This window comes from Pseudomonas sp. C9D1, assembly GCF_056491235.1.
Genome location: NZ_JBSZIE010000001.1, coordinates 1 through 224,310, shown reverse-complemented (window position 1 = coordinate 224,310; position 224,310 = coordinate 1). Strand labels below are relative to the sequence as shown.

At 67.1% G+C, this 224,310-nt stretch carries 206 protein-coding genes and 5 pseudogenes (1 of these 211 only partly in view); 125 read left to right on the top strand and 86 right to left on the bottom strand.

Features of this window, described 5'->3' with window-relative positions; translation table 11 throughout:
• From ACXI0U_RS01055 to ACXI0U_RS01020, 8 genes are all read left to right on the top strand, one after another.
• Positions 1-470 carry the 3' portion of a DUF2285 domain-containing protein gene (locus ACXI0U_RS01055; RefSeq protein ID WP_006379424.1) on the top strand. 301 nt of this gene lie to the left of the window's left edge, so 470 of the gene's 771 nt are visible here — the last part of the coding sequence; its start codon lies off the left edge, out of view; it ends in the stop codon at positions 468-470.
• Positions 471-581: 111 nt separating this feature from the next.
• Positions 582-866 carry a helix-turn-helix transcriptional regulator gene (locus tag ACXI0U_RS01050; protein ID WP_001247107.1) on the top strand — a complete coding sequence of 95 codons (285 nt, stop codon included), beginning with the start codon at positions 582-584 and terminating at the stop codon, positions 864-866.
• Positions 867-892: 26 nt separating this feature from the next.
• The gene (locus tag ACXI0U_RS01045) at positions 893-1,738 is read left to right on the top strand and encodes a replication initiator protein A (protein WP_022652188.1); all 846 of its coding nucleotides are present in this window, start codon (positions 893-895) and stop codon (positions 1,736-1,738) included.
• Positions 1,739-1,979: 241 nt separating this feature from the next.
• The gene (parA, locus tag ACXI0U_RS01040) at positions 1,980-2,618 is read left to right on the top strand and encodes a ParA family partition ATPase (protein WP_003092312.1); all 639 of its coding nucleotides are present in this window, start codon (positions 1,980-1,982) and stop codon (positions 2,616-2,618) included.
• Positions 2,615-2,878, top strand: a complete 264-nt coding sequence (locus tag ACXI0U_RS01035) for a hypothetical protein (protein ID WP_022652187.1) — start codon at positions 2,615-2,617, stop codon at positions 2,876-2,878. The genes parA and ACXI0U_RS01035 overlap by 4 nt, the downstream gene beginning before the upstream one ends.
• Complete coding sequence (locus tag ACXI0U_RS01030) at positions 2,875-3,432, top strand: DUF2840 domain-containing protein (protein ID WP_006379346.1); 558 nt, start codon at positions 2,875-2,877, stop codon at positions 3,430-3,432. Before ACXI0U_RS01035 ends, ACXI0U_RS01030 begins: the two co-directional genes overlap by 4 nt.
• The gene (locus ACXI0U_RS01025) at positions 3,429-4,016 is read left to right on the top strand and encodes a S26 family signal peptidase (RefSeq protein WP_006379345.1); all 588 of its coding nucleotides are present in this window, start codon (positions 3,429-3,431) and stop codon (positions 4,014-4,016) included. Before ACXI0U_RS01030 ends, ACXI0U_RS01025 begins: the two co-directional genes overlap by 4 nt.
• A 448-nt stretch (positions 4,017-4,464) precedes the next feature.
• Positions 4,465-6,459, top strand: a complete 1,995-nt coding sequence (locus tag ACXI0U_RS01020; protein ID WP_016487835.1) for a relaxase/mobilization nuclease and DUF3363 domain-containing protein — start codon at positions 4,465-4,467, stop codon at positions 6,457-6,459.
• A 75-nt stretch (positions 6,460-6,534) separates the two neighbouring features.
• Here ACXI0U_RS01020 and ACXI0U_RS01015 read toward each other — a convergent pair whose 3' ends face one another.
• The 9 genes from ACXI0U_RS01015 to ACXI0U_RS00975 all read right to left on the bottom strand — a co-directional run bounded on the left by ACXI0U_RS01015 (position 6,535) and on the right by ACXI0U_RS00975 (position 16,223).
• Entirely contained in the window at positions 6,535-7,140 is a 606-nt protein-coding gene (locus tag ACXI0U_RS01015; RefSeq protein WP_223231737.1) for an ABC-type transport auxiliary lipoprotein family protein, read from the bottom strand.
• Positions 7,141-7,232: 92 nt separating this feature from the next.
• Positions 7,233-8,162, bottom strand: coding sequence for an MlaD family protein (locus ACXI0U_RS01010; RefSeq protein ID WP_016487833.1), 930 nt, complete (start codon positions 8,160-8,162; stop codon positions 7,233-7,235).
• A 91-nt stretch (positions 8,163-8,253) separates the two neighbouring features.
• The gene (locus ACXI0U_RS01005) at positions 8,254-9,042 is read right to left on the bottom strand and encodes an ABC transporter ATP-binding protein (protein ID WP_028689679.1); all 789 of its coding nucleotides are present in this window, start codon (positions 9,040-9,042) and stop codon (positions 8,254-8,256) included.
• Positions 9,043-9,071: 29 nt separating this feature from the next.
• Complete coding sequence (locus ACXI0U_RS01000) at positions 9,072-10,229, bottom strand: MlaE family ABC transporter permease (protein WP_016487831.1); 1,158 nt, start codon at positions 10,227-10,229, stop codon at positions 9,072-9,074.
• Positions 10,226-10,846, bottom strand: coding sequence for a DUF3313 family protein (locus ACXI0U_RS00995; RefSeq protein ID WP_016487830.1), 621 nt, complete (start codon positions 10,844-10,846; stop codon positions 10,226-10,228). Before ACXI0U_RS00995 ends, ACXI0U_RS01000 begins: the two co-directional genes overlap by 4 nt.
• Positions 10,847-10,861: 15 nt before the next feature.
• On the bottom strand, positions 10,862-11,209 hold the full coding sequence (locus tag ACXI0U_RS00990; RefSeq protein ID WP_032665245.1) for a DMT family transporter: 348 nt from the start codon (positions 11,207-11,209) through the stop codon (positions 10,862-10,864).
• 80 nt (positions 11,210-11,289) lie between these two features.
• Positions 11,290-14,394 (bottom strand): efflux RND transporter permease subunit, encoded by a 3,105-nt coding sequence (locus ACXI0U_RS00985; RefSeq protein WP_479549610.1) that lies wholly within the window; start codon positions 14,392-14,394, stop codon positions 11,290-11,292.
• Positions 14,395-14,418: 24 nt separating this feature from the next.
• Positions 14,419-15,450 (bottom strand): efflux RND transporter periplasmic adaptor subunit, encoded by a 1,032-nt coding sequence (locus ACXI0U_RS00980; RefSeq protein ID WP_223231736.1) that lies wholly within the window; start codon positions 15,448-15,450, stop codon positions 14,419-14,421.
• Positions 15,451-15,581: 131 nt separating this feature from the next.
• Complete coding sequence (locus ACXI0U_RS00975) at positions 15,582-16,223, bottom strand: TetR/AcrR family transcriptional regulator (protein WP_028689677.1); 642 nt, start codon at positions 16,221-16,223, stop codon at positions 15,582-15,584.
• 101 nt (positions 16,224-16,324) lie between these two features.
• On the opposite strand from ACXI0U_RS00975, the gene ACXI0U_RS00970 reads away from it, so the two are divergent.
• The 4 genes from ACXI0U_RS00970 to ACXI0U_RS00955 all read left to right on the top strand — a co-directional run bounded on the left by ACXI0U_RS00970 (position 16,325) and on the right by ACXI0U_RS00955 (position 19,395).
• Positions 16,325-17,728 (top strand): efflux transporter outer membrane subunit, encoded by a 1,404-nt coding sequence (locus tag ACXI0U_RS00970; RefSeq protein WP_016487825.1) that lies wholly within the window; start codon positions 16,325-16,327, stop codon positions 17,726-17,728.
• Between the two features lie 89 nt (positions 17,729-17,817).
• Positions 17,818-18,723: a LysR family transcriptional regulator gene (locus tag ACXI0U_RS00965; protein WP_006378999.1), complete on the top strand. Its 906-nt coding sequence runs from the start codon at positions 17,818-17,820 to the stop codon at positions 18,721-18,723.
• A 32-nt stretch (positions 18,724-18,755) separates the two neighbouring features.
• Positions 18,756-19,019 (top strand): EexN family lipoprotein, encoded by a 264-nt coding sequence (locus ACXI0U_RS00960; RefSeq protein WP_016487824.1) that lies wholly within the window; start codon positions 18,756-18,758, stop codon positions 19,017-19,019.
• Between the two features lie 58 nt (positions 19,020-19,077).
• Positions 19,078-19,395, top strand: coding sequence for a DMT family transporter (locus ACXI0U_RS00955; RefSeq protein ID WP_000539741.1), 318 nt, complete (start codon positions 19,078-19,080; stop codon positions 19,393-19,395).
• 335 nt (positions 19,396-19,730) lie between these two features.
• On the opposite strand, the gene ACXI0U_RS00950 is transcribed toward ACXI0U_RS00955, so the two are convergent.
• From ACXI0U_RS00950 to ACXI0U_RS00940, 3 genes are all read right to left on the bottom strand, one after another.
• Positions 19,731-20,237, bottom strand: coding sequence for a type 1 glutamine amidotransferase family protein (locus tag ACXI0U_RS00950; protein ID WP_006378996.1), 507 nt, complete (start codon positions 20,235-20,237; stop codon positions 19,731-19,733).
• Between the two features lie 44 nt (positions 20,238-20,281).
• Positions 20,282-20,812, bottom strand: coding sequence for an SRPBCC family protein (locus tag ACXI0U_RS00945; RefSeq protein ID WP_016487823.1), 531 nt, complete (start codon positions 20,810-20,812; stop codon positions 20,282-20,284).
• A gap of 280 nt (positions 20,813-21,092) precedes the next feature.
• Complete coding sequence (locus ACXI0U_RS00940) at positions 21,093-21,998, bottom strand: LysR family transcriptional regulator (RefSeq protein WP_006378991.1); 906 nt, start codon at positions 21,996-21,998, stop codon at positions 21,093-21,095.
• Positions 21,999-22,304: 306 nt separating this feature from the next.
• On the opposite strand from ACXI0U_RS00940, the gene ACXI0U_RS00935 reads away from it, so the two are divergent.
• From ACXI0U_RS00935 to lipA, 14 genes and pseudogenes are all read left to right on the top strand, one after another.
• Positions 22,305-24,302 carry a conjugal transfer protein TraG gene (locus tag ACXI0U_RS00935; protein WP_016487822.1) on the top strand — a complete coding sequence of 666 codons (1,998 nt, stop codon included), beginning with the start codon at positions 22,305-22,307 and terminating at the stop codon, positions 24,300-24,302.
• On the top strand, positions 24,299-24,775 hold the full coding sequence (locus tag ACXI0U_RS00930; RefSeq protein WP_006378865.1) for a CopG family transcriptional regulator: 477 nt from the start codon (positions 24,299-24,301) through the stop codon (positions 24,773-24,775). Before ACXI0U_RS00935 ends, ACXI0U_RS00930 begins: the two co-directional genes overlap by 4 nt.
• Positions 24,772-25,841: pseudogene (trbB, locus tag ACXI0U_RS00925) on the top strand (P-type conjugative transfer ATPase TrbB). The gene ACXI0U_RS00930 and the pseudogene trbB overlap by 4 nt, the downstream one beginning before the upstream one ends.
• Positions 25,838-26,224, top strand: coding sequence for a TrbC/VirB2 family type IV secretion system protein (locus ACXI0U_RS00920; RefSeq protein WP_006378803.1), 387 nt, complete (start codon positions 25,838-25,840; stop codon positions 26,222-26,224). The pseudogene trbB and the gene ACXI0U_RS00920 overlap by 4 nt, the downstream one beginning before the upstream one ends.
• Positions 26,221-26,490: a VirB3 family type IV secretion system protein gene (locus ACXI0U_RS00915; RefSeq protein ID WP_006378802.1), complete on the top strand. Its 270-nt coding sequence runs from the start codon at positions 26,221-26,223 to the stop codon at positions 26,488-26,490. The genes ACXI0U_RS00920 and ACXI0U_RS00915 overlap by 4 nt, the downstream gene beginning before the upstream one ends.
• A gap of 12 nt (positions 26,491-26,502) precedes the next feature.
• Positions 26,503-28,953: a conjugal transfer protein TrbE gene (gene trbE, locus ACXI0U_RS00910; protein ID WP_006378801.1), complete on the top strand. Its 2,451-nt coding sequence runs from the start codon at positions 26,503-26,505 to the stop codon at positions 28,951-28,953.
• Positions 28,950-29,693 (top strand): P-type conjugative transfer protein TrbJ, encoded by a 744-nt coding sequence (gene trbJ, locus ACXI0U_RS00905; protein WP_006378800.1) that lies wholly within the window; start codon positions 28,950-28,952, stop codon positions 29,691-29,693. Before trbE ends, trbJ begins: the two co-directional genes overlap by 4 nt.
• A gap of 12 nt (positions 29,694-29,705) precedes the next feature.
• Positions 29,706-30,032, top strand: coding sequence for a hypothetical protein (locus tag ACXI0U_RS00900; RefSeq protein WP_006378798.1), 327 nt, complete (start codon positions 29,706-29,708; stop codon positions 30,030-30,032).
• Positions 30,029-31,396: a P-type conjugative transfer protein TrbL gene (gene trbL, locus ACXI0U_RS00895; RefSeq protein WP_006378795.1), complete on the top strand. Its 1,368-nt coding sequence runs from the start codon at positions 30,029-30,031 to the stop codon at positions 31,394-31,396. Before ACXI0U_RS00900 ends, trbL begins: the two co-directional genes overlap by 4 nt.
• An 18-nt stretch (positions 31,397-31,414) precedes the next feature.
• Complete coding sequence (gene trbF, locus ACXI0U_RS00890; protein WP_006378793.1) at positions 31,415-32,119, top strand: conjugal transfer protein TrbF; 705 nt, start codon at positions 31,415-31,417, stop codon at positions 32,117-32,119.
• The gene (gene trbG / locus ACXI0U_RS00885; RefSeq protein ID WP_016487821.1) at positions 32,116-33,108 is read left to right on the top strand and encodes a P-type conjugative transfer protein TrbG; all 993 of its coding nucleotides are present in this window, start codon (positions 32,116-32,118) and stop codon (positions 33,106-33,108) included. The genes trbF and trbG overlap by 4 nt, the downstream gene beginning before the upstream one ends.
• Before the next feature lie 2 nt (positions 33,109-33,110).
• A complete protein-coding gene (locus ACXI0U_RS00880) occupies positions 33,111-34,394 on the top strand; it encodes a TraB/TrbI/VirB10 family type IV secretion system protein (RefSeq protein ID WP_016487820.1) in 1,284 nt (427 codons plus the stop codon).
• A complete protein-coding gene (locus ACXI0U_RS00875) occupies positions 34,391-34,636 on the top strand; it encodes a DUF2274 domain-containing protein (protein WP_006378741.1) in 246 nt (81 codons plus the stop codon). The genes ACXI0U_RS00880 and ACXI0U_RS00875 overlap by 4 nt, the downstream gene beginning before the upstream one ends.
• A gap of 337 nt (positions 34,637-34,973) precedes the next feature.
• Positions 34,974-36,026, top strand: coding sequence for a lipoyl synthase (lipA, locus tag ACXI0U_RS00870; protein ID WP_431483389.1), 1,053 nt, complete (start codon positions 34,974-34,976; stop codon positions 36,024-36,026).
• A gap of 102 nt (positions 36,027-36,128) precedes the next feature.
• On the opposite strand, the gene lipB is transcribed toward lipA, so the two are convergent.
• The 11 genes from lipB to ACXI0U_RS00815 all read right to left on the bottom strand — a co-directional run bounded on the left by lipB (position 36,129) and on the right by ACXI0U_RS00815 (position 46,192).
• On the bottom strand, positions 36,129-36,749 hold the full coding sequence (lipB, locus tag ACXI0U_RS00865) for a lipoyl(octanoyl) transferase LipB (RefSeq protein WP_021221483.1): 621 nt from the start codon (positions 36,747-36,749) through the stop codon (positions 36,129-36,131).
• Positions 36,749-37,030, bottom strand: coding sequence for a DUF493 domain-containing protein (locus ACXI0U_RS00860; RefSeq protein ID WP_111261509.1), 282 nt, complete (start codon positions 37,028-37,030; stop codon positions 36,749-36,751). The genes lipB and ACXI0U_RS00860 overlap by 1 nt, the downstream gene beginning before the upstream one ends.
• 89 nt (positions 37,031-37,119) lie before the next feature.
• Positions 37,120-38,283 carry a D-alanyl-D-alanine carboxypeptidase family protein gene (locus ACXI0U_RS00855; RefSeq protein ID WP_021221485.1) on the bottom strand — a complete coding sequence of 388 codons (1,164 nt, stop codon included), beginning with the start codon at positions 38,281-38,283 and terminating at the stop codon, positions 37,120-37,122.
• A gap of 58 nt (positions 38,284-38,341) precedes the next feature.
• Positions 38,342-39,346 carry a septal ring lytic transglycosylase RlpA family protein gene (locus ACXI0U_RS00850; protein ID WP_184489633.1) on the bottom strand — a complete coding sequence of 335 codons (1,005 nt, stop codon included), beginning with the start codon at positions 39,344-39,346 and terminating at the stop codon, positions 38,342-38,344.
• A gap of 3 nt (positions 39,347-39,349) precedes the next feature.
• Complete coding sequence (gene mltB / locus ACXI0U_RS00845) at positions 39,350-40,360, bottom strand: lytic murein transglycosylase B (RefSeq protein WP_031288487.1); 1,011 nt, start codon at positions 40,358-40,360, stop codon at positions 39,350-39,352.
• A gap of 14 nt (positions 40,361-40,374) precedes the next feature.
• Positions 40,375-41,478, bottom strand: coding sequence for a rod shape-determining protein RodA (gene rodA, locus ACXI0U_RS00840; RefSeq protein ID WP_169708471.1), 1,104 nt, complete (start codon positions 41,476-41,478; stop codon positions 40,375-40,377).
• 38 nt (positions 41,479-41,516) lie between these two features.
• The gene (gene mrdA / locus ACXI0U_RS00835) at positions 41,517-43,418 is read right to left on the bottom strand and encodes a penicillin-binding protein 2 (RefSeq protein ID WP_184489632.1); all 1,902 of its coding nucleotides are present in this window, start codon (positions 43,416-43,418) and stop codon (positions 41,517-41,519) included.
• A 9-nt stretch (positions 43,419-43,427) separates the two neighbouring features.
• Entirely contained in the window at positions 43,428-43,895 is a 468-nt protein-coding gene (gene rlmH / locus ACXI0U_RS00830) for a 23S rRNA (pseudouridine(1915)-N(3))-methyltransferase RlmH (RefSeq protein ID WP_021221490.1), read from the bottom strand.
• Between the two features lie 12 nt (positions 43,896-43,907).
• Positions 43,908-44,261 (bottom strand): ribosome silencing factor, encoded by a 354-nt coding sequence (rsfS, locus tag ACXI0U_RS00825; protein ID WP_031288488.1) that lies wholly within the window; start codon positions 44,259-44,261, stop codon positions 43,908-43,910.
• A 21-nt stretch (positions 44,262-44,282) separates the two neighbouring features.
• The gene (gene nadD, locus ACXI0U_RS00820) at positions 44,283-44,927 is read right to left on the bottom strand and encodes a nicotinate-nucleotide adenylyltransferase (protein ID WP_184489631.1); all 645 of its coding nucleotides are present in this window, start codon (positions 44,925-44,927) and stop codon (positions 44,283-44,285) included.
• On the bottom strand, positions 44,927-46,192 hold the full coding sequence (locus tag ACXI0U_RS00815; protein ID WP_479549609.1) for a glutamate-5-semialdehyde dehydrogenase: 1,266 nt from the start codon (positions 46,190-46,192) through the stop codon (positions 44,927-44,929). Before ACXI0U_RS00815 ends, nadD begins: the two co-directional genes overlap by 1 nt.
• A 298-nt stretch (positions 46,193-46,490) precedes the next feature.
• Between ACXI0U_RS00815 and ACXI0U_RS00810 the strand changes: the two genes are divergently transcribed.
• Complete coding sequence (locus ACXI0U_RS00810) at positions 46,491-47,717, top strand: alpha/beta fold hydrolase (RefSeq protein WP_479549608.1); 1,227 nt, start codon at positions 46,491-46,493, stop codon at positions 47,715-47,717.
• Between the two features lie 239 nt (positions 47,718-47,956).
• Here ACXI0U_RS00810 and ACXI0U_RS00805 read toward each other — a convergent pair whose 3' ends face one another.
• Positions 47,957-48,808 (bottom strand): class I SAM-dependent methyltransferase, encoded by an 852-nt coding sequence (locus ACXI0U_RS00805; protein WP_479549607.1) that lies wholly within the window; start codon positions 48,806-48,808, stop codon positions 47,957-47,959.
• A gap of 114 nt (positions 48,809-48,922) precedes the next feature.
• On the opposite strand from ACXI0U_RS00805, the gene ACXI0U_RS00800 reads away from it, so the two are divergent.
• Together ACXI0U_RS00800 and ACXI0U_RS00795 are read left to right on the top strand one after the other, a co-directional pair.
• Positions 48,923-49,633: a DNA-3-methyladenine glycosylase gene (locus ACXI0U_RS00800; protein WP_479549606.1), complete on the top strand. Its 711-nt coding sequence runs from the start codon at positions 48,923-48,925 to the stop codon at positions 49,631-49,633.
• Complete coding sequence (locus tag ACXI0U_RS00795) at positions 49,630-50,949, top strand: bifunctional DedA family/phosphatase PAP2 family protein (protein WP_021221497.1); 1,320 nt, start codon at positions 49,630-49,632, stop codon at positions 50,947-50,949. The genes ACXI0U_RS00800 and ACXI0U_RS00795 overlap by 4 nt, the downstream gene beginning before the upstream one ends.
• 50 nt (positions 50,950-50,999) lie before the next feature.
• Here the strand turns inward: ACXI0U_RS00795 and ACXI0U_RS00790 are convergent, their stop codons facing one another.
• From ACXI0U_RS00790 to ACXI0U_RS00780, 3 genes are read right to left on the bottom strand one after another with little or no spacing between them, the layout of a single operon-like run.
• Entirely contained in the window at positions 51,000-51,590 is a 591-nt protein-coding gene (locus tag ACXI0U_RS00790) for an LON peptidase substrate-binding domain-containing protein (protein WP_479549605.1), read from the bottom strand.
• Between the two features lie 10 nt (positions 51,591-51,600).
• Complete coding sequence (locus ACXI0U_RS00785; RefSeq protein ID WP_031288489.1) at positions 51,601-52,311, bottom strand: LrgB family protein; 711 nt, start codon at positions 52,309-52,311, stop codon at positions 51,601-51,603.
• Between the two features lie 2 nt (positions 52,312-52,313).
• Positions 52,314-52,676: a CidA/LrgA family protein gene (locus ACXI0U_RS00780; RefSeq protein WP_021221500.1), complete on the bottom strand. Its 363-nt coding sequence runs from the start codon at positions 52,674-52,676 to the stop codon at positions 52,314-52,316.
• Positions 52,677-52,921: 245 nt separating this feature from the next.
• On the opposite strand from ACXI0U_RS00780, the gene ACXI0U_RS00775 reads away from it, so the two are divergent.
• From ACXI0U_RS00775 to ACXI0U_RS00745, 7 genes are all read left to right on the top strand, one after another.
• On the top strand, positions 52,922-53,377 hold the full coding sequence (locus ACXI0U_RS00775) for a MaoC family dehydratase (protein ID WP_431483388.1): 456 nt from the start codon (positions 52,922-52,924) through the stop codon (positions 53,375-53,377).
• Positions 53,378-53,491: 114 nt separating this feature from the next.
• Complete coding sequence (locus ACXI0U_RS00770; protein ID WP_021221502.1) at positions 53,492-53,704, top strand: TM2 domain-containing protein; 213 nt, start codon at positions 53,492-53,494, stop codon at positions 53,702-53,704.
• Between the two features lie 90 nt (positions 53,705-53,794).
• Entirely contained in the window at positions 53,795-55,522 is a 1,728-nt protein-coding gene (locus tag ACXI0U_RS00765; RefSeq protein ID WP_479549604.1) for a C13 family peptidase, read from the top strand.
• Positions 55,523-55,550: 28 nt separating this feature from the next.
• Complete coding sequence (locus ACXI0U_RS00760) at positions 55,551-56,192, top strand: oxidoreductase (RefSeq protein ID WP_479549603.1); 642 nt, start codon at positions 55,551-55,553, stop codon at positions 56,190-56,192.
• 102 nt (positions 56,193-56,294) lie between these two features.
• The gene (locus ACXI0U_RS00755) at positions 56,295-56,906 is read left to right on the top strand and encodes a class I SAM-dependent methyltransferase (RefSeq protein ID WP_021221505.1); all 612 of its coding nucleotides are present in this window, start codon (positions 56,295-56,297) and stop codon (positions 56,904-56,906) included.
• A 59-nt stretch (positions 56,907-56,965) separates the two neighbouring features.
• Positions 56,966-57,832 carry an MBL fold metallo-hydrolase gene (locus ACXI0U_RS00750; protein WP_479549602.1) on the top strand — a complete coding sequence of 289 codons (867 nt, stop codon included), beginning with the start codon at positions 56,966-56,968 and terminating at the stop codon, positions 57,830-57,832.
• A 30-nt stretch (positions 57,833-57,862) separates the two neighbouring features.
• On the top strand, positions 57,863-58,330 hold the full coding sequence (locus tag ACXI0U_RS00745; protein WP_479549601.1) for a YbaK/EbsC family protein: 468 nt from the start codon (positions 57,863-57,865) through the stop codon (positions 58,328-58,330).
• A 78-nt stretch (positions 58,331-58,408) separates the two neighbouring features.
• On the opposite strand, the gene ACXI0U_RS00740 is transcribed toward ACXI0U_RS00745, so the two are convergent.
• From ACXI0U_RS00740 to ACXI0U_RS00690, 11 genes are all read right to left on the bottom strand, one after another.
• Positions 58,409-58,711 (bottom strand): YceK/YidQ family lipoprotein, encoded by a 303-nt coding sequence (locus ACXI0U_RS00740; RefSeq protein WP_021219332.1) that lies wholly within the window; start codon positions 58,709-58,711, stop codon positions 58,409-58,411.
• Entirely contained in the window at positions 58,704-59,336 is a 633-nt protein-coding gene (ubiX, locus tag ACXI0U_RS00735) for a flavin prenyltransferase UbiX (RefSeq protein ID WP_043245935.1), read from the bottom strand. The genes ACXI0U_RS00740 and ubiX overlap by 8 nt, the downstream gene beginning before the upstream one ends.
• 10 nt (positions 59,337-59,346) lie before the next feature.
• Complete coding sequence (gene mpl, locus ACXI0U_RS00730) at positions 59,347-60,699, bottom strand: UDP-N-acetylmuramate:L-alanyl-gamma-D-glutamyl-meso-diaminopimelate ligase (protein ID WP_043245934.1); 1,353 nt, start codon at positions 60,697-60,699, stop codon at positions 59,347-59,349.
• A 181-nt stretch (positions 60,700-60,880) separates the two neighbouring features.
• On the bottom strand, positions 60,881-66,472 hold the full coding sequence (locus tag ACXI0U_RS00725) for a calcium-binding protein (RefSeq protein ID WP_479549600.1): 5,592 nt from the start codon (positions 66,470-66,472) through the stop codon (positions 60,881-60,883).
• A 108-nt stretch (positions 66,473-66,580) separates the two neighbouring features.
• A complete protein-coding gene (locus ACXI0U_RS00720) occupies positions 66,581-67,798 on the bottom strand; it encodes a glycosyltransferase family 4 protein (protein WP_479549599.1) in 1,218 nt (405 codons plus the stop codon).
• Between the two features lie 462 nt (positions 67,799-68,260).
• Complete coding sequence (locus ACXI0U_RS00715; protein ID WP_479549598.1) at positions 68,261-68,713, bottom strand: hypothetical protein; 453 nt, start codon at positions 68,711-68,713, stop codon at positions 68,261-68,263.
• Positions 68,714-69,128: 415 nt separating this feature from the next.
• The gene (locus ACXI0U_RS00710) at positions 69,129-69,449 is read right to left on the bottom strand and encodes a hypothetical protein (protein WP_479549597.1); all 321 of its coding nucleotides are present in this window, start codon (positions 69,447-69,449) and stop codon (positions 69,129-69,131) included.
• A 20-nt stretch (positions 69,450-69,469) separates the two neighbouring features.
• Complete coding sequence (locus ACXI0U_RS00705; protein WP_479549596.1) at positions 69,470-69,751, bottom strand: DUF7919 family protein; 282 nt, start codon at positions 69,749-69,751, stop codon at positions 69,470-69,472.
• A gap of 15 nt (positions 69,752-69,766) precedes the next feature.
• Positions 69,767-70,276 carry a hypothetical protein gene (locus ACXI0U_RS00700; protein WP_479549595.1) on the bottom strand — a complete coding sequence of 170 codons (510 nt, stop codon included), beginning with the start codon at positions 70,274-70,276 and terminating at the stop codon, positions 69,767-69,769.
• Between the two features lie 536 nt (positions 70,277-70,812).
• Complete coding sequence (locus tag ACXI0U_RS00695; protein ID WP_479549594.1) at positions 70,813-71,226, bottom strand: hypothetical protein; 414 nt, start codon at positions 71,224-71,226, stop codon at positions 70,813-70,815.
• A gap of 49 nt (positions 71,227-71,275) precedes the next feature.
• A complete protein-coding gene (locus ACXI0U_RS00690; protein WP_479549593.1) occupies positions 71,276-72,151 on the bottom strand; it encodes a LysR substrate-binding domain-containing protein in 876 nt (291 codons plus the stop codon).
• Between the two features lie 120 nt (positions 72,152-72,271).
• Here ACXI0U_RS00690 and ACXI0U_RS00685 point away from each other — a divergent pair, with 120 nt between their 5' ends.
• From ACXI0U_RS00685 to phnX, 3 genes are all read left to right on the top strand, one after another.
• Positions 72,272-73,441 (top strand): 2-aminoethylphosphonate--pyruvate transaminase, encoded by a 1,170-nt coding sequence (locus ACXI0U_RS00685; RefSeq protein ID WP_479549592.1) that lies wholly within the window; start codon positions 72,272-72,274, stop codon positions 73,439-73,441.
• A gap of 220 nt (positions 73,442-73,661) precedes the next feature.
• Positions 73,662-75,008 carry an MFS transporter gene (locus ACXI0U_RS00680; RefSeq protein ID WP_479549591.1) on the top strand — a complete coding sequence of 449 codons (1,347 nt, stop codon included), beginning with the start codon at positions 73,662-73,664 and terminating at the stop codon, positions 75,006-75,008.
• Between the two features lie 22 nt (positions 75,009-75,030).
• Entirely contained in the window at positions 75,031-75,858 is an 828-nt protein-coding gene (gene phnX / locus ACXI0U_RS00675; RefSeq protein WP_479549590.1) for a phosphonoacetaldehyde hydrolase, read from the top strand.
• Between the two features lie 444 nt (positions 75,859-76,302).
• Here phnX and ACXI0U_RS00670 read toward each other — a convergent pair whose 3' ends face one another.
• Positions 76,303-78,204: a sigma-54-dependent Fis family transcriptional regulator gene (locus tag ACXI0U_RS00670; RefSeq protein ID WP_374979817.1), complete on the bottom strand. Its 1,902-nt coding sequence runs from the start codon at positions 78,202-78,204 to the stop codon at positions 76,303-76,305.
• Between the two features lie 317 nt (positions 78,205-78,521).
• Here ACXI0U_RS00670 and exaC point away from each other — a divergent pair, with 317 nt between their 5' ends.
• The 9 genes from exaC to ACXI0U_RS00625 all read left to right on the top strand — a co-directional run bounded on the left by exaC (position 78,522) and on the right by ACXI0U_RS00625 (position 88,865).
• Positions 78,522-80,042: an acetaldehyde dehydrogenase ExaC gene (gene exaC, locus ACXI0U_RS00665; protein ID WP_043243812.1), complete on the top strand. Its 1,521-nt coding sequence runs from the start codon at positions 78,522-78,524 to the stop codon at positions 80,040-80,042.
• A 357-nt stretch (positions 80,043-80,399) separates the two neighbouring features.
• A complete protein-coding gene (eat, locus tag ACXI0U_RS00660) occupies positions 80,400-81,770 on the top strand; it encodes an ethanolamine permease (RefSeq protein ID WP_479549589.1) in 1,371 nt (456 codons plus the stop codon).
• 55 nt (positions 81,771-81,825) lie between these two features.
• Positions 81,826-83,220 (top strand): ethanolamine ammonia-lyase subunit EutB, encoded by a 1,395-nt coding sequence (locus tag ACXI0U_RS00655; protein WP_479549588.1) that lies wholly within the window; start codon positions 81,826-81,828, stop codon positions 83,218-83,220.
• 9 nt (positions 83,221-83,229) lie between these two features.
• Entirely contained in the window at positions 83,230-84,045 is an 816-nt protein-coding gene (eutC, locus tag ACXI0U_RS00650) for an ethanolamine ammonia-lyase subunit EutC (protein ID WP_479549587.1), read from the top strand.
• A gap of 305 nt (positions 84,046-84,350) precedes the next feature.
• Positions 84,351-85,046 (top strand): glutathione S-transferase N-terminal domain-containing protein, encoded by a 696-nt coding sequence (locus tag ACXI0U_RS00645; protein WP_021219350.1) that lies wholly within the window; start codon positions 84,351-84,353, stop codon positions 85,044-85,046.
• Between the two features lie 89 nt (positions 85,047-85,135).
• A complete protein-coding gene (locus tag ACXI0U_RS00640) occupies positions 85,136-86,281 on the top strand; it encodes a two-component system sensor histidine kinase NtrB (RefSeq protein ID WP_043243798.1) in 1,146 nt (381 codons plus the stop codon).
• 193 nt (positions 86,282-86,474) lie between these two features.
• Complete coding sequence (locus tag ACXI0U_RS00635) at positions 86,475-87,917, top strand: ATPase domain-containing protein (protein ID WP_021216741.1); 1,443 nt, start codon at positions 86,475-86,477, stop codon at positions 87,915-87,917.
• 24 nt (positions 87,918-87,941) lie between these two features.
• On the top strand, positions 87,942-88,316 hold the full coding sequence (locus ACXI0U_RS00630; RefSeq protein ID WP_021216742.1) for a response regulator: 375 nt from the start codon (positions 87,942-87,944) through the stop codon (positions 88,314-88,316).
• Positions 88,317-88,400: 84 nt separating this feature from the next.
• Entirely contained in the window at positions 88,401-88,865 is a 465-nt protein-coding gene (locus tag ACXI0U_RS00625; RefSeq protein WP_374979813.1) for a hypothetical protein, read from the top strand.
• 342 nt (positions 88,866-89,207) lie between these two features.
• Here ACXI0U_RS00625 and ACXI0U_RS00620 read toward each other — a convergent pair whose 3' ends face one another.
• Complete coding sequence (locus tag ACXI0U_RS00620; RefSeq protein ID WP_374979812.1) at positions 89,208-91,166, bottom strand: UvrD-helicase domain-containing protein; 1,959 nt, start codon at positions 91,164-91,166, stop codon at positions 89,208-89,210.
• 230 nt (positions 91,167-91,396) lie between these two features.
• Here ACXI0U_RS00620 and ACXI0U_RS00615 point away from each other — a divergent pair, with 230 nt between their 5' ends.
• Entirely contained in the window at positions 91,397-91,867 is a 471-nt protein-coding gene (locus ACXI0U_RS00615; RefSeq protein ID WP_374979811.1) for a hypothetical protein, read from the top strand.
• Positions 91,868-91,870: 3 nt separating this feature from the next.
• Here the strand turns inward: ACXI0U_RS00615 and ACXI0U_RS00610 are convergent, their stop codons facing one another.
• From ACXI0U_RS00610 to ACXI0U_RS00600, 3 genes are all read right to left on the bottom strand, one after another.
• Positions 91,871-92,638 carry an alpha/beta hydrolase gene (locus ACXI0U_RS00610; protein ID WP_435634511.1) on the bottom strand — a complete coding sequence of 256 codons (768 nt, stop codon included), beginning with the start codon at positions 92,636-92,638 and terminating at the stop codon, positions 91,871-91,873.
• Between the two features lie 53 nt (positions 92,639-92,691).
• Positions 92,692-94,839: a TonB-dependent copper receptor gene (locus ACXI0U_RS00605; RefSeq protein WP_479549586.1), complete on the bottom strand. Its 2,148-nt coding sequence runs from the start codon at positions 94,837-94,839 to the stop codon at positions 92,692-92,694.
• A gap of 106 nt (positions 94,840-94,945) precedes the next feature.
• Positions 94,946-95,329 (bottom strand): DUF2946 family protein, encoded by a 384-nt coding sequence (locus tag ACXI0U_RS00600; protein ID WP_021216748.1) that lies wholly within the window; start codon positions 95,327-95,329, stop codon positions 94,946-94,948.
• A gap of 154 nt (positions 95,330-95,483) precedes the next feature.
• Here ACXI0U_RS00600 and ACXI0U_RS00595 point away from each other — a divergent pair, with 154 nt between their 5' ends.
• On the top strand, positions 95,484-96,485 hold the full coding sequence (locus tag ACXI0U_RS00595; RefSeq protein ID WP_479549585.1) for a diaminopimelate epimerase: 1,002 nt from the start codon (positions 95,484-95,486) through the stop codon (positions 96,483-96,485).
• 8 nt (positions 96,486-96,493) lie between these two features.
• Here the strand turns inward: ACXI0U_RS00595 and ACXI0U_RS00590 are convergent, their stop codons facing one another.
• Complete coding sequence (locus tag ACXI0U_RS00590) at positions 96,494-98,626, bottom strand: acetyl-CoA hydrolase/transferase C-terminal domain-containing protein (RefSeq protein WP_479549584.1); 2,133 nt, start codon at positions 98,624-98,626, stop codon at positions 96,494-96,496.
• Positions 98,627-98,819: 193 nt separating this feature from the next.
• Here ACXI0U_RS00590 and ACXI0U_RS00585 point away from each other — a divergent pair, with 193 nt between their 5' ends.
• The 4 genes from ACXI0U_RS00585 (at position 98,820) to ppa (ending at position 101,616) form a co-directional block, all read left to right on the top strand.
• Complete coding sequence (locus ACXI0U_RS00585; protein ID WP_111260722.1) at positions 98,820-99,278, top strand: GNAT family N-acetyltransferase; 459 nt, start codon at positions 98,820-98,822, stop codon at positions 99,276-99,278.
• 243 nt (positions 99,279-99,521) lie between these two features.
• Positions 99,522-100,187, top strand: a complete 666-nt coding sequence (locus ACXI0U_RS00580; RefSeq protein ID WP_021216751.1) for a DedA family protein — start codon at positions 99,522-99,524, stop codon at positions 100,185-100,187.
• A gap of 4 nt (positions 100,188-100,191) precedes the next feature.
• Positions 100,192-101,010 (top strand): M90 family metallopeptidase, encoded by an 819-nt coding sequence (locus ACXI0U_RS00575; RefSeq protein ID WP_021216752.1) that lies wholly within the window; start codon positions 100,192-100,194, stop codon positions 101,008-101,010.
• A gap of 78 nt (positions 101,011-101,088) precedes the next feature.
• Complete coding sequence (gene ppa / locus ACXI0U_RS00570; RefSeq protein ID WP_021216753.1) at positions 101,089-101,616, top strand: inorganic diphosphatase; 528 nt, start codon at positions 101,089-101,091, stop codon at positions 101,614-101,616.
• Positions 101,617-101,692: 76 nt separating this feature from the next.
• Here the strand turns inward: ppa and ACXI0U_RS00565 are convergent, their stop codons facing one another.
• The 9 genes from ACXI0U_RS00565 to ACXI0U_RS00525 all read right to left on the bottom strand — a co-directional run bounded on the left by ACXI0U_RS00565 (position 101,693) and on the right by ACXI0U_RS00525 (position 109,750).
• On the bottom strand, positions 101,693-101,980 hold the full coding sequence (locus tag ACXI0U_RS00565; RefSeq protein WP_265170421.1) for a HigA family addiction module antitoxin: 288 nt from the start codon (positions 101,978-101,980) through the stop codon (positions 101,693-101,695).
• The gene (locus ACXI0U_RS00560) at positions 101,980-102,123 is read right to left on the bottom strand and encodes a type II toxin-antitoxin system RelE/ParE family toxin (RefSeq protein WP_374979806.1); all 144 of its coding nucleotides are present in this window, start codon (positions 102,121-102,123) and stop codon (positions 101,980-101,982) included. The genes ACXI0U_RS00565 and ACXI0U_RS00560 overlap by 1 nt, the downstream gene beginning before the upstream one ends.
• A gap of 125 nt (positions 102,124-102,248) precedes the next feature.
• Positions 102,249-103,250 (bottom strand): Rieske 2Fe-2S domain-containing protein, encoded by a 1,002-nt coding sequence (locus ACXI0U_RS00555; RefSeq protein ID WP_479549583.1) that lies wholly within the window; start codon positions 103,248-103,250, stop codon positions 102,249-102,251.
• A complete protein-coding gene (locus ACXI0U_RS00550; protein ID WP_431483371.1) occupies positions 103,247-104,386 on the bottom strand; it encodes a hypothetical protein in 1,140 nt (379 codons plus the stop codon). Before ACXI0U_RS00550 ends, ACXI0U_RS00555 begins: the two co-directional genes overlap by 4 nt.
• On the bottom strand, positions 104,383-105,537 hold the full coding sequence (locus ACXI0U_RS00545; protein ID WP_431483370.1) for an ATP-grasp domain-containing protein: 1,155 nt from the start codon (positions 105,535-105,537) through the stop codon (positions 104,383-104,385). Before ACXI0U_RS00545 ends, ACXI0U_RS00550 begins: the two co-directional genes overlap by 4 nt.
• Positions 105,525-106,883 carry a F390 synthetase-related protein gene (locus ACXI0U_RS00540; protein ID WP_431483369.1) on the bottom strand — a complete coding sequence of 453 codons (1,359 nt, stop codon included), beginning with the start codon at positions 106,881-106,883 and terminating at the stop codon, positions 105,525-105,527. Before ACXI0U_RS00540 ends, ACXI0U_RS00545 begins: the two co-directional genes overlap by 13 nt.
• The gene (locus ACXI0U_RS00535) at positions 106,873-107,727 is read right to left on the bottom strand and encodes an MBL fold metallo-hydrolase (RefSeq protein WP_265170415.1); all 855 of its coding nucleotides are present in this window, start codon (positions 107,725-107,727) and stop codon (positions 106,873-106,875) included. The genes ACXI0U_RS00540 and ACXI0U_RS00535 overlap by 11 nt, the downstream gene beginning before the upstream one ends.
• Positions 107,724-108,731, bottom strand: a complete 1,008-nt coding sequence (locus ACXI0U_RS00530; RefSeq protein WP_479549582.1) for an NAD-dependent epimerase/dehydratase family protein — start codon at positions 108,729-108,731, stop codon at positions 107,724-107,726. Before ACXI0U_RS00530 ends, ACXI0U_RS00535 begins: the two co-directional genes overlap by 4 nt.
• Positions 108,731-109,750, bottom strand: a complete 1,020-nt coding sequence (locus tag ACXI0U_RS00525) for a beta-ketoacyl-ACP synthase 3 (protein ID WP_479549581.1) — start codon at positions 109,748-109,750, stop codon at positions 108,731-108,733. Before ACXI0U_RS00525 ends, ACXI0U_RS00530 begins: the two co-directional genes overlap by 1 nt.
• 285 nt (positions 109,751-110,035) lie before the next feature.
• On the opposite strand from ACXI0U_RS00525, the gene ACXI0U_RS00520 reads away from it, so the two are divergent.
• From ACXI0U_RS00520 to ACXI0U_RS00470, 11 genes are all read left to right on the top strand, one after another.
• A complete protein-coding gene (locus ACXI0U_RS00520) occupies positions 110,036-110,290 on the top strand; it encodes a DUF2790 domain-containing protein (RefSeq protein WP_479549580.1) in 255 nt (84 codons plus the stop codon).
• 121 nt (positions 110,291-110,411) lie between these two features.
• Complete coding sequence (locus ACXI0U_RS00515) at positions 110,412-111,170, top strand: sulfite exporter TauE/SafE family protein (RefSeq protein ID WP_435634521.1); 759 nt, start codon at positions 110,412-110,414, stop codon at positions 111,168-111,170.
• Between the two features lie 157 nt (positions 111,171-111,327).
• Positions 111,328-111,570 (top strand): exodeoxyribonuclease VII small subunit, encoded by a 243-nt coding sequence (locus ACXI0U_RS00510; RefSeq protein ID WP_021216765.1) that lies wholly within the window; start codon positions 111,328-111,330, stop codon positions 111,568-111,570.
• Positions 111,567-112,454 carry a (2E,6E)-farnesyl diphosphate synthase gene (gene ispA / locus ACXI0U_RS00505; protein ID WP_021216766.1) on the top strand — a complete coding sequence of 296 codons (888 nt, stop codon included), beginning with the start codon at positions 111,567-111,569 and terminating at the stop codon, positions 112,452-112,454. The genes ACXI0U_RS00510 and ispA overlap by 4 nt, the downstream gene beginning before the upstream one ends.
• A gap of 171 nt (positions 112,455-112,625) precedes the next feature.
• On the top strand, positions 112,626-113,372 hold the full coding sequence (locus ACXI0U_RS00500) for a PAS domain-containing protein (RefSeq protein ID WP_479549579.1): 747 nt from the start codon (positions 112,626-112,628) through the stop codon (positions 113,370-113,372).
• Between the two features lie 174 nt (positions 113,373-113,546).
• Positions 113,547-114,617, top strand: coding sequence for an ABC transporter ATP-binding protein (locus tag ACXI0U_RS00495; protein WP_479549578.1), 1,071 nt, complete (start codon positions 113,547-113,549; stop codon positions 114,615-114,617).
• Positions 114,614-116,242 carry an ABC transporter permease gene (locus ACXI0U_RS00490; protein WP_479549577.1) on the top strand — a complete coding sequence of 543 codons (1,629 nt, stop codon included), beginning with the start codon at positions 114,614-114,616 and terminating at the stop codon, positions 116,240-116,242. The genes ACXI0U_RS00495 and ACXI0U_RS00490 overlap by 4 nt, the downstream gene beginning before the upstream one ends.
• A gap of 19 nt (positions 116,243-116,261) precedes the next feature.
• The gene (locus ACXI0U_RS00485; protein WP_479549576.1) at positions 116,262-117,254 is read left to right on the top strand and encodes an extracellular solute-binding protein; all 993 of its coding nucleotides are present in this window, start codon (positions 116,262-116,264) and stop codon (positions 117,252-117,254) included.
• A 14-nt stretch (positions 117,255-117,268) separates the two neighbouring features.
• On the top strand, positions 117,269-118,057 hold the full coding sequence (locus tag ACXI0U_RS00480; RefSeq protein WP_271659910.1) for an inositol monophosphatase family protein: 789 nt from the start codon (positions 117,269-117,271) through the stop codon (positions 118,055-118,057).
• A 29-nt stretch (positions 118,058-118,086) separates the two neighbouring features.
• A complete protein-coding gene (locus ACXI0U_RS00475; RefSeq protein ID WP_479549575.1) occupies positions 118,087-119,454 on the top strand; it encodes an OprD family porin in 1,368 nt (455 codons plus the stop codon).
• Positions 119,455-119,598: 144 nt separating this feature from the next.
• Positions 119,599-119,988 carry a cupin domain-containing protein gene (locus tag ACXI0U_RS00470; protein WP_184489581.1) on the top strand — a complete coding sequence of 130 codons (390 nt, stop codon included), beginning with the start codon at positions 119,599-119,601 and terminating at the stop codon, positions 119,986-119,988.
• Between the two features lie 22 nt (positions 119,989-120,010).
• On the opposite strand, the gene ACXI0U_RS00465 is transcribed toward ACXI0U_RS00470, so the two are convergent.
• On the bottom strand, positions 120,011-120,907 hold the full coding sequence (locus tag ACXI0U_RS00465; protein ID WP_021216774.1) for a phosphatase PAP2 family protein: 897 nt from the start codon (positions 120,905-120,907) through the stop codon (positions 120,011-120,013).
• Between the two features lie 219 nt (positions 120,908-121,126).
• Here ACXI0U_RS00465 and ACXI0U_RS00460 point away from each other — a divergent pair, with 219 nt between their 5' ends.
• The 4 genes from ACXI0U_RS00460 to ACXI0U_RS00445 all read left to right on the top strand — a co-directional run bounded on the left by ACXI0U_RS00460 (position 121,127) and on the right by ACXI0U_RS00445 (position 128,025).
• Positions 121,127-122,818 (top strand): AMP-binding protein, encoded by a 1,692-nt coding sequence (locus ACXI0U_RS00460; protein WP_479549574.1) that lies wholly within the window; start codon positions 121,127-121,129, stop codon positions 122,816-122,818.
• On the top strand, positions 122,815-126,084 hold the full coding sequence (locus ACXI0U_RS00455) for a carboxyl transferase domain-containing protein (RefSeq protein WP_479549573.1): 3,270 nt from the start codon (positions 122,815-122,817) through the stop codon (positions 126,082-126,084). Before ACXI0U_RS00460 ends, ACXI0U_RS00455 begins: the two co-directional genes overlap by 4 nt.
• 382 nt (positions 126,085-126,466) lie before the next feature.
• Entirely contained in the window at positions 126,467-126,916 is a 450-nt protein-coding gene (locus ACXI0U_RS00450; RefSeq protein WP_423728448.1) for a BRO-N domain-containing protein, read from the top strand.
• Between the two features lie 575 nt (positions 126,917-127,491).
• The gene (locus ACXI0U_RS00445) at positions 127,492-128,025 is read left to right on the top strand and encodes an REP-associated tyrosine transposase (RefSeq protein ID WP_431483356.1); all 534 of its coding nucleotides are present in this window, start codon (positions 127,492-127,494) and stop codon (positions 128,023-128,025) included.
• Positions 128,026-128,428: 403 nt separating this feature from the next.
• Here the strand turns inward: ACXI0U_RS00445 and ACXI0U_RS00440 are convergent, their stop codons facing one another.
• From ACXI0U_RS00440 to aptA, 3 genes are all read right to left on the bottom strand, one after another.
• Entirely contained in the window at positions 128,429-129,928 is a 1,500-nt protein-coding gene (locus tag ACXI0U_RS00440; protein WP_043243761.1) for a CoA-acylating methylmalonate-semialdehyde dehydrogenase, read from the bottom strand.
• Positions 129,929-130,020: 92 nt separating this feature from the next.
• Positions 130,021-130,308 carry a cupin domain-containing protein gene (locus ACXI0U_RS00435; RefSeq protein WP_021216780.1) on the bottom strand — a complete coding sequence of 96 codons (288 nt, stop codon included), beginning with the start codon at positions 130,306-130,308 and terminating at the stop codon, positions 130,021-130,023.
• Positions 130,308-131,654, bottom strand: coding sequence for an omega-aminotransferase AptA (gene aptA, locus ACXI0U_RS00430; RefSeq protein ID WP_043243759.1), 1,347 nt, complete (start codon positions 131,652-131,654; stop codon positions 130,308-130,310). The genes ACXI0U_RS00435 and aptA overlap by 1 nt, the downstream gene beginning before the upstream one ends.
• 130 nt (positions 131,655-131,784) lie before the next feature.
• Here aptA and ACXI0U_RS00425 point away from each other — a divergent pair, with 130 nt between their 5' ends.
• From ACXI0U_RS00425 to ACXI0U_RS00365, 13 genes and pseudogenes are all read left to right on the top strand, one after another.
• The gene (locus ACXI0U_RS00425) at positions 131,785-132,705 is read left to right on the top strand and encodes a LysR family transcriptional regulator (protein ID WP_263404105.1); all 921 of its coding nucleotides are present in this window, start codon (positions 131,785-131,787) and stop codon (positions 132,703-132,705) included.
• Positions 132,706-133,150: 445 nt separating this feature from the next.
• Complete coding sequence (locus ACXI0U_RS00420; RefSeq protein ID WP_431483355.1) at positions 133,151-134,527, top strand: uracil-xanthine permease family protein; 1,377 nt, start codon at positions 133,151-133,153, stop codon at positions 134,525-134,527.
• Between the two features lie 186 nt (positions 134,528-134,713).
• The gene (locus ACXI0U_RS00415; protein ID WP_021216784.1) at positions 134,714-135,385 is read left to right on the top strand and encodes a TetR/AcrR family transcriptional regulator; all 672 of its coding nucleotides are present in this window, start codon (positions 134,714-134,716) and stop codon (positions 135,383-135,385) included.
• Positions 135,385-135,984 carry an IMPACT family protein gene (locus tag ACXI0U_RS00410; protein ID WP_431483354.1) on the top strand — a complete coding sequence of 200 codons (600 nt, stop codon included), beginning with the start codon at positions 135,385-135,387 and terminating at the stop codon, positions 135,982-135,984. Before ACXI0U_RS00415 ends, ACXI0U_RS00410 begins: the two co-directional genes overlap by 1 nt.
• Entirely contained in the window at positions 135,981-136,940 is a 960-nt protein-coding gene (locus ACXI0U_RS00405; protein ID WP_271659901.1) for a LysR family transcriptional regulator, read from the top strand. The genes ACXI0U_RS00410 and ACXI0U_RS00405 overlap by 4 nt, the downstream gene beginning before the upstream one ends.
• 278 nt (positions 136,941-137,218) lie before the next feature.
• Positions 137,219-138,052, top strand: coding sequence for a hypothetical protein (locus ACXI0U_RS00400; protein WP_043243755.1), 834 nt, complete (start codon positions 137,219-137,221; stop codon positions 138,050-138,052).
• Between the two features lie 731 nt (positions 138,053-138,783).
• Positions 138,784-140,322, top strand: a complete 1,539-nt coding sequence (locus ACXI0U_RS00395; protein WP_031286812.1) for an ABC transporter ATP-binding protein — start codon at positions 138,784-138,786, stop codon at positions 140,320-140,322.
• A 16-nt stretch (positions 140,323-140,338) separates the two neighbouring features.
• Positions 140,339-141,442: an ABC transporter permease gene (locus tag ACXI0U_RS00390; protein ID WP_431483353.1), complete on the top strand. Its 1,104-nt coding sequence runs from the start codon at positions 140,339-140,341 to the stop codon at positions 141,440-141,442.
• 54 nt (positions 141,443-141,496) lie between these two features.
• Positions 141,497-142,423, top strand: coding sequence for an ABC transporter permease (locus ACXI0U_RS00385; RefSeq protein WP_043247085.1), 927 nt, complete (start codon positions 141,497-141,499; stop codon positions 142,421-142,423).
• A 141-nt stretch (positions 142,424-142,564) separates the two neighbouring features.
• Positions 142,565-143,248 (top strand): SDR family oxidoreductase, encoded by a 684-nt coding sequence (locus tag ACXI0U_RS00380; RefSeq protein ID WP_431483352.1) that lies wholly within the window; start codon positions 142,565-142,567, stop codon positions 143,246-143,248.
• Positions 143,249-143,435: 187 nt separating this feature from the next.
• Positions 143,436-144,516 (top strand): annotated as a pseudogene (locus ACXI0U_RS00375) (BMP family ABC transporter substrate-binding protein).
• A 61-nt stretch (positions 144,517-144,577) separates the two neighbouring features.
• Positions 144,578-145,540, top strand: coding sequence for a 2-oxoglutarate and iron-dependent oxygenase domain-containing protein (locus ACXI0U_RS00370; protein ID WP_431483351.1), 963 nt, complete (start codon positions 144,578-144,580; stop codon positions 145,538-145,540).
• Positions 145,541-145,674: 134 nt separating this feature from the next.
• Positions 145,675-146,625, top strand: coding sequence for an adenosine deaminase (locus tag ACXI0U_RS00365; protein ID WP_431483350.1), 951 nt, complete (start codon positions 145,675-145,677; stop codon positions 146,623-146,625).
• 332 nt (positions 146,626-146,957) lie between these two features.
• On the opposite strand, the gene ACXI0U_RS00360 is transcribed toward ACXI0U_RS00365, so the two are convergent.
• From ACXI0U_RS00360 to ACXI0U_RS00350, 3 genes are all read right to left on the bottom strand, one after another.
• Entirely contained in the window at positions 146,958-147,611 is a 654-nt protein-coding gene (locus ACXI0U_RS00360) for a 7-cyano-7-deazaguanine/7-aminomethyl-7-deazaguanine transporter (protein ID WP_431483349.1), read from the bottom strand.
• 135 nt (positions 147,612-147,746) lie between these two features.
• Positions 147,747-150,308, bottom strand: coding sequence for a PAS domain S-box protein (locus ACXI0U_RS00355; protein WP_479549572.1), 2,562 nt, complete (start codon positions 150,306-150,308; stop codon positions 147,747-147,749).
• 135 nt (positions 150,309-150,443) lie between these two features.
• A complete protein-coding gene (locus ACXI0U_RS00350) occupies positions 150,444-151,379 on the bottom strand; it encodes a LysR family transcriptional regulator (protein WP_374979778.1) in 936 nt (311 codons plus the stop codon).
• 96 nt (positions 151,380-151,475) lie between these two features.
• Between ACXI0U_RS00350 and ACXI0U_RS00345 the strand changes: the two genes are divergently transcribed.
• The 3 genes from ACXI0U_RS00345 (at position 151,476) to ACXI0U_RS00335 (ending at position 153,862) form a co-directional block, all read left to right on the top strand.
• A complete protein-coding gene (locus ACXI0U_RS00345; protein WP_184492271.1) occupies positions 151,476-151,769 on the top strand; it encodes a putative quinol monooxygenase in 294 nt (97 codons plus the stop codon).
• 15 nt (positions 151,770-151,784) lie between these two features.
• Positions 151,785-152,798: a zinc-binding alcohol dehydrogenase family protein gene (locus ACXI0U_RS00340; protein ID WP_479549571.1), complete on the top strand. Its 1,014-nt coding sequence runs from the start codon at positions 151,785-151,787 to the stop codon at positions 152,796-152,798.
• 884 nt (positions 152,799-153,682) lie between these two features.
• Positions 153,683-153,862 (top strand): hypothetical protein, encoded by a 180-nt coding sequence (locus ACXI0U_RS00335; protein ID WP_021217162.1) that lies wholly within the window; start codon positions 153,683-153,685, stop codon positions 153,860-153,862.
• On the opposite strand, the gene ACXI0U_RS00330 is transcribed toward ACXI0U_RS00335, so the two are convergent.
• From ACXI0U_RS00330 to ACXI0U_RS00320, 3 genes are all read right to left on the bottom strand, one after another.
• Positions 153,859-155,049, bottom strand: coding sequence for a multidrug effflux MFS transporter (locus ACXI0U_RS00330; protein ID WP_431483346.1), 1,191 nt, complete (start codon positions 155,047-155,049; stop codon positions 153,859-153,861). The two genes, ACXI0U_RS00335 and ACXI0U_RS00330, sit on opposite strands and share 4 nt — an antisense overlap.
• Before the next feature lie 99 nt (positions 155,050-155,148).
• On the bottom strand, positions 155,149-158,277 hold the full coding sequence (locus ACXI0U_RS00325) for an efflux RND transporter permease subunit (RefSeq protein ID WP_479549570.1): 3,129 nt from the start codon (positions 158,275-158,277) through the stop codon (positions 155,149-155,151).
• Positions 158,278-158,289: 12 nt separating this feature from the next.
• Complete coding sequence (locus tag ACXI0U_RS00320; RefSeq protein ID WP_081711563.1) at positions 158,290-159,468, bottom strand: efflux RND transporter periplasmic adaptor subunit; 1,179 nt, start codon at positions 159,466-159,468, stop codon at positions 158,290-158,292.
• A gap of 157 nt (positions 159,469-159,625) precedes the next feature.
• Between ACXI0U_RS00320 and ACXI0U_RS00315 the strand changes: the two genes are divergently transcribed.
• Complete coding sequence (locus tag ACXI0U_RS00315; protein WP_021217166.1) at positions 159,626-160,255, top strand: TetR family transcriptional regulator; 630 nt, start codon at positions 159,626-159,628, stop codon at positions 160,253-160,255.
• A gap of 7 nt (positions 160,256-160,262) precedes the next feature.
• On the opposite strand, the gene ACXI0U_RS00310 is transcribed toward ACXI0U_RS00315, so the two are convergent.
• Positions 160,263-160,460, bottom strand: a complete 198-nt coding sequence (locus ACXI0U_RS00310; RefSeq protein WP_043244619.1) for a heavy-metal-associated domain-containing protein — start codon at positions 160,458-160,460, stop codon at positions 160,263-160,265.
• 113 nt (positions 160,461-160,573) lie between these two features.
• On the opposite strand from ACXI0U_RS00310, the gene ACXI0U_RS00305 reads away from it, so the two are divergent.
• The 3 genes from ACXI0U_RS00305 to cueR all read left to right on the top strand — a co-directional run bounded on the left by ACXI0U_RS00305 (position 160,574) and on the right by cueR (position 164,530).
• Positions 160,574-160,945 carry a hypothetical protein gene (locus ACXI0U_RS00305; RefSeq protein WP_479549569.1) on the top strand — a complete coding sequence of 124 codons (372 nt, stop codon included), beginning with the start codon at positions 160,574-160,576 and terminating at the stop codon, positions 160,943-160,945.
• A 692-nt stretch (positions 160,946-161,637) separates the two neighbouring features.
• On the top strand, positions 161,638-164,040 hold the full coding sequence (locus tag ACXI0U_RS00300) for a heavy metal translocating P-type ATPase (RefSeq protein ID WP_479549568.1): 2,403 nt from the start codon (positions 161,638-161,640) through the stop codon (positions 164,038-164,040).
• An 88-nt stretch (positions 164,041-164,128) separates the two neighbouring features.
• Positions 164,129-164,530 carry a Cu(I)-responsive transcriptional regulator gene (gene cueR, locus ACXI0U_RS00295; RefSeq protein ID WP_021219733.1) on the top strand — a complete coding sequence of 134 codons (402 nt, stop codon included), beginning with the start codon at positions 164,129-164,131 and terminating at the stop codon, positions 164,528-164,530.
• On the opposite strand, the gene ACXI0U_RS00290 is transcribed toward cueR, so the two are convergent.
• The 4 genes from ACXI0U_RS00290 to ACXI0U_RS00275 form a co-directional block, all read right to left on the bottom strand.
• The gene (locus ACXI0U_RS00290; RefSeq protein WP_021219732.1) at positions 164,496-165,398 is read right to left on the bottom strand and encodes an EamA family transporter; all 903 of its coding nucleotides are present in this window, start codon (positions 165,396-165,398) and stop codon (positions 164,496-164,498) included. The genes cueR and ACXI0U_RS00290 overlap by 35 nt on opposite strands.
• Before the next feature lie 189 nt (positions 165,399-165,587).
• Complete coding sequence (gene bfr / locus ACXI0U_RS00285) at positions 165,588-166,052, bottom strand: bacterioferritin (RefSeq protein WP_021219731.1); 465 nt, start codon at positions 166,050-166,052, stop codon at positions 165,588-165,590.
• Positions 166,053-166,141: 89 nt separating this feature from the next.
• Positions 166,142-167,035 carry a PA4780 family RIO1-like protein kinase gene (locus tag ACXI0U_RS00280; RefSeq protein WP_479549567.1) on the bottom strand — a complete coding sequence of 298 codons (894 nt, stop codon included), beginning with the start codon at positions 167,033-167,035 and terminating at the stop codon, positions 166,142-166,144.
• A gap of 72 nt (positions 167,036-167,107) precedes the next feature.
• Positions 167,108-168,001, bottom strand: coding sequence for a LysR family transcriptional regulator (locus ACXI0U_RS00275; protein WP_271659109.1), 894 nt, complete (start codon positions 167,999-168,001; stop codon positions 167,108-167,110).
• 109 nt (positions 168,002-168,110) lie between these two features.
• On the opposite strand from ACXI0U_RS00275, the gene ACXI0U_RS00270 reads away from it, so the two are divergent.
• Together ACXI0U_RS00270 and ACXI0U_RS00265 are read left to right on the top strand one after the other, a co-directional pair.
• Complete coding sequence (locus ACXI0U_RS00270; protein WP_184492028.1) at positions 168,111-168,752, top strand: NAD(P)-dependent oxidoreductase; 642 nt, start codon at positions 168,111-168,113, stop codon at positions 168,750-168,752.
• A gap of 65 nt (positions 168,753-168,817) precedes the next feature.
• Positions 168,818-169,099 carry a DUF2218 domain-containing protein gene (locus ACXI0U_RS00265; protein ID WP_021219727.1) on the top strand — a complete coding sequence of 94 codons (282 nt, stop codon included), beginning with the start codon at positions 168,818-168,820 and terminating at the stop codon, positions 169,097-169,099.
• Between the two features lie 3 nt (positions 169,100-169,102).
• Here the strand turns inward: ACXI0U_RS00265 and ACXI0U_RS00260 are convergent, their stop codons facing one another.
• The 3 genes from ACXI0U_RS00260 to ACXI0U_RS00250 form a co-directional block, all read right to left on the bottom strand.
• A complete protein-coding gene (locus ACXI0U_RS00260; RefSeq protein ID WP_021219726.1) occupies positions 169,103-170,287 on the bottom strand; it encodes a response regulator in 1,185 nt (394 codons plus the stop codon).
• Between the two features lie 13 nt (positions 170,288-170,300).
• On the bottom strand, positions 170,301-173,822 hold the full coding sequence (locus ACXI0U_RS00255; RefSeq protein ID WP_479549566.1) for a response regulator: 3,522 nt from the start codon (positions 173,820-173,822) through the stop codon (positions 170,301-170,303).
• A 194-nt stretch (positions 173,823-174,016) separates the two neighbouring features.
• The gene (locus ACXI0U_RS00250) at positions 174,017-174,805 is read right to left on the bottom strand and encodes an AraC family transcriptional regulator (protein WP_021219724.1); all 789 of its coding nucleotides are present in this window, start codon (positions 174,803-174,805) and stop codon (positions 174,017-174,019) included.
• A gap of 82 nt (positions 174,806-174,887) precedes the next feature.
• Here ACXI0U_RS00250 and ACXI0U_RS00245 point away from each other — a divergent pair, with 82 nt between their 5' ends.
• On the top strand, positions 174,888-175,901 hold the full coding sequence (locus ACXI0U_RS00245) for a bile acid:sodium symporter family protein (RefSeq protein WP_479549565.1): 1,014 nt from the start codon (positions 174,888-174,890) through the stop codon (positions 175,899-175,901).
• Positions 175,902-176,014: 113 nt separating this feature from the next.
• Here ACXI0U_RS00245 and ACXI0U_RS00240 read toward each other — a convergent pair.
• Positions 176,015-177,294, bottom strand: a pseudogene (locus ACXI0U_RS00240) (acetyl-CoA C-acetyltransferase).
• 180 nt (positions 177,295-177,474) lie between these two features.
• On the opposite strand from ACXI0U_RS00240, the gene ACXI0U_RS00235 reads away from it, so the two are divergent.
• Complete coding sequence (locus ACXI0U_RS00235) at positions 177,475-178,830, top strand: 3-oxoacyl-ACP reductase (RefSeq protein WP_043244614.1); 1,356 nt, start codon at positions 177,475-177,477, stop codon at positions 178,828-178,830.
• Positions 178,831-179,110: 280 nt separating this feature from the next.
• Here ACXI0U_RS00235 and ACXI0U_RS00230 read toward each other — a convergent pair whose 3' ends face one another.
• Positions 179,111-180,112: an AraC family transcriptional regulator gene (locus ACXI0U_RS00230; RefSeq protein WP_031287774.1), complete on the bottom strand. Its 1,002-nt coding sequence runs from the start codon at positions 180,110-180,112 to the stop codon at positions 179,111-179,113.
• A 184-nt stretch (positions 180,113-180,296) separates the two neighbouring features.
• Between ACXI0U_RS00230 and ACXI0U_RS00225 the strand changes: the two genes are divergently transcribed.
• The 11 genes from ACXI0U_RS00225 (at position 180,297) to ACXI0U_RS00175 (ending at position 186,586) form a co-directional block, all read left to right on the top strand.
• Positions 180,297-181,154 (top strand): MaoC family dehydratase, encoded by an 858-nt coding sequence (locus ACXI0U_RS00225; protein WP_431483337.1) that lies wholly within the window; start codon positions 180,297-180,299, stop codon positions 181,152-181,154.
• Positions 181,155-181,214: 60 nt separating this feature from the next.
• Complete coding sequence (locus tag ACXI0U_RS00220) at positions 181,215-181,520, top strand: nucleotide pyrophosphohydrolase (RefSeq protein ID WP_021219718.1); 306 nt, start codon at positions 181,215-181,217, stop codon at positions 181,518-181,520.
• Entirely contained in the window at positions 181,517-182,281 is a 765-nt protein-coding gene (locus tag ACXI0U_RS00215) for a methyltransferase domain-containing protein (protein WP_316924567.1), read from the top strand. Before ACXI0U_RS00220 ends, ACXI0U_RS00215 begins: the two co-directional genes overlap by 4 nt.
• 35 nt (positions 182,282-182,316) lie before the next feature.
• Positions 182,317-182,937, top strand: coding sequence for a DUF4136 domain-containing protein (locus tag ACXI0U_RS00210; RefSeq protein ID WP_316924568.1), 621 nt, complete (start codon positions 182,317-182,319; stop codon positions 182,935-182,937).
• 222 nt (positions 182,938-183,159) lie between these two features.
• Complete coding sequence (locus tag ACXI0U_RS00205; RefSeq protein WP_043244607.1) at positions 183,160-183,720, top strand: DUF4136 domain-containing protein; 561 nt, start codon at positions 183,160-183,162, stop codon at positions 183,718-183,720.
• 10 nt (positions 183,721-183,730) lie between these two features.
• Positions 183,731-184,234 (top strand): GNAT family N-acetyltransferase, encoded by a 504-nt coding sequence (locus tag ACXI0U_RS00200; RefSeq protein ID WP_316924569.1) that lies wholly within the window; start codon positions 183,731-183,733, stop codon positions 184,232-184,234.
• Positions 184,235-184,254: 20 nt separating this feature from the next.
• Positions 184,255-184,875, top strand: a complete 621-nt coding sequence (locus ACXI0U_RS00195) for a GrpB family protein (protein ID WP_479549564.1) — start codon at positions 184,255-184,257, stop codon at positions 184,873-184,875.
• A gap of 28 nt (positions 184,876-184,903) precedes the next feature.
• On the top strand, positions 184,904-185,503 hold the full coding sequence (locus tag ACXI0U_RS00190) for a hypothetical protein (RefSeq protein ID WP_479549563.1): 600 nt from the start codon (positions 184,904-184,906) through the stop codon (positions 185,501-185,503).
• A gap of 120 nt (positions 185,504-185,623) precedes the next feature.
• Positions 185,624-185,938: a hypothetical protein gene (locus ACXI0U_RS00185; protein ID WP_374979762.1), complete on the top strand. Its 315-nt coding sequence runs from the start codon at positions 185,624-185,626 to the stop codon at positions 185,936-185,938.
• A 76-nt stretch (positions 185,939-186,014) separates the two neighbouring features.
• On the top strand, positions 186,015-186,251 hold the full coding sequence (locus tag ACXI0U_RS00180) for a type II toxin-antitoxin system ParD family antitoxin (protein WP_021219710.1): 237 nt from the start codon (positions 186,015-186,017) through the stop codon (positions 186,249-186,251).
• The gene (locus ACXI0U_RS00175; RefSeq protein WP_479549562.1) at positions 186,248-186,586 is read left to right on the top strand and encodes a type II toxin-antitoxin system RelE/ParE family toxin; all 339 of its coding nucleotides are present in this window, start codon (positions 186,248-186,250) and stop codon (positions 186,584-186,586) included. The genes ACXI0U_RS00180 and ACXI0U_RS00175 overlap by 4 nt, the downstream gene beginning before the upstream one ends.
• Positions 186,587-186,625: 39 nt before the next feature.
• Here ACXI0U_RS00175 and ACXI0U_RS00170 read toward each other — a convergent pair whose 3' ends face one another.
• Positions 186,626-187,168 carry a hypothetical protein gene (locus ACXI0U_RS00170; protein ID WP_271659122.1) on the bottom strand — a complete coding sequence of 181 codons (543 nt, stop codon included), beginning with the start codon at positions 187,166-187,168 and terminating at the stop codon, positions 186,626-186,628.
• Positions 187,169-187,475: 307 nt separating this feature from the next.
• On the opposite strand from ACXI0U_RS00170, the pseudogene ACXI0U_RS00165 reads away from it, so the two are divergent.
• Positions 187,476-189,490: pseudogene (locus ACXI0U_RS00165) on the top strand (oxidoreductase).
• A 187-nt stretch (positions 189,491-189,677) separates the two neighbouring features.
• On the opposite strand, the gene ACXI0U_RS00160 reads toward ACXI0U_RS00165, so the two are convergent.
• Positions 189,678-190,577 carry a LysR family transcriptional regulator gene (locus ACXI0U_RS00160; protein WP_316924575.1) on the bottom strand — a complete coding sequence of 300 codons (900 nt, stop codon included), beginning with the start codon at positions 190,575-190,577 and terminating at the stop codon, positions 189,678-189,680.
• Between the two features lie 97 nt (positions 190,578-190,674).
• Between ACXI0U_RS00160 and ACXI0U_RS00155 the strand changes: the two genes are divergently transcribed.
• The 3 genes from ACXI0U_RS00155 (at position 190,675) to ACXI0U_RS00145 (ending at position 193,274) form a co-directional block, all read left to right on the top strand.
• A complete protein-coding gene (locus ACXI0U_RS00155) occupies positions 190,675-191,556 on the top strand; it encodes an MBL fold metallo-hydrolase (RefSeq protein WP_479549561.1) in 882 nt (293 codons plus the stop codon).
• Between the two features lie 67 nt (positions 191,557-191,623).
• The gene (locus ACXI0U_RS00150; protein WP_021219704.1) at positions 191,624-192,070 is read left to right on the top strand and encodes a DMT family transporter; all 447 of its coding nucleotides are present in this window, start codon (positions 191,624-191,626) and stop codon (positions 192,068-192,070) included.
• 82 nt (positions 192,071-192,152) lie between these two features.
• A complete protein-coding gene (locus tag ACXI0U_RS00145) occupies positions 192,153-193,274 on the top strand; it encodes a GGDEF domain-containing protein (RefSeq protein ID WP_431483329.1) in 1,122 nt (373 codons plus the stop codon).
• Between the two features lie 21 nt (positions 193,275-193,295).
• Here ACXI0U_RS00145 and ACXI0U_RS00140 read toward each other — a convergent pair whose 3' ends face one another.
• From ACXI0U_RS00140 to ACXI0U_RS00125, 4 genes and pseudogenes are all read right to left on the bottom strand, one after another.
• On the bottom strand, positions 193,296-194,024 hold the full coding sequence (locus tag ACXI0U_RS00140; RefSeq protein ID WP_479550016.1) for a methyl-accepting chemotaxis protein: 729 nt from the start codon (positions 194,022-194,024) through the stop codon (positions 193,296-193,298).
• 138 nt (positions 194,025-194,162) lie between these two features.
• Positions 194,163-195,182: pseudogene (locus ACXI0U_RS00135) on the bottom strand (HAMP domain-containing protein); the annotation flags it as partial.
• Between the two features lie 180 nt (positions 195,183-195,362).
• Complete coding sequence (pbpC, locus tag ACXI0U_RS00130; protein ID WP_479550015.1) at positions 195,363-197,681, bottom strand: peptidoglycan glycosyltransferase PbpC; 2,319 nt, start codon at positions 197,679-197,681, stop codon at positions 195,363-195,365.
• Positions 197,682-197,877: 196 nt separating this feature from the next.
• On the bottom strand, positions 197,878-202,788 hold the full coding sequence (locus tag ACXI0U_RS00125) for an alpha-2-macroglobulin family protein (protein ID WP_479549560.1): 4,911 nt from the start codon (positions 202,786-202,788) through the stop codon (positions 197,878-197,880).
• A gap of 125 nt (positions 202,789-202,913) precedes the next feature.
• Between ACXI0U_RS00125 and ACXI0U_RS00120 the strand changes: the two genes are divergently transcribed.
• Genes ACXI0U_RS00120 through ACXI0U_RS00110 form a run of 3 tightly spaced genes read left to right on the top strand, consistent with a single transcriptional unit; the run spans position 202,914 to position 205,807 of the window.
• Positions 202,914-204,260, top strand: coding sequence for an MATE family efflux transporter (locus ACXI0U_RS00120; RefSeq protein WP_431483327.1), 1,347 nt, complete (start codon positions 202,914-202,916; stop codon positions 204,258-204,260).
• 13 nt (positions 204,261-204,273) lie between these two features.
• Positions 204,274-205,302 (top strand): sensor domain-containing diguanylate cyclase, encoded by a 1,029-nt coding sequence (locus ACXI0U_RS00115; protein ID WP_431483326.1) that lies wholly within the window; start codon positions 204,274-204,276, stop codon positions 205,300-205,302.
• Between the two features lie 49 nt (positions 205,303-205,351).
• A complete protein-coding gene (locus ACXI0U_RS00110) occupies positions 205,352-205,807 on the top strand; it encodes a DUF2214 family protein (protein ID WP_374979755.1) in 456 nt (151 codons plus the stop codon).
• 28 nt (positions 205,808-205,835) lie between these two features.
• Here ACXI0U_RS00110 and ACXI0U_RS00105 read toward each other — a convergent pair whose 3' ends face one another.
• Positions 205,836-206,459 (bottom strand): FMN-dependent NADH-azoreductase, encoded by a 624-nt coding sequence (locus tag ACXI0U_RS00105; RefSeq protein ID WP_431483325.1) that lies wholly within the window; start codon positions 206,457-206,459, stop codon positions 205,836-205,838.
• A gap of 2 nt (positions 206,460-206,461) precedes the next feature.
• Positions 206,462-206,935, bottom strand: a complete 474-nt coding sequence (locus ACXI0U_RS00100; RefSeq protein WP_263404199.1) for a GNAT family N-acetyltransferase — start codon at positions 206,933-206,935, stop codon at positions 206,462-206,464.
• 93 nt (positions 206,936-207,028) lie between these two features.
• Between ACXI0U_RS00100 and pdxR the strand changes: the two genes are divergently transcribed.
• From pdxR to ACXI0U_RS00085, 3 genes are all read left to right on the top strand, one after another.
• Positions 207,029-208,498, top strand: a complete 1,470-nt coding sequence (pdxR, locus tag ACXI0U_RS00095; protein WP_479550014.1) for a MocR-like pyridoxine biosynthesis transcription factor PdxR — start codon at positions 207,029-207,031, stop codon at positions 208,496-208,498.
• Positions 208,499-208,646: 148 nt separating this feature from the next.
• On the top strand, positions 208,647-209,234 hold the full coding sequence (locus ACXI0U_RS00090) for a hypothetical protein (RefSeq protein ID WP_374979752.1): 588 nt from the start codon (positions 208,647-208,649) through the stop codon (positions 209,232-209,234).
• 61 nt (positions 209,235-209,295) lie between these two features.
• Positions 209,296-209,877 carry a YcxB family protein gene (locus ACXI0U_RS00085; protein ID WP_479549559.1) on the top strand — a complete coding sequence of 194 codons (582 nt, stop codon included), beginning with the start codon at positions 209,296-209,298 and terminating at the stop codon, positions 209,875-209,877.
• A gap of 4 nt (positions 209,878-209,881) precedes the next feature.
• On the opposite strand, the gene cysC is transcribed toward ACXI0U_RS00085, so the two are convergent.
• A complete protein-coding gene (cysC, locus tag ACXI0U_RS00080) occupies positions 209,882-210,490 on the bottom strand; it encodes an adenylyl-sulfate kinase (RefSeq protein WP_479549558.1) in 609 nt (202 codons plus the stop codon).
• Positions 210,483-211,187, bottom strand: a complete 705-nt coding sequence (locus ACXI0U_RS00075; RefSeq protein ID WP_184489561.1) for a sulfotransferase family 2 domain-containing protein — start codon at positions 211,185-211,187, stop codon at positions 210,483-210,485. The genes cysC and ACXI0U_RS00075 overlap by 8 nt, the downstream gene beginning before the upstream one ends.
• Positions 211,188-211,426: 239 nt before the next feature.
• Between ACXI0U_RS00075 and ACXI0U_RS00070 the strand changes: the two genes are divergently transcribed.
• Positions 211,427-211,768 carry a zinc ribbon domain-containing protein YjdM gene (locus ACXI0U_RS00070; protein WP_021219689.1) on the top strand — a complete coding sequence of 114 codons (342 nt, stop codon included), beginning with the start codon at positions 211,427-211,429 and terminating at the stop codon, positions 211,766-211,768.
• A 78-nt stretch (positions 211,769-211,846) separates the two neighbouring features.
• Here the strand turns inward: ACXI0U_RS00070 and ACXI0U_RS00065 are convergent, their stop codons facing one another.
• The gene (locus ACXI0U_RS00065; RefSeq protein WP_431483321.1) at positions 211,847-212,149 is read right to left on the bottom strand and encodes an antibiotic biosynthesis monooxygenase family protein; all 303 of its coding nucleotides are present in this window, start codon (positions 212,147-212,149) and stop codon (positions 211,847-211,849) included.
• Positions 212,150-212,184: 35 nt separating this feature from the next.
• A complete protein-coding gene (locus tag ACXI0U_RS00060; protein ID WP_271659884.1) occupies positions 212,185-212,916 on the bottom strand; it encodes a helix-turn-helix transcriptional regulator in 732 nt (243 codons plus the stop codon).
• A gap of 345 nt (positions 212,917-213,261) precedes the next feature.
• On the opposite strand from ACXI0U_RS00060, the gene ACXI0U_RS00055 reads away from it, so the two are divergent.
• From ACXI0U_RS00055 to ACXI0U_RS00025, 7 genes are all read left to right on the top strand, one after another.
• Complete coding sequence (locus ACXI0U_RS00055; protein ID WP_479549557.1) at positions 213,262-214,647, top strand: sodium:solute symporter family protein; 1,386 nt, start codon at positions 213,262-213,264, stop codon at positions 214,645-214,647.
• A gap of 49 nt (positions 214,648-214,696) precedes the next feature.
• On the top strand, positions 214,697-215,650 hold the full coding sequence (gene speB, locus ACXI0U_RS00050; RefSeq protein ID WP_479549556.1) for an agmatinase: 954 nt from the start codon (positions 214,697-214,699) through the stop codon (positions 215,648-215,650).
• Between the two features lie 76 nt (positions 215,651-215,726).
• Entirely contained in the window at positions 215,727-216,644 is a 918-nt protein-coding gene (locus ACXI0U_RS00045; protein WP_431483319.1) for a LysR family transcriptional regulator, read from the top strand.
• Between the two features lie 283 nt (positions 216,645-216,927).
• The gene (locus ACXI0U_RS00040; RefSeq protein WP_431483318.1) at positions 216,928-217,710 is read left to right on the top strand and encodes a hypothetical protein; all 783 of its coding nucleotides are present in this window, start codon (positions 216,928-216,930) and stop codon (positions 217,708-217,710) included.
• A 221-nt stretch (positions 217,711-217,931) separates the two neighbouring features.
• A complete protein-coding gene (locus tag ACXI0U_RS00035) occupies positions 217,932-218,387 on the top strand; it encodes an RDD family protein (protein WP_081711630.1) in 456 nt (151 codons plus the stop codon).
• 15 nt (positions 218,388-218,402) lie between these two features.
• Positions 218,403-218,660 (top strand): DUF4332 domain-containing protein, encoded by a 258-nt coding sequence (locus ACXI0U_RS00030; protein ID WP_431483317.1) that lies wholly within the window; start codon positions 218,403-218,405, stop codon positions 218,658-218,660.
• Positions 218,661-219,145: 485 nt separating this feature from the next.
• Positions 219,146-219,595, top strand: coding sequence for a BRO-N domain-containing protein (locus tag ACXI0U_RS00025; protein WP_431483316.1), 450 nt, complete (start codon positions 219,146-219,148; stop codon positions 219,593-219,595).
• Between the two features lie 207 nt (positions 219,596-219,802).
• Here the strand turns inward: ACXI0U_RS00025 and ACXI0U_RS00020 are convergent, their stop codons facing one another.
• Positions 219,803-220,252, bottom strand: coding sequence for a winged helix-turn-helix transcriptional regulator (locus ACXI0U_RS00020; RefSeq protein WP_431483315.1), 450 nt, complete (start codon positions 220,250-220,252; stop codon positions 219,803-219,805).
• A 97-nt stretch (positions 220,253-220,349) separates the two neighbouring features.
• Between ACXI0U_RS00020 and ACXI0U_RS00015 the strand changes: the two genes are divergently transcribed.
• From ACXI0U_RS00015 to ACXI0U_RS00005, 3 genes are all read left to right on the top strand, one after another.
• Positions 220,350-221,567 (top strand): MFS transporter, encoded by a 1,218-nt coding sequence (locus tag ACXI0U_RS00015; RefSeq protein ID WP_431483314.1) that lies wholly within the window; start codon positions 220,350-220,352, stop codon positions 221,565-221,567.
• Between the two features lie 37 nt (positions 221,568-221,604).
• Entirely contained in the window at positions 221,605-223,509 is a 1,905-nt protein-coding gene (dxs, locus tag ACXI0U_RS00010; protein WP_021219676.1) for a 1-deoxy-D-xylulose-5-phosphate synthase, read from the top strand.
• Between the two features lie 330 nt (positions 223,510-223,839).
• Positions 223,840-224,310: TonB-dependent receptor (locus ACXI0U_RS00005; protein WP_479549555.1), on the top strand; the 471-nt coding region annotated here is incomplete at its 3' end.

Sequence of the window (224,310 nt, the reverse complement as noted above, 5' to 3'; positions counted from 1 at the left end):
TTCCTGGGCGCAAGCAACTGACCCACGACGGCAAGCGCCTGGTGCTTGTATCGCATTGGCCAGGCTGCTGCGTTCGGCTCGCACTCGCACCCGACCTAGAAGATGGCTCGGCCTATCTCTACGCCACACGCGCCTGCGCCACGCCCTGTGCGCGCTACCGCACGCTCGCTGCGAAGCTGGATGCGCTATCTGCCGCAACCGTGGCCGCGCCTGTGGCAACAGCCCGCTCTCGCCCCACGCCCGCCGCGCTGCTGGAACTGCATACCTTGCAAGCGCTCGACGCGACCCTCGCGGGAGCCTCTTTGCGCGAAGTGGCCGAAGGTCTGTTCGGCGCGGATGCCGTCGCGGCCGACTGGCACAAAGACAGTGCATTGCGTGCCCGCGTGCGGCGGCTGGTACGCCGCGGCGATGAGCTGATGCACGGCGGCTACCGCCGACTAGCGCAGCTTCCAATGTTCCCGTCGCATTAGGGGGGACGTTTCTCGACCCGTGCGAATCGTCCCTTAGCAAGAAGCCTTGCTTTCTTGAGAGTGCCTCTATCCGGCCGCGTGGTGTGGCCGGGCTTGATGGAGGTACATCCCATGCGACCTGCTCCCTCGCGGCCTGCCGCCGCTGCCGTCACTGCGACCTCGCAGCCTCAACGCTACCTGACAAACGACGAAGCCGCCGACTACCTGCGGCTGTCGCCGCGCACGCTGGAGAAGCAGCGGGTGATCGGCGGCGGCCCCAAGTTCCGCAAGTTCGGCCGCCGCGTCATGTACGCGGTGTCCGACCTCGATGCCTGGGCCGACCAGCGCAGCTACGAGGCCACGTCCGATCCCGAATACGCCGAGCGCCACGCGGGCGACTACCGTGATGGCCGCTGATCGTCGGCGCGTGGGTGGCCTTCGCCATGTCCAGCCCGCCAGGGCAAGCCTTGCCGCAGCGCGAACAGCTCGATCTGTTCCGAGCGCTGCCGGGCGACATGGCGCCACGCGATTCCCAGGACTTGATGGCCTTTCCGTTCTTCTCGCTTGCCAAGTCGCGGCGCACGGCGCCGATCGACTTCCGCAGCGGGAACGTCACCATTCGCGTGGAAGGCACGCAGGAGCACGGCATCGCAACGATATGGGATGCCGACGTGCTGATATGGGCCGCCTCGCAGATCGTGGAGGCGCGCGACGCGGGCCTGCGCCCGTCGCGCTGGATACGCGCCACGCCTTACGAGATTTTGCGCTTCATCGGGCGCGGCACGTCCCTCAACGACTACCAGCGCCTGAAGGCCGCCCTCGACCGGCTGCAATCGACCACGGTGGCCACGTCCATCCGCGAAACCACGGGAAGGCGCTTGCATCGCTTCTCGTGGATCAACGAGTGGAAGGAACTCGCCGACGCCAGCGGCACCCCGCTGGGCATCGAGCTGATCTTGCCGGACTGGTTCTATGCCGGCGTGCTCGACGCCGCCCTGGTGCTGACCATCGACCCGGCCTATTTCCGCTTGAAAGGCGGTATCGAACGCTGGCTGTACCGCCTGGTGCGCAAGCATGGCGGGCGGCAGGAGCACGGCTGGCAATTCGACTTCCGACACCTGTACCGCAAATCCGGCAGCGCGGCCCGCTTCTCGGACTTCGCCTACGACGTGCGCGCCCTGGTGGCGCGGCAGTCGTTGCCCGGCTACGTCCTCGGCATCGAGCGGATGCCGGACGACAACACCGAGCTGCTGACCTTCCGGCCCGTGCCGCACGCGGCACGGGGATAACTGCGGGAGAACCTGTGGACGGCCTCGTGCTATCAGGAGTACCGGGTATCGTGCTATCAGGAGTACGACCCTCGTGCTATCAGGAGTACGAAAACGCCGGAAAGCCAACAACGGCGCGGGTTTGCGTTCCCTCTAACTTACCTAACAAGAAATACATAACTTTTAGTAGAAGCGCGCCGTTTCGGTGGACAACCACGAAATGGCACGCCCAGGCCGGCTTTCCAGCTCGGAGGGCCGCGCCATGATCTTCGCGTTTCTCAACCAGAAAGGCGGCGTCGGCAAGACCACGCTCGCCACGCACATCGCCGGCGAACTGGCGATGCGCGGCCTGCATGTCATCCTGCTGGATGCCGACCCGCAGGGGTCATCGCTCGACTGGACGCAGCGGCGTAGCCAGCAGGGCCTGCCCCGTCTGTTCAGCGCCGTGGGCCTTGCCCGCGAAACGCTGCATCAGGAAGCGCCAGAACTCGCCAGGCGGGCCGATCACATCATCATCGACGGCCCGCCGCGCATCGCCGCCCTCGCGCGCTCCGCGCTGCTGGCGGCCGAGCGCGTGCTGATCCCCGTGCAGCCCAGCCCCTACGACGTATGGGCTTCTGCCGAGATGGTCGCACTGATCCGCGAAGCACAGGTGTTCCGGCCAGCGCTACGCGCGGCCTTCGTCATCAACCGGCGCGTCAGCACCACCATCATCGGCAGGGAGGCACGGCAATCGCTGGCCGAACAGCCGCTGCCCGCGCTGCGCTCGGAGATCCACCAGCGCATCGTCTTTGCCGACAGCGTAGCCGCTGGCCGGCTCGCCCGCGAAACCGCGCCCGACAGCGCCGCTGCCCGCGAGATCGCCGCGCTCACCGACGAACTGCTGCGGTGGCCGACATGACTGGAAAGCCATCACCACGCAGCAAGCGCGTCGGCATCGGTGTACGTCCCCCAGCGAATCCGCACGCCGAAGCGTGGATTCGCCAGGGCGACGCAGATGCCTTGCAGAAAGGCGACCTCTACACCGCTCGACTGACGCTTGACATCACGCCCGCCATGCGGGCGCGCATCAAGGTGTCGGCCTTCACGCGAGGCGTGACCGTAGCCGAACTGCTGCGCAGCCTGCTGGAGCGGGAGTTTCCCCCGGAGGGCACGCCGTGAACGCATCCGCTTCGACCGCCCACACCCCCAAAGCAAGTGCGCCCACGGCTGCACCGCCGCCGGCGCCTTCGACACTCGCCGGCCAGGCCGGCAACGTGCCGCTGACGCGCGTGGCGCTGACCTACATCGAACCCCGCTTCAAGCTCTACCTGCGCTTCGGCGAACCGGCGCGCACGCTCCAGCTCGACCGCTGGCGGCGCTGCGCCGTGTTCCTGCCGAACGCGGTTCTGTGCCGCATCCGTTGGCAGGCCAACGACTACGGCACGATCCGCTGGCAGCTCATGGTGATGCAGACCGCCACGCCGCTGGACGCCGTGCAACGCATCCCCGGCGTGCAGCCGGGCGCGCGTCTGCTGTTGCACGCCGAAGGCGATGCCAACGTTCGCGCCGTGCTGGAACGCATCGACGACATCGAGGCGCTGGGCATCGCAGCCGCAGACACATCGCCCGCGTACTGGCGCACGCTCGCGAACCGGCTCGCAGCGCGCTCGGCGTTACCCACATACACCACAGAACGGCACGCCGCCTGGCTGGCAGGGAGGGCATTGCCATGACCACGATTTCCACGACCGGCCCCGTGCCGCATCCTCGCTCGCGCCTGCGCACTCGCCTCGTGCTGGCAGGCTTCGCCACCGTCGGCCTCGCTGCGCTGGCCTGGGCTGCGTTCGTGCAGCCCCTGCCGCGAATGGCCTACAACCCGTCCGACAGCGTGGCGGTCGGTTGGTATCGCATCGAACCGTTCGACCCGCGCACCGCCTCGCGGCCACGTCCGCTGTCCGTGGACAGCATCGTGCTGGTGCCGCTGCCCGACAGGGCCGCCATGCTGGCTGCGCAGCGCAGTTACCTACCGACCCGCGTTCCGCTGCTCAAACGTGTGGGCGCAGTCGCGCCACAACACGTCTGCATCGTCGCCGGCCAGGTTCGCATCGACGGCGTGCCGGTGGCCGCCGCCCTGCCTGCCGACCGGCAGGGCCGACCGCTGCCATCCTTGCAGCTTTGCCGCCGTCTCGAACCGGGCGAACTGTTCCTCTTGAGCGTGACCAACCCAGCGTCGTTCGACAGCCGCTATTTCGGGCCGGTCAGTGCATCCACCGCGATCGGCGTTGCGCATCCGATCTGGCTGGAGACACGTCCATGATGGCCGCCGATTCGCTGCACTTTGCCGCGCCTCTCATCGTGCCATCGGGCATGTCGTTCTACTGTTCGTCGCCTTGTCATCGCACGTGCAGTGCGGGTGCATTCGCACCGCACTTCGCGCTGCCTTCGGCGCAGCCGTCCAACGTGCAGGCGTCTTGCCTCGAACGCGCCTGGCCTGCGGCCATTGGCGTGTTCGCCGGCGGGCTGGCTGCTGGTGCAGCAGCGCCGCCGGGCCGCCGATGCCCGGAGCGGGAGCGAGGGGCAAAGGCGGAAGGCAAGACAAAAGGACGCGGCACCGGGCCGCGTCGAAGGCCTGTCTGCACATGGGGGTGGCGCGGCACGGAGCGGCTTTGCCGCCGTGCCGCGTGGGGCGCGAGGCCCGCGCCAATGCAGGCATGTCCGCGTGCTTCGCACGCCCGGAGACGCCGGAGCTTGCCAGGGGCGCTGCCATGACCGACCGCCGCGACGACGATTTCCGGGTGCGCCCTGGCGCGCCGAAGAACCGAGGCAAAGGCCAGGGCCAGAGCTTCGTTTCCAAGGTGCTCAAGCGGGCTGGCAAAGCCAGCGGCGGCAAGTCGGCGGTGCGCCGTCCTGTCGCTGGCGGGAGCGGCCAGCACGCGGGCCAGCGGCCCGGCTCACGGCTTGGGCGCGGCCATACGGCAGCGCGCTTCGCAGGTGCAAAGCTGACACCCATGTCACGGCGCGTGACCGTCAAGACGCTGCTGGTCAACCAGCGCAACGCCAGCCCGCAGTCGCTCGCCAAGCACCTGCGCTACATCGAGCGCGACGGTGCCGGCCGGGACGGCGAGCCGGGCCGTGCCTACGGGCCGCAGACCGACCATGCCGACCTCGATGCCTTCAAGGAACGCTGCCAGGACGACCGACACCATTTCCGTTTCATTGTTTCCCCGGAAGACGGAGCCGAGCTGGACGACCTGCGCACCTACACCCGGCACCTGATGAACCGCATGGAGGCCGACCTGGGAACGCGGCTGGATTGGGTGGCGGTCGATCACTGGAACACCGACAACCCGCACACGCACCTGATCGTGCGCGGACGCGACGATACCGGCAGAGACCTCGTCATCGCGGGCGACTACATCGCCCACGGCTTCCGCCATCGCGCCGCCGAGCTGGCGACGGAATGGCTGGGGCCGCGCACCGAACTGGAGATCCAGCAGACCTGGCAGCGCGAGGTGAAGCAAGAGCGGTGGACGAGCCTCGACCGCACGTTGCAGCGCGAGGTCGGCGAGGATGACCGGGTGCGGATCGAACGCTTCAACGAACCGACGTTGCAACGCCAGCGCCTGCTACTGATCGGCCGGCTGCAACGCTTGCAGCGGCTCGGCCTGGCCGACGAGGTGCAGCCCAGCACCTGGGCCATCCATGCCGACGCTGAGAAGACCCTGCGTGCCCTGGGCGAGCGTGGCGACATCATCCGCACCATGCAGCGCGCCATGAGCGGCCAGCCGCGCGAGCTGGCGGTATTCGAGCCGGCCGACGACGGCCGTACCCTCGTCGGCCGCGTGGCCGCCAAGGGGCTGGCCGACGAGCTGCACGACCGCGGCTATCTGGTCATCGACGGCGTGGACGGCAAGGCCCACTACGTCGCTTTGAACGCCCGCGACGAACTGGCGAGCTACCCCACCGGCGCGGTGGTGGAGGTGCGTGGTTCCGCCGAGGTACGGGCGGCGGACAAGAACATCGCCGCACTGGCGAGCGATGGCCTGTACCGTACCGATCATCACCTGGCGATCGAGCAAGGCCGAGCCAAGCCCGGCCGCGACCCGCAGGAAGTCGTCGCGGCCCACGTCCGACGGCTGGAAGCCCTGCGCCGGGCCGGCATCGTGGAGCGCGTGGCGGAAGGGCTATGGAAAGTGCCGGACGACCTATCCGAGCGTGGGCGCCAGTACGATGCGCAGCGACTGGGCGGCGTGGCCGTGGACCTGAAATCTCACCTGCCGATCGAGCGGCAGGCCCGCGTGATCGGCGCCACCTGGCTCGACCAGCAACTGATCGGCGGCGGCCGGGGATTGGGCGACCTGGGCTTTGGTGGCGATGCCAAGCAAGCCTTGCAGCAGCGCGCCGACTTCCTCGAAGAACAGGGGCTGGCCCAGCGGCGTGGGCAGCGGGTGATTCTCTCCCGGAATCTGCTGGAAACGCTGCGCAATCGGGAGCTGGCGCAGGCCGCCCAGCACATTGCCGCCGATAGTGGGTTGGAGCATCGGCACGTCACAGACGGGCAGCGCGTAGCCGGCATCTACCGGCGCTCGGTCATTCTCGCCAGCGGTCGCTATGCGCTGCTCGATGACGGCATGGGGTTCAGTCTGGTGCCTTGGCGGCCGATAATCGAGCCACGACTGGGGCAGCAGATCGCCGCGACTGTACGCGGCGGCGGTGTGTCATGGGAGGTTGGACGGCAACGAGGTCCTGGGATTGGATAGGGGCCGTAGGCTGTCGTACCGAGTTAAGGTGTCGAGCAGCGTTCTGGCCCTAGCTTCTGTGCTCCGTTAAGGCGACTAGTCTGTGCTTATCGCCGACGCTGTGGGTGCATGGTTGCTTGCCGATTCCGGTGCAACTCGCAAACGCGCTGCCCCGACCTGAACTGCCCATTCAACGATCTGCCCGGCCAACACGTCCGTCGCGACACCGAACGCGCTCACCACATCTGCCTCTCGCTTGCTGCCTGTAGCTTGGATTGCTTCGAAGCGTCTACTGGCAATAGCAGTCCGTTTGGCCGGATCGACCAGTTGCACATCGAGCCGAACCCGAACCGCGGCGATCGCTTCAGTGCCGCGGTATTCGAGCTGGAACGCCCGTAGCGTACTGCGCAACTCCATATCGGCGCTCATTGGCGTGCTATCGGTAATCACCGAAGTCGACCGCCCATCGCGCATGAAGGCTTCGACGATTCGGTCGCGTAGCAGCACCGGTGCGGGGTCGGCCCAACGCACTCCTTGCCAAGCCGACAAGCGACCATCGGGCTGCGCAATGAAAAGCCGCTCCGAATCCAGGACGCGACTACTCTCAGGGGCGTAGACGCGCAGCGCCCCAGGTCCAGGAACGGCGCGTGGCGTACTCTCCGCCTGGGCGATGTGATAGTCGGGCAGTTTGTAGGTGACCATTGGAGCTGTTTTGGGAAGCACACTGCACGCGGACAAGCCGAGTACTAGCGTCATAGTCGCGGCAGCGACGGGAATCATCCTGGCGGAAGTGTTCACGGCTTGGTTTCCTCAATGTTCTCTCCACCGAGCAGGTATTGCGCCGGATTGCGATCCAGTCGGCGCAGCACGGTGTTTAGATTGGCCAGCGCCTGCTGGAGTTCGTGCATGGCAGGGCCTGTGGCGGCCATGCCTTGGTTCAGCGATTCCTGATTGTTTTGCAGTAGCGTCTCAACCCTGAAAGCGGCGCGTTCGAGGGATGCCGTTGCATCACGCGTGTTCACCATGATTTGCTTACCATCGTTATTTAGTAGCAGGTTGGCATCGCGAAGAGTGCTATTTGCTTGGCGCACGGCAGCTGTCGATTCTCTGCTTGCTTCGGTCAGATTGCTGATTAACGTCGCGATCTCGGCCCTCTGGTCAGCGACCGCGCCCGTAGTCTGTTCGAGATTCACTAGACTGCGGTGCACAAGAGCCAAATTCTCCTTCGACAGTAACTCCTGCGTGCGCAGCAAGATGCCGTTGAGTGTCGTCATGCTGTTACCCTCGCCGGAGACCAGGGATGCCATCGCCGAACGTGGCGCGAGGATCAACGGTTCCTCGTCCTCTTTCCGATCCAGCAATGGCACGTTTGGCCCACCGTCGCTCAACTCGATCACCGCGTTGCCGGTAATTCCCGTGATGACCAATTCAGCGCGGGTATCCTGCCGGACCGGGATGGTGGCATTGATACGCACGCGCGCTATCGCCCGCCTTGGGTCAGGCGGCGAAAGAGAAAGTGCAACGACTTCGCCAATCGTGATTCCGCTGTACTGAACCTGGCTGCCGGGCGTAAGCCCGGTCACTGGCTCATCGAACATGATCCGGTAATACTGGTAATCGTGGTCGGAACGTGTGTCGCTGAGCCAGAGCGCGAAGCCGATACCAATCGCACCGAGCAGCACGACGAACAGACCAATGAATACATGATGGGCACGTGGCTCCATGATCAGACCACCTCGTTTTCAGAGTGTAAATATTGCGTGCGCCCAGCCCAATGCGTGCGCGACGGAAGAATGATGCAGATGCGGAAGGGTTTCATGGCTGCGTCTCTTGGCTGGAAGCACCAGTGGCCTGTGCGGCCGCACGGCCACGGGGGCCGTGAAAGTATTCCTGTATCCACGGGTGCTTGAATCGCTCGACTGCCTCGATGCCGTCGTTGATGAGTACCTTCTGGTTCGCCAGGACCGCGACACGGTCGCATATGGTGTACAGCGTATCGAGGTCGTGGGTTACCAGAAACACCGTGAGACCCAGTGCATTGCGCAGGGTCAGAATCAATTGGTCGAAAGATGCAGCCCCGATTGGATCCAGTCCTGCGGTGGGTTCGTCAAGAAACAGGATGTTCGCATCAAGCGCCAAGGCTCTCGCCAGTGCTGCTCGTTTCACCATGCCTCCGGACAACGAGGCCGGATATTTGTCTCCCGCTCCGGCAGGCAACCCCACCAAGCCCAGCTTGCTTCTTGCCAAACGCTCGGCAAGAGGCCGCGCCAGACCGACATGCTCGATTAAAGGAAGAGCGACGTTCTCCAAGACGGTCAGCGATGAATACAACGCGCCCTTCTGGAACAGAATGCCGAACCTTCGCTCCATACGCGCGCGTGCAAGCCATTGGGCTCGCAGTAGGTCGCGCCCCCCGATACGGACCACGCCCGAATGCGGCTTCTGCAGCCCGACGATGCTACGCAAGAGCACGGATTTCCCGGTGCCTGATCCTCCCACCACGCCAAGGATTTCCCCGCGTCGCACGTCCAGGTCCAGGTCCTGATGGACCTGCTGGGTTCCAAACCTGTTGTCTAGGCCGCGCACTTCAATAGCGTGTCGCACACCGTTGTCGGTGTCTTCCTTCACCGCGCTCACCAGCCCATCTCCATGAAGAACAGTGCAGCGATGGCATCGATCAGGATCACCATGAAGATTGATTGCACAACACTAGAAGTCGTGTGGTCGCCTACCGACTCAGCGCTACCGGCGACCTTGAACCCTTCATGGCAGCCGATAGCGGCGATCATCACCGCGAAGAGCGGGGACTTGCTCATTCCGACAAGAAAATGGCGCACCTCGATTTTTTCCTGCACGATGGCAAGGAACTGTGCAGGAGGAATCTCCAAGCTCAGTGCGCATACAGTGGCGCCGCCCACAATGCCAGCCAAGATGCCTACTAATGTGAGCAGTGGCAAGGACACAAGAAGCGCCAGCACGCGTGGCAGCACCAGCAACTCGATGGGGTCGAGCGCGTTGGAGCGAAGCGCATCGATCTCTTCATTTGCCTTCATCGAACCGATTTGGGCGGTATACGCGCTTGCGGTACGGCCTGCAATCAATATGGCCGGGAGCAGCACTCCGAACTCGCGCATGAACGAGAAGGCGACCAGATGCACCGAGAAGATGCTCGCACCGAAGTTGGCCAGCACCGTTGCGCCCAGGAACGCCACCACCATTCCTACCATGAAGCTCAGTAGCGCCACGATGGGAATGGCGTCCACCGCTGACCGCTGGATTTGAGCGATCACCGAGGTCGTGCGCCAGCGACGCGGGTGACGAACGGTACGGCTCCATGTTTCGATGATCTGACCCACGAACCCGGCCAGACCAAGACACGCACGACAGCCCTGTTCCACGGTCAGGCCTATGCGTCCCAGACCGCGGAGCAGAGGATTCCCGCTCACCGCTGCTTTGTCCGTCTTCTGCTGAGCGGTAGCAGCGGCGGCAAGCGCTTTCATTAGGGCGAGGCGATCCGGGGACAGATTTGGAGCTGCCTCCGGCCGGTCGAGTATCGAGTCTGGCCCGAGAATTTCCACCAGCAGAGCCGCGCCGGCGGTGTCCAGTCTCTGGACTTGCGTCCAGTCGAGCAAGGGAGTGGCGTACCCCTCGGCATGGCTGATGCGGGCGGCGGACACGGATTTTGCCAGACTGGCGTAGTGCTCTATCGTCCAGTCGCCACCCGCCAGCCATTTGTGATCACCGCCGACCATGGCATCCTGCCGGAGCCAAGCCTGTGAAGCGTTGCTCATGGCTGCGTGTCCCGCCAAGCGCTGTCGATGCGCTCGATGCAGTTCGTGATCGCCGCTTTGGCATGACCCAGCAATGTGTACGAACCGGCGAACTCTTTAATGACGTTGCCGCGCTCGAAGCAACTGGCGGCAGCAACGCGTCGTCCCGTACTTACATCGACTGCTTCGAACTCTAGGCTGGCACCGCCCGTCGTCACGGGTCCAACCAGCAGGGTCGTCATTGCATTGACTGCCCGATTCGGTGTCTGCAGTTCGGTGACCGCTACACGCACCCGAACCTGTCCCGTGCCACCTGGGGTGGCGGGACTTTTGCCTTCCTGGCGTTTCAGTTCGCTCGTCACATGGTCTAGCACTTCACGCTGCTGCGCGTCATCGAGCCCATCGATGCGACCCGAGGCGGTCTTGATCTGCGCATCTTCCACCACGACAGCGGCATAACGCTTGGGCTCGAATCCCGCTGCGCGGTACATCAGTACGTTCTCGTATCGTGTCGGCGATAACTTCTCGTAGTCGCCGAGAAATCCGGAGCGCGTCATGCTGTTGGTCGCGCATCCAGAGAGCGCGGCTGCTACGCAAAAAAAAATGCCGCCGCGGATCAATGCAGTTTTGCTCTTCATAATGGGTCTCCTTGATCAAACGAAACTAAGACAGGCAATGCCTGCTGCGATGAGGGCGGTGCCAGACCAGCGCGTCACTGATGCGAGATCGCCTAGCAAGAGGGCGCCGATACCCAAGTTTCCAAGTAGCCCGATTCCTGCCCAGGCTGCAGAGGCCGCGCTGATCGGAATCCGCTTGAGCGCGAGCCACAAAAGTGCGCCGCTGGCCGCCATGCACGTCACTGCCACACAGAGGCCGACCCAGCGCGTCGGACCGCCCGCCGTGATGGCCCGCAGGCCCAATGGATAGCCCGCTCCTAGAACCCCTGCGGCAATGACAATCGACCAGGATTTCCAGATCAGCGGATGGATGCTGAATCGCATAAGCCTAGCGAGACATACGGATGAAGCGTGGGTACATACGAATTCTGAGAATGCGCAGCACGAGGCGGTCCGCAAGAGACTCATGAGCGATCTCCATGCGCGGTGGCGGCACTCAGGCTCCACGGCCTAATTCGCTTGATTCCAAACAGGACTTCGTAAAGCAACGGAATCAAGCCCAACGTCACCAGCGTTCCGAGCGCCAGCCCACCGATCATCGCGATCGCCATCCCTGTCCATAACGGTCCGGAGAAGAGCATGAGTGGCACCAGTCCCGAAATGCAGGTGACCTTGGTCATCACGATTGGACGAAGTCGTTGTATCGCGGCCCCAACCAAGGCTTCATGGCGCGGCAGGCCTTCCGCTAAGCCCTGGTCGATGCGTTCCAGCAACAGCACGGCGTTGTTGACAATGATCCCGAACAAGGCCAGTACGCCGAAGGTCGCCATGAAGCTGAAAGGTGTGCCGGTTAGCTTCAGAGCCAATACCACGCCGATAAGCGTGAAAGGGATCGTCGCGAGGATCACACCGAGCTTGCGGAAGGAATTGAACTGCCATACGAACAGCATCAGCATCGCCAGAAATGCGAGGGGCATGTAGGTCGACAGCGCGGCGTTCGATTCGGCAGCTTCCTCGATCTCGCCGCCAAGTTCGACCGAGTAGCCCGCGGGCAGGTCCAAGGCAGCGACGCTAGGCACCAGGCGGTTGACGATCTCCTGGGCGGTGTAGGAGGTGTTCTGTCCTTGCACGGTGATCGTGCGGATGAGATTGCGCCGTTGGATGACCGATGGCTCGCTCGCGAGCGATACGTCTGCGACCTGGGCCAGCGTCACCGCCGGACCGCCGTTGCTGGGATAGATGAGCGTCGCGCCTACGTCTGCCGTGCTGCGACGCTCGCTTACGATGCTGCGCAGGACGATCGGAACGGAGGTGTCACCGTCGCGAATCACCGAGATCGATCGGCCGCTGTAGCGGACATCCAGCCCGCCAGCGATGTCTTCAGTCGTTACGCCCGCCCGACGCGCGCGGTCCTGGTCAACCTTTACGTCGATGCGGCCAATGCGCGTATCCCAATCGTTCTTGACGTTGATGGTTCCGGGCAGCTTGCGCAGTGCTGCTTCGATTTTGGACGCAGCCTCCAACAATACCTCCTCATCCGGACCGCTGACACGATAGATGGCGGTCCCTGATTCGGTCGCACCGAGCGAGAAGCGCTTGGGCTCGGCGCGCACGTCGCCATGTGCGTGCGCAAAGTAGCTGCGGGTTCGGGCGAGGACAGCGTCGATGTCGCTCTTCGGCTTCAGTGTGACAACGAAGTACGCGATGTTCGATGCCGGCAGCGGTGGATTCAGGCTAAGGATGAAGCGAGGTCCACCATCGGCGACGTAGCCGATGTGATCGGAGACTTCTGGATTGATGTTCTTGTCGCCCAGCCAACTACTGATCTGCTTCACGCGTGCGAGCGTTTCGCGCGAATCCGTACCTGGGGCGAGCTGCACCGGAATCTGGAACTGAAGCCGGTCGGACTTGGGCATGAAATCGTAAGGCAGGGTGGTGAAGCCATACAGCGCAATGGCAAGCGCCGCGATCATCGACGCTACATAGACCGCCTTATGGTGGAGAACCCACTCCAGTACGCGCCGGTAGCCACGGTAGAAGCGGGTGTCATACGCGTCGCCATGCTCCTGCTTGTGGTGGGGTTTGGCGAAGTGGTAGCACAACAGGGGCGTGACAGTCAGGCACAGCAGCCACGATGCGAACAACGTCAGTGCCAGCACGACCACGAGATTGTGCAGATACTCGCTCGTGGCGTTCTGGCCAAAAAAGAACGGCGAGAACACGATCACGATCACGAGCGAGGACGTGAGCAGCGGAATGGCGAGCGTGCGGCCCGCCTCGAGGCAGGCATGCTTACGATCTTCGCCACCGGCTAGGCGGCGTTCGATGTCTTCGGCAATCACAATGCCGTTGTCCACCAACAAGCCGAGCGCAATGATGATGGCGCCCATCGAGACGTTCTGAAGCTCGATGTTCATCGCGCGCATGACGATGAGTGCACTGAGGATCGTCAACGGCACGATCATGCCCACGATGATCCCGGTTCGCCAACCGAGGAATAGCACGACGACACCGAGGACGACGATGATCGTCTCCATCATGACGTGGTTCATTTTGCCCATCTCGTGCTTGACGACATCGGCCTGGAAAGTGACGTATGACAGATCGAAACCCGCCGGCAGCAGCTTCTCCTGGTCTGCAACCCGTGCTTTGAGCGCTTTTCCGAACTGCTCCACGTTTTGACCAGAGGCCATCGAAACCGCCATGACGACCGCGGGCTGGCCTTTGTAGATGGCGGCAGACTCCGGCGGATCGGCTGGCCGCACACTCACCTGCGCCAGTTCACCCAATGCGATCGTCGGCATGGGCGCCGTACTACTTTGCGGTCGCGGCAGCGCGATCGGCATTGCTCGCAGGGAGGGAGCGTCACTCACTTCGCCACTGACCGCCAAGGTTGCATTGATGCCGCCGACGACAATTTGTCCACCCGAAGCGACGACGTTCTGTTTGACGAGTTGGTCGATCACCCCCTGTGGTGTCAGCTCCAATCGCGCAAGCCTAGGCCGATCGAACTCGAGATAGACGCGCTCTTCCTGCAGGCCGTAGAAAGTGATGCGCTCAATACCAGGCACGGTGTACAGGCGGTCGCGCATCTGCTTGAGCGCGACGCGCATCTCGCTCATGGAGTAACCTGGTGCAGTGACCGCAATCGAGGCAACCGCGACGCGGCCGAAGTCTTCGTCGACGAAAGGCCCCATCGTGCCCTGTGGTAAGGCATCCTTCGAATCGGCGACCTTGGCCCGGACGCGCTGCCAGATCGGTGCCAAGTCGGTGTAGCGGTCCCAGATCGTGACCTGGATCATGGCGCTGCCTGCGCGCACGGTGCTCGTCACGCGCTTGACCTCTGCCAGTTCGCGCAAGCGCTCCTCGATCGGCCGGGCAATGAGTTGCTCAACGCGTTCGGCGGGCAGCCCCGGGTTCAACGCCGTGACCATCGCATCGCGGACCGTGACAGTCGGCTCCTCCTGAGAAGGAAAATTCAGGAAGGTCGCGATGCCGGCGACGAAAATGATAAGCGCTACAAAGTAGGTAAGTCGACTGGCGCGCAGCGCCATCTCGGTGATCTTCATGATGAAGTAACCTGGTGGATCGCGTTAGCGCTTGGTCAATTGAGTGGTGGCTTCCAGTGGTGTCACTGGCTGTCCATCGGTGAGCCATCCGCCTCCGGCGGCAACCACCGTCTCGCCGGGCTTAAGTCCAGCGAGGACGCGCGCGCTGTCTCCTTCCTGTGCCGGCGTGAAGCGCACCGCGCGACGGTGCACCTTCTTATCTGCAGGGGTGTAGACGAAGACGGAAGCCTCACCCGGCTTCGTGCCGAGCACCAGCGAGGCATAAGGGACGGATACAGTCTCGGGCCGAGAGGTCTTGGAGGTCGCCGCAGGTGCGTCGAGCACGACCTGTACGGGAATACCTGGCCGAAGTGCGCGCGCTTGCGCGTTATCTTCAGGCACTAGCACCACGGGTAGGAGCGAGCCATTTTCGGCGCGCAGACCGACACGACGTACCACCGCTCGGATTGGTTGTTCGGCTCCGCTCCAGAACAGTTCTGCGCGTTGGCCGACATCTATGTGAGGTGCCTGTGTAGTAGACGCGTTCGCGATGATCTCAGTGCCACTGCGCACACCGTCGACCTGAAATACCGGCGCACCAGCAGCAATGTCGGTGAACGCCAAAGCCAGCTTTTCCGCCACGACACCATCGAAAGGAGCGACGATCATCGTGCCACGTTGTGCTCGTTCGGCCAGGCCAAGCGCTGCCTTGGCAGTGCGCGCTTGGCCCTCTGCGACCGCTAGCTGCGCCTTGGCGCTCTCGAACGCAGCAGGGGAGATGACTTCGCTTTCGAGCAACCGGCGCTGTTGATCTGTCTGTACACGTCGATCCATCAGGCCGGCTTCGGCGGCCGCCAGGGATGCTTGCGCTTGCGTCACGCGAAGCCGGTCAGGTTCCGCATCAAGTTCTGCCATGACTTGACCGCGGGCGAACCGTTCACCCACGTCGACGTTCAACTTGGCGATCCGTCCTCCTGTTTCAAATCCTAGGATGCTGCGCTCGGTTGCTCGCGCCGAGCCAGTCAATTCGATGCGGGAGCTATGCGGAAGATCCGACTGCGCGGCGGCGAGCTTCACTGCGCGCGGAGGCTCGGATACGGTGGATTGCGAGTTTCCGCACCCTGAGACCAGGGTCGAAATGAATAGTGTGCAAGCAACCGTCAAGGAGCGCAGTGCGCACGCGGTCATGAAAGCTCTACGGACGCGACTCATGGGTGTCCTTTCGCAGGGATCAGTTCGAGATGGCCCGAGGCGAGATCCTGGAGCGCCCGAAAGAAATGCCGCCGCTCTGCGGGTGCGAGTATCGGCAGACCCAGGAGATCGGCGAACAGGGCGCCATCCAATGCCAGCATGATGAGTGCCGCGGTCTCGGTGCCACGCGGGGATCGACGCACGCGTTCGTACTGCACGCGATAACACTCGCGCAGTGGGTCGAGAAGTGTTGGATCTTCCGCAGCTGCCGCGAGCAGCGCTGCGCCCATCTTCTGCATCTCGTCGTCGGGTATCGCTTCCACCTGGCTCGACAGCCAGGGGTCCGGGTCTCCGGCAAACCTGCGCTCGTGATTGGCTTGTACCGCGTCGAACGCCCGGATCATCTCGTCGATCAGTGTCACGAACAAATCGCGTTTGGTCTTGAAATGATAGAGAAACGCCCCTTTGCTCAACCCGGCCCGCACGACGACGGCGTCCAGCGTCAGACGACTGGCGCCTTCCTCCAGCACCAGTTCGCGAGCGGCCTGCAGGATGCGCTCGCGAGTTAGCTGGGCTCCTTGCTGGAGAACGGGCTGCGCATCGGTGCTGCTATGGGCGGTGGACGGGGGGGGCAACTTTGTTTTCGCGCGAGGCGGCATGGTCGTGCTCCAAAAAAAGCTTGAGTCATATACAGTCCAGACGGTATAGTAGAAGGCGTAAAACAGTCCGTCAAGACTTTTTCGGAATGCAAGGACCTGCCATGTCTCAAATTCTTGAACGCTATCGCCTCATGGCCATGATTTCGCCGCTAATGCTTCTTGCGGCTTGCAGCCATGCTCCGCACTCTGCCGATCCGCCTCGCCTGGATGTACCGGCCCATTTCTCAAATGAAGAGGGAGGTGAAGGCATCCTGGACAAATCATCCCGCCGTACTCTTCCCGTCGACTGGTGGACGGCCTACGGCGATCCACAGCTCAATGTCCTAGTCCGGGCGGCGCTGGAGCGCAACACCGAACTGTCGATTGCGCGCGCGCGCGTCGACGAGGCCTCGGCCGCCACGCGGCGAGCACGGGCCTCCCTGCTCCCCTCGTTGTCCGCGGGCACGCAGGCAACTCGAGGACGCGACTATTCAGAGAACGTTGCGATCGGCAATGATGGCCGCGCCACGTTGTCTGCATCGTGGGAGGCAGACCTGTCGGGGCGGCTTTCGCAGGCAGCAGAAGGTGCGCGCCTGGATGCGGTGGCAGCCGAACAAGCGTGGGTTGCCACGCGTTGGCAGGTCGCGTTTGAAACAGTGTCGGCGGCTGTGCAGCAGCGCCAAGCCAGTGAACTCGAAGCGCTCGCCACGGCGCGGCTGGCATCCGCCGAGCGACTCGTCTTGCTGACACAACGGAAGTTCGAGGCCGGACAAGCTACCGGCTTCGACATCGAGCGAACCCGCTCCGGCGTCGTCGCACTGCGTGTGGAGCAAGAGCAACTTCGGCGTGCGCGCGGCGAGGCGACGCATGCACTTGATGTACTAGCGGGACAAACGCCCGGAGCGTCTGCAGCTTCTCCGACTCTTGCTTCACTCGCCGCCCCCAATTGGACACCGACACGCATACCTGCGGACCTGCTGAGTGAGCGGCCCGACGTGCGCGCCGCCGAAGCGAAGTTCGCAGCCGAAACCGCGCGCTGGAACGCAGCCGAAGGCGAACGCTTCCCTAAGCTGGTGTTGGACCTGAGCGGCGGACGGCAGCGCGTTGAGAGTGCGGGGACGCGCATTACCGGCAACATTTTTTCACTTGGGGCCGGGGTTTCGTTGCCGATCTTCGATGGTGGCGCGATCCGTGCCGGCATCGAGACCGGAGAGGCGCGCAGCCGAGCTGCGCGCGCGGAGTTCGAGCGCACTTTGTTGAGTGCATTGCAGGACGTAGAGAACGCATACCTCGGTTGGCATACGCAGCACGCCGCACTGGAGCATCAGACCGAGGGGGTCGCAGTCGCGGAGCGTCAGCTCGATCGCAGCCGCCGTCTGTTTGAGGCGGGACAAGTGGACGCCACGGTGGTGGCCGAGGCTGAGGCGGGGGTGATGTCAGCGCAGGCTTCGCTGATCCGCACGCGGGCCGAGACAGCCGTGCAATGGGGTGTGCTGGCAAAAGCACTATCCGGCCCACCTGTTTGATCGGGGAAGCTTGCTGGAGCAGCTTGCGAAGGCTAGATAGCGTGGCGCAAGGCGAAGGTGGTGAGGCCTAAGTGAGGAGGAATGCGAACATGGAAATTCGGCATCTGCGCTACTTTCTAGCGGTGGCAGAGGAACTGCACTTTGCCCGAGCCGCAGAGCGCCTCCACATCGAGACATCGCCGCTGTCGCGCGCCATCAAAGAGCTTGAAGAGGAGTTGGGCGTAGCGCTATTTGCGAGAACCACTCGGAGCACCCGCTTGACTCGTGCAGGCAGACTCTTCTTTGAGAGCGTACCCCGTGTCTTCGCAGCTTTGCAGCAGGCGCGCGACAGTGTGAACGCCGCAGCCAATGGCTTTCATTGCCAGCTCCGTATTGCATTGTCTGATGGAATCACGCCATCGCGCCTGCCTGCGTTGTTGGCGCTCTGCCGGCAGGAAGAGCCGGAAGTGGAAGTTCGCTTCTTCGAAGTGCCTTTGTCACAGCAAATCAAGGGATTGTGTGGCGAACTGTACGATCTCGGCTTCGCTCAATCGGATGAAGTCGGCGAAGGCATCATCGCCGTGCCGGTGTGGAGTGACCCTCTGATGGTAGCTGTGCCCGCACGGCACCCCTTGCTATCCCACAAACAGATTCCCCTGGAAGAGCTGTTGCGGTATCCGCTGGTGCTCTGCGACGCGGTGGCGTGTGAGGGCCATGCTCGGCAAGTTGAACGGGTGCTACGTCGCGTGGACATTGAGCCTCTAATTGCCGAACGCGTGACTTCCAGCGATCTAATGATGGTCCTGGTTTCGGCGGGACTTGCACTAGGCCTCACAGGAGGTGCGCATATTACTGCCAGCAGGGAACAGGGTGTGGTCGCACGGCCGCTGACTGGAGGTTCGCCCATGCTCACGACCTATCTGCTACGACCGGCCAGCGAGCCGTCAGAAATACTGACTCGCTTCATGGAACGCGTTCATTCGATCAAATCTCCAGACGCCAAAAGTCGGCGGTAAACCATCACACAATCTCCCAAGGAAACTTAACCATGAAGAAGATTGCTCTCATATTGCTTTCCTCGACACTGGCAGCCTGCAGCCCATCCGGGAAACCAGATAAAGGCAACCTTCCGACGGTCGATGAATTAGCGCTCAATCCTGAGCGGCTGAAAAAGTTGCGCCAGCAATGCAAGTTGGATCGTCCTATGCTGGGCGACCAACTATGTAACCGGGTTGCCGAGGCTACGCGAAAGCGCTTTTACGAAGATGGCGATGTGCCCTACACCACACCTAAAGAGCCGCCGAAGTTCTAAGCTGGTGGTCACGCTGGAGTATGTATGCCGGATATGAAAAACTTGAAGGAGAATTGCAATGGGCTGGATCTATCTTGTTTTGGCTGGATTGTTTGAAATCGGATGGCCGGTCGGGCTGAAAATGGCGCAAGAGCCAACATCGCGTTGGAGTGGGGTCGCAGTAGCCGTCTCTTTCATGACAATTAGCGGCGCCTTCCTATGGCTTGCTCAGCGTCAGATACCGATTGGGACTGCTTATGCGGTGTGGACGGGTATCGGAGCGGCGGGAACGTTCTTAGTCGGAATTCATTTCTATGGCGACCCAACCTCCCTGATGCGATACCTTGGCGTGGCGCTGATCATCCTGGGCGTTATCACGCTCAAGTTATCGAGTTGAGTACTAGCTCCTTTGATAGCGTAGTCACTGGGACACCCTGCGACACAGACTGGATCGGGTTCTGGGAACTCGCACGGTCACCTCCTCCTAGTCGTTATATGTGGTGAGCTTGCCGCAGCCTCGGGAGAGTTCGAGCCAGTGCGCGTAAGGCGGTGGAGCAGCCATTCCGGGTGCTCCACCTTCAGCTCCTGCAAAGGTGGAGAAAGAGTGTGGGTTGGCTAGCATGGCGCGGCCAAGAATCACCAAACCCATCTACCTGCCAGCGATCACGTGCTCGGCCATTCGCGGATCGTCGATGCCCCAACTCACTGCCACAGGTAGCCCAGTCTCGCGGCTCATGCGTTTGGCAAAGGGGCTGACGCGACGGCCGGCAACCAGCGGCTGGCCATTCGCTTCCTTGACATTAACCAGTCCGGCTCGGCCGTGGCAGGCCGCCGCGACCACCCTGCCGTCAGCCCAAGCGCCCGACAGCAGATTGACGAGCGCCCCGCTCCGGGTAAGTCCCACATGGTGCCATGGCCGCCGGGCAGGAACATCACCGCACCCCCTTCCGGGGCGATGCTGTCGATCTTCAGCGAGCCTTCGAGCTTGTCCATCGACACCTTGTCATCGAGGAAGCATTCCACGCTCGGCGGGTTCATGCCTTCGCTCGCTATGGAATGAGGATCCACCGGAATCTCGCCGCCGGCGATTGACGCAATATCCACATTGGCACCTGCATCGACCAAGGCGTAGTACGGGGTGGACTGTTCCTCGAACCACACGCCGGTCAGGCGCGGGTCGTCGCCCATCGTTGCCTGCGAAGTCAAAACCAGCAGAATCTCGAGGGGAGTTCCCATCATGGTTTTCTCAGTTCAGACGCTTGGGATCAAGCGGCCAGCGACCATTACGCCTGCTTGGCTTTGCGCGCTGTCTCGACCAAGCTGTCGAGCCAGTCCTGATGGCCGTTGATCATCGGGTTGGGTTTGGCGTTGTGCAGCTCCTCGGCCGGCTTGCCCTTCTGCGTTTCCTGCGTGAGGATGCGCACGCGCCCGCCGTCCAGGTTCTCGACCAGCCAGGCGTGATGCACATCCAGGCGCGTATCTGTGCCTTCCTCGCCGGACCAGCCGTGCCAGGCCACGCGGCCGGGTTGCCCATCCGCAGGTGCCACGTACTCGTTGCACTGCCCCTCTACCGGGAAGCCGAAGGTCTCGAAATAAAATCGATCGCCGTCGGCCAGTACCGGGCCTTTGCCGCCATGAAAGCGCACGTTAGCCGAGTTGGCGTAGTAGCTTGGCCACAGCGATGGTGTGACGAGTAGCGGCCATACGTCGGCCGCGCTCAAGCCGGCGGCGATGATCTCATTAGAGGCGAAATTCTCAGTAAAGCCCGGCGTGTAGCCTTCGGGCCAGAGGATGGCGTTCTGTTGCTTGCTCATATCGAAGCTCCTTCACAAAATGTCAATGACGCAACAGGGGTGGCTGCGTCATTCAAGTGGTCATAGAGCAATCATGAGCCTCCCTGTGAAATAAGTGAAATCCTAATTTTTTATTTTTGAAATCATATAATTTGATATCAGCGTCTAGGTTCTGCCATCCGCCGACAAGGCTATCTCGCAGCGGTGCTACGAAAGGGTCCGTCTCCAATTGAGCCGGCTGATTGCATATTTGTAGTGCGAGGCAGAGTTGTGCTGAGCATGACGATGAGAGCCATCTTGCCTACTTGTTGTTAGCACAGGAAGTGAACAGCAGTGCTCGTATCCAGCGATGTGCTGGATCGTGATGGGTGCGTTCGTGCCAAGCAGCCGTCTTGGTGAACCCCGGTATCTTCATCGGCGGCAGGGAGATAGCCAGCTTGTCCATACCGGCGACCAAGCGGCTCGGCAAGATCGCGACCATGTCACTGGCACGCAGGATGTCTGGCAAGATCAGAAAGCTCTTGACCGACAGTGTGACGCTTCGTTGTTTGCCCAACTGTTCTAGCGCATCGTCGGTGACGCCGCGGAAACCTCCACCATCGTAGGAAACAAGCGCATGGTCGAGAGCACAGAACTGCTTAACTGTCAGCTTGCGCCCCATAGCCGCTGGATGGTCTTCCCGCAGGACACACACGTAGTGCTCCTTGAATAGCTCTCGGGCATGCAGATTTGGCGGAGTGATCTCTGGCGTCAGGAGGGCTAGATCGATTTGACCGCGCTCAAGCTGGTTCTGTAGCAGTCCGCTCTCGACTGGCACTAATGAGACTCGAACGCGCGGTGCGTGCTGTTTGAGTGCCGATAGAAATGGGACAGCAATGGCACGCAGCGCATAGTCCGTCGCGGCGATGGAGAAGGTCAGTTGTGCGGTGGCCGGGTCGAAAGAAGGTGGCTGGAGCAGCGCGTCGATTTCCGCTAGCACCTGTTTGACAGATATCCCTATGTCTAGCGCCCGCTGCGTCGGAACGATGCCCCGCTGCGCACGCGCGAACAGCGGGTCGCCGAAGCTTTCACGCAGCCGCGCAAGCATGCCGCTCAAGGCCGGTTGGGTTAGTCCAAGACGTGCTGCCGCCCGTGTCACGTTGCGTTCGTCCAACAATACGTCCAGCGCCTTGAGTAAGTTGAGATCCATGCTCTTGATATCTTTCATTCTTATCCAGATTTCAATAAATAATTCTTTCCCATGATATCTAGATTCTGCTCATGAGGGGAGCGAGACCCAGCGAGAATTTTTTTCTGGGCAACCTCTTGGAAACTCCAAATGCGCCATAGGGTGCTTTAGTTTGCGGCGTTTGTCTTCGACTCGCCCCGCCGCTCATTCTTTCTTTTCCCTCGACCGTTGTGCTCAAAACGGTCTTTGACGGGCACCCACGCGGCACCGATCCTCGCTCTATGCGGCACGTTCCTGTGCCGCTTTTGAACGAGGAATCAGTGCAGGGAAATCGGAGGCCAGTCAATGCAAGCTCAGGGCGTACTGTTCGGGCAGATCGCCGCCGTATTCGGCATCGTGATCGCCGGCGTGTGGGGTGCAACGCAATGGACAGCCGCCGCCCTGGGCTATCAACTACGCCTTGGCTCGCCATGGTTCGACTTCTTTGGAACCCCGGTCTATCACCCTTGGCGGCTGTTCGAGTGGTGGTTCTTCTTTGATGCCTACGCGCCGCACGTCTTCGATATCGGCGGGGCCATCGCGGGTGGAAGTGGTCTGGTGGCCGTGGTGGTCGCCATCGCCATGTCGGTGTGGCGCTCGCGGCAAGCGCGCCTTGTCACCACCTACGGTTCGGCACGCTGGGCCGATGCGGAAGACATACGCAAAGCTGGGCTGATCCAGCCCGACGGGGTTTTCCTCGGGCTGCATCGCGGCCAGTACCTCCGCCATGAAGGCCCGGAACACGTCCTGACCTTCGCACCAACGCGCTCGGGCAAGGGTGTGGGCCTGGTCGTTCCCACCTTGTTGAGTTGGCCCGCATCCGTCGTCGTTCACGACATCAAAGGCGAGAACTGGACGCTCACCGCAGGCTGGCGTTCGCGGTTTAGCCACTGCCTCCTGTTCAACCCCACGGATGCGCAGTCGGCAGCCTACAACCCGCTGCTGGAAGTGAGGCGCGGCGCGCACGAAGTGCGCGACGTGCAGAACGTGGCCGACATTCTTGTCGATCCCGATGGCGCACTCGAACGCCGGAACCATTGGGAAAAGACCAGTCACGCGCTGTTGGTCGGCGCCATCCTGCATGTGCTGTACGCAGGCGAGGACAAGACGCTGCGCGGCGTCGCCAACTTCCTCAGCGACCCGGCGTGTCCGTTCGAGCTGACGCTGCACCGGATGATGACGACGAAGCACCTGGGCGATGCGCCTCACCCGGTTGTCGCATCCGCTGCCCGCGAAGTGCTTAACAAGTCGGACAACGAGCGATCGGGCGTGCTCTCCACCGCCATGTCGTTTCTCGGCCTGTACCGCGACCCGACCGTGGCCGAAGTCACATCGCGCTGCGATTGGCGCATCGCCGACCTGATTTCCGCCGAGCACCCGGTATCGCTCTATCTGGTGGTGCCGCCCTCCGACATAAGCCGCACCAAGCCGCTGATCCGGCTCATCTTGAACCAGATCGGGCGGCGGCTGACCGAATCGCTCGACGGCAGCGATGGCATCGCGCGCCGGCACAAGCTGCTGCTGATGCTGGACGAGTTTCCGGCGCTGGGCCGCCTCGATTTTTTCGAGTCCGCGCTTGCCTTCATGGCCGGGTACGGCATCCGCAGCTTTCTCATCGCTCAAAGCCTGAACCAGATCGACAAGGCGTATGGGCAGAACCATTCCATCCTCGACAACTGCCATGTCCGGGTGACTTTCGCCACCAACGACGAAAGGACGGCGAAAAGGATTTCAGAAACCCTCGGCACCGCCACCGAGCTTCGCGCGCAGCGCAACTACGCCGGCCACCGGCTCGCTCCGTGGCTGGGGCACCTGATGGTGTCGCGTCAGGAAACTGCACGGCCGCTGTTGACGCCCGGCGAGGTGATGCAGCTTCCACCTGATGACGCCGTGGTCATGGTGTCCAGCGTCGCCCCGATCCGCGCGAAGAAGCTGCGCTACTACGCCGACGCCAATTTCAAGAATCGCGTCCTGCCACCGCCCGCGCTCGTAGCCGGGAGGTACGCCGACGCGCCGCCAGCCCGCCCCGACGACTGGAGCGGCTTGGCGATCCCGGCCGTACCTGCGGCGCCGGCCTCGGCATCCGCCGATGGCCTGGGCGGCACCGATGACGGCGGCCCACGCCGCCAGCCCGAACTCTCCGAAACCGTCGCCTACGACCCCGAGCCGGACGCACATGCGAACGACCTGGCGCTGCTCGATGACGACGACCTGGCGCTGCCGCTTCCCGGCCAGCTCGACCCGGCCATGCAGCGCACGGCCCGGCTGGCTTCCCTCGACCCCAACGACGGAATCGACCTATGAGCCAATACCGCCTCAATCTTTTCATCCAGCCCGAGCACGCCCAGCGCCTGGACGAACTGGCCGCCAAGAAAGGCGTGTCCAAGTCGTCCATCGTCGCAGCGGCCTTGGCGTCCTGGCTGTCGCCCGATGCTGGCGACCAGCGCGAGGCCGCCATTGCCAAGCGGTTGGATCGACTGTCGCGGCAGACCGAACGCCTGGAGCGCGACCAGAACATCCAGATCGAAACGCTGGCGCTGTTCATCCGCTACTTCCTGACCGTCAGCACGCCGGTGCCCGAAGCCCATCAGGATGCGGCACGCGCCCAGGGCAAGGTGCGCTTCGAGCAGTTCGTCGAACAGTTGGGTCGCCACCTTCTGCGTGGCCGCAGTCTGGTGCGCGACGTGGTGGAGGAACTGCACCCCGATCCGATGCAGATGGATGACGCAGCAGCGATGGCCTCCGCCCATGAACGAACTGCGGAGCGTGCGTCATGAGTGCCGTTCCACAGATCCAGCCCGAACCTCGCTCATCCGCAGCAGCGTCCCAGGATCGCCGCATCCAGATGCTGCGCACTGCAATGGGGCCGCTGATCGCCGCTGCGCTCGAAGACCCGGATGTGGTGGAAATCATGCTCAACCCCGATCGCACCCTGTGGGTGGATCGGCTGTCGTCGGGTCGCTCGCCGCTGGGCGTGGAGATGCCCGAGGCCGATGGTGAACGCATCATCCGCCTGGTCGCCGCGCATGTCGGCGCGGAGGTGCATCGCGGCCAGCCGCTCTTGACCGCCGAGTTGCCGGAAACCGGCGAGCGTTTCGAGGGCATCCTGCCTCCGGCCGCCCCGGGGCCAGCCTTCGCGCTACGCAAGCGGGCCGTGAGCATCATCGGCCTGGATCGCTACGTGGCCGACGGCATCCTGACCGCCGGGCAGGCCGAGTTCCTGCGCCGCGCCGTGCGCGAGCGGCAGAACATCCTAATCGCCGGCGGCACCAGCACCGGCAAGACCACGCTGGCGAACGCGCTGCTGGCCGAGATCGCCGCCACAGGCGACCGCGTGCTGGTGCTCGAAGACACCATCGAGCTGCAATGCGCGGCCCGCGACCATGTGCCGCTGCGCACCCGCGCCGGCGTCGTCACCATGACCGAGCTGGTGCGGGCCACGATGCGCCTGCGGCCTGACCGCGTGATCGTCGGCGAGGTGCGCGGCGGCGAAGCCCTCGACCTCATCAAAGTGTGGGGCACCGGCCACCCCGGCGGCATTGCGACCATCCATGCCGGCTCCGCGCTGGGCGCGTTGCTGCGCCTCGAACAGTTGATTCTCGAAGTCGCTGTGAATCCGCCGCGGGCGCTGATCGCCGAGGCGGTCAACGTCGTCATCAACATCGCCGGACGCGGCCGCAAGCGCCACGTCGAAACCATCGCCCGTGTCGTCGGCTTCGACGGCACCGGCTATCGCCTGGCGGACGCACTGGAAACGCCGTTTCCCGAGCTGACGCCGGTTCCTCTCGCAGCCGACGCCGCTGCACATTCCCGTCCCCCAACCAACTTGGAGAACTGCCATGACGCACGTTGATTCTTTCCGCTTTTCCGTAAATCCGCTTCCTCGCCTGTCCGGCCTGGCGCGGCTGCGCAGCCTCACCCGCCCTGCGAGGCAGGGGCTGCTGCTGGCCGCGCTGCTGCTGTTGCTGGCCGGAACGGCGCAAGCCGCCGGTTCCTCGATGCCGTGGGAGGGGCCCTTGCAGTCGATTCTGGAGTCGATCCAGGGGCCGGTGGCACGCATCGTCGCGGTCATCATCATCATCGCCACGGGCCTGGCGCTGGCCTTCGGCGACACCAGCGGCGGCTTTCGCAAGCTGATCCAGATCGTGTTCGGGTTGAGCATCGCGTTCGCCGCTTCCTCGTTCTTCCTGTCGTTCTTCTCGTTCTCCGGCGGGGCCGTCGTATGAGTACGGCCAGCGACCTTCCAGGCTTCGAGGTGCCGCTGCATCGCTCGCTGACCGAGCCAATCCTGCTGGGCGGCGCGCCGCGCACCGTGGCAATTGCCAACGGCACGCTGGCCGCCGCCGTCGGGCTGGGCCTGCAACTGTGGATTCCCGGCGTGGTGCTCTGGATCGTCGGCCACTCGCTGGCCGTATGGGGTGCGCGCGTCGATCCGCAGTTCATGCAGGTCTTCGCGCGGCATATCAAACACCGCCCGCTTCTGGACGTGTGAGGGGAGGACGCCATGCTGAACCTTGCCGAATATCGTCAGCGCCCGGCCTTGCTTGCCGACTGGCTGCCCTGGGCCGGGCTGGTCGCGCCGGGCGTTGTGCTGAACAAAGATGGTTCGTTTCAACGCACGTTCCAGTTTCGCGGCCCCGACTTGGACAGTGCGACACAGGGCGAGCTGATTGCCACGTCGGCGCGGCAGAACAACGCGCTTCGCCGTACCGGGTCTGGCTGGGCCTTCTATATCGAGGCCGAGCGGATGCGGGCATCGAGCTATCCGCAATCCTCCTTTCCCGAACCACTGTCCTGGCTGGTGGATGAGGAGCGACGCGCGGCGTTCGAGGAGTCGGATGGCCATTTCGAGAGCGTCTATCACTTCACGTTGCAACACCTACCGCCGCAAGAGTCTCGCGCCCGTGCGGCTGGGATGCTGTACGAGAACCGGCCCACTGAGGGTGTGGACTGGCGTGGTCGGCTTGATTCCTTCGTGGCAGAGACCGATCGCGTGTTCGACCTGCTCGATGGTGTGATGCCGGAGATTGCCTGGCTGGACGATAGCCAGACGCTGACCTACCTGCATGCCACAGTCTCCACCCGGCGCTATCGCGTCGGCGTGCCCGACGTGCCGTTCCATATCGACGCACTGCTTGCCGATGCCGCGCTGGTCGGCGGCCTGGCGCCCATGCTGGGCGATCAGCACCTGCGCGTGGTGTCGGTACGAGGCTTCCCGACCTCGACCTGGCCGGGGATCTTGGACGACCTCAACCGCCTGGGCTTTGCGTATCGCTGGAGTACGCGCTTCCTGTGCCTGGACAAAGCCGAGGCGGAACGGGAATTGGGGCGCTTGCGGCGCCAATGGTTCGCCAAGCGCAAGAACGTCATCGCGCTGCTGCGCGAAACGATCTTTCAGCAGGAAAGCCCGCTGGTCGATACCGATGCCAGCAACAAGGCCGCCGACGCCGATGCCGCCTTGCAGGAGCTGGGCAGCGATCAAGTCGCCTTCGGCTACCTCACCGCCACGGTGACGGTGCTCGACGCCGACCCGGCCGTGGCCGACGAGAAGCTGCGCATGGTGGAGCGCGTCATCCAGGGCCGGGGTTTCGTGACCATCCCCGAAACCCTCAACGCAGTCGATGCCTGGCTGTCGTCCGTCCCCGGCAACGCATACGCGAACGTGCGTCAGCCCATCGTTTCGACGCTGAACCTGGCGCACATGATGCCGATGTCAGCGGTATGGGCTGGGCCGGAGAAGAACGAACACCTCGATGGCCCGCCGCTGATCGTCACCCGCACCGATGGCGCGACGCCGTTCCGGCTGGTGACGCACATCGGCGACGTGGGGCACACCCTTGTCGCCGGGCCGACCGGCATGGGCAAGTCGGTGCTGCTCGCCATCTTGGCCATGCAGTTCCGGCGCTACTTCGGCTCGCGGATCTTCGCCTTCGACATGGGCCGCTCGATGCGCGCCACCATCTTCGGCCTTGGCGGTGAGCACTATGACCTCGGCGCCGATGGCGGCATCGCCTTCCAGCCACTCGCGCGAATTGCCCACGAGGGCTACCGCACCTGGGCCGCCGAATGGGTGGAGGGCCGGCTGCTGCACGAAGGCGTGACGGTCGGCCCGGACGAGAAGGCTGCCATCTGGTCGGCGCTGAGAAGCCTTGCCGGTGCGCCGGTGGAGCAGCGCACCATGACCGGCTTGTCGGTGTTATTGCAGTTTAACGCGCTGCGCCAAGCGCTCGCGCCCTATGTGCTGGGCGGCGCACACGGCAAGCTGCTGGACGCTGACCACGACCGGCTGGGCATGGCCGACGTGCAGGGCTTCGAGATGGAAGAACTGATGCACAGCCCGGCCGCCGTGCAAGCGGTGCTGCGCTACCTGTTCGCCCGCTTCGACGAACGTTTCGACGGCGCGCCCACGCTGTTGATCCTCGATGAAGCGTGGCTGTTCCTCAATGAGCCGTCCTTCGCGGCCCGCATCCGGCAATGGCTCAAGACGCTCAGAAAAAAGAACGTCAGCGTCATCTTCGCCACGCAGTCGCTGGCCGACATCAAGGACTCGACCATCGCGCCAGCCATCATCGAAAGCTGCGCGAGCAGGATCTTCTTACCTAACCCGCAGGCCACCGAGCCGCAGATTCGCACGATCTACGAAGGCTTCGGCTTGAGCAGCCGCCAGATTGAGATCGTGGCGACCGCCCAGCCCAAGCGCGATTACTACTACCAGTCGCGCCTCGGCAATCGCCTGTTCGACCTCGACCTGGGGCCTGTCGCGCTCGCATTCGCGAGCGCATCCACCCCTCAAGACCAACGCGACATTGACCGCGTGCTGACGCAGGCCGGCGCTCCCGGCTTCGCCGGCGCGTGGCTGCGCCATCGCGGCCTCGGCTGGGCCGCCGACCTGCTGCCGTCCGCTCCGGCGGCAGCTTCCTTTCTCGCTTCTCAACCGCTGGAGGTTTCGCCATGATGACCAAGCCCCGTTTGCTCTCTGTCTCACTCGCTGCTGTGCTGTCGGTATCGCTGTTGGCCGTGCAGCCCGCATCCGCGCTGACGGTGTTCGACCCGTCCAACTTCGTGCAGAACACGCTGACCGCCGTGCGCACGCTGGAACAGATCAACAACCAGATCAACCAGCTCCAGAACGAGGCGCAGATGTTGATGAACCAGGCCAGGAACCTGGCAAATCTCGACTTCAACATCGTCAACCGCCTGCGCTCGACGCTCGCCACCACCGAGCGCCTGATCGCCGAGGCGCGCGGCTTGGCCTACGACGTGCAGAGCATGGATGCCACGTTCGCCCGCCTGTACCCGGAACAGTACGCCTCCACCATCAGCGGCGACCGCATGGCACAGGATGCCCGCGAACGCTGGCAGAACACCTTGAACGGCCTGCACACCGCGATGCGGATGCAGGCGCAGGTGTCGCAGAACCTCGCCCAAGACGAAAGCGCGCTGGCCGACCTCGTGAGCCAGAGCCAGTCGGCCACCGGCGCGCTGCAAGCGATGCAGGCGACGAACCAGCTCCTGGCTTTGCAGGCCAAGCAGTCGATCCAGGCGCAGCAGCTCCAGATCACGCAAGACCGGGCCGCTTCGCTGGAACTGGCGCGGCAAGCGGCGGCTATGGAGCGCGCCCGCGAAGTGCGGCGGCGCTTCCTCGGCACCGGCACGCCGTACACGCCGCAGTCCGTCAACTTCTACAACAACTGACCGGAGGCGGCCATGCGATGCGCTTCCGTCCTGCTGGCCGTGCTGCTGACCGCGTGCGGCCAGCAGCCGGCCGAGAACCTGGCCGACGCCCTGGCCGCAGATCCGGTGCGGCTCAAGGCGTTGCGCGGGCAATGCGCGGTCGACCGGCAGGCCATGGGCGAGGATGCCTGCCGCGCCGCCGCCGAAGCCTTCCGGCGGCGCTTCTTCGCCGGCCATACCGGGCCGGATGAATACAACTCGCTGGCTGAACTCCCGCCGATTCCGCCGAGCTTCGATACGCCCGCAGATGAATTGCCAGAGGGCGCCGTTCCGCTCACTCCGCCCGAGGATTCGCCATGAACGACGTGACCATCATCGACCGTTTCCTCGATACGTTCTCGCGCTACATCGACTCGGGCTTCGGCTTATTGCAGGGCGAAGTGGCATTTCTCACCGCCACGCTCATCGTCATCGACATGACGATCGCTGGCCTGTATTGGGCCATGAGCCACGCCACCGGCCAGGGCGACGACGTGATCGCCAAGCTGCTGCGCAAGGTGCTCTATGTCGGCGCGTTCGCCTACATCATCGGCAACTTCAACTGGCTGGCGAGCATCGTGTTCCGCTCGTTCGCCGGCTTGGGAATCACCGCTACCGGCTCGGCCATCACGATGGAGAACTTTCTTCAGCCGGGCCGGCTGGCGAAGACCGGCATCGACGCAGCCGCGCCGATTCTGGAACAGATCGGGGACATGGCTGGGTTCCCCGAGGTGTTCGTGAACATCGACCCTATCGTGGTTCTGTTCATCGCCTGGCTGGTGGTGATCCTCTGCTTCTTCGTGCTGGCCGTACAGCTTTTCATCACGCTGATCGAGTTCAAACTGACTACGCTCGCCGGCTTCGTCTTGATCCCGTTTGCACTCTGGAACAAGACCTCGTTCCTCGCGGAAAAGGTGCTAGGCAACGTGGTGTCGTCAGGCATCAAGGTCTTGGTGCTGGCCGTCATCGTCGGCATTGGTTCCGGGCTGTTTGCCGAGTTCCAGGTACATCCCGACGAACCATCAATCGACCACGCGCTGGTCGTGATGCTGGCCTCGCTCGCGCTGCTGGCGCTGGGCATTTTCGGCCCCGGTATCGCCACCGGCCTGGTGTCCGGTGCGCCACAGCTTGGTGCGGGCGCGATGGCTGGTGCTGCGGTCGGGGCTGTCGGCACCGGCGTTGCCATCGGAGCCGCCGCAACGGGAGTGGGCGGCGCCGTCATGGCTGGGGCACGAATGGCCCCGGCGGCCGCAAAGCTGGCCGGTGCCGGCGCGCGTGCCGCGACTTCGGCGGCCGGCAGTGCCCGATCGGCGTTCCAGGCCGGTTCCGCTGCGGCCGGCGGCGGTGCCAAGGGCGCGGCGGCTGGCCTCGGCAATGTCGCCAAGACCGGCGCACAAGCCGCAGGCCGCAGCGTCACCTCTGGTGCTTCCGCTGTTGGGCAGAAGGTGGCCGACTCCTTCCGCGCTGGCTGGAACGGCACAGAAGCCGGCAGCGACGGTGCTGGCCGCGGCCAGACCGCAGACGGCACCGCAGGCTCGCAGAAGCAAGAGCAACCGGCCTGGGCCAAGCGGATGCACCGCCGCCAGCAGGCTACCCATGCCGCGACCACTGCCGCCCACACGCTGCGCGGGGGCGACGGCGGCGGCTCCGGGCAAGGCCCGAGCCTGCGGGATTCCGATACCTAACCTTCAAGGAGAACACCCATGCGATTCAAACGACCGCAGGTGCGCTACGCCGATACGCCGCAGCCTGCCACCCCGTATCAAGCCGCCGCCCAGGTGTGGGACGACCGTATCGGCTCCGCCCGCGTGCAGGCGAAGAATTGGCGCCTGATGGCCTTCGGCTGTCTAGTGCTCGCGCTGTTGATGGCCGGCGGCCTGGTGTGGCGCTCGGCGCAGTCCATCGTGACGCCCTATGTCATCGAGGTCGATCAGGCCGGGCAGGTGCGCGCTGTAGGTAAGGCCGCTACGCCGTATCGGCCCGGCGACGCGCAGATCGCGCACCACCTGGCGCGCTTCGTGACGCTGGTTCGCTCGCTGTCCATCGACCCCATCGTGGTGCGGCAGAACTGGCTCGATGCCTACGACTACACCACCGACAAGGGCGCGGCGGTGCTCAACGACTACGCCCGCACCAATGACCCATTCGCCCGCATCGGCAAGGAATCGGTAACGGTGCAAATCACCAGCGTGGTTCGCGCCAGCGACACGTCTTTCAACGTGCGCTGGACAGAGCAGCGCTATGTCAACGGTGCGCCCGCCGGCACCGAACGCTGGAACGCCGTGCTTTCGACCGTCCTGCAAACCCCGCGTACTGAACAGCGCTTGCGCAAGAACCCATTGGGTATCTACGTCAACGGCCTGTCATGGAGCCGCGAACTGGATTCTTCCGAAGGAGCCAAACCATGAAACTTCGTTTCTGCCTTTACGTTTTTCCTTTGACGCTGCTGGCCCTCGCGGGCTGCGCCTCGCAGGGCAAGCCGCCGCCGTCCATCTCGCTCGACGAGCCGGTGCTGGCCCAGCCATTGCCCGAACCGCCCAAGCCCGTCGAAGTCGTCGCCGTCCCTGAACCGCTGGCGCTGCCGGCGCAGTTGAAGCCGCTGCCGGAACTCGATGAGGCCCCCGTTGCGCCGGAGCCGGCCGACGAAAAGGTGCGCGTTTCCCGTGCCAATGCAGAAGCGCGTATCGCGCCTACCCGTGAGGGCTACGTCAACGCGATTCAGGTGTGGCCGTTCACCGATGGCGCGCTTTATCAGGTCTATGCGTCGCCGGGGCGCGTGACGGTGGTTTCGCTTCAACCGGGCGAGGAACTGGTGACGGTCGCCGCCGGCGATACCGTGCGCTGGATCGTGGGCGACACGTCCAGCGGCGGCGGGGCCGATCTGCGCGTCAATGTGCTGGTCAAGCCCATCCGTTCCGGCCTGAAAACCAATCTCGTCATCACCACCAGTCGGCGCACCTACCTGCTGGAGCTGACCTCGACCGAGAAGGCATGGATGGCGTCGGTATCCTGGGACTACCCGAAAGACCGGATGCTCGCGTTGCAGCGCCAGGCGCAGGCTGCGCAGGCGACAACGCCTGTCGATACGGGCCTGTCGCTGGACAAGATCCGCTTCCGCTACGCGGTATCGGGCAGCAACCCGCCGTGGAAGCCGCTACGCGCCTTCGATGATGGAGAGAAGGTCTATATCCAGTTTCCGGCGGGCATCGCCCAGGGCGAGTTGCCGCCGCTGTTTGTCATCGGCGCGCAGGGCGACGGGCAATTGGTGAACTACCGTTTCCGCGCGCCGTACTACGTCGTGGATCGCCTGTTCGGCGCGGCCGAACTGCGGCTGGGCGGCGACGGCGGCGACGTGGTGCGGATCGAGCGCACCGATGGCGTTGCGCGGAGGAACTGACCATGAGCCAGGATGACACTCCCGACCTTGCCGCGCCGCAGGCGGCGGGCAAGATCGCTCCCGAGGCGGTCGCGCTTCGCGCCCAGCCGCGCCCGGTCACGCGCCTGAATCGGCGCACGCTGGCCATCCTCGCCGGCGTCCTGGCGGTGGCCGTGCTCGGCGCGGTGATGTGGTCGCTGCAACCTCAGCGGCGCGGTGCGGGCGAGCAGACCGAGCTTTACAACGTCGATCGTGTCTCGAAGTCTGAAGGACTGGATGCGCTGCCGACGGACTACTCCAAGCTGCCGCCGGCGTTGCCGCCTGCCGTTCCCGAACTGGGGCCGCCGCTGCCGGGCGATCTTGGCCCGGCCATCGTGAAGTCGCAGCAGCCGGCGACGGCCGCCTACGCGGCCCCCGGCCACGACCCGAACGATGCTCTGCGCAAAGAAGCCGAAGCGGCCGCGGCCTCGTCCGTGTTCTTCCGCTCGGGAGGGCAGAATGCGGCGCCGGTGGCGCAGACACAGGTGGCCGCTGCGCCGGGCTTCGCCGCCAATGCGGTGTTTGACCCGCTGGCGGCCGGGCCGGTCTCCACGGCGGCCCAGCCTGCTGACCCGACAGCGGTGCAAAACCGGCAAGACCATAAAGAGGCTTTCTTGAAAGGTGGCTCCACTGAAACCCGTAATTCCGGCAATCTGACCCTGCCAACTTCGCCGTATCAGGTCATGGCCGGAACGGTGGTCGCAGGTGCCTTGGTGACGGGGATTAAGTCGGACTTGCCCGGCGACGTGATCGCCACGGTGACGGAGCCGGTCTATGACACAGCCTCCGGGCGCTTCCTGCTGATTCCGCAGGGTTCGCGCATCCTGGGCAAATACAACAGCCAGGTCAGCTACGGGCAGAGCCGCGTTCAAGTCGTCTGGAACCGGATCATCCTGCCGGACACGTCTTCGCTCACGCTCGACAACCTGGCCGGCACCGACCCAGCCGGCTATGCCGGGCTGGAGGACGATGTGGACTACCACTGGGGCCGCATCTTTGCCGGTGCGGCACTCACCACGCTGCTGGGCGTCGGTGCCGAGCTGGCCGCGCCGGAGAACCGGCAGGATGGTGATCGCGTCATCATCGCTGGGCGCGACAGCGCGCAGGACAGCATCAATCAGGTCGGCCAGGAGATGACCCGGCGCAACCTCAACATCCAGCCGACCTTAACGCAACGGCCGGGCCTGCCGGTTCGCATCATCGTCAACCGGGATCTGGTGCTGCGGCGGTACCAGCCGCTGTTCTTCAACCGGGGGACTTCACGATGAGCACGACCAAGAAGCTGCGGCTCGGCCCGCTGCCGAAGACCGAGAGCACCAAGCTGACTTTCGTTTGCCCGACCAGCTTGAAAGCCGACCTCGACCGCTACGCCGCGCTACACGCGCAGGCGTATGGCGAGGCCGTTGATGCGGCGACGCTGATCCCGCATATGCTGGAAGCGTTCATGGCGGGGGATCGAGGATTCAGGAAGGGCACGGCGACCCGCAGCACACCACCGAAGCCGCCATGATTGCACCGCATGCTATTCAACGGCATCCATCGAACGCGCAGCCCAGGCTGCGCGTTCTTCATTCTGGATGCCGCCGAGCCTGTTGGGCTATGATGATGCGACAGGCCCGCCGTTCCTCGGCAATCCAGCACTACACAGTGCGATGCGGCTTTCTCTCCCAACGCTCCTATGTCGCTCCTAGCCGACAACGCCGCTCTTCTTCTAAGCGGCCCCGAAAGGAGCTAACCTACTGTCCCATATACGGTTTCAAGTCCTTCTTGATTTGCGCGAAAGACTTGACACCGGCACTTTTTTGCCCCCGTGGCAGCCAGCTGAGCCTCTAGCGGAGCCAGTTCAGATGTCCGATACAGCCTCGCCAAAACCCGTCGCCAGTGGCGAAAAATTCCGTAACGCCGAGGGCATCACCGCGATCAAGGATGGCCAGAAGCGCCGCCCTTCGGCCGAGCCACAGGTGTTCGAGCCCAAGCCCAAGTGGCTGCGGGTCAAGGCGCCCGGTGGCAGCCGCTTCGACGCGGTCAAGCGCAATGTCGGCGAACACCGCCTGAGCACCGTGTGCCAGGAGTCCCACTGCCCGAACATGGGCGAGTGCTGGTCCAACGGCACCGCCACCATCATGCTGATGGGCTCGGTGTGCACCCGCGCCTGCCGCTTCTGCGCCGTGGACACCGGCAACCCCAATGGCTGGCTGGACAAGGAAGAGCCGCAGAACACCGCCAAGTCGGTGGAGCTGATGGCGCTGCGCTACATCGTGCTGACCTCCGTCGACCGCGACGACCTCGACGACGGCGGCGCGGCCCACTACGCAGCCTGCGTGCGCGCCATCAAGGAGCGCACCCCGAACGTAGTGGTGGAAGCCCTCACCCCCGACTTCAACGGTGACCTGCAAGCCATCGAGCGTGTGGCGGACTCCGGCCTCGAAGTGTTCGCGCAGAACGTCGAAACGGTGAAACGCCTGACCTATGAAGTACGCGACCCCCGCGCCGGCTACGAGAAGACCCTGCGCGTGCTGGAGCATGCCAAGCGCCATCGCCCCAGCCTGCTGACCAAGACCAGCCTGATGCTGGGCCTGGGCGAGACCGACGAGGAAGTGCTCGAAGCCATGGATGACATGCGCGCCATCGGCGTCGACATCCTCACCCTCGGCCAGTACCTGCAACCCACCCGCAACCACCTGAAGGTGCAGCGCTGGGTCAGCCCGGAAGAGTTCAACCGCTTCCGCGACATCGGCCTGGAGAAGGGCTTCATGGAAGTCGCCGCCGGCCCGCTGGTGCGCTCCAGCTACCGCGCCGACCGGGTGTTCGAGAAGAACAACCTGGGCCTCGCCGCACCGGTTCCGGTACCGGGCCAGCCCCTGGATACCAACCTCATCCCCACCCTCAACCTGGGTTGAGCGGGCACGGCAAGACCGCCCCGGGAAACCGGGGTGGAGTGCGATGAAGGGAAATCAGGACTTCGAAAAAAGGCGCCCACTGGGCGCCTTTTTCGTATCTGCCTAGCGCGGGTAGAGCCGGTCGCGCAGGACGCGCTCCAGCCGCTGCGCCACCTCGTCGAACGACGGCGGCGAATCGAGCAGCTCACGGAGCTGCACCATCTTCAGCCCGGCGTAGCCACAGGGATTGATGCGCTGGAAGGGCGACATGTCCATGTCCACATTCAGTGCCAGGCCATGGAAGGAGCAGCCACGGCTGACCCGCAGCCCCAGCGAGGCGATCTTGTCGCCCGCGACATAGACGCCGGGGGCATCCGCCTTGGGCGCGGCCTCGATGCCGTAGCCGGCCAGCACATCGACCAGGCTCTGCTCCATGGCCGTGACCAGCTCGCGCACACCCAGGCCCAGACGGCGCAGGTCGAGCATCAGGTAGCCCACCAGCTGGCCGGGGCCGTGGTAGGTGACCTGGCCACCGCGATCCACCTGGACCACCGGGATATCCCCCGGCGCCAGCAGGTGCTCGGCCTTGCCGGCCTGCCCCTGGGTGAAGACGCGCGGGTGCTGCAGCAGCCAGATTTCATCGGGGGTGCTGCCGTCGCGCTCGGCGGTCAGGCGACGCATCGCCTCCAGGGTCGGCAGGTAATCCGCCAACCCCAGGTGACGCACGATGAGCTCAGGCGCCACTAGAGCACCATGTGCACGCGACCGGTAGCGCGCAGGTCGACGTGAATCGCCTGCAACTGGTCGACGCTGGTGGCGGTGATCAGCACCTGCACGGAGAGGAAGCGGCCATTGCGGCTGTCGCGTGCCACTAGGGTGGTGACGTCGAGGTCCGGCGCATGGCGCTGGATGATCTCGACGACCAGGTCGGAGAAGCCCTCGCCGGCATCGCCGATCACCTTGATCGGGTAGCGCTCGCAGGGGAATTCGATTTTCGGGGCTTGTACGTCGGTTTCGTCGGTCATGGCGGCGGCGGACTCGTGGCCCGCGATGCGGACGCCCCGCCACCCGGGTGGGGGGCGAGGCGTCGGCTCAGTAGGTCGGTGGGTGCGGCTTAGTTGAACAGGCCGTAGAAGAACAGGCGGATGCTATCCCACACGCGGCGGAAGAAGCCACCTTCCTCGACGGCCTCCAGGGCGACCAGGTCGGCGCTGTGCACCACCTTGTCGTCCAGCTTGACCTCGACCTTGCCGATCACGTCGCCCTGCTTGATGGGCGCGACCAACTGCGGGGACAGGGTCATGGCAGCCTGCAGTTTCTGCAGTTGGCCTTTCGGCAGGGTCATGGTCAGGTCGCTGGCCAGGCCGGCCTTCACTTCGCGGGAAGCGCCCTTCCAGACCTGGGCTTTCGCCAGCTCGGCACCCTTCTGATAGAAGGTCTTGGTCTCGAAGAAGCGGAAACCGTAGGTCAGCAGCTTCTGGGTCTCGGCGGCACGGGCCTGCTCGCTGTTGGTGCCGAACACCACGGCGATCAGACGCTGGTTGTCACGCACGGCGGAGGCCACCAGGCAGAAGCCGGCTTCCTCGGTGTGACCGGTCTTCAGGCCGTCGACGGTCTTGTCGCGCCACAGCAGCAGGTTGCGGTTGGGCTGCTTGATGTTGTTCCAGAAGAACTCCTTCTGCGAGTAGATGGCGTAGTGCGCCGGGTCCTCGTAGATGATCGCGCGGGCCAGGCGGGCCATGTCATGCGCGGTGGAGTAATGCTCCGGGTTGGGCAGGCCGGTGGCGTTCATGAAGTGGCTGCCGACCATGCCGAGTTTCTCGGCGGTGGTGTTCATCATGTCGGCGAAGGCATCTTCGCTGCCGGCGATGTGCTCGGCCACCGCGACGCTGGCGTCGTTGCCGGACTGGATGATGATGCCGTGCAGCAGGTCGCTCAGGGACACCTGGGTGTTCACCTGCACGAACATGCGCGAACCGCCGGTGCGCCAGGCGTGCTCGCTGATGGTCACCGGGTCGTTCTCGCCGATCTGGCCCTTGCGGATTTCCAGGGTGGCGATGTACGCGGTCATCAGCTTGGTCAGGCTGGCGGGCGGCAGGCGCTCGTCACCGGCGTTCTCGACCAGGACCTGGCCACTGGCGGCATCCATCAGCACATAGGCCTTGGCAGCCAGTTGCGGCGGCGATGGGACGATCTGCTCGGCGGCCAGGGCGACCGGCGCGGCGATGAGCAGGGCTGCTGGCAGTAGAAGGCGTTTCGCAAAGCTGATGATGTTCATCCGTCTCTCTGAAGTTGCTAATGGTCTAACAGGCCCTTGCGGGCAAAGAACGAAGCCGTCAGTCCGGCTTCACCAGGGTCGGCTGGCCGAGGTTGGCCAGGCGTACGCTGTCCTGCAATTGCTGTGCTTCACCCTGCGTGTCGATCGGCCCCAGGCGTACCCGGTGCAGGATCTGCTGATTGCGCACGACCGAGCTGATGAATACCGGGGCACTCACCATCCCGCTCAGCTTGTCCTTGAGGAGCTCCGCAGCGTCCGGATTGGCGAAGGCGCCCACCTGGAGATACAGGCCAGATGCTCCGAGTGAACCGTTTTTTTTTGCGTCGATCTGCACGGGCAGCACGGCGGCTGCGTGCTGCGCGGGCGGCGGGGTGTACTGCTCCACCGGGGCGGAAGCGACCTGTGCGACGCTCGGCGCCGGCTGCGCCTTGGCCACCTGCTGCGGCTGTGCCAGCACCATGGGTACCGGGCGGCCCTGGGCAGCCCACCACTCGTTGGGGTCGATGCCTTCCACCTTGACCCGCGCGGTGCCGCTCTCGGCATAGCCGAGCTTCTTCGCGGCAGCGAAGGACAGGTCGATGATGCGGTCGGAGTAGAACGGGCCACGGTCGTTGACCCGCAGGATCACGGTGCGACCGTTGTCCAGGTTGGTCACCTTGACGTAGCTCGGCAGCGGCAGGGTCTTGTGCGCGGCGGTCATGCCGTAGAGGTCGTAGGCCTCGCCGTTGGCAGTGGCCTGGCCGTGGAACTTGGTGCCGTACCAGGAGGCGGTGCCGGTGGCCTGGTAGCGGCGCGCATCGCTCATCGGGTAGTAGGTCTTTCCGAGCACCGTATAGGGGTTGGCCTTGTACGAGCCGTAGTGCGGCATGGGCACGGCATCGGGAATCCGCGATACGTCCACATCCCACCAAGGAGCGCCGTCACGGTGAGGGCGCGAATAGTCGCCGGGGCCGGAAATATTTCCGCCCTGCTGTACCGGCTGCGGGGTACGGCTGCTGGAGCAACTGGCGAGCATCAGCGCCAGGACACCGTAAGCAGCGATTCTCATAGGCATTGGCTGCATCTGTTAACGCCCGCCCCGTGCATTGACCAAGGATTCTGAAAGCTGATGCACCGCCATGGAATACATCACGCTGCGATTGTAGCGGGTGATCACGTAGAAGTTGGGCAGGCCCATCCAATACTCCATGCCGTCGACGCCATCCAGTCGGAAGGCCGTGACGGGGAGATCATCGCGCAAGGCGTCACCGCTTGCCCAGCCCAGGGCACGCAGTTCGCCGACATTCTTCACCGGGTCCAGGCCTTCGGTGAGGCCCTGTTCGGCATTCTCGCCACGCACCTGGGCGCGGCTCACTACCGGCTCGCCGGCTACCCAGCCATGGCGCTTGAAGTAGCTGGCCACGCTGCCGATGGCATCCACCGGGTTGTTCCAGATATCGATGTGGCCATCACCGTCGAAGTCCACCGCGTAGGCGCGGAAGCTGCCCGGCATGAACTGCGGCAGGCCCATGGCGCCGGCGTAGGAGCCTTTGAGGGTGAGCGGGTCGACCTGCTCTTCGCGCGCCAGCAGGAGGAACTCCTTGAGCTGCTTGCGGAAGAAGTCGGCACGCGGCGGGTAGTCGAAGCCCAGAGTGGACAGCGCATCGATCACCCGGTAGCTGCCGGTGTTGCCGCCATAGAAGGTCTCGACGCCGATGATGGCGACTATCACCTGGGCGGGTACGCCGTACTCTTTCTCGGCACGGGCCAAGGCGTCGGCGTGCTTGTTCCAGAAATCCACGCCTTTCTGGATGCGGGCATCGGTGATGAAGATCGGCCGGTATTCCTTCCACGGCTTGACCCGTTCGGCCGGCCGCGAGATGGCATCGAGGATCGCCTGCTTGCGCTCGACCTCCCGGAACAGGCTGACCAGTTGCTCCCCGGCGAAACCATAGTCGCGGGTCATCTCCGCAACGAACTCGGCGACCTGGGGGCTTCCTTCATAGTCGCCCGCCAATGCGGGGGCGGCTGCACCCAGCACGCCGCAGAAGCCCACTCCCAGGGCCCCTCGCATCATCCAGTTGCGCAGTATTTTCAAATTATTCACTCGTATCAAACCTGGGCGATCCACTTGCGATGGGTATGGATGGCCATCAAAACCCCAAACCCTGACAGCAGCGTAACCAGCGAAGTTCCGCCATAGCTGATGAAGGGAAGAGGCACTCCAACCACCGGCAGCAGGCCGCTGACCATGCCGATGTTGACGAACACATAAACGAAGAAGGTCATGGTCAGGCTGCCCGCCAGCAGCTTGCCGAACAGGGTCTGCGCCTGGGCGGTGATGACCAGGCCGCGACCGATCAGCAGCATGTAGACCAGCAGCAGGATGCACACGCCGACCAGGCCGAACTCTTCGCCGAGGACGGCAATGATAAAGTCCGTGTGGCTTTCGGGCAAAAAATCCAGGTGCGACTGGGTGCCCAGCAGCCAGCCCTTGCCGAACACCCCACCCGAACCGATCGCCGCCTTCGACTGGATGATGTTCCAGCCGGTGCCGAGCGGGTCGCTCTCCGGGTCGAGAAAGGTCAGCACGCGCTGTTTCTGGTAGTCGTGCATGACGAAGAACCACATCCCCACCGCGATCGGCACCACCGCCGTGACCGCGCCGAGTATCCAGCGCCACTGCAGCCCGGCCATGAACAGCACGAAGGCGCCCGAGGCGAGGATCAGCAGCGCGGTGCCGAGGTCCGGCTGGCGCACCACCAGGATGAAGGGCACCACGATCAGCGCCAGGCTCACCACAACGTGCTTGAGCTTGGGTGGCAAGGTGCGTTTGGACAGGTACCAGGCGATGGTCGCCGGCATCAGGATCTTCATGAACTCGGCGGGCTGGAAGCGGATCACCCCGGGGATGTTGATCCAGCGCGTCGCGCCCATGGCGTTGTGGCCCATGATGTCCACCACTATCAGCAGCGCCACGCCACCGACATAGCCAAGGGGCACCCAGCGGGCGAGGAAGCGGGGTTCGAACTGGGCGATCACCACCATCGCCACCAGGCCGAGGCCGAAGGAAGACGCCTGCTTCATCAGCAGGTCCCAGTGCTTGCCGCTGGCCGAATAAAGGACGAACAGGCTGCCGGCGGCCAGCAGCAACAGAAGCAGGAGCAACTGGCCATCGATGTGCAGACGCTGCAGCAGGCTGGCGCGGCGGCGCATCACGTCCTCGTTGGACAGGGTGCGGTCGAAGTTGCTGTTCATCGGCTCGGGCTCTTCTCGGCGGTGAGGGGCGCCTGCGGCGACTGGAACTCGGGCTTGAGCTGCCCATCGGGGCCCAGCAGCCAGGCATCCATCACCTGCTTCACCACGGGCGCGGCGACACCGGAGCCGGACTCGCCGTTCTCCACCATCACCGCCACGGCGATCTTCGGGTTGTCGGCGGGAGCGAAGCCGATGAACAGCGCGTGGTCGCGATGGCGTTCCTGGACCTTCGAGCGGTCGTACTTCTCGCCCTGCTTGATCGCCACCACCTGCGCGGTACCGGACTTGCCGGCGATGCGATAGACCGAGGCGTCGCCGACCTTGCGCGCGGTGCCACGGGCGCCGTGCACCACCTGCTCCATGCCGATGCGGCCATAGTCCCAGAACTTGGGATCGCGCAGCGCGATGTCCGGCATCGGGTTCGGGTCTTCCGGCGGCTTGCCTTCGATGGTCTTGGCCAGGTGCGGGCGGATCCACTTGCCGCGGCTGGCCATCAGCGAGGTGGCCTGGGCAAGCTGCAGGGGCGTGGCCTGCATGTAGCCCTGGCCGATACCGAGGATCAGCGTCTCGCCCGGGTACCAGGCCTGGCGGTAGCGGGCGCGCTTCCAGTCGCGGGACGGCATCAGCCCGGTGGTTTCCTCGAACATGTCCAGGGCGACCTTCTGGCCGAAGCCGAAGCGGCTCATATAGGTGTGCAAACGGTCGATGCCCATCTTATGGGCGAGGTCGTAGAAGTAGGTGTCATTGGAGCGCATGATCGCGGTCTCCAGGTTCACCCAGCCGTCGCCGCTGCGGTTCCAGTTGCGGTACTTGTGGTCGTAGTTGGGCAGCTGGTAGAAGCCGGGGTCGAACACCCGCGAATCCGGGGTCACCACGCCAGCGTCCAGGCCCGAAACGGCCACCATCGGCTTGACCGTCGAGCCCGGCGGGTAGAGGCCGCGCAGCACGCGGTTGTACAGCGGCCGGTCGATGGAGTCGCGCAGCTCGGCGTACTGCTTGAAGCTGATGCCGGTGACGAAGGGGTTGGGATCGAAGCTCGGCTGGCTGACCATCGCCAATACGTCGCCGCTGGAGGGCTCGATCGCCACGATGGCGCCGCGACGCCCGGCGAGGGCGGCCTCGGCCGCCTCCTGCAGGCGCGTGTCTATGGTCAGCACCAGGTCCTTGCCCGGTTTCGGGTCGGTACGCTTGAGCACCCGCAGCACGCGGCCACGGGCGTTGGTCTCGACTTCCTCGTAACCCACCTCGCCGTGCAGCGTGTCTTCGTAGAAGCGCTCGATGCCGGTCTTGCCGATGTGGTGGGTGCCGCTGTAGTTGATCGGGTCGAGCTCCTTGAGCTCCTTCTCGTTGATGCGCCCGACATAGCCCACCGAATGGGCGAAGTGCGCGCCCTGGGGGTAGTGCCGCACCAGTTGCGCCACCACCTCCACGCCCGGCAGGCGGAACTGGTTCACCGCCACGCGGGCGATCTGCTCTTCCGAGAGTTCGAAGAGGATGGGCACCGGCTCGAAGGGGCGGCGCCCCTGCTTCATGCGCCTCTCGAACAGCGCCCGGTCATCGGCGCTCAGCTGCAGCGCCTCGACTATCACGTCCAGGGTCTGCTCCCAATCGCCGGCGCGCTCGCGGGTCACCGTGAGGCTGAAGCTCGGCCGGTTGTCGGCGATGATCAGGCCGTTGCGATCGTAGATCAGGCCACGGGTCGGCGGGATCGGCTGGACGTGGACGCGGTTGTTCTCGGACAGCGTCGAGTGGTACTCGTACTGGATCACCTGCAGGTAATAAAGGCGGGCGATGAGTACGCAGGTCAGCAGCAGCACCGCCACAGCGCCGACGACGACGCGACGCCGCACCAGGCGGGCATCCTTCTCGTGGTCTTTCAGGCGGATCGGCTGCGGCATCGGTACGGCTTACTTGTGATAGGGGTGGCCGGACAGCACGGTCCAGGCACGGTAGATCTGCTCGCCGACCAGGATCCGCACCAACGGGTGCGGCAGGGTCAGCGGCGACAACGACCAGCGTTGCTCACTGCGCGCGCAAACCTCGGGAGCCAGCCCTTCCGGGCCACCGACCATGAGGTTCACGGTGCGTGAGTCGAGACGCCAGCGGTCCAGCTCCACCGCCAGTTGCTCGGTGCTCCAGGCGCGGCCTTCGACTTCCAGGGTGACGATGCGTTCCCCGGGTTGCACCTTGGCCAGCATCGCCTCGCCTTCCTGGCGGATCATCCGCGCCACGTCGGCGTTCTTGCCGCGCGTGGTCAGGGGGATCTCCACCAGTTCGAGGGCGAGTTCGGACGGCAGGCGCTTGGCGTACTCGTGCCAACCCTCCTCCACCCAGCGGGGCATGCGCGAGCCAACGGCGATCAGACGCAGACGCAAGGCGACGCTCCGTTATTCCTGGGGATGCTGGGCGCGGCTCTGCTCGGCCCCCTGCCACAGGCGCTCGAGGTCATAGAACTGGCGGGTGGCGACCTGCATCACGTGGACGACCACATCGCCCAGGTCCAGCAGGGCCCATTCGCCGCTGTCCAGGCCTTCGCTGCCCAGGGGGCGCACGCCTTGTTCCTTGACCTTCTCCAGCACGTTGTCGGCGATCGACTTGACGTGGCGGCTGGAGGTACCGCTGGCGATCACCATGAAATCGGTGACGCTGGTCTTGCCGCGTACATCGATGGTGGTGATGTCCTGGGCCTTCATGTCTTCCAGGGCCGCAAGAGCGACCTTGACCAGTTCTTCGTTTTGCATCGGTTCAACTACCTCGATCATTCAGCTCGTCGCACGGTACAGGCCGTGCTCATGGATATAGGCCAGCACCGCATCGGGGACGAGGAATCGTACCGAACGCCCGGTGGCCAGCAATTGGCGGATCTGCGTGGCGGACACCGCCAGCGGTGCCTGCCATACAAAGGAAATCTGCCCACCGCGCCCGGCCAGGGCCAGGGGGTCGGCGACACTTCGCGCCGCCAGCAGGTCGCGCAGTGCTTCCGGTGGTTCGCTGTCGGCATCCGGCCGCTGCAACACCAGGATGTGGCAGTGCTCCAGCAACTCCTCCCAGCGGTGCCAGCTCGGCAGGCCGCAGAAGGCGTCCCAGCCCAGCAGCAGGTAAAGCGAGTCGTCCGTGCCCAGCTCGGCCTGCACGGACTCCAGGGTGTCGATGGTCCAGGACGGCCGGTCGCGCTTCAGTTCGCGGTCATCCACCCGCAACGGCGGCAGGTCGGCCACCGCACGCTGGACCATTTCCAGGCGATCGGTCGCAGAAACCTGCGGCGTCTCGCGGTGCGGCGGCCTGGCGCTGGGAATCAGACGCAACTCGTCGAACCCCATCAGCTCGGCGACCTCCAGCGCACCACGCAAGTGGCCGATGTGCACAGGATCGAAGGTACCGCCGAACAGACCGATGCGTTTGCCCATCAGGTGCGCACGTGACCGTCACCGAAGACCACGTACTTCTCGCTGGTCAGGCCTTCCAGGCCGACCGGGCCACGGGCGTGCAGCTTGTCGGTGGAAATACCGATCTCCGCGCCCAGGCCGTATTCGAACCCGTCGGCGAAGCGCGTCGAGGCATTGACCATCACCGAGGCGGAATCCACTTCGGTGAGGAAACGACGGGCGTCGCTGAAGTTCTCAGTGATGATCGCGTCGGTGTGCTGCGAGCCGTAGGCGTTGATGTGCTCGATGGCCTCATCCAGCCCGGCGACGATGCGGATCGACAGGATCGGCGCGTTGTATTCGGTGCGCCAGTCTTCCTCGGTCGCCTCCAGCACATCACTGCCCAGCAGCGCGCGGGTGGCCGCGTCGCCACGCAGCTCCACCTGCTTGTCGCGGTAGATGGCGGCCAGCGGCGGCAGCACGCGCTCGGCGATGCCGGCATGCACCAGCAGCGTTTCCATGGTGTTGCAGGGCGCGTAGCGCTGGGTCTTGGCGTTGTCGGCGACGCGAATTGCCTTGTCCAGGTCCGCGGCGATGTCGATATAGACGTGGCAGATGCCGTCCAGGTGCTTGATCACCGGCACCTTGGCATCACGACTGACGCGCTCGATCAGGCCCTTGCCGCCGCGCGGCACGACGACGTCGACGAACTCCGGCATGCTGATCAGCGCGCCCACGGCAGCGCGGTCGGTGGTCTCGACCACCTGCACCAGCTCGGCCGGCAGGCCGGCGTCGGCCAGGCCCTTCTGGATGCACAGGGCGATGGCCTGGTTGGAATGAATGGCTTCGGAACCGCCACGCAGGATGGTGGCGTTGCCGGACTTCAGGCACAGGCTGGCCGCATCGATGGTCACGTTCGGGCGCGACTCGTAGATGATGCCGATCACGCCCAGGGGCACGCGCATCTTGCCCACCTGGATGCCCGAAGGCAGGTAGCGCATATCGCGGATCTCGCCGATGGGGTCCGGCAGGGTGGCCACCTGGCGCAGGCCTTCGATCATGTCGTCGATACGTGCCGGCGTCAGCGCCAGGCGATCCAGCATGGCTGGCTCCAGACCGTTGGCCCGACCGTTGGCCAGGTCCTGCTCATTGGCGGCGGACAGCTCGCCACGGGCGGCGTCCAGGGCATCGGCGGCGGCCAGCAGGGCGCGGTTCTTCTGCGCGGTGCTGGCACGGGCGGCCACGCGCGAGGCGGCGCGCGCGGCGCGGCCCAGGCGGGTCATGTAATCGAGAACGGACTCGGTCATGGTCTCGGCAGTCTGGCAGTTGGGAAAAGTGGGCGATTATAGCCCGCGCGCCCCGCCACGCCCAGCGGCGCCGGGCGGATGGTAAACAGCCCGTTCCGCGCCCTCCCTGCCTCCCACCCGCAAGCGCCAGCCCCCGCGGTTGCAGGGGATACGGTGACACCCACGGAAAAATACTGGCTTTTTGCCGCCCGAAGGTTGGGTAAACAAAATCGTCACCGATGTTTACCTTGAGGTCGTGCCCCGCGCCCCGACTCGCGGCGAGAACAACAACAAGGCGCCCGAGCGCCGGAGAATCGCCATGCTCTATCGCACCGGATACAGCGCAGACCTGCTCGCCTCGCCCCCCGAGAGGCTCCACATCGGCCCCTGGTGCCTGCATTACCAGGCCTGGTCCCACCACGCAGACGACCCACGAACGCCGGTGCTCATGCTCGGCGGCGCCTTCCAGAGCTTCCGCTCCTTCGCCGCCGAGGTGGAGGAGCTGCTCGGCGAGCACCCGGTCATCCTCCTCGACCTCCCCGGCCAAGGCGGCAACCTGCAACTGGCCCCCGAGCTGGGGCTGGAGCAACTGGCCGACCTGATCGCCGACTTCGCCGAGGAACTGGCGCTGCCCCCGCTGATGCCCATCGGGCTCTCCTACGGTTCGGCCCTGGCGGCGCTGTTCGCCAGCCGCCACCCGCAACGCTGCGAGCGCCTGCTGCTGGCCGGCATCACCGCCTTCGGTCGCGACGGCGCCCGCGCGTTGCTGGAGGAAGGCCTGCTGATGCTTGCCGAAGGCAACCTCGCGGCCTTCGCCCAGGGCGTGCTGATCGGCCTGATCAACCCGCTGCGCCTGGACGCCACCGGCATCACCCCGGGCTTCCGCAAGGCCATGCTGCGCCAGCTGCAGCGCCTGTCGCCGGTGGAGCAGGAGCGCTATCGGCAGAACAGCCGGCGCCTGCTGGATTTCGGCGGCTTCGCCCAGCACCCGCGCTGCCCGACCCTGGTGCTGGCCGGCGAATACGACCACTTCACCCAGCCCTGGGAACACGCGCTGTTCGCCGCCGCCTGCGACGATGCCGACTGCGCGCTGATCGAGAACGGCGATCACCTGGCCCAGTTCGAACGCCGCGACGCCTGCTCGCGCCTCTACGTGCCCTTCTTCAAGGGCAACCCACTGCCGCAGCAGGCCCCCGGCGCCACGCGCCTGGCGCGGGGCATGCTCGGCAACCTGGAGAAGCGCCAGGAACCCCGCCTCGCCCCGCTCGACCGCAACGGCCGCCTGTTCCACCCGGAACTGGGAGAGCTAAGCGTGGAAGTGAGCGAGCTGGGCTTCTTCGGCGGCCTGCTCCACGGCGACCTGCCGGCCACGTTGCCCACCCGTGGCTGGAGCCTGCGCGCCGGCGACCTGCCAGCGCTGGAGCTGCTGCCCCTGCGCCGCCAGAGCGACACGCTGTCGCTGGTGTTCACCCATGTCGACGCCCAGGCCAGCACCGCCCTCGCCGCCCAGGTCGGACCCTGGCAAATGGCGGCGGCAGCGGCCTGAAAGATGGGAGCTGGAAGCTGGAAGCCAGGAGTTTTCTTGAAGCTTCTGGCTTCTGGCTTCTCGCTTCTGGCTTGTCACTTGTGGCTTGCCCCTTGCCCCTTGCCCCTTGCCACTCAAGCCCTGAAACATAGGCGAGGCAGCCAGCGCAAGGCAAAAACAGGCGAGAGGGCGGGAGTTTACGTGCTGTAAATGAGCACCTCGAGCCTGTTTTTAACGCCGCGATGGCAACGCAGGTCGTTTCATATGGAAGCTTCGACGACGCGGACCAGGGTGGGCCACCGCCCCATGTTCAAGCCCAGGTCGGCGCCATCCACCTGTGGGTCCAGCACCTGCACCCGAGGGAAGCCACAGCGATTGAAGCCGTCGACGATGGCCGCGCCGTCGCGGTAGTGCAGCGGGTAGTTGCCGCGGGTGAAGCGGCCGACCAGGTCGACGCCCCAGCGCACCTGGCGGTAGCGCGGGTGCTCGCGCAGGTCCGGGTAGAGGTCGGTGAGGTAGGTGGCCGAGGGGAAGGCGCGCAATTGGTCGGCCAGGCGCCGCCAGAAGCCCTCGATCACCGGCAGCTCGAAGTAATTGACCAACCCCTCGGTGATCACCACCACCGGCCGGTGGCGGTCCAGCCCGGCGAACAATGCATCCAGCCCCTGCCCGCCCTCGCCCGCGAGGATGTCCACGGCGCGCACCTGGTGGCGGCTGTTGAGCCAGCCCTCGCCGTGTAGCAGCAGGCGCTTGCGCGCGGCCATGGGCGGCAGGTCGGCCTCCAGGTAGCGCAGCTCCGGGTAGCGCTCGCAGAAGCGTCGGCCCCGGGGCGACAGCCCGCAGGCGATTTCCACCACCTGGGTCGTGCCAGTGGCGATGGCAGCGTCGAGCCGGGCGTCGATCAGCAGGTGGCGTTGCAGCAGGAAGTTCTCGATATCCAGGCCGAAGCCCACCCGCGCGCCCCAGGTGATGGGGCTGAGCAGGCCGTGCACCCAGCGCCCGAGGGAGGTGGCGAACGCCGGGTCGGCCAGGTGATGGCGGTACCAGACATAACCGGTGTAGTGCGCGCTGGGCGTGATGTGGGCGCTGTCGGCCCGGGCGGTTCTGGACATGGCAGGACTCTTTATTGTTTTTCTCGGTGTTTCCCATCCAGCCGTTCAGCTGCCGGCCGTCGAGGCTTACGTATAATCGCCAGCCTAAGCCGCTGCGGATAGCCAAGACAGCCCATGCCCACCGTTCCCACCCTAAGTTTGCCCTGGCCGCAAGACCGTGCCCTGGGCGATGCCTTCTTCGACCGCGACGCACAACTGCTGGCCCGTGAACTGCTCGGCAAGGTCATCCGCCACCGGGTCGGCAAGCACTGGCTGTCGGCGCGCATCATCGAGACCGAAGCCTACTACTGCGCGGAGAAAGGCAGCCACGCCTCCCTCGGCTACACCGAGAAGCGCCGGGCGCTGTTCCTCGATGGCGGCCACATCTATATGTACTACGCCCGTGGTGGCGACTCGCTCAACTTCAGCGCCCAGGGCCCCGGCAACGCCGTGCTGATCAAGTCAGGCCACCCCTGGCAGGACGCGATCTGCGGCCCCGAGGCACTGATCGCCATGCAGCTCAACAACCCCGACGCCAACGGCATCCCGCGCCCGCCCGAGCGCCTCTGCGCCGGCCAGACCCTGCTGTGCAAGGCCATGGGCCTGCGCGTGAAGGAATGGGATGCGCAGCGTTTCGACCCCGCCCGGCTGTTCGTCGAAGACGTTGGCGAGCGGCCGACACAGATCATCCAGACCACCCGCCTGGGCATTCCCCACGGCCGCGACGAGCACCTGCTCTACCGCTTCGTCGACGCCGGTTATGCACGGCACTGCACACGCAACCCTTTGCGCCGTGGGCAGGTCGAAGGGCAGCACTATCACCTGATCGAAGGAACGACCCCATGAGCGAATGGCTCGACGCCCTCACCACCTGGCTCGGCGCCCACCCGCAGTGGCTGGGCCTGGCCATCTTCATCATCGCCTGCGTCGAATGCCTGGCCATCGCCGGCATCATCGTGCCCGGCACCGTGTTGCTGTTCGCCGTCGCCGTGATGGCCGGCAGCGGCGCGCTGGGGCTCTGGGAAACCCTGCTGCTGGGCTACTTCGGCGGCCTGCTGGGGGATGCCATCTCCTATGGGCTGGGCCGGCGCTTCCACCAGAACATCCGCCGCTTGCCGGGCCTGCGCCACCACCCGGAATGGCTGGCCGGGGCGGAGAACTACTTCAACCGCTATGGCGTCGCCAGCCTGCTGGTGGGGCGCTACATCGGCCCGCTGCGGCCGATGCTGCCCATGGTCGCCGGCATGCTCGACATGCCGCTGCCGCGCTTCATCGCGGTGAGCATGCTCGCTGCGGCCGGCTGGTCGGTGGCCTACCTGCTGCCCGGCTGGGCCACGGGCGCGGCCTTCCGCCTGCCCTTGCCGGAGGGGTTCTGGAAGGAAGCCGGTGTGGTGGTGGTCGCCGTGCTGGCGATGCTGGCGCTGATCCTCCAGGGCAGCCTGCGCGAGAAGCGCTGGGCGACGCCCCTGGCCGCCGGCCTCAGCCTGGCGCTGCTGGCAGGGCTGTTCTTCGGCTGGTCCTACCTGCACGACTTCGACCAGGGCCTGATGGCGCTGGTGCAGGAGCAGCGCAACGACACCCTCGACAGCTTCATGGTGCTGGTCACCCGCCTCGGCGATTTCCGCACCCAGCTGTTCGCCGGCGCCCTGCTCACCTCGCTGCTGCTGGTCGCCCGGCAATGGCGCCACGCGGTGTTCGCCGGCGCCACCCTGGTGTGCACGGCGCTGGCCAATGGCGGCCTGAAGCAGCTGTTCGCCCGCGCCCGGCCGGAGGTGCTGGCCGAGCCCCTGAGCACCTTCAGCTTCCCCAGCGGCCACAGCTCGGCGGCCTTCGCCTTCTTCCTGGTACTGGGCGTGCTGGCCGGCCGTTCGCAGCCCGCACGCATGCGCCTGACCTGGCTGTTGCTGGCCTGCCTGCCGGCGCTGGCCATCGCCCTGTCACGGGTCTACCTGGGGGTGCACTGGCCCACCGACATCCTTGCCGGCGCCCTGCTGGCCGGCTGCATCTGTGCGGCCTGGCTGGCCATCCTGCAGCGTGACGAGCCGATGCCGGCGATGAGCGCACGGGTCTGGTGGCTGGTGCTCCCGGCCTGTATCGCCCTGCTCGGCGGCGTGGCCACCTGGGCGTTGCCCGAGGCCTTCGCCATGTACCGCTACAAGTGACCGGGAGCCGGTAGCCCGGGCGTCAGCCCGGGAAGGGAGAAGCAGGCGGCTCAGGCGATCATGTCGCCCTGCAGCCTGTCCAGCAGGCCTTGCAGGTGGCCCAGACGCTGCTCGGGATCGCCCAGCGCCAGCAGTTCGAGCTTTTCCTTGAGCGAGAACGGCAGCAGGTAGGCCAGTTGGTTGGCCAGCTCCTGCTGCCCATTGGCCAGGCCGCCCATGCCCAGCCCCTGCACCAGCGGGTGCTCGGCCAGGGCGTTGAGCAGCGCGGCGAGGTCGGCGTGTTCGGGTTGCAGCGGGCGCTCCTCGGCCTCGTCCAGCCACTCGATATCGGCGACCGTCAACTGGTCGGGCAGCACCTCGGCGCGGGTCACCTTGAAGCGCCGCCCGCCTTCCACGCGGATCCCCAGCAGTCTGTTGGGCAACTGCTTGAAGTCGCGGATCACCGCCTCGCAACCCATACCGGAGAAACGGCTGGCCGCGTCGCCCACCTCTTCGCCCTCGAGGATGCAGACCACGCCGAAGCCGGTGCCCTGCTTCATGCAGCGGCCGATCATGTCCAGGTAGCGCGCCTCGAACAGCTGCAGGTCGAGCGAGCAGCCGGGGAAGAGCACGGTATTGAGCGGAAACAGCGGCAGATTCATCGACACGACCTCAAACGACCATCGCAACGGCCAGCGGCAACAGCACCGCGGTGGCCACACCCATCAAACTCATCGCCAGCGCCGCGAAGGCGCCACACTCCTCGCCTTCCTGCAACGCCCGGGCGGTGCCCACGGCGTGGGCGGTGATGCCCAGCGCCATGCCCTGGGCCGCCGGGTGACGCACGCCGATGCGGCGCAGCAGCTCCGGGCCGAGGGTGGCGCCGATGACGCCGGTGATCAGCACGAACACCGCGGCCAGCGCCGCCACGCCGCCGATCTGCTCGGCCACCAGCATGGCGATGGGCGAAGTCACCGACTTCGGCGCCATGGTCATCAGCATCATGTGCTCGGCACCGAAGGCCCAGGCCAGGCCCACGCCCATAACCGTAGCAACCAGGCCGCCGATGAACAGGGTGATCAGCGTCGGCCAGAACAACTGGCGGATGCGCTTGAGGTTGAGGAACAGCGGCACCGCCAGGGCCACGGTGGCCGGGCCCAGCAGCAAGGTCAGCAGCGTGGTGCTCTGGCGGTACTCCTCGTAGCCGATGCCCAGGGGCACCAGCACCGCGATCACCAGGGCCATGGACACCAGCACCGGCTGCAGGAACATCAGCCGGGTCTTCTCGTAGAGGAAGATGGACAGCTGGTAGGCCGCCAGCGTCAGGCCGACGCCGAACAGCGGATGGTGGGCGATGGCCTGCCAGGCACCGTGCCAGTCGATGCTCATGGGCGACCCTCCTGGCGGGCCTTGCGGTCGATCAGGCGCTGCATCAGCCAGCCCACGAACAGCATCGAGAAGAACACCGACAGCGCCAGCGCACCGACCACCGCCCAGAAGTCCGCCCAGATCGCCTGGGCATAGACCATCACCCCCACCGCCGGCGGTACCAGCAGCAACGGCAGGTAGCGCAGCAGGCTGCTGGAAGCCACCGACAGCGGCTCACCCACTTCGCCCCGGGCGACGAGGAACAGGAACAGCAGCACCAGGCCGATGATGGGGCCGGGCAGCATGTGCAGGAAAAGGGCGTTGATCCCGGTGCCGAGCAACTGGAACAGCACCAGCCAGGTCAGGCCGCGCAAAAGCATGAAAATCTCCGGATAGGTCGAGGAAGCAAACGGCGAACCGCGCGCAAGGCCCGCTGCAGAGGGGCCGTTGCCAGGATCGCGCCATTATAGGCCCGCTCGCCACCCTCGCTATAACCCGCCATTCGCAGGGGGCATGCCAGCTTGACCCCTGGCATCCGGCCATGCTGATCTAGACGGCGATGAATCCAGGGTCGGCCAAAGACCCAGCAAGAAGAACAACAAACCACGTCCACGGAGGATGAAGCATGCCGTTCGTACCTGTATCCGAACTGAAGAACTACATAGGCAAGGACCTGGGCCACTCCGAGTGGCTGACCATCGACCAGGGTCGCATCAACCAGTTCGCCGAGTGCACCGGCGACCACCAGTTCATCCATGTTGACCCGGAGAAGGCCAAGCACACCCCATTCGGCACCACCATCGCCCACGGTTTCCTCACCCTGTCGCTGATCCCGGTTCTCACCGAAGGGCTGCTGGTACTGCCCGAAGGCATGAAGATGGGCATCAACTACGGCCTGGACAGCGTGCGCTTCATCCAGCCGGTGAAGGTGGACTCCCGCGTCCGCCTGGCGCTCACCATCATGGACGTCACCGAGAAGAACCCAGGCCAGTGGCTGATCAAGGCCCGCGCCACCCTGGAGATCGAAGGCCAGGCCAAGCCTGCCTACATCGCCGAATCCCTCAGCCTCTGCTTCGTCTGAAGCCCCTGCCGGCGGCCCTCCGCCGGCATCCCTCCCGCTACTCGCCGTCAGGCCGTCGCGTTCGCTAGAATGCCGCCGCCAATCGGCACCCGCCTTCTCAACAAGGACAGTTCCATGACCGAAAAACGCATTCTCCCCGCCTTCCTGCTGTGCTTCTTCCTGGGCACCTTCGGCGCGCACCGCTTCTACGCCGGCAAGATCGGCACCGCCATCCTGCAGATCCTCACCCTCGGCGGCCTGGGCATCTGGACCCTGATCGACTTCATCATGATCATCGTCGGCGCCTTCACCGACAAACAGGGCAACAAGATCACCCAGTGGACCTGAGCCCCTGCCTGACTGAAAAGAAAAGCCCGCAATAGCGGGCTTTTTTACGCCACACTTGCACCAGCCGTATCCACCTTCAAGGGACTGTCGATGAAACCGCTGCTGCCCCTCGCGCTCGCCCTGCTCCTCGTGGCCTGCGGAGACGGAGAACCCCTCACCCCGCCGGACGCCCGCCTGCCCGACGGCTCGCGCTACCGTGGCGCGGTGGTCGATGGCCTGCTGCAAGGCCCGGGGCGCCTGGACTACAGCAACGGCACCTGGTTCGAAGGCACCTTCAAGGATGGCCAGCCCAATGGGCGCGGCACCTGGCACGGCCCCAACGGCGTCGAGTACCAGGGCGATTTCAGCAACGGCCTGTTCGACGGCAACGGCCACATGACCTATGGCGACGGCACGCTCTACGAGGGCGGCTTCAAGGCCAACCAATTCAACGGCGAAGGCACGCTCAGCCGCGAAGGCATGGTCTACAGCGGCACCTTCCGCGACGACCGCTACCACGGCCAGGGCAAGCTCACCCTGCCCGACGGCAGCAGCTACCAGGGCCAGTTCAAACGCGGCGAACAGACCGGACGGGGCGTGCGCACCGACGCCGATGGCTCGCGCTATTCCGGCCCGTTCAAGGCCGGCCAACTCGATGGCGAAGGCGACTACCAGGGCGCCGACGGCGGCTTCTACAGCGGTGGATTCAAAGGCGGCCTGTTCGACGGCAAGGGCCGCTACCAGAACGCCGAAGGCTCGGTCTGGAGCGGCCAGTTCAAGGGCGGCAGCCTCACCGGCAAGGGCGAATACAAGGGCGCGGACGGCGAGCTGTACACCGGCGCTTTCCGCAACTGGCGCTACCAGGGCGAAGGCAGCCTCAGCCTCGCCGATGGCAGCCGCTACGAAGGCGGTTTCGCCGCTGGGCGCTATGCCGGCAAGGGCACCTTGACCCTGGCCGACGGCGGCCAGGAGAAAGGCACCTGGCGCGGTGGCCGGCGCATCGGCGATGAAACCGGCAAGGCGCTGCCCAACCCCCTGGAGGTCGGCCTGCTGGAACAGGGCCGCCTGCTCGACGCCGCCATCGACGCCCTGCCCGCCTCCACCCCGGCGGTGGAGCTGTACTCCCTGAGCCTGGGGGGCGATGGCCGCCAGAGCGTATTCCTGCGCGAGGCCGACTACGTCGCCACGCTGCTCGACCAGCGCTTCGGCGCCCACGGCCACATCACCCTGATCAACCACCGCGACCACATGGCCGACCGTCCCCTGGCCACCCGCGAGAGCCTGGCCCGCGCCATCCGGGGCATCGCCCAGCGCAGCGGGCCGGAAGACCTGGTGTTCATCTACCTCACCAGCCACGGCTCCGCCGACCACCAGCTGGCCCTCGAGCAGCCCGGCCTGCAGCTCGGCGACCTGCCCGCCAGCGAGCTGGCCACGGTGCTGGCGCCGCTGAAGGAGCGCCACAAGGTGGTGGTGATCTCCGCCTGCTACTCCGGCGGTTTCATCCCCGCGCTCAAGGACGACAAGACCCTGGTGATGACCGCCGCCCGCGCCGACCGGGTGTCCTTCGGTTGCTCCGACGACAACGAATTCACCTACTTCGGCCGCGCCCTGCTGGCCGACGCCCTGAACCAGACCGACGACCTGGAACGTGCTTTCGAACTCGCCCGCACCGAGGTTGCCGAATGGGAGAAGGCCGACGGTTTCGAACCCTCCGAACCGCAGATCTGGGCACCCAAACCGGTGCTCGCCCATTGGCGAAAGTTGCGCGCTGCCCAGGCCCAGGAGGCCCTCGCCGCGCAACCTGCAACGGCCGGCGGCAAAACCGCCGCCAGCCACTAAGCTGAAGCTGTAACAGCGGAGAAACAGCATGCATCTGACGCCCCAGCACATCCTGCTCGCCGGCGCCACGGGCCTGACCGGTGAACACCTGCTCGACCGACTGCTCAACGAACCCACGGTGGAGCGGGTGCTCGCGCCGACCCGTCGCCCCCTCGCCGAGCACAAGCGCCTGGACAACCCGGTGGGCGAGATCGCCGACCTGCTGCCACACCTCCAGGGTCCGGTGGACACCGCCTTCTGCTGCCTCGGCAGCACCATCCGCCAGGCCGGCTCCCAGGAGGCCTTCCGCGCCATCGACCTCGACCTGGTGCTCGCCGTCGGCGCCCGCGCCCGCGAACTCGGCGCCCGCCACTACCTGGTGATCAGCGCCCTGGGTGCGGACGCCAGCTCCTCGGTGTTCTACAACCGCACCAAGGGCGAGATGGAGGCAGCGCTCAAGGCCCAGGACTGGCAACAGCTGACCCTGGTACGCCCGTCCCTGCTGCTCGGCCCGCGCAGCGAATTCCGCCTCGGCGAACGCCTGACCGCCCCGCTCATGCGCTGGCTGCCGGGCAAGTACCGTGGCATCGGCGCCTGCACCCTGGCCCGAGCCCTGTGGCGCCTGGCCCTGGAAACCGACCAGGGCACGCGCATCGTCGAATCGGACGAATTGCGCCGCCTGGGCCGCTGAACCCGGGCGGGAATCCTCCCGCCATTGGCCGAAATCCCCGCGCCGCGCGGGGATGCGCCCTGCTAACGTGAATGCCTCGTCAACCGCAATGGACTGCCCGCCATGGGTTTCTACGATCGCCACGTCCTGCCCCGCCTGATCGACTACGCCTGCGGCATGGGCGAAGTGATGAAGACCCGCTCGAAGATCGTGCCCCAGGCCGAAGGCCGGGTGCTGGAGATCGGTATCGGCACGGGCCTCAACCTCGGCTTCTATGACCCGGCCAAGGTGCAGGTGGTGATCGGCGTCGACCCCGCCGCGCAGATGCAGGCCCTGGCTCGCCAGCGTGCCGACGCCATCACCATCCCGGTGGAAACCATCGCCCTGGAACTGGGCGAGATCCAGGCCAGCGACGCCAGCTTCGACAGCATCGTCTGCACCTTCACCCTCTGCACCATCCCCGATGCACCGGCGGCACTGAAGGAAATGCGCCGCGTGCTCAAGCCCGGCGGGCGCCTGCTGTTCGCCGAACACGGCCTGGCACCGGACGCCCCGGTGGTGCGCTGGCAGCATCGCCTCACGCCGTTGTGGAAACCCTTCGCCGGCGGCTGCCACCTCAACCGCGACATCCCGCGCCTGATCGAGGCCGGCGGCTTCGCCATCCGCGAGCTGCACACCGGCTACCTGCAGGGCCCGCGCCCCATGACCTTCGTCTATCGCGGCTGGGCGGATTGACCGGCGCCCCCGCAACCGGGTTAGCCTTGGGCGCTTGAAAGCCAGCCCGGAACCGCCCCATGCGTACCCTCACCTCGCTCACCGGCAACAGCCAGAAACTCGACGGCGGCGCCATGTTCGGCAACGCCCCGCGCGCCCTCTGGGAGCGCTGGATGCAGCCGGATGCGCAGAACCGCATCGACCTCGGCTGCCGCGCCCTGCTGGTGCAGGAAGACGAGCGCAACATCCTCATCGAAACCGGTATCGGCGCCTTCTTCCCGCCCGAGCTCAAGCACCGCTTCGGCGTGCAGGAAGCGCACCACGTGCTGCTCGACAGCCTCGCCGAGGCGGGCCTGTCCGATGCCGACATCGATATCGTGCTGCTCACCCACCTGCACTTCGACCACGCCGGCGGCCTGCTCGCCGCCTGGGAGCAGGACCAGCCCATGCGCCTGCTGTTCCCCAACGCCCGCTTCGTCACCGGTCGCCGCCAGTGGCAGCGCGCCTGCAACCCGCATCCGCGCGACCGCGCCTCCTACATCCCGGAAATGCTCGAACTGCTGGAAGCCAGCGGCCGCCTGGTGCTGATCGACGAGCAGCCCAGCGCCGAGATCCTCGGCCCCGACTGGCGCCTGCACTGGAGCGACGGCCACACCCCCGGGCAACTGCTGCCGGAGATCGCCATGCCCGACGGCCCGGTGGTGTTCAGCGGCGACCTGATCCCCGGCGCGCCCTGGGTGCACCTGCCCATCACCATGGGCTACGACCGCTTCCCCGAAGGCCTGATAGAAGAGAAGGAAGCCCTGCTCGCCAGCCTGCTGGAGCGCAATGGCCGCCTGCTCTTCACCCACGACCCGGACGTCGCCATGGGCCGCGTCACCCGCGACGGCAAGGGCCGCTACGGCCTCGACGACAACCTCGCCGCCGTGCACCAGCTGGCCGCCTGAGCCAGCCGGACAGAAATCAAGGAGCCCCGAATGAGCCTCGAATCCGTACGCGCCTTCCTCGCCGAGAAGGCCCCCGAACTCGCCATCATCGAACTGGAAACCAGCACCGCCACCGTCGCCCTGGCTGCCGAGGCCCACGGCGTCGAGCCGGGCCGCATCGCCAAGACCCTGGCCTTCCGCGTCGGCGAGCAGCACCTGCTGGTGGTGGCCCGTGGCGATGCGCGCATCGACAACCGCAAGTTCAAGGAAGCCTTCGGCGCCAAGGCCAAGATGCTCGACGCCGAAACCGTGCAGGCGCTGACCAGCCACCCCGTCGGCGGCGTCTGCCCCTTCGGCCTGGCCACCCCGCTGCCGGTCTATTGCGACCTGTCGTTGCAGGCCTTCGATGAAGTGGTCCCCGCCGCCGGCGCCATCCACAGCGCCGTGCGCATCGCCCCGCAGCACATGGCCGAACTGGTCGCCGCGCAATGGGGGGATGTCTGCCAGGACCCGGCCTGACGTCGGCCGATCAGAAGGAATCATCCGTAGGATGGGTAGAGGTACGAAACCCATCACCACGCAACCCTACGGAGCGCCTTAATTCCCCCCGGTCACACCCAGCCCCACGCCCAGCTCCGCCGCCACCGCGAACGGCAGCAACAGCGTCTCCAGCACCGCGCTGAACGGCAGGTCGAGCGCCGCCCAGCCGGGCGCTTCGGCGCCGAAGCGGTCCTTGGGGCAGCAACCGCCATTGAGGGAATACCAATCCAGCCGAGTGCCGGAGTAGATAATCGGCGCGCCGGGCTTGGCCGCGTCCAGGGTGCGCACGGCGGCGCAGCCCTGGAGCACCAGCACCAGGCCGATGAGCAAGCCCAGGCGGGCGCGGCGCGGTTCAGTCATCGCTGCTCTGCAGGTGGTGCTCGCCCCAGCGCGGCAGCATGTCCTGGGGGATTTCCAGCAGGTTGAGGATGCGCGCCACCACGAAGTCCACCAGGTCATCGATGGTCTGCGGCTGATGATAGAAACCCGGCGAGGCCGGCAGGATGATCGCGCCGAGGTTGGAGAGTTTGAGCATGTTCTCCAGGTGAATGCTGGAGTAAGGCGCCTCGCGGGGCACCAGGATCAGCTTGCGCCGCTCCTTCAACGCCACGTCCGCGGCGCGCTCGATCAGGTTGTTGCAGGCACCGGTGGCGATGGCCGACAGCGTGCCGGTGGAGCAAGGCACCACCACCATCGCGCCCGGTGCACCGGAACCGGAGGCCGCCGGGGCCATCCAGTCTTCCTTGCCGTAGACGCGGATCTGCCCCGGCGCGGCGCCGGTGTACTCGCTGAGGAAGGCCTGCATCGACTGCGGCTTGGGTGGCAGGGTGACCTCGGTCTCGGTGGCCATCACCAGCTGCGCGGCCTTGGAGATGAGGAAGTGCACCTCGCGGTCTTCCTGCACCAGGCAGTCCAGCAGGCGCAGGCCGTACTGGGCGCCGGAAGCGCCGGTCATCGCCAGGGTGACGCGTTCGGGTCCGCTCATGTCGTCGTCCTCAGCCTTCCAGCGCCTTGGCCAGCTTGCCGTGCAGGCCGCCAAAACCGCCGTTGCTCATGATCACCACCTCGGTGCCCGGGCGCGCCTGGCCCTTCACCCGCTCGATGATCGCCTCCAGCGAATCGCAGACCACCGCCGGCACCGGGCAGGCAGCGGCCGTGGCGGCCAGGTCCCAGCCCAGGTTCGGCGGCGCGTACCAGATCACCTGGTCGGCCTGGGCCACGCTCTCCGGCAGGCCGTCGCGGTGGGCGCCGAGCTTCATGGAGTTGGAACGCGGCTCGATGATGGCGATCACCGGCGCCTCGCCCACGCGCTTGCGCAGGCCGTCGAGGGTGGTGGCGATGGCGGTGGGGTGGTGGGCGAAGTCGTCGTAGAGGGTCACGCCGTTCACTTCGGCGACCTTCTCCATGCGCCGCTTGACGTTGCGGAAGGCGCTCAGGGCGGCGATGCCCAGCTCCGGCACCACGCCCACATGGCGCGCGGCGGCGAGGGTGGCCAGGGCATTGGCCACGTTGTGCTGGCCGGTCAGGGTCCATTCCACGGTGCCCTGCACCTTGCCGTCGAACTGCACCTCGAAGCGCGAGCCATCCTCGCTGAGCAGGCGCACCTGCCACTGGCCGCCTTCACCGGTGGTCTGCACCGGCGTCCAGCAGCCCATTTCCAGCACCCGTACCAGGGCCGGCTCGGTGGTGGGGTGGATGATCAGGCCCTCGCCGGGGATGGTGCGCACCAGGTGGTGGAACTGCCGCTCGATGGCGGGCAGGTCGGGGAAGATGTCGGCGTGGTCGAATTCCAGGTTATTGAGGATCGCCGTGCGCGGACGGTAGTGGACGAACTTCGAGCGCTTGTCGAAGAAGGCGCTGTCGTACTCGTCCGCCTCCACCACGAAGAACGGCGTGCCGCCCAGGCGCGCCGAGATGCCGAAGTTCTGCGGCACGCCACCGATGAGGAAGCCCGGGCTCATGCCCGCATGCTCCAGCACCCAGGCCAGCATGCTGGTGGTGGTAGTCTTGCCGTGGGTACCGGCCACCGCCATCACCCAGCGGCCCTGCAGCACGTGGTCCGCCAGCCACTGCGGGCCGGAAACATAGGGCAGCCCCTTGTTCAGCACATGCTCCACCGCCGGATTGCCCCGCGACAGCGCATTGCCCACCACCACCAGGTCCGGCGCCGGGTCCAGGTGCGCGGGGTCGTAGCCCTGCATCAGCTCGATGCCCTGGGCCTCCAGCTGGGTGCTCATGGGCGGGTAGACATTGGCGTCGGAGCCGGTGACGCGGTGGCCGAGTTCCTTGGCCAGCACCGCCAGCGAACCCATGAAGGTGCCGCAGATGCCGAGGATATGGATATGCATGGAATACCTCTGGAAACGGGCTGCCGGAGCCCGAAAAAAACTTGCCGCAGGTTAGCACAGCGGCCCCGCCCGGAGCCTGGCCCTGCGGCATATGTAGAGCGCTGGAAGGTGATTTCATTCGCCACCCCGCAACGAAAAAGCCCCGCCGAATGGCGGGGCTCCTCGTCACGCGTTCAGGCAGTCACTGCCAGTTGGTGGCGATCACCAGGTTCAGCTCGTCGCGCTGGGCGGCGGTGAGGTTGCCCTCGGCCCCCGCCGGCACGCCGAAGGCGGCCATCGCATCCACCAGCCCTTGCACCTGGCTGTCCAGCAGGGTCTTGCCGTCGGCCGACTTGAACTGGTCGAGGTGGTAGGCGCTGCCGCCGTACCAGTTCTCGATGCTTACCCGCTCGGTGCCGCCCACCAGGCTGACATCCAGGTCGTTGCCGTTCTGGCGGAACCAGAGCTGCTCGACCGAGATGCCGCTGCCGAACTGCAACAGGTCCAGGCTGCCCGCCACGCTGTCGTTGTTCTGGATGACATCCTGGCCGTCGCCCAGGCCGAAGACATAGGTATCCGAGCCGGCACCACCGGACAGGGTGTCGTTGCCGGCCCCCCCCATCAGCGTGTCATTGCCCGCGCCGCCGGACAGCCGGTTGGCCGCCGCGTTGCCCCACAGCTGGTTGTCCAGGGTGTTGCCGGTCCCGTCTATAGCGGCCTCACCGGTCAGGGTCAGGTTCTCCACACCGAAGGCCAGGCTGTGGCTGATGGAGGCCTCAACCGTATCGATGCCCTCGTTGAGGTACTCGAAGACGCTGTCACCCAGCGAGTCGATCACGAAGGTGTCGTTGCCACGGCCGCCATAGAGGCTGTCGTTGCCCTCGCCGCCGTACAGGCGGTCATCGCCATCGCCGCCATTGAGGACGTCATTGCCGGCCCCGCCGAACAGCGTGTCGTTGCCGAGGTTGCCGTTCAGGGTGTCGTTGCCGTCACCGCCATCGAGGTAGTCCTGCCCGGAGCCCGTCACCAGCAGGTCATCACCGCCCCTGCCGAACAGGCTGTTGTTGCCGATGCCACCGTACAGCGCGTTGTTCGCATCGTTGCCGATGATGAGGTTGTCCAGATCGTTGCCGGTGCCGTTGATGGCAGCGGTGCCGGTGAGGGTGAGGTTCTCGACATTGGCGCCCAGGGTCAGGGTCAGGCTGGATTCAACGGTGTCGATCCCCCCGCCCGCGCTCTCGATCACCAGGTCACTCAGCGAGTCCACCTGGTAGGTGTCGTCGCCGGCACCGCCTTCCATGCGGTCGCCGCCCAGGCCGCCAAGCAGCGAGTCATTACCGGCGCCACCGAACAGCGTGTCGTTGCCGGCTCCGCCATTGAGGGTGTCGTTACCGGCAAAGCCGCGCAGCTCGTCCTGGCCGTCATCGCCGAAGAGGGCGTCGTCCGTGGAGTAGCCCTGCACCGTGTCGTTGCCATAGGAACCGTGCAGCAGGCTGTTGCGGATGAAGTCGCCGGTCCAGACATCGCCATTACGGAAACGAACCTCCTCGATGGAGGCCGGCCCCTTGCCATCACCGGCGAAGAAACCGACGACGATGAGGCTGTCCAGAGTGTTGTTGCGCTCGAACACCAGGTTGTCGTCGACACGACGGAAACGGATGTGCTCGGTGTTGAAGTCGGCGAATTCGATGACATCGTGCTTGCCGATGCCGTCGTCCTGGTTGTGGATGACGTCCTGCCCCCAGTAGTTGTTGAACACGTAGGTGTCGTTGCCCGTGCCGCCGATCAGGGTGTCCTTGCCCTGCCCGCCGTTCAGGCGGTCGTCGCCCGCCTCCCCGCGCAGCAGGTTGTTGCCGTCGCCGCCACGTATATCGTTGTTCAGCGCATTGCCGATGCCTTCGGTCGCCGGGCCACTGAGGACCAGGTTCTCGACGTTGTCGCCCAGGGTCCAGGAAACCCGCGACTCGACCGTGTCGATACCGCCGTCCACGCCTTCGATCACGCTGTCGCCCGCATCCACCCAGTAGCGGTCATCACCCGCGCCACCGATCAGGGTATCGACGCCGGTGTAGCCATCGAGCAGGTCATTGCCATCGCCACCCTCGAGCAGGTCGTTGCCGGCCCCGCCATACAGGGTGTCGTCACCGGCCAGCCCGAACAGGCTGTCGTTGCCCCCCTTGCCGTCGAGGACGTCGTTGCTGGCAAAACCGACCAGACGATCATCAGTGGAGTCTCCCTGCAGCACCCGCGAGCGAAGCTGGTCCGGCAGCCACTGGGTGCCGTCGGCGAAGCGGATCTGCTCCACGGCTCCAGTCGCACCGAAGTAGCCCACCACACGGATGCTGTCGGTGCTGCCCCACAGGTTCAGCAACAGGTCGTCGCCATCGTGGCCGACGGTGATATCGCCGGGCGCGATGCCCGTGGCGAACTCGATAGCGTCGAGGGCACCGTCGGTATCCTCGATCACGTCCTGGCCCCAGCCACGGGCGAAGCTGTAGAGGTCGTCGCCCTCGCCACCCTGCAACTGGTCGTTGCCTGCGCCGCCATTCAGCGCATCGTTGCCGGCGCCGCCCTGCAACAGGTTGTTGCCGGTGTTGCCAGTCAGGGTGTTGTCCAGGCTGTTGCCGATACCCTGGAGGTTGGCGCTGCCGGTGAGCGTCAGCTTCTCGATGCCCGCACCCAGGGTGAAGGAAACACTGGCCTCCACCGTGTCGGTGCCGCTGCTGTCGATCACCACATCGCCTGCGGACTCGACCACGAAGACGTCGTTGCCGGCTCCGCCGTTCAGGGTGTCGTTGCCTGCGCCCCCGACCAGCCGATCGTTGCCGGCGCCCCCTTCGAGCACATCGTCGCCGCTGCCGCCGTCGAGCGTGTCGTTGCCATCGCCCCCGAGGATGCTGTCATTGCCGGCACCGCCGCTGATGCTGTCGGCAGTGGCGTAGCCCGTCAGCGTGTCGTTGCCGCTGGTGCCCTGCAGCGCCAGGGCCTTGATGGTCGTTAGGGTCCAGCGGGTGCCATTGGCGAAGCGGATTTCATCCACCGCATTGGAGGTGGCGCCATCGCTCAGGAAGTAGTTGATGACATTGATGCGGTCGCCGCTGCCGCCCAGGCTCAGCACCAGGTTGGCCCCGCTGCGGGACACCTGGATATCGCTCGGCAGGATATCGGCAGCGAACTCGATGACGTCCAGGCCATTGGAGCCGGACTCGAAGTTCTGCACCGTGTCCGAACCCCAGCCCCTGGCGAAACGGTACACATCGTTGCCGACGCCCCCTTCGAGGGTGTCGTTGCCGCCCTCCCCGCTCAGGGTGTCGTTGCCGGCGTTGCCCATCAGGTAGTTGGCGCCCTGGTTGCCGGTGATCAGGTTGTTCGCGCCGTTGCCGAAGCCGGTCAGGTTGCCGCTGCCGGTCAGGCGCAGGTTCTCGATATTGGCACTCAGCGTCGAGCTGATACTGACGCTGGATTCCAGGGTGTCGATGCCCTCGTTGGGGTTCTCCTGGATCACATCGCCGAGGGAGTCGATCACATAGGTGTCGTCGCCCAGCCCGCCACGCAGGGTGTCGGAGCTGGTGCCGCCATTCAGCACATCGTTGCCGGCACCGCCGATCAGCAGGTCGTTGCCCTCCGCGCCGAAGAGCGTGTCGTTACCCGCTCCGCCGTTCAACGTATCGGCGGTACTGAAGCCATTGAGCAGGTCATCGCCATCGCCCCCCTGGAGTACCAGGCTGCGCACCTGCCCGAAGGTCCAGACCACGCCGTTGGCGAAGCGGATTTCTTCGATCGAGTTGACGCTCGCCCCGTTATTGAGGAAGTAGCCCTTGACCAGGATGGAGTCCGACGCCCCCTTCAGGGTGAGCATCAGGTCGTCGCCCAGATGCACCGCCTGGATATCGCTCGGCAGGACATCCGCGCCGAACAGGATCACATCGCGGCCGTCACCATTGTCGAAAATGGTGTCCCGACCCCAGCCACGCGAGAACAGGTAAGTGTCGTTGCCATAACCGCCGCTGAGCTGATCGTCGCCAGCGCCCCCGTCAAGGCGGTCATCACCCGCTCGGCCTTCGAGGATGTTGTTGCCCGCATTGCCGGTCAGTTCGTTGTTCAGCTCGTTGCCGAAGCCGTTCAGGTCCGCCGTGCCGGTCAGAACCAGGTTCTCGAGTGCACCGACAAGGCCGTAGTTGATGCTGCTGCGCACCGTATCCACGCCACCCCCGGCCATCTCGCTGATCCGTTGCTCGATCTGGCTGATGACGTAGGTGTCGTTGCCCGCACCGCCGATGAGCAGATCGGCCCCGCTTCCGGCATCCAGCCAATCATCGCCGTCGTCGCCGAGCAGGGTATCGTCGCCCGCCCCGCCGTAGAGGCTGTCATTGCCGGCACCGCCCTCCAGGGTGTCCTTGCCATCCAGGCCATACAGCCGGTCGTTTCCGGCTTCGCCCTTGAGGCGGTTATCGCCGGCGTTACCGGTGATGTCGTTGTCCAGCTGGTTGCCATAGCCGTCGATGCGGGCGCTGCCGGTCAGGACCAGGTTTTCCAGGCCGTAACCCAGCGTATGGGTCATGCTGCTGCGCACGGTGTCGATCCCGCCACCGATGTTCTCGGTGATAGCGGCGTAGCCTTGGCTGTCCACCACATAGGTGTCATTGCCCATGCCGCCAATAAGCTGGTTGTAGCCCTCCCCGCCGTCCAGCCAGTCGTCGCCATCACCGCCGAGCAACAGATCGTCACCCGCACCGCCGAAGAGGCTGTCGTCGCCCGCGCCACCGTCCAGCTGGTCGTTGTCACCCAGGCCGAACAACTGATCATCGCCCAAGCCACCGGAAAGGGTGTCGGGGACGGCCGTTCCCGTCAGGGTGTCGTTGCCGGGCGTGCCGGCGTTGAGCATCTGCAGGACCTGCAACGGCCGCCACATCTGGTCGGAGAAACGGATCTCATCGATGGCGTAGGGTGCAAGGGCATCGGCATTGAAATAGTTGCTGATGGTGATCCTGTCGCTGCTTCCCTGGCGGAGCAGGATCAGGTCATTGCCAACTCGGCTGAGCCGCACGTCTTGCGATGACACGTCGAGGATCTCGATCACATCGACACCGCTCTCCATGGCCTGCTCATTGATCAGCACCTGGCCCCAACTGCCCGCCAGGCGATAGGTGTCGTTACCCTGGCCGCCGATCAGGGTGTCGAACCCCTGCCCGCCCACCAGCGTGTCATCGCCCTCACCACCCAGCAGCAGGTCATCACCGCCAAGGCCGTCCAGCATGTCGTTGCCGGCGCCGCCTTCCAGGGTGTCGGCCTGGCCAGTCCCCTGGAGGAAATCAGCGCCCGGCGTTCCCTGCAGGAACTGGCCCTGGGGGGCGTTCTCCACACGCGTCCTCACGTCATAAGGCGACCAGCGGGCACCATTGGCAAAGAAGATTTCCGCGATCTCCGGCAGGCCGACGCTGGAGAAGTAGTTGCGCAGGATGACCTGATCGTTCGAGTCCACAAGGCTCAGCACCAGGTCCACGCCGACGCGCCTGCAACTGACATCCTCCGGCAGGATGCCCACCTCGAACTCGAGGCGATTGACGAAGCCATCGCCACCGCCGTCCTCGATCACATCGCGACCGCTGCCTCGGCCGAAGCGGTAGATGTCGGCCCCCGAGCCGCCCCGCAGGGTGTCGTTGCCCAGGCCGCCGGCTAGCGTATCCACGCCAGCGTCACCGACCAGCAGGTCATCCCCCTCAGCGCCATAGAACTGGTCGTCCGTATCGCCGCCAACCAGGGTGTCGTTGCCGTTTGTGCCTTGAAAATCCATACCCTCTCCTTTGATGGATCACACGATCGAACCGCCACCCCCCGCGCCCCTTCGGTAGTCCGAAGAGGTATCCGCAGGTGTGGATAAATGAACGGGGGGCTGTCGCAATCAGGCGGGCTGCATCACCGAGTCGAGGCCCAGCACCTGGAGGTAGCGGGCGATGCCGCTGTCAGTCGAATAGCCCCGTGCGGCAACCACCGCCTGCCGCCTCAAGGCCCGGAAGCGCTCGGGCTCGGCCAGGGCCTGCAAGGCCTTCTCGGCGATCCGCTCGCCATCGAAGAAGTCCACCAGCAGCCCGTTGCGGCCGTCCTCGATCACCTCGCGCACCGGCGCGGTATCCGAACCGATGACCAGGCAGCCGCTGGCCATGGCCTCCAGCAGGGACCAGGACAGGACGAAGGGGTAGGTCAGGTAGATATGCGCGGCGGAAACCTGCAGCACCCGCTTGTAGGTGGCATAGGGCACCTTGCCGAGGAAGTGCACCCGCTGCAGGTCGACCGGGTTCTCCGCCAGCAGCTTGCTGCGCCAGTTGGCAGCGCCCTTGGGGCGGCTGCCATAACTCACCTCATCGCCACCGACCACCAGCACCTGGCAGGTCGGGTGCGCCTCAAGGATGCGCGGCAAGGCCCGCATGAAGCTGTGGAAGCCCCGGTAGGGCTCCAGGTTACGTGCCACGTAGGTGAGGATCGGCTGCCCGGCCTTCAGCACCCGGCCATCGGGCAACTCCAGGCTGGCCTCGGGATCAGGGCCCAGGCCGGCGATATCGATGCCTTCATGGATCACCTGCATGGCGTCGCGATAGGCCGCGGGGTGCAGGCTGCGCTGCCACTGGGTCGGGGTGATGGCGAGATCGCAGTTCTCCAGGTTGAGCAGGTGCAGCGCATTGCGGCTGCGGATGCTCGCAGCGCCGTTGGTATCGAGCGGGAACTCCGGGTCGAAGCCGGCATCGGCACCACGGGCCTGGTAGTAGTACTCGCAGAAGTGGATCAGCCGCGCCGACGGGAAAGCCTCCTTCACATACAGGCTCTCTCCCCAGCCGGGATGGGCGACCACCACATCCGGCCGGTAGCCCTTGCCCTTCAGGTCCAGCAACAGGCGCAGCACCTGCTGGCCATGCAGCACGCCATCCTCGAAGGTGCGCACATAAGGGTGCGTCTGCGCACTCGCCTTGCGATGGGGCTTGTAGCGCAACAACCGCACACCCGGCAGCCCAGGCGCCTGCTCGCGGCCGATGGCCAGGACCTCGACACCGTCCCGCTTCGCCAGATGGGCGGCGAGATGACGGAACTGGCCAGGGAAATTCTGGTGAATGAACAGCACACGCATCCCGCCGCAACTCCTTTTGCAGGTCTTCCATGGCTGCCACCCCTCGGGTTTGTCCAGGCGAGAAGCGGCAGAAAATCATGGCACTACGCCACAGGCGAAGGATGAACCGGGACGGGGGAGCAAGGAAAGCGGGTCGCGTGATGCGACTCACGAATGGGGGAGCGATAGTCCGGCGATAGAGGGAAGTGCGAGAGCCGATGCCGATGCAGGCTGGTTACCGGGGCAGGTGGTTTGATCAGACGTGCGCAATGGACACCCACGCAGCCTCAACGGGTCTCGGCTGAAAGGCCTGGTATATAAACGTAAGACATCAACTCCAGATACTGAGCGTTAACCTGTATCGAGCCCCGAGCTTCGCAACTGTGCCCTAGGGCATTGAAAGAATAAGAAAATTGCTTTTATAAAGACTGACAAATCATGAACCCCCTGTTTTTATAGTGAGGCCTTTATGCTTATGGAGGCCTATGCAGTGTAGAAATTCACTAGCCAGTCACGAAGAGGGAACGAGGAATTTCCGATGCAGAGCTCGCCGCGGCGCAAGTTAAAGAAAACCCTCTTTTCAACGATGCTTATTATGGGTTTGTATAGATCTGGGGCGGACAGGCAAACTTGATCCTCCTCGTCACATCCGTCTGCCCAATGGAACGCGTTCATGCAAAGCACCTTTTCATGGGCCCCCGCTCCACTTAAAATCTCCTCCACTTCTAATGTGCTGATGATCGGTGCATTTCTGTTTATTGCATTCCGAAAGTTAGAAAAAGGGTGGACACCCTGTTGCTTGACGTGGGTCGAAACAATGCGAGCAGCTTGCCTGAGAAATTCATGTACTTGATCTTCGTCCTCCTTGCTTGCCTCTCCCCTGCTAGACCACTCAACCTTCTTGAGCCTGGAAAGTAAGGCCTCTGTGTTTTTCATTAATTTTCACTCAAAAATTAGACACATCAGTACTTGGAGCTTTTACCCCTGACCGCAGCCTATGCAATTGGAGCGACAGGATATGCAAACAAACCTTTTTCAAAGAGTCTCTACTGTGACTCCAAGTGCGACCAGCCTCGTAAATGCAGCCTGAAAAAGCTCGTCATTGCTAATTGCCAAGTAGAATTTCCGCCCACCCCCTCTTTAAAGCATATGACCTTCGAGCTCGGGGTTCTGTATATGAAATAACTACTCAGCGTCAACCCATTCTTGAATAATAGTTATCCACAAAATCTTCAGTAAAAACAGGCTTATCAACGGACAAATTCAATACCTCCTGATTTGTTTAAGGATAGTACCCACCAATCATATTTCAGCGCACATAGAAAATAATATTTACACACCCAGCACGCATTCAATATTCAAACTTCAATTTGAAACCCCAATCCCCGTCTTCTTTCAGGAACACCGAATAGAAGACCTCTCGCCACAATGTGCCGTGCTCACGAAATACATCCAGATGTTGATACAGCAGATCGACCACTTCATCCGCAGGCTCCAGTAGATCCTGTCTACCCTCAGGGCTGCTGATCGTTACGGTTAGCCCCTGATACTCCCCCTCTTCCACCCGTACTGCGTGCATCTCGATCTGGCTCCAGCTTTCAGGCGTTGCACCAATGAGCGCCTTGACCAATTTCAGGTCCAGAGGCGCATGCTTCTCGTATAACATCTCCACTCGACACGTCCTTATTTATATTAGGCGCGTACCGCGCCAGCCAGATTTCTGCAGCCTGTCTCTATACATTTATTAGAATCAAACTCCTGTCGTAGATCAACGCTCATCAAGCACTCAACATACTCATCTGGAGGACAGTAATGATGCTCACAAATAAAGTGAACGATAGCAAGCGGAGAGGCGCATATTAAATCACCAGCCGGAATCCATAATTCAGAACCCCGAATAATAGTGCCACTTCCCCCTGCATATCTTATTTCCCCACACTGGATACAGTGCGGTACATCTCTATCTGGGTCCATAAAAGGAATAAATGGTTAAACGCTCTCTAGCACATCGGGAAGACGCGCCAGCAGAGCGCCCGACGGCTGTCCCCTTGGGATGTCTCCGAACATATCGAGCCAGCCGACATTGAGGACCCCACCCAGCTTATAAGGCGAAATATATCGCTCATACACACTCAGGTCTGGGAAATAGCTGTTCTCAAGTTCACTAAGGGCGTCGCTTGCTGCGTTCTGGCAGAAACCTGTACCATTCAGAAGCAACCAAGGCATAACATCCACCTTATCAATGAATGCGTCCGCATATACGCCATAATCCTCCACCACACCACTGACTATTACTCCCCACTCTCCTTCCTTCTTGTATCTATCCAACTCACTGACCACTTCCAACTTGAGCCAACGCGGAAGATTGTCAAAGTCGGCTTGACCTCCTCCTTGAGCGATCCCTTTAACTATATAGAGCACTATCTCCCAAACCGACATATCACCTTGGCGATGCAGCCCCATAAGAAAAACCAAACCATGAAAGAAACCACTCTCCATGCCTAGCACTCCACATCCATAAGTATCTTATCAATCCACTGCATCGCTACCCCTCTTACCCGCAGAGCCCGCAACGGTATTGCAAAACCACTATAACTTTTACGTATAAAAAGACACGCAAGCATTGGAGAGCCCATACCAAGCCTTGCATCGGAGAGTATTCGCCAACACGGTATGGAGAGCCGCCAACAAGAACAGAGATCAGGTTTTGATGTCGGGGTAGGCCTTCCTTAACGCATCCCGTCAAAGTAGCGCCCTTTAGATATAAGAAATCTTACAACCTGTACATGAAGCGAGTCATTACAAATCTGATTAAAGAAAAGCAGATTGTGCAGGACGTAGTACACAGAGCGCCTAGGGCCGAGAACAAAGTGCCGATCGAACTCCACTCCATCCTTCGTCAAGAACTCAATCAACTCCTCTTCGGTATATTTCTTCATGCCTTGGAGCCCTCCCAAAATGGAAATCCTCTAAGCCCTGTAAAAGAGAGCCCTCCTGCACCGCACGCATCCGGAACGACTCCTTCGATGCGGTCCTCAAACGCCCTCACCCCGCCCCTTGTGAAATACCAGAACTGGAAAACTCGACAGGCAACCAAACCCCATCAGTTCTCTCTCCAGCCACAAACTCTTGAATACCACCCGCCTGAAGTGTTCGATGCTGTTCTGCGGGACAAAAATCTCGTCTATCGGCAGAGGGACGCCATCATCATCCATACGCTTGAATACCACAGGAACGGGCCGGCTGATGGACAACGACAGTTCCGCCTCTGGCGCTGCCGTGACTCTGCCCCCTGCGGATGTAACCTCGATGACTGCGTCGCTCTGCTGGCCTCGATAAATCCCCTTCTCGGGAGGTTGCGTGGAATTGCAATTGGCCAATGCCGTTTGAAGAAGCCGTCCCCCGATCCTCATGGGCCTAGGGTCAATTTCGCCGAGCATGAATGCCAAACCTAATCTCCTGAAAGCGTTTTTATAACCATCACACCGTATAGGTGGCTCACTCCACACCTGCTGCGCCCACCACCTCCAAAAACGCCCCGATCACCCGCCTCGCCCCCTGCTCCTTCAGGCACACCAGCGTCTCGGTCATGCGCGGTTCGAAGTCGAGGATGGGCAGTACGTGCACGCCGCGGCTGGAGCCGAGTTCGGCGGCGGAGACGATGCCGACGCCGAGGCCGGCGACGACCATCTCGAACACCGCTTCGCGGCCTTCCACTTCGATGGCGGTGTGGGTGTCGAGGCCCAGGCGGCGCATTTCGTCTTCCAGCATCTGCCGGGTCATGGAGCCCTGTTCGCGCAGCACCAGCGGGGTGCGGTGCAGGTCGGCGAGGTGGATGGCGTCGCGCCGTGCCCAGGGGTGGCCTTCGGTGACGAAGGCCACCAGCGGGCCGCTGCTGAGCACATGGGCGATCAGGCGGTCGTCGTCTACCGGGCGGCCGAGCACGGCGAAGTCGGCCTGGTAGTCGAACAGCCGGCGCAGGGATTCGTCGCTGTTGCCGGTCACCAGGCGCACGCGGATGCCGGGGTAGCGCTCGCAGAAGCGCGCGATGTAGGGCAGCAGGTGCATGGGCGCGTCCACTGCCAGGGTGAGGCTGCCGCTTTGCAGGGCGCGGGAACTGGTGAGCAGTTCCTCGGCCTCGTTCTCGGCGGCGAACAGGCGCAGGGTGATGGCCAGCAGGCGCTCACCCAGTTCGGTGAGCTGCACCGAGCGCTTGTTGCGGTTGAACAGCAGCACGCCGAAGCGCTCCTCCAGCTTGCGCACTTGGTCGGAGACCGCCGGCTGGCTGAGGAACAGCTGCTCCGCCGCGCGGGTGAAGTTGCCGTGCACCGCCACGGCGTGAAAGGCCTTGAGTTGCGCCTGGGAAACCGACATCACCGTCCCTATTAATAAGCTCAGCTTGTTTGTGAAATACCATAAATCGATTTCATTTATTTCTAGCCAATTGCTTTGATCAGCGCCAGCCACGCCCACCCGCATCCGCTGGAGACGATCATGAGCCACGCCGAATTCCCCGCATCGCATACGCCCCTCGCCGCGCCGGTCCAGGGCGAGCCCTACCTGCTGACCCCCGGCCCGCTGACCACCTCGCGTGCCACCAAGGAAGCCATGCTGCGTGACTGGGGCTCGTGGGACGCCGACTTCAACCGCGTCACCGCCGAGATCCGCCAGCAGCTGCTGGCCATGGCCGGGGTGACCGACGACAGCTACGCCTGCGTGCCCCTGCAAGGCAGCGGCACCTTCTCGGTGGAAGCCGCCCTGGCCACCGCCATCCCCCGCGACGGCAAGGCGCTGATCCTGATGAACGGTGCCTACGGCCAGCGCGCCGCCAAGACCCTCGACTACCTGGGCCGCGCCCATATCGCGCTGGACAAGGGCGACTACCTGCCGCCGCAGCCCGAGGAGGTGGACGCCCTGCTGCGCGCCAATCCCGATGTCACCACCGTGTTCCTGGTCCACTGCGAGACCAGCTCCGGCATCCTCAACCCGCTGCGCGAGCTGGCGGCCGTGGTGAAGGCCCATGGCAAGCGCCTGATCGTCGACGCCATGAGCTCCTTCGGCGCGGTGCCGTTGTCGGTGGACGAGGTGCCCTTCGATGTCCTGGTGTCCTCGGCCAACAAATGCATCGAGGGCATCCCCGGCTTCGGCTTCGTGATCATCCGTCGCGACCTGCTGGAGGAGTCCGCCGGCCGCGCCCACTCCCTGAGCCTCGACCTGCTGGAGCAGTGGCGCTACATGGAGCGCACCGGCCAATGGCGCTTCACCCCGCCCACCCACAGCGTGGTGGCCTTCCATACGGCGCTGGAACAGCACGCGGCCGAGGGTGGCGTGCCGGGCCGCCTGGCGCGCTACACGCGCAACCGCGACGTGCTGGTGGCCGGGATGCGCGAGCTGGGCTTCGAGACGCTGCTGGAGGACCGCTGGCTGTCGCCGATCATCACCACCTTCTTCAGCCCTGCGCACCCCGCCTTCGAGTTCAAGCGTTTCTACGACGAGCTCAAGGCCCGCCAGTTCGTCATCTACCCCGGCAAGCTGACCCAGGCCGAGAGCTTCCGCATCGGCTGCATCGGCCAGATCGACGAGCCCATCGTCCGCCAGCTGCTGCGCGCCATCGCCGAGTCCCTGCAGGCGATGGGCGTGACCCTCGAGAAAACGGCGGCCTGACCCGCCCCCTTGGGCCGCCCGCCACCCCGAGCGGGCGGCCTCTTTTTCCGCGTCAGCCGGCCGCGCCGGCGAGGAGCCCGCCCACCCGAGACGATCAGCACCATGCCTGACGCACGGCCTCTGCCCTTCTGACCAGGCCAGGCGTTTAGACAGCCAGGAAGTACCAAGAACAACAACAGCCTCCCTCACGCACTGTCGCCAACCCACAGGGGTCAGAACCATGAACAACGCTGCAGGTGTCTTCCAGCACGGGTGGAAATCCATCCACCGCTGGCGTGTACAGATCTTCCTCATCACCTGGCTGGCCTATGCCGCCTTCTACTTCACCCGCAAGGCCTTCTCGGTGGCCAAGCTGGGCATCGGCGAGGACGTCGATTTCGAGCTCGACAAGTCGGCGATGGCCAACCTCGATGCCCTCTATCTCACCGCCTACGCCATCGGCCAGTTCACCTGGGGCATCTTCGCCGACCGCTTCGGCCCCCGCGTGATCGTCTTCGGCGGCCTGCTGGTCTCCGCGCTCGCCGCGCTGGCCATGGGCACCTTCGCCACCCTGCCGATCTTCGCCACCTGCATGGTGATCCAGGGCCTGGCGCAGTCCACCGGCTGGAGCGGGCTGTGCAAGAACATCGGCTGTTTCTTCGCCACCCGCGAGCGCGGCCGGGTACTGGGCTACTGGAGCACCTGCTACGCCTTCGGCGGCCTGGTCTCCACGCCCTTTGCCGGCTGGTGGGCCTACCAGGTGTTCGGCGACTGGCGTGCGGCCTTCGTCTCCAGCGCGGTGGTGGTGCTGGTGGTGGCGGTGCTGTTCTGGCTGCTGCAGCGCAACCGCCCCGAGGACGTCGGCCTGGAGCCGGTCGAGGTGGAAGTGAAGACCTCCCGCGAGCTGAAGATCGAGCGCGACAGCCACTGGGTCTCGCTGCGCAAGATCATGGGCAACCGCACGGTGCTGGTCCTCGGCCTCGCCTACTTCCTGCTCAAGCCGGCGCGCTACGCGATCCTGCTGTGGGGCCCGATGATGGTCTACGAGCGCATGCCCGCCGTCGGCAAGGTCGCCTCGGCCATCGTGCCCACGGCCTTCGAGGTGGCCGGGCTGGTGGGGCCGATCCTCATCGGCATCGCCTCCGACCGCTGGTTCGGCGCGCGGCGCATGCCCGCCTGCGTCATCAGCCTGGTGGCGCTGACCCTGTGCCTGGGCCTGTTCGTGCCGGCCATGCAGAGCGGCAGCCTGTACCTGGTGGTCGGCCTGCTGTTCATGCTGGGCCTGACCCTCTACGGCCCCGACTCGATGATCAGCAGCTCCGCCGCCATCGACTTCGGCACCACCGAAGCGGCCGGCACCGCCGCCGGCTTCGTCAACGGCTGCGGCTCGGTCGGCGCCATCCTCGGCGGCCTGCTGCCCGGCTACTTCGACACCACCACCGTATTCATCGGCTTCACCGTCGCGGCCCTGCTCGCCAGCCTGATGCTGGTGCCGTTCTGGAACAGCCGGCCCAAGACCCTGAAGGTCCTCGACGGGCTCATCCCCCCACCCGGCAACGACGGCCAACCCCTCGGCGCCCGTTCCTGACTTCGCCCCCAAGGAGACACCCATGAACTACCAGCACCCCACCCAACTGCAAGCCGCGATCCTCGACTGGGCCGGCACCGTGGTCGACTTCGGCTCCTTCGCGCCGACGCAGATCTTCGTCGAGGCCTTCGCCGAGTTCGGTGTCGCCGTGAGCCTGGAGGAAGCGCGTGGCCCGATGGGCATGGGCAAGTGGGATCACATCCGCACCCTGTGTGATATCCCCGCCATCGCCGAGCGCTACCGCGCCGCCTTCGGCCGCCTGCCCACGGACGACGACGTCACCGCGATCTACGAACGCTTCATGCCCCTGCAGATCGAGAAGATCGCCCTGCACTCGGCGCTGATCCCCGGCGCCCTGGAGGCCATCGCCAGCCTGCGCGGCAAGGGGCTGAAGATCGGCTCCTGCTCCGGCTACCCGGCAGCGGTGATGGCCAAGGTGGTGGAACTGGCGGAGAAGAACGGCTACGTCGCCGACCATGTGGTCGCCACCGACGAAGTCCCCAACGGTCGCCCGCACCCGGCCCAGGCACTGGCCAACGTCATCGCCCTGGGCATCAGCGACGTGGCCGCCTGCGTGAAGGTGGACGACACCTGGCCGGGCATCCTAGAAGGCCGCAGCGCTGGCATGTGGACGGTCGCCCTCACCTGCTCCGGCAACGCCCTGGGCCTGACCTGGCAGCAGTTCAAGGCCCTGCCCGCCGACAAGCTGGAGCAGGAACGCGCACGCATCGCCCAGCAATTCGAAGGCGCCCGCCCGCACTACCTGATCGACACCATCGCCGACCTGCCGCAGGTGATCGACGCCATCAACGCGCGCCTCAAGCGCGGAGAAATGCCCCAAAGCGCATGACGAAACCCGAGGGGCACCCTGTAGGGCTGCAGGGGCGACTTCAGTCGCCAAGCAGACCGCAGCGCTGCCCCGACTCGGTGCCACAGACAGCATCGCCTGGTGGATGGAAAGAGCGCCATCCACCCTACCCCCCGGTCATCTCAGTGCCTGAGCCAAGCGCAAGCCCCAACCGTAGGATGGCGTAGAGCGCAGCGAAACCCATCACCGTAGAGGCGACTTCAGTCGCCAAGCAGCCCACAGGGCTGCCCCTACCCGGTGCCACAGGTAGCACCGCCTGGTGGATGGAAAGAGCGCCATCCACCCTACTCCCCGGTCAGCTCGGTGCCTGCGCCAAGCGCAAGGCACGAACCGTAGGATGGCGTAGAGCGCAGCGAAACCCATCATCAACAGACCTGAACCCGACGGAGATTCCCGGGCTGAAGCCCGGGCTACATCCGAGCCTGGCTACAAACTGCGCGTCTCGATCGAGTGCTTGCGCAGCTTGCGGTACAGGGTGTTGCGGCTGATGCCGAGCTGCTCGGCGGTGCGGGTCATGTGCCAGCGCTGGCTTTCCAGGGCGGCGAGCAGGGCGCTGCGTTCGGCGTCTTCCAGCGGGTGCACCACGCAGTCGGTGGTGGGGGCCGGGGCAGGTGCACGGCGCAGGTCGGCCGGCAGGTCGGCGTAGCGGATGCGGCCGTCCTCGCACAGCGCCGCCAGGGTGCGCAGCACGTTGCGCAACTGGCGTACGTTGCCGGGCCAGGCGTAGTCGAGCAGCGCCTGGCGGGCGTCCTGCTCCAGGCGGATGGCCTGGCCACGGGCTTCTTCGTGCAGCAGGTGGTCGAGCAGCTCGGGGCGGTCGCTGCGCTCGCGCAGGGGCGGCAGGTCGATCACCAGGCCATTGAGGCGGTAATAGAGGTCTTCGCGGAAACTGCCATCGGCCACGCGAGCGCCCAGCTCACGGTGGGTGGCGCTGATGATGCGCACGTCCACGGCCTGGGCCTCGCCGCCGATGGGCACCACCTGGCGCTCCTCCAGCACCCGCAGCAGACGGGTCTGCAGGGCCAGGGGCATGTCGCCGATCTCGTCGAGGAACAAGGTGCCGCCATCGGCCTGTTGCAGCTTGCCGCGCATGCCTTCCTTGCGCGCACCGGTGAAACTGCCGCCGCGATAGCCGAACAGCTCGCTCTCGATCAGGGATTCAGGGATGGCCGCGCAGTTGAGCGCCACGAAGGGCCGCGCGGCGCGGGAACTGGCCAGGTGCACGGCCTTGGCGAAGGCCTCCTTGCCGGAGCCGGTTTCGCCATTGACCAGCACGGGCACGTCGCGCTCATACACCTTCAGCGCACGGAGGAAGTCGGCGGCCAGCGCCGGGTCGCCCAGGCACAGCCCGGGCACGGCGGATTTCGGTGCCACCGGTAACGCACGGGCGACGGTACGCGGCTGGCCTCGCAACACGGCATAGAGGGCACGGCCATTGCGCGCACGCAGCGGCCAGCTGGCATTGGGTTGTGGTTGGGCGCGGCCGAGCAGGTCGTCCAGCCGGCAGTCGAAGAAGGCTTCCACGCTCTGCCCCAGCAGGCGCTCGCGGGCGCTGTCCAGCAGGTTGATGGCGCTCTGGTTCACCGCGCGGATGCGCCCTTCGCCGTCGAAGGCCATCAGCCCCTCGCTGAACAGGCCGACGTACTCGGCCTGCAGGTGGAAGCGCAGCAGCCACTCGCCCTCGAAGCGGCGCAGGAAGTAGCAGCTCTCGATCATCTTCGCCGAGAGGTTGACCAGCGCCATGGTGTGGAACTGGCTCTGGCGCGACACGTCGTGGCGCGCGGAAGACACATCGAGCACCGCCAGCAGGTCGCCCTGGGGGTCGAACACCGGACTGGCGGAGCAGGTGAGGCCGGTGTGGCGACTGCGGAAGTGCTCGTCCTGGTGGATGGTCAGTGCCTGGCGCTCGATCACGCAGGTGCCGATGCCGTTGGTGCCCTCGCGGGCCTCGCTCCAGTCGGCGCCCAGCCACAGGCCGGCACGCTCGAAAGCCTGGCGCTCGGCTCCGGCGGTCACACAGTTGAGGATCACCCCCCGGGCATCGGTGAGCAGCACCGCGTGGCCGGCACCGGAAAGCTGGTGATAAAGGCTGCTCATCTCGCCGCTGGCGATCTCCAGCACCTGCTGCATGCCTTCGCGGCACTCGAGCATGCGCGCATGTTCGAGCACGGTCGGCGCCATTGGCAGGGCCGGGTCGAGGTGGTAATCCTCCAGGCAGCGCAGCCAGGAGCGGGCGATGGAAGGGTCGGCGGCGGGCCCGCTGGACTGGGCCTTGCCTTGCGCCACGGTCAGCACTTGCCGAGCGTGGCGGCTCAGGTGGTCGTGCATTCTTGTCGTTCTCCATTGCGGGCTTGCGGGAGGCAGCCCGTGCCCCGATGGGCACCCGCATCGCCGCAGCATCCACCAGCACAAGCGGCTTTGCAATCGCCGGGTGACCCACCGGTCGAGCGCTGTACCGGATGCGTGACACTCTGTCACCCGGGACGTACCAGGCATGCGACAGCCCTCACCCGCAGGCCGTTCCCCACAACACTCGGAGCCCTCTCCCACGGGGCTTTCACCGGCCTGGCCCGGCCCTTGCTCTATGCTGCTCAAAGCGCTTCGGCGCCAACTCCCCAATAAGCACAAGAGCCAGGAGATAGACCATGCGTTACGCCCAACCCGGTACCCCCGGCGCCATCGTTTCCTTCAAGGCCCGCTACGGCAACTACATCGGCGGCGAGTTCGTCCCGCCGGTCAACGGCCAGTACTTCACCAACACTTCGCCGGTGAATGGCCAGCCCATCGCCGAATTCCCCCGCTCCGACGCCGCCGATATCGACAAGGCCCTGGACGCCGCACATGCCGCCGCCGATGCCTGGGGCAAGACCTCGGTGCAGGACCGCTCCCTGGTGCTGCTGAAGATCGCCGACCGCATCGAAGCCAACCTCGAACTGCTCGCCGTCACCGAGACCTGGGACAACGGCAAGGCCGTGCGCGAAACCCTCAACGCCGACATCCCCCTGGCCGCCGACCACTTCCGCTACTTCGCCGGTTGCATCCGTGCCCAGGAAGGCGGCGCCGCCGAGATCAACGAGAACACCGTCGCCTACCACATCCACGAACCCCTGGGCGTGGTCGGGCAGATCATCCCGTGGAACTTCCCGCTGCTGATGGCCGCCTGGAAGCTGGCCCCGGCCCTGGCCGCTGGCAACTGCGTGGTGCTCAAGCCCGCCGAGCAGACCCCGCTGGGCATCAGCGTGCTGCTGGAGCTGATCGGCGACCTGCTGCCGCCCGGCGTGCTCAACGTGGTACAGGGCTTCGGCAAGGAAGCGGGTGAAGCGCTGGCCACCAGCAAGCGCATCGCCAAGATCGCCTTCACCGGTTCCACCCCGGTGGGCTCGCACATCCTCAAGTGCGCCGCCACCAACATCATCCCCTCCACCGTGGAGCTGGGCGGCAAGAGCCCGAACATCTACTTCGAGGACATCATGCAGGCCGAGCCGGCCTTCATCGAGAAGGCCGCCGAAGGCCTGGTGCTGGCCTTCTTCAACCAGGGCGAGGTGTGCACCTGCCCGTCCCGCGCCCTGGTGCAGGAATCCATCTACCCGGCATTCATGGCCGAGGTGATGAAGAAGGTGAAGGCCATCAAGCGTGGCGACCCGCTGGACACCGACACCATGGTCGGCGCCCAGGCCTCCGAGCAGCAGTACGACAAGATCCTCAGCTACCTCGATATCGCCCAGCAGGAAGGCGCTGAAATCCTCACCGGCGGCGGCGTCGAGAAGCTCGAAGGCAACCTGGCGACCGGCTACTACATCCAGCCGACGCTGCTGAAGGGCAACAACAAGATGCGCGTGTTCCAGGAGGAGATCTTCGGCCCGGTGGTGGGCGTCACCACCTTCAAGGACGAAGCGGAAGCCCTGGCGATCGCCAACGACACCGAGTTCGGCCTGGGCGCCGGCCTGTGGACCCGCGACATCAACCGCGCCTACCGCATGGGCCGTGGCATCAAGGCTGGCCGCGTGTGGACCAACTGCTACCACCTGTACCCGGCCCACGCCGCGTTCGGTGGTTACAAGAAGTCCGGCGTCGGCCGCGAGACCCACAAGATGATGCTCGACCACTACCAGCAGACCAAGAACCTGCTGGTGAGCTATGACATCAACCCCCTGGGCTTCTTCTAAGAAGCCCCCTGGGCCAGCTGCGCGTCGGCGATACGTTGTCGGAGCCCGTCTCGAAATGCTCATTTGCACCAGCAAACTGCGCTTTCTCGGCGAGCTCCTCCTAGTCTCGCTCTAGCTCGCAGGCCCAGGAGAGGCCTCTTGTAAGTCAAAAACCAGGACCGGGCACCGATCAGGCGGCGCCCGGTCCGCTCCACCCCGGCTCCATCCGACTACAACAACAAGAAACGGTGAACACCATGTGCATCGCGCCTCGCTGCTGCCCGCAGTCGGTGGTCCGTGCCCGCTCGGGCCACGCTCCGCCTCCCGCCTCTCCGATTCGTCGCCCCACTTTCCCCAAGGCAACCTCCGGAGACGCGCATGACAACCACTAATCAACTCAAACCCACCCTCGGCACCCTGCACCTCTGGGGCATCGCCGTCGGCCTGGTGATTTCCGGCGAGTACTTCGGCTGGAGCTACGGCTGGGGCGCCGCCGGCACCCTCGGCTTCCTGGTCACCACGCTGCTGGTGGCGACCATGTACACCTGCTTCATCTTCAGCTTCACCGAACTGACCACCGCCATCCCCCACGCCGGCGGCCCCTTCGCCTACAGCAGCCGCGCCTTCGGTGAGCGCGGCGGGCTGATCGCCGGCATCGCCACGCTGATCGAATTCGTCTTTGCCCCACCGGCCATTGCCATGGCCATCGGCGCCTACCTCAATGTGCAGTTCCCCGAGCTCGATCCCAAGCACGCGGCGGTGGGTGCCTACTTCGTGTTCATGACCCTGAACATCCTCGGCGTCAGCATCGCCGCCACCTTCGAACTGGTGGTCACCCTGCTCGCCGTGGCCGAACTGCTGGTGTTCATGGGCGTGGTGGCGCCGGGCTTCAGCTTCAGCAACTTCGTGCTCAACGGCTGGGCCGGCTCGGACACCTTCAGCAGCGCCTCGATCTCCGGCATCTTCGCCGCCATCCCCTTCGCCATCTGGTTCTTCCTCGCCATCGAAGGCGCGGCCATGGCCGCCGAAGAAGCCAAGGACCCGAAACGCACCATCCCGCGCGCCTACGTGGCCGGCATCCTCACCCTGGTGTTCCTCGCCATCGGCGTGATGATCATGGCCGGCGGCGTTGGCGACTGGCGCCAGCTGTCGGGGATCAACGACCCGCTGCCCCAGGCCATGAAGGCCGTGGTCGGCGAGAACTCCGGCTGGATGCACATGCTGGTGTGGATCGGCCTGTTCGGCCTGGTGGCCAGCTTCCACGGCATCATCCTCGGCTACTCGCGGCAGTTCTTCGCCCTGGCACGCGCTGGCTACCTGCCGCGCGGCCTGGCCAAGCTGTCGCGCTTCCAGACCCCGCACCGCGCCATCATCGCCGGCGGCGTGATCGGCATCGCCGCCATCTACAGCGACGGCCTGATCAACCTGCAGGGCATGAGCCTGACCGCCGCGATGATCACCATGAGCGTGTTCGGCGCCATCGTCATGTACATCATCAGCATGCTCGCGCTGTTCAAGCTGCGCGCCAGCGAACCCAACCTGGAGCGCACCTTCCGCGCCCCGGGCTACCCGGTGGTACCGGCCATCGCCCTGCTGCTGGCGGTGGTCTGCCTGGTGGCCATGGCCTGGTTCAACACCCTGATCGGGCTGATCTTCCTCGGCATCATGGCCGTGGGGTTCGTCTGGTTCCAGTTCACCGCCCACCACCGCGCCAGTGCTCCCGCCGACGCGATGCTGACCCGCATCTGAGCCCCCAGGCCGGCCCCATCGCAACGGTGGGGCCGGCACAGACAGGACGATCGACATGGCAGTTTTTTCCCATAGCGTCGGCGGCCAGACCTGGCGTTTCGACAGCCTCAAGGAGGTCATGGCCAAGGCCAGCCCGGCACGCTCCGGCGACTTCCTCGCCGGCGTCGCCGCCAGTAGCGACGGCGAACGCGTGGCCGCGCAGATGGCCCTGGCCGACATCCCGCTCAAGCACTTCCTCGACGAGGCGCTGATCCCCTACGAGGAGGACGAAGTCACCCGCCTGATCATCGACGGCCACGACCGCGCCGCCTTCGACCCGGTCAGCCACCTCACCGTCGGCGGACTGCGCGACTGGCTGCTCGGCGATGTCGCCGACGAGCATTCATTGCGCGCCCTGGCCCCGGGGCTGACGCCGGAGATGGCCGCGGCCGTGTCGAAGATCATGCGCGTGCAGGACCTGGTGCTGGTGGCGCAGAAGATCCGCGTCGTCACCCGCTTCCGCAACACCATGGGCCTGCGCGGGCGCATGTCCACGCGGCTGCAGCCCAACCACCCCACCGACGAGCCCGCCGGCATCGCCGCGAGCATCCTCGACGGCCTGCTCTACGGCAACGGCGACGCCATGCTCGGCATCAACCCGGCCACCGATAGCCTGTCGTCCATCTGCGCGATGCTGGAGATGCTCGACGCCATCATCCAGCGCTACGAAATCCCCACCCAGGCCTGCGTGCTCACCCACGTCACCACCTCGATCGAAGCCATCAACCGTGGCGTACCGCTGGACCTGGTGTTCCAGTCCATCGCCGGCACCGAGGCGGCCAACGCCAGCTTCGGCATCAGCCTGGAAATCCTCCGCGAGGGCTACGAGGCCGGCCTCTCGCTGAAACGCGGCAGCCTGGGCAACAACCTCATGTACTTCGAGACCGGCCAGGGCAGCGCGCTCTCCGCCAACGCCCACCACGGCGTCGACCAGCAGACCTGCGAAGCCCGCGCCTATGCCGTCGCCCGCCACTTCGACCCCTTCCTGGTCAATACCGTGGTCGGCTTCATCGGCCCGGAGTACCTCTACAACGGCAAGCAGATCATCCGTGCCGGGCTGGAGGACCACTTCTGCGGCAAGCTCCTCGGCGTGCCCATGGGTTGCGACATCTGCTACACCAACCACGCCGAAGCGGACCAGGACGACATGGACATGCTGCTGACCCTGCTCGGCGTCGCCGGCATCAACTTCATCATGGGCATCCCCGGCTCCGACGACGTGATGCTCAACTACCAGACCACTTCCTTCCACGATGCCCTCTACGCCCGCCAGAGCCTGGGCCTGCGCCCGGCCCCCGAGTTCGAGGCCTGGCTCGAGCGCATGGGCATCGCCAGCCAGCAGGGTGGCCGCGTGCGCCTGGGCGAGCAGGTGCCGCCCGCCTTCCGCCAGGCCCTGGCGCAGCTCACCTGAGGAGGCCCGATGAGCGACGACAAACGCCCCGCCCTCGACAACCCCTGGCGCGAACTGCGCAACCTCACCCCGGCGCGCATCGCCCTCGGCCGCGCCGGCACCAGCCTGCCCACCGGCGCCCAGCTGGATTTCCAGTTCGCCCACGCCCAGGCCCGCGACGCCGTGCACCTGCCCTTCGACCGCGCCGCCCTGGCCGCCGAACTGGCCGAGCGCGGCCGCGACAGCCTGCTGCTGCACAGCGCCGCCAGCGACCGCCACACCTACCTGCAACGCCCCGACCTGGGGCGGCGCCTGGACGACGACTCGGCCCAGCGCCTGCGCCAGCATGCCGAGGCCAATCCCGACGGCTACGACCTGGCGCTGGTGATCGCCGACGGCTTGTCGTCCCTCGCCGTGCAACGCCACGCCCTGCCCTTCCTCCAGCGTTTCGAGGAACAGGCGGCGGAAGATGGCTGGCGCACGGCCCCCATCGCCCTGGTGGAACAGGGCCGCGTGGCGGTGGCGGATGAAGTGGCCCAATTGCTCAAGGCGAAGATGGTGGTGATCCTCATCGGCGAACGCCCCGGCCTCAGCTCCCCCGACAGCCTCGGCCTGTACTTCACCTGGGCGCCCCGCGTCGGCCTCACCGACGCCAGCCGCAACTGCATCTCCAACGTCCGCCTGGAAGGCCTCTCCTACGGCCTGGCCGCCCACCGCCTCCTCTACCTGATGCGCGAAGCCAGCCGCCGCCAGCTCTCCGGGGTCAACCTCAAGGACGACTCCCAGGTGCCGATGCTCGACGGCGCCGGCCAGCCTGCACGGGGCAACTTCCTGCTGGGTGGTTGAAGCGCCTCGCCCACCCTGTGGGAGCGGATTCATTCGCGATGGCCCGGGAACCGGGCCCTGCCGCTCCCCGGTCTTGGCGGGCCTCTTCCTGGACAGCCTGGATGATGGGTTTCGCTGCGCTCTACGCCATCCTACGGGTCGAGCCGGGTGACTGAACGGCACGCGACGCCAGTGGTCGAGATGGAAACCCCAGGCATCCGTGATGCGGCCCGCGATCCCGCCGGGTCATGGCTGTCGCCACTGGACAAGCGCCGCGACCCAGCCATGCTGTCTGCTCGTCCCGCAGCCATTCGACAGGACTCCCCATGACCGACCTTTCCTCCTTCCCCATCACACACAAGTGGCCCGCCCAGCATCCCGACCGGCTGCAGCTCTACTCGCTGCCCACGCCCAACGGGGTGAAGGTGTCGATCATGCTCGAGGAAATCGGCCTGCCCTACGAGGCGCACAAGGTCAGTTTCGACACCAATGACCAGCTGTCCCCCGAGTTCCTCTCCCTCAACCCCAACAACAAGATTCCCGCCATCCTCGACCCGGACGGCCCCGGTGGGCAGCCCCTAGCGCTGTTCGAGTCCGGCGCCATCCTGCTGTACCTGGCAGAGAAGAGCGGGCGCCTGATTCCCGATGACGCCGCCGGGCGCTACGAGGCCATCCAGTGGCTGATGTTCCAGATGGGCGGCATCGGCCCGATGTTCGGCCAGCTCGGCTTCTTCAATAAATTCGCCGGCAAGGACTACGAGGACAAGCGCCCGCGCGACCGCTACGTCGCCGAATCCAAGCGTTTGCTCGGCGTGCTCGACCGCCGCCTGCAGGGGCGCGACTGGATCCAGGACGACTACGGCATCGCCGACATCGCCACCTTCCCCTGGGTGCGCAACCTGATCGGCTTCTACGAGGCCGGCGAGCTGGTGGGCATCGACGGTTTCGCCAACGTCACCCGCGTGCTGGAGGCCTTCCTCGCCCGCCCGGCAGTGGCCCGTGGACTGAAGATTCCGGGGTGATCTGCGCCCCGCTACCGGACGGTGCGCGCGCCGTCCGGGAAGACGTACACTGCCAGCCCCTACCCGGTTCCCCGCCCAAGCAGGTGCCAATGGACCCGAACACCCCCAAGCCCATCCACAGGCTCAACGAGCAAGGCTACGAGCTGCTGGTCAACGCCGTGGTCGACTACGCCCTGTACATGCTCTCGCCCGAGGGCGAGATCATCAGCTGGAACGCCGGCGCGGAGCGGATCAAGGGCTACAGCGCCGAGGAAGCCATCGGCCAGCACCTGTCGATGTTCTTCACCGAGGAAGACCGCGCAGCCAACCGCCCCGCCCACCTGATCGCCACCGCGCTGAATACCGGGCGCGCCCAGGACGAAGGCTGGCGGGTGCGCCGTGACGGCACGCGCTTCTGGGCCCTAGCGGTGATGGACGTGGTGCGCGACCACGACGGGCGGATCATCGGCCTGGCCAAGATCACCCGCGACATGACCGAACGCCACGAGTCCGAGCTGCACCTGCAAGGCCTGCGCGCGCAGCTGTTCCAGGCGCAGAAGCTGGAAGCCCTGGGCCAGCTCACCGGCGGCATGGCCCACGACTTCAACAACCTGCTCACGGTGATCATCGGCGCCTCGGCGCTGGCCGGCCGCACCCAGGACCCCAAGCGCATCAAGGAACTGCTCGGCAGCATCCACGAGGCCGGCCTGCGCGGCAGCCACCTGACCCAGCACCTGCTCTCCTTCGCCCGCCAGCGCGACCAGCAACAGCAAGTGGTGCAGCTGGAAAACACCCTGCATTCGGCGCAGATGTTCTTCAGCCAGGCGCTGCCCAAGGGCATGACCCTGGAGCTGCAGCTGTGCCCGCCGCTGCACCCCATCCTGGTGGACCCGAGCCAGCTGGAGATGACCCTGCTCAACCTCATCTTCAATGCCCGCGACGCCATGGAGCAGGACGGCAGCATCGTGCTGCGCGCGGAGAACCGCACCCTGACCGGCGAGTGGGACGAGCTGACCGGCGAATTCCTGATCATCTCGGTGCGCGACAGCGGCAGCGGCATCCCGCCGGACGTGCTGCCGCGCATCTTCGAGCCCTTCTTCACCACCAAGGGGCTGGGCAAGGGCACCGGCCTGGGCCTGAGCCAGGCCTACGGCTTCGTTCGCCAGCACGGCGGAACCATCCGCGTGGACAGCGAACCGGGGCGCGGCACCACCATGACGCTGTGCCTGCCGGCGCTGCTCTACCAGGCCCCCTGAAAGGTGCCGCCGCGCACAGGAACTACTTCAGAAGGCACGACTCTATCGCTGATAGTGACCCGGCAGCGTAGAATCGCCGGGATCAAGGCCGACCCGCCCATGACCGGACGCAATGCGCAGTGCCGGCCAGCCAGGCTCCCGAGCAGGCACGTCGGCCCTCTCAAGCGAACATCCAGATGAGGCAGGCCAGAACTTGGAACAGCTAAAACGCCTTCAGAGCGGCATCGAGGGGCTGGATGCCCTGTTGAAGGGTGGCTTGGTTGCCGGCGCGTCCTACATCGTCCAGGGCCGTCCCGGATCGGGCAAGACCATCCTCGCCAACCAGATCGCCTTCAACCACGTGCGCGACGGCGGGCGCGTGCTGGTCGCCACGCTGCTGGCCGAAACCCATGAGCGACTGTTCCAGTTCCTCTCCACCCTGAGCTTCTTCGACGCCTCGCAGATCGGCGCGCAGATCCAGTTCGTCAGCGCCTTCGACACGCTGGAGAACGAAGGCCTGGACGAGGTGGTCAAGCTGCTGCGCCGCGAGATCAGCCGGCAGAAGGCCACGGTGCTGATCGTCGACGGCCTGCTCAATGCCCGCTCCAAGGCGGATACGCCGCTGGACACCAAGAAATTCATCGGTGAGCTGCAGGGCCACGCCGCCTTCGCCGGCTGCACCGTGCTCTTCCTCACCAGCGCCCGCCTCGACGACGGCAGCCCCGAGCACACCATGGTCGATGGCGTCATCGAACTGGGCGAAGAGCTGTTCGGTGCCCGCTCGGTGCGCCGCATCCAGCTGCGCAAGACCCGTGGCAGCGGTGCGCTGTCCGGCCTGCACGAGTGCGAAATCACCGACGACGGCCTGGTCGTCTACCCGCGCCTGGAAACCCTCTACAGCCGCCCTACGCGCCCCGACAGCGCCGATCTGCAGCGCATCTCCAGCGGCATCGGCGGCCTCGATGCGCTGATCGACGGTGGCCTGGCGCGCTCCTCGGCCACCCTGGTAATGGGCCCGGCCGGCGTCGGCAAGACCAGCCTCGGCATCAGCTTCCTCGCCCAGTCCACCCCCGAGGAGCCCGGCCTGCACTTCGGCTTCTACGAGTCCCCAGAGCGCCTGCGCATCAAGGCACGCAGCATCGGCATCGACCTGCAGCCCCTGGAAGACAGCGGCGCCCTGCACCTGAAGTGGCAACCCACCACCGAAGGCCTGCTCGACGGCCTCGGCGCGCGGCTGATCAAGACCGTGGTCGAGAAAGGCATCAAGCGCGTGCACATCGACAGCCTCGGCGGCATGGCCCGCGTCGCCAGCAACCAGTCGCGCCTGGTGGAGTTCTTCAGCGCCCTGATGAACGAGCTGCGCGCCCTCGGCGTCACCGTCCTCGCCACCTGGGAGATGCGCGACCTGTACAGTGCTGACATCAATGCCCCGGCGCCGGAGCTGTCGAGCATCGTCGACAACCTGGTGCTGATGCGCTACGTGGAAATGAACTCTGAACTGAAACGCCTGCTGTCCATTCTCAAGATGAGGGACAGCCGTTACGACCCCTCCCTGCTGGAGGTCGTTATCCACGACCATGGAATCAACCTCGACAAGGCCTTCAAGCATGCGACGGCAGTCATGTCGGGGGCGGCAACGCCCAATCCCGGCAACTGAAACACGCCAACTGGTCAGTGCCTAATGACAACGATCCTGGTAGTCGATGACGAGTATCTGATTGCAGATATCCTGGCCTTTGCGCTGGAGGACGAAGGCTACATGGTGGTCAAGGCCGGCAACGGCCGCAGGGGGCTGGAAGTTCTCGATCGCGAGCGCCCGTCCCTGGTCATCACCGACTTCATGATGCCGATCATGGACGGCTTGGAGTTCGCCCAGGCGATCCGCGCGCGCACGCAATCCCCCGATCTGCCGATCATCCTCATGAGCGGCGCCCAAGGCAGCGTCGGCCGCGACCGCAGCGACCTGTTCGCCGCCGTCTTCGACAAGCCCTTCGACATCAACGCCGTGATCGCCACGGTCGCGCAACTGATCGGCCCCAGCGACGGCCAGGCCTGAACCGCCCCGCTCCGTCCGCCGCCCATTGCCAGCGTCGCCCGCGTCCCGGAAACTGCCGGCTTTCAGCCCCCAGCGGAGACCGCCGTGTCCACCCAAGAACTCGCCAGCGACCCTACCTGGGTCCAGATCTGCCAGGCCGTCGCCCTCGACCCGCAGCGCCGCTTCACCTCCCGCCAGGCCGTGCTGGGCAGCCCCGACGCACTCGAGGCCACGCTCTACCGCGCCGACCCGGACGATGACGAGGCCGACGAAGAAGACCTCGGCGATGCCCGCGTACTGATCACCGGTGTATTCCAGCCCCCCGCCGAATGGAGCGACAGCGAGCGCGAGGAATACTACGACGACAGCGACCCCGCGCAGTTCTTCAGTGCCCTGATCGAATGCATCGCCGCCCCCGCCAGCCGCGCCTACTTCACCGCCGAAGCCGGCGACCAGGTGGCCGTCAACACCCCCGAGGGCGCCATCGAGATGTACTTCCTCTACGAAATCTTCGAAGACGAAGACGGCCACCACGCCGTGCTCATCCGCGACACCGAAGCCTTTTTCTGAGGCGACGCAGCGGCGGTTTCAGGGCCGCCCTTTCGCGAATGAATTCCACAAGGGCGGCGACGCTGCGCGCCACTTGGCGACTAAAGTCGCCCCTACGAAGGCTCTCGCCACCGCACGGGCAAGACCGCCGTGTAGGGTGGATGACGCTCTTTTCATCCACCAAGGGAGCGGTGACGGGCCACGTCGCCAGGCGCTTCGCGAGCCCGGAGCCCGGACTTCAGTCCGGGGCTCCGATCGCGAATGAATTCGCTCCCACAAGGGCGGCGGCGCTGCGCACCGCTTGGCGACTGACGTCGCCCCTGCAGGAGCTTTCGCAGAGCTCGCCCCTACAGGTTCAACGGTTCAGCGACCGCGCCCGGCCAATACGGCGGTGGCGCCCTGGGCCTTGCGGCAGTACCAGATGACGCGGCTGACGCCCCGGGTGATGGCGACATAGGCCAGGCGCAGGCTTTCGTCACGCATGGCCTGGTCGTAGCTGTTGCGGAAGAATCCGCAGCGGGCATACAGGGCGTTGCGCAGCGGGTGCGCCTCCGTGGGCAGGCAGTCGTCGACGATCACCGCCACCTCCGCCTGCAGGCCCTTGGCGCGGTGGATGCTGTAGGCCTTCACCGGCAGTGCCGGGTCCAGTTGCGCCTGGATGCTGCGCAGGGCTTCGTTGCGACGGCCGAGCAGGAGCACGGCGGTGCGCTCGCCACTGCCACGCGCCTCGACATGGCGGCACTGGGCCTGGATGTCAGCGACCAGGTTCGGCAGCCCGGCGGCCAGGTCGAAACCCTGCACCAGGCGCACGCCGTCCTCCGGCTGGGCGACCTTCACCGCACGGCTGGTCTTCTCCTGTTTGAAGGCGACGCCCCCGAGTACCGCCTCGCCGTCGCGCACCACCGTTTCGATGGAGCGGTAGTTGGTTTCCAGCAGCAGCACCTTGCTCTTCTTCGCCTTGCCCTTGCCGGGGAAATGGCGGTCGAAATCCATGAACAGCTCGGGCGAGCTGCCGCGCCAGCCGTAGATGGACTGCCAGTCGTCGCCGATGGCCATCAGGCTCGGTGCCCGGCGCGAGCGTGCCAGCTGGCGATGCACGGCCTGCAGCCACTGGACGATCTGCGGGGAGATGTCCTGGAACTCGTCGATCAGCAGGTGCGTCAGCGGCTCCAGCAGCGCGGCGTCGAGGCTGCCGGCCTGCAGGCGCTGAGTGAGCTCGGCGAAGGCATCGTTGAAGGTCATCGCGCCGCGCTCGCGCAACAGCGCCTGGAAGCGCGCCCAGAAAGGCTGCAGGGCTTCGATGAACAAGCGCTCCTGGGGCGGGCAGTTGAGCGTGGCCGGCTGCAACTGATCGATGCGCAGGCCGATGCTTTCGATGAACCCGGCCTGGGCATGGAAGGCTTCCGGCAGCGGCAGCGCAGTCAGCTCGCCGGCCAGGCGCAACGCATCACGGGGTGCCTGGCCGATGGTGGCGCCCTCCTCCTCCACCGGTTCAGCCAGCCCCAGCAGGCGGTGCACCCGCTGGCGGAACCCGGCATCGGCGGCGTAGCAGGCCTGGTAGGCCTCCTCCAGCAGGCGTTGCTGGGCCGGACGCAGGCGGCCGGCGGCGAGGGGGTTGTCCGGCTCGGCGCTGGGGTCGCGGTCGTCCAGTTGCTCGAACCAGGCGGGGTTGCCCAGGGCCGCCTTGGCCAGCACGCCCATGGCCGAATGGAAGGTGCGCACGCACTGGCGCGCCTGGGCGGCGTCGAAGGCGAATTCCCAGAAGCCGAGCACCCGCTGCAGCTGGTCGCGCAGCTGCGCACAGGAAGCGTTGGTAAAGGAGATGACGGTGAGTTTGCCGGGCTCGATGCCCAGGTGGCAGAGCATGAACACCACGCGCAACACCAGGGTGGTGGACTTGCCGGAACCGGCACCGGCGAAGATGCGGGTGACCGGCGCGCGGCCGAGGATCATCGCCCACTGCTCGTCCGAAGGCGCAGCCACCACGCCAGCGGCCACGGCGGCGGCGACCTTCTCGCGCATGGCCTCGGCGACACCGGCGCTTTGCCGCAGGGGGCCGCCGTAGATGCCGTCGTCCTGGACCTCAGCCGCCGGCGCAGCGACCCCGCCCGGTTCCTTGGGGGCGGATTTCTTGCCGCTCGAACGGCCCTTGGGCGTGCTGGTGGCACCCTTGCGGCTGCGCCCACGGGGCTTCTTCTGCGCCTGGGCGGCCATGGCCTGCGCAGCCTCGCGCTCTTCACGCAGGTAGGCGGTGGTACGGGGGAAATAACGCGCCAGCGCTCCGGAGAGCAGCGACTTGTAGCGCTTGACGGCAGACAGCATCCAAAGGGTCCGGGAAAGCGAATAACGGGGCGCGATGATAAGGGCTTTGCCCCTGCGCCGTCAGTTGCTGGCCCCTGGCCAACCGGCGGCAAGGCCTTGCCCCGCGCCGGCAATGCGGCGCCGCGCACATTACCGAGTAAAAGGCCGGAAGCCTTCTGCAACGGGGTTTTCACGAATATGGCCCGATCCCTGCACCAAAGCGGCGCATCCTCTGCATCCAGGGAAAGGCCATGACCATCATCTCCAACAGCTCGCCGCTGGCGACCTACCTCGCCAGCGCCACCAAACCGTCCACCACCGGCACCAGCGGTTCCACCTCCGGCACCGATGGCAAGGCCACCGACAAGCCGGCGGACCCCATCGCCGAACTGCGCCAGTTCGCCGCCAACCTGGTGGCCCAGGGGCGCGGCGGGCTGATGAACGCCATGGCCGGCAACACCAGCAACGTGCTGAGCAACGCCAGCGCCGCGACCAGGGCCGGGCTCAATGGCGGCAATGGCGCGCAGATGCAGCTGCCGGACGTCTCCACCATGGACCGCGACGACGCCGCCAAGATGCTGACCCAGGTGCAGAAGCTGCTCGACAAGGGCCTGGAAGGCGCCTTCTCCTTCGTCGGGGTGAACGGCGACAAGCAGACCAGCTCGCTGGAGACCTACCGCGACTGGCTGCAGGCCAAGGGCGGCATCAGCATCTACGCCTGAGCCTCAGCGCAGGGCCTCGGTCAGCAGCGGCAGGTAGCGCGGGTGCAGGGAGATGTCGTTGTGGCCCGCGCCGTCCAGCACCTCCAGCCGTGCCACGCCGGGGGCGAAGGCCGCCGCCAGGCGCTCGCTGCTGTCACGGGGGATGACCTGGTCATCGCTGGCCAGCATCAGCAGCGTCGGCACGCGCAGGGCGCCGACGACATCCGCCGAGCGGTAGCGATCCCGTAGCAACCCGCGCACCGGCGCCCAGGGGAAACGCCCGGCGGCGACGTTCTCGATGCTGTCGTAGGGGGTGATCAGCACCAGCCGGCTCACCGGCCGCTTGCCCGCCAGTTGTACGGCGACGCCGGAGCCCAGGCTGCGCCCCACCAGCGCCACCTGCTCGTGGCGGTCGCGGATGTGGTCATAGAGCAACTCGGCATCCCGCAGGATCAGGGCCTCCGACGGCTCGCCGGAGCTGCCGCCATAACCCGGGTAGTGCATCAGGTAGAGCGCGCGGTCGGGGAAGGCCTCGGCCAGCTGTTCCAGGTTCAGCGACACATCCTCGCCATTGCCACCGAAGTACAGCAGCGCCTGCGCGCCGGGCCGTGGCCGCACCGTGACCACCAGCCGCCCTTCCGGTACCGCCAACTCCAGGGTGTTCTCCGGCGCCTGCACCGCGCGGGGCTGGGGAAAGTAGAGGAGGTTGCGCTGGAACAGGAAGAGCATGAGGCTGATGGCCAGGTACAGCCCGGCGACAAGGGCGAGGGTTACGAGCAGGGTGCGCGTCATGGAGGGCTCCGAAGGTGTTCCCCCGCGCTGGGCGCGGGGGCGTTTTCAGCCTATCAGAAGCTGAAGTCCACCTTGGTCCACAGGGTACGGCCGGGCTCCTTGATCGCCTCGGGCTCGGCGGGGAAGCCGAAGCCGGCGTCACCGGCGAGGTTGAGGTGCTCGGCGTAGGCCTTGTCGAAGAGGTTGTCGACCCCGGCGCTGACCTTGATGTCACGGGTCAGGCGGTAGGCGCCGTTGAGGGAGAACACCGCGAAGCCGCCGCTGCTGCCGAAGTCCTGCCCGACGACGTTGCCCTGCCCTTCGGCCACGCGGTTCTGCGCGGCCACCACGCGCCACAGGGCGCCGGCGCTCCAGGCGCCCTGCTCGTAGGCCAGGCTCAGGCGCGCTTCCAGCGGCGGCATCTGCGGCAGCGCACGGCCGTCGGAACTGTTCTTGCCCCAGGCGTAGGCCAGGGTGCCGTCGGTCTTCCAGTTCTCGTCCAGGCGGTAGGCCGCGCCCAGTTCGCCGCCCATGATGCGCGCGTCGATGTTATCGGCCCGCGAGGTGTCGCCCATCATCCCCGGAGTGTAGGTGAAGAGGATGTAGTCGCGCACCTGGCCGACATAGCCGGACGCCCAGGCCTCCAGGTCGCCCTCGCTGTACTGAACGCCGAAGTCCAGCTGGGTGGTCTTCTCCGGCTTGACCCCGTCGAAGGCGTTGCGCGAGCCGGCCGGGCCCTGGTTGGGCGAGTACAGCTCCCAGTAGTCGGGGAAGCGCTGCACATGGCCGAGGCCGGCATAGAGGGTGGTGGCGCTGTCCAGATCGTGCTCGTAGCGCGCGAAGCCGCTGGGCAGGGTGTCGGCGCGGGTATCGCCGAAGGTCGGGTTGGCCATGCCCATCATGCCCAGGGTGCGGCGGTAATCCTTGGCGTCGGAGCGGTCCAGGCGCGCGCCGGCCACCACGCGGTCGCCCTCCTCCACGTACCAGGTCAGCTCGCCGAAGGCGCCGTAGCTGTGCATCAGCGCATCACGGCTGCGGGGGAACTGGTCGGCGTCGGTGAAGGTGCCGCTCATCATCGAGTAGCGCGAGGCGCGCTTGCGGTGCTCGCTGCGCATGGCGTCGAGGCCGGCCACCAGCTCCACCTCGCTCCACTTGAAGGTGGCGGCCATGCGCGCGCCGAGGGTGCGGCGGTCCACCTGCGAGGCCATCGGCATGGGCATCGAGCTGGTCGGGTCGGGGTTGCGCAGGCGGAAGTTGTCCATCACGTGGTCGGCGTAGTTGTAGTAGACCTGCGCCTCCAGCTTGTCGAGCACGCCGCCGAGGTTGCTGCGCTCGAAGCGCAGGCCGAGGCTTTCCCGCAGGAACTGGCTGCCATCCATACCGCGCCCGGCGTAGCGGGACTCGCCGTTGCCACGCCCGGCGGAGAGCTCGACCAGGGTGTCGGCGTCCGGGGTCCAGCCGATGGCCACGTCGCCGTTCCACTTGTCCCAGCGCGAGGGCACGGTGTCGCCGTTGCCATCCTCGTAGTCGTCGGACTGGGAATGGTTGCCGGTGGCGCGCAGGTAGCCGAGTTCGTTGCCCACGGCGCCATCCAGCACGCGGTCGAAGCGGCCGTTGGAACCGGCCAGCAGGCTGGCATGGAGGCGGCTGCCGAGCTCGCCGAAACGCTCCGGCTCACGCTCGAACAACACGGTGCCGGCGGAGGCGCCCGGGCCCCAGAGCACGGTCTGCGGGCCCTTGATCACGGTGAGCTTGTCGAAGGTCTCCGGCGAGATGTAGGAGCTGGGGGCGTCCATGCGCCCCGGGCAGGCACCGAGCATCAGGCCGCCGTTGGTGCGCAGGTTGAGGCGCGAGCCGAACATGCCGCGCAGCACCGGGTCGCCGTTGGTGCCGCCGTTGCGGATGGCGGAGAAGCCGGGAATGGTCTTCAGGTAGTCGGCGCCGTCGCTGGCCGGCACCGGCTGCCGGGCCTCCTTCGGGTCGGTGACGATGGTCAGCGGCGAGCTCTGTTGCACGGCGGTGATGACGGTGGCGCTGACCTCGATCGGTTCGGCGGCGGGCGCGACGGGCGCCACGTGCTGCTCGTGGTCATGTTCATGGGCGACGGCGCCCGCGGCGAAGGCCAGGCCGGCGGCCAGGGCGAAGGCGTGGCGCCAGCGCAGGCGCGCGGCATCGGGCTGGAAGCTGAAACGGCTGGAGCGGCAGGGGACAGGCTGGTGCATGTGGATGCTTTCCATGATCTGAAATCGTTGGCGCCGTCACGCTCGGGCGACGGGCAGCTCGGGTCGGCGGCGTCAGCAGGACGGCCGCAGGCGCGGGGTTGTGATTTCAGAGGCAGGGAGAGGCGCGGGGATTGGCCGAGGGCCAGCAATAACGGGGGGGCGTGCCTGTGTGGCGGTCCCGGGGCGGGCGCGGAAGCTCGCGGCGACGCTGGAGCCAGAACAGACCGAGGAAGAAGAGGATGCCGAGGGTGACGGCGCTACCCATCGGGCAGCTGAAACCCAGGTTTGAAAGCTGCGCCAGGGAGCCGGACAGATCACCGTCGACGGAAGGCCCGTCGCTGCCGGTGGCCGAGCAGAAGGCGCCACCGAGCCCGCTGAGTTCCAGGCCCAATGCCTGGCCGTGGTGAATACCGCAGGCGAGCAGGTTGAACAGGACGCAGGCGTAGAGCATCCAGGCGATCAACGAGCGGTCGTGGCGGGCGGTTTTCATGGGCGGCGACTCTAGCACCGAAATTTCACGGCGAGAAAGCCGGCCCTTGTGGTGGATTGCCGCAGCCGATGTCGGATGGATCGCCGCAATCCGCTTGGCCGGAACGGCGTCACAACCGCTACAGTCGCACCTCCCATCCGCAGCGAGAACCCCGATGACCCGCCTCTACGATGCCCGCGGCAACCGCTATGTCGTCACCACACCCGAAGCGCTGCGCCAACTCGGTATCGCCGTGTCACAGCACGCCGCCGACGCGGCACGCCAGCGCGAGCACTGGAGCGCCGCCGCCATCGAGGCCCTCTGCACCTGGCCCGAGGGCGAGCGGCCGCAAGGCGCCAAGGGCCATCGCTCGGACGGGCTGCTGGTGGGCCCCTTCGGTGACGCTTCGCCCTGGGACCTGCTGATCGTCAACACCGACGGTAGCCTGACCGAACGCAGCGGCAACGGCATGACCCTCTTCGCCCAGTCCCTGCTCGACGACGGCCACGTCTTGCCCAACCAGGCCTTCGTCCTGCAGGTGCACCACGACAAGCCCGGCGGTGGCTCGCCGGTGGTTACGCCCATCGAGCCCGCCGAACGCGATGGGCACTCGGGCTTCTGGTTGCAGATGGGCGCACCGGGGTTCGGCCCCGAGGCGGTGGGTACCGATGACGAGCATGTGGCCGCCGCCGAATTCCATGGCCACCCGCTGAGCCGTGTCGACGCCCTGGCCCAGGTGAACCCCGAATGGCAGCGCAGCCAGTTCGTGCGCATCGGCAACCCCCACTGCGTGACCCTGCTGGACGACCCCGAAGCGCTGCCGACCATGCCCTGGCTGCGCGCCGCGGTGCCCCACGCGGCATTGGAGCGCATCGCCTACGCCGCCCCCATCGGTGCCGGCAACCCCTGCCCCGCCGGGGTCAACCTGCAATGGGCGGCGCGGGCGGCGGATGGCGCCATCGAGGCGCGGGTGTTCGAACGCGGCGAAGGGGCGACCGAATCCTCCGGCAGCAGCGCCTGCGCCGTAGCCAGCGCCGCCTGGAAGGCCGGGCTGGTGGCGGCCGGCGAGGTGCAGGTGCGCATGCCCGGCGGCACCGCGCCGCTGCGCCTGGAGCAGCAGGGCGACGCCCTGGTGGGCGTCTGGCTGTTCGGCGTGGGAACGCGCCTGGAGGGTTGAGGCAGGGCTCAGCTCGGCGCGGTGGCCTTGAGCCCGGCCAGCACCAGCTTCTGGTAGAGCTGCTCGCGCAGGCCGCTGGGCGTGTGCAGGTCCATGCGCTGCAGGTGGCGGGTGTAGTCGGCGGGCTCCGGCAGGTCGAACAGGGTGGCCATGCCCAGTTCGAGGATCTCGCTGAGCTTGAGCTTGCTCTTCAACCAGCGCAGGGCGCGCAGCAGGTCCTGTTCCTCGGGGCTGAAATCGCAGCCCAGCGGGTATTCGGCGAACAACCGGGGATGCTCGGCCTGCAACGCCAGCAGGCGCCAGGGGGTGTTCTGCCGGTAGAGCGGGTCGAGGGTGAAGTCAGCGGGCAGCTTGCCGGCCTTCTGCGCCTCGGCGATCAGGCCGTCCTGGAAGCGCGAGTCGGCGATGCGCAGCAGCGCTTCGATCACCTCGGCGTCGTTCTTGCCACGCAGGTCGGCGATGCCGTATTCGGTCACCACCAGGTCGCGCAGGTGCCGGGGAATGGTGGCGTGGCCGTATTCCCAGACGATGTTGGAACTGGCCTCGCCGCCGGACTCACGCCAGCTGCGCAGCATCAGGATCGAGCGGGCGCCCTCCAGCTCGTGGGCCTGGGCGACGAAGTCGTACTGCCCGCCAACGCCGCTGAGCACGCGGCCGTCCTCCAGCTGGTCGGCGGCGCTGGCGCCCAGCAGGGTGATGGTGAAGCAACTGTTGACGAAGCGCGCGTCGCGGCGCTGCAGGCGCTTGAGCTCTTCGTCGCCGTGCAGGCGGTTGACGTAGCTGATGGCGGTCATGGCGATGCGTGACAGCGGCCCGTCGCCCAGCTCGCGCAGGCGCTGGTAGAAGGCGTCGGGGCCGAGGAAGAAGCCGCCATGGATCAGCACCCCGCCACGCACCTGGCCGAGCTGCTCGACCAGGGCCGCGCGGGTGGCGGCGTCCTCCACATCAGGGCTGAGCCGGCGCCCATCACCCAGCAGCAGCTGGCCACCATCGAGGCGCACGGCCTCGCCGAGCAGGCCATGGCGCTGCAGCCAGGCGAGGCTGTCGCCATCCAGCACGCGCGGCAGTTCATCGAGCAGTCCATCGAGGTCGGTCACGGCGCCGTGGGGGTCCAGCATGCCGGCGTTGGCCAGGCGTTGCAGGCGCACATCGGGGTAAACCGGACGGCGCACCACGCCCGCTTCCAGCAGCACCAGCAGGCCGAGCAGGAACATCTCGCTGTTGGCGTAGAGCCCCTGGGCAAAGGGCGCCAGGCCACCTTCGGCCTCCACCAGCGCACCCCAGCGCTGGGGCACCTCCAGGCCATCCAGCACCGCGCGGTAGCCGGCGTTATCCCCCTGGCGCGCCACCAGCGCGGCGGCCAGGCCGTCGGCCATGGCGCCGATGCCCACCTGCAGCGTGCCGCCGTCGCGCACCAGGGCGCTGGCGTGCAGGCCGATGGCGTGGTCCTGCAGGCTCACCGGCAGGTTGGGGGTGGAGAACAGGGTGCTGCGCTCGGGCGCATCCAGCACCAGGTCGAACTCGCCGGCGTCGAGCTCGGCGTCGCCCGGCATATAAGGAAGCGCCTCGTGCACCTGGGCGATGGCGAGGATGGTCTCGCCCGCCGCACGGCGACGACGCAGGCGCGGCAGCAGGTCGAGGGTGATGTCGGGGTTGCAGCTGAGGCTGAAGCGCCCGGGGCTCTGCGGCCGCGCGGCGACCATCTGCGCCACCAGGTTCAGGCCCTTGCGGTCGAGGTCGCGGGCCACCTGGCTGTAGTTGAGGCTGACGTAGCTCTGCTGGGCCTGGGGGTTGTCCAGCTGGCTGGCCGGCTGCAGGTAGAACTCCTCGACGCGGATGTGCGCCGGCAGCTCGCCACAGCGCAGGTCGCTGAGGTAGTCGAGTTCGATGTAGTCGCCATAGAGGCGACGCAGGAAGGGGCCGGAGAAACGCTGCTCCAGCTCGCTGGCCGGTTGCGGCTTGGCCAGGGACAGTGCGGTGTAGATGGTCAGCTGGCGCTCGGGCAGCGCCTTGACGCGCTGGTAGAGCGCGTTGACGAAGCGGTTGGGCTTGCCCAGCCCCAGGGGGATGCCGAGGAGGATGGGCCCCTCGATCCGGCGCAGCACTTCATCCACGGCCTGTTCCAGCGAGCAGTTGGGCACCTGTCCTCTCCCTTGCAGATCGACGATGCAGGGTTGGACCGGCACGGCTGCGCTTTTGCTCAACGTGCGACGGGCTGCGATTCAAACGCTCGCTTGGATTGCGCTTTCCAGGATTTTTCAGGCAGCATCGACCGGGTGCTGGCATAGCACCTGCATTCCTACCAGCCCCAACCACCTACGCCGAGGCCTACCCATGCGCATCGTCCAAGCCACCCTGGAGCACCTGGACCTGCTGAACCCGCTGTTCGTCAAATACCGCGAGTTCTACGGCGAACTGCCCTTCCCCGACTCCTCGCGCAAGTTCCTCGAGAAGCGCCTGAGCCGCAAGGAATCGATCATCTACCTGGCCCTGGCCGACGATGACGACACCAAGATCCTGGGCTTCTGCCAGCTCTACCCGAGCTTCTCCTCCCTGTCGCTGAAGCGCGTGTGGATCCTCAACGACATCTATGTCGCCGAGGACGCCCGTCGCCAGCTGGTGGCCGACCGCCTGCTGCAGACCGCGAAGAAGATGGCCAAGGAAACCAACGCCGTGCGCATGCGCGTCTCCACCAGCGCCGGCAACGAGGTGGCGAAGAAGGTCTACGAGTCCATCGGCTTCCGCGAGGACAGCGAGTTCGTCAACTACATCCTGCCGATCCACGAAGACTGATCCACCCGCCGGGCGCCCCTCAGGCGCCCAGGCTCCGCCACCAGCCGATCACCAGCGGCACCGTAACCCGCACCACCCGGTGCAGCGGCCCTGTGGGCCTATCCAGCGGAAAACAATGGAAACAGTTGCAACCTTCATGCTGGAACAGGTGGCGACGGATGCTCGCCGTTGCCACATCGCTTGCCCCTATAATGCCGCTCGCCCGGCAGCAGAGCCGCCGCCGCAGAATCGACAAGGCGCCCCATGGATTTCAACCTGCTCGACCTGATCCTCCATCTCGACGAATACCTGAACCTGTTGGTCAGCAACTACGGCACCTGGATCTACGCCATCCTTTTCCTGGTCATCTTCTGCGAGACGGGCCTGGTGGTGATGCCCTTCCTGCCCGGTGATTCCCTGCTGTTCATCGCCGGCGCCATCTGCGCCAATGGCGCCATGGACCCCATCGTGCTCGGCGCCCTGCTGATGCTCGCGGCGATCATGGGCGACAGCACCAACTACATGATCGGGCGAACGACCGGCGAGCGGCTGTTCAACAAGCCCAACTCGAAGATCTTCCGCCGCGACTACCTGCAGCGCACCCACGAGTTCTACGACCGCCACGGCGGCAAGACCGTGACCCTGGCGCGCTTCCTGCCCATCGTGCGCACCTTCGCCCCCTTCGTCGCCGGCGTCGGCCGCATGCCCTACGGGCGCTTCCTGGCCTTCAGCGTCGTCGGCACCATCCTCTGGGTCGGCGGCCTGGTGACCCTCGGCTACTTCTTCGGCAACGTGCCCTTCATCAAGCAGAACCTGTCCGTGGGCGTGGTCGTCATCATCCTGCTGTCCCTGGTGCCCATGTTCATCGGCGTGGTGCATCGCCACCTGCGCCCGGCCGACGCCAGCGACAGCACCGAGCGCCCGGGCTGAGCCCATGTGGTCCCTGCGCAACTGGCGCCGGCGCCGCACGCTGGCGCGCAACCCGGTCGCTGACACGCTCTGGGCCGAGGTGCGCCAGGCGTTGCCGATACTCGACGGCATCAGCGCCGAAGAAGACCAGCGCCTGCGCGAACGCAGCGTGCTGTTCCTCCACGACAAGCACCTGAGCCTCCTGGGCGACGTCCAGCTCGCCCCGCGTGACCGCCTGATCCTCGCGGCCCAGGCCCAGCTGCCGCTGCTGCACCTGGGAGAACTGGGCTGGTACCAGGGCTTCCACGAACTGGTGATCTACCCCGACGATTTCGTCAGCCCCCAGCGCCACCGCGACAGCGCCGGCGTCGTCCATGAATGGGACGCCGAGCACAGCGGCGAAGCCTGGCTCCGCGGCCCGGTGGTGCTCGCCTGGCCCGGCGTGCAGGCCAGCGGCGGCTGGGAGGGCTACAACCTGGTGATCCACGAACTGGCACACAAGCTGGACATGCTCAACGGCGACGCCAACGGCCTGCCACCGCTGCACCGCGACATGCGCCAATCCGACTGGGCCGAGGCCATGCAGGCCGCCTACGACGAAATGAACGCCCGCCTCGATGAAAACGAAGACGCCGAGCTGCCCATCGACCCCTACGCGGCGGAAGACCCGGCGGAATTCTTCGCCGTCACCAGCGAGTACTTCTTCAGCGCCCCCGACCTGCTGCAGGCCGCCTACCCCGCCGTCTACACGCAGCTCGCGGCCTTCTACCGGCAGGACCCGGCCACGCGCCTGGCACGCCTGATCGACGAGCACCCGGACTATCGGAACACGACCAACGGATGAGCACGACGGCGTGGCGCCGCCCAATGAATGTGCATATAATCCGCCCACTTTTTTTGGCCCATTCCCAGGGAGTCGACCATGAGCTACAGCAAGATCCCGGCTGGCAAAGACCTGCCGAACGACATCTACGTCGCTATCGAAATCCCGGCCAACCACGCGCCGATCAAATACGAAATCGACAAGGACAGCGATTGCCTGTTCGTTGACCGTTTCATGGCCACCCCGATGTTCTACCCGGCCAACTACGGCTACATCCCCAACACCCTGGCTGACGACGGCGACCCGCTGGACGTGCTGGTCGTGACCCCGTATCCCGTCGCCCCCGGCGCCGTGATCCGTGCCCGTCCGGTCGGCGTCCTGCACATGACCGACGAAGCCGGCGGCGACGCCAAGCTGATCGCCGTCCCCCACGACAAGCTGTCCCAGCTGTACGTGGACATCAAGGAATACACCGACCTGCCGGCCCTGCTGCTGGAACAGATCAAGCACTTCTTCGAGAACTACAAGGATCTCGAGAAAGGCAAATGGGTCAAGGTCGAAGGCTGGGGCAATGCTGACGCTGCCCGCGCCGAAATCGTCAAAGCGGTTGCGGCTTACCAAAAGTAAGCCCCGACCTCTCATGGAAAGCCGGCCACAAGCCGGCTTTTTTATTGCCTGTGGAAAAGTCTCCAGTGCTGCGTTGTCACGCGATGGCGAGCTTTCCTACCTGTTGCAGATCCACATGCTGGCGAGCGATCCAGAGATCGTAGGCATCCTGCATGGCCAGCCAGCTTTCCGGCGAACGACCCAGCGCGACCGACAAGCGCAGCGCCATCTCGGGCGTGACACGGCTGGAACCCTTCAGGACACGGCTCAGGGTCGAGGGCGCAACACCTAGCTTTTCTGCCAATTCACGACCGCTGAAGCCGTTCGGCTCCAGATAGACACCGGTAATGAACTCACCGGGATGGGGTGGGTTGTGCATGCTCATCAGTGGTAATCCTCATAATCCAGGACATAGGCGTTGCCGTCGCGAAACTCGAAGGTCAGCCGCCAATTGCCACTCACCGTGATCGACCAGCGCCCGCGCATTTCGCCCTTGAGTGGGTGCAGGCGAAAGCCTGGAACGTCCATATCATCATCGTTCTACTCAAAGCCGCCAGTTGCATCCGCAGCCGTTTCGCATGAACGGCCTGCACACCTGAAACTGTGCTGAAGCGCTTTCTGGCGCCTCGGCTGGCCCGATATTCCCCTCTTTCCTAGAGCCGGATCTCCACCCGCCTCTCCTCGAAATCGAGCGGCTCATCGCCCTCGATCAGCAGCCGAATGCTCGGCCCAAGCAGGTCCTGCCTGCCATCCAGCTGCTTCACTGGCAGGTGCTCGAAACGCCGCTGGTTGGCGCTGACCTGTTCGAGTATTTGCCGGTCCTGGCGCAGGATCACCCCGAACAACCGCTGCAGCACCAGGCGTTTGAGCGCGGCGGGCAGCCAGCCGCGCGCGGTGGCGATGCGGGCGAACAGGCGCAGCCGGCCGTTGCCGACAGGCACGAGCCAGGCGCTGACCAGGAGGTTGAGGCCGCCCTTGCGGTCGCGGTATTCGATTTCCGCCAGCCCGGGCAGGCGGAAGCGCCCCATGCTGATGCCGCGTTCGCCTTCGAACAGCCGCGAGATCAACCCGGACTGTGTGCCCTCCTCGCTGTAGAGGGCTTCGACGCCGTCGGCCAGCGGGCGGACCCGGGCGCTGATCCTTTGCCGTTGCCGGTCGTGGCGAATCCAGCCGGCATGGACGAAGTGGGTGTGGAAGCCGTCGAGGAAGTTCTCCGCCGCCTCCAGCAGCGAGCATTCCACCTCGTCGGTGATCCAGAAGGTGTCCAGAGCCTGCCGCTGCTCGGCCGGTGCCACCGGCGGGATAGCCGGCCGGTCGCCTGCGGGGCTGACCCACACCAGCCCATGGGCCTCGCAACTGGGCAGGCTGTCGAGCAGCGGCTTGTCGCAGCGCTCCAGCTCGGTGCCGGGCACGCGGGTGCAGCGCCCGTCGGCGGCGAAGCGCCAGCCGTGATACGGGCATTCGATCTGGCCGTCACGTACCTGGCCCGCGCTCAGCGGTGCGAAGCGGTGCGGACAGCGGTCCGGCAAGGCGGCGGGCGTGCCGTCCTCCGCGCGGAACAGCACCAGTGGCAGGTCGTGCAGCTGGCAGGCCAGGGGCTGCTTGCCGAGTTCGTGGCTGAGCGCCACCGGCCACCATCGGGCGGATGCAGTCATAGCTTGAGCTTCTTCATCATCGGCACGGCGATGCCATGCAACAGGCGGCTGAGCAGGGTCCACACCAGGCGCCGGTGCCAGGGCAGGTGGGCGACGTGGATCAGGCTGTACTCGATCTCCGCCTGCCCGCCGCGCAGGCGCTTGAACCCGGCGGCACCGGAGCTGAAGTTCAGCACCACCCGGCGCTCCACGGCTTCTTGCAGGCACAGGCGCGTCAGTTGCCGATAGAGCCCGGCCCGCTGGGGCAACGCGGTGTCGTAGCCGACGATCGGGGCGCTGATCAGCGTCGCGTTGGCGAACCAGCCCAACGCCCCGTCGATCCGCCCGTCAGGGCCGCGCAGGGCGCGTATGTCGAGCCAGCCCTGATCCTGGCCACGCTGCAGCCAGGCGGCGCTGTAATGGGGGTTGAGCCGGCAGTACTTGTCCAGGTACAGCAGGTTGTAGAGGTGCTCGATGCGCTGGAAATCGGCTTCGCTCAGCGCCGCGCCATCCACCACGTCATAGGGGCTGCGGCGCAGCAAGGTGGCGTCCAGGCGGGTGTTGTGATGCTTGAGGAACGCGGCTTCGCCTCCGGCACGGCCATCGAACAGGTAGACCTGGCGGCTGGGAATGCTCAGGTAGCCGAGGCCCTCCAGCCGCTCGCGCAGCGCGCGGTTGCTGGCGTCGTTGAGCGAGCGGAAACCGAAGCCGCTGTCGGGAAACTCCGCCTTCAACAGTGCCGTGATCGCCGGCAATTCATCGAGGTCCCAGCCGGCCGGGTAGAGGTTGGTGGACAGCAGCCAGTTGTTCACCTGCGCCAGCCTGTCCACCTTGGCCAGGCGCAGCAGGCGGTCGACCCCCAGGGTCAGCAGGGTGAGCGGCCAGGTCAGCCAGGGCTTGCCGAGGCGCTTGATCTCTTCACGGGCGTAGCCGCTGTAGGCGGTGCGCGGTGACACCACGTAGCAATTGCCTTCCGGCTCGCCACCGTCGGTGATGCTGACGGGGAACTGCTGGGTGCCGGTGTCGAGCAGCGCCAGGCGCGTGGTCACATTGCCGACCAGGCGCGCGCTGGCACAGGCCTTTACATAGGTGCGCGCCAGGCTGTCACCCTCGCCTGTGGGCTCGGCCAGGAGCAGTTCGGCAGGCAGCAGCCTCATCGCGGCGCCTCGCCCAGAGGCTGGCCGTTCCATTCGATGTCCGCCGTGGAGGCGGCCAGCACGCCGCAACGCCGGGTCAGGGCGCGGGCGATGATTTCCGACAGCCCCAGCAACTGCGTGGTCAGGGGCCAGTAGTCCCCCTGCTGGACCACCACATCGCGGGCGGCGGCGTAGTCCTGCCAAAAGGGTGCGCTGAAGGCGCGTTGCGGCGCCGCCAGCAACAGCACCGCCAGGGCGACCATGCGCGGTGCGGGCGTGGCTTCCAGCAGTTGTCCGGAGGCAGCCCCCAGGCTGGCCACCAGCTGCCGGCGCTGATCGTCGAACAGGTGCACGCCGCTGGTTGCCCGGGGGTTGCATTCCAGTACATGGAAACGCCCGGCGCGGTCTTCGATGAAGTCGAACCCCACCTGGCCGGTGTAGCCAGTTTCCCGGCCAAAGCGCTCGAGAAACTCGCGGATCGGTTGCGGCAGCTCGGGCTGGAAGTAGATGCCCGAGCCCCGGCCCACCCGGTAGCGCGGGTGATAGCAGCTGTGGGCGCGCAACTCGCCGTCCACCAGCAGGCTGAAGCTGCAGAGCTCGCGCCCCTCGATGAAGCGCTGTGCCACCCAGGGCGCCGCAGCCGTCGGCTGGACCTTGCCCAGTTGTACGGCGCTGGGGCGGATCAGGGTCTGCGAGGCGAAACGCGAGTAGGCCGGCTTGAACACCCACTGCGCGGCCTCGCCGGCGAAGCGTTGCAGGGCCTGGCTGTCGGCCAGCAGGTGGGTTTCGGGCGCACTCAGCGCCCAGCCCTCGGTCATGGCGGCGAAGCGCCCCTTGTGGTGCAGGCGGTGCAGCAGGGCGAAGTCACTGGTCAGCACTCGGCACAGCGGTGCCAGCCTTGCCAGGCCGTGGGAGAGGTAGAACACCTCCTCGCAGGTCGGCAGCAACAGGTCGATGCCCTGCGCCTGGATCACCGCCGCCAGCGCTTCGACCCAGGCCGCCGGGTTTTGCCGGGGCTCCGGCAGGCGCACGAAATGCTGCGCCGAACGGCTGAAGCGGCTGAGCGGCAGGCTCAGCGAATCGCCGACGCTGACCGTCCAGCCAGCCTCGTCGAAGGCACGCGCCCACTCCAGGCAGGCCGGCGCACGGGCGCCGAGAATCAGTACGTGCATGGCAGGCCCTCGGGCAGTTCCAGGAGTTTCAATCGGCGGCGCTTGGCCTCGGGTGGCGCAGGTTGCCAGTGCCCGAACCCCAGCGCCGGTGGGCGCACGGCCAACTGGGCGCACAGCGCGCGGATGCTGTCGCCGAGCGCCAGGCAGGCGTCGTCGTGGTCGCCGGCGGCGCGCAGGTTGACCTGCCACGCCAGCCCGCGCTGATGGATCTCGTATTCCTGCAAGGCCGCCCCGTGCATCAGCAGGGTGCGGCGCAGCACATCGGGGTAGAGCGCGAGCAACTGCCGGCCCGGCAGGTCGGGCAGCCAGAGGATGTCGTCGGCGCGCCCCTCGATGGCGGCGATGGCCCGCTCGACTCGCCCGCAGGCGCACGGCGCCTCGGCCACCCGCAGTACGTCGTTGAGGCGGTAGCGCACGATCATCTGCGTGCGCCGGGAGAAGTCGGTGATGATCGGTTGAAAGCGCGTGCGCCCGGCATCCAGCCACTCCGGCTCGATATGCAGGTGGCACTCGTTGAGGTGCAGGGTGCCGCGCTCGCAGGTGTAGCCGAGGAAGCCTTCGCTGGCCTGGTAGATCTGCTGCGGGGCCACGCCGAATGCGTTGCGCACGGCTTCTGCATCCTCCGCTTCGAGCACCTCGGCGACCGAGAGGATATGGCTCGGGCGGATGCTCAGGCGCCCGGCGAGCGCCGCCTCGGCCAGCCCGCGCAACACGGTGGCCGGGGCCACCAGCACATCGGGGGCATGGGCTTCGAGGCGCGCCAGCGACGGCTCCAGCCCCAGGGTCAGGTCATAGAAGCCGAAGTCGATCCGCCGGCTGGACAGTGTGGTGTACAGGCGGCTGTTGGCCCGCAGGTAGAAGGCGATGCGCAAGGCCGGGCGCCAGGGTGCGAGCAGGCGCGGCAACAGGTGCCGGGGCAGGGTTTTCGCCAGCAGGATGCCGGCCCAACGCTGGCGCTCCTCGCTGCTGACCAGGAACACGCCCTGGTTGCCCGAGGTGCCGCTCGACAGGCCGACAGTGATATCGCCCAGGGTCGGGCTGAAATCCCGCGACGCCTCCGCCTGCCGCGCGATCGGCAACACCTCCTCCAGGCTCAGGCCACGGCTGTTGAAGCCGGCGAAGTCCCCCATCAGCGTGGCCTTGTCCATCAGCGGCAGGCTGGCCAGGTCGGTGATGGCCCGCCCCTGGAAGCGCCCGGCACGAGGCAGCACGTCCCGCAGGAAGTGCCGCAGCTGCCTGGCCTGCCAGGCCTCCAGTTGCTCGCGTCGGGTGAAGCGCAGGCGGTAACGGCTGTGGATGAAACTCGCGATGCTGCGCAGGGCGCCGAGGGCCCGCTCAGCGCTCATCCTCGAACGCCTCCCAGGCCTGGGTGCAGTGGGAGGGCAGCACGGCGACGGCGGGCTCGTTGCGGATCAACGCCCCCAGGCCGGCATAGGTCTGGCGGTACTGCCCAGCGTCGTGGCCGGCGAACCAAAGGGCCGGTGGCGCCGGTAGCCGACCCGCGCGGCAGGCGGGCACCGACCAGCAGGCATCCGCCACCAGAAACACCGGGCGCCCCTGGGCATCGGGGATGAACAACCCGAGCTGGCCCTCGCTATGCCCCGGCAGCGGCACGCCCACCAGGCTGCCATCGCCCAGCAGGTCGAAGCCCTGGTCGAAGGGCTGCATCCACGCTGGCAGATCACAGCGGCGGCACGCATCGGCCAGGCGCACGCGGGCGCCGAAATCATCGGGCAGCAGCGTCGGCAGGTGGCCGCCCAGGGTCGCGCGCCAGCGCCGGCCACGCAGGCTTTCGATATGCCGGCGGTCAGCGTCGAGCGCGATGAACGAGGCCTTGGGGAAGTCCCGCAGCCCGGCGATATGGTCGCTGTGGAAGTGCGAAATGATCACCGTGCGGATGTCGTCCGGGGTGATGCCCAAGGCCTGCAATTGCGCGTGCAGCCGTTCCTGCACCGGCAGCTCCACGGGAACCGCCTGGCGGAACAGGCGCTCGGGCAATGCCTGGGTGGCCTGGAAGAAATGCTCGGAGTAACCGGTGTCGTACAGCAGCCAGCCCTCCTCGGGGTGGCGGATCAACCCGCAGAGCGCCGGGAACTCGGTTTTCGCCCAGCGCCCGCCGCGGTCCGCCATGCACTCCAGGTGCCGGCACCAACCGGCGCGCAGGATGTTGAGACTGACGGTGCGGCTCATGGGCGTACTCCTGGTTGGGCCAGCCACCACTGCGCGTGCTGGCGGATGCCTTCGTCCTGGGTGATCACCGGGCGGTAGCCCAGCTCGTCGTGGAGGGCCTGGAGGTCCAGGGTCTGGCTGAAGGCGAGCACACCGGCGCCGTAGCGGGTGATCAGCGGCTCGCCACTGTCGCGCAGGCGCGCGCTGGCTTCCAGGCCCCGGGCAATGAGGTCCACCAACCGCCAGGGCAGCCGGCGGGTACGCAGCTCCAGCTGGAAGGCGGCGGCGACCTTGTGCAGCAGGTCTTCGAAGGCCAGCGGCGTACCGTTGCTGACGTTGTAGGTGCACAGGGCCCTGGGCAACGGCTGGTTGAGGCCCAGCCAGATCGCCTGGACCAGGTTGTCGACGCAGGTCAGGTCCAGCTGCGCGCGCCCGCCGCGCATCAGCGGGATCGGCCCACGCTGCATGACCCGCAGCAGGCGCGGCATCAGGGTGCCGTCCCAGGGGCCGAACACCGCGCGCGGGCGCAGCAGTACCGCCTCGGGCAGGCCGGCCGCGCGCACCCGCTCCTCGGCCAGGCCCTTGCTGCGGGCATATTCGTTGACAGGTGGCGGCAGGGCCTCGTCCTCGCGCACGCCGAGGCGATCGCGGAAGGCGAAGTACAGGCTCGGCGTGGAGATGTGCACCAGGCGCTTCACGCCATTGGCCTCGCAGGCCTGGAGCACCTCCTCGGTGGACGCCACGTTGGCATCCGCGAACGCCTGGACCGAGCCCCAGGGCGAGGACAGCGCCGCGCAATGGACGATGGCCGCGCAGCCCTGGCTGGCCTCCCGCAAGGTCGCGGCCGCCGTCGGGGAGCCGTGCTCCACCGGCACCCAGCGCAGGGGGCCGGGGCTGTGCTGGATCACCTCGGCCGCCGCCGTGGCATTGCGCCCGCTGAAGACCACCTCGCAGCCTTCGGCCGCCAGGCGCCAGGCGATATGGCGGCCGACGAAACCGCTGCCACCGGTAACCAGAATCTTCATCAGTACTCCAGGATCATGCCGCCGAGGGACAGGCCCGCGCCGGTGCCGATCAGCAGCAAGCGTTGCCCGCGCTGGATGCGGCCGTCGCGGATGGCGATATCCAGCGCCGTGGGCAGCGAGGCGGCGACCTGGTTGCCGTGCATGGCGAAGATGTCGATGACCTTGTCGCGTTTGAAGCCCAGGCGCCGCGCCGCGTGCTGCATGGCGCGGTGGCTGGCCTGGTGGGGGATGACCCAGTCGATCTGCGCCTGGCTCAGCCCGGTCTGGCTCAGCAGCTCGTCCTTCATGGCGGGCAGGTGCTTGGCCGCCAGGCGGAACACGCCCTTGCCGTGCATGGCGAAGCTGGTCAGCGGCTCGAAGGGCACATCGATGCGGCGCGGGTGATAGCGCGAGCCGCCACCGGGTATTTCGCACAGGTGCGCGCCTTCGGAATAGGTGCGCAGGCTGGAGGCGATGATCTTCGGCCCGCCATCGCCAAGGCCCAGCACCACCGCAGCGGCACCGTCGCCGAAGATCCCGCAGACCTCCACCTGCTGCCAGTCCAGCCCGCAGGAGGCGATGTCCGAGCAGACCAGCAGGATGCGTCGATAACGCCCCGCACTCAGCGGCCAGGACAGGGTATCGACGGCGGCGAGAAAGCCCAGGCAGCTGGCGTTGACATCCAGCGCCGGGATGCCCGACTGCCCCAGCCCCAGTTCCAGGTGCAGCAGCGCGGCGTTGCTGGGCATGCCCTGGTCCATGGTGCCGCTGGCGCAGGCGACCAGGTCCACCTGCTGCGGCTCCAGGCCGGCGGCGGCGAGGGCGCGACGGGCCGCCAGGGCGCCGAGGCTGGCAGCGGTCTCCCGGGGGCTGGCGACATGCCGCTGGATGACCCCGCTGATACGCGCCACGCTGCCGGCGCGCAGGTTGAGGCGGGTATCCAGCTCGGTGCTGGTAACGATGCGTTCGGGCAAGGCGTGCCCGGAACCGAGTATGGATACGGGCCTGGCGGGCAGGTGCGCGGGGGGTGAAGTCTGCATTCAAGTTCCGTTTGGATAAGTTGAGCCGTCCCGGCGGCGTGGCGCCGCCGCAGTGCCCACACAGGGGCCACTGGCAAGGGCAGATGAGCCCTGGAGAGAATCGGCCGAGCATACGGCAACGCCCCCGGCCGAAACAATTTCACCGGTCTCAATTCCCGGCCTGCGGCAAAGGATCGGAGCGGATTGTTACGCCATCCGAAAAAGCCCTTCTTCGGCACCTCGCTTTTTCCCCGGCGTGCCATGGTTTCTCATGGTGGCCATGAACCACCCGAAGAGGAAAACACCATGAAAGCCCTTGCCTGCGGCGCCACGGCGCTGCTGTTCGTGACCCTCGCCAGCGGCGCGCATGCCGACGGGGCGGCCCAGGCCGAGCCCTTCGTCTACGGCATGCACCTGGACGTAGCCAAGGTCGTGTCCATCGACGAGCCCCACCCGCTCACCTGCGAACTGGTGGAGGCGACGATGACCTACATCGACTCCCAGGGCACGACCCATGCCGTGAGCTACACCAAGCAATCCGACGCCTGCTTCAACAGCTGAGCCCACGCGCGATACGCCTCGCCCCAAGGGCGAGCGGCCCGGGGCCGGCCGGCGCATGACGGCCCCCGCCTTTGCCTCGACGGCGCCCGCTGCGTAAGCTCCGCCCTTTTGCGCCGTTGCCATGACCCTCGCCGATATCCTCTTGCTGCTGCTCGCCGGCTTCGCTGCCGGCGGCATGAACGCCCTCGCGGGCGGCGGCACCTTCTTCTCCTTCCCTGCCCTGCTGGCTGCCGGCCTGCCGCCGGTGACCGCCAACGCCACCAATGCCGTGGCCCTGTGGCCCGCCAGCCTCGCGGCCAGCTGGGCGGCACGTGACCAGCTGCGCCCGCTGGGCCGCTGGCTGCTGCCGCTGGTGGCGATCTCCCTGCTGGGCGGCCTGGGCGGCGGCCTGTTGCTGCTGGCCGGGGGCGACGAGGTGTTCCGCCGGCTGATCCCCTGGCTGCTGCTGGCCGCCACCCTGCTGTTCGCCGCCAGCCCCTGGCTGAGCCGGCTGGTCAACCGCCAGCGCGAAGCCGGCGCCCTGCCCCGCCACGGCGTCGCGGGCGGCCTGGCCCATGCGCTGGTGGCGGTGTATGGCGGCTACTTCGGCGCGGGCATGGGCATCCTGCAGTTGGCGGCCTTCTCCATCGAAGGGCACCCGCTGCTGCGCGCCAATGCGCTGAAGAACCTGCTCTCCAGCACCATCTACAGCGTCGCCGTGGTCACCTTCGTGGCAGCGGGGCGGGTCAGCTGGGCGGAGCTGGCGGTGCTGCTCGGCGCCGCCAGTTGCGGCGGCTATGCCGGCGGCGCGCTGGCCAGGCGCCTGCCGAGCCGCTGGTTACGCTGGCTGGTGATCGCCGTGGGGGCGGGAATGACGGCTTACTACTTCATTACGGCGTAGGGTTCATCCTCACAGGCGTGTTTGCCACGTTCAACGAAGAGGGTTCCGCCTCCTGCCGGAGCGACGGAAAAGCCCTGAAAACCCTCCCGTTCATTTGCCCGCAAGGGCGCGGCTCTGCTAGTGTCCGCCCGTTCCGAACTGCCCTGAGATGCCCGCCATGGCCCGCAAGAAAGCCACCCCCGATTTCGAACAGTCCCTCGCCGACCTGCAAGCGTTGGTCGAGCGCCTGGAAAGCGGCGAGCTGTCGCTGGAAGACTCGCTCGGCGCCTTCGAGCAGGGCATCCGCCTGACCCGCGAATGCCAGGGTGCGCTGAGCCAGGCCGAGCAGAAGGTGCAGATCCTCCTGGAGCGCGACGGCGAGCTGGAAGAGGCCCCCTTCGACGCGGACGAGCAGGCATGATCGCGGCCTACCAGTCCCGCTGCCAGGCGCGCGTCGACGCCGCCCTGGAAACCCTGTTCGACGCCCCCCGCCCTGAACTGCAACGCCTGTACGAGGCCATGCGCTACAGCGTCACCAATGGCGGCAAGCGCGTGCGCCCGCTGCTGGTGTATGCGGCCTGCGAAGCCCTGGGTGGCGATCTCGACCGTGCCGACGGCGCTGCCTGTGCGGTGGAGCTGATCCACGCCTATTCCCTGGTCCACGACGACCTGCCGGCCATGGACGACGACGACCTGCGCCGGGGCAAGCCCACCACCCACAAGGCCTTCGACGAAGCCTGCGCCATCCTCGCCGGCGACGGCCTGCAGACCCTGGCCTTCGAAGTGCTGGCGGACCGTCGCCTCAACCCGCAGAACAGCGATGCGCGCCTGGCCATGGTCGGCACCCTGGCCCGTGCCGCCGGCCCCGCCGGCATGGTCGGCGGCCAGGCCATCGACCTCGGCTCGGTGGGCCTGCGGCTCGACCAGAAGGCCCTGGAAGTGATGCACCGGCACAAGACCGGCGCCCTGATCGAAGCCAGCGTGCGCCTTGGCGCCCTGGCCAGTGGCAATGCCGACGATTCATCGATGAAGTCCTTGCAGGCCTATGCCCAGGCCATCGGCCTGGCCTTCCAGGTGCAGGACGACATCCTCGACGTCGAGAGCGACACCGTCACCCTCGGCAAGACCCAGGGCAAGGACCAGGCCAGCGACAAGCCCACCTACCCCGCCCTGCTCGGCCTCGACGACGCCAAGGCCTACGCCCTGGAACTGCGCGACATGGCCCTGCACACCCTGCGCCCCTTCAGCGAGGCCGCCGAACCGCTGCGCGACCTGGCCCGCTACATCGTCGAACGGCGCAGCTGACCCGCGTTCCACGCCCGGCGGGAAATACCGCCACGCCAACCCGTCACCTTCCGTCCATCGAATACGCAAAAGCGCGCCCTTCCGGGGGCGCTCCTCATCTGGTGCCCGCAGAAGGGCCCAGGCTAGGTTCAGCGTCCGAAGCCCATGGCCAACGACTCTTCGGCGTGAACGATGCAGCTCGATCAGCTCCCCATCACCCCGGATCTCCCCGCCCTGCTGCGCAGCCTGGAACAGGTCGCACCGCTGCTGGACGCGATGCCGGACGTGGTGTTCTTCGTCAAGGACCTGGACGCCCGCTACGTGCTGGTCAACCAGACCCTCGCCCAGCGTTGCGGCTTCAAGGACAAGGCGCCGCTGCTGGGGCGCACCGCCGAAGACGTGTTCCCGCGCCGCTTCGGCCACCTCTACACCGAGCAGGACCGCCAGGTGCTGGAGGCCGGCGACCAGCTCAGCGACCAGCTGGAGCTGCACCTCTACCCCGGCCGCAAGCCCGGCTGGTGCCTGACCCACAAGCTGGCCCTGCGCGACCCGGCGCAGCGGGTCATCGGCGTGGCCGGTATCTCCTACGACCTGCAGGCGCCACAGTCCAGCCACCCCGCCTTCCAACGCCTGGCAGCGGTGGACGCCCACATCCGCGAGCACTTCGCCGAGCCCATCAGCCTCGATGAACTCACCGCCATCGCCGGGCTCTCCGCCTCCCAGCTCGGCCGGCTGTGCAAGCGCATCTTCCAGCTCAGCCCCCGGCAAATGATCCACAAGGCGCGCCTGGGCGCCGCCACCCAGCTACTGGCCGGCGACTTGCCCATCACCGAGATCGCCTACCGCTGCGGCTATGCCGACCACAGCGCCTTCAGCCGCCAGTTCAAGGCCCTTACCGGGCTTTCCCCGAGCCAGTACCGCGACCGCTGCCGCGCCTGAGGGCGGGCGGCCGGCTGTGCCGAACCACGCACCGCAACCGGGCGAATCGATCAAGCCACCGGCCCGCGCCCCGTTCACAGTAGGCCCATCCACGGGGTGCAACGACGCCCCGGGGCGGCCCGCCCAGGCACCGCCCCCGCGCCAACAAGAACAAACACGCGAACGGAGAGTGCGATGTCATCCATCAGCATCAGCCAGCTGGAGGTCAGCTACGGCAGCGGGATCAGGGTCATCGACGGCCTCGACCTGCACATCCCCGACGGCAGCTTCTTCACCCTGCTCGGCCCCAGCGGCTGCGGCAAGACCACCCTGCTGCGGGTGATCGCCGGCTTCATCCGCCCCAGCGGCGGGCGCCTGGCCTTCGGCGATGTCGACATGACCCAGGTCCCCGCCCACCGCCGCGGCATCGGCATGGTCTTCCAGGACTACGCCCTGTTCCCCGACAAGACCGTGTTCGACAACGTCGCCTACGGCCTGCGCGCCCGCCGGACCGACGCGGCGACCCTGCGCCGCACGGTGGGCGAATACCTGGAGCGGGTCGGCATGAGCGGCTTCGCCGAGCGCCACCCCGCCGCCCTCTCCGGCGGCCAACGGCAGCGGGTGGCCCTGGCCCGCGCCCTGGCCATCGAGCCCGAGGTGCTGCTGATGGACGAGCCGCTGTCCAACCTCGACGCCCAGTTGCGCTTGCAGATCCGCGCCGCCATCGCCGACCTGCAGCGGGAGATCGGCATCACCACCGTCTTCGTCACCCACGACCAGGAAGAGGCCCTGGCCCTCTCCGACTGCATCGCCCTGATGCGCAAGGGTCGCATCGAGCAACTGGGCAGCCCCCAGGCCATCTACCAGTCCCCCGCCAGCACCTACGCCGCCGACTTCATCGGCTCGGCCAACCTGCTGGCCGCGCGGGTGCTGGAGCAGGCCGGCGACGCCGGCATCCGCGTGCTGGTGGCCGGCCAGCCCCTGCAGGCCCGGGCCGAGGCCGCGCTGCCACTGCCAGACGTGCACCTGGTGGCGCGGCCGGAAAGCATCCGCCTGCACCCCATCGGCCAGGGCGCCGGCAACTGCCTGGCCGGCCAGGTGCGGCGCAAGCAGTACCTGGGCAACCGCACCAGCTACCGCATCGAACTGGCCGACGCCCAGCAGCTCAACGTCGACCGCTTCGGCACCGACGGCGACGGCTTCCACGAAGGCCAGCCGGTGAGCCTGGAGTTCGACCCCGCACAGCTCCGGGTGGTGGCCCGATGAACCGGCGCCTGCCCTCCCCCTGGCTGCTCCTCGCCCTGTTCGCCCTGGGGCTGTTGCTGGTGTTCCTGCTCTGGCCCCTGGCCAACCTGCTGCACGGCAGCGTGGCCGGTGCCGGCGACGGCTGGGCCCAGTTGCTGGACGAGCCGCGCTACCTGCGCGCCCTCGGCAACACCCTGCTGCTGGGCGCCCTGGTGACCGGCTGCGCCAGCGTGCTCGGGGTCTCCCTGGCCTACGTCACCGCGCGCTTCGACTTCCCCGGCAAGGCCCTGGTGGCGGTGCTGCCGGTGTGCACCCTGGTGGTCCCGGAGGTGATCGTCAGCCAGACCTGGCTGATGATCCTCGGCAACAACGGCCTGCTCACCCGCGCCCTGGAGGACCACCTCGGCCTCGCCCTGCCCAGCTTCTACGGCTGGCCCGGCCTGGTGCTGGTGATGAGCCTGGTCTACTACACCTACATCTACCTCGGCACCCTGGCCGCCATCCGCGGCTTCGACGCCCAGCTGGAAGAAGCCGCCCAGAGCCTCGGCGTGCCGCCGGCCAAGGCGCGCTTGCAGGTGATGCTGCCGGTGGTGCTGCCCGCCGTGCTGGCCTCCGGGCTGCTGGTGTACACCCTGGTGGTGGGCAACTTCGCCATCGCCACCCTGCTGGGCGGCAAGGTGCAGCTGCTCTCGGTGCTCACCTACCTGAGCTTCGTCTCCGAGATGGGCACCAACGCCGGCCTGCAGAGCGCCCTGGCCACCCTGTCCATCGCCATCGTCGCCGGGGTGCTGTTCCTCCAGCGCTGGCTGGTGGGGCGCAAGCGCTACGAGATCGTCCAGGGCCGCAGCGCCCCGGCCCAGCGCCTGCGCGGGGTACGCGGCGCGCTGCTGGGCGCGGCCACGGCGCTGTTCATCCTGGTCTCCTCGCTGCCGCTGCTGACGGTGCTGGCCAGCGCCTTCACCCGCTCGCGGGGGCCGGTGATGCACTGGGGCCAGTTCTCCCTGGAAAACCTGGAACGGGTCCTGCTGCGCAGCCCGGAACCCATCCTCAACACCCTGGCCTACGGCGCCCTGGCGACCCTGGTGGGCATCCTGCTCAGCGTGGTCATCAGCTACCTGGTGATCAAGAAGAAGAACCTGCTCACCCCGGCCATCGACTACCTCGCCATGCTGCCCCTGGCCATGTCCGGCACGGTGCTCGGCATCGGCCTGGTGATGACCTTCAACAGCGGCCCGCTGGCCCTCAGCGGCACGGCGGCGATCATCGTCGTCGCCTTCGTCATCCGCCGCTTTCCCTTCGGCGTGCGCAGCGCCTCGGCCACCCTCTACAACATCCCCGATTCCATCGAGGAGGCCTCCATCAGCCTCGGCGTGCCGCCGCTGCGCTCCTTCTTCAAGGTGGTGCTGCCGCTGATGGCGCCCGCCGTCGCCGCCGCGGCGGTACTCACCTGGACCACCATCGTCGCCGAGCTGAGCGCCTCGCTGGTGGTGTACTCGGCCGGCCGCGAGACCATCACCATCCAGGTCTTCCGCCTGGTGGAAACCGGCCTCCAGGGCCAGGCGGCGGCCTACGGGCTGGTGCTGGTCCTGCTCACCCTGGTCCCGGTGGTCATCGCCACCCGGGTGTTCCGCATCAAGGTCTTCTGAACCGCACCAAGGAGTCGCCATGAACGCCACCTGGAAGCACCGGCTGCCCGCCCTGCTGGCCGCCCTCGCCCTCAACCTGCTGCAACCCGCCCTCGCCCGCGAGCAGGCGGTGCTCTACACCACCAACAACGACTCGGCGGTGCAGGCCCTGCTGGACAGCGGCCAGCGCCTCGACCCGGGCCTGAAGATCGGCGTGGTCAACGGCTCCAGCGCCGCCCTGCTCAAGCGCATCGAGGCCGAGGGCCAGGCGGCTCGGGCCGACGTGTTCTGGAGTTCCCAGCCCAACACCCTGGGCGCATTCACCGCGCTCTACGCGCCCTACCGCTCGCCCCAGGCCCAGGCCATCCCCGAGGCACAGCAGCACCCGCAGCAGCTGTGGAGCACCGCCAACATCCAGGTGGTGGTGATGATGGTGAACCGCAAGCAGCTCGGCGGGCTCAAGGAGCCCACCCAGTGGCGCGACCTGCTGGACCCGGCCTGGAAGGGGCGGATCATTGTCGGCGACCCCACCGCCACCTCCACCGCCTACACCGCGCTCTGGGGCCTGCGCCAGCTGCTGGGCGAGGACGACTTCCGCCGTCTGGCCGCCAACCTGGTGGTCTCGCGCAACTCCAGCGCCGTGCTCAACCAGGTGGCCCAGGGCGAATACGCCGTCGGCCTGACCTTCGAGGGCAACGCCTACGCCTATGTCGCCGGCGGCCAGCGGGAGATCCGCCTGGTCTACCCGGCCGACGGCACCTTCGTCACCGAAGAGGCCCTGGTGCTGGTGAAGAACGGCCCCAACCCCGAGGCCGGCAAGCGCCTCTACGACCTGCTGCTGAGCCGCGACACCCAGATCGCCCTGCTGGAGCAGGCCTACCGCCGGCCGAGCCGCAGCGACATCGAGGTCAGCGCCCACGTCGAGCTGCCGGAGTTGAAGGACATCGCCGTCTTCCCCACCGACGAGCAGGCCGCCATCGCCGGCCGCGACGCCTTCCTCAGCGCCTGGAAAGGCCTCGACAAAGCCCTCTGACACCGGAGCCAGACATGACCGCCAGCCACCACCGCGCCACCGCCGAACACCTCGCCGACCTCGCCCGCGCCCGCCTGCAGGCCCATTGGCAGGCCGCCCAGGAGGACGGCCAGCCCTTCGAGGACAAGGACGACGCCAGCCCCGTCACTGCCATCGACCGCGCCATCGAGCAGGAACTGCGCGAGGCCATCGCCCACCACACGCCCGAGTTCGGCGTGGTGGGCGAGGAATACCCCGACCACCAGCGCGACGCCGAATACAGCTGGGTGCTCGACCCCATCGACGGCACCAAGGCTTTCATCGCCGGGGTGCCGGTGTACGGCACGTTGATCGCCCTGTGCCGCGACGGGCGCCCGGTGCTGGGGGTGGTCGACCTGCCCATCGCCGGCCTGCGCTGGGTCGGCGTGGAAGGCCAGCCCACCCGGCTCAACGGCCAGCCGGTGCGCACCCGCCCCTGCACCGAGCTGGCCCGCGCGCTGCTGGCCAGCAGCAACCCGGAAAGCCTGCCGGCCGAGCACCTGGCGGCCTTCGCCCGGCTGCGCGACGCCACCCGCTGGCGCCTCTACGGCGCCGCCTGCAGCGCCTACGCCAATCTCGCCCGGGGGCGCATCGACCTGGTGGCCGACGGCGGCGGGATGGCGCCGGTGGACTACTGCGCCCTGGTGCCGGTCATCGAAGGCGCCGGCGGGGTGATCAGCGACTGGCAGGGCCGCCCGCTCGGCCTTGGCTCCGGCAGCAGCGTGCTGGCCGCCGGCGATCCCCAGCTGCACCGCCAGGCCCTGGAACGCCTGCACCAGGCCTGAACCGCCCGAGGTCACAAGGAGGACACGCCATGACCGCCATCCATTCCCGCATCCCCCTCGCCCTGTCGCTGGCCCTCGCCATGGGCCTGGCCGAGGCGGACGGCTTCATCGACGACAGCCACGCCACCCTGTCGCTGCGCAACTTCTACTTCAACCAGGACAACCGCGACGGCCACGCCGGCCAGACCGAGGAATGGGGCCAGGGCCTGCGCCTGGACTACCAGTCCGGCTACACCGAGGGCACGGTGGGCGTCGGCCTCGACGCCATCGGCCTGCTCGGCCTCCGCCTGGACGGCGGCGGCCGCGCCGGCAAGGCCGACCAGGCCCGCACCCCCAGCGCCCTGTTCCCCCTGGAGCACGACGGCCGCGCCCGCGACGAATACAGCAGCCTTGGGCTCACCGCCAAGCTGCGGGTCGGCGCCAGCGAGGCGCGGGTCGGCACCCTGATCCCGCGCCTGCCGGTGATCAAGGCCAACGACGGGCGCCTGCTGCCGCAGACCTTCGAAGGCGCCCAGCTGACGGTGCGCGAGTTCGACGACCTCACCCTGCTGGCCGGTCGCCTGCGCCAGGCCAAGGGACGCGCCCAGAGCCACCGCGACGACCTCTCCATCAACGGCGCCAACAGCCCGCGCAAGCCCGGCAACGCCGTCAGCGCGGCGCCGGCCCGCTACAGCGACGCCTTCGACTTCCTCGGCCTGGATTACCAGGTCAGCGAGCAGTTGCAGGTGCAGTACTACCTGGGCCAATTGGAGGACTTCTATCGCCAGCACTTCGTCGGCCTCAACCACGAGCAGGCGCTGCCCCTGGGCACGCTGAAGACCGACCTGCGCCACTTCGACACCCGCGCCACGGGCCGCAACGCCAGCCACAGTGGCCGCGCCGAGGGCTACACCGCCGCCGGCTACTACGGCCCCGGCAACGGCGAGAGCGGCGCCCATCGCGGCAAGGTGGACAACCGCGCCTGGAGCGCCCTGTTCAGCTGGAGCCTCGGCGCCCACAGCCTCGGCGCCGGCTACCAGCGCCTGACCGGCGACAGCCACTTCATCCAGCCCAACCAGGGCAACGGCAGCGACGTCTACCTCATCACCGACCGCCAGCTGAACAGCTTCGCCCGCGCCGGCGAACGCACCTGGCTGGCCCAGTACGGGGTGGACTTCGGCACCTGGGGGCTGCCGGGGCTGACCAGCAACGTCGCCTACCTCAAGGGCAGCGGCATCCGCTCCGAACGCGGGCATTTGCAAGAGTGGGAACGGGACTTCACCCTGGCCTACGTGGTGCAGGCCGGGCCGGCCAAGGGCCTGGGCATCACCTGGCGCAACGCCAGCCTGCGCAGCCAGGCCAGCACCGACGTCGACCAGAACCGGGTCTTCCTCAGCTACAGCCTGGCGTTGTTCTAGGGCGCATGCGCAACAGGGCCCTGGTGCGCACGCGCCGGGGCCGTTCGCTGCGGTCCTACCCGAGCTTCAGCCACGCCCTACCCGCCCCGCTGTTAACGTCGTCCAGGCCCTGCCCGACCTTGGTCAACCAGCCTGGAGGCACACATGAAGGCGATCGATATCCACAGCGCACTCGACGGCATCCGCAACGGCCGGATCATGGCCCTGGAGCCGCAGCTCCAGCCGCTCACCCAGTTGACGCCCTTCCACCCCGGCGCGGGCGCCATCCACCTGGGCCGCCTCAGCGGCGAGATGCCCTGGGAGCGCCACCCCGACGGCGACAAGCTGCTGCAGGTGCTGGAGGGCGAGCTGGACATCACCCTGCTCGCCGCCATCGGCTTATTGCAGGAGACGATCCGCGCCGGTTCCATCCTGGTCGTGCCCCGGGGCCTCTGGCACCGCCTGCAGGGGCGCGACGCCGCCGTGCTGGCGGTGGTGCCGCGGCACACCGAGAGCAGCACCCACTACCCCGCCCCGGCCAACCAGTCGGCCTGACCCCGGGCTGCCGGCCCGCCCCTCAGACGGGCTGGGCCAGCGCCAGGGCCGGCTCGTCGCGGCGCGCCTTGAGCAGCCCAAGGCGAATCAGCAGCCAGGGCATCAGTGCGGCGACGAAGCCGCCCATCACCAAACCACGGAACGCCTGCCAGGCCTGGCCATCGAGGGAGAAGGCAAAGCCGATGTGCTTGAGCCCCCACTGCAGGCCAATGAACGACAGCGCGCCGATGGTCGCCGCCAGCACCCGCCGCCAGGTCGCCACCTCCATGGAGAAGTCCAGGTGGCGATAACCGTACAGCACCGCGATCATCAGCCCCGCCAGCAGCGGCACGTAGCTCGGCGGCTGGCCATGCCAGGTGAAGTAGGCCAGGGCGGTGGCCGCGATGATCAGCATCAGCAGCACCAGCGCCGGAATCTCGCGCCAACCCTGCCAGCGCTGCGCCAGGGCGAAGCAGCCCAGGGTCGCGGCCCCCAGCAGCGAGCCGCCGATCAGGTCCTCGATATCGTGGGCCCCCAGGTACAGGCGGCTGAAGAGGATGCCCGTCACCAGGGTGCAGGCCAGCAGCCAGAACCACAGGCGGCGCACCTCCAGGGCCAGCCAGAACCAGATCACCACCGAGATCTGCGCGTGCCCGCTGGGCAGGCCGAAGCTCTCGCCCACCTCGTGGTCCATGCGCAGGGCGATGTCCGGGCGCGGGTCCTGCCAGTAATCCTTGAGCCAGGCATTGAGCAGCGCGGTGATGGCCACCAGCACCAGCAGGCGGAAGAACACCGTGCGGTGCCAGGCCCAGTAGCCCAGGGGCAGGAAGAAGAGGATGAACTTCTCGTACCCCAGCAGGGTGAAGAAGCGCATCAGCGGCGTCAGCGCGTCGCTGCGCAAGGGCAGCACCCAGTCCAGGCTGTGCAGCAATTCGTTCATGGTCGTCCTTGAGGGCAGGGGAAGGTCGCCACAGATACTGCAGCCCGCGCCTGGCGGCAAGGTCCGATCAGGACAAAAGCCCTCACGACACGCGCAAGCTCCATCAGCCACCCTGAGAGAGGGGTATTCGTCAGGGCGAACATCGGTCCTGCAACGGGCGCGACTGTCTAGGATGAAGGCCATCCCGCGACACAACGACAAGACCAGCGCGAGGCCCCGATGAACCAAGACCAGTACCTGGCCACCCTGCGCCAGCTCCAGCACGACGCCTGGCCCACCGGCACCCCGCGCGAGCCGCAGTACCCCCTCGGCGAACGGCCGCTGACCGAGTACCTGCGCGAATGGGCGCGACGCCAGCCAGGCAAGACCGCCCTGCACTTCTACGGCCACACCCTCGACTATGCGGAACTGGACCGCCTCAGCGACCGCTGCGCCGCGCTGCTGGTGGAACTCGGCGTGCGCCCGGGGGACCGCGTCGCGGTGTTCATGCCCAACTGCCCGCAGTTGCACATCGCCTTCTGGGGCATCCTCAAGTGCGGCGCCGTGCATGCCCCGGTCAGCCCGCTGTCCAAGGGCCTGGAGCTGAGCTATCAGCTCAACGACAGCGGTGCCGAGGTGCTGCTGTGCTTCGACCAGTTGCTGCCGGTGGTGCGCCAGGTGCGTGGCGAAACCGCCCTGCGCCAGGTGATCGCCACCAGCCTCAGCGAGCTGCGCCCGGCCACGCCGACGATTCCGGCGCCGGACCTGCTGTTCGCCCCTAAGGTCACGGGCGACGACGTCATCGACTTCTACCCCGCCCTCGCCGCCTGCACCGCGCCCACGCCTGCTCACCGCCCGCAGCTGGATGACATCGCCGCGCTGAACTACACCGGCGGCACCACCGGCCTGCCCAAGGGCTGCATCCACAGCCATGGCGACATGCTCTACACCTGCGCCAGCTTCGTGCCCACGGCGCTGGGCATGGACGAGCACAGCATCACCCTCAACTTCCTCCCCGAGTTCTGGATCGCCGGGGAGAACGCCGGCCTGCTGTTCCCGGTGTTCGCCGGCTGCACCCTGGTGCTGCTGGCGCGCTGGGACGCCCCGGCCTTCATGGCCGCCGTGCAGCACTACCGCGTCAGCCACTGCGGCCTGCTGGTGGACAGCGCCGCCGAGGTGCTGGACCACCCCCGCGTGGGCGAATTCGACTTCGCCTCCCTGCGCCAGGTCGGTGCCATCTCCTTCGTCAAGAAGCTCACCCTCGACTACCGCCGCCGCTGGCGCGAGCTCACCGGCTGCACCCTGTTCGAATTCAGCTTCGGCATGACCGAAACCCACACCTGCGACACCTTCACCGCCGGCCTGCAGGACGACGACTTCGACCTGCGCGCCCAGCCCACCTTCGTCGGCCTGCCGGTGCCGGGCACCGAGTTCAAGGTCTGCGATTTCGACACCGGCGAGCTGCTGCCCCTGGGCAGCGAAGGCGAGCTGTGCCTGCGCTCGCCCTCCCTGCTCAAGGGCTACTGGCAGCGTCCCGAGGCCAGCGCCGAAGCCTTGCGCGATGGCTGGCTGCACACCGGCGATCTCGGCGTGATCAGCGAGCAGGGCTTCATCCGCTACCTCGGCCGGCGCAAGGAAATGCTCAAGGTCAACGGCATGAGCGTGTTCCCCAGCGAGCTGGAAGCCCTGCTCGGCCAGCACCCGGCCATCCTCGCCAGCGCCGTGCTCGGCCGCCCGCACCCGGAGCGCGGCCAGCAACCCGTCGCCTTCGTCGTGCTCAAGCCGGGCAGCGACGAAACCGGCGCCAGCCTGCTGGAGTGGTGCAAGGCCTCCATGGCCATCTACAAGGTGCCGGACATCCGTCTGGTCGACTCCATGCCGATGACCGCCACCGGCAAGGTCAAGAAGAACGAACTGGAAGCATTGCTGTGAACCGAGCCATCACCCGCCTGCTGATCGCCAACCGTGGCGAGATCGCCATCCGCATCGCCCGTGCCGCCGCCGAGCTGGGCATCCCCAGCGTCGTGGTGTTCGCCGAGGACGACGCCGCCTCCCTGCACCTGCGCAAGGCCGACCAGGCCGTGGCGCTCAAGGGCCGTGGCGCGACCGCCTACCTCGACATGCAGCAGCTGCTCGACGCTGCCCTGGCCAACGGCTGCGACGCCGTGCACCCGGGCTACGGTTTCCTCAGCGAGAACGCCGCCTTCGCCCGCCTCTGCGAAGGGGCCGGCGTGCGCTTCATCGGCCCGGCAGCCGACGCCCTCGACACCTTCGGCGACAAGGCCCGTGCCCGTGAACTGGCACAGCGCTGCGGCGTACCCCTGGCCGCCGGCAGCAACCGCGCCACCAGCCTGGAAGAGGCCCGCGCCTTCCTCGACAGCGGCCCCATCATGCTCAAGGCCCTGGCCGGCGGCGGTGGCCGCGGCATGCGCCCGGTGCGCGAGGCGGCCGAGCTGGAAGAGGCCTACGCGCGCTGCCAATCGGAAGCACGCGGCGCCTTCGGCAGCGACGCCCTCTACGTCGAGCGGCTGATCGAACAGGCCCGGCATATCGAAGTGCAGGTGGTCGGCGACGGTGAAGCGGTCAGCCACCTTTGGGAGCGCGACTGCAGCCTGCAGCGGCGCAACCAGAAGGTCATCGAAATCGCCCCCGCACCGGGGCTCGACCCGGCGCTGCGCCAGCGCATCCTCGACGCCGCCCTGACCCTGGCCGGCGCGGTTTCCTACCGTGGCATCGGCACCTTCGAATTCCTCGTCGACGACGCGCGCGGCGACTTCGTGTTCATGGAGGCCAACCCGCGCATCCAGGTGGAACACTGCATCACCGAGGCCGTTACCGGCGTCGACCTGGTGCAGGCGCAGCTGCGCATCGCCGCCGGCGCCCGCCTCGTCGAGCTGGGCCTGGCACAGCCCGCCGCGCCACGGGGGTTTGCCGTGCAGCTGCGGGTCAACCTGGAAACCATGCAGGCCGACGGCAGTGCGCGCCCGGCCGGCGGCGTCATCAGCGCCTACGAGCCGCCCAGCGGTGCCGGCATCCGCGTCGACGGCTACGGGTACGCCGGCTACGCCACCAGCCCCAGCTACGACTCGCTGCTGGCCAAGGTAATCGTCCAGGGCGAGGACTTCCCCAGCGCCCTGCGCCGCGCCTACCGCGCCCTCTGCGAATTCCGCCTGGAGGGCGTGGCGAGCAACATCCATTTCCTGCAGAACCTGCTGCGCCGCCCGGAGCTGGCGGACAACCGCGTCAGCACCCGCTTCATCGAGCAGCACATCGCCGCGCTGCTGGCCCCGCAACAGGCCGCCCACCCGCACCTGTTCGTCAGTGGCACCAGCGGCCAGGCCGCGCACAACGCCGTGGCCGACGTACCGGCCGGCTGCATCGCCCTGAACGCCCCCAGCCAGGGCGTGCTGGTGAGCCTGGACGTGGCCGAGGGCGACGCCATCGCCGTCGGCCAGGCCGTGGCGGTGCTGGAAGCGATGAAGATGGAGTTCGTGGTCAAGGCCAGCCACAGCGGCATCGTCCGCGCCCTGCCGGTGGCCCCCGGCGACGCCCTGTTCGAAGGCACCGCGCTGCTCTACCTGGAACCGGCAGAAGTGAGCGGCGATGCCGTGGCCAGCGAAGAAAGCATCGACCTGGCGCACATCCGCGCCGACCTCGCCGAGGTGCTCGAACGCCACGCCATCACCCGCGACGAACGCCGCCCCGACGCCGTGGCGCGCCGCCGCAAGACCGGCCAGCGCACCACCCGCGAGAACCTCGACGACCTGCTCGACGCCGGCAGCTTCATCGAATACGGCGCCCTGGCCCTGGCCGCCCAGCGCCGCCGCCGTTCGCTGGAAGAGCTGATCCAGCAAAGCCCGGCCGACGGCCTGGTGGCCGGGCTCGGCACGGTCAACGCCGCGCAGTTCGGCAACGAGGCCGCGCGCTGCATGGCCATCTCCTACGACTACACCGTGTTCGCCGGCACCCAGGGCGTGATGAACCACAAGAAGACCGACCGCATGCTCGGCCTCGCCGAACAGTGGCGCGTGCCGCTGGTGCTGTTCGCCGAAGGCGGTGGCGGCCGGCCGGGGGACACCGACTTCGTCGGCGTGGCCGGGCTGGATTGCCACACCTTCGTCGCCATGGCGCGGCTCTCCGGCCTGGTGCCGGTGGTGGGCGTCGTCTCCGGCCGCTGCTTCGCCGGCAACGCCGCGCTGCTGGGTTGCTGCGACGTGATCATCGCCACCCGCAACGCCAGCATCGGCATGGCCGGCCCGGCGATGATCGAAGGCGGCGGCCTGGGCAGCTTCAAGGCCGAAGAGGTCGGCCCCACCTCGGTGCAGGGCCCTAACGGCGTGATCGACGTGCTGGTGGAAGACGAAGCCGAAGCGGTGGACGTCGCCAAGCGTTACCTCGCCTACTTCCAGGGCACGGTCAGCGCTTGGCAATGCGCCGACCAGCGCGAGCTGCGCCATGCGATCCCCGAGAACCGCCTGCGCGTCTACGACATCCGCGCGGTGATCGGCCAACTGGCCGACGAAGGCTCGGTGCTGGAGCTGCGCCGCCAGTTCGCCCCGGGGATGATCACCGCCTTCATCCGCATCGAAGGCAAACCCTTCGGCCTCCTGGCCAACAACCCCATGCACCTGGGCGGCGCCATCGACGCCCAGGCCGGCGACAAGGCCGCGCGCTTCATGCAGCTGTGCGATGCCTTCGACATCCCCATGGTCTCGCTCTGCGACACCCCCGGCTTCATGGTCGGCCCGGAGTCGGAGAAGCACGCCACGGTGCGCCACGTCTCGCGCATGTTCGTCGCCGCCGCCAGCCTCTCGGTGCCCTTCTTCACCGTGGTGCTGCGCAAGGGCTACGGCCTGGGCGCCCAGGCCATGGCCGCCGGCAGCTTCCACTCCTCGATGTTCACCATCGCCTGGCCCAGCGGCGAGTTCGGCGCCATGGGCCTGGAAGGTGCCGTGCGCCTGGGCTTCGCCAAGGAGCTCGCGGCGGTGGAAAACCTCGAAGAGCGGCAGAAGCTGTTCGACAAGATGGTCGCCAAGGCCTACCAGAACGGCAAGGCGATCAACATGGCCAGCTTCCTCGAGATCGACGCCGTCATCGACCCGGAAGAAACCCGCGCCTGGCTCCTGCGCGGCCTCAACACCGCGCCGAAACCCACCCCACGGGAAGGCCGCAAGCGCCCGTTCGTGGATACCTGGTGAGCGGTTGTTTCACCGTTCCGTAGCCCCGGTAGGATGGGTTTCGCGGAGCTCGCGGAACGTAGCCCGCCCATCCTCCAAGGCGCCAATGCACCTTCGTAGGATGGCGTAGAGCGAAGCGAAACCCATCAATTCCGAGCACAGACCTGGCTCCGATGCCGGTCCGGCAGCATGGGTTTCGCGGTGCTCTAACCATCCTACGGGGCTGTCCAAGCATCACGCGGAAATTTCCCAAACCCACCGCAACCCCTTGTTCGCTCCCAACCATCGCCCTAAGTTCGCCCGGTCGCGGTCAATATCGCGACCGGGTTTGGCGACCTGTGACCACAAGTACTCGCCGTGCAATGCGCGCGGCGGACATTTGCCAATGGTTATGGGTAAAGAAATGCATGACGCCTACATCCCCACCACCTTCCTCCGCCACGACCGCCCCCTGCGCGGTGTGATGATCGACAACCAGCCCTGGTTCTCCACCTACGACTTCGCTCGCCTGCTGGGCCTGCACCATCCACAGGCCCTGCATCGCCGCCTCAAGCCCCACGAAACCCGCCGCATCCGCCTGCACCGCCGCAGCGGTAGCGAAGAGACGATCGACGTGATGAACGAAGCCGGCCTCTACAAGGCGCTCATCCGCTTCGGCCACCCCGAATGCCAGCAGCTGGATGAATGGCTCACCCGCGAGGTGATCCCCACCCTGCGCGACCAGCAAGACGCCCACGCCCACGCCCCCCGCCGCGTATGGATCGGCTGGCAGAGCGAACGGCTGCTGTTGCTGGAATGGCAGGGCGAGTTGTGGATGCAGTGGGAGAAGGTGCCGCGTTACCTGGGGCTCTAGCGAGTACCAGGCTATTCCTCGGCAGCGTTGAGGCACCTTCGTAGGATGGCGTAGAGCGAAGCGAAACCCATCAATTCCGGGCACAGACCTGGCTCCGGTGCCGGACCGGCAGCATGGGTTTCGCGGGGCTCTACCCATCCTACAAAGACACCGAGGCGCCTAGGCACCTCCGTAGGATGGCGTAGAGCGAAGCGAAACCCATCAATTCCGGGCACAGACCTGGCTCCGGTGCCGGACCGGCAGCATGGGTTTCGCGGAGCTCTACCCATCCTACAAAGACACCGGGGCACCTAGGTACCTCCGTAGGATGGCGTAGAGCGGAGCGAAACCCATCAATTCCGAGCACAGACCTGGCTCCGGTGCCGGACCGGCAGCATGGGTTTCGCGGGGCTCTACCCATCCTACAAAGACACCGGGGCACCGAGACACCGAGGCACCTCCGTAGGATGGCGTAGAGCGAAGCGAAACCCATCAGCCACAAGGTTTCAGGACGAATCGGTCACGCCCACCAGCCCCTGAGAGAACAAGGCGTTCTTAGGATGGGCACGTCCATCCTCAGGCAAGGACGCCCGCCAATGACCAACTACCGCCGCGACCACACACCAGGCGCTACCTGGTTCTTCACCCTCAACCTGGCCGACCGCAGCAGCAGCCTGCTCACCGATCACATCGATCTGCTGCGGGCCAGCTTTCGCGCCGGCATGAAGCGCCACCCATGGCGCATCGACGCCATCGTCATCCTCCCGGATCACCTGCATGCGCTGTGCACACTGCCACCCGGTGATGCCAACTACGCCCTGCGCTGGCGTCTGATCAAGAGCGGCTTCTCCCGGGCACTGCCCTATGGCGAGCCGCGCTCCGACAGCCGCAAGCACAAGGGCGAACGCGGTATCTGGCAACGGCGGTTCTGGGAGCATCGCATCCGTGACGACAAAGACTTCGCCCGCCATGTGGATTACATCCACCACAACCCACGCAAGCACGGGCACGTCGAGCGGGTGGCCGATTGGCCTTGGTCGTCGTTTCATCAGTACGTGAAGGCGGGCATCCTGCCGGCAAACTGGGCGGGCGCTGAAGACGAAATGGAAGGCAGCGTGGGGGAGCGGTGAAACGACAGGCATCGACCATCAATACATCTTCGTAGGATGGCGTAGAGCGAAGCGAAACCCATCAACTCCAGACACAGAACTAGCTTCGGTGCCGGGCCGGCAGCATGGGTTTCGCGGAGCTCTACCCATCCTACAAAGACACCGAGACACCGAAGCACCTCCGAAGGATGGCGTAGAGCGAAGCGAAACCCATCAATTCCGGGCACAGACCTGGCTCAGGCGCCGGACCGGCAGCATGGGTTTCGCGGTGCTCTACCCATCCTACGGCGGCGCTAATTCATCTTCGTAGGATGGGTAGAGCTTGGCGAAACCCATCACCCAATGAGCAGGCACATGCCGCATTGGAAGGGAAACAAAAAAGGCCAGTCTCTCGACTGGCCTTTCTCTTACCTCGCCCGATCACTCAGGAGTTGTTGCTCGGGAACGCGAACTGCGCGGCCTCGTGGCTGGCGCGTTGCGGCCAGCGCTGGGTGATGGCCTTGCGGCGGGTGTAGAAGCGCACGCCGTCCGGGCCGTAGGCGTGCAGGTCACCGAACAGGGAGCGCTTCCAGCCGCCGAAGCTGTGGTAGCTGACCGGTACCGGCAGCGGCACGTTGACGCCGACCATGCCCACTTCGATTTCGTCGCAGAACAGGCGGGCGGCTTCGCCGTCGCGGGTGAAGATGCAGGTGCCGTTGCCGTATTCGTGGTCGTTGATCAGCTGCATGGCTTCTTCCAGGCTGCCGACGCGGACGATGCACAGCACCGGGCCGAAGATTTCTTCCTGGTAGATGCGCATGTCGGCGGTCACGCGGTCGAACAGGGTGCCACCGACGAAGTAGCCGTCTTCATGGCCGGCGACGCGGTAGCCGCGGCCGTCCACCACCAGTTCGGCACCGGCGGCGACGCCGTCGTCGATGTAGCCGACCACCTTGTCGCGGGCGGCGGCGGTGACCAGCGGGCCCATGTCGAGGCCGCAGTTGGTGCCGGCGCCGATCTTCAGGCCCTTGATCTGCGGGACGATCTTCTGCACCAGCGCGTCGGCGATCTGGTCGCCCACGCACACGGCCACGGAGATGGCCATGCAGCGCTCGCCGCAGGAGCCATAGGCAGCGCCCATCAGCGCGCTGACGGCGTTGTCGAGGTCGGCGTCGGGCATCAGCACGGCGTGGTTCTTGGCGCCGCCCAGGGCCTGGACGCGTTTGCCGCGCTTGGTGCCTTCGGCATAGATGTATTCGGCGATGGGGGTGGAGCCGACGAAGCTGATGGCCTTCACTTCCGGCGCTTCGATCAGGGCGTCCACGGCTTCCTTGTCACCGTGCACCACGTTGAGCACGCCCTTGGGCAGGCCGGCCTGATGCAGCAGTTCGGCGATGAGCAGGGTGGAGCTCGGGTCGCGCTCGGAGGGCTTGAGGATGAAGCAGTTGCCGCAGGCGATGGCCAGCGGGTACATCCACAGCGGCACCATGGCGGGGAAGTTGAACGGGGTGATGCCGGCGACCACGCCCAGCGGCTGGAAGTCGCTCCAGGCGTCGATGTTCGGGCCGACGTTGCGGGTGTATTCGCCCTTGAGGATTTCCGGGGCGGCGCTGGCGTACTCGACGTTCTCGATGCCGCGCTTCAGCTCACCGGCGGCGTCTTCGAGGGTCTTGCCGTGTTCTTCGCTGATCAGGCGGGAGATTTCCGCTTCGTTCTGCTCCAGCAGCTGCTTGAAGCGGAACATCACCTGGGCGCGTTTGGCCGGCGGGGTGTTGCGCCAGGCCGGGAAAGCGGCCTTGGCCGAGTCGATGGCCTGTTGCACGGTGGCGCGGCTGGCCAGGGCGACCTTGCGGGTGGATTCGCCGGTGGCCGGGTTGAACACGTCGGCCGTGCGGCCTTCGCCGGTAACGAGCTCACCGTGGATCAGGTGCTGGATGGTGCTCATGGTCATCTCTCTTGTAGGGCTTTGTCGGGGTGGTCCTGGGGCGCGGGCAGCGGCTGCGCACCCGCCCTCTCCTCACGGGGAGAGGGTGGACGTCATTTGATTTCGGTTTCGATGAAGACGATTTCGTGGTCGCTGGCGTTGATCACATTGTGCTCGACGCCGGCCTTGCGGAAGTAGCTCTGCCCGGCCACCAGGGGCGCGCGTTTCTCGCCCTCCGGGGTTTCCAGCAGCAGGGTGCCGCCGGTCATGGGCACTACCACGTAATCGTGGCCGTGCAGGTGCCGACCGGTCTCGGCACCGGGGGCGAAGCGCCACTCGGTGACGATGACGTCGGCGTTGTCCACCTGCACGGTGGGCACGGCCTGGGGGCGTGCACTCATCAGTTGATGCCTTGCAGGGCCTGGCCGACGGCGTCGAACACGCGGTCGAGTTCTTCCGGCTTGGCGTTGAAGGTCGGCCCGAACTGCAGGGTGTCGCCACCGAAGCGAACGTAGAAGCCAGCCTTCCACAGGGCCATGCCGGCCTCGAACGGGCGGACGATGGCGTCGCCGTCACGGGGGGCCAGTTGCAGGGCACCGGCGAGGCCGCAGTTGCGGATGTCGACCACGTGCTTGGCACCCTTCAGGCCGTGGATGGCCTTCTCGAAGTGCGGGGCCAGGTCGGCGGCCTGCTGGATGAGGTTTTCCTTCTCCAGCAGCTCCAGGGCGGCGAGGCCGGCGGCGCAGGCGACCGGGTGGGCGGAGTAGGTGTAGCCGTGGGTGAACTCGACGGCGTATTCGGGCGTCGCCTGGTTCATGAAGGTCTGGTAGATCTCGCGGCTGGCGATCACCGCACCCATGGGGATGGCGCCGTTGGTGATCTGCTTGGCCACGTTCATGATGTCCGGGGTCACGCCGAAGAACTCGGCGCCGGTGTTCTTGCCCATGCGGCCGAAGGCGGTGATGACTTCGTCGAAGATCAGCAGGATGTTGTTGGCGTCGCAGATTTCGCGCAGGCGCTGCAGGTAGCCCACCGGCGGCACCAGGGCGCCAGCGGAGCCGGCCATGGGCTCGACGATCACGGCGGCGATGTTCGACGCGTCATGCAGTTCGATCAGCTTCAGCAGTTCGTTGGCCAGCTCCACGCCGCCGGTCTCGGCCATGCCCTTGGTGAAGGCCAGGCCCGGTTGCAGGGTGTGCGGGAGGTGGTCGACGTCCATCAGCTGGCCGTACATCTTGCGGTTGCCGTTGATGCCGCCAAGGCTGGTGCCGGCGATGTTCACACCGTGGTAGCCACGGGCGCGGCCGATCAGCTTGGTCTTGGTGGCCTGGCCTTTCAGGCGCCAGTAGGCGCGGGCCATCTTCACCGCGGTGTCGGCGCACTCGGAGCCCGAGCCGGTGAAGAACACGTGGTTCAGCTCGCCCGGGGTCATGTCGGCGATCTTCTCGGCCAGCTTGAACGACAGCGGGTGGCCGTACTGGAAGCCCGGGGAGTAGTCGAGGGTGCCGAGCTGCTTGGCCACGGCTTCCTGGATTTCCTTGCGCGAGTGACCGGCGCCGCAGGTCCACAGGCCCGACAGGCTGTCGTAGATGCGACGGCCCTGGTCGTCGATCAGCCAGCTGCCTTCGGCGGCCACGATCAGACGCGGGTCACGCTGGAAGTTGCGGTTGGCGGAGAACGGCATCCAGTGGGCGTCCAGCTTCAGTTGGCTGGCCAGGGAGGGGGTGGCGGTCTGCGGCATGTTCATTCTTGTCTGCCTCGCGATGGGGCGTGGGTTGTTGGGGAGAACCCGGTGGTTCTTGCAGTCGACATTGCCACGGGCATAAAGTCATGAAAATTCAACTTTTCATATCTTCAGATCACGGACCACTAAACTGATGAGCACCCGTCGCCCGGAAGCCCTGGCCCAGGTCAGCGACTTCGATATCCGCCTGCTGCGCATCTTCCGCAGCGTAGTCGAGTGCGGTGGCTTCTCCGCCGCCGAGAGCGTGCTGGGCATCGGCCGCTCGGCCATCAGCCAGCAGATGAGCGACCTGGAGCAGCGCCTCGGCCTGCGCCTGTGCCAACGCGGCCGCGCCGGCTTCGCCCTGACCGAGGAAGGCCGCGAGGTGTACCACTCCTCGCTGCAGTTGCTCAGCGCCCTGGAGAGCTTCCGCACCGAGGTCAACGGCCTGCACCTGCACCTGCGCGGCGAGCTGAACATCGGCCTCACCGACAACCTGGTGACCCTGCCGCACATGCGCATCACCCACGCCTTGGCGCGTCTCAAGGAGCGCGGGCCGGACGTGGTGATCAACATCCGCATGACCCCGCCCAGCGAGGTGGAACAGGGCGTGCTCGACGGCCGCGTGCACGTGGGCGTGGTGCCGCAGACGGTGGCGCTGTCGGGCCTGGAGTACCAGCCGCTGTATGACGAGCGCTCGCTGCTCTACTGCGCCGTGGGCCATCCGCTGTTCTACGCCGACGATGCCCAGCTCAGCGATGCGCGCCTCAACGAGCAGGAGGCCATTGCCCCCACCTTCCGCCTGCCGGCCGATATCCAGGCCCACTACCAGGCGCTGCATTGCACCGCGAGCGCCTCGGACCGCGAGGGCATGGCCTTCCTTATTCTCACCGGGCGCTACATCGGCTATTTGCCGGACCACTACGCCACCTTCTGGGTGCAGCAGGGCCGCCTGCGTGCGCTCAAGCCGAGCAAGCGCTTCTACGACCTCAGCCTCGCCACCGTGACCCGCAAGGGCCGCCGCCCGCACCTGGTGCTGGAGAGCTTCCTGGAGGCATTGGCAGCGACGGGCTGAGGTGTGTTCGCGGGGGGATAGCGGGCTGGCGGAGCGCTTGAGCTCCCCTTCCACTCCGCCTGGTGGACCGGTGAAGCGTGGTCCACCCTACGAAGCCGCGCTCTCGACTGGATCGTAGGATGGGTCTCACCGCCCCCCGAATGCAGCCGCAGCCCCGCTCGGCCGGTGGAGCGGGGTCCGCCCTAAGATTCCGCATGGCCGGGCAAGACCCTGAACCTGTGCACGCCACGCCCAGCAATGAAGCGGGCGACACCGATTTGGTGCAGGAGAACCCCTTCGGTCATACCTAGCGCAGCCCATACGCCTATCCCGTAGCGCCCGCCAACCCTGGGCCTTGCAGGGTGGAAAGCGGAAAAACCTGCGCACCTGGTCAATTTTTTGCAATAGCCCGGCATCTGCCCCGGCGAGCCGCTCCGGTTCGCCGTCCCAACCTGCCGAGGCCAGCATGCACGCTGAAGAAGAACGCAACTCCGAACTCATCTACGGCCTGGACGACAAGCCGAAACCGCTGCTGGCGTTCTGTGCCGCGCTGCAGCACGTGCTGGCCAGCTTCGTCGGCATCATCACCCCGCCGTTGGTGATCGGCGGCGCGCTGGGGCTGGGGGCGCACCTGCCCTACCTGATCAGCATGGCGCTGATGGTCTCCGGCGTCGGCACCTTCCTCCAGGCGCGGCGCCCATTCGGCATCGGCGCGGGGATGATCTGCCTGCAAGGCACCAGCTTCGCCTTCCTCGGTGCGGTGCTGTCGGCGGGGTTCCTGGTGAAGAGCCGTGGCGGCAGCCCGGAGGACATCCTGGCGATGATCTTCGGCGTGTGCTTCTTCGGCGCCTTCGTGCAGATCGTGCTCAGCCGCTTCATCGGTCACCTGCGCCGGGTCATCACCCCGCTGGTGACCGGCATCGTCATCACCCTGATCGGCGTCAGCCTGATCAAGGTCGGCATCACCGATATCGGCGGCGGCTTCAGGGCCCCGGACTTCGGCGCGCCGGGCAACCTGGCCCTGGGCGGCCTGGTGCTGGCGACCATCATCCTGCTGAACCGCTCGAGCAACCCCTGGGTGCGCCTGTCGTCCATCCTCATCGGCCTGGCCGTGGGCAGCGTGGCCGCCTTCTTCAGCGGCAAGCTGGTGCCCCAGGCGCTGCCCGACCTGCCCCTGGTGAGCGTGCCGCTGCCCTTCAGGTTCGGCTTCAGCTTCGACTGGACGGCCTTCATCCCGGTGGCGCTGATCTACCTCATCAGCACCATCGAGACCGTGGGCGACCTGACCGCCAACTGCATGATCTCGCGCAAGCCGTTCAAGGGCCCGGAATACGAGGCGCGGCTCAAGGGCGGCGTGCTCGGCGATGGCGTCAGCTGCATGCTGGCGGCCACCTTCAGCGCCTTCCCCAACACCACCTTCGCCCAGAACAACGGGGTGATTCAGCTCACCGGCGTCGCCAGCCGCCATGTCGGCCTGTACATCGGCGCCGTGCTGTTCGTGCTCGGCCTGTTCCCGCTGATCGGCGCGGTGCTGCAGCAGATTCCCAAGCCGGTATTGGGCGGCGCCACCCTGGTGATGTTCGGCAGCGTGGCGGCGGCGGGCATCCGCATCCTCGCCCAGGCGCCGCTGGACCGCCGCAGCCTGCTGGTGATCGCCGGTTCCTTCGGCGTCGGCCTGGGCATCGCTGCGCAGCCGACCCTGCTGCACCAGATGCCGCAGCTGGTGCAGAACCTGTTCGACTCGGCCATCACCTGCGGCGGCATCACCGCCATCGTCCTGAGCCTGGTGCTACCGGAAGAGAAACGCGCCAACCGGACGGATGGTGCCGCCGAACGCGCCTGAACCACGCCGCGCCAGGCCCGGGGCGGTGCCTGGCGCGGTGCGCGGCACGAAAAAACCGACCCATCATGGTGCAGGCCCGACAAAACCTGTGGATAACCTGACCGCCGCAACAGTTTTGGCTTGTCGACCGCCCCGCGCTTGGGTTATCAGTGCATTCGCCCGCTTCCTGACCCCTCTGGATGACCTATGACTGTCCTGGTCCCCGCCCATAGCCCCAGCTCCACCGGCAAGCCTGCCGGCCGCATCCGCCAGAAGAACGAAGAGACCATCCTCGCCGCTGCCGAGGAGGAGTTCGCCAAGCACGGTTTCAAAGGCACCAGCATGAACACCATCGCCGTGCGTGCCGGGCTGCCCAAGGCCAACCTGCACTACTACTTCAGCAACAAGCTGGGGCTGTACGTGGCGGTGCTGAGCAACATCCTCGAACTGTGGGACAGCACCTTCAACACCCTGACCGTGGACGACGACCCCGCCGAGGCGCTGGCCCGCTACATCCGCGCCAAGCTGGAGTTCTCGCGGCGCTTCCCCCTGGCCTCGAAGATCTTCGCCATGGAAGTGATCAGCGGCGGCGCCTGCCTGGAGAAGTATTTCGATCAGGACTACCGCGACTGGTTCAAGGGCCGCGCGGGGGTGTTCGAAGCCTGGATCGCCGCCGGCAAGCTGGACCCGATCGACCCGACGCACCTGATCTTCCTGCTCTGGGGCAGCACCCAGCACTACGCCGACTTCGGCTCGCAGATCTGCCGCGTCAGCGGCCGCAAGCGCCTGACCAAGGACGACTTCGAAGTCGCCGCACAGAGCCTCACCCACATCATCCTCAAGGGCTGCGGCCTGACCCCGCCGACACCCGCCAGCTGATGCCCTTCACCCTTGCCGCGCCCTGCGAATACCGCGAGGAAATCCGCAAGAGCCGCTTCATCGCCCTCGCCGCGCCGGTCACCAGCGCGGCCGAGGCGCAGGCCTTCATCGCCGGCGCCAGCGACCCCGCCGCCTCGCACAACTGCTGGGCCTGGAAGGTGGGTACGCAGTACCGCTTCAGCGACGACGGCGAACCCGGCGGCACCGCCGGGCGCCCCATGCTCGCGGCCATCGAGGGCCAGGACATGGACCAGGTCGCGGTAGTGGTGATCCGCTGGTACGGCGGCATCCAGCTCGGCACCGGCGGCCTCGCCCGCGCCTACGGAGGCAGCGCCGCCAAGTGCCTGCAAGGCGGCGAGCGCCTGCCATTGCTGCGCCTGTCGCGCTTCCGCTGCCACCTGGCCTTCGCCGAACTGGCGCTGTTCAAGGCACGCCTGGCCGACCTCCAGGCGCAGCTCGAAGGCGAGGACTACGACGCCGAAGGCGCCTGGCTGCAACTGGCCCTGCCGGAGGCCCAGCGGGAACCGCTGCAACGCCTGCTCGGCGACATCAGCCGTGGGCGCAGCCAGCTCGCCGCCATCAAGGACGACACGCCATGACCGGCAAGCTGCGCATCCACTCGCCGGCCATCCACTATTTCGACATGGTGCGCCGCTGCAACTCCATCCGCGAGGCGGCGCGCCGGCTCAACGTCGCCTCCTCGGCGGTGAACCGGCAGATCCTCAAGCTGGAAGACGAGATCGGCGCGCCGCTGTTCGACCGCCTGCCCGCCGGCCTGCGCCTGACCCCGGCCGGTGAGATCCTCACCCGCCACATCACCGTGGTGCTGCAGGACGTCGAGCGGGTGCGCTCGGAGCTGGATGCCATGCAGGGCCTGCGCACCGGCCACGTGGAGATCGCCACCGTCGAAGGGGTGACCATCGACCTGCTGCCCCGGGTGCTCAAGGCCATGCATGAGCGCTACCCACGGGTCACCATCGGCGTCACCGCCATGGGCTCCCAGGCCATCCCCGAGGCGGTGCTGAGTGGCGCCGCCGACCTCGGCCTGGCCTTCTTCCTGCCCCGCAGCGCCGAGTTGCAACAGCTCAGCGTCGGCCACTTCCGCCTAGGTGCCATCGTGCCGCGCGGGCATGCGCTGGCCTCGCTGCACGAGGTGAGCTTCGCCACCTGCGCCGAGCACGGGCTGATCCTGGCCAAGCAGGAACTGTCCATCCACCACCTGCTCGGCCCGCTGCAGAAACGCCTCAATCTGCCCGGCAAGCCGGCGCTGGAAAGCAGCTCGGTGGAGCTGGCCCGGCAACTGGTGAAACGCGGCATGGGCGTGGCCTTCCAGACCCGCATCGGCATCGAGGCCGACCTCGAGGCCGGCGACCTGGTGCACCTGCCGCTGACCGACAACGGCGGCATCTTCAACGACCTCGGGCTCTACGTGCGCGGCGGCCGCTACCTGCCCGTGGCGGTGGATGCGCTGGCACGCCAGCTGACCGAGGAAATCACCCTGCGTGAGCGCGAAGAGCGGCCACCACCCCGCAGTGCCCCCGGCAACCGGCCGTAGGCCGCATTCCCGTCTATCTTTTTCATGACTGTCCCTGTCGAGGCTCTCGATGGGGCGCCCTGCTGCAGCCCGCGCGCTAGAGCCATCGGCTTTTGCGGTTTGTACACAATCCCGTTAAAGCCCTGAAAATACTGACTTTTGAGTCAGTCGCGTGATGCCGAATCGGCATCGGGATGCTCTACATTCTGTTCTTTGGTGATCAATCCGGATGTGCTGATACTGCGCCCCTCGATGCCCGAGCCCACGCATCGAGACCCCAGGAACAGGAGCCCATAACAATGAAAAAAGCACTGCAGGGAGCCACGGTCGCTCTCGCCCTCTTCTCGGCCGGCGAAGCGGCCGCACTGGAATGGATGAACAACAGCGTCGGCTTCCGCTACGGCCAGCAGTTCACCAACCCGAACAACCCGAACAAGTTCGCCAAGCGCATCTACAGCTTCACCCACGCCAGTGGCTACCAATACGGCAGCAACTTCTTCAACCTCGACGTCTTCCTCTCCGACAACCGCGACCCGCGCAAGGGCACCGACCACGGTGGCAGCGAGGTCTACGCGGTGTACCGCCACCAGTTGTTCGCCTCGCGGGTGTTCGACCAGAAACAGGGCGACGGCCTGATCAAGGACTACGCCTTCACCGCCGGCTTCGACGTCAACCGCAACAACAACCGCGCCTCCTCCAACAAGCGCGCCATCGTGTTCGGCCCGACCCTCAAGTTCAACACAGTCGGCGTGCTCGACCTGAGCCTGCTCTACTACCGCGAGCGCAACCAGACCGGCATCCCCGGCGCGCGCCACGAGGAGATGACCTTCGACGGCACCTACAACCTCAACCTCACCTGGCTGCGCCCCTTCCAGGTCGGCGACCACGCCGCCAAGTTCCAGGGCTACATCAACCACGTGGGCGAGAAGGGCGAGGACTACAACAACAAGGACACCGCCGCCGAGACGCTGATGCGCACCTCGCTGATGGTCGCCGCGCGCCCGGGCAAGAACATCAAGCCCAACCTCTGGTTCGGCGTTGGCTACGAGTACTGGCACAACAAGTTCGGCGTCGACGGCGGCCGTGGCAGCCGCACCTCCACCCCGACCCTGAACATGGAATTCAGCTTCTGACCCGCCGCCCGGCGCCACCCGGTGCCGGGCCCTCCCCCGCGACACGATTGCCCCCTGCTCCCGGACTGAAGCCCGGGCTACCGGCTTCCCTGAGGCACGGGACTTCGTAGGGTGTACCCCGCTTCACCGGTCCACCGTGCGGTGTCTCAGCCATCCACACCGCCACGTCCCTTATCCCCACAACGTTGGGCCGCGCTGCGCTTGGCGCCAACCTACGGGAGCGTCCGGAATGCGCCTTGGAACCACCCACATAAAGCGTGGACAAGCCTGTGGATAACCTTTTGAGCAATCGCCCGGAGCGCCGCCGGCCGCCGCTTCGCCGGGGCTGCTCGTTTCGTGACCAGTGCGCGCGGGGCCCGTATCTACCGCGTAAGCACCTGAAGAGGCTGGCTTTATTTTCACCTGCCAGAAACCCGGGCGCCGGGATACCGGCGCGGTGCACCGCCATTGTCCACACGGGCCGTGGACATTCCTGTGGATAACCTTGGGAACAACTTCTCCGCGCCAGTGCCCACGGGCGCTGCGGGGAGGTGGTCGAAATTCGTCCAATAGCCGCTGCGCCATCGGGAGCCACGGCGCCCCGAAAGCGTGCAGGAAAATGCCCCGGCAATGCCCATCGACGGCTGCGTTTTCCCCGCTTCGCCCAGCCACGCGAGCGCGTGCGGGCCTTCCTGACCCGGTGGCCAGCTTTTTGCTTTGTCTGGCCAGCTCTCTTTCCGGGAAAGACCACGATGAACAGCCCCACTCCCCCACCGCGCCTGGAGATGCTCGGCATCACCAAGCGCTACCCCGGCTGCCTGGCCAACGACCGCGTCGATCTGCGCATCGAGCCCGGCGAGATCCACGCCCTGCTGGGCGAGAACGGCGCCGGCAAGAGCACGCTGATGAAGATCATCTACGGCGTGGTACAGCCGGATGCCGGCGAGATCCGCTGGCAGGGCGAGGCGCTGCGCGTGCGCGACCCGGCCCAGGCCCGCGCCCTGGGCATCGGCATGGTGTTCCAGCACTTCTCCCTGTTCGAAACCCTGACCGTGGCCGAGAACATCGCCCTGGCCCTGGGCCGCGAGGCCGGCACACCCAAACAACTGGAGCCGCGCATCCGCGAGGTGTCCCAGCGCTATGGCATGGCCCTGGAGCCCGGGCGCCTGGTGCACGCGCTGTCCATCGGCGAGCGCCAGCGGGTGGAGATCGTCCGCTGCCTGATGCAGGACATCCGCCTGCTGATCCTCGATGAGCCCACCTCGGTGCTCACCCCGCAGGAGGCCGACGAGCTGTTCGTCACCCTGCGCCGCCTGGCCGCCGAGGGCTGCAGCATCCTGTTCATCAGCCACAAGCTGGGCGAAGTGCGCGCCCTCTGCCAGAGCGCCACGGTGCTGCGGGGCGGCCGCGTGTCCGGCCACTGCGTGCCGGCCGAATGCAGCGACCTGGAACTGGCACGGCTGATGGTGGGTGATGCCGAAGGCCTGGCCGCCAGCTACCCCAAGGCCAGCGGCGGCGCGCCCTTCCTCAGTTTGCAGGGGCTCGACTGGCATAACCCGGACCCGTTCGGCATGTCGCTGAAGCACCTCGGCCTCGATGTGCGCAGCGGCGAGATCGTCGGCATCGCCGGGGTCGCAGGCAATGGCCAGGACGAGCTGCTCGCCCTGCTCTCCGGCGAGCGCCGCCTGCCCGCCGCCCAGGCCGGTGCCATCCGCTTCGCCGGCCAGCCGGTGGGCCAGTTGCCGCCGGACGCCCGCCGCGCCCGCGGCCTGGCCTTCGTCCCTGCCGAGCGCCTGGGCCACGGCGCGGTGCCGGACATGAGCCTGGCCGACAACGCCCTGCTCACCGGCTTCCAGCGCGGGCTGCTGAGCCGGGGCATGATCCGCCGCGGCCAGGTGCTGGCCTTCGCCAACGAGATCATCCAGCGCTTCGCGGTGAAGACCCCGGACGCCCACACCGCCGCCCGCAGCCTCTCCGGCGGCAACCTGCAGAAATTCATCCTCGGCCGCGAGATCCTCCAGCAACCCAAGCTGCTGGTGGCCGCTCACCCCACCTGGGGCGTGGACGTAGGGGCCGCCGCCGCCATCCACCGCGCGCTGATCGCCCTGCGCGATGCCGGCGCGGCGATCCTGGTGATCTCCGAAGACCTCGACGAGCTGTTCCAGATCAGCGACCGCATCGGCGCCCTGTGCAGCGGCGAGCTGTCGGCGCTCAAGCCCGTGGTCGCCACCAGCCCGCAGGAGGTCGGCCGCTGGATGGCCGGCCAGTTCGATTCGACCCAAGCCGCCTGAGCGCCCGGAGCCTTTCATGTTGCTATCCCTGGAACCCCGCACGCAGCAGTCGCGCGCGATGCTCCTGCTGTCCCCGGTGCTGGCCGGCCTGCTGACCCTGGCCTGTGGCTCGGCGCTGTTCGTCGCCCTCGGCCATGACCCGCTGGAAACCCTGCACGCCCTGCTGGTGGCGCCCATCAGCGACCTCTACGGAATCTCCGAGCTGCTGGTGAAGGCGCTGCCCATCCTGCTCTGCGCCCTGGGCCTGGCGGTGGCCTACCAGGCGCGCATCTGGAACATCGGCGCCGAGGGCCAGCTGCTCATGGGCGCCCTGGCCGGCAGCGCCGTGGCGGTGCACATCATCGACTGGGAAAGCCGCTGGGCCCTGACCCTGGTGCTGGCTGCCGGCATGCTCGCCGGTGCCGCCTGGGGCGGCCTGGCGGCCTGGTTGCGCACGCGCTTCAACGCCAACGAGATCCTCACCACCATCATGCTCAACTACGTGGCGCTGAACCTGCTGCTCTATGCGGTGCACGGCCCGCTGAAGGACCCGGCCGGCTTCAACTTCCCCGAGTCGGCCATGTTCGGCGATGCCTCGCGCCTGCCGCCGGTGCTCGAGGACCTGCGCCTGCACATCGGCCTGTACTTCGCCCTGTTCGCCCTGGTGGCGGTGTGGGTGCTGCTGCACAAGAGCTTCCTCGGCTTCCAGATCAAGGTGCTGGGCCTGGACAAGCGCGCCGCCGGCTTCGTCGGCTTCCGCGAAAAGCGCCTGGTGTGGCTGGCGCTGTTGGTCAGCGGCGGCCTGGCGGGCCTGGCCGGCGTCGGCGAGGTCACCGGCCCCATCGGCCAGTTGGTGCCGCAGGTATCGCCGGGCTACGGCTACGCGGCCATCACCGTGGCCTTCCTCGGCCGCCTCAACCCCTTCGGCATCCTCGTCGCCGGGCTGTTGATGGCGCTGCTCTACCTGGGCGGCGAGAACGCGCAGATGGCCCTCAACCTGCCGCAATCCATCACCCAGCTGTTCCAGGGAATGATGCTGTTCTTCCTGCTCGCCTGCGATGTGTTGATTCTCTATCGGCCACGCTTCGCGTGGAGCTGGAAGCCGAGAGCCGGAAGCTTGAAGACGGTGCAATCGACATGAACGACGCTTTTTCATCCAGCTTCCAGCTTCCCGCTACAAAACCGAGGTTTCCCCATGGATCTAGATCTGCTGACCAACATCCTCTACGCCATGGTGCGCTGCGGCACGCCGCTGCTGCTGGTCGCCCTGGGCGAGCTGGTGTGCGAGAAGAGCGGCGTGCTCAACCTCGGCCAGGAAGGGATGATGCTGTTCGGTGCGGTGGTGGGCTTCATCGCCGCCATCAGCACCGGCAACCTGTGGATTGGCGTGCTGCTGGCGATGGCCGCCGGCATGCTGCTGTCCGCCCTGTTCGCCCTGGTGGCCCTGGGCTGCAACGCCAACCAGGTGGCCACGGGCCTGGCGCTGACCATCTTCGGCATCGGCCTGTCGTCCTTTGTCGGCGCCGCCTGGGTGGGCAAGCCGCTGTCCGGTTTCGAGCCGGTGGCCATCCCGCTGCTCAGTGGCATTCCGCTGCTGGGCAAGATGCTGTTCAGCCAGGACCTGATGGTCTACCTGTCCTTCGCACTGTTCGCGCTCATCGCCTGGGCGCTGCTCAAGAGCCGCATCGGCCTGGTGCTCCAGGCCGTGGGCGAGAACCCCGATGCGGCCAGCGCCATGGGCCTGCCGGTGCTGCGCGTGCGCACCCTGGCGGTGCTCTTCGGCGGGGCCATGGCGGGCATGGCGGGGGCCTACCTGTCCCTGGCGTACACGCCGATGTGGGCGGAGAACATGACCGCCGGGCGCGGCTGGATCGCCCTCGCCCTGGTGGTGTTCGCCAGCTGGCGGGTGTTCCGCGTGCTGCTGGGCGCCTACCTCTTCGGCCTGGCCAGCATCCTCCACCTGGTGGCCCAGGGCGTCGGCCTGGCCATCCCGGCCAACCTGCTGGCGATGCTGCCCTACGTGGCGACCATTCTGGTGCTGGTGCTGCTCTCCCGCGATGCCGTGCGCACCCGCCTGTTCGCCCCCGTGTCCCTGGGCCAGCCGTGGAAGGGTGGGCACTGACCTGACATCACTCCCGGGCTGAAGCCCGGGCTACAGGGTTGGGCCGTGCGAAGCGTAGCCCGGACTTCAGTCCGGGAAGCCCAGGCACACGCACTCAATAAACGGCTACTCTTGCCGGTCTTCACATGCAGAGGACCGCACATGAGCAGCACACAAACCGCATTGATCATCGGCGCCTCCCGGGGCATCGGCCTGGGCCTGGTCAAGCAACTGCAGGCCGCCGGCTGGCAGGTCACCGCCACGGTGCGCAACCCGCAGGGCGCCGGCGACCTGGCCGCGCTGGAGGGCATCGAGGTGAAAACCCTGGACCTGGACAGCGTCGCCGGCCTGGAGACCCTGGCCGGTGAGCTGGACGGCCGCGCCTTCGACCTCATCCTGGTCAACGCCGGGGTCTACGGCCCGGCGCACCAATCCGCGGTGCAGGCCACCGAGGCCGAGATCGCCCAGCTGTTCCTCACCAATGCCGTGGCGCCCATCCGCCTGGCCCAGCGCCTGCGCGACAACCTGCTGCCCGGCGGCACCCTGGCCTTCATGAGTTCGATACTGGGCAGCGTGGCCGGCAACGACGCCGGCGGCCTGGCGCTGTACCGCGCCAGCAAGGCCGCGCTGAACACCCTGACCCGCAGCCTGGTGGCCGAATGGGGCGACGCGTCGCCCACGGTACTGAGCCTGCACCCGGGCTGGGTGAAGACCGACATGGGCGGCGAGTCAGCCGAGATCGACGTCGCCACCAGCGTCCAGGGCCTGGTGCAGCAGATCGAAGCCTTCGCCGGTCGCGGTGGCCATCACTACATCGACTACCAGGGCCAGACCATTCCCTGGTGACGCACCAGCAGGCGGCGGGCAGCGCTCGCCGTGCACCATCCGCGCTCGCGGATGGTGCGCAACGCCTGCAGCGAGGGGCCTGGCACGCGGCTTTGCGCGCGGCTTGTCCAGTTGGTCAATTTTTTGCAATCGCCTGGTCAGCCCACAGGGCACAGCAAAGAACAACAGACCAGGAGCCCCATCCCCCATGTTCGATTCCAAGAAGAACCTGCTGCGCACGCTCGTCGCCGCCATCGGTTTCAGTGCCACCCTCGGCGCTTCCGCCGCCGACCCGCTGAAGGTCGGCTTCGTCTATGTCGGCCCCATCGGCGACCACGGCTGGACCTACCAGCACGAGGAAGGCCGCAAGGCGCTGGTGGCCAAGCTGGGCGACAAGGTCGAGACCAGCTTCGTCGAGAACGTCGCCGAGGGCGCCGATGCCGAGCGGGTCATCCGCAACATGGCCAAGGGCGGCTACGACCTGATCTTCACCACCTCCTTCGGCTACATGAACCCCACCGCCAAGGTGGCCAAGCAGTTCCCCAAGGTCACCTTCGAGCACGCCACCGGCTACAAGCAGGACAAGAACCTCGGCACCTACCTGTCGCGCTCCTACGAGGGCCGCTACGTCGGCGGCTACCTGGCGGCGAAGATGACCAAGAGCCACAAGATCGGTTACATCGCCTCCTTCCCCCATCCCGGAAGTGATCCGCGACATCAACGCCATCCAGCTGGCCCTGAACAAGTACGACCCGCAGGCCGAGATCAAGGTGGTCTGGGTCAACTCCTGGTTCGACCCGGGCAAGGAAGCCGACGCCGCCAACGCGCTGATCGACCAGGGCGTGGACGTGGTCTTCCAGCACACCGACAGCCCGGCGCCGATCCAGGCCGCCGAGCGCCGTGGCGTGTACTCCGTGGGCTACGCCTCGGACATGGCCCACTTCGGCCCGAAGGCCGTGCTCACCTCCATCGTCAACAACTGGGGGCCGCACTACATCCAGGCCGCCGAAGGCGTGATGGCCGGCACCTGGAAATCCCAGGACTACTGGGGCGGCCTGGCCGAGGACACCATCCAGCTGCCCATCAGCGACCTGGTGCCGGCCGACGTGAAGGCCGAGGCGGAGAAGATCATCGCCAGCATCAAGAGCGGCGAGTTCCACCCCTTCACCGGCCCGATCAAGGACCAGAGCGGCGCCATCAAGCTGGCCGACGGCGTGACCGCCACCAACGCCGACCTGGCCGGCATGAACTACTACGTCGAAGGCATCAAGGCGGAACTGCCGAAGTAAGCGCAGCCCCTCTCCCCCCACCGGGGAGAGGGTGTTCTCCCACAGGATCCAAGGATCACCGATGAACCAGCTCCCCATCATCGACATCGCCGCGCTCTACGGTGATGACCACCAGGCCTGGCAGCAGGTCGCGGCGCAGATCGACGCCGCCTGCCGCGACTGGGGCTTCTTCTACATCACCGGGCACGGCATCGCGCCCCAGCGCATCGAGGCGTTGACCCGCGCGGCCAAGACCTTCTTCGCCCAGCCCGAGGCGGAGAAGCTGAAGATCGACATCACCCGCACGGCGCACCATCGCGGCTACGGCGCCATCGCCACCGAGCAGCTCGACCCGAGCAAGCCGAGCGACCTGAAGGAGACCTTCGACATGGGTTTCCACATGGACGCGAACCACCCCGAGGTGCTGGCCGGCAAGCCCCTGCGCGGCCCCAACCGCCACCCCGAACAGGCCGGCTGGGCGCCGCTGATGGAGCAGCACTACGCCGACATGCAGGCCCTGGCGCAGACCCTGCTGCGGGCCATCGCCCAGGCCCTGGGCATCGACCGCGACTTCTTCGACCAGCGCTTCGCCGAGCCCATCAGCGTGTTCCGCATGATCCACTACCCGCCGCGCCATACCGCCAGCTCCGCCGAGCAACAGGGCGCCGGCGCGCACACCGACTACGGCTGCGTCACCCTGCTCTACCAGGACGACGCCGGCGGCCTGCAGGTGCAGGACGTGCGCGGCCAGTGGATCGACGCGCCGCCGATCGCCGGCAGCTTCGTGGTCAACATCGGCGACATGATGGCGCGCTGGAGCAACGACCGGTACAAGTCCACCCCGCACCGGGTCATCAGCCCCCTGGGTGTGCACCGCTACTCCATGCCCTTCTTCGCCGAACCGCACCCGGATACGGAAATCAGCTGCCTGCCCAACTGCTCCAGCGCCGACAACCCGCCGAAGTACCCGGCGGTGACCAGCGCCGAGTACCTGCTTTCGCGCTTCGCCGACACCTACGCCTACCGCCGCGAAGAAACCGCCTGAGCGCGTGGGCGAGTGCCGTTCGCCAGGGGCCGCCAGGTGGCTCCTGGGGCAACACCGTTCGGGCGGCTGTTCGGCGAAATCCTGTCCGGGAAGTTAAACTTGCAGGCGACCTTGCCTGATAACGAGAAACCACCATGTACGACTGGCTCAATGCCTTGCCCAAAGCCGAACTGCACCTGCACCTGGAAGGTTCGCTCGAGCCCGAGTTGCTGTTCGCCCTGGCCGAACGCAACAAGGTCACCCTGCCCTGGCATGACGTCGAAACCCTGCGCCGCGCCTACGACTTCGGCAACCTGCAGGAATTCCTCGACCTCTACTACGCCGGCGCCGATGTACTGCGCACCGAGCAGGACTTCTACGACCTGACCTGGGCCTACCTGCAACGCTGCAAGGCGCAGAACGTCATCCACACGGAACCCTTCTTCGACCCGCAGACCCACACCGATCGCGGCATCCCCTTCGAAGTGGCGCTCAATGGCATCCGCCATGCCCTGGACGACGGCCGCAAGCAGCTCGGCATCAGCAGCGGGCTGATCCTCAGCTTCCTCCGCCACCTCTCCGAAGACGAGGCGCAGAAAACCCTCGACCAGGCGCTGCCCTTCCGCGACGCCTTCGTCGCCGTGGGCCTGGACAGCTCCGAGATGGGTCACCCGCCGAGCAAGTTCCAGCGCGTGTTCGACCGTGCCCGTGGCGAAGGCTTCCTCACCGTCGCCCATGCCGGCGAGGAAGGCCCGCCGGAATACATCTGGGAGGCCCTCGACCTGCTGAAGATCGAGCGCATCGACCACGGCGTGCGCGCCATCGAGGACGAGCGCCTGATGCAACGCATCATCGACGAGCAGATCCCCCTCACCATCTGCCCGCTGTCCAACACCAAGCTCTGCGTGTTCGACCACATGAGCCAGCACAACATCCTCGACATGCTCGAGCGCGGTGTGAAGGTGACGGTGAACTCCGATGACCCGGCCTACTTCGGCGGCTACGTCACCGAAAACTTCTACGCCCTGCACGAACACCTGGGCATGAGCCAGGACCAGGCCCAGCGCCTGGCGCAGAACAGCCTGGATGCACGGCTGGTGAAGTAAAGGAAAAGGGCCGCTAAGCGGCCCTTTTTGCGGGTGGACACCGAAGCCTTGCCTGTATGGACCGGGCATCGATGGATTTCGCTTCGCTCTACCCATCCTACGGGGCTACGGGGCGTCGAGGCCTTGATGCCCGGGGGTCAGGCGGCGGGTTCCCTACGCGGAGTGATGGCGCGGAAGATGCCGTTGAGCGGCTCGTAGGATGGGTAGAGCATGGCGAAACCCATGCTGTCTGCCCAACACCAAAGCCATGCCTGTACCGGCTATCGATGGGTTTCGCTTCGCTCTACCCATCCTACGGGGCTACGGGGCGTCGAGGCCTTGATGCCCGGGGGTCAGGCGGCGCGTTCCCTACGCGGGGTGATGGCCCGCAGGATGCCGTTGAGCAGCACGCCGTAGAGCGGCACGAACAGCACCAGGCTGACGGTGAGCTTGACGCCGTAGTCCACCGTGGCGATCTCCACCCAGTGTTCGGCCATGAAGGGGTTGTCGCTGTGCCAGAAGGCCACCGAGAAGAAGGTAAAGGTGTCCAGCAGGTTGCCGGCGATGGTGGACACCACCGGGGCGATCCACCACTGGCGCATCCTGCGCAGGCGATCGAAGACCTGGATGTCGAGAACCTGCCCCAGCACGTAGGCGAGGAAACTCGCGAGCGAGATGCGTGCGACGAACAGGTTGAACTCGCCCAGGGCGCCGAAGCCCTGGAACGCCGCGTCCTGGAACAGCACCGAGACCACGTAGGAAGCCGCCAGCGCCGGGAGCATGACCCGGGCGATCACCTGGCGCGCCGCCTGCTTGCCGAGCAGGCGCACGGTCAGGTCGGTGGCGAGGAAGATGAACGGGAAGCTGAACGCGCCCCAGGTGGTCTGCCAGCCGAACAGGGTCATGGGCAACTGCACCAGGTAGTTGCTGGCGATGATGATCAGGATGTGGAACGCGATGAGGCCGGTCAGCGCGGGGCGCCAGACCTTGGGGAGAGCTGCGGGCATGGTGGTTCACGTCCTTTTTGCCGATGGGGTTAGGGAACCCATGTCGCAGCCCCATGGCCACGACGGCGCGCATTCTAACTTGACCCGCGCGTCAAAAAAAGACGTCGAGCCGGTGCTTTCGTCGGCGGCCCGGCCTCAGCCGTGCGCCAGCGCCTCGGCGTACACCGCCAGGCGGCCGCGCCCGCCGTTCTTGGCCTGGTAGCAGGCGATATCGGCCTGGCGCAGTAGCTCAGCCGGCTCGCTGTTGCCGGCCCGCAGAGTGGCCAGGCCGACGCTGGCGCCGACCTGGAAGACCTGCCCTTCCCACTCGAAGCGCAGCGCCTGGATGTGCTCGATCAACCGCGCGGCGAGCATCTCCGCCTGGACCAGGGGGCAGCTGCGCAGGATCATCGAGAACTCGTCGCCGCCCAGGCGCGCCAGCAGGTCGCCGCTGCGCACCAGGTCCTGCATCAATCGCGAGATGCGCCGCAGCAGTTCGTCTCCGGCGGCGTGGCCGGCGTTGTCGTTGACCTGCTTGAAGTGGTCCAGGTCGATGAAGAACAGCACGCTGTGCCCGGCGTTCTGCTCCACCTCGCGGCAGCTCTCCGCCAGGGCGTCCTCGAAGGCCGGGCGGTTGAGCAGCCCGGTCAAGGCATCGTGGGTGGCGGCGTAGCGCAGGTGCTTCTGCATGGCCCGCGCCTCGCTGACATCGGTGAACACCAGCACGCTGCCGAGCAGCTCGCCTTCGGCACTGCGCACCGGGGCCGCCTGGCCACGCAGGGCGATGAGGCCACCGGCGCCATGGCGCAGGGACGAGTGCCCGGGAATGCTTTCCACCGTGCCCAGTTCCAGGCAGGGCCGCACCGGGCTGGCCACCGGCCGCCCCTCTTCGCTTTCCAGGGGCAGCACGCGCTCGATGGCCTGGCCACGGGCCGCGGCGGTGCTCCAGCCGCTGAGACGTTCGGCCACCGGGTTGAGGAAGCGCACACGGCCGTCCAGGTCGGTGGTGATCACCCCGTCGCCGATGGAGTTGAGCGTCACCTGCAGGCGCTCGCGCTCGTCGTTCAGGCGTTCGGTGAGTTCGCGCAACTGGGTCACGTCCCAGTTGGTGCCGATCATCCGGGTGGGCTTGCCCTCGGCGTCCAGGGCCAGGCTGCCGTGGCCACGCAAGGCGCGGACATCGCCATTGGGCAGGGTGACGCGGAACTCCACGTCCAGCTGCGCCAGGCCTTCGCGCACACGCTGCAGCTCACGTTGCATGGCGTCGATATCGCCGGGGTGGACGAAGCGCGCCCACTCCTCGTAACTCACCGGCCGCCCCAGCGGACGCATGCCGTAGAGGCGGAACAGGCTGTCGTCCCAGATCATGTCGTCGCTGATCAGATCCCAGTCCCAGACACCTACGCCGCTGGCGCCGGTGGCCAGGGAATAGCGCTGGGCCAGCTCGGCCAGTTCGGCCTCGGCGCGCTTGCGCCGGTCGATGTCTTCGATCTGCGCGATGAAGTACAGCGGCCGCCCTTCCGCATCGCGCACCAGCGACACCGCCAGCAGCGCCCAGACTGCGGAGCCGTCGCGGCGCAGGTAGCGCTTCTCCAACCGATAGTTGTCGCGACGGCCGGCGAGTGCGTCCTGCACCAGTTCCAGGTCGCCGGAGAGGTCATCGGCATGCGTGATGCTCTGGAAGCTCTGCGTGCTCAGCTCGTCCGGCAAGTAGCCGAGCATCTCGCACAGGGCACGGTTGACCCGCTGCAAGCGACCATCCAGCCCTACCAGGGCCATGCCGATGGCCGAGTGCTCCATGGCGTCGCGAAAGCGCGCTTCGCTGGCGGCCAGTTCGCGCTGGCGTCGCCGGCCCTGCTCCACGGCGGCGGCCAGCAGCAACGGTGGCAGCAACGACAGCAGCAGCGGCAGGTAGAGCGTGATTTCCTGCCACAACGGCGTTACCGGCGGCAGCTCCAGCCCGCCCATGGCGACCATCAGGCCGCCGCTGAAGGAGGTCAGGGTCACCAGCAGCGCCGTGCCGGCGAAGGGCAGCCGCACCGCCGCCAGCAGCAGCGGCAACGACAGGTAGACGAAGGGCGAAGGCAGCAGGCGCAGGGCCACCAGGGTCACCAGCAGCACCAGCGGCACGTAGAAGAACAGTTCGTGAGGGCGCTTCGGCGAGCGCAGGGACTGCAGGCCGTGCTGCTGCAACTGCACCGTCAGCGGCAGGATCGACAAGGTGCCCAGCACCGCGCCCTCGTACCAGGACAGCCAAACCCGGCCAAAGCCGGCATAGCCGATGCTCTGCACGATCAGCGCCCCGAAGGTGGAACTGACCAGCGGCGGCAGCAGCGCCCCCAGGAGAATGAAGCGGAGGAAGGCCGAAGGGCTGCGGCTCATGTTCAGCGCCACGCCGGTGCGTCGCAGCAGGGTGGCGGCGAGCGCCATCTCCAGCATGTTGGCCGGCAGGAAGCTGGCGGACATGGCCAGGGTGTCGCCCATCAACCGCCCGGCGATCATGTTGGCCACCAGCATCGCCCCCAGCAGCGCCGGCCAGCGCCGCAGCGGCTGGGCCCAGAGGAAGGTGATGCCGAAGGCGTTGGCGTACCAGAGGGTGGCGATGGTGCCCGGCTGGCGCGCCAGCCACACGGCGCCCAGGGCCAGCAGCAGGTAGCCGAGGAACACCAGCAGCAGGGTCGCGCCGAAGCGCCCGGGAACGACCGGGGCCGTACTCACGGCCGGGCGCATCGGAAGGCGGATGGGGCTGGACAGCTGGTGAGCACGGCTCATCTCCGGGCAGTCTGCGATTCGTCGGGGACGCTCCATCACAATAGCGAATGGCGCGCCCCGCACAACAGCGGGCTGTGACGCTCAGCGCGGCGTCTGGGCCACCCCCTGCCAGGGTGCGCCGAGGAGCAGCTCGCCGCAGCGCTGGCGGAGGAACTCGCGCAGCAGGTTCACCGGCTTGCTCAACTGGGCGCGGTGCGGGCAGATCAGGTTCAGCGGCGTGGGCTCGCCGAGGTAATCCTCCAGGGCCAGCTGCAGTCGCCCGGCACGCACGTCGGCGGCCACGTCCAGCCAGGATTTGTACACCAGCCCCTGCCCCGCCACCGCCCAGCGCCGCACCACGTCGGCGTCATCGCAGACCCGGTCGCCGGCCACGGTGACCACCTGGCTGCGGCGCCCCTCGTGGAAGGTCCACTGGTCATGCACGCGGCCACCGAGCAGGTACAGCAGGCAGTTGTGCCGGTGCAGTTCCTCCGGCGTGCGCGGCCGGCCATGGCGGGCGAAGTAATCCGGCGCACCACAGAGCACGCGGCGATTGCCCGGTGCCAGGGGCAGCGCCACCAGGCTGGAATCCTCCGGCTCGCCGGAGCGGATGGCGATGTCCACCGGCTGACGGAACAGGTCGGCCACCTGGTCGCTGAGGAACAGGCGCACGCTGAGGCGCGGGTGCTCGGCCTGGAATTCGTCCAGCCAGGGCAGCAGCACGTTGCGGCCGAAATCCGAGGGCGCCGAGAGCTGCAGCAGCCCGCCGATGTCGCTCTTGCCGCCGGCCAGCTGCTGGCGGCCCTCGTCCAGGCTCTGCAATGCGGCGCGAGCGTGCACCAGGTACTGCTCGCCCTCGGCGGTCAGGCGCAGGCTGCGGGTGGAGCGGGCGAACAGGCGGGCGTCGAGGCGCTGCTCCAGGCGCTTGAGGGCGGCACTGGCCACGGCCGGGGAGATCTCCAGCTCGCGGGCGGCGGCGGAAAGGCTGCCACGGTCGGCGGTACGGACGAAGAGGGTGAGGTCGTCGAGGCGCAGCATTTTCAAAAATCCTTTGAAAGACTGTCGTCTTCTAGCTGATTTTTCTTCGCCGCGAAATGGCTCAACCTATGCGCCATCGACCCCGGAGACGCCGCCATGACCCCCTCGCTCCACCTGATCGCCCATATCGATGCCCTCCCCGGCCAGGCCGAGGCGGTGGAAACCGCCCTGCGCGAGCTGGTGGCCGCCAGCCGCAGCGAACCCGGCTGCCTGCAGTACGACCTGCACCGCGACCGCGCCGACGCGCTGCGCTTCGTCATGCTGGAAACCTGGCGCGACGACGCCGCCCTGGAGGCCCACAAGGCCACCGCCCACTACCGCCATTTCGGCGATGCCCATGGCAGCCGCCTCAAGGGCGTCACCCTCACCCTTCTCGATCGCCTCGCCTGAACCCAGGAGCCCACGATGAAAGCCGTTGCCTATTACCAGTCCCTGCCCATCGACCACGCCGATGCGCTGCAGGACGTCGAACTGCTCGCCCCCACCCCGGGCGCCCGTGACCTGCTGGTGGAGGTCCGCGCCATTTCGGTGAACCCGGTGGACACCAAGATCCGCCGCAACGTGCAGCCGGAGAACGGCCAGGCCAAGGTGCTGGGCTGGGACGTGGCCGGCGTGGTCAAGGCCGTGGGCAGCGACGTGACCCTGTTCCAGCCGGGTGACGAGGTGTTCTACGCCGGCGCCCTGACCCGCCCGGGCGGCAACGCCGAGCTGCACCTCGTTGACGAGCGCATCGTCGGCAAGCGCCCCCGGAGCCTGGACTTCGCCAAGTCCGCCGCCCTGCCGCTGACCGCCATCACCGCCTGGGAGCTGCTGTTCGACCGCCTGGGCATCGTCGAAGGCAACGCCGACCAGGGCCAGAGCCTGCTCATCGTCGGCGCCGCCGGCGGCGTCGGCTCCATCCTCGTGCAGCTGGCCCGCCAGCTCACCGGCCTGACCGTGATCGGCACCGCCTCGCGCCCGGAAACCCAAGCCTGGGTCCGCGAGCTGGGCGCCCACCACGTGATCGACCACAGCCAGCCCCTGGCCGCCGAGCTCAAGCGCATCGGCCTCGACAGCGTCACCCACGTCGCCAGCCTGACCCAGACCGACCAGCACCTGGAACAGCTGGTTGAAGCCCTGGCGCCCCAGGGCAAGCTGGCGCTGATCGACGACCCGGCCGGCCTCGACGTGCTCAAGCTCAAGCGCAAGAGCATCTCGCTGCACTGGGAGTTCATGTACACCCGCTCGATGTTCGAGACCGCCGACATGATCGAACAGCACAGGCTGCTCAACCGCGTCAGCGAGCTGATCGACGCCGGCGTGCTGAAGACCACCTTCGGCGAACACTTCGGCCGCATCGACGCCGCCAACCTCAAGCGCGCCCACGCGCTGCTGGAAAGCGGCAAGGCCAAGGGCAAGATCGTGCTCGAGGGGTTCTGAGAGCGTCGCCTGCCGATGGGGTGTCCACCTGGGCGCCCCATCGCGAATGAAATGGCTATGTCTGCGTTAAGTGTTGCTAGAAGATTTGGACCCAGCTGATTGCCGAGTTTTGTTGGTGCTTCTGGTTTCGCCCACCCGGGCGAGTCCCTTTTCTCAGTCGCCAGAAAAGGAACCAAAAGGGCTTGCCCCATCATCCGGCCCGACTGCGTCGGGTTCCCTCACTCCATCGCCGCTCTGGGGGCCGGCGCGATGGGCCATCCATGGCCTGGCGCGCCTCTCGCGGCATCCATGCCGCTCGTCCCCCGGCGCAACGACTGCGTTCGGCCTCCTGGAGGGGCGTTGGCGGCTGCTCCAACTTTCTTCGTCCAGCGCATCACCACGTGGTGCGCACAGGCTTTCGTAGGATGGTGTAGAGCGAAGCGAAACCCATGCGGTGGAGATGGCACAAACCCTCAAGCGCCCGGAAAGTACCGTGCTTGAGCGCCTGCATTAAAACCACAACAGCTAACGCCGACAGAGCCAATGAATTCGCTCCCACCGGCGGCGCTGCGCGCCGCTTGGCGACTGAAGTCGCCCCTACAGAAGCGGCAAGCCACCCTGCAAATGCCAGATGCGTGGGTGGAGGTCGCTTTTTACCTCCACCAAGCGGGGCCGGGAATGGCATTTCGTTATGCATGAAGCTCTGCATCGATGGGTTTCGCTGGGCTCGCGGAGCGCCGCCCGACCCATCCTACGAATACGTCGATGCTGGCGGGGTGCATATCGTGGGCCCAGCGCCCTCCGCCGAACGGTCGTCCACCACCAGTCGGCAATTTGATCCGGGTCATTTTCTGTCATCTACCCGGGTCTACACTGGGGGCTCACTTTCTCAGGGAGAGGGCACCATGAACGTCATAGTCCGACCACTCCGTACCACCCAGGGCAACAGTTGGCAGGTCTGCATGGACCAGCACGCGGTGAGCTTCCGCAGCGAGGCCGAGGCGCAACGCTTCGTCGCCACGCTGGAGGCGCGGCTCAAGGCGCCGCACGTGCTGCCCGAGCTGAAACAGCGGGCTGCGGGCTAGCCGAGCACCGACGGCTGGCCCCGGGTCAGCCGCCAGGTGACCAGCGACGCACACACGGCACCGACGCCGCACAGGCAGATCACCATCGCCATCGGCATCGCCGATCCATCGTGCAACACCCCCACCAGCGCGGCGGCACCCGCCGCCACGCTGAACTGCAGGCTACCCATCAGCGCCGAGGCGCTGCCGGCATGGCGGCCCTGGCCGGCCATGGCGCTGGCCGAGGCGTTGGGGATGATGATGCCGAGGCTGGCGATGCAGCCGAACAGCGGCACCAGCAATGGCCACAGCGCCTCGGTATGCACGTGGGCCACCGCCAGCAGCGCCAGCGCGCACGCCAGGTAGAACCACACCACCCGCCGCATCCAGTAGGCCGGCCCACCGAAGCGCATCAGCCAGGCGTTGACCTGGGCCACCAGGATGAAGCCCAGGGCGTTGCCGCCGAACAGCCAGCCGTAGTGCTCCGCCGGCACGCCGTAGAGCTCGATGAAGACGAAGGGCGAGCCGGCGATGTAGGCGAACATGCCCGCCATGGACAGGCCGCCGGTCATGGCGTAGCCGATGAACACCCCATCCCCCAGCAGGCGCTTGTACTGGCCCAGGGCACCGCGCAACGGCGGGCGCTCGTCGCCGCTGGTGAGGGTTTCCGGCAGCCAGAGGTAGACGCCGGTCAGCACCAGGGCGCTGAACAGGGTCAGCCCGAAGAAGATCGACGGCCAGCCGAACAGGTCCAGCAGCAGGCCGCCGCCCAGGGGCGCGAGGATCGGCGCCAGGCCCATCACCAGCATCAGTTGCGAGAACACCTTGGCCGAGGTGATGGGGTCGCAGAGATCGCGCACCACCGCCCGTGACACCACCATCCCCGCGCAACCACCCAGGGCCTGGACGAAACGCGCGCCGATCAGCCATTCCAGGCTCGGCGCCAGGGCGCAGGCCACCGAGGCCAGGGTGAACAGGCTTACCCCCACCAGCAGCGGCAGGCGCCGGCCGAAGCGGTCGGCGATGGGGCCGTAGAGCAGCTGTCCGATGGCCAGGCCGATGAAATAGGACGCCAGGCTCAGCTGCACGTGCTCCACGTCGGTGGAGAAGGCCTGGGCCAGCGCCGGGAAGCTCGGCAGGTAGAAATCGATGGCCATGGGGCCGAAGGCACTGAGCGACCCGAGGATCAGCAGGATGCGGAAATTCATGGTTCACCTGAAAACAGGGCGCCGCCCCGAGGGCGGCGCCGTGGACTGCAAAAGACCGTGGAGCGATCGCGCGGTTCGATGTTCAGCGAGGCGGGCGCGTCACTCGGCCGCCGGCGCCTTCTTCTTGCGCCCCAGCTTGTCGGCGGCGGATTCCACCAGCAGATAGAACATCGGGATGAGGAAGGTTGCCAGCAACGTGGCGGCAAGCATACCGCCAATCACCCCGGTACCGATCGAATGTCGGCTCGCCGAGCCCGCACCGGTGCTGATGGCCAGGGGCACGCAGCCGAGGATGAAGGCCAGCGAGGTCATGACGATGGGGCGGAAGCGCAGCTTGGCCGCCTCCAGCGAGGACTCGAAGATGCCCTTGCCCTCCTCGCGGCAGAGCACGGCGAACTCGATGATGAGGATGGCGTTCTTCGCCGCCAGGCCGATCAGCGTCACCAGCCCCACCTGGAAGTACACGTCGTTGGACAGCCCGCGCATCCACACCGCGAGGATGGCGCCGAACACCGCGAAGGGCACCGCGGTGACCACGGCGATGGGCAGGGTCCAGCGCTCGTACTGGGCGGCGAGGATGAGGAACACCAGCACCAGGCCGAAGATGAAGGCCTTGCTGCCCGAGCCTTGGGTGGCCAGTTCCTGGTAGGCCGAGCCGATCCAGCCGATGCTGTAGTCCTCGCCCAGCACCTCGTCCGCCACCTCCTGCATGGCCGCCAGGGCCTGGCCGGAGCTGTAGCCCGGCGCCGGACCGCCGAGGATCTTGGCCGCCGGGTAGACGTTGAAGCGCGCGTAGGAGTCCGGCCCGAGGATGCGCTGCACCCGCACCAGGGACGACAGCGGCACCAGGTCGCCGGAAGCCGAACGCACATAGACCTGGCTGAGGTCCTCGGGCTTGCGACGGAACTCGGACTCCGCCTGCAGGCTGACCTGCCAGGTGCGCCCATAGAGGGTGAAGTCGTTGACGTAGTAGCTGCCGAAGGTGGACTGCATGGCGGTGAACACATCGTTCACCGCCACCCCCAGGGCGCGGGCCTTGGTGCGGTCGAGGTCGACGTAGTACTGCGGCACGTTGGCGTTGAAGGTGGTGTTCACCCCCACCAGTTCCGGGCGCTTGGAGATGGCACCGATGAACTTGGTGACCGTCTCTTCCAGCTGCGCGACGCTGCCGCCGGAGCGGTCCTGGATGTAGGCCTCGAAGCCGCCGGTGGTGCTCATGCCGGTGATCGGCGGCGGGTTGAAGGTCATCACCACGCCATCCTTCTGCCCGGCACCCATGGCCATGAAGGCCCGCGGCAGGTTGCGCGCGTCCAGTTCGTCGGTGGTGCGCTCCTTCCAGTCCTTCAGCGGCACGAAGGACACCCCGGCGTTGCTGCGGGTGCCGAAGGTGAGCACGTCGAAGCCGGCGAAGGTGACCACGTCCTGCACCGCCGGGTGCTTCATCAACTGCTGGGTCACCGCGCTGGTGACCTCCTCGGTGCGGGTCAGGGAGGCGGCCGGCGGCAGGAAGTAGGCGTTGATCACGTAACCCTGGTCTTCATCCGGCACCAGCGAGCCGGGCACCCGGCCGAACAGCACCACCATCAGCGCGATCATCCCGCCGAACAGCAGCAGGCCGATGACGCTGCGCTTGAGGAAGAAGCGCACGCCGGCGGTGTAGCCGTCGGTGGCGCGGTCGAAGAAGCGGTTGAACCAGCGGAACGGCGCCGCCGGCTCCTCGTGGGTGGGCTTGAGCAGCAGGGCGCAGAGCGCCGGCGACAGGGTCAGCGCGACGATGCCGGAGATCACCACCGACACCGCGATGGTGATCGCGAACTGCTTGTACATCTGCCCCGCCAGGCCGCCGAGGAAACCCACCGGGATGAACACCGCGCACAGCACCAGGACGATGGCGACGATGGGACCGGTGACTTCCTCCATGGCCTTGATCGAGGCCTCGCGCGGGCCGAGCTTCTCGGTGCGCATCACCCGCTCGACGTTCTCCAGCACCACGATGGCGTCGTCGACGACGATGCCGATGGCCAGCACCATGCCGAACAGGGTCAGCAGGTTGATCGAGAACCCGAGCATGTACATGCCGGCGAAGGTGCCGATCAGCGACACCGGGATGGCCAGCACCGGAATCAGCGTGGCACGCCAGTTCTGCAGGAAGATGAAGACCACCAGCATCACCAGCACCAGGGCCTCGACGAAGGTGTGGATAACCTCCTCGATGGAGACCTTGACGAACTTGGTGGTGTCGTAGGGGATCTTGTAGGCGATGCCCTCGGGGAAGCGCTTCTCCAGGCGCTTCATGGTGTTCTCCACCGCCTCGGCGGTATCCAGGGCGTTGGCGCCGGGTTGCAGGTAGATGCCGAAGGCGGCGTTCTGCTGGCCGTTCAGCGAGGTCATCAGCGAGTAGTCCTGGGCGCCCAGCTCGACCCGCGCCACGTCCTTGAGCAGCAGGCTGGCGCCGGTGGAGTCGGTGCGCAGGATGACGCTCTCGAACTCCTTGGGCTCGGTGAAACGGCCCTTGGTGGTGACGGTGTAGGTGAAGTCCTGGGGCTGGTTCAGGGGCTGCTTGCCGAAGCTGCCGGCGGCGAACTGGGAGTTCTGTTCCTGGATGGCCTTGACCACATCGCTGGGGGTCAGGTCGTACTGCGCCAGCTTGTCCGGCCGCAGCCAGATGCGCATGGAATAGTCCTTGGAGCCGAACTGGCTGGCGTCACCGACGCCGGGGATGCGCTTGAGCTCGTCGATCACGTTGATCAGCGCGTAGTTGCTGATGTAGATCGGGTCGCGGGAGTCATCCGGGGAGAACAGCGTGACCACCTGGAGGATGTCGGAGGATTTCTTCTCCACCTTCACCCCTTGCCGGCGCACCTCCTCGGGCAGTTTGGCCAGGGCGGCCTGGACCTTGTTGTTGACGTCGATGGTGGCCTGGTCCGGGTCGGTGCCCACCTGGAAGTACACGGTCAGGCTCATGGCGCCGTTGCTGTCGGAGTTGGACAGCTGGTAGATCATGCCCTGCACGCCGTTGATCTCCTGCTCCAGCGGCGCCGCCACGGTTTCGGCGATGACCTGGGAGCTGGCGCCCGGGTAGCTGGCGGTGACCGAGACCTGCGGCGGCAGGATCTCCGGGTACTGGGCGATGGGCAGCGCGCGCATGGCCGCGAGGCCGCCGAGGATGATGACGATGGAGATGACCGCGGCGAACACCGGGCGGTCGATGAAGAAGCGTGAGATCACGGCGGACGCTCCTCAGGATTGTTGCGGCTGGTCGGCGGGCTTGTCCTTCGCTTCGACGGCCTTGACCGGCGAATCGGGCCTGACCTTGGGCAGGCCCTCGACTATCACCCGGTCGCCTTCGGCGATGCCGGACTCGATGACCCAGCGCCCCTCGGAGGTGTCGCCGGTCTTGACCTCGCGCATGCGCGCCACGCCGTCCTTGTCCACCACGTAGACGAAGGTGCCGCGCGGCCCCTGGGCCAGGGCGCGCTCGGGCACGGTGATCGCCTTGGGCCGGCTCAGCCCCTTGACCAGCACCCGCACGAACTGCCCGGGCAGCAGCTTCTGCTCGGGGTTGGGCACCACGGCGCGGGCACTGACGGTGCCGGTGCCGGTGTTGACGAAGCTGTCGGTGAAGTCGACGCGGCCTTCCAGCGGGTAGGTGGAGCCATCGCCGAACTTGAGCACGGCGGCCATCTTGCCGCCCTCGGGCAGGGTCAGCTTGCCCGTCTGCACGTCCTCGCGGATGCGCTCGGCTTCGGTGTCCGGGTAGCCGAAGTTGACGTAGATAGGGTCGAGCTGGGTGAGCTGGGTGAGCAGGCTGGAATTGGGATCACCGGCCACCACCAGGCTGCCCTCGGAGCGGGTCTCCTTGCTGGTCATGCCGGTGATGGGCGCCTTCACCGTGGTGTAGTCGAGGTCGATCTGCTTGGCCTGCACGTTGGCTTCGGCGGCCTGCACGTTGGCCTTGCTCTGTTCGTAGTTGGAGACGGCATTGTCCAGCTCGCTCTCGCTGGCGAAGCCCTTCTTCTGCAGTTCGCGGATGCGCTTGAGGTCGCGCTCGGTCTGGCGGTAGCGCGCCTGCTCCTGGGCCAGGGCGCCCTTGGCGCTGCCGAGGGCGGCCTGGTAGGTGCGCGGGTCGATGCGGAACAGCACCTGGCCGCGCTGCACCTTGCTGCCCTCCTGATAGGTGCGCTCCTGGAGGATGCCGCTGACCTGGGCGCGCACTTCCACCTCGCGGTAGCCGGCGGTGCGCCCGGCGTATTCCAGGGTCATCGGCAGGGGCGCGGTCTTCACCGTTTCAACCAGCACCTCGGGTGGCGGTGGCGCCGCCTTGGCCGGGGCATCCGCCGCTTCGGCGACCGTGCCCAAGGACATCAGGCCGATAGCGAAGACGCGCAGCGAAAGGGTGAAAGAGGGTGAAAGCGGCATAGTGCGTCTCCATTCCATGACAGCGCCCGATTGGCAAAAACAGGAAACAGGTCAAGGCTGGATACATACGTTCACGCTTGTAAAAGCAGTATCCGACTGCAAAATCGGTAAACTCTGGCCCCCGAACAGAAGCCTAGACAGTATTCGTCCAACTGCTATGCGCAGAACCAAAGAAGAAGCGGAGAAAACCCGCAGCGATATCCTGGCTGCCGCCGAGGTGCTCTTCCTCGAGAACGGTGTCGCCCACACGTCCCTCGAGCAGATCGCCCGGGCGGCGGGCGTCACCCGTGGCGCCGTTTACTGGCACTTCCAGAACAAGGCCCACCTGTTCCACGAGATGCTCAACCAGGTGCGCCTGCCCCCGGAGCAGATGGCCCAGCGCCTGCACGGCGCCGAAGGCCGCGACCTGCTGCAGTCGCTGCTGGAGTTGTGCGTGGAGGCCATCACCAGCCTGGCCCTGGACGAGCAGCGCCATCGCATCTTCAACATCCTCCTGCACCGCTGCGAATTCACCGAGGAACTGCGCGAGGCGGAGGATCGCCACAACGCCTTCGTCAATCAGTTCATCGACCTGTGCGAGGAGCTCTTCGCCCGCCCCGGCTGCGTCGAGCGGCTGATGGACGGCCTCACCCCACGCCTGGCCTCGCGCGCGTTGCACGCGCAGGTGATCGGGCTGTTCACCGACTGGACGCGCGACCCCGAGCTGTTCGATCCACAGCGCGAGGCCGGCATCCTGGTCGGCACCCTGTTCCGCGGCATGTTCCGCGACTGGGACCAGGGCGCCTGAGGACGGGTCAGGCCGCGGCGGCCTGGTAGCCCTCCTCGCGGATCGCCGCCAGGACCTCGTCCAGGGACAGCCGGCTGGCCACCCGCACCTCGCCGGCCCCCAGGTCCACCTGGACCTCCGCCGCCGGGTCGCGGGCCTGCAGTGACTGGGTGATGGCGCGGACGCAGTGGCCGCAGGACATGCCGCTTACCTTGAGAATCTGCATGGTTCAACTCCTGAGTTGATGGGTCTGGAATCAGTCTCGGGCTTGCCACGGTGGCAAGGTCAAGCGCGCCGCGATCCCCTACACTCAAGCCATGCCGTTCCGGAGTCGCCGCCATGTCCCCCAGCCGTTTCTGCCTGCTCGCCCTGCTCACCCTCGCCGGCCCCGCCAGCGCGCAATCCCCCATCGACTACAGCGTGCTGATCGTCACCCGCGAACGGGTCGAGCTGCCCACCAGCTGCGACGTTGGCCTGTACCTGCAGGACCAGCTCGCCGCACGCCTGGTGCAGGGCGAGAGCATTGCCGTCAACCTGCAACCGGGCCCGGTTTCCATCCGCCTCGGCCTGCTCGGCCCCGGCCGCTGCAAGCCCGGCATCGAGCAGCAGCGCCAGCAGTCCATCAGCCTGGAGGCCGGCGAGGTGCGCAGATACCGCCTGGCGATGAACACCTCCGGCCTGTACCTGACGCCGGCGCTGTCCAATCCCTGAACCAGGCCCCGGTCCCGGGCTGAAGCCCGGGCTACCCGATGCGGCGGTGCCGGGCCATTGCGGGTGAATCCGCTTCCACCAAAAAGCCTGTGCTCATGGGGAGATCGCCGGGCGAATGAATTGGCTCTGTCTGCGTTAGCTGTTGTGGTTTTAAAGCAAGCGCTCAAGCACGGCCATTTCCGGGCGCCCAAGAGTTCGTACCACCTCCACCGCATGGGTTTCGCTTCGCTCTACACCATCCTACGAAAGCCCGTGCGCACCACATGGCGATGCGCTGGACGAAGAAAGGTGGGGCAGCCGCCAACGCCCCTCCAGGAGGCCGAACGCAGTCGTTGCGCCGGGGGACGAGCGGCATGGATGCCGCGAGAGGCGCGCCAGGCCATGGATGGCCCATCGCGCCGGCCCCCAGAGCAACGATGGAGTGAGGGAACCACGGCGAAGCCGGGGCCGGATGATGGGGCAAGCCTTTTTGGTTCCTTTTAAGGCGATTGTTGAAAGGGACTCGCCCGGGTGGGCGAAACCAGAAGCACCAACAAAACTCGGCAATCAGCTGGGTCCAAATCTTCTAGCAACACTTAACGCAGACAGAGCCAATGAATTCGCACCTACAGAGGGAGCGCTGCGACAACTCGCCGCTTGACCTTGCCCTCGTGTCAAGGTCGATCCTATGGGCAACCCAGGAGGAATTGCCCATGAATCCATCCGTTTCGTTCGACCTGCCGATTGCCGGGATGACCTGCGCCAGCTGCGCCGGGCGCGTGGAGCGTGCCCTGGCCAAGGTGCCGGGGGTGAAGGCCGCCAGCGTCAACCTGGCCACCGAGCGCGCCCGCATAGAAGCACCGGGTGACAGCCTGCCGGCCCTGCGCGCGGCGGTGGAAGGTGCCGGCTACGCGGTGCCCGGCCAGCGCCTGGAACTGGCCATCGACGGCATGACCTGCGCCAGCTGCGTGGGCCGTGTGGAACGCGCCCTGGCCAAGGTGCCGGGGGTGGGCGAGGTCACGGTGAACCTGGCCACCGAGCGCGCCCACCTGCTGTTGCTCGGCGAAGTGGAGCGCAGCACGCTGCTGCAGGCCGTGGAGCGGGCCGGCTACCACGCCCGCGCCCTGGATGCCGCGACACCGCCCAGCGACGACACCGCCAGCCGCCTGCGTCGCGAGCGCTGGTCGCTGTGCATCGCCCTGGCCCTGGCGCTACCCCTGGTGCTGCCGATGCTGCTGGAACCCTTCGGCCTGCACTGGATGCTGCCGGCCTGGGCGCAGTTCGCCCTGGCCACCCCGGTGCAGTTCATCCTCGGTGCGCGCTTCTACCGCGCCGCCTGGAAGGCCGTGCGCGCCGGCGCCGGCAACATGGACCTGCTGGTGGCCATCGGCACCAGCGCCGGCTACGGCCTGAGCCTCTACCAGTGGGCCACCGCCCACCCCGGCCACACGCCGCACCTGTACTTCGAAGCCTCGGCGGTGGTCATCGCCCTGGTGCTGCTGGGCAAGTACCTGGAAAGCCGCGCCAAGCGCCAGACCAGCGCCGCCATCCGCGCCCTCGAAGCGCTGCGCCCGGAACGGGCCATCCGCCTGCACGACGGCCGTGAGGAAGAAGTGGCCATCGCCGAACTGCGCCTGGGCGACGAGGTGCTGGTGAAGCCCGGCGAGCGCTTCCCGGTGGACGGCGAGGTGCTGGAAGGCCAGAGCCACGCCGACGAAGCCCTGATCAGCGGTGAAAGCCTGCCAGTGCCCAAGCGCCCCGGCGATAGCGTCACCGGGGGCGCCATCAACGGCGAAGGCCGCCTGCGGGTGCGCACCAGCGCCATCGGCGGCGAGACCGTGCTGGCACGCATCATCCGCCTGGTGGAGGACGCCCAGGCGGCCAAGGCGCCGATCCAGAAACTGGTGGACCGGGTCAGCCAGGTGTTCGTCCCGGCGGTGCTGCTGATCGCCCTGGCCACCCTCGGCGGCTGGCTGCTGGCCGGCGCGCCCCTGGAAACCGCGCTGATCAACGCCGTCGCCGTGCTGGTGATCGCCTGCCCCTGCGCCCTCGGCCTGGCCACGCCGACGGCGATCATGGCCGGCACCGGCGTCGCCGCCCGCCACGGCATCCTGATCAAGGACGCCGAGGCCCTGGAGGTCGCCCACGCGGTGACGGCCGTGGCCTTCGACAAGACCGGCACCCTCACCTCCGGCACCCCGCGCATCACCAACCTGAGCGCTGCCGATGGCGACGAAGCCAGCCTGCTGGCGCTGGCCGGCGCCCTGCAGCGCGGCAGCGAGCACCCGCTGGCCAAGGCCGTACTCGACGCCTGCAGCGAGCGTGCCCTGACGGTGCCCCAGGTCGCGGACAGCCAATCCCTCACCGGGCGCGGTATTCAGGGTGTGGTGGACGGGCGCCTGCTGGCCCTGGGCAACCGTCGCCTGCTGGACGAAAGCACGCTCGACGGCGGTGCCCTGCTGGCCTCCGCCGAGGCCTGGGAGGCCCAGGGCCGCACCCTGTCCTGGCTGCTGGAGCTGCAGCCCCAGGCGCGGGTGATCGGCCTCTTCGCCTTCGGCGACAGCCTCAAGGACGGCGCCCGTGAGGCCGTGCAGGCCCTGCGCGAGCGCCACGTGGCCAGCCACCTGATCACCGGCGACAACCGTGGCAGCGCCCGGGTGGTGGCCGAGGCATTGGGCATCGACGACGTGCACGCCGAGGTGCTGCCGGCAGACAAGGCCGCCGAAGTGGCACGGCTCAAGGCCGGTGGCGCAGTGGTGGCGATGGTCGGCGACGGCATCAACGACGCCCCGGCCCTCGCGGCGGCGGACGTCGGCATCGCCATGGGCGGTGGCACGGACGTGGCCATGCACGCCGCCGGCATCACCCTGATGCGCGGCGACCCGCGCCTGGTGCCCGCCGCCCTGGAGATCGCCCGACGCACCTATGGCAAGATCCGCCAGAACCTGTTCTGGGCCTTCATCTACAACCTGGTGGGCATCCCCCTCGCCGCCGCCGGCATGCTCAACCCGGTGGTCGCCGGCGCCGCGATGGCACTCTCCAGCGTCAGCGTGGTGAGCAACGCCCTGCTGCTGAAGACCTGGAAGCCGGCCGGGGACGAACCCAAGGAAGACTGACGCCAGGACGTTGTTCTGGCAGGGGCGGATTCATTCGCCAAGCGCCCCCACGGGGCGCCCGGACACCTCAACCCGAGAGGACAGATGCATGAACATCGGCCAGGCCGCGAAGAAAAGCGGGCTCACCGCGAAGATGATCCGCTACTACGAATCCATCGGCCTGCTGCCCGAGGCCGGGCGCAGCGACAGCGGCTACCGCCAGTACAGCCAGCAGGACCTGCACAGCCTGGCCTTCATCCGCCGCTCGCGGGACCTGGGCTTCTCCCTGGAGGAGGTCGGCAAGCTGCTGCAGCTATGGCAGGACCGTGGCCGCGCCAGCGCCGACGTCAAGGCACTGGCCCGCGACCACATCGAAGAACTGAACCGCAAGATCGCCGAGCTGGCGGGGCTGCGCGACACCCTGCAGGAACTGGTGGATCACTGCCAGGGCGATCACCGTCCCGACTGCCCGATCCTCAAGGACCTGGAGTCGGGCGGCTGCTGCCACTGACCAGGCGGCCCAGCAGCCCCTTGGGCAGCACGGTGATCGCCAGGCCGACGAAGACGATGACGCAGGCCAGCCAGCCCGCCGGGCTCAGCGCCTCGTCCAGCAGCAGCCAACCGGACAGCAGCCCGGAGATGGGCACCGCCAGGGCGAAGGGAGTGACCAGGCTGGCCGGGTGGCGGCTGAGCAGGAAGCTCCAGATGGCGAAGCCCAGGGTGGTAGCGCCGAAGGCCACGAACAGCAGCGAGCCGTAGCCCACCAGGGTGGCGTGTTCGAAGGCTGCGGCCATCGCCTGCGGCCCCTCGAACACCCAGGACAGCGCCAGCAACGGCAGCGGCGGCACCAGGCTCACCCAGCAGATCAGCCGCAGCATGTCGGTGGCGCCCGCACGCTTGGTGGCGATATTGGCGAAGGCCCAGGCCAGGGCCGCCACCAGCACCAGCGCGAACGCCAGCAGGCTGTCGCCCATGGGCCGCTCCAGGCCGATCAGCACCAGGCCGGACGCCGCCAGCGCCAGGCCCAGCACCCCGCGCCGGCTGGGCCGCTCGCCCAGCAACAGGGCGGCGATGAGGATGGTGAAGAACACCTGGCTCTGCAGCACCAGGGAGGTGAGCCCCGCGGGCATGCCGATCTTCATGCCGATGAACAGCACGCCGAACTTGAACACCCCCAGCAGCAGGCCGATCTGCACGATGCGCCACAGCGGTGCCGGCATCGGCCCGCGCAGGAACAGCAGCGGCGTGGCCGCCAGGGCGAAACGCAGGGCGCAGAATAGGAGTGGCGGGAATTCAGCCAGGCCGAGCTTGATGATCACGAAGTTGACGCCCCAGACCAGGGTCACCAACAGGGCGAGAAGGATGTGCGGCAAGGGCATGGCGGGCACTCGTATAGCGGGCTGGCCACGCTAGCAGGTCATCGGCCGCTTGTATGGATACAGATGCCCGCTAATGGCGGGATACAGGAGCGCCGGCGCGGCTCGAGCGCCCATGAAAAAGCCCCCGGCGGCGCATCTACCTGGGTAGACGCCCCGCCGGGGGCTTTCCGGGAACCGGTGCGGGCGCGATCAGCCCTGGGATTGCAGGTAGTTCTGCAGGCCCACGCGGTCGATCAGGCCCAACTGCTGTTCCAGCCAGTAGGCGTGGTCTTCCTCGGTGTCCTGCAGCTGCAGGGCGAGGATGTCGCGGCTGATGTAGTCCTTGTGCTTCTCGCACAGGGTGATCCCCTTGCTCAGGGCGGCGCGCACGTCGTACTCGAGCTGGAGGTCGGCGCGCAGCATCTCCGGCACCGTGGCGCCCGGGTGGATCGGCTTGGGCGACATGTCCGGGGTGCTTTCGAGGAAGAGGATGCGCTTGAGCAGGGCATCGGCGTGCTCGGTCTCCTCCTCCATCTCGTGGTTGATCCGGTCGAAGAGCTTGGTGAAGCCCCAGTCGGCGTACATGCGCGAGTGCAGGAAGTACTGGTCGCGAGCGGCCAGCTCGCCCCGCAGCAGGTCCTTGAGGTATTCGACTACTTCGGCTTGCCCTTGCATTCGTGTGTTCTCCCCTGCAAACGCGGTGATTCGAGCGCGTAATGGTCCTGCGCGGATCGGCCCCGGTCAAGCGAGCCGATGCCGCAGCCTCAATTCTGCATCCAGGGCGGGGGCGGCGGCTCGTCGCGGGCCTTGTCCTCGTCCTCGTTGAGCAACGCCTGGCGCCGCGCTTCCTCGGCCAGGGCGGCCTTGATCTCGCGCATCACCGAGTCGACATCGGCGTCGTCCTCCGGCTCGTCGAACTGGCCGGTGAGCGGTGTTTCCGGGGTCAGCTTGCCGTCCTCGTAGAGCGCCCACATTTCCTTGGCGTAGCGCGTGTAGAGTAATTCCGGGGCGAACTGCCCGAAATACGCGGCCATGTTGCCGACATCACGCTCCAGCATGCGGAACGCGTGGTTGTTGCCGGCGGCATCCACCGCCTGCGGCAGGTCGATGATCACCGGGCCGTAGGGGTCGAGCAGGACGTTGAACTCGGACAGGTCGCCGTGGACCAGGCCGGCGCAGAGCATCTTGACGATCTCGCCGATCATGAAGCCGTGGAATTCGCGGGCGTCCTCGGGCGTCAGGTCGACGTCATTGAGGCGCGGCGCGGCATCGCCGTAGCCATCGGTGACCAGCTCCATCAACAGCACGCCATCGAGGAAGTCATAGGGCTTGGGCACGCGCACGCCGGCGGCGGCCAGGCGGAACAGCGCCGCGACTTCGGCGTTCTGCCAGTTCTCTTCCTGTTCCTTGCGCCCGTACTTGGAGCCCTTGGCCATGGCCCGGGCGTCGCGGCTGTTACGCACCTTGCGCCCTTCCTGGTACTCGGCGGCCTGGCGGAAACCGCGCTTGTTGGCCTCCTTGTAGACCTTCGCGCAACGCAACTCGCTGCCACAACGCACAACGTAGACCGACGCTTCCTTACCACTCATCAGGGGCCTGACCACTTCGTCGACCAGGCCGTCTTCCACCAAAGGTTCAATGCGTTTTGGAGTCTTCATGCTGCTTTGTAGCCAATCCTCTGTTTACGGGCGGACATCGTCCGACTTTATACGGCATGCGCGCCCCCGCGACTATCCGCCGCGCTGCAGACTGTGGCGCAGCGCATCCATGGCATAGCGCACCTTGGCCGGCTGGGCATCGCGGCGCGGGGTGACGATGTAGATGCCGACGGGGTCGGTGCGCCAATCCGGCAGCACCCGCAGCAGGCGACCGCTGGTCAGTTCGTCGCGCACTTCCGGCTCCGGCTGCAGCGACAGGCCGAACCCGGCCAGGGTGAAGCTGCGGGTGGAGAGGATGTTGTTGCACACCACCCGGCTCTCGATGCGCAGGCGCTGCACCTCACCGCCCGGCCCGTGCAGGGTCACCGGGCCCTGCTGGCGGTCACTGCCCAGGCTCACCCAATCCAGCGCCAGCAGTTGCTCGGGGCGGGTGACGCCGGGGTGGCGGGCCAGGTAGGCCGGCGCGCAGCAGAGCAGCATCGGCCAATCACCGATATGCCGCGCCACCAGGCTGGAGTCCTCCAGCTTGCCGACACGCACCGCCATGTCGATGCGCTGCTCCACCAGGTCGATCTGCTCGTCATGGAAGAACAGCCGCAGGCTCAGCCCGGGGTGCGCCTCCAGCAACGGTGCCAGGGCGTCAGTCATGAAGCGCCCGGAGAAGCCCACCGGGGCGGCGATGCGCAACTCCCCCACCGGCGCATCGCGCAGCTCGGCCAGGCGCTGCTCGGCCTGTTGCGCCAGCTCCAGCACCTGCGCACAGCTGCGGTAGAACAGGCTGCCGGCCTCGGTCAGGGTGAGCTTGCGGGTGGTGCGGTGGAGCAGGCTGACCCGGGTCGACTCCTCCAGCTTGCGGATCTGCTGGCTGACCGCCGAGGCGCTCATGCCCAGGGCTTCCCCGGCCGCCACCATCGAGCCTTTCTCCACCACCGTGGCGAACACCGCCATGCGCTTGAGCTGCTCCATTCGTAAGCACCGCTTAATTGTGAAAGCGCTTTCTGCCACTTTTTCCGTCGATTATCCAGCAGCGATGATGCAGCACCTCGAATCACTCACCCAGTTCCAGGAGAACAGCATGAAGATCGCCCTTATCGGTGCCAGCGGTTTCGTCGGTTCCGCCGTACTCGCCGAAGCCCTGCAACGCGGCCACCAGGTCACCGCCCTGGTGCGCCACCCGGAAAAACTCGCCGCCCACGAACACCTGAAGGCGCTGCAGGCCGACATCCACGATGCCGCCGCCACCGCGTCGCAACTGGCCGGGCATGACGCCGTCGTCCACGCCTTCAACCCCGGCTGGGGCCGCGAGGACATCCGCGAGCAGTTCATCGCCGGCACCCGCTCGATCTTCGCCGCCACCAATCAGTCCGGCGTCCGCCGCCTGCTGGTGGTCGGCGGTGCCGGCAGCCTCTACGTCGCACCCGGCGTGCAGCTGATCGACACCCCGCACTTCCCCGCCGAGTACAAGGAAGGCGCCGAAGGCGCGCGCCAGGCGCTGAACCTGATCCAGGCCGAAACCGCCCTGGACTGGAGCTTCATCTCGCCGCCCGCGCTGCTGCAGCCCGGTGAGCGCACCGGCCGCTTCCGTATCGGCGGCAACGAACTGCTGATGGACGGCGACCACCCGGCCAGCGTCTCGGTGGCCGACCTGGCCGTGGCCATCGTCGACGAGCTGGAAAACCCGCAGCACATCCGCCAGCGCTTCACCGTCGGCTACTGATTCCGGCGCAGGGTGGGCCCGCTTCGGGCGGCCCACCGCACCCCCTTATCCACAAGGAGCAGCCCATGAGCCTCACCGCCTCCGCGCACGTCGTCACCGACACCCCGGCGCGCTACATCAGCCGCCTGTGCAAGCACTTCGCCCACCGCATCCCGGTCAGCTTCGACGAGCACCAGGGGCGCATCGAGTTCGACTTCGGCATCGGCCTGCTGCACGCCGAAGCCGGCGGCCTGACCCTCAAGGTCGAAGCCGCCGACACGGCGAACCTGGAAAAGATGAAGGACGTGATCGCCAGCCACTTCGAACGCTTCGCCTGGCAGGAGGCGCTGCAGCTCGATTGGCGCTGAGACTCACTCCGGCAACGTCAGCTCGATGCTCTCGGCGATGGAGTCTTCCAGGCGCTGCAGTTCGCCGTCGATGGCGGCGCGGCTATCGGCGTGGCGCTGGGCGATGAGGGCGAAGCCGTCGGCCACTTCGAGGAAGGCCATCACCACCAGCGGGTCGAACTCGCTGCCGCTGCCGGCGCTGATGCGCATCACCGCCGCGTCGCCGCTCAGGCTGCTGCGATAGGGGTGGTAGCTGGTGAGCCCGTCGTAGTGGTCCACCACCGCCATCAGGCGCGCCGCGAGGGGTATCTGGTCACCGCGCAGACCCTGTGGATAACCCGAGCCGTCCCAGCGCTCATGGTGCCCGTACTGGATTTCCTTGGCGTAGCCGAGAAAGCTCTGCTCGCTGCCACCCAGCCGCGCTTCGGCGCGCTCCAGGGCTTCGCGGCCAAGGCGGGTGTGGCTCTGCATCAGGCGCAGGTCGTCGCCTTCCAGCTGCCCGGGGTTGAGCAGCACGCGATCGGGCAGCGCCACCTTGCCGATGTCGTGCAGCAAGGCCGACTTCGCCATCAGGTTGATGCGTTCCTCGGTGAGTTCCTCGGCCATGCCCGGCTGCTGCCGCGCCAGGGCCGTGCCCAGCAGGCGCATGTACAGCTCGATGCGCACCAGGTGGTTGCCGTCGGGGTTGTCGCGCATGTCGGCGAGGCCCGCCAGGGCTTCGATGGTGGCGTCGTGCAGGTGCTGGATCTCGCGGGTGCGGCGGCGCACCTCCAGCTCCAGGTACTCGCTCTTGTCGCGCAGGAAGTCGGCCGTGGCCTTGAGCTGCAGTTGCGCCTGCACCCGCGCCAGGACGATGGGCGGGCTGATGGGCTTGGTGATGTAATCCACCGCGCCCAGGTCGAAGCCCTTCTGCTCGTCGGCCATTTCGCTGCGGGCGGTGAGGAAGATCACCGGGATATCGCGGGTGACGGCATCGGCCTTGAGCCGCGCGCAGACTTCGTAGCCGTCCATCTCCGGCATCATCACATCGAGCAGGATCAGGTCCGGGCGCATGTGCCCGGCGGCGATCTTCAATGCCTTGGCACCGCTGCCGGCCACCTTGACCCGGTAGCGGTCCATCAGCAGCTCGCTCATCAGCTCGAGGTTGTCCGGGGTGTCGTCCACCACCAGGATCACCTCGCGCTCCGATCTGTCCAGCATGCCGACCATCTGCCGCACCTCGTCAAAGTGAAATGTCGCGTTGCCCCGCCATCTCCCGCAGGGCCACCAGCGCCGCCTCGAAATCGTAGCTGCGCACCGCCGACTCCAGCGGCCCGTAACCTTCATTGAAGGCGCTGCGGAGCAATTCCGCCTGTTCCTCGAAGAGCTTGCCGGCGCGCGGGTCGTCGTCCTCGAACAACTGCGCCAGGCGCTTGCACAGGGGCGCCAGGCGCGCCGGGTCGTAGGGGGCGGCGGCCGGTTCCGGTCGCTGCTCGCGCAGCAGCTCGTCGATGGCTCGGACCAGCGCCAGCAGCGGCGGTTCCAGCTCCAGCATCTGGCGCTCCAGCTGGGCCAGGCGCGCACCCTGATGAATGCTGCGCTCCAGGGCTTCGGCCTGGGCCTGCAGCGCCGTCGCCCCGAGGTTGCCCGCCAGCCCGCGCAGGCTGTGGGCCAGGCGTTCGGCGCTGTCGCGATCGCCATCACCCAGTGCCTGGCGCAGGCTGGCGATGAACGCCCGCTGGCCCCTGGCGAACTTGCCGAGCAAGCCGAGGTAGGCCTGCTGCTTGCCCAGCACCCGGCGCAGGCCGCTGGCGATATCCACCCCCGGCAACACCCAGTCGGGCAGGTTCGCCACCACCGCCTTGGGCGGCTCGCCCAGCCCCCGTGAGCCCCGCAACCAGCGGCTGAGGGTGGCCCACAGCTCCAGGGGCTCGATGGGTTTGCTGACGTGGTCGTTCATACCCGCCTCGATGCAACGCTCGCGGTCGCCGGGCAGGGCGTTGGCGGTCATGGCGATGATCGGCAACTCCAGGAAGCGCGGTTCGCGGCGCAGTTCGCGGGTGGCTTCCAGGCCGTCCATCTCCGGCATCTGCATGTCCATCAGCACCAGCGCGTAGTAGCCCGGCGGCTGCCAGCGCAGGCGGTCGACGGCATCCAGACCGTTCTCCGCCTGGTCGATGAGCAGGCCGCTTTCCTCCAGCAAGGCGGTGGCCACCTCGCGGTTCAGCGCGTGGTCCTCCACCAGCAGCACACGCTGGTTGTCGAAGCGCGGCATGGCGTCCAGCAACGCGGCGGTGCTGGGCGGCGGCGGGTTGCCCCCACGGCGCCCCAGGCTGGTCAGGGACGCCTCCAGCAGCACCGAGGGGTTGAGCGGCTTGTGCAGCACTTCGTCGATGCCGGCCTTGTCGGTCTCCCCCAGGTCATCGAAGCCATGGGCGGTGACCAGCAGCATCCGCGGTGGCTTGCGCAGGCCCAGCCGGTGCAGGCGGCGGGCGGTCTCGACGCCATCCAGGCCGGGCATCTGCCAGTCGATGAAGGCCATTTCGAAGGGGTCGTCCTCGCGCTCCGCCTCGGCCACCCGCAGCAGCGCTTCCTCGCCGGATTGCACCGCCTCCACCCGCAGCGCCAGGCTGGCGAGCATGTCGTTGATCACCTGGCGCGCGGCGTCGTTGTCGTCCACCACCAGCACGCGGCGGTCGAGCAGGTCGGGCTGCAACAACAGCTCATTGGGCTGCCGGGCGGAGACCTGCACCGGCAGCCGGCACCAGAACAGGCTGCCGATGCCCACCCGGCTGTCGACGCCCACCGCGCCGTCCATGGCCTCGGCCAGGCGCCGGCAGATGGCCAGGCCCAGCCCGGAGCCGCCATAGCGCCGGGTGGTGGAGTTGTCCGCCTGCTGGAAGGATTCGAACAGCCGCCCCTGCTGCTCGGCATCCAGGCCGATGCCGGTGTCACGCACCGCCAGGTACAGCTCCAGCTCATCGCCACGCCGGTGCTCGCCACGGACGATCACTTCCACCTCGCCCTGTTCGGTGAACTTCACCGCGTTGTTGGCGTAGTTGATGAGGATCTGGCCGATGCGCAACGGGTCACCCACCAGTTGCAGGGGCAGTTGCGGGTCGATGTTGAACACCAGCTCCAGGCGCTTGCAGGCGGCCTTCTCGCTGATCAGCCCGGAGAGGTTCTCCAGCACCAGCTGCAGGTCGAAGTCGATGCGTTCGACGCTCAGCTTGCCGGCCTCGATACGGGAGAAATCGAGGATGTCGTTGATCACCCCCATCAGGTGCTGGCTGGCCTGCTGGATCTTGCCCAGGTACTCGCGCTGGCGCGGTTCGGGGTCGGTCTTCAGGGCGAGGTGGGTCATGCCGATGATGGCGTTCATCGGCGTGCGGATCTCATGGCTCATGTTGGCGAGGAAGTCGGCCTTCGTCCGCGCGGCTTCCTCGGCCAGTTCCTTGGCCTGCTCCAGGGCTTCCTCGCTGTGCTTGCGCGCGGTGACGTCGCGGCTGACGCCCACCAGGCCCAGCAACTGGCCCTTGTCGTCGTGGAAGGTGGCGCGCACGGTGTCGAACAGCACCTTGCGCCCATCGCGCTGCACCACCCAGTCCTCGCTCTCGAACGGCAGGCTCAGGGCCAGGGCCGCCTGGTCCTGGATCAGGCGCATGCGCGCCCGCTCGGTGGGCAGCAGCTCGGCATCGGTGCGGCCCTGCAAGGCGTCGCGGCTCTGGCCGATGAGATCGGCGAAGGCTTGGTTGGCCCCCAGGTAGCGGCCGTCGGCATCCTTGAACCAGATCGGGTCGGGAATGGCATTGACCAGCGCCAGCAGGGTGCTGCGCTGGCGTTCGGCCTCGGCTTCGGCACGGCAGCGCTCCTCCACCTGCACCGCCAGGCGACGGTTCCACAGCAGCACGAAGCCCACCAGGACGATCACCCCCAGGGCGAACGGCCAGCCCACCTCGGCGGCCTTGCGCCAGTTGAATTCGGTGAGCGGCGGCAGCCAGCGATCCATGATCGCCTCGCGCTCCTCGCGGTCGATGCTGGCCAGGGCGTGGTCGATCAGGCCGGCCAGCTGCGGCCAGTCGCGGCGCACGCCGAAATGCAGCTCGCTGCTGCCCAGGCCGGATTCGCCGCGCAGCTCCAGGTTGCTCAGGTTGAACTGCCGGATCAGGTAGCTGGCGACGATCATGTTGCCCACGTAGCCGTCGGCACGCCCGGACGACACCGCCCGCAGCGCCGCCTCGGTGTCGGCGGTCTCCACCAGCAGCACCCCCGGCGCACGCTCACGGAGCATGGCCTGCACCGCATAGCCGCGTTCCACCGCCACGCGCTTGCCGGCCAGGTCGGCCACCCCTTGGAGGGCGCTTTCGCGGCGGGTGAAAAGCAGGCTGGTGCTGATCAGGTAGGGCTCGCTGAAGGCTGCCCAGCTCTGCCGCGCGGGCAGCCTGGCCATGGACGGCAGCACATCCACGCGGCGCTCACGCAGGGCGTCCTGGGCTTGCTGCCAGTCATCGAAATAGACCGGTTCGATACCCAGCCCGAGGCGCTCGCCCACCAGGCGCAGGAAGTCGGCGCTGATGCCCTGGTAGCTGCCGTCGGACTCCATCAGGTCGAAGGGCGGCCAGCCATGGCGCGGCACCCCCACGCGGATGCGCGGATGGTCCTGCAGCCAGGCGGCCTCGTCGGCGTCGAACTCGAGCCGCTCGTTTCCGCCCAGGGCCAGGGATGCCAGCAGCATCAGCAGCAGCCATACAGAGGCACGCAACATGGGTCTTTCCTTGTGCTCGTCCACCGCAGTTCAGCTTAGCCAGCGGCAGGGGGTTGGAAAGGTAAGGTGCCGAGTTCAGTGGCGCCGAGCGCCCGAGCGCGCCTGCTACTCCGCTCGGTGGACCGGTGAAGCGGGGTCCACCCACAAGCCGCCAGCCAGCCGGAGAGCCCCGAACAGGGGAGAGGCGTCGAGCCTCAGCGGAACAGCTCGCCCGGTGTGACGCCGAACAGCCCCTTGAAGGCGGCGATGAAGGCCGAGGGCGAGTCGTAGCCGCTGCCGAGGGCGACCTGGGTGACGCTGTGGCCCTGCTCCAGCGGTTGCAGGGCGGCGAGCAGGCGCAGGCGTTGGCGCCATTGGCGGAAGCTGAGGCCGGTCTCGCGCTGGAAGGCGCGCATCAGGGTCTTTTCCGAGGTGGCCAGCAGGCTGGCCCATTCACCCAGGGGGCGGGCCAGGTCGGGCTGCGCCACCAGTTCGTTGCACAGGCGCAGCAGGCGCGGCTCGGCGGGCATGGGCAGGGAGAAGCCCGCCTCCGGCAAGGCGCGCAGCTGATCCAGCAGCACCGCCACCAGGCGCGCTTCGGCGCAGTCGCCCTCTGGGTATTCCACCGGCAGCTCGCAGAAGCCCTTGATCAGCTCGCGGGCCAGCGGCGTCACCTCCAGCACCCGGCAATGGTCCGGTGCCCAGGCGCAGGCGTCGCCGCGCACGTAGAGGCTGCGCATCTCGGCATTCATCGAGGTGACCACTTCGTGCTCCAGCCCGGCCGGCACCCAGATCGCCCAGTGCGGCGGGGCGAAGAAGCTGCCCGCGGCAGTGTGCACGCCGAGCACGCCACTGATGGCGTAGGAGAGCTGCACCCAGTCGTGGCTGTGGCGCGCCGTCCAGGAGCCGGCGCGCAGGCTTTCCACCCGCGCATAGAGCGGCCGGGGCAGCACGTCGAGGCTGGGAATGCTGCGTTGCAGGTCGATCTGTCCGTTTGGCGACATCTTCTGATCCGCTGTCGTTAGACGGTCGGATTCTGCGCCCGTTAACCTGCGGCCTCAATCCCGTTCGCTGCACGGAGGCCCCATGTCGGCACTCAAACCCCTCAAGCGCCTGGTCACCGACTGGTTCCTCGGCGGCATGCTCGTGGCCGTGGCACTGGCCTGGCTGTTCCCGGACATCGGCCGCCACGGCGGCGTGCTGCATGCCGAGAGCCTGATCAACGCCGGGGTGTTCCTGGTGTTCTTCCTGCACGGCATCAACCTGTCCACCGAGCAGATCCGCAAGGGCCTGAGCAACTGGCGCCTGCACATCATGGTGCAGGTCTTCACCTTCGCCCTGTTCCCGCTGGTGTGGCTGGCGGTGGACAGGCTGTTCGGCAAGCAACTGCCGCCGGCCCTGATGCTGGGCTTCTTCTACCTCTGCGCCCTGCCCTCGACCATTTCCTCGTCGGTGGCGCTGACCGGCAGCGCCGGCGGCAACGTGCCGGCAGCCATTCTCAACGCCAGCCTGTCGAGCCTGCTGGGGGTGTTCCTGACGCCCTGGCTGATCAGCCTGGTGGCCGACGCCAATGGCGGCATCGACCTGGGCAAGACGTTGATCGACCTGAGCCTGCTGCTGCTCCTGCCGCTGGTGCTGGGCCAGGCGCTGCGCCCGCTGTGGGGCAAATTCTTCGCCCGCTACAAGCGCTACACGGCGGTGTTCGACAAGCTGGTGACCCCGCTGCTGGTGTTCGCCTCGTTCAGCGATTCGGTGGCCGGCGGCATCTGGCAGCAACAAGGGCCGGAAACTCTGGTCATCGCCTTCATCGGCAGCGCCCTGCTGCTGGCGCTGATGCTCTGGCTCACCACCCGCTCGGCGCGGGCGCTGGGCTTCAACCACGAGGACGAGATCGCCGCGGTGTTCTGCGCCACCAAGAAATCACTGGCGGCCGGCGCGCCCATGGCGGCGATCATCTTCGGCGCCAACCCGGCGCTGGGCCTGATCCTGCTGCCGATCATGCTCTACCACCAGATGCAGCTGATCGTCTGCTCGGTAATGGCCGAGCGCTACGCCAACCGTGGCCGCGAACTGAGCCAGGCGCAGGCGAGCGCGGCCTGACACCCGCCCTCGAAAAACAGGCGAAAAAGGGCGGCCCAACCTGTGGGCCGCCCTAAATCACGGAGTTGCATACATCATGTGACCCGCGATGGATTGCGGTCACGGGTATTGGATTACTTTTCGATGATCGCGGTCACACCTTGCCCGCCTGCGGCGCAGATCGAGATCAGCCCGCGCCCCTTTTCCGCCACCGAAAGCAGCTTGGCCAGGTTGGCGACGATGCGCCCGCCGGTGGCTGCGAAGGGGTGGCCGGCGGCCAGGGAGCTGCCCTTGACGTTCATCTTGCTGCGATCGATGGAGCCCAGCGGCTGGTCGAGGCCGAGGCGGGTCTTGCAGTAGTCGGCGTCTTCCCAGGCCTTGAGGGTGCAAAGCACCTGGGCAGCGAAGGCCTCGTGGATTTCGTAGTAGTCGAAGTCCTGCAGGGTCAGGCCGTTGCGCGCCAGCAGACGCGGCACCGCATAGACCGGCGCCATCAGCAGGCCTTCCTTGCCACCAACGAAATCCACCGCCGCCGCTTCGCCGTCCTTGAAGTAGGCGAGGATCGGCAGCCCGCGCGCCTTGGCCCACTCCTCGCTGGCCAGCAGCACCACGGAGGCGCCATCGGTGAGCGGGGTGGAGTTGGCGGCGGTCAGGGTGCCGCGCGGGCCCTTGTCGAACACCGGCTTGAGGGTGGCGAGCTTCTCCGGATTCGATGTCCGCGCGCAGGTTCTGGTCGCGGGTCAGGCCGAGGAAGGGGGTCAGCAGGTCGTTCTGCCAGCCTTCGGCATAGGCCGCGGCGAGCTTCTGGTGGCTGGCCACGGCCAGGGCGTCCTGCTCGTCACGGGGGATGGACCAGGTCCTGCGCCATCAGCTCGCAGGACTCGCCCATGGACAGCCCGGTACGCGGCTCGCCGTTACGCGGGATGTGCGGCGCCAGGTGGCGCGGGCGCACCTTGAGCAGGCTCTTGATCTTGTCGCCGGTGGTCTTGCCGCGGTTGGCTTCCAGGAGGATCTTGCGCAGCTCCTCGTGCACGCCGATGGGCGCGTCGGAGGTGGTGTCGACGCCGCCGGCGATGCCGCTGTCGATCTGCCCGAGGGCGATCTTGTTGGCCACAAGGATGGCCGCCTCCAGGCCGGTGCCGCAGGCCTGCTGGATGTCATAGGCGCTGGTTTCCGGCGCCAGGCGCGAGCCCAGCACGCATTCGCGGGCCAGGTTGAAGTCACGGGAATGCTTGAGCACGGCACCGGCGACGAACTCGCCGATGCGCTCGCCGTGCAGGTTGTAGCGCTCCACCAGGCCTTCCAGCGCGCTGGTGAGCATCTGCTGGTTGGTGGCGGTGGCGTACACCGTGTTGGAACGGGCGAACGGAATGCGATTGCCGCCGACGATGGCGACCCGGCGCAGCTGGGTCATGGGTGACTCCTTGCCTGGGGAATGGATTGCGGTGCGCAACGTTGGCGACAAGACTAGCCGCCCGCCTGGCCGTCGCATTGGCCGCCTTGCCAACAGAGTGGTCAACACGGTCAATTGCGCGATTGTGTTGTCTGCGTAGAGTGAGCCCCACTTCATTTATGCGTGCAGGAGCCTGCCCCCATGTCCGACCGTTATCTCGCCTTCGCCAACTCCAACGCCGGCCGACGCCTGGTCGGCGCCCTCGGGCTGCCCGCGCCGATGCGCCTGGAGCGCTGGATGGCGGGCCGCACCCGGCCGGTGGATGGCGCCCTGCTGCTGGGCGGTGAGGGGGCCCTGGCCGAAGCCGCCAGCGGCGTGCTGAACAAGCTCACCGACCAATCCTTCGCCACCGAGGAAGGCCGCTTCGGCCTGACCCGCTGGACCGCCGAGCACGGCCCGAAACTCAAGGCACTGGTGTTCGACGCCAGCGGCCTGACCCGCTTCGAGCAGCTGATCGAGCTGCGCAACTTCTTCCAGCCGGCCTTCAAGGGCCTGGGCAAGTGCCCGCGCGTGGTGGTGCTGGGCCGCCCGCCGGAGTCGCTGAAGGACACCGTGGCCGCCAGCGTGCAGCGCTCCCTGGAAGGCTTCACCCGCTCCCTGGGCAAGGAAATCCGCCGGGGCGGCAACGTGCAGTTGGTGTACGTCGGCAAGGGTGCCGAGGACCAGCTCGAAGGCGCCCTGCGCTTCTTCCTCTCGCCCAAGAGCGCCTATGTTTCCGGCCAGGTGCTGCGCCTCTCCGCCAGCAGCGCCCAGGTCAAGGACTGGAGCCGCCCGCTCAATGGCCTGAAGGCGCTGGTCACCGGCGCCTCCCGCGGCATCGGTGCGGCCATCGCCGAAACCCTGGCCCGTGACGGCGCCGACGTGGTGCTGCTGGACGTGCCCCAGGCCAAGGACTCCCTCGACGCCCTGGCCGCACGCCTGGGCGGGCGTGGCATCGCCCTGGACATCTGCGCCGCCGACGCCGCCGCGCAATTGGTAGAAGCGCTGCCGGACGGCCTCGACATCGTGGTGCACAACGCCGGCATCACCCGTGACAAGACCCTGGCGAAGATGAGCGATGCCTTCTGGGACTCGGTGATCAACGTCAACCTCAACGCCCCGCAGGTGCTGACCCAGGCCCTGCTCGACGCCGGCAAGCTGCACGACAACGGCCGCGTGGTGCTGATCGCCTCCATCAGCGGCATCGCCGGCAACATGGGCCAGACCAACTACGCGGTGAGCAAGGCCGGCGTCATCGGCCTGGCACAGGCCTGGGCCCCGGCCCTGGGCAAGCGCGGCATCACCATCAACGCCGTGGCCCCGGGCTTCATCGAAACCCAGATGACCGCCGCCATCCCCCTGACCATCCGCGAAGCCGGCCGCCGCATGAACTCCATGAGCCAGGGCGGCCTGCCCCAGGACGTCGCCGAAGCCGTGGCCTGGTTCGCCCAGCCCAGCTCGGGGTCGTTGACTGGGCAGGTGATGAGGGTTTGTGGGCAAAGTCTGCTTGGAGCGTAAAAGCAGCTGGAAGCTGGAAGAAAGAGCTTTGGGGGCTGGGAGCTGGTTGTCACTTGTAGGGTGGGCTTCAGCCCACCAGCGATGTAACCGGTGGGCTGAAGCCCACCCTACGCGCAGAACCCTGCTTCCGGCTTCAGGCTTCTAGCTTCCAGCTGGCGACAAGCGACAAGAAAAAAGCCGGGACCTGTGTGCCCGGCTTTGACGTTGCGGTGTGATCGGTGGGCTGAAGCCCACCCTACGCGCAGAGCCCTGCTTCCAGCTTCAGGCTTCTAGCTTCCAGCTAGTTCCCCGCCGGTTTCCCGCGCCTGCGGAACTCCACCGGCGTCTCCCCCACCCAGCGTTTGAACGCGCGATAGAAGGTGCTCGGCTCCGAGAAGCCGGTGCGCTCGACTATCACTTCGATGCGTTCGTCGGTTTTCAGCAACAGTTCCTTGGCCAGGCGGCAGCGGTAGTCGGTGACCAGGTCGTTGAAGCGCACGCCGGCCATGGCCAGGCGTTCGCGCAGGCGGCGGGCGGGCATGTTGAGGCGGGCGGCGACCTGTTCCAGGGTCGCGCCGCCGTCCACCAGCAGTTCGCCGATCAGTTCACGCACCTTGCGCACCAGGTCCAGGCGCTCCACTTCGGCCAGCTGACGGCGGGCCAGGGATTCGTGCATGCGCAGCAGTTCCGGGGCGGCGTGGCGCGAGGGCTTGTCCAGCACTGCGGCGTCGAACACCAAGGCATAGCGCTCGGCGCCCAGGCGTGCGGGGCAGCCGTACACCGTCTGGTAACGCTCGGCAGCCGCGCCTTCGGTGTGCATCAGTTGCACTTCGCAGGCCTTGAAGTCGCCTTCGGTCAGGGCGTCGAACAGGCGGATCACCGCGCCGGCGAGCATCTCCGGGAAATGGCGGTTGATGCTGGCGTCCTGCCCCAGGGACAGCACGGCGCGCTCGCCTTCGACTTCCAGGCGCGCGTTGAGGGTGTCGGACAGCAGGCGCACGTAGCGCAGGGCGTGGCGCAGGCCTTCGCCGAAGGTCTCGCTGGAGAGGAAGAGGTATTCGAGCAGCAGCCCGTGGAAGGCCGGCAGGTGCCCGGCCAGGTGCAGGCCGACGTGCTCCTCGGCGCATTCCTCGGCGGCGGCTTTCCAGAACAGAGTCTGCGCCGTATGGGGGAAACGGCCGGCGGGCAGCCCGCCCGGCGGCAGGCCGACACGCACCAGCACCTTGTCAGGGTCGGCACCGCTGGCTCGCAGGGCGTCGATCACCGGGCGCATCAGCGCCACGTCGTCGGTCAGATCACGCATCATTTTCTGAATATTCTTGTTATGCGGGGCGGGGGCCATCTTATGCATCTTCAGGCCCCCCGCTCAAGGCGCGGATAGCGATTGCAGACGGATTGACTCGCCTGCCAGCAGCGCTTGCCCCACGGCCAATGCACCCCGCCTGCGGGCGGCTAAGCTGCACCGTTCCGCAACGAGGAGACTGCCCATGGCCACCGACTGGCTCGACCTGCCTGCCCCACCCGCCCTGCCCGGCCTGTTCGCCCGTGCCGCCTTGCGCCGTGGCACCACCGGCCGCACCCTGCCGGACCTCGGCCTGCGCAGCCAGGTGGACGTGGATGCCCGGCACCTGGCGCGCTACCGGCAGGTCTGCGGTTTCAAGGACAACGGCCAGCTGCCGCCCACCTACCCGCACATCCTCGCCTTCCCGCTGCAGATGCAGCTGCTCACCGACAAGCGCTTCCCTTTCCCGCTGCTGGGCCTGGTACACCTGGAAAATCGTATCCGCGTATTGCGCACCCTCGGCGGCCTCGGCCCCTTCCGCGTCAGTGTCGCGGTGGAAGGCCTGCGCCCCCACGACAAGGGCGTGACCTTCAGCCTGATCACCCGCCTGGAAGACCAGCTCGGCCTGCTCTGGGAAGGTGACAGCCGCATCCTCTTCCGTGGCATGCGCCTGGACGGCAACGCCCCCGAGCGCGCCGAAAGCGAAGCCCTGCCCCTGGAGGAGATCGACCACTGGCGCGCCCCGGCGGACATCGGCCGGCGCTATGCCAAGGTCGCCGGCGACTACAACCCGATCCACCTGTCGGCGCCCACCGCCAAGCTGTTCGGCTTCCCCCGCGCCATCGCCCATGGCCTGTGGAACAAGGCGCGCACCCTGGCCGCCCTCGCCTCGCGCCTGCCCGATGCCGGCTACGAAGTGGAGGTGCGTTTCCAGAAGCCGGTGCTGCTGCCCGCCGAGGTGCGCCTGCTGGCCAGCGCCCCCGCCGCCGAGGGCCAGTTCGCCCTGCGCGGCAAGGATGACCTGCCGCACATGGCCGGCAGCTGGGGCCCGCTGCAGGGCTGACGGCCGAGGCTTGCGCGGCGCCAGCCGGCGCACCAAGCTATGCGGCTCCAGGAGAGCCGCATGAACCTCGCAGAACTGACCCAACGCCTGCACGCCATCCGTGACCACAACGATTGGCGGCCATTCCACAGCCCGAAGAACCTGGCCATGGCCGCCAGCGTCGAAATGGCCGAGCTGGTGGAAATCTTCCAGTGGCTCAGCGAGGACCAGTCCCGCCAGCTGCCCGCCGCCACGCTCGAACACGCCGGCCAGGAAGTGGGCGACATCGTCCTCTACCTGCTGCTGATGTGCAGCGAACTGGGCATCGACATGGAGCAGGCGGTACGCGCCAAGCTGGCCGACAGCGAGAGGCGCTTCGTCCAATGAGCGCCCCGACCACCGACGACCGTCACTTCGACGAACTCGCCACGCGCTTCGCCGAGAAGATCTATGGCGGCGCCAAGGGCGCCATCCGCCTGGCGGTGCTCCAGGCCGACCTCGCCGAAGCCCTGCCCGAGCGCCCGCTGCGGGTGCTCGACGTGGGCGCCGGGCTCGGCCACATGAGCCTGTGGCTGGCCCAGCGCGGCCACCAGGTCACCCTCGCCGAACCTGCCGAACCCATGCTCGAAGGCGCCCGCGCGCGCTTCGCCGCAGCCGGCGTCGAGGCCACCTTCATCCAGGCGCCCTGGCAGGACCTGCTCGGCCAGTTCACCGAGCCCTACGACCTGGTGCTCTGCCACGCCGTGCTGGAGTGGCTCGCCGAGCCCCACGCCATCCTCCCGGTGCTGCACCAGTTGACGGCGCCGGGCGGCTGGTTGTCCCTGGCGTTCTACAATCGGGATGCACTGATCTACCGCAACCTGCTCAAGGGCCATTTCCGCAAGCTGCGACGCAACCGCTTCGCCGGCGAAGGCCAGAGCCTGACCCCGCAGCAACCGCTGGACCCACGGGAACTGGCCGGGCAACTCGAGGGGTTGTGGAAGGTCGAAACCCAGAGCGGCGTGCGGGTTTTCCATGACTACATGCCGAGTGAATTCCAGGCCAAGGCCGAGCTGGTCGACCTCCTGGAAATGGAGCTGGCCCACCGTCGCCACCCGAGCTTCATGGGGCTGGGACGGTACCTGCACTGGATCTGCAGACCCCAATAAGAGAGCCCCCACGGGCTCGCCTCGACGGAGGCCCCATGAAACGCACTGCCCCTGCTGCCCGTAACGCCCTTGCCGCCCTCGGCCTGCTGGCCCTCGCCGCCTGCCAGAGCCAGAACCCCTACAAGGCCGAATCCAAGCCGATGCCGCCGGCCCCGCCGGAGGCGGCCACCACCTTCGACCGCTCCGCCTACCCGGCGGCCCCGCGCGACTTCGGCCGCTACCGCAACTGGACCTGGCTCAACGGCCGCCTGCCCGCCGGCAACAGCTGGGCGACGCCGGAGCAGATGGTCGACATCGTCAACTCCGGGCTGGACCAGCACGGCCTGCGCCAATCCCGCGAGCCGGCCAGCGCCGACCTCAAGGTCGCCGCCAGCCTGCGGTTCGAGAAGCGCCTGCGCCAGTACAACGACTCCAGCGGCGCCTACTACGGCAATGGCCCCTACCGCGACCAGTACGGCGCCTGGGCCACGGTGCCCCTGGTGCGCACCTACGAGCAGGAAGTGGCGGTGGTCTACCTGGAGTTCTACGACGCCCGCGACAACCAGCCGGTGTGGAGCGGCAGCGCCGAGAGCGACGCCAGCGGCAGCCGCAGCGACCGCACCACCGCACTGCGCGAAGCCATCAGGGAAGCCCTGGACAACTACCCGCCCCGCTGACCCTTAACGCCCGGCGCCTCCGCCCCTCCCGCCTCACCCGGGGGTGGGCGGAGCGATCTACCACTCCCTCCCTGCACCATGTTCCTTTCCGGGCGCTCGACGAACGGAACCGCAACACGCCGTCACGATCCACATGGAAGCAGTCGCGGGCTTGCACGAAATCTTCTTGCCGGCCGCTCTGGCTTGCGCTTGGATAGTGATTCCGGCAGAGGAGATATGACCATGTTCCGCCGTCTGTTCATCGCTTCCACCCTCCTGCTCCTGGCCGCCTGCCAGAGCTACGAGATCAACCGCGACTTCGACCGCAACCGCGACTTCGCCGCCTACCGCAGCTGGAGCTGGAAAGAGCCGGCACTGCAGTACAGCCCCGACGACCCGCGCATCAAGAGCGACCTCACCGAACAACGCATCCGCGAGGCCGTGGGCCAGCAGCTCGACCAGCGCGGCCTGCGCCCTGCCGCCAACGGCGCCGCCAGCGACCTCAAGGTGCAGAGCTGGCTGATCGTCGACGATCGCCAGCAGCAGGTCACCACCGGCTACGGCGGCTACTGGGGCGGTTACTGGGGCAACTACTGGGGCGGCCCGGCCATGACCGAGACCCGCACCTACGACTACAAGGTCGCCACCATCCAGATCGACCTCTACGACGGCAAGGACGGCAAGCTCGTCTGGCGCGGCAGCGCCGGGCAGATCATGCGCACCGACCCGCCGACCCCGGCCGAGCGCGAGGCCGCCATCCGCGAGACCGTCGCCAAGGTCCTCGCCCAATACCCACCGCACTGACCGAGCATCGATGAGCGCATTCGACACCGTACTCAGCCACCGTCCCGCCCAGGCCGCCGACCTCGACAAGGTCGTCGGCTTCCCCCAGGACCGCGACGAACTGTTCTTCTGCTACCCCAAGGGCATCTGGCCGCTCACCGTCGGCCAGCTCGCCGCGGTGATGGCCGAGCGCCGCGACAACACCGTGGTGCTGCTGGACGGCCGCGTCGCCGGCTTCGCCAACTTCTACCAGTGGCAGCACAACGACTTCTGCGCCCTGGGCAACCTGATGGTCGCCCCCTGGGCCCGTGGCCATGGCGTCGCCCAGTACCTGGTGGGCGTCATGGAAAACCTCGCCCGCGAGCACTACCACGCCACCCGCCTGCGCATCTCCTGCTTCAACGCCAACGCCGCCGGGCTGCTGCTCTACACCCGCCTCGGCTACCAGCTCAACGGCATCGCCGAACGCCAGGCCCCGGACGGCCAGCGCGTGGCCCTGGTGCTGATGGACCGTGCACTCACCCCAGGCGACTGACCGCCCGACAAGGAACAGGGATGACCCCGCAAACCGATGAACCCACCTTCGACGGCACCCGCTGGAGCAACGCCGACAGCGACCGCATCGAGGTGGTCGACCCCAACCCCGAGTGGCCCCAGCGCTACCACGAGGAGGCCGCCGCCATCAGCGACGCCCTGGGCATCCGCGGCCTGCGCCTGGAGCACTACGGCAGCACCTCGGTGCCCGGCCTGGCCGCCAAGCCGGTGATCGACATCCTCCTGCTGCCCCCGCCCGAGTACGACTGGCAACGCCTGGTCGCCCCGCTGGAAGCCCTCGGCTACCAGTTCTGGCGCGACAACCCGGCCACCGACCGCATGTTCTTCGTCAAGGGCATGCCACCCAAGGGCACAGGCCGCACCCACCATGTGCACGTGATGACCCAGGCCAACGCCGTGCGTCACCTGCTGTTCCGCGACCACCTGCGCGCCCACCCCGAGGACGCCGCCGAATACGCCCGGGTCAAACGCCAGCTCGCCGAGCGCTACCCCACCGACCGCGACGCCTACACCGCCGGCAAGGACGAGGTGGTCGGCGCCATCCTCGGCCGCGCCACGGCGGCCATGCATGAAGCGGGCGGGATACAGGGTGGCGATGAAGGCGGCCCGGTGAAGGGCTGAGTACCACAACACAAAGGACGTGAAGAACATGAAACCGTACTGGATAGTGCTGGCAGCGCTCCCGCTGTCAGGCTGCCCCGCCTATGGGGTCTACGACCGCACCGCTGAACAACCTGTGCTCACCAGCACCTGTTACGCGGTGAAGCTGCCTTCGTTTCTGTTCGAGGCCCGTTGCGCCGACCTGAAGGCAGGCGGGCTTGGAGGGCGTGAATTCTGCCCCGGCATCCAGGCGTTCAATCCTCCACCCCGTATCTACTCCAGCGGCTTCATAGCCCCCTTTGCGTTTCCCAAGTCCTGGGCCGACTACGTGAGCGATAGGGAGAAATGGGATCAGCGGCTTCTGGAAAAGCCGCTGTTCGAAAAACAGCGGACGCTGATCGCTCCGATAGACCCGGGCACCCAGATGAAGATTTCAGGCCTCTACGACTATCCCAAGGGTGAAACCGGCCACGTCTCCATCGTTCGCGCACTGATAACCAGCGGTCCCCATGCAGGCACCAGCGTCGAGCTGACGAGCCCGGGCGACTTCAAAAGTTTGGGCCCTGCGTGGACAACCGTTCCCGACATCGGCAAATCCAACGTGGAGGTCGTGAACACCTACCTGGAGCCCTGCGAGACCCGGCCATAGCGCCGTAGCCCGGGCTTCAGCCCGGGACGCTCCGCAAAGGTGAACCACGCCCGGCCACCCCCCCGCCCTGCTTCACGTATGATCCGGCGCCCCGGAAACCGCGCATGCAGGCTCTTCGCAATGCTGGAATGGAACACCCTCAGCCTCAGGCAGCGGGCCTCGGTCATCTGCCTTCTCGGTTTCGTACTGGCCTATGTGCAGATCACCCTGCCCTTCATCCTCGCCCTCACCGAGGTAGCGGCGATGCTGCAGAGCCTCTGCGAGCTGCTGGGCTGCATCGCCCTGTTCAGCGCCCTCGCCTTCGACCCGATGATCGCCAGGGGGCAGCTGCTGCAACTGCGCCCCAGCCGCATGCCGCCCTTCTGCAAAGGCCTGTGGATAACCGTCATCCTAATGTTCGGGCTGGGCAACTTCGTCCGGATCATCGGCAACTGATGCCTGGCTAGCAGATACATCGGGAAGCCCCGCTGCTAAGCTTCATTGGCAAAATTTGCCAACAAGGAGCGCTCGAATGAGCACCATGAATATCTCCCTGCCCGAGGCGCTCAAGAACTTCGTCGATGAGCAGGTCAGCCAACGCGGCTACGGCACCAGCAGCGAATATGTGCGCGAGCTGATCCGCAAGGACCAGGACCGCCAGCGCCTGCGTGGTCTGCTACTGGAAGGCGCCACTTCCGCACCTGAAGCCCCGGCTGACGAGCATTACTTCGAGGCGCTGCGCAACCGGGTGCGCAACGGCCAGGCATGAAGGCCAGGACGGTCGTTCCACGGGCGCGAGCCAGTCAGGACGTCGACGACATCATTCGCTACTACCTGGGTGAAGACGCCGAGCAGGCGGCACTTGGCTTCATCGACACACTCGAACGCGCCTACAGGCACATCGCTCGTCACCCCGAATACGGCTCGTCACGCCACGCACACGAGCTCGACCTGCCCGGACTACGCACCTGGGCGCTGAAGCGCTTCCCCTATCTGATCTTCTACATCGAGCGCGAAGACAGCATCGATGTGTGGCGAGTGCTGCACGAAGCGCGGGATATCCCGCAGTGGATGCAGGACAGCACGCCATCTGACATCGACTGACCAACGCCGAAGCACGGACTAGGGCGCCATGCCACCCGGCTAGATCGCGGCCAGCGCCGCGACCCGCGATGCCAGGTAGGCATTCCAGGGCACCTTCTGGAAGTTGGTCCTGGGGCTCCCGCCACCGCCGCCATGGTTGACGAAGTTGTTGCTCGGCGCCCAGTACTGGTAGATGTCGCCGCTGGCGAATTCATAGGGGAAGGCCACTTCCTGGGCGTTGCCGAGGGTGCCGCCGTGGCTCCAATAGGTGGTGCCGATCGGTACCAGGAATACGTAGCAATGACCGTTGAAGCCCCACAGCTGGCCGACCGCCGGGGACTTGGAGGCATTGGCCGGCAGGCCGGCGCCGGCGCAGACCGGGAAGGTGAAGATCATCCGCCCGCCGGCGATGGCCGCGTCGTTTTCATCGACCAGGTATTCGGTGGAGTGGTCCGGGGAGATTCCGCCCCGGTGGACCTCGGAAGGGGTCAGCGCGGTGCCGTGTACGAAGTAGCGGGCGGCGCCGGTCAGGCCCTGCTGCCAGCCGTTCTTCTGCTGGCGGATCAGGTTGCCCCGGGCGCCGGCATAGAGATAGGGAGTCATCGCGTGTCACATCCTTTTGCTGGGGGTTGAAAACCCACTCGCAAGATTGCCCTGCAACGTCCACTCAAGGCGCCCCGGTCCGGGCTCACGACGATACGGCGGTGCAAAGTTCTGCCAGTGCCAACGGCCCGACAGGGCCTGCAGGAAAAGATAGGCCGCACAGCGCGTGGTGTCGCCCGCCGCTGCGCTTAGCCGACGGGCGTGACCCGCCTTGACCGAAATGCCCGGCGATGCCGTCAGCCGGGCCGTTCACCGCGCCTGCGCATCTTTCTATGGTGAGGGTCCGCCCCCTCCTCGACGGCCCCCCATGCACAGCCCATCGCCCTACCCGCATCTGCTGTCCCCCCTCGATCTCGGCTTCGTCCAGCTGCGCAACCGCGTGGTGATGGGCTCGATGCACACCGGGCTGGAAGACCGCCTGTGGGACTTCGGCAAGCTCGCCGCCTACTACCGCGAGCGCGCCCGGGGCGGCGTGGGGCTGATCATCACCGGCGGTTTCGCACCCAACCGCGAGGGCTGGTTGCTGCCCCTGGGCAGCAGCCTCACCGGCGGCATGGAAGTGCCCGCGCACCGGCGCCTGACCCAGGCGGTGCACGCGGAAGGTGGGCGCATCCTGCTGCAGATCCTCCATGCCGGGCGCTACGGCTATCACCCGCTGGTGGTCTCCGCCTCGCCGGTCAAATCCCCCATCAGCTGGTTCGCCCCGAGGGAGCTGAGCGAGCGCGGCATCGAGAAGACCATCCGCGCCTTCGTGCGCTGCGCGCGCCTGGCCAAGGCGGCGGCCTATGACGGCGTCGAGGTGATGGGCAGCGAGGGCTACCTGCTCAACCAGTTCCTCTGCCCGCGCACCAACCAGCGCCGCGACCGCTGGGGCGGCAGCCTGGAGAACCGCATGCGCCTGGCGCTGGAGATCGTCCGGCGCATCCGCCGCATGGCCGGCGAGCGCTTCATCCTCTGCTACCGCCTGTCGCTGCTGGACCTGGTGGAAGGCGGCAACACCTGGGAGGAGGTGCGCGAGATCGCCCTCGCCCTGCAGGACGCCGGCCTCACCCTGCTCAACACCGGCATCGGCTGGCACGAGTCGCGGGTGCCGACCATCGTCACCTCGGTGCCCCGTGGCGCCTTCGTCGAAGTCACCGCGCGGCTGCGCAAGGAGCTGCGCATCCCGCTGATCGCCAGCAACCGCATCAACACCCCGGAGCTGGCCGAGGCCATCGTCGCAAGCGGCCAGGCGGACCTGGTGTCCATGGCCCGCCCGCTGCTGGCCGACCCGCAGTTCGTGACCAAGGCCGCCGCCGGCAAGGGCGACGAGATCAACACCTGCATCGCCTGCAACCAGGCCTGCCTCGACCATGCCTTCGCCAACCGCCGCGCCAGTTGCCTAGTCAACCCGCGCGCCGTGCACGAGACCGAGCTGCGCTACTCCCGCGCCCGCCAGCACAAGCGCATCGCCGTGGTCGGTGCCGGCCCGGCCGGGCTCTCCGCCGCCTGCGTAGCCGCCGAGCGCGGGCACCGGGTCACCCTGTTCGAGGCCGCCGACTGCATAGGCGGGCAGTTCAACCTGGCCCGGCGCATCCCCGGCAAGGAAGAGTTCGACGAGACCCTGCGCTACTTCCGTGTGCGCCTGCAGCGCCTGGGGGTGGAGCTGGTGCTGGGCCGGCGCATCGCCCCCGGCGAACTCAGCGGCCACTACGACGACGTGATAGTCGCCACCGGTGTGCGCCCGCGCCTGCCGGCCATCGACGGCATCCACCACGCCAAGGTGCTCAGCTACCTGCAGGTGCTGCAGGGCGCCCCGGTGGGCCCCCGGGTGGCGCTGATCGGTGCGGGCGGCATCGGCTTCGACCTCGCCGCCTTCCTGCTCCACGACCAGGCGCCGGGCGCGGAACAATGGCTGGCGGACTGGGGCATCGACCTGGCCGCCACCACCCCCGGAGGCCTGGTACCCGCCGAACCGGCACGGCCGCAACGGGAAATCTGGCTGCTGCAGCGCAAGCCCGGCGCCCTGGGCAGCGGCCTGGGCAAGACCAGTGGTGGGTGCACCGTGCCCACCTGGCGCGCAACGGCGTGCGGATGATGGGCGGGGTCAGCTACCAGCGCATCGACAACGACGGCCTGCACATCGAAGTGGACGGCAAGGAACAGGTGCTGCCGGTGGACAACGTGGTCATCTGCGCCGGCCAGGAACCCCTGTGCGAGCTGCAACCGGTGCAGGGCTCCGACCACCTGCGCCTGCACCTGATCGGCGGCGCCCGCCGTGCCGGCGAGCTGGATGCCAAGCGGGCGATCAGGGAAGGCGCGGAGCTGGCGGCGCGGCTCTAGGGGCAGCCTGCCACTCCGCTCGATGGGTTTCGCTGCGCTCTACGCCATCCTACGAAAGCCGCCACCGCACGCACCCGGACCGTAGGTCGGGTCAACCCGGCGGTTTTATTCGCGGATGAATCCGTCTCCCACAAGAGCCCGCTGCCAACGGCCATGTAGCCCGGGCTTCAGCCCGGGACGCGCAGGCTCACAGGTCCCAGTCGGGGTTGTCCTGCAGGCGTTCGGCCAGGTGGTCGAGCAGCAGGCGCAGGGCGGTGGGCATCTGCCGGCGGGTGCCGTAGAGGGCGTAGATGCCCAGCTCCTGGGGCTCGTAGCCGGGCAGCAGGTGCACCAGGGCGCCGGAGCGCAACTGCGCGGCCACCGAGTAACGCGGCTGCAGGCTGATGCCCTGGTCGGCGAGGGTGGCTTCCAGCAGCACCATGGATTCGTTGGCACTGAGGCTGCCGTCCACCGACACCGCGCAAGGTTCGCCGTCGCGGAAGAAGGCCCAGAGGCTGCGGCCGAAGAAGGAGTAGGTCAGGCAGTTGTGCCGGACCAGGTCCTCGGGGGTGCGCGGCATGCCGTGGCGGGCCAGGTAGGCCGGGGTGGCGCAGACCACCGAGCGGCAGGTGGCGAGCTTGCGTGCCACCAGGTTGGGGTCCAGCTGGTTGGTGATGCGCAGCGCCAGGTCGATGCGCTCCTCGATCAGGTTCACCGCCTGGCTGCTCACCAGCAGGTCGACGCTGACGCCGGGATAGGTCGTCTGGAAGCGGCCGATCTCGTGCACCAGCCAGGCCTGGGCGAAGGACTGGCTGCAGGTGATGCGCAGGCGCCCACGGGGGGCCTCGCGGCTGTCCCGCCCCAGCCCCTGCATGGCCTCGGCCAGGGCACAGACCTCGCGGCATTGCGGCAGCATGCGCTCGCCGGTGCCGGTCAGGCTCAGGCGCCGGGTGCTGCGGTGCAGCAGGCGCGCACCGGCCCAGTCCTCCAGCGCGGCGAGATGGCGCGAAACCATCGCCCGGGACATTTCCAGGGCGTCGGCGGCGGCGGTCTGGCTGCCCCGCTCCACCACCTCGACGAAGACCCGCATGGCGGTTATCCGGTCCATGACACGCTCGTAATGTGCAACAAAGATGCGCGGATTATGGCGTTTTTAGCTGCACAACGAGCAACTATCCTGATGCCTTTCAATCGAGGACCCCATCATGGCCCCCATCGCTTTCCTGCGCCGCCTCCTGGCCGGCGCCACCCTGATCGCCGCCACCGGCAGCGCCCTGGCCCAGCCCCTGCAACTGCAGGTCTACAACCCCGGCGACAAGGCCGTGTTCCCGGTCACCTCGTCGCTGATCCTCGGTGAGCACGACGCCCTGCTGGTGGACGCGCAGTTCTCCAGCCACGAGGCCGACGAACTGGTGAAACGCATCCAGGCCAGCGGCAAGCGCCTGACCACCATTTTCATCAGCCACGGCGACCCGGACTTCTACTTCGGCCTGGACACCCTGCTGCGCGCCTTCCCCGAGGCCAAGGTGCTGGCCACCGCGCCGACCATCGAGCACATCAACGCCACCAAGGACCTGAAGCTCGCTTACTGGGGCCCGATCCTCAAGGACGGCGCGCCCAAGGCCCTGGTAGTGCCGCAGCCGCTCAAGGGTGACAGCCTGGAACTGGAAGGCCAGCGCATCGAAGTGATCGGCCTGGACGGCGCCGACCCGGCCCACACCGGCCTGTGGATCCCCTCCCTGCGCACCCAGCTGGGCGGCGTGCTGGTGAGCGGCAACATGCATGTGTGGACCGCCGACTCGCAGAGCGTCGAGTCGCGCCGTAACTGGATCGCCGCGCTGGACCGCATCGAAGCGCTGAAGCCCGAGCAGGTGATTCCCGGCCACTACCTGGGCGAGCGCGCCGCCGGCCTCGGCGACCTGCACTTCACCCGTGACTACCTCAAGGCCCTGGAGCAGGAACTGCCCAAGGCGAAGAACGCCGCCGAGCTGACCGCCGCGATGAAGAAGCGCTACCCGGGCCTGGCCGGCGAAGCCGACCTCGAACTGAGCGCCAAGGTGCTCAAGGGCGAGATGCAGTGGCCCTGATCCACTGACGACGACAGCCACCGGCGTCGACGGCATACTGTGCGCTCGCCGAAAACCGGAGACTCACATGCCCAGCGCCTGGTGGCTGCTCGCCCTGCCCTTCATCGCCGGTGCCTTCCTGCCCTTGCAGGCCGGCATCAACGGCCTGCTGTCCAAACAGGTGTCCAGCGTCATGGGCGCCGCGCTGATCTCCTTCCTGGTGGGCACCGTGGCGCTCTTCGCAGTGGCCGCCGTGCAGCGCGAACTGCCCAGCTTCACGGCGCTGAAGGGGCTCACCTGGTGGCACTGGAGCGGTGGCCTGCTGGGCGCCGTGTTCATCGCCACCGCCGCCTTCGCCGGGCCACGCATCGGCGCCATGCTGTTCATGGCCCTGGTGCTGGCCGGCCAGTTGAGCATGGCCCTGGTGCTCGACCATTACGGCTGGGCCGGCTACCGCGAAGCGCCCATCAGCCTTGGCAAGATCGCCGGCATGGCCCTGATCATCGGCGGCGTGTGGATGATCCGTCGCGGCTGACGAACTGCGATAGCCATTTGCTGCTATCGCCCGAGGAACGCGATAAGCTCTGCGCATCCAGCCGTATTTGTGATCACAGCACATGACTGACGCAGAGCTGCCGCAACAACCGGAGGGTTTCGCCCTCTGGCGCGAGATCCAGGACACCCGCATCCGCACGCGCCTCGGCGGCCTCTACTACCTGCTGGCCTGGCTGCTTTCCTGGCTGTTCAGCGCAACGCCCCTGCAGTACCTCGGAGTCGGCCTGGCCGGCACCCTGTTCTTCGCCCTGATGATGGCCGGGCGCATCGCCCACGTACCGCCGAAGAACGGCTCGGAGCTGGAACTGCTGGGCTGGCTCAACCGCCACTGGACGCTGATCCTGGCCACCTGCCTGGCCTGGGGCCTGGCCCACGCCTGGGTGCTGCTGAACCCGGACTTCAGCGACTCGCGGATCATCGCCACCCTCAGCACCATCGCCTTCAGCACCGCCATGGCCTTCAACTTCGCCATGCGCCGGGGCCGCGCCGTGGTCGCCATCCTGCTGCTCTACCTGCCGGGCCTGGTGGCCCTGGGCATCCACCCCGAGTCGATGCGCGCGGAGCTGGTGACCCTGGCCTTCTACCTCAGCTACCTGCTGCTGGCCCTGTCGCGCAGCCACCGCGAGTACCAGGGCACCCTGGAACTGGAGCTGCAACTGCTGGAGCAGCGCCAGCGCCTGGACGCCCTGAGCCGCACCGATGGCCTCACCCAGCTGGGCAACCGCTACCAGTTCAACAACCTGTTCCCCGCCATGGTCGCCAGCGCCGCGCGCCAGGGTTCGCCGCTGTCCCTGGTGCTGCTGGACATCGACTTCTTCAAGCGCATCAACGACGAGCACGGCCACGCCATGGGCGACCTGTGCCTGCAGCAGTTCGCCGAACGCATGCGCGAGGTGTTCCGCCGCGACAGCGATGCGCTGCTGCGCCTGGGGGGCGAGGAGTTCGGTGTGCTGATGCCCGAGACCGGGCTGAAACAGGCATCGAAACTGGCCGAAGACTTCCGCCGCGACCTGGCGGCCAAGGGCTTCGTGGTGAAGGGCGAAACCCTGCCGCTGACCACCAGCCTCGGCGTCGGCTGCTACGACCCGCAGCGCGACGGTGATGCCGAGGCCTTCTTCAAGCGCGTCGACGACGCGCTCTACCAAGCCAAGGAAAAGGGCCGCGACCGCCTGGAAACGGCCTGAGCCCTTCCTCCGGGCGGTCCGTCAGAGACGGAAGCTGCCCATCTGCCGCGCCAGGTCATCGGCCAGGCGGCTGAGCACCTGGCAATCCTCGCGGCAGGCCCGCACTTCACCGGCGGTGGCACCCGCCAGGTCGGCGATGCCCTGGACGTTGCGGTTGATCTCCTCGGTGACCGACGACTGCTCCTCGGTGGCGGCCGCCACCTGGTGGTTCATGTCGCTGATCTTCTCGATCTGCTCGGTGATCGCCGACAGGGAGCTGCCGGTGCGCTGGCTGGCCTCGACACCGGTGCCGGTGGCCGACTGGCCGGCATGCATGGAGGTCACGGCCGTCTCGGCGCCGGACTTCAGGCGCTGGATCATCTGCTGGATTTCGTCGGTGGACGACTGCGTACGGCTGGCCAGGGTGCGCACCTCGTCGGCCACCACGGCGAAACCACGGCCCATCTCGCCGGCGCGGGCCGCTTCGATGGCGGCGTTGAGCGCCAGCAGGTTGGTCTGCTCGGAGATGCCACGGATCACCGCCAGCACCTGGTCGATGGACGCCACCTGGGTGGCCAGTTCGGTCACCGCGCCCGCGGCGCCGCTGATCTCGCCGGACATGCGCTCGATATGGCCGATGGATTCGCCCACCACCTTGCGCGCCTGCAGCGCCTCGTCGCGGGCCTGCTGCGAGCTGAGGGCGGCGTTGCCGGCGTTGCGGGCGATCTCCTGCACCGTCAGGCCCATCTCGTGCACGGCGGTGGCGACCATGTCGGTCATCTCCTGCTGCTGCACGGCGCGGCCGGCGGTGTTGTCGACTACGGTGGCCACCTGGCCCACGGCGGTGCGCAGGCTCTGGCTGGTGGACAGGACTTCGGCGATGAGGCTGCGCTGGCCTTCGAGGAAGCGGTTGAAGCCCCGGGCCAGGTCGCCCAGTTCGTCGGCGCGGTTGTCGTTCAGGCGTCGGGTCAGGTCGCCGCCGCCACCGCCGATCTCCACCAGCGCGGAGGTCACCTGGCGGATCGGCCGCACCAGCCCACGGGCGAGGAACACCACCAGCACCAGGAACAGCAGCGCCACGCCGATGCCCACCAGGCTGGTCATCACCAGCGCCTGGCGCGCCTCGCCGTAGATCTCCGCCTCGGGCACCTCGCTCACCAGCACCCAGTCGATGGACTGCAGCGGCTGCGCCAGGGCCAGGAAGGCCTCGCCATCACGCTCGAAGGTCACGGCCTTGCCCTCGCCTTGCAACAAGTGGCGGGCCGCATCGGCACCGGTCAGCTCCTGCAAGGTGCGGGTGTCGTTGAATTCGGACTGGGGGTGGATCTTCACCTTGCCGTCGGCGCTGGCCAGGTAGACGCGGCCGTTCTGGCCGAAGCGGAAGTTACGGATCAGGTCGCTCATGCCGCTGAGGCTGTAGCCCAGGCCGGCGACGCCCAGGGTCTTGCCGCCGGCGGAGACGCGCTGGTTGATGAACAGGGTCGGCTGGTGGGTGCTGGCGTCGACGTCGATGTCCAGCGAGCGGTCCTTGCTGCCATCGACGAAGCCGTAGAACCAGTTGTTCTCCTGGGGGCCGCGGGTCAGCGTGCGGTTCAGGCCCTTGTCGGTGTAGTAGTTGCCCGAATCCAGCCCCACCAGGAAGGTGGTCAGCGCCTTCTGCTGGCCCTGCACGCCCGACAGGTAGCGGACGAAGTCCGGCTGCCGCGCGGCGTCCTCGCCGGCGCTGAGCCAGTCATGCACCAGGCTGTTCTGGGCGATGCCCTGGGCCGCGGTGAGCGGCTCGGCCAGTACCCGCTCGAGGTCGTTGCGGATCGCCAGCGTGCTTTTGGGCAAGGCTTCACCCACCAGGTAGCGGTCGGTGAGGCGGTTGACCACGGCGGAATAGATTCCGACCACGATAAGGATGCTGGCCAGCAGGGCTGCGCCCATGCTGAGGATCAGCTGCCACTGAATACTGCGTTGCCAGAGGCGCATGGAGGTGTCTCCTTGGAGTTTTTATAGGGGCTCGGTGAGGACGTCGGCAGATTGTATACAGAGAATCGGACAATTCATCCGACTGAAATGTACAAGCTGTTATCGCCCACGGGATATCCCCACTTGAGTCCAAACTCATTCGATCACGCGGAACTCCAGACGAGCGGTAGCGCCGGCTTCGTCGAGCAGGCTCAGTTGATGGCGGCCGAGGCCCTCGAGCACCTGGTCGAAGGCGGCATCGGCGGCGCTTTCGCCCAGTGGCTGGCCATCGAGGAACCACCAGCGCCGGCCACTGCCGCCAAGGGCCGAGAGGCGCACCCGCAGCGGCCCGTCACTGGCCGCCGGGCGCCGCAGCTGCCCGCCGGCGCGGAGGCCGACGATGGTCAGCGGCGCGGCCGCCGGCGGCAGGGGCGGCGGGCAGGTGGGCGAAACCGCCGGCAGCAGCGCCGAACGCCGCTCGCGCCGGGGCAACCAGGGCTCCAGCGGGGCGGGCCAGAGATCGAGGTCGCGGCGCGTGGCGCCCGGGCAGCCCGGCGCGGTGCGCAGGCCCTGGGCGTCCAGCCACAGCGGCTGGCGCAGGCCGAGGCCCAGGGGCTGGTCGGCGGCCTGCAGGGTCGGCGGCACGGTACCGTCGAGGGTCCAGGCGAAGCGCTGGCGGCGGCAGTTGGGGTCGCCCTGGGGCAGCGCCTGCCCGAGGGGCCAGCAGATGGCGGCGATGCCCACCGAGGCGGGCTTTTCATCCAGCGGCTGGGCGAGGCCGCGCTGGACGTCGCGGTTGAGCAGCACGTCGTGCACCTGCACCAGCAAGGGCGCTGCCGAGGCCAGACCGAACTGGCCGGGCACCGGCGTGCCGTCGGGGCGGCCGATCCATACACCGACCAGGTAGCGCGGCCCCACGCCTATGGCCCAGGCGTCGCGGAAGCCGTAGCTGGTGCCGGTTTTCACCGCCAGCGCCGGGCGCAGCGGTGGCAGCGCGTGCGGGTCACGCTCGGGCTGCGCCTGGCCGGAGAGGATGCGCCGCACGATCCAGGCCGCCCCGGGCGACAGCAGGCGCTTTTCGCGCAGGGCGTCGTCGGGTTGCAGGCGCGGTGCGGCGGCGCGGCCCTGGCGGGCGAAGGCGGCATAGCCCCCCACCAGGTCTTCCAGACGCGCGCCGGCCCCGCCGAGGATCAGTGCCAGGTTCGGCTGCGCCCCCGCCGGCAGCACCAGTGGCAGGCCGGCGCTGCGCAGCTCGCCGGCGAAGCGCTTCGGCCCATAGGCTTCCAGCAGTTGCACGGCGGGCAGGTTGAGGGAGGTGGCCAGGGCGTCGCTGGCCGCCACCGGCCCGCTGAAACCACTGGAGAAGTTGCCGGGGCGGTAGTCGCCATAACGGCGCGGCACGTCCTGCAACAGGGATTCGGAGTGGATCAGCCCGGCGTCCAGGGCCATGCCATAGAGGAAGGGCTTGAGGGTGGAACCCGGCGAGCGCAGGGCGCCGACCATGTCGACATGGCCAAAGCGGCGCGCGTCATCCATCTCCACCGAGCCCAGGTAGGCGCGCACCGCCATGGTCGAGTGCTCCACCACCAGGATCGCCGCCGAGGTGCGCTCGGGCAGGCGCGCACGCCAGCCCAGCAGCAGGTCCTCCATGCGCCGTTGCAGGGTCGCATCCAGGGTGGTGCGGATCAGCGGCGGGCTGCCCGGCCGGTTCAGCCGTCGCGACAGCAGCGGCGCCAGGCTCGGCTCCCGGCGCGGCGCCAGCAGCACCGGTTCTTCCAGTGCCTCGTCCACCGCTACCTGGGGCCAGATGCCGTAGCCGGCGAGGCGCTGCAGCACCTTGTTCCGGGCTTCGGTGGCGCGCTGGGGGTGGCGGTCCGGGCGCAGGCGGCTCGGCGCCTGGGGCAGGACCGCCAGCAAGGCGGCCTCGGCACGGGTCAGTTGGCTCGGCGGTTTGCCCAGGTAGGCCCAGCTCGCCGCAGCCACCCCCTGCAGGGTGCCGCCGAACGGCGCGCGGTCCAGATAGAGGGTGAGGATTTCGTCCTTGGACAGGTGCCACTCCAGCTGCAGGGTGCGCCACAGCTGGCGCAGCTTGCCGGCGAAGGTGCGCGGGTGCGGGTCCAGCAGCCGCGCCACCTGCATCGACAGGGTGCTGCCACCGGATACCACGCGCCCGTCGCTGAGGTTCTGCCAGGCCGCGCGCCCCAGGGCCAGCGGGTTGACCCCGGGATGACGGTAGAACCAGCGGTCCTCGTAGCCGAGCAGCGCCTCCAGGTAATAGGGCGAGACCTGCTGCGGGGTGACCGGGTAGCGCCACACGCCTTCGGCATCGGCGAAGCGCCACAGCGGCGTGCCGTCCTCGGCCAGCACCACCCGCGCCTGGTCGTCCGCCGGCAGGGGCAGCGGGAACAGCCGGTCGGCGCCCCCGAGCAGCACAAGGAGCAGCAACGGCAGCGCAACCCAGCGGCGCTTCAGCAGGCGACGGGCACGGTGCAAGGTGGAGGGGAACGACAAGAATGAGGGCTCCGAAGTGGGACCGTGCGACAGGCCGCTTCGAGGCGACCTGATGATGGGTTTCGCTTCGCTCTACCCATCCTACGAATGAGCGGCACGTTCGCGGGAATGACGGCACCTGACCGTCACCCTCGCGAACACGAGGCCTACTCGAATAGCCTCAGCGGGCCTTGACCACCATTTCCTCCGGCGCATCGCCCAGTGCCTGCCATTCCGGGCGGTACATCGACTCCACCTGGGGCGGCGGCACGCGGTAGCGGCCGGGGGTTACGGCGCGGGCCAGGTACAGCAGGTGGGTGCGTTCGTACTCGCGGATATCCACCGCCGCGACGAAGCGGTCGTCACGGAATTCCTGGTGCTTGATCGCGGCGTTCTGCATCGCTTCCTGCCACTCCTTAACCTCGCTGCTGGCGTCCTGCAGGCTGGCGGCGCTCTGCCCCAGGTTCTGGTTCTCCGGCTCCAGGCCGGCGGGCAGCAGGTCCACCACCAGGGCGTCGGGCGCGCGCATCTTGGCCTCGATGCCGATGTGCACCAGCACCAGCTGGCCGCTTTCCAGGTTGCGGATATCCAGCGGCTTGCCGTCCATGCCCAGGTACTCGCGGTGGATGGTGAAGTTCTCACCCCCCGCCTTGGGCGCCTGGCTCGGGTAGCCGGACAGGGTCAGGCGCTGGTAGAGCGGCGCCTTGGTCTGGCTGGCCAGGGTCAGGGGTTCGGCCAGTTGCGCCTCGTCCAGCTTGAGCCCGCCCCGGTTGTTGTCCAGGGCATGACGCTGGCCGGCCACTTCCAGGCTGGCCTGCCATTGCGGCTCGGCCTTGCCCAGCAGGCTGCGGCCGGCGAGGAACAGCGCGTTGCGATCCTGGGTCGACAGCCACTCCTTGGAGGCCAGCAGGTCGGCGAGATCGAACAGCAGCGCTTCGCGGCGATCGCCGGCGAGGTCGTTCTCTTCCAGCAGGGCGAGGATCATCGCCTGGTCACGCAGGCGGCTGCCGTAGTCGTCGAGCCAGAAGGTGTCGTCGCGCTGCACGGCGAGCCCGGCGTCCAGGGCCAGGTCGGCGCGGGGCTGGTCGCCCATGGCCTTGAGGGCGACGGCCAGTTGCACCAGCGGCAGGCCGGAGCGGGAATCGGCGCGGCGCTCGTACAGGCTGCGCAGGGCCCCCAGGGGCGCCTGCTGGCTGCGGGCGAGCACGTAGCCGGCATAGGCCTGCACGGCAAAACGGCTGTGGCCGGGGTACTGGCTGTAGGAGACCTCGATCAGGCTCGGCTCCTGCAGGTAGCGCAGCAGGCGCTCGTTGGCGCGCTTCAGCGGTTCGGCGGGCACGGCGAAGCCCTGGTCACGGGCGCGCAGGAGGAAGTCGCTGACATAGGCGGTGAGCCAGTACTCCTCTTCGCTCTCCGCGCTCCACAGGCCGAAGCTGCCGTTGTAGCGCTGCATGCCCAGCAGGCGCTCGATGCCGATCTCGATGGCGCGGCGGCGCGCTTCGTCCTTCTCACCTTCGATGCCCAGGCGCGACAGGGTCGCCGCATCCGCATAGAGCGAGGGGTAGAGGCCGCTGGTGGTCTGCTCGGCGCAGCCGTAGGGGTAGGCACGCAGGGCGCGGATCTGCTCGCCGATGTTCAGCGGCGGGCGCGAGGAGACGGCCAGCAACGCTTCACGCCCGGCCGGCTCGAAGGCGTCCAGGGTGCCGGCAGGCAGGCTCCAGCTGTCGCCCTTGAGCACCGCGCGGAAGTTCTTCACCAGCGCCGGCCAGGCCGGGCGGATGCCCAGGGTCCAGTCACGGGCGAAGGGTTGCAGGGTTTCGCCGGGCAGCTCCATGCCGTTGACCGAGACCTTGAGCCGGCCCTGGCCGTAACCGCCGAGGGCGCGCACCGGGATGCGCAGGGTGGTGCGCTGGCCGTCGGCCAGTTGCAGCGGTGCGGTCTGGCTGCCGGGGCTGTCGGACAGGCGCAGCTGGCCTTCTGCTTCCAGGCGCACATCCAGTGCCTGGGGCTTGCCGGAGAGGTTGGTCAGGTCCAGCGCCACGGTGGTTTCGTCGCCACCGGCAAGGAAGCGCGGCGCCGAGAGTTCGGCCACCAGGGGCGCGGCCACCACCGTCTTGGCTTCGGCCATGCCGTAGCGGTCGTCGCTCCAGGCCTGGGCCATCAGGCGCAGTTCGCCGTTGAAGTCGGGGATATCGAGGCTGAGCTCGCCCTCGCCCTTGTCGTCCAGGGTCAGCGGCACGCTTTGCAGCGCCACCAGGCGCACCTGGGTCTGCGGACGCTTGCCACCGGCGGTGAGGCCGGCGTCACCGCCAAAGGCGATGGATGCCAGGCGCCCCTGCCCCGCTTCGATGAGCTGGCCATAGACGTCGAGCTGGTCGGCGCCATAGGCCTTGCGCCCGAACAGCGCGGCGAAGGGGTCCGGCGTGGCGTAATTGGTGATGTTGAGGATGCCGACATCCACCGCGGCGACCAGCACACGCACCTGGCGCGCCGGGCTGCCATCGGCGTTCCTGGCTTGCACATGCACCGCCAGCGGCTGGCTGGGGCGCATCTTCTCCGGGGCGCTGAGGGTCAGCGCCAGCTTGCGCTGGGCCCGGTCGATGGGCAGGTGCAGCAGGCCGACGGCGCGGCGCGGGGTGACCCGCTCCTTGCGCTCGCCGGGGCGTACCACCAGGGCGCTGACGTACAGGTCGTGGCGCGCCCATTCGCGGGCGATGGGGATCTCGAAGGCCTTGCCCTCGGCGGGCACCTCGATGCTCTGCCACCAGAGCGGGCCGTCGGCCGACTCCACCAGCAGGTAGCCGCTGCCGGCCGCGGGCGGGGTGACGGTGACCTTGGCCACCTCGCCTTCGCCGTAGGCGGGCTTGTCCAGCGCCAGCTTGACCTGGTCGGGGCGCACCGCGCCGCCGTCGGTGTTGTCCTGCCAGCGGTAGCCGGCCCAGAAGCGCAGGCTGCTGATGACACCGCTTTGCGGGTCTTCGACCTCGACGCGGTAGGCGCCCCACTCCACCGGGAAGCTGACCTTGGTGGTGCCGTTGGCGGCGACGTCGACCAATTGCTCGTCGACGTTCAAGAACTTCTCGTTGTAGTGGTAGCTCCAGCCTTCGCCGTCGGAATAGTTCCAGTAGTAGTCACGACGCTCGCGCACCAGGCGCACCTTGAGGCCCTTGGCCTCCAGCTTGTTGCCGGCCGGGTCGGCCACCAGCAGCTCCACCTCGGCGAGGCTGTCGGTATCGACCGCCTCACCGTCGAACAGGGTGCGCAGGCCGGGCATGCGCGGCGCCGGCCAGACCGGCTGCTGCAGGCGTCGGGTGATGGGGCGGCCGCCGGTTTCCTGCAGGCTGGCCTGGAGGGTCAGCTGCAAGGGCGAGCGGGCGCTGGCCCAGCGGCTGTCGATTTCCAGGGCGCCCTTGCCGGCTTCGTCGAGGGTGGTTTCATCCAGCTCGATGTCCTGGTTCAGTTCCTCCTCGGTCACCGAGCCGAACTGATAGCCGGGCAGGCTTTCCACCGCCTCGCGCAGGGGACGGACGTAGAGCTGGCCCAGCAGGCGGTTGCCCGAGGCCGGCGCGCCGTAGAGGTAACGGCCTTCGACCTGGAAGCGCGCCGCGTCGTCCGGCGCCAGGGGCTCGTCGCTGCCCTTGAGCTCCAGGGCCAGGCGCTCGGGGAGGAAGTCCTCGACCGAGAATTCGTAGAGTTCCTTGTGGCCGTTGCCCAGGTCCATCAGCAATTGCCAGTTGCCGGTGGGGGAGTCCCCGGAGAGCGGCAACTGGTACTGGTAGAGCCCGCCTTCGTCGGGGTTCCAGACGAAGCGGCGGCTGACCTGCTCGTCCGGGCGGCGCACCTCGACCGTCACCGGCTGGCCCGCCACCGCGCGGCCGTCGCCGTCACGCAGCAGGGCGTTGAGCAGCACGGTCTCGCCGGGACGATAGAGATCACGCGGGCCGAATACGAAGAATTGCAGCGGGGTGGCCTGGGGCCCGGTGATGTCGAATTCGGAGAGGTCCAGCGAGGGGGTATCGAGACGCAGCACGCTGGTCTGTTCGCCCTGGCGCGCCAGCAGCACGCGGGCTTCGCCCGTCAGCGGCAGCTGGGTATGGCCCTGGCCATCGGTCTTGCCCTTGGCGAGGACCTGGCCCTTGTCGCCGAGCAGTTCCAGTTCGACCTCGGCCTGGGCCTTGCCGCCTTCCAGGGCCTGTGTGAAGACGTCCAGGCGGTCCTGGTAGCGGTGGGCGGAGAGGCCGATGTCGCTGAGGCTGAACAGGGTCGCCGGGGTGTAGTAGCTGTAGCTGCCGGAGCGACGCATCACCGCGACATAGACGCCGGGCTGCTTCATCGGCTCGAGGCCGGCGATGGGCAGCAGCAGGGTTTCGCGGGTGTTGCGTGCCGGCTTGAGGTCGAAGCGGCCGGTGTAGACCAGGTCCGCCATCTGCAGCAGGTTGTCGGCCTCCCAGACGCCCAGGGTGCCACGGCGGCCCCATTGGGCCAGCAGCGCGGGCAGCGAATCGGCGCGTACGCGGAAGAAGTCCACGTCCACCGCGTCGACGTTGAGGGCGATCACCGGCAGCCCTTCGGCGAGGCGGGTGGGCAGCAGCGAGCCCTGGCTGGCGAAGCCGACCGTGGCCTGCAGATCACGGGTCTGCAGGTGGGTGACGCTCTCGGCGGCCAGGCGCGCGTCGTTGACCGCGCGCACGCCGGGGTCGACGGTCAGCACCAGGTTACGCTTGGGCTCGAGGTGGCGCAGGCGCAATTCCATGAGGTTGTCGGAGAGCTCCCAGGCCCCATCCACCTTGCCGCGCTCGCTGTCCACCAGGTGCAGGCGCTCGGCGAACGGCTGCTCCGGGTCCAGGGGCACGGAGAAGGTCACGGCCAGCGTGCTGGAGCCGTCGAGCTGGGTTTCGGAAACGTCCACCACCTTGAGCTCGCGGCCGGCGAAACGCTTGGCCAGCGCCCCGACATCGGCCGGCGCGCGCTGCTCCTGGACGGCGGCAGGCGGGGCGGGTGGCTTCTCGGCGGTGTGTTCGGGGGTGGAGGAATCGCAGGCGGCAAGAAGCCCCAGCGAGAGGGCCAGTAACAATCCTTTGTACGACGACATGGTGACTCCGGGGAGGGGACGCGCAGGTGCGCGCGCGGCAACTATAGACGAGCCCCGGCGGCCGTAAAGCCCCCTTTTTCACGCTTTTGCAAAGCTATACTGCGCAGCCCTTCCGGAGCCTCAGAATGCGCGCCTTTCTCGATGCCTGGCGGCACGTTCCCACCCATCGCCGGGTCTGGGCGCTGGCCGCGCCGATGATCCTGTCCAACATCTCCGTGCCCCTGGTGGCGCTGGTGGACAGCACAGTGGTCGGCCACCTGCCCCATGCCCACCAGTTGGGCGCCGTGGCGGTGGGCAGCACCCTCTATATGCTGCTGCTCGGGGTGCTGGGCTTCCTGCGCATGGGCACTACCGGCTTCGCCGCCCAGGCCGCCGGCCGCGCCGATGGCGGCGCGCTGCGCCAGGTGCTGCTGCAGGGCCTGGGCCTGGCGCTGGGCCTGGCCTCGTTGCTGGGGTTGCTGGCGGTGCCCTTCAGCAGCCTGGCCCTGGGGCTGATGAACCCCTCGGCCGAGCTGGACGCCATGACCCGGGAATTCTTCCACCTGCGCCTGCTGGGCCTGCCGGCGGCCCTGGCCAACTACGCGCTGGTGGGCTGGTTCCTCGGCACCCAGAACGCCCGGGCGCCGCTGGCCATCCTGCTGGGCACCAACCTGACCAACATCGCCCTGGCGCTATGGTTCGTCCTCGGGCTCGACCTGGGCGTGGCCGGCGCGGCCCAGGCGGCGGTGATCGCCGAGTGGACGGGCGCGGCCATCGGCCTGGCGCTGACCCGTGACGCCCTGCGCCGCCACCCCGGGCGCATCGACTGGCCGGCCCTGCGCCTGTGGCGCGCCTGGCGCCCGCTGCTGACGGTGAACCGCGACATCTTCATCCGCTCCCTGGCGCTGCAACTGGTGTTCTTCCTGCTGACGGTGCAGGGCACGCGCATGGGCGACGCCACGGTGGCGGCCAACGCCCTGCTGCTCAACGGCCTGCTGGTGACCGCCTACGCCCTGGACGGGCTGGCCCATGCGGTGGAGGCCCTGTGCGGCCACGCCATCGGCGCGCGCAACCGCCTGGAACTGCGCCGCGCGCTGCTGGTGGCCGGTGCCTGGTCGTTGCTGGCGAGCCTGGCCTTCGCGCTGTTCTTCGCCGTGGCCGGGGGGCTATTCATCGACATGCAGAGCGACATCGGGGAGGTGCGCGCGGTCGCTCACGTCTATCTTCCTTATCTGGCGGTGCTGCCCCTGGTGGCGGTGTGGAGCTACCTGCTGGACGGCCTGTTCATCGGCGCCACCCGGGCCCGCGAGATGCGCGATGCCATGCTGCTGGCGGTGGCACTGAGCCTGCCCCTGGGGGGGCTGTTGCAGGCACAGGGGAACCATGGCCTATGGCTGGCGTTCCTTTGTTTTATGCTGTTGCGCGGCCTGAGCCTTGGCGCCTTCGCCTGGCGCCTGTCCCGAAGCGACGCCTGGTTCACGCATGCGAACTGACTGGAGGAATCCCATGCTCGCCGCTCCGTGCTTCCCCGAAGAAGATCGACGCCAGAAGGCCCTGGATGAACAGGACATCCTGGACACCCCCGCCGAGCTCTACCTCGACACCCTGGTGCGCCTGACCCAGGAGCTGTTCCAGGTGGAAACGGTGCTGATCAGCCTGGTGGACCGCAACCGCCAGTGGTTCAAGGCACGCATCGGCCTCGAGGCCGCGGAAACCCCACGCGACATTTCCTTCTGCGGCCACGCCATCCTCGGTAACGGCCCGCTGCTGATTCCCGACGCGCGCACCGACGCGCGCTTCAGCGACAACCCGCTGGTGGTGGAGGCGCCCTTCATCCGCTTCTATGCCGGCCAGCCGCTGTTCTCCAGCAATGCGCTGCCCATCGGCACCCTGTGCATGCTCGACCCCAGGCCGCGCACCCTGAACCAGCAGGAGCTGTTCCGCCTGCGCGACCTGGCGACCCTGGCCGAGGGCTACCTGCAACTGCGCGGCATGGCCCAGCAGACGCAGAACCTGCGCCGCGCGGTGGACCGCGAGCAGCGCAAGGCCCTGATCGACCCGCTGACCCAGCTGTGGAACCGGGGCGCCCTGTCGCAGTTCTTTCCCAAGGAAATGGCACGGGTGAACAAGGCCGGGCTGCGCCTGGGGGTGATCTACGCCGACCTCGACCACTTCAAGCGCGTCAACGACCAGCACGGCCATGCCGCCGGCGACCAGGTGCTGTGGGAAAGCTCGCGGCGCATGACCGCAGCGCTACGCCCCGACGACCTGCTGATGCGCATCGGTGGCGAGGAGTTCGTCGCCCTGGTGGCGGTGCATGATGGCGAGGAACTGAAGCAGATCGCCGAGCGCCTGCGCCATTGCATCGCAGAGAAGCCGATGCGCGCCGCCGGCCAGGAACTGGCCCAGACCCTCAGCGCCGGCACCCTGCTGGTGAGCCCCGAGCAATCGCAGAACGAAGCCCTGGACCTGGCCGACCGCGCCCTGTACCGGGCCAAGCAGAACGGCCGCAACCGCGTGGAGAGCGCCAACTGACGTGGCGGCCCCCTATAAGAAACACCCCTGATGACCTGGAGGAGTTCACATGGCTCAAGCCATTGCCGCGTACCTGCACTACCTGTCGATTTTCCTGCTGTTCTCGCTGCTGGTCCTGGAGCACCGCCTGTTCAAGCTGCCCCTGGACCTGGAGCGCGCGCGCAGCCTGATCCGGGTGGACATCGCCTACGGCCTGAGCGCCGGCCTGGTGCTGGCCACCGGCCTGGCACGGGTGCTGTGGTACGGCAAGGGCACCGAGTACTACCTGAAGAACAGCCTGTTCCACGCCAAGATCGGGCTGTTCATCCTGGTGGCGCTGCTGTCCGCGCTGCCGACCTTCGTCTTCCTCAACTGGCGCAACGCGCTGAACGCCGGCCAGGTGCCCCAGGTCAGCCCGAAGACCGCCAAGCTGGTGATCATGGCGATCCGCCTGGAGCTGCTGCTGGCGCTGGTCATCCCGCTGCTGGCCGCGCTGATGGCACGCGGGTTCGGCGTGATCTCCTGATCGTCACGTCGCTCGCGCCGCGCCTTGCTCAGGCGGGAACGCCCGGGAAAGGCGCCGCCGCGAAATAGGGGTTGTTGGCCAGGCGCGCCCGCGCCTGCTGCAGGGTTTCGGCCACCGCCTCCGGCCCCTGGGCCAGGCCCTGCAGGTGGACGAACTCCACATGGTGCAGGCCGATCACACCGAGGATGTGGCGCAGGTAGGGCGAGAGGAAATCCGCCTGGCTGGCCTTGGCACCCAGGTAGTTGCCACCGGAGCTGACCACCACGAAGGTCGGGCGGTCTTCCAGCAGGCCTTCCTTGTTGCCGTCGACCATGGTGAAGCTGCGCTGGATGCGCACCACGTAGTCCAGCCAGAGCTTGAGCGCCGCCGGCACCATGTAGTTGTGCATGGGCGTGGAAATCACCAGGTAGTGGGCGCTTTCCACCTCGCCGATCAGTTGCTCGGACAACACCAGGGCCGGGTCCTCGCGGTGGGCGCGGCCGGTCACCGCCCGGGCGTAGTCGCCAGACAAGGGCAGCAGCGGTTCACGCACCAGGTTGCGCACGGTGATCTGCGCGTTGGCGTGGATGCGCTCGGCCATCTCCCGGGCCAGCTGGCCGCCAGGGGACGCGTCTTCATTGGGGCTGCATTCGATCAGCAATACACGGGGCATGATCAGTCCTCCTCGGGACGGAGCGTGGGGGTGGGCAATGGCCGGCTGAAGTGCAGGCCGGTGGACAGCAGGCCCTGGCGGAAATAAAAGCGCTGCGCCAGGGAATTCGCCAGTGCCGTATCCAGCACCAGGCGCTGGCAACCGAGCTGGCTGCCGATCCGTGCCAGCTCATCCAGCAACTGGCCGCCGAGCCCCTGGCTGCGTTGTTGCGGGTCGGCCACCAGGTCGTCGACATAGATGAAACGACCGTGGATCAGGTTCTCCAGTTCGCGGTAGCCGGCCAGGGCCAGCACCTGGCCGCCACGCCAGGCACCCAGCAAACGGTAACCCTGCTTCGCCTGGCGACGCACGCGCTGGATGAACACCTCGGGGTCGGGCAACTGCGGGCGCAGCGCCTGCATCACCGGGAAGGCCGCGCGCAACTGTGGGTCGCTCTCCAGGTGCAACAGTTCGATGGGGCTGGGCTGATCGGGCATGGCCGCTTTCCTCTTCGCTGGGAGCCGCTACTCTAGGCAGGCCATGGACCAGCAACCAGGGCCAAGAATCATCGAAATGACTGGGACATGAGCATGCCGAGCCGCCCCCTGCCCTTCCACCTCGACCGCGACCTGAGCACCCCGGTGTACCTGCAGCTGTACCAGCGCTTTCGCGAGGCCATCGAGCAGGGCCGGCTGCAGCCCGGCGCCCGGGTGCCGTCGCTGCGCAGCCTGGCCAGCGAACTGAACCTGGCGCGGGGCACGGTGGAGGTGGCCTACCAGATGCTGATCGCCGAAGGTTATCTGCTGGCACGTGGCCCCGCCGGGACCTGCGTCTCGCCCCGGCTGACCCCGACGCCCCGGCCCGCGTTGCGTGCCAGCCGCCCGGCCAGGGCCGAAAGCCCTCACACGGCCGAGGCATCGCCCCAGCCGTTCCAGCTCGGCCTGCCAGCCCTGGATGCCTTCCCACGCAAGCTCTGGGCACGCCTGACGGCCCGACGCCTGCGCGAGCTGGGCGGCAGCGCACTGATGGTGCCGGCCCCGGCCGGCCACCTCGCCCTGCGCGCAAGCCTGGCGGGCTACCTCGGCATCTCCCGGGGCATCCACTGCCGGCCCGAGCAGGTGTTCATCACCGCCGGCCACCGCGCCAGCCTGGCCCTGGTGCAGCGCGCACTGATGCGGCCGGGCGAGGCCATCTGGCTGGAGGACCCCGGCTACCCCCATGCCCGCCAATTGCTGGAAGGGCTCGGCGTGCGCGGCGTGCCGGTAGCGGTGGACGGCGAAGGGCTGCGGGTGGAGGACGGCCTGCGCCTGGCACCCGAGGCGCGCTTCGCCCTGGTCACCCCCACGCACCAGAGCCCCACCGGCGTGGCGCTGTCGCTGCCCCGGCGCCTGGCCCTGCTGGAGCGGGCGCGGCAGATGCAGGGCTGGGTGATCGAAGACGACTACGACAGCGAATACCGCTACCAGGGCCGGCCGCTGCCCGCGCTCAAGAGCCTCGACCGCGACGGCCGCGTGCTCTACACCGGGACCTTCAGCAAGGTGCTCTACCCCGGCCTGCGCCTGGCTTACCTGGTGGTGCCGGAGCGTGAGGTGGAGCGCTTCCGCGACATCGCCGCGCTGTTCCTCGGCGGCGGCAGCGAACTGCTGCAGGCGACGACGGCCGACTTCATCGACCAGGGCCACTTCGCCCGCCACCTGAAGAAGATGCGCAGCCTCTACGCCCGCCGCCGAGCCCACACCTGCGAGGCGCTGTTGGCGCATTGCGGCGAATGGCTGCGCATGGACCCGCAGGCCGGCGGCATGCACCTGCTGGCCCGCCTCGCCCCCGGCAGCGACGACCGCACCCTGGCCGACAGCGCCCAGGCAGCCGGCCTGGCGGTCGCCGCGCTGTCGCGCTGGTACCTGGGCGAACACGGCGCACCGGGGCTGCTGCTCGGCTTCACCAATATCGCCACGACCGAGGAAGCACGGGCGTTGGCGGAGCGCTTGCGTGATGTACTGGAGAGAGGTGGACAGCCGGGTTGGCCGCCGGGCGAAGGAGCCCGTCCAGGGGACACGTAGCCTCCTCAACCGGTCGACGCCCACGGCCCCTCATCTCCATTTGCCATCATCGCCCCCGAGGCCTTAGCCTCTGCGCGCCCAAGGGATGGGGCGCGCACCCAGCGAGGCCGCCCTGCCCGGCATTTTCTCGAACCGACAAGGACGACAGATGAAACGCATCGCCTGCCTGACAGCCCTCCTGCTGAGCGCCCTGCTCACCGGCTGCACCATCAACCACCCGATCGACAAGGACTACGCCGAGTACCTGGCCAACAACCAGGGCGAGAGCGCCCTGCCCCAGGCGCAGGCACCCGCGAGCTACGGGCTGACCGAGCAGACCCGCAACCACCACTACGAATTCCGTGCGGCCACCGTCGGCTATGCGCACCTGTGGATCGTCGACTTCGGCAAGCTGCTGGACACCACCCTGCAATCGCGCGATGTGCAAAAGGCCTTCGGCAGCCTGCAACAGGGCAGCGCCGCCGGCGACGCGCCCTACCTGGTGCTGAACCTGGAGCAATACCGCTTCGAGGACTACCGCGCCTACGTGACCCTGAACATCGAGGTGCAATCCGCCGGCAAGGCGCTGTTCAGCAAGCGCTACAGCGTCGAAGGCAAGAGCCAGGGCGGCAAGATGTGGCTTGGCGGCCCCTTCGCCATGAAGAACGCCACCCAGCAGTCGACCAAGCTGGCCATCGACGAAATCCTGCGCAGCTTCATCCAGGACTACAACCAGCTGCAGCTCAGCCAGCGCTGAGTAAACGGCCGGCGCCGCCAGGGCGCCGGCCAGACCCGTTCAATTCAACCCCAGAACCGCTATGTACCCCATCAGCAAGACCTTCGAGCTCACCCGGCGTGATGCCATCCGCGTGCCCATCTACCAGGCCCTGCACAGCGGGCCGATCAGGCTCATCCTCCTGGCCGTGCTGCTGTTCCAGCTCTACAGTGCGTTCACGCACCCTCAGGGGAGGAGCATCGTTGAAAACCTGATGTTCGCCCTGCTCATGTGCCTTCCCTCAGTGGCCGCGCTGGCTTTCACCTTGCTGCTTGTCGCCCTGCACAAAACCCTCGTCGCAAACCCGGCATCGGGCTCCCTCGGGCGGATGCACATCAGCTTCGACGAACAGGGTATCCGCGAGGAAAGCGAGAACGTTCACCTGGGCTTCCGCTGGCCTGCGGTCAAACGCATCCTCCATACGCAGCAACTCATCGCGGTGAGCCTGGAGGGCATGCCCTGCCTCATCTGCGTTCCACGCAGCGCGTTCGATTCGCAGCAGGAGTACGACGCGTTCTACCTGGCGCTGGTGGAATGCAAGCAGCAGAAGAAAGGCGCGTTGGAAGCGCGCCTCCAGCGGCAGGCACACGACCCCGAAGAGCAACGGGATTCCTGGAAGGACTGATCCCTCACTCCCCCAGCACCAGCGCTATCAACCAGGAGGTCGCCTCGATCACGTCCACCTCGTCGGTGTCGATCTCACAGTCGGCGTCGGTGGGGGCTTCGTAGGGGCTGTCGAGGCCGGTGAAATTACTGATGCGGCCCTGCATCGCCGCCTGGTAGAGGCCCTTGGGGTCGCGGCGGGCGCAGGTCTCGAAGCTCGTGCTGACGTAGACGCAATGGAATTCGTCGACGCTGAACAGCGCCCGTGCCGCCTCGCGGTCGGCGCGGAACGGCGAGATGGCGGCGACTATCACCACCAGCCCCGCATCCACCATCAGCCGCGCCACCTCGGCGATGCGCCGCACGTTCTCCCGGCGCGCCGCATCGTCCATGCCCAGGTCACAGCACAGGCCGTTGCGCAGGTTGTCGCCGTCGAGCACGAAGGTGTGCAGGTTACGTGCGTTCAGCTCCACTTCCAGGGCGTTGGCCAGGGTGGATTTGCCGGAGCCGGAAAGCCCCGTCAGCCAGATGCAGCAGGGCCTCTGGTGCTTGATCGCCGCCCGTGCCGAGCGCGGCAGGGCGAGGTTGTAGGGGCGGATCCAGGGCAACAGGGCGGAAGGTGCGTGCTTATGCATAGCCGAGCAACTCGTAGTCACGTTGGTAAACCCGGCGCACGATCTCCCGCGTGCGCGCCGTGCAGATGTCCTTCACCGGCAGCGCCTCGCGCCGTAGCGAGGGATTGGAGTGAGGCAGCGTCCGATTGCAGCCTAGCAGCTCGCAGAGCGCCGTGAAATCGCGCTCCAGGTGTTCCTGATAGCCGATAAAGTCCAGCGCCAGGTGGCCGAGGGAATCCATCAGGAAGTCGGTCTGCGGGGCGAAGTGGATCTGCCGCCGCACGTTATCCACATGCAGCCAGCGGGCGACGAAGTCATCGAAACCCTGGTAACTGCTGACCAACCGCTTGGCCGCCTGGTGGCGCGGACGCAGTTCGTTGCCACGCAGGTAGACGTAGGCCGAGAAGGCACGCTCCAGTGGGTCGCGGACGAAGCTGAACTTGAAGGCCGTGGCGTATTCGGTAGGGAACTGCTGCTCGTACCAGTACAGCGGCAGGTGCCCGGCGCGCCAGCCGCCGAACAGCGCATCGCCCACGCTGGAGCCAGCGCACTTGGGCACGTGGATGAATAGGCAGCCCTGGCGTCGGAAGGGCTCCGGGTAGCGCAGGTTGCCCGACATGGAGCGGTTGACGGCGGCGCGGTCGACCACCGCCATCCGCCCCAGCAGGAAGGCCCGCTGCGACTTCGGCATGAGCTTCCACAGGACACGTTGAAACATCGATTCCCCCCGCAGGAACGGCAGGCACTCCATCGCCATCGGACTGGTTCCACGCCTTGTACGTCCCGGGCATGGGTTTACCTGCGGCAGGCTAGCAAGGCGGCAGCCGGGAAATATTTAGCCTTGGTCAAGCCGGTAAGCAGCCCGATACAAGGGCCATCATTACGCCACCCCCGACAGCGACCACTAAAACCTTATATAATCTGCGGTCTTTTTTTCACCCGATTGCGAGATACGCCGTGAGCACCCTGCCCCCCTGCCCCCAATGCAACTCCGAATACACCTATGAAGACGGCCAGAACCTGGTCTGCCCGGAGTGCGCCCACGAATGGTCCGCCAACGCCGCCGACGCGCCGGCCGATGAAGGCAAGGTGATCAAGGACTCCGTCGGCAACGTCCTGCAGGACGGCGACACCATCACCGTGATCAAGGACCTCAAGGTCAAGGGCTCGTCCCTGGTGGTGAAGGTCGGCACCAAGGTCAAGGGCATCCGCCTGGTGGATGGCGACCACGACATCGACTGCAAGATCGACGGCATCGGCGCGATGAAGCTGAAGTCGGAATTCGTGCGCAAAGTCTGAGCCCTTCTCAGGCAGCAAAAAGCCCGGCATATTGCCGGGCTTTTTCATGCCTGCAGAAACCGCCGCCGGGACGCCGGGCTACTCGCCCGGGCTGAAGTGCCCCATGAAGATCACTTCCTTGATCTCGCGCATGTAGGGCTGGAAGCGCGGGTCGGCGCCGTTGAAGGCGCGTGCCGCGCTGAGCGCGTTCTCGTGGGACGACCACTCGGCGAGGTCGGCGAACACATGGCTGCCTTCCACCGAGATGAAACTGCGGAAGCCGATGAAGCCGTCGCAGGTCTTCAGCGCCTCGCGCACACCGGCACGGATTTCGGCGATGCGCTCTTCGCGGCCGGGTTTAGTCTTGAACAGCACCAGTTCCAATACCGAAGAATCTTGCATGGCGATCGCCCTTCCGTTGGTTGAGACGGCCCAGCCTATGCCTCCTCTGCTGACAACGTTCTGTCAGTGGCCTGCGCCTCTTGCAACTGCGCCTCGCAACTGCGGTGGCGCATGTAGCTGGCCAGGCTCAGCCCCTCGGGCGCCGGCGGTGCATCGGCCAGACGCGCCAGGTTGCGGATGCGGTCGACACGGAAGTCACGGTACTCGCCACGCAGCACACACCAGGCACCCACCGTCCACTTGCCCACCCAGTAGAACAACCCGAGTGGGAAGATCACCCGCTGCGAAGCGCGGTCGTCCAGGCTCAGGTAGTCGATACGCACCGCCGCCTGTTCGCCGATGGCACGCCGCAGGCTGTCCCAATGGCGCAGTTGCTCCGGGGTGAAGGGGCTGACGAATGCCCGCACCGGTGCGCTCTGCGGGTCGAGGGCGTGCTCGGGCACCACCGCCTGGATCTTGCTCAGCAGCGAGCGCGCGGCATCGGCCATCTCGTCGCCCACGGTGCGCGACAGTAGCTCCACGCCCAGCAGCAGGGCGTCCAGCTCGTCGCGGTTGAGTGCCAGGGGCGGCAGCTCGAAATGCTCGTCCAGCGCATACCCCACGCCGGCCTCGCCGTAGATCGGGATGCCGCTCAGGGACAGGTCGTCCACGTAGCGATAGATGGTGCGCGTGGAAACCCCCAGCCGTTCCGCCAGGCGCTGGGCGGTGATGGGCTGGTGGGTACGGATCAGGTTGACGACCTGGAACAGGCGATCGGCCTTGCGCATGGAAGGGAGCCGTATGGTGTGGGAAGTCGGCAGGCATTTGCGCATAGCGCCCGGGGAAAAACCAGCGCCGCCGAGCCGGTCCGCGCCCCGGCACCTTCACGGCGTCACCCTCGCGAACGCGCGGGCCCACTGCACGACCCGCACGGGAACACCCGCGCGCTGCGCTCGTAGGAGCCTGGCCTCGGCTGAATCCCGCTTCTTCCACTCACCACCTGCCCTACTTGCCGCCTGGCGCAACCCAGCTTGCCATCGCGGTGATGTTGTTCCGCACGCCACCCCTCCTATCCTCGCCAGACCCGCCGTCAGGGCGGACCCGAACTAGAAAAACAACAAAGGAGCAGCACCATGGCGGTCGACTACGTGACGATGTTGATTCACGTGCTGGTGATGGCGGGCCTCGGCTGGTGGGGCATGCGCAAGGCCAGGACCCGTGATGATTTTCTCCTGGCCGGGCGACGCCTCGGGCCAGTCCTCTACCTCGGCACGCTCTCGGCGGTAATGCTGGGCGGGGCGTCCACCATCGGCTCGGTGCGCCTGGGCTACCAGTACGGGGTATCCGGTCTCTGGCTGGTCTTCATGCTGGGGCTGGGCATCATCGTACTCAGCCTGGTGTTCTCGCGGCAGATAGCCCAGCTGAGGGTCTTCACCGTCACCCAGATCCTCGAACAGCGATACCAGGCCTCCTCGCGCCTGATCGGCGGCATCGTCATGGTGGCCTACGACCTGATGGTGGCCGTAACCGCCACCATCGCCATCGGCTCGGTCACCGAGGTGGTATTCGACATTCCGCGCATCCCCGCCATCCTCTGCGGCGGCGGGCTGGTGATCTTCTACTCCGTGATCGGCGGCATGTGGTCGCTGACACTCACCGACATCATCCAGTTCGTGATCATGACGCTGGGCATCTTCTTCGTCCTGCTGCCCATCAGCGTGGGCGAGGCCGGTGGCCTGGCGGCGATGCAGGCCAACCTGCCGGCGGGCTTCTTCGAGCTGGGCAACATCGGCCTGGACACCATCGCCGCCTACTTCCTGCTCTACTTCTTCGGCGCGCTGATCGGCCAGGACATCTGGCAGCGCCTGTTCACCGCCCGCAGCGAGGGCGTGGTGCGCTACGCCGGCCTCGGCGCAGGGGTCTACTGCATGCTCTATGGCGGCGCCTGCGCGCTCATCGGTGCCGCCACCCGGCTGCTGCTGCCGGACCTGTCGGTGGCCAAGAACGCCTTCGCCGAGATCACCCGCAACCTACTCCCAGCCGGCCTGCGCGGCCTCGTGGTGGCTGCCGCCCTGGCCGCCATCATGTCCACTGCCAGCGCCTGCCTGCTGGCCGCAGCGACCGTACTCAAGGAAGACATATACAGCCGCTTTCTCAGTCGCAACGGCGAAGACCACCTGGCCAGCAGCCGGTGGATAACCTTCACCCTCGGCGCGGCGATGCTGGCCATGGCCTGCCTGGTCAACGACGTCATCGCCGGCCTCTCCATCGCCTACAACCTGCTGGTAGGCGGCCTGCTCGTACCGATCATGGGCGCCCTGATGTGGCGCCGCGCATCCGCCGTGGGCGCCATGGCCTGCATGGTCACCGGCAGCCTCACCGTCATCGCCTTCATGGTCCGTGACGGCATCCTGGCCAACACCCCCATCTACTACGGCCTCCTCGTCAGCCTGCTGACCTTCGTGGCCACCAGCCTGCTGACCCAACCCGCTCCTGCCCTGCGCACCGCAACCGATTGAAACCATCCAGGGCGCCCACGCGGCGCCCTCTGCCCGTGAGATAGAGCCCATGACCCATGACTTCCCGCAGCCGCTCGATGCCGCGCTCATACCACGCTTCGCCGGCATCCCGAGCTTCATGCGCCTGCCGATCTTCGATAACCCGGCCGACCTGCAACTCGCCCTGGTGGGTGTCCCCTGGGATGGCGGCACCACCAACCGCGCCGGCGCCCGTCACGGGCCGCGCGAAGTGCGCAACATGTCCAGCCTGATGCGCAAGGTGCACCACGTCAGCCGCATCGCACCCTATGACCTGGTGCGCATCGGCGACCTCGGCGATAGCCCCGTCAACCCCATCGACCTGCTCGATTCGCTCAAGCGCATCGAGGGCTTCTTCCGAGAAGTCCACCAGGCGGGGACCGTGCCCCTGTCGGTGGGCGGAGACCACCTGGTGACCCTGCCGATCTTCCGCGCCCTGGCCCACCATCGTCCCATCGGCATGATCCACTTCGACGCGCACTCCGACACCAACGACCGCTACTTCGGCGACAACCCCTACACCCATGGCACCCCCTTCCGCCGCGCCGTGGAGGAGGGTCTGCTGGACCCCAAGCGCACCGTGCAGATCGGTATTCGCGGCTCCATCTACTCTGCCGAGGACGAAGCCTTCGCCGAGGAATGCGGCATCCGCGTGATCCACATGGAGGAGTTCGCCGAACTCGGCGTCCAAGCCACCCTGGCGGAGGCACGCCGGGTAGTGGGTGACGGCCCTACCTACATCAGCTTCGACGTCGACGTCCTCGACCCGGCCTTCGCGCCCGGCACCGGAACCCCGGAAATCGGCGGCATGACCACCCTCCAGGCCCAGCAGATGATCCGTGGCCTGCGTGGCCTGAACCTGATCGGTGCCGACGTCGTGGAAGTCTCCCCGCCGTTCGACCAGGGCGGGGCGACAGCCCTGGTGGGCGCCACCATGATGTTCGAACTGATGTGCATCCTCGCCGACGCCATCGCGACCCGCTGACCCCACCGCCACGAGTTGGTAGGCTCATGCCGGGACCGCGCCACAGACGGCCCCGGCAACCGGCCTGGAGGTGGGCATGCTGGGCAACATTTCCGATATCGACCTCCGCATGCTGCGGGTCTTCTGCGCCATCGTCGACGCGGGAGGCTTCACCGCAGCCCAGGCCAGCCTCAACACCAGCCTGTCGCGCCTGAGCGTGGTGGTCCGCGATCTGGAAGAACGCCTCGGATGCTCCCTGTGCCGGCGCGGCAACAGCGGCTTCCAGCTGACCGAGGAAGGCCAGGAACTGTTCGACCTGGCACAACTGCTGTTCGGCGATATCGAACGCTTCCGCACCCAGGCCAACCGCCTCGGGGGGATGGCCAGGGAAAGCCTGCAGATAGGCACGGTGGACAGCCTCATCAGCTTCGAGCGCGCCCCCCTGCCGCTGGCCATAAGGCTGTTCCGCCAGCGCCTGCCCGAGGTACGCCTGAACCTGCACATGCTGCGCCCCGATGAACTGGAACGCGCGGTCCTGGAAGAACGCCTGCACCTGGCCATCGGCGCGTTCCATCACCAGTTGTCAGGCCTCAACTACCAGTCGCTGTTCGAGGAAGAGCAGAACCTCTACTGCTCCGCCGGCCATCCCCTGTTCCACCGCGCCGAAGCGAACCTGAGCCTGGCGGACATTTGCGCGGCGGAGTACGTAGGCCGTGGCTACCTGACGGAAAACCAGCGGCCCCACGGCCTGCACTTCACCCAAACGGTCAGCGCCTACGCGATGGAAGCCATCGCCACCCTGATTTTCTCCGGCACCTACCTGGGCTACCTGCCCACGCACTACGCCGCTCACTGGGTGGACCGAAATCAACTGCGTGCGTTACTGCCCGTGCAACTGGCCTATCGCTCGGCCTTCCACTGCATCACCCGCCAGGGCCAGGCCCCCAAGGCCGCCCTGGCAGGCTTTCTCGATGCACTGGAGAGGGCACAGCGCCAGTTGGCCAATCAAGCGTAGGTTGGACGGGGCTCGGCGAAGCCCGACAGCGGGGTCGCCCCTGTCCAGCAGCGCCGTCCCCCAGCAGCCAGGAAGGCCGAACGGCAGTTCTGCCCCGGGTGGGCATGCACCCAGGGCGTCGGTACGGCTGAGCGGGCAACCGATCAGCGTGGCGTCGCGCTTGTCGGCCGCGCCCATCGGCGGCCTGCTGGGCGATGCCTTGCCCCTTGGAGCGCCACCCGCCGCACGGAAAAATCCCCCCCGCCCTTCTATGCTCCCTGGCGCCGCCAACCGGGGAACGCCCATGTCCAGCAAGACGGAAATCATCCAGCAGTTCATCGCTTCCGGCGAAGCCGATTTCGCCGAGGCCAACAGCTCCAATGCCTACTACTGCAGCCACCACCCCAGCATCACCCCGCTGGTGAAGAAGCCGCCGAAGGAGCTCGATGACGCCACCCTGCAGGCCTTCTACTACCACCTGCTGCTCAACGGCGGCACGCCGCCCGCCGCCAGCGAACACCACCTGCAATTGCTCTTCCGCGCGGCGAAGGACGCCGCCGGGGTGCTGGCCGAGCACGGCTACCCCCGCTGCCGCCTCAATCGCTGGGAAATGGTCCTGCTATTCGACGGCGAGATGACCCTCGACGCCCATGCCCGCCGCCTCGCGCTACTGGCCCAGGTCGGCCGCTTCGCCCACCAGCCCGGCATGCTGGCGAAAAAGCAGAAGCTCAAGGCCGAGTTCGGAGGCGACGCCTGGCTGCACGGCGAAATCGCCCGCGTGCTGCGCGCGGTTCCCTTCGCCCGCCTGACCTTCAACCGCGACAACTTCGACCTCAGCCTGCCCCTGGTCGGCATGCTCTTCATCTACCTGCTCGGCGCCGACGAGGCCGAACAGCGCGAGCTGTTCGCCTGGCTCAAGCACGCCACCGACACCATGCACGACATCCCCAACTACAAGACCCGCGACCAGCTCGTGCGCAGCCTTGCCTGGGTGCTGTTCCGCTTCGCCGAAGCCGCCGACGCCAAGGTGCTGGAACAGGCCATGCTGGCCGAGTACGGCGAAACCTGGTGCCGCGAATACCAGTAGTGGCGGAAAAACCACCAGCCGCCTGAACCTCCCAGGCGGCAGGCTCCACAGCCATCCATCCAAAACTTATCCACAGCTTGCCCCACAGAAATTGTGGGCAGTGTTTTGGTAGCCCGGGCTTCAGCCCGGGAAATCCAGGCCACCCTCGTGACACATGCCCCACCGCTCCAGCGGGATTGGTTTATCCTGCCCGCCCCTTTTCACCACTGGTTCCAAGCAACATGGACGTTTCCCGCACACGCATGCTCGCCCTGCGCAGCCTCGCCTTCATCATCGACAAGGCACTGATCATCAGCCTGGTCGCTCTCCTCTACGAACAGACACGTCACGTGCTCGCGATCGTGCTGCCGGTGCTCCTGTACTTCCCGCTGTGCGAGTGGCTGCTGCGTGGCTTCACCCCAGGGAAATGGATCTGCCGGATACGGGTCATCGCCCCCAACGGCGAGCCGCCGCAACTGATGCAGGTGCTGGTCCGCAGCGCCTTCCGCCTGGTGGAAACCAACCCCTTCATCCTCGGCTCGCTGCCGGCCGCCATCGCCGTCATCTGGTCCAGCAACGCCCAGCGCCTGGGCGATATCTGGGCCTACACCTTCGTCATCCCCACCCGCGACCTCGCCGCACTGCGCCAGCGCATGGCCGAGATGGAAGAGCCCGCCGCAACGACTGCGACGGAATGACGTGAAGGAAGTGCCATGACCTCACTACAGGGCTTCACCCCGGAAACCCGCGCCCAACTGGTCGCTCTCAAAGGCGTGGGCCCGACCGTGGTCGGCCGCCTGGAACAGATCGGCTTGCACACCCTGGAGCAACTGGCCCACTGCGAAGCCGCCGACCTGACCCTGCAGATTTCCCGGATGATGGGCTCCACCTGCTGGCACAACAGCCCCCAGGCGCGGGCAGCCATCCAGACCATCATCGACTTCGCCCAGCAGCACGCCAGCCAGGCTTGACGAAAATTCGAGCGACCACGCAGAACTACCGCCCCGCCCGCTCCGCAGCGATCCACCCAGAAGATATCCACAGGCTGTTCCACAGAAACTGTGGACAGTGGCGGGGTCGTAGGATGGCGTAGAGCGCAGCGAAACCCATCAAATGCCCGCTCATCGCAGGGAAATTTCCCAAACCCGCCGCAACCCCTTGTTCGCCTCCAGCCCACTCCCTAAGTTCGCCCGGTCGCGGTCAATCCGCGGCCGGGTTTGACGACCTGAAGCTAACGGCGCGATGCCGCCTACGGGGCTTGCGGGAAACGGCGTACGTTTCCAGCGGGAACCGGCTCGCATGCAGTTTTCAGGACTGCATCATCTAATGGCGGATCGCGTGGGGAGACCCTTGCGGTCTGCCGGCTCCGTTTGCCCGGTTCGTCAACCCCACGCGATCCTCCACCCATCGAATGACGACGATGACGGAGGCATGGACAGGCAAACGGAGTAACGCCATGCACGACGCTTACACCCCGATCTTTTTCTACCGCCACAACCGCCCGTTGCGCGGTGTGATGATCGACGACCAGCCCTGGTTCTGCGCCTACGATTTCGCCAGCCTGCTGGGGTTGCACCATCCCCAGGCGCGGCACCGCCGCCTGCGCCCCTATCAGATTCGCAGCGCCCGTTTCACCTATGCCACCGGCAGCGAGGAAGAGGTCCATCTCGTCAGTGAAGGCGGCCTCTACCAGGCCATGATCCGCTTCGGCCACCCCGAACTTCAGCACCTGGAAGAGTGGCTCGCCCGCGACGTGGTTCCCACCCTGCGCGACCAGTACACGGGCTGCCGTCACCAGCCACGGCGCGTGATGCTGGACTGGCAATCCCGCCGGCTGGTGCTGCTGGATTGGCAAGGTGAGCTGTGGATGCAGTGGGACAAGGTGCCGCGTTACCGAGGGCTCTGAAACGCCCGGGCAGGGTGCCGCCCCCCAGCATGGGTTTCGCACGGCTCTACCCATCCTACGAATCTCGCGGAGCGCCGCCCGCCCCCTTCTACGAGGGGTATGGATCGGCTCCGATGCCAAGCCCGTGAACCGACCCCGTAGGATGGTGTAGAGCGAAGCGAAACCCATCAGCCCCGGGCACGGTGCCAGTGGCCGATGGGCGAAGCCTCAATCCGCCGCGGCGATCACCTTGCGCACGCGGGTATCGGCGGGGCTGACGGGGTTGCCGGCGGCATCGCACACCTGCAGCCGCGCCAGGGGCTGGTCGGCGGTGTCGAGCAGTTCGGAATGCACCTCGTCGGGGGCGAAGCAGTGGGCTTCGCCCCACTGGCGCAGGCTGACGACCAGGGTGAAAAGGTCATGGCCCCGGGGCGTGAGCGCATAGGCCTGGTAGGCGCTGCCGTCGGCGGCCGGCTCCACACGAAGGACACCTTCGACCACCAGCTTGCGCAGGCGGTCGCTGAGGATGTTCTTGGCCACGCCGAGGCTTTTCTGCAGTTCGCCGAAACGCTGCAGGCCGTCGAACAGGTCGCGCACGATCATCAGCGACCAGCGGTCCCCGATCACGTCCAGCGCCCGGGCCACCGGGCAGTGCTCCTCGGCTTGCGGGTCTTTCATGCACCACCTCCAGCTTGCGAAAAGTGGTTGCAGTTTAAAACCCGTATCGATAGCCTTCAAATGGTTTCATTTTGAAACCACAACAAGGACTTTCGGCATGCCCACTCATTCCCCGATGCCGCCGGCACTGGTCTGGCTGCTGGCCGTGGCCTGCGGCCTGAGCGTCGCCAACGTCTATTACGCCCACCCGCTGCTGGATGCGATCGCCGCTGACCTGGGCATCGGCCGTGCCGCTGTCGGCGGGGTGATCACCCTCACCCAGGTGGGCAGCGCCCTGGCCCTGCTGGTGCTGGTGCCCCTGGGGGACCTGCTGGAACGGCGCCGGCTGATGGCTGGGCAACTACTCCTGCTGGTGGGCTCGCTGCTGCTGGTCGCCCTCGCCCGCCAGCCGGCCCTGGTGCTGCTGGGCATGCTCGGCCTGGGCCTGCTGGGCACCGCGATGACCCAGGGCCTGCTGGCCTTCGCCGCCAGCCTGGCCAGTGACGGGGAGCGCGGCCGGGTGGTGGGGGCCGCCCAGGGCGGCGTGGTGGTGGGCCTGTTGCTGGCCCGCAGCCTGGCGGGGCTGATGGCCGACCTGGGCGGCTGGCGCGCGGTCTACCTGCTCTCGGCCGGGTTGATGACGGTGCTGCTGCCCCTGCTCTGGTGGCGCCTGCCGGAGACCCGGCCCCACTCGCGGATGCGCTACCCGGCGTTGCTCGGGTCGATGTTCAGCCTGCTGCGCGAGGACCGCGTGCTGCAGGTGCGCGGCGTGCTCGCGCTGCTGCTGTTCTGCGTGTTCAACCTGTTCTGGGCGGCGCTGGTGATGCCCCTCAGCGAACCGCCCCTGGCGCTGAGCCACAGCGCCATCGGTGCCTTCGGCCTGGTCGGCGCAGCCGGAGCGCTGGCAGCGACGCGAGCCGGCACCTGGGCCGACCGGGGCCAGGCGCAGAAGGCCAGTGGCCTGGCGCTGCTGGTGATGACCCTGGCCTGGCTGCCGCTGGCCTTCACCGGGCAATCGCTGTGGGCGCTGCTGCTGGGCATCCTCCTGCTGGACGCCGCCGGCCAGGCCCTGCACGTGCTCAACCAGAGCTTGGTACTGAGCAGCGGCAACCCCGCCCACAGCCGGCTGATCAGCCTCTACATGCTGTTCTATGCCGCCGGCAGTGCCCTGGGCGCTTTCGCTGCCACGCAGCTCTATGCCTGGGCCGGCTGGGCCGCCGTGTGCCTGCTCGGCGCGGCTCTCAGCCTGCTGGCGCTGGCCTTCTGGTGGGTGACCCTGCCGGGCCGCGACGGCATCCGACACCATGTCTTGGGCAGGCAAAGCGGCATCAGGTAAACTGCCGCATCTTTTTGCACCCATAACGACTAGCCTGATGCCCACGACGTTCCATGAGATCCCCCGCGAGCGCCCGCTCACGCCCCTGCTCGACCGCGCGGCGACGCCGGACGAGCTGCGCCGGCTGGGTGAAGCGGAGCTGGAAACCCTGGCCGACGAACTGCGCCAGTACCTGCTCTATACCGTTGGCCAGACCGGCGGGCACTTCGGCGCCGGGCTCGGCGTGGTCGAACTGACCATCGCCCTGCACTACGTCTTCGATACGCCCGACGACCGACTGGTGTGGGACGTGGGCCACCAGGCCTACCCGCACAAGATCCTCACCGGGCGCCGCGAGCAGATGGGCAGCCTGCGCCAGAAGGACGGCGTCGCCGCCTTCCCCCGCCGCGCCGAGAGCGAGTACGACACCTTCGGCGTCGGCCACTCCAGCACCTCCATCAGCGCTGCACTGGGCATGGCCATCGCCGCCCGCATGCAGGGCTCGGAGCGCAAGTCCATCGCGGTGATCGGCGACGGCGCGCTGACCGCCGGCATGGCCTTCGAGGCACTGAACCACGCCTCCGACGTGCAGGCCGACATGCTGGTGATCCTCAACGACAACGACATGTCGATCTCGCGCAACGTCGGTGGCCTGTCCAACTACCTGGCCAAGATCCTCTCCAGCCGCACCTACGCGAGCATGCGCGAAGGCAGCAAGAAGGTGCTCTCGCGCCTGCCCGGCGCCTGGGAGATCGCCCGTCGCACCGAGGAATACGCCAAGGGCATGCTGGTTCCCGGCACCCTGTTCGAAGAACTCGGCTGGAACTACATCGGCCCCATCGACGGCCACGACCTGCCCACCCTGGTCGCCACCCTGCGCAACATGCGTGACCTCAAGGGCCCGCAGTTCCTCCACGTGGTGACCAAGAAGGGCAAGGGTTTCGCCCCGGCGGAAGTCGACCCCATCGGCTACCACGCCATCACCAAGCTGGAGCCGATCAACGCCCCGGCAGCGCCGAAGAAGGCGTCCGGGCCCAAGTACTCCAGCGTCTTCGGCCAGTGGCTTTGCGACATGGCGTCCCAGGACCCGCGCCTGGTGGGCATCACCCCCGCGATGAAGGAAGGTTCGGACCTGGTGGCCTTCAGCGAGCGCTTCCCCGATCGCTACTTCGATGTCGCCATCGCCGAACAGCACGCCGTGACCCTGGCGGCCGGCATGGCCTGCGACGGCGCCAAGCCGGTGGTGGCGATCTACTCGACCTTCCTCCAGCGCGGCTACGACCAGCTGATCCACGACGTCGCGGTGCAGAACCTCGACGTGCTGTTCGCCATCGACCGCGCCGGCCTGGTGGGCGAAGACGGCCCCACCCATGCGGGCAGCTTCGACCTCTCCTACCTGCGCTGCATCCCCGGCATGCTGGTGATGACCCCAAGCGACGAGAACGAACTGCGCCTGCTGCTGACCACCGGCCACCTGTTCCCCGGCCCGGCAGCGGTGCGCTACCCGCGCGGCAGCGGCCCCAACGCCAGCATCGACAAGGAGCTGGTGCCAGTGGAGATCGGCAAGGCCGTGGTTCGCCGCCAGGGTGCCCGCGTCGCCATCCTCGCCTTTGGCGTGCAACTGGCCGAAGCCCTGCAGGTGGGCGAAACGCTGGGCGCCACCGTGGTCGACATGCGCTTCGTCAAGCCGCTGGATGAGGCCCTGGTGCGTGAACTGGCCGGCAGCCACCAACTGCTGGTGACGGTCGAGGAAAACAGCATCATGGGGGGTGCCGGCTCGGCGGTGAGCGAGTTCCTCGCCCGTGAAAACATCCTGCTGCCCGTGCTGCACCTGGGGCTGCCGGACTACTACGTCGAGCATGCCAAACCGGCACAGATGCTCGCCGAGTGCGGCCTGGACGCCAGCGGCATCGAAGCCTCGATCCGCGAACGCCTGGCCTTGCTGGAGCGCAGCGCCGGCTAGACTGCCCTTTACTGATCGCCGTGCCAGCGGGCACGGCGCTTGTTCACCCGAGACGCCAGGGCCCGGAGCCAGGCCGCCGCAGAGCGACCAGCCCAGCCCGCCACGGGGAGCCCGCGACAGGCGGTTCCGGCTCCCGGCCTCACGTGCAGGATGTCGTCGAACGACCCGAGAGTCGTCGGCGCGGTGCGGGGCGGCACGTGGAAACGGTTCTCGTCGTACGACGTGTGTTGCGGAGGGGCTGCACCGTCAAGCACAGGCGATCACCGGTCGCGCAGTCGTTCTTGTCCCGCCCTTCTCGAAAGTCATGGATCTTTTGAGGAGTCATCGATTATGCGTTCCCGTCTGGCCCTGGCCATCGCCATGGCCCCCTGCCTCGCGGCAGCCGAAGAAATCCCCCTGGACAGCCTCGACGCGCTGAAGAGCCCCTATGTGGTGGCCACTTCGGGCAACGCGCTGGAGCCCCGTTCCCAGGCCACCGCCGCCACCAGCATCTTCACCCGCAAGGACATCGCCCGGCTCAAGGCCAAGAGCGTGCCGGACCTGCTCGCCCGCGTGCCGGGCATGTCGGTCGAGCAGAGCGGCGGGCGCGGCAGCTCGGCCAACCTCTACCTGCGCGGCAGCAACGCCAACCAGACGCTGGTGCTGATCGACGGCGTGCGCATCGGCTCGCTGGTGGACGGCCTGCCACGCCTGCAATACCTGGGCATGGAGCAGATCGAGCGGGTCGAGGTCACCCGGGGCGGGCGCTCCAGCCTGTACGGCTCGGGCGCCATGGGCGGCGTCATCCAGGTGTTCACCCGC

Coding starts and splice junctions, on each gene's coding strand:
- ACXI0U_RS01050 (WP_001247107.1), top strand. CDS start 582: ATGCGACCTGCTCCCTCGCGGCCTGCCGCCGCTGCCGTCACTGCGACC.
- ACXI0U_RS01045 (WP_022652188.1), top strand. CDS start 893: ATGTCCAGCCCGCCAGGGCAAGCCTTGCCGCAGCGCGAACAGCTCGAT.
- parA (WP_003092312.1), top strand. CDS start 1,980: ATGATCTTCGCGTTTCTCAACCAGAAAGGCGGCGTCGGCAAGACCACG.
- ACXI0U_RS01035 (WP_022652187.1), top strand. CDS start 2,615: ATGACTGGAAAGCCATCACCACGCAGCAAGCGCGTCGGCATCGGTGTA.
- ACXI0U_RS01025 (WP_006379345.1), top strand. CDS start 3,429: ATGACCACGATTTCCACGACCGGCCCCGTGCCGCATCCTCGCTCGCGC.
- ACXI0U_RS01020 (WP_016487835.1), top strand. CDS start 4,465: ATGACCGACCGCCGCGACGACGATTTCCGGGTGCGCCCTGGCGCGCCG.
- ACXI0U_RS01015 (WP_223231737.1), bottom strand. CDS start 7,140: ATGGTCACCTACAAACTGCCCGACTATCACATCGCCCAGGCGGAGAGT.
- ACXI0U_RS01010 (WP_016487833.1), bottom strand. CDS start 8,162: ATGGAGCCACGTGCCCATCATGTATTCATTGGTCTGTTCGTCGTGCTG.
- ACXI0U_RS01000 (WP_016487831.1), bottom strand. CDS start 10,229: ATGAGCAACGCTTCACAGGCTTGGCTCCGGCAGGATGCCATGGTCGGC.
- ACXI0U_RS00995 (WP_016487830.1), bottom strand. CDS start 10,846: ATGAAGAGCAAAACTGCATTGATCCGCGGCGGCATTTTTTTTTGCGTA.
- ACXI0U_RS00990 (WP_032665245.1), bottom strand. CDS start 11,209: ATGCGATTCAGCATCCATCCGCTGATCTGGAAATCCTGGTCGATTGTC.
- ACXI0U_RS00985 (WP_479549610.1), bottom strand. CDS start 14,394: ATGAAGATCACCGAGATGGCGCTGCGCGCCAGTCGACTTACCTACTTT.
- ACXI0U_RS00975 (WP_028689677.1), bottom strand. CDS start 16,223: ATGCCGCCTCGCGCGAAAACAAAGTTGCCCCCCCCGTCCACCGCCCAT.
- ACXI0U_RS00970 (WP_016487825.1), top strand. CDS start 16,325: ATGTCTCAAATTCTTGAACGCTATCGCCTCATGGCCATGATTTCGCCG.
- ACXI0U_RS00965 (WP_006378999.1), top strand. CDS start 17,818: ATGGAAATTCGGCATCTGCGCTACTTTCTAGCGGTGGCAGAGGAACTG.
- ACXI0U_RS00960 (WP_016487824.1), top strand. CDS start 18,756: ATGAAGAAGATTGCTCTCATATTGCTTTCCTCGACACTGGCAGCCTGC.
- ACXI0U_RS00955 (WP_000539741.1), top strand. CDS start 19,078: ATGGGCTGGATCTATCTTGTTTTGGCTGGATTGTTTGAAATCGGATGG.
- ACXI0U_RS00950 (WP_006378996.1), bottom strand. CDS start 20,237: ATGATGGGAACTCCCCTCGAGATTCTGCTGGTTTTGACTTCGCAGGCA.
- ACXI0U_RS00945 (WP_016487823.1), bottom strand. CDS start 20,812: ATGAGCAAGCAACAGAACGCCATCCTCTGGCCCGAAGGCTACACGCCG.
- ACXI0U_RS00940 (WP_006378991.1), bottom strand. CDS start 21,998: ATGAAAGATATCAAGAGCATGGATCTCAACTTACTCAAGGCGCTGGAC.
- ACXI0U_RS00935 (WP_016487822.1), top strand. CDS start 22,305: ATGCAAGCTCAGGGCGTACTGTTCGGGCAGATCGCCGCCGTATTCGGC.
- ACXI0U_RS00930 (WP_006378865.1), top strand. CDS start 24,299: ATGAGCCAATACCGCCTCAATCTTTTCATCCAGCCCGAGCACGCCCAG.
- ACXI0U_RS00920 (WP_006378803.1), top strand. CDS start 25,838: ATGACGCACGTTGATTCTTTCCGCTTTTCCGTAAATCCGCTTCCTCGC.
- ACXI0U_RS00915 (WP_006378802.1), top strand. CDS start 26,221: ATGAGTACGGCCAGCGACCTTCCAGGCTTCGAGGTGCCGCTGCATCGC.
- trbE (WP_006378801.1), top strand. CDS start 26,503: ATGCTGAACCTTGCCGAATATCGTCAGCGCCCGGCCTTGCTTGCCGAC.
- trbJ (WP_006378800.1), top strand. CDS start 28,950: ATGATGACCAAGCCCCGTTTGCTCTCTGTCTCACTCGCTGCTGTGCTG.
- ACXI0U_RS00900 (WP_006378798.1), top strand. CDS start 29,706: ATGCGATGCGCTTCCGTCCTGCTGGCCGTGCTGCTGACCGCGTGCGGC.
- trbL (WP_006378795.1), top strand. CDS start 30,029: ATGAACGACGTGACCATCATCGACCGTTTCCTCGATACGTTCTCGCGC.
- trbF (WP_006378793.1), top strand. CDS start 31,415: ATGCGATTCAAACGACCGCAGGTGCGCTACGCCGATACGCCGCAGCCT.
- trbG (WP_016487821.1), top strand. CDS start 32,116: ATGAAACTTCGTTTCTGCCTTTACGTTTTTCCTTTGACGCTGCTGGCC.
- ACXI0U_RS00880 (WP_016487820.1), top strand. CDS start 33,111: ATGAGCCAGGATGACACTCCCGACCTTGCCGCGCCGCAGGCGGCGGGC.
- ACXI0U_RS00875 (WP_006378741.1), top strand. CDS start 34,391: ATGAGCACGACCAAGAAGCTGCGGCTCGGCCCGCTGCCGAAGACCGAG.
- lipA (WP_431483389.1), top strand. CDS start 34,974: ATGTCCGATACAGCCTCGCCAAAACCCGTCGCCAGTGGCGAAAAATTC.
- ACXI0U_RS00860 (WP_111261509.1), bottom strand. CDS start 37,030: ATGACCGACGAAACCGACGTACAAGCCCCGAAAATCGAATTCCCCTGC.
- ACXI0U_RS00855 (WP_021221485.1), bottom strand. CDS start 38,283: ATGAACATCATCAGCTTTGCGAAACGCCTTCTACTGCCAGCAGCCCTG.
- ACXI0U_RS00850 (WP_184489633.1), bottom strand. CDS start 39,346: ATGCAGCCAATGCCTATGAGAATCGCTGCTTACGGTGTCCTGGCGCTG.
- rodA (WP_169708471.1), bottom strand. CDS start 41,478: ATGCGCCGCCGCGCCAGCCTGCTGCAGCGTCTGCACATCGATGGCCAG.
- mrdA (WP_184489632.1), bottom strand. CDS start 43,418: ATGCCGCAGCCGATCCGCCTGAAAGACCACGAGAAGGATGCCCGCCTG.
- rsfS (WP_031288488.1), bottom strand. CDS start 44,261: ATGCAAAACGAAGAACTGGTCAAGGTCGCTCTTGCGGCCCTGGAAGAC.
- nadD (WP_184489631.1), bottom strand. CDS start 44,927: ATGGGCAAACGCATCGGTCTGTTCGGCGGTACCTTCGATCCTGTGCAC.
- ACXI0U_RS00815 (WP_479549609.1), bottom strand. CDS start 46,192: ATGACCGAGTCCGTTCTCGATTACATGACCCGCCTGGGCCGCGCCGCG.
- ACXI0U_RS00810 (WP_479549608.1), top strand. CDS start 46,491: ATGCTCTATCGCACCGGATACAGCGCAGACCTGCTCGCCTCGCCCCCC.
- ACXI0U_RS00805 (WP_479549607.1), bottom strand. CDS start 48,808: ATGTCCAGAACCGCCCGGGCCGACAGCGCCCACATCACGCCCAGCGCG.
- ACXI0U_RS00800 (WP_479549606.1), top strand. CDS start 48,923: ATGCCCACCGTTCCCACCCTAAGTTTGCCCTGGCCGCAAGACCGTGCC.
- ACXI0U_RS00795 (WP_021221497.1), top strand. CDS start 49,630: ATGAGCGAATGGCTCGACGCCCTCACCACCTGGCTCGGCGCCCACCCG.
- ACXI0U_RS00790 (WP_479549605.1), bottom strand. CDS start 51,590: ATGAATCTGCCGCTGTTTCCGCTCAATACCGTGCTCTTCCCCGGCTGC.
- ACXI0U_RS00780 (WP_021221500.1), bottom strand. CDS start 52,676: ATGCTTTTGCGCGGCCTGACCTGGCTGGTGCTGTTCCAGTTGCTCGGC.
- ACXI0U_RS00775 (WP_431483388.1), top strand. CDS start 52,922: ATGCCGTTCGTACCTGTATCCGAACTGAAGAACTACATAGGCAAGGAC.
- ACXI0U_RS00770 (WP_021221502.1), top strand. CDS start 53,492: ATGACCGAAAAACGCATTCTCCCCGCCTTCCTGCTGTGCTTCTTCCTG.
- ACXI0U_RS00765 (WP_479549604.1), top strand. CDS start 53,795: ATGAAACCGCTGCTGCCCCTCGCGCTCGCCCTGCTCCTCGTGGCCTGC.
- ACXI0U_RS00760 (WP_479549603.1), top strand. CDS start 55,551: ATGCATCTGACGCCCCAGCACATCCTGCTCGCCGGCGCCACGGGCCTG.
- ACXI0U_RS00755 (WP_021221505.1), top strand. CDS start 56,295: ATGGGTTTCTACGATCGCCACGTCCTGCCCCGCCTGATCGACTACGCC.
- ACXI0U_RS00750 (WP_479549602.1), top strand. CDS start 56,966: ATGCGTACCCTCACCTCGCTCACCGGCAACAGCCAGAAACTCGACGGC.
- ACXI0U_RS00745 (WP_479549601.1), top strand. CDS start 57,863: ATGAGCCTCGAATCCGTACGCGCCTTCCTCGCCGAGAAGGCCCCCGAA.
- ACXI0U_RS00740 (WP_021219332.1), bottom strand. CDS start 58,711: ATGACTGAACCGCGCCGCGCCCGCCTGGGCTTGCTCATCGGCCTGGTG.
- ubiX (WP_043245935.1), bottom strand. CDS start 59,336: ATGAGCGGACCCGAACGCGTCACCCTGGCGATGACCGGCGCTTCCGGC.
- mpl (WP_043245934.1), bottom strand. CDS start 60,699: ATGCATATCCATATCCTCGGCATCTGCGGCACCTTCATGGGTTCGCTG.
- ACXI0U_RS00725 (WP_479549600.1), bottom strand. CDS start 66,472: ATGGATTTTCAAGGCACAAACGGCAACGACACCCTGGTTGGCGGCGAT.
- ACXI0U_RS00720 (WP_479549599.1), bottom strand. CDS start 67,798: ATGCGTGTGCTGTTCATTCACCAGAATTTCCCTGGCCAGTTCCGTCAT.
- ACXI0U_RS00715 (WP_479549598.1), bottom strand. CDS start 68,713: ATGAAAAACACAGAGGCCTTACTTTCCAGGCTCAAGAAGGTTGAGTGG.
- ACXI0U_RS00705 (WP_479549596.1), bottom strand. CDS start 69,751: ATGGACCCAGATAGAGATGTACCGCACTGTATCCAGTGTGGGGAAATA.
- ACXI0U_RS00700 (WP_479549595.1), bottom strand. CDS start 70,276: ATGGAGAGTGGTTTCTTTCATGGTTTGGTTTTTCTTATGGGGCTGCAT.
- ACXI0U_RS00690 (WP_479549593.1), bottom strand. CDS start 72,151: ATGTCGGTTTCCCAGGCGCAACTCAAGGCCTTTCACGCCGTGGCGGTG.
- ACXI0U_RS00685 (WP_479549592.1), top strand. CDS start 72,272: ATGAGCCACGCCGAATTCCCCGCATCGCATACGCCCCTCGCCGCGCCG.
- ACXI0U_RS00680 (WP_479549591.1), top strand. CDS start 73,662: ATGAACAACGCTGCAGGTGTCTTCCAGCACGGGTGGAAATCCATCCAC.
- phnX (WP_479549590.1), top strand. CDS start 75,031: ATGAACTACCAGCACCCCACCCAACTGCAAGCCGCGATCCTCGACTGG.
- ACXI0U_RS00670 (WP_374979817.1), bottom strand. CDS start 78,204: ATGCACGACCACCTGAGCCGCCACGCTCGGCAAGTGCTGACCGTGGCG.
- exaC (WP_043243812.1), top strand. CDS start 78,522: ATGCGTTACGCCCAACCCGGTACCCCCGGCGCCATCGTTTCCTTCAAG.
- eat (WP_479549589.1), top strand. CDS start 80,400: ATGACAACCACTAATCAACTCAAACCCACCCTCGGCACCCTGCACCTC.
- ACXI0U_RS00655 (WP_479549588.1), top strand. CDS start 81,826: ATGGCAGTTTTTTCCCATAGCGTCGGCGGCCAGACCTGGCGTTTCGAC.
- eutC (WP_479549587.1), top strand. CDS start 83,230: ATGAGCGACGACAAACGCCCCGCCCTCGACAACCCCTGGCGCGAACTG.
- ACXI0U_RS00645 (WP_021219350.1), top strand. CDS start 84,351: ATGACCGACCTTTCCTCCTTCCCCATCACACACAAGTGGCCCGCCCAG.
- ACXI0U_RS00640 (WP_043243798.1), top strand. CDS start 85,136: ATGGACCCGAACACCCCCAAGCCCATCCACAGGCTCAACGAGCAAGGC.
- ACXI0U_RS00630 (WP_021216742.1), top strand. CDS start 87,942: ATGACAACGATCCTGGTAGTCGATGACGAGTATCTGATTGCAGATATC.
- ACXI0U_RS00620 (WP_374979812.1), bottom strand. CDS start 91,166: ATGCTGTCTGCCGTCAAGCGCTACAAGTCGCTGCTCTCCGGAGCGCTG.
- ACXI0U_RS00615 (WP_374979811.1), top strand. CDS start 91,397: ATGACCATCATCTCCAACAGCTCGCCGCTGGCGACCTACCTCGCCAGC.
- ACXI0U_RS00610 (WP_435634511.1), bottom strand. CDS start 92,638: ATGACGCGCACCCTGCTCGTAACCCTCGCCCTTGTCGCCGGGCTGTAC.
- ACXI0U_RS00605 (WP_479549586.1), bottom strand. CDS start 94,839: ATGCACCAGCCTGTCCCCTGCCGCTCCAGCCGTTTCAGCTTCCAGCCC.
- ACXI0U_RS00600 (WP_021216748.1), bottom strand. CDS start 95,329: ATGAAAACCGCCCGCCACGACCGCTCGTTGATCGCCTGGATGCTCTAC.
- ACXI0U_RS00595 (WP_479549585.1), top strand. CDS start 95,484: ATGACCCGCCTCTACGATGCCCGCGGCAACCGCTATGTCGTCACCACA.
- ACXI0U_RS00585 (WP_111260722.1), top strand. CDS start 98,820: ATGCGCATCGTCCAAGCCACCCTGGAGCACCTGGACCTGCTGAACCCG.
- ACXI0U_RS00580 (WP_021216751.1), top strand. CDS start 99,522: ATGGATTTCAACCTGCTCGACCTGATCCTCCATCTCGACGAATACCTG.
- ACXI0U_RS00575 (WP_021216752.1), top strand. CDS start 100,192: ATGTGGTCCCTGCGCAACTGGCGCCGGCGCCGCACGCTGGCGCGCAAC.
- ppa (WP_021216753.1), top strand. CDS start 101,089: ATGAGCTACAGCAAGATCCCGGCTGGCAAAGACCTGCCGAACGACATC.
- ACXI0U_RS00565 (WP_265170421.1), bottom strand. CDS start 101,980: ATGAGCATGCACAACCCACCCCATCCCGGTGAGTTCATTACCGGTGTC.
- ACXI0U_RS00560 (WP_374979806.1), bottom strand. CDS start 102,123: ATGGACGTTCCAGGCTTTCGCCTGCACCCACTCAAGGGCGAAATGCGC.
- ACXI0U_RS00555 (WP_479549583.1), bottom strand. CDS start 103,250: ATGACTGCATCCGCCCGATGGTGGCCGGTGGCGCTCAGCCACGAACTC.
- ACXI0U_RS00550 (WP_431483371.1), bottom strand. CDS start 104,386: ATGAGGCTGCTGCCTGCCGAACTGCTCCTGGCCGAGCCCACAGGCGAG.
- ACXI0U_RS00545 (WP_431483370.1), bottom strand. CDS start 105,537: ATGCACGTACTGATTCTCGGCGCCCGTGCGCCGGCCTGCCTGGAGTGG.
- ACXI0U_RS00540 (WP_431483369.1), bottom strand. CDS start 106,883: ATGAGCGCTGAGCGGGCCCTCGGCGCCCTGCGCAGCATCGCGAGTTTC.
- ACXI0U_RS00535 (WP_265170415.1), bottom strand. CDS start 107,727: ATGAGCCGCACCGTCAGTCTCAACATCCTGCGCGCCGGTTGGTGCCGG.
- ACXI0U_RS00530 (WP_479549582.1), bottom strand. CDS start 108,731: ATGAAGATTCTGGTTACCGGTGGCAGCGGTTTCGTCGGCCGCCATATC.
- ACXI0U_RS00525 (WP_479549581.1), bottom strand. CDS start 109,750: ATGCAGACTTCACCCCCCGCGCACCTGCCCGCCAGGCCCGTATCCATA.
- ACXI0U_RS00520 (WP_479549580.1), top strand. CDS start 110,036: ATGAAAGCCCTTGCCTGCGGCGCCACGGCGCTGCTGTTCGTGACCCTC.
- ACXI0U_RS00515 (WP_435634521.1), top strand. CDS start 110,412: ATGACCCTCGCCGATATCCTCTTGCTGCTGCTCGCCGGCTTCGCTGCC.
- ACXI0U_RS00510 (WP_021216765.1), top strand. CDS start 111,328: ATGGCCCGCAAGAAAGCCACCCCCGATTTCGAACAGTCCCTCGCCGAC.
- ispA (WP_021216766.1), top strand. CDS start 111,567: ATGATCGCGGCCTACCAGTCCCGCTGCCAGGCGCGCGTCGACGCCGCC.
- ACXI0U_RS00500 (WP_479549579.1), top strand. CDS start 112,626: ATGCAGCTCGATCAGCTCCCCATCACCCCGGATCTCCCCGCCCTGCTG.
- ACXI0U_RS00495 (WP_479549578.1), top strand. CDS start 113,547: ATGTCATCCATCAGCATCAGCCAGCTGGAGGTCAGCTACGGCAGCGGG.
- ACXI0U_RS00490 (WP_479549577.1), top strand. CDS start 114,614: ATGAACCGGCGCCTGCCCTCCCCCTGGCTGCTCCTCGCCCTGTTCGCC.
- ACXI0U_RS00485 (WP_479549576.1), top strand. CDS start 116,262: ATGAACGCCACCTGGAAGCACCGGCTGCCCGCCCTGCTGGCCGCCCTC.
- ACXI0U_RS00480 (WP_271659910.1), top strand. CDS start 117,269: ATGACCGCCAGCCACCACCGCGCCACCGCCGAACACCTCGCCGACCTC.
- ACXI0U_RS00475 (WP_479549575.1), top strand. CDS start 118,087: ATGACCGCCATCCATTCCCGCATCCCCCTCGCCCTGTCGCTGGCCCTC.
- ACXI0U_RS00470 (WP_184489581.1), top strand. CDS start 119,599: ATGAAGGCGATCGATATCCACAGCGCACTCGACGGCATCCGCAACGGC.
- ACXI0U_RS00465 (WP_021216774.1), bottom strand. CDS start 120,907: ATGAACGAATTGCTGCACAGCCTGGACTGGGTGCTGCCCTTGCGCAGC.
- ACXI0U_RS00460 (WP_479549574.1), top strand. CDS start 121,127: ATGAACCAAGACCAGTACCTGGCCACCCTGCGCCAGCTCCAGCACGAC.
- ACXI0U_RS00450 (WP_423728448.1), top strand. CDS start 126,467: ATGCATGACGCCTACATCCCCACCACCTTCCTCCGCCACGACCGCCCC.
- ACXI0U_RS00445 (WP_431483356.1), top strand. CDS start 127,492: ATGACCAACTACCGCCGCGACCACACACCAGGCGCTACCTGGTTCTTC.
- ACXI0U_RS00440 (WP_043243761.1), bottom strand. CDS start 129,928: ATGAGCACCATCCAGCACCTGATCCACGGTGAGCTCGTTACCGGCGAA.
- ACXI0U_RS00435 (WP_021216780.1), bottom strand. CDS start 130,308: ATGAGTGCACGCCCCCAGGCCGTGCCCACCGTGCAGGTGGACAACGCC.
- aptA (WP_043243759.1), bottom strand. CDS start 131,654: ATGAACATGCCGCAGACCGCCACCCCCTCCCTGGCCAGCCAACTGAAG.
- ACXI0U_RS00425 (WP_263404105.1), top strand. CDS start 131,785: ATGAGCACCCGTCGCCCGGAAGCCCTGGCCCAGGTCAGCGACTTCGAT.
- ACXI0U_RS00420 (WP_431483355.1), top strand. CDS start 133,151: ATGCACGCTGAAGAAGAACGCAACTCCGAACTCATCTACGGCCTGGAC.
- ACXI0U_RS00415 (WP_021216784.1), top strand. CDS start 134,714: ATGACTGTCCTGGTCCCCGCCCATAGCCCCAGCTCCACCGGCAAGCCT.
- ACXI0U_RS00410 (WP_431483354.1), top strand. CDS start 135,385: ATGCCCTTCACCCTTGCCGCGCCCTGCGAATACCGCGAGGAAATCCGC.
- ACXI0U_RS00405 (WP_271659901.1), top strand. CDS start 135,981: ATGACCGGCAAGCTGCGCATCCACTCGCCGGCCATCCACTATTTCGAC.
- ACXI0U_RS00400 (WP_043243755.1), top strand. CDS start 137,219: ATGAAAAAAGCACTGCAGGGAGCCACGGTCGCTCTCGCCCTCTTCTCG.
- ACXI0U_RS00395 (WP_031286812.1), top strand. CDS start 138,784: ATGAACAGCCCCACTCCCCCACCGCGCCTGGAGATGCTCGGCATCACC.
- ACXI0U_RS00390 (WP_431483353.1), top strand. CDS start 140,339: ATGTTGCTATCCCTGGAACCCCGCACGCAGCAGTCGCGCGCGATGCTC.
- ACXI0U_RS00385 (WP_043247085.1), top strand. CDS start 141,497: ATGGATCTAGATCTGCTGACCAACATCCTCTACGCCATGGTGCGCTGC.
- ACXI0U_RS00380 (WP_431483352.1), top strand. CDS start 142,565: ATGAGCAGCACACAAACCGCATTGATCATCGGCGCCTCCCGGGGCATC.
- ACXI0U_RS00370 (WP_431483351.1), top strand. CDS start 144,578: ATGAACCAGCTCCCCATCATCGACATCGCCGCGCTCTACGGTGATGAC.
- ACXI0U_RS00365 (WP_431483350.1), top strand. CDS start 145,675: ATGTACGACTGGCTCAATGCCTTGCCCAAAGCCGAACTGCACCTGCAC.
- ACXI0U_RS00360 (WP_431483349.1), bottom strand. CDS start 147,611: ATGCCCGCAGCTCTCCCCAAGGTCTGGCGCCCCGCGCTGACCGGCCTC.
- ACXI0U_RS00350 (WP_374979778.1), bottom strand. CDS start 151,379: ATGCTGCGCCTCGACGACCTCACCCTCTTCGTCCGTACCGCCGACCGT.
- ACXI0U_RS00345 (WP_184492271.1), top strand. CDS start 151,476: ATGACCCCCTCGCTCCACCTGATCGCCCATATCGATGCCCTCCCCGGC.
- ACXI0U_RS00340 (WP_479549571.1), top strand. CDS start 151,785: ATGAAAGCCGTTGCCTATTACCAGTCCCTGCCCATCGACCACGCCGAT.
- ACXI0U_RS00335 (WP_021217162.1), top strand. CDS start 153,683: ATGAACGTCATAGTCCGACCACTCCGTACCACCCAGGGCAACAGTTGG.
- ACXI0U_RS00330 (WP_431483346.1), bottom strand. CDS start 155,049: ATGAATTTCCGCATCCTGCTGATCCTCGGGTCGCTCAGTGCCTTCGGC.
- ACXI0U_RS00320 (WP_081711563.1), bottom strand. CDS start 159,468: ATGCCGCTTTCACCCTCTTTCACCCTTTCGCTGCGCGTCTTCGCTATC.
- ACXI0U_RS00315 (WP_021217166.1), top strand. CDS start 159,626: ATGCGCAGAACCAAAGAAGAAGCGGAGAAAACCCGCAGCGATATCCTG.
- ACXI0U_RS00310 (WP_043244619.1), bottom strand. CDS start 160,460: ATGCAGATTCTCAAGGTAAGCGGCATGTCCTGCGGCCACTGCGTCCGC.
- ACXI0U_RS00305 (WP_479549569.1), top strand. CDS start 160,574: ATGTCCCCCAGCCGTTTCTGCCTGCTCGCCCTGCTCACCCTCGCCGGC.
- ACXI0U_RS00300 (WP_479549568.1), top strand. CDS start 161,638: ATGAATCCATCCGTTTCGTTCGACCTGCCGATTGCCGGGATGACCTGC.
- cueR (WP_021219733.1), top strand. CDS start 164,129: ATGAACATCGGCCAGGCCGCGAAGAAAAGCGGGCTCACCGCGAAGATG.
- ACXI0U_RS00290 (WP_021219732.1), bottom strand. CDS start 165,398: ATGCCCTTGCCGCACATCCTTCTCGCCCTGTTGGTGACCCTGGTCTGG.
- bfr (WP_021219731.1), bottom strand. CDS start 166,052: ATGCAAGGGCAAGCCGAAGTAGTCGAATACCTCAAGGACCTGCTGCGG.
- ACXI0U_RS00280 (WP_479549567.1), bottom strand. CDS start 167,035: ATGAAGACTCCAAAACGCATTGAACCTTTGGTGGAAGACGGCCTGGTC.
- ACXI0U_RS00275 (WP_271659109.1), bottom strand. CDS start 168,001: ATGGAGCAGCTCAAGCGCATGGCGGTGTTCGCCACGGTGGTGGAGAAA.
- ACXI0U_RS00270 (WP_184492028.1), top strand. CDS start 168,111: ATGAAGATCGCCCTTATCGGTGCCAGCGGTTTCGTCGGTTCCGCCGTA.
- ACXI0U_RS00265 (WP_021219727.1), top strand. CDS start 168,818: ATGAGCCTCACCGCCTCCGCGCACGTCGTCACCGACACCCCGGCGCGC.
- ACXI0U_RS00260 (WP_021219726.1), bottom strand. CDS start 170,287: ATGGTCGGCATGCTGGACAGATCGGAGCGCGAGGTGATCCTGGTGGTG.
- ACXI0U_RS00255 (WP_479549566.1), bottom strand. CDS start 173,822: ATGTTGCGTGCCTCTGTATGGCTGCTGCTGATGCTGCTGGCATCCCTG.
- ACXI0U_RS00250 (WP_021219724.1), bottom strand. CDS start 174,805: ATGTCGCCAAACGGACAGATCGACCTGCAACGCAGCATTCCCAGCCTC.
- ACXI0U_RS00245 (WP_479549565.1), top strand. CDS start 174,888: ATGTCGGCACTCAAACCCCTCAAGCGCCTGGTCACCGACTGGTTCCTC.
- ACXI0U_RS00235 (WP_043244614.1), top strand. CDS start 177,475: ATGTCCGACCGTTATCTCGCCTTCGCCAACTCCAACGCCGGCCGACGC.
- ACXI0U_RS00230 (WP_031287774.1), bottom strand. CDS start 180,112: ATGCGTGATCTGACCGACGACGTGGCGCTGATGCGCCCGGTGATCGAC.
- ACXI0U_RS00225 (WP_431483337.1), top strand. CDS start 180,297: ATGGCCACCGACTGGCTCGACCTGCCTGCCCCACCCGCCCTGCCCGGC.
- ACXI0U_RS00220 (WP_021219718.1), top strand. CDS start 181,215: ATGAACCTCGCAGAACTGACCCAACGCCTGCACGCCATCCGTGACCAC.
- ACXI0U_RS00215 (WP_316924567.1), top strand. CDS start 181,517: ATGAGCGCCCCGACCACCGACGACCGTCACTTCGACGAACTCGCCACG.
- ACXI0U_RS00210 (WP_316924568.1), top strand. CDS start 182,317: ATGAAACGCACTGCCCCTGCTGCCCGTAACGCCCTTGCCGCCCTCGGC.
- ACXI0U_RS00205 (WP_043244607.1), top strand. CDS start 183,160: ATGTTCCGCCGTCTGTTCATCGCTTCCACCCTCCTGCTCCTGGCCGCC.
- ACXI0U_RS00200 (WP_316924569.1), top strand. CDS start 183,731: ATGAGCGCATTCGACACCGTACTCAGCCACCGTCCCGCCCAGGCCGCC.
- ACXI0U_RS00195 (WP_479549564.1), top strand. CDS start 184,255: ATGACCCCGCAAACCGATGAACCCACCTTCGACGGCACCCGCTGGAGC.
- ACXI0U_RS00190 (WP_479549563.1), top strand. CDS start 184,904: ATGAAACCGTACTGGATAGTGCTGGCAGCGCTCCCGCTGTCAGGCTGC.
- ACXI0U_RS00185 (WP_374979762.1), top strand. CDS start 185,624: ATGCTGGAATGGAACACCCTCAGCCTCAGGCAGCGGGCCTCGGTCATC.
- ACXI0U_RS00180 (WP_021219710.1), top strand. CDS start 186,015: ATGAGCACCATGAATATCTCCCTGCCCGAGGCGCTCAAGAACTTCGTC.
- ACXI0U_RS00175 (WP_479549562.1), top strand. CDS start 186,248: ATGAAGGCCAGGACGGTCGTTCCACGGGCGCGAGCCAGTCAGGACGTC.
- ACXI0U_RS00170 (WP_271659122.1), bottom strand. CDS start 187,168: ATGACTCCCTATCTCTATGCCGGCGCCCGGGGCAACCTGATCCGCCAG.
- ACXI0U_RS00160 (WP_316924575.1), bottom strand. CDS start 190,577: ATGGACCGGATAACCGCCATGCGGGTCTTCGTCGAGGTGGTGGAGCGG.
- ACXI0U_RS00155 (WP_479549561.1), top strand. CDS start 190,675: ATGGCCCCCATCGCTTTCCTGCGCCGCCTCCTGGCCGGCGCCACCCTG.
- ACXI0U_RS00150 (WP_021219704.1), top strand. CDS start 191,624: ATGCCCAGCGCCTGGTGGCTGCTCGCCCTGCCCTTCATCGCCGGTGCC.
- ACXI0U_RS00145 (WP_431483329.1), top strand. CDS start 192,153: ATGACTGACGCAGAGCTGCCGCAACAACCGGAGGGTTTCGCCCTCTGG.
- ACXI0U_RS00140 (WP_479550016.1), bottom strand. CDS start 194,024: ATGGTCGCCACCGCCGTGCACGAGATGGGCCTGACGGTGCAGGAGATC.
- ACXI0U_RS00125 (WP_479549560.1), bottom strand. CDS start 202,788: ATGTCGTCGTACAAAGGATTGTTACTGGCCCTCTCGCTGGGGCTTCTT.
- ACXI0U_RS00120 (WP_431483327.1), top strand. CDS start 202,914: ATGCGCGCCTTTCTCGATGCCTGGCGGCACGTTCCCACCCATCGCCGG.
- ACXI0U_RS00115 (WP_431483326.1), top strand. CDS start 204,274: ATGCTCGCCGCTCCGTGCTTCCCCGAAGAAGATCGACGCCAGAAGGCC.
- ACXI0U_RS00110 (WP_374979755.1), top strand. CDS start 205,352: ATGGCTCAAGCCATTGCCGCGTACCTGCACTACCTGTCGATTTTCCTG.
- ACXI0U_RS00105 (WP_431483325.1), bottom strand. CDS start 206,459: ATGCCCCGTGTATTGCTGATCGAATGCAGCCCCAATGAAGACGCGTCC.
- ACXI0U_RS00100 (WP_263404199.1), bottom strand. CDS start 206,935: ATGCCCGATCAGCCCAGCCCCATCGAACTGTTGCACCTGGAGAGCGAC.
- pdxR (WP_479550014.1), top strand. CDS start 207,029: ATGCCGAGCCGCCCCCTGCCCTTCCACCTCGACCGCGACCTGAGCACC.
- ACXI0U_RS00090 (WP_374979752.1), top strand. CDS start 208,647: ATGAAACGCATCGCCTGCCTGACAGCCCTCCTGCTGAGCGCCCTGCTC.
- ACXI0U_RS00085 (WP_479549559.1), top strand. CDS start 209,296: ATGTACCCCATCAGCAAGACCTTCGAGCTCACCCGGCGTGATGCCATC.
- cysC (WP_479549558.1), bottom strand. CDS start 210,490: ATGCATAAGCACGCACCTTCCGCCCTGTTGCCCTGGATCCGCCCCTAC.
- ACXI0U_RS00075 (WP_184489561.1), bottom strand. CDS start 211,187: ATGTTTCAACGTGTCCTGTGGAAGCTCATGCCGAAGTCGCAGCGGGCC.
- ACXI0U_RS00065 (WP_431483321.1), bottom strand. CDS start 212,149: ATGCAAGATTCTTCGGTATTGGAACTGGTGCTGTTCAAGACTAAACCC.
- ACXI0U_RS00060 (WP_271659884.1), bottom strand. CDS start 212,916: ATGCGCAAGGCCGATCGCCTGTTCCAGGTCGTCAACCTGATCCGTACC.
- ACXI0U_RS00055 (WP_479549557.1), top strand. CDS start 213,262: ATGGCGGTCGACTACGTGACGATGTTGATTCACGTGCTGGTGATGGCG.
- speB (WP_479549556.1), top strand. CDS start 214,697: ATGACCCATGACTTCCCGCAGCCGCTCGATGCCGCGCTCATACCACGC.
- ACXI0U_RS00045 (WP_431483319.1), top strand. CDS start 215,727: ATGCTGGGCAACATTTCCGATATCGACCTCCGCATGCTGCGGGTCTTC.
- ACXI0U_RS00040 (WP_431483318.1), top strand. CDS start 216,928: ATGTCCAGCAAGACGGAAATCATCCAGCAGTTCATCGCTTCCGGCGAA.
- ACXI0U_RS00035 (WP_081711630.1), top strand. CDS start 217,932: ATGGACGTTTCCCGCACACGCATGCTCGCCCTGCGCAGCCTCGCCTTC.
- ACXI0U_RS00030 (WP_431483317.1), top strand. CDS start 218,403: ATGACCTCACTACAGGGCTTCACCCCGGAAACCCGCGCCCAACTGGTC.
- ACXI0U_RS00025 (WP_431483316.1), top strand. CDS start 219,146: ATGCACGACGCTTACACCCCGATCTTTTTCTACCGCCACAACCGCCCG.
- ACXI0U_RS00020 (WP_431483315.1), bottom strand. CDS start 220,252: ATGAAAGACCCGCAAGCCGAGGAGCACTGCCCGGTGGCCCGGGCGCTG.
- ACXI0U_RS00015 (WP_431483314.1), top strand. CDS start 220,350: ATGCCCACTCATTCCCCGATGCCGCCGGCACTGGTCTGGCTGCTGGCC.
- dxs (WP_021219676.1), top strand. CDS start 221,605: ATGCCCACGACGTTCCATGAGATCCCCCGCGAGCGCCCGCTCACGCCC.